219 protein-coding genes, 10 tRNA genes and 5 pseudogenes (2 of these 234 only partly in view) are annotated in these 226,741 nt (G+C 58.4%); 88 read left to right on the top strand and 146 right to left on the bottom strand.

Features of this window, described 5'->3' with window-relative positions; genetic code table 11:
- Positions 1–2,132, bottom strand: the 5' portion of a protein-coding gene (gene mnxG / locus ACA070_RS10745) for a manganese-oxidizing multicopper oxidase MnxG (protein ID WP_497451086.1). It extends 3,700 nt beyond the left edge of the window; the window shows 2,132 of its 5,832 coding nt (coding positions 1–2,132); the start codon lies at positions 2,130–2,132; the stop codon falls past the left edge of the window.
- A gap of 403 nt (positions 2,133–2,535) precedes the next feature.
- Complete coding sequence (locus ACA070_RS10740; protein ID WP_131059650.1) at positions 2,536–3,144, bottom strand: lytic transglycosylase domain-containing protein; 609 nt, start codon at positions 3,142–3,144, stop codon at positions 2,536–2,538.
- Positions 3,145–3,339: 195 nt separating this feature from the next.
- On the opposite strand from ACA070_RS10740, the gene gspG reads away from it, so the two are divergent.
- The 3 genes from gspG to ACA070_RS10725 all read left to right on the top strand — a co-directional run bounded on the left by gspG (position 3,340) and on the right by ACA070_RS10725 (position 5,793).
- Positions 3,340–3,774, top strand: coding sequence for a type II secretion system major pseudopilin GspG (gene gspG / locus ACA070_RS10735; RefSeq protein WP_462026603.1), 435 nt, complete (start codon positions 3,340–3,342; stop codon positions 3,772–3,774).
- Positions 3,775–3,789: 15 nt separating this feature from the next.
- Complete coding sequence (locus ACA070_RS10730) at positions 3,790–4,977, top strand: type II secretion system F family protein (protein ID WP_109632960.1); 1,188 nt, start codon at positions 3,790–3,792, stop codon at positions 4,975–4,977.
- Positions 4,978–5,142: 165 nt separating this feature from the next.
- Positions 5,143–5,793 carry a hypothetical protein gene (locus tag ACA070_RS10725; protein ID WP_497451085.1) on the top strand — a complete coding sequence of 217 codons (651 nt, stop codon included), beginning with the start codon at positions 5,143–5,145 and terminating at the stop codon, positions 5,791–5,793.
- A gap of 152 nt (positions 5,794–5,945) precedes the next feature.
- On the opposite strand, the gene ACA070_RS10720 is transcribed toward ACA070_RS10725, so the two are convergent.
- Complete coding sequence (locus tag ACA070_RS10720) at positions 5,946–6,842, bottom strand: LysR family transcriptional regulator (RefSeq protein WP_497451084.1); 897 nt, start codon at positions 6,840–6,842, stop codon at positions 5,946–5,948.
- 161 nt (positions 6,843–7,003) lie between these two features.
- Here ACA070_RS10720 and ACA070_RS10715 point away from each other — a divergent pair, with 161 nt between their 5' ends.
- On the top strand, positions 7,004–8,023 hold the full coding sequence (locus ACA070_RS10715; protein ID WP_497451083.1) for an alpha/beta hydrolase: 1,020 nt from the start codon (positions 7,004–7,006) through the stop codon (positions 8,021–8,023).
- Positions 8,024–8,254: 231 nt separating this feature from the next.
- Entirely contained in the window at positions 8,255–9,691 is a 1,437-nt protein-coding gene (locus ACA070_RS10710) for a mechanosensitive ion channel domain-containing protein (protein WP_497451082.1), read from the top strand.
- Between the two features lie 228 nt (positions 9,692–9,919).
- Here the strand turns inward: ACA070_RS10710 and ycaC are convergent, their stop codons facing one another.
- The 5 genes from ycaC to ACA070_RS10685 form a co-directional block, all read right to left on the bottom strand.
- On the bottom strand, positions 9,920–10,546 hold the full coding sequence (gene ycaC / locus ACA070_RS10705; RefSeq protein ID WP_497451081.1) for an isochorismate family cysteine hydrolase YcaC: 627 nt from the start codon (positions 10,544–10,546) through the stop codon (positions 9,920–9,922).
- A gap of 67 nt (positions 10,547–10,613) precedes the next feature.
- The gene (locus ACA070_RS10700; RefSeq protein WP_461958230.1) at positions 10,614–12,452 is read right to left on the bottom strand and encodes an amidohydrolase; all 1,839 of its coding nucleotides are present in this window, start codon (positions 12,450–12,452) and stop codon (positions 10,614–10,616) included.
- Positions 12,449–13,042, bottom strand: coding sequence for an antibiotic biosynthesis monooxygenase (locus ACA070_RS10695; RefSeq protein ID WP_497451080.1), 594 nt, complete (start codon positions 13,040–13,042; stop codon positions 12,449–12,451). The genes ACA070_RS10700 and ACA070_RS10695 overlap by 4 nt, the downstream gene beginning before the upstream one ends.
- The gene (locus ACA070_RS10690) at positions 13,035–13,451 is read right to left on the bottom strand and encodes a DoxX family protein (protein WP_497451079.1); all 417 of its coding nucleotides are present in this window, start codon (positions 13,449–13,451) and stop codon (positions 13,035–13,037) included. The genes ACA070_RS10695 and ACA070_RS10690 overlap by 8 nt, the downstream gene beginning before the upstream one ends.
- Positions 13,452–13,760: 309 nt before the next feature.
- Positions 13,761–14,120, bottom strand: coding sequence for a DUF6124 family protein (locus ACA070_RS10685; protein WP_497451078.1), 360 nt, complete (start codon positions 14,118–14,120; stop codon positions 13,761–13,763).
- A 459-nt stretch (positions 14,121–14,579) separates the two neighbouring features.
- Between ACA070_RS10685 and ACA070_RS10680 the strand changes: the two genes are divergently transcribed.
- Together ACA070_RS10680 and ACA070_RS10675 are read left to right on the top strand one after the other, a co-directional pair.
- Positions 14,580–14,885, top strand: a complete 306-nt coding sequence (locus ACA070_RS10680) for a transposase (RefSeq protein WP_497451077.1) — start codon at positions 14,580–14,582, stop codon at positions 14,883–14,885.
- The gene (locus ACA070_RS10675; protein WP_497451936.1) at positions 14,882–15,718 is read left to right on the top strand and encodes an IS3 family transposase; all 837 of its coding nucleotides are present in this window, start codon (positions 14,882–14,884) and stop codon (positions 15,716–15,718) included. Before ACA070_RS10680 ends, ACA070_RS10675 begins: the two co-directional genes overlap by 4 nt.
- 788 nt (positions 15,719–16,506) lie before the next feature.
- Here ACA070_RS10675 and ACA070_RS10670 read toward each other — a convergent pair.
- Together ACA070_RS10670 and ACA070_RS10665 are read right to left on the bottom strand one after the other, a co-directional pair.
- Positions 16,507–17,427: a LysR family transcriptional regulator gene (locus ACA070_RS10670; RefSeq protein WP_497451076.1), complete on the bottom strand. Its 921-nt coding sequence runs from the start codon at positions 17,425–17,427 to the stop codon at positions 16,507–16,509.
- A 34-nt stretch (positions 17,428–17,461) separates the two neighbouring features.
- Entirely contained in the window at positions 17,462–18,448 is a 987-nt protein-coding gene (locus ACA070_RS10665; RefSeq protein ID WP_497451075.1) for an MBL fold metallo-hydrolase, read from the bottom strand.
- Between the two features lie 208 nt (positions 18,449–18,656).
- Between ACA070_RS10665 and ACA070_RS10660 the strand changes: the two genes are divergently transcribed.
- Positions 18,657–19,097: a helix-turn-helix domain-containing protein gene (locus ACA070_RS10660; protein WP_497451074.1), complete on the top strand. Its 441-nt coding sequence runs from the start codon at positions 18,657–18,659 to the stop codon at positions 19,095–19,097.
- A gap of 254 nt (positions 19,098–19,351) precedes the next feature.
- Here the strand turns inward: ACA070_RS10660 and ACA070_RS10655 are convergent, their stop codons facing one another.
- The 3 genes from ACA070_RS10655 to ACA070_RS10645 all read right to left on the bottom strand — a co-directional run bounded on the left by ACA070_RS10655 (position 19,352) and on the right by ACA070_RS10645 (position 22,301).
- Positions 19,352–20,794, bottom strand: coding sequence for a catalase (locus tag ACA070_RS10655; protein WP_462026592.1), 1,443 nt, complete (start codon positions 20,792–20,794; stop codon positions 19,352–19,354).
- Between the two features lie 75 nt (positions 20,795–20,869).
- Positions 20,870–21,694, bottom strand: a complete 825-nt coding sequence (locus ACA070_RS10650; RefSeq protein ID WP_497451073.1) for an alpha/beta fold hydrolase — start codon at positions 21,692–21,694, stop codon at positions 20,870–20,872.
- A gap of 31 nt (positions 21,695–21,725) precedes the next feature.
- Entirely contained in the window at positions 21,726–22,301 is a 576-nt protein-coding gene (locus ACA070_RS10645) for a flavodoxin family protein (RefSeq protein ID WP_497451072.1), read from the bottom strand.
- A gap of 497 nt (positions 22,302–22,798) precedes the next feature.
- Between ACA070_RS10645 and ACA070_RS10640 the strand changes: the two genes are divergently transcribed.
- Entirely contained in the window at positions 22,799–25,651 is a 2,853-nt protein-coding gene (locus ACA070_RS10640) for an ATP-binding protein (protein ID WP_497451071.1), read from the top strand.
- On the opposite strand, the gene ACA070_RS10635 is transcribed toward ACA070_RS10640, so the two are convergent.
- Positions 25,616–27,100 carry an ATP-binding protein gene (locus ACA070_RS10635; RefSeq protein WP_497451070.1) on the bottom strand — a complete coding sequence of 495 codons (1,485 nt, stop codon included), beginning with the start codon at positions 27,098–27,100 and terminating at the stop codon, positions 25,616–25,618. The two genes, ACA070_RS10640 and ACA070_RS10635, sit on opposite strands and share 36 nt — an antisense overlap.
- Before the next feature lie 185 nt (positions 27,101–27,285).
- On the bottom strand, positions 27,286–28,236 hold the full coding sequence (locus tag ACA070_RS10630; protein WP_497451069.1) for a GlxA family transcriptional regulator: 951 nt from the start codon (positions 28,234–28,236) through the stop codon (positions 27,286–27,288).
- A gap of 366 nt (positions 28,237–28,602) precedes the next feature.
- Between ACA070_RS10630 and ACA070_RS10625 the strand changes: the two genes are divergently transcribed.
- Positions 28,603–29,325 carry a pirin family protein gene (locus ACA070_RS10625; protein WP_497451068.1) on the top strand — a complete coding sequence of 241 codons (723 nt, stop codon included), beginning with the start codon at positions 28,603–28,605 and terminating at the stop codon, positions 29,323–29,325.
- A 160-nt stretch (positions 29,326–29,485) separates the two neighbouring features.
- Here the strand turns inward: ACA070_RS10625 and ACA070_RS10620 are convergent, their stop codons facing one another.
- Positions 29,486–30,361, bottom strand: a complete 876-nt coding sequence (locus ACA070_RS10620) for a LysR family transcriptional regulator (protein WP_497451067.1) — start codon at positions 30,359–30,361, stop codon at positions 29,486–29,488.
- Positions 30,362–30,476: 115 nt separating this feature from the next.
- Here ACA070_RS10620 and ACA070_RS10615 point away from each other — a divergent pair, with 115 nt between their 5' ends.
- Both ACA070_RS10615 and ACA070_RS10610 read left to right on the top strand, forming a co-directional pair.
- Positions 30,477–31,691, top strand: coding sequence for a YbfB/YjiJ family MFS transporter (locus ACA070_RS10615; protein WP_497451066.1), 1,215 nt, complete (start codon positions 30,477–30,479; stop codon positions 31,689–31,691).
- Positions 31,692–31,847: 156 nt separating this feature from the next.
- Positions 31,848–32,846, top strand: coding sequence for an NAD(P)H-quinone oxidoreductase (locus ACA070_RS10610; RefSeq protein WP_497451065.1), 999 nt, complete (start codon positions 31,848–31,850; stop codon positions 32,844–32,846).
- Here the strand turns inward: ACA070_RS10610 and deoC are convergent, their stop codons facing one another.
- Complete coding sequence (gene deoC, locus ACA070_RS10605) at positions 32,847–33,530, bottom strand: deoxyribose-phosphate aldolase (protein ID WP_497451064.1); 684 nt, start codon at positions 33,528–33,530, stop codon at positions 32,847–32,849. It lies immediately after the preceding gene.
- A 121-nt stretch (positions 33,531–33,651) separates the two neighbouring features.
- Here deoC and deoR point away from each other — a divergent pair, with 121 nt between their 5' ends.
- A complete protein-coding gene (deoR, locus tag ACA070_RS10600) occupies positions 33,652–34,422 on the top strand; it encodes a DNA-binding transcriptional repressor DeoR (RefSeq protein WP_497451063.1) in 771 nt (256 codons plus the stop codon).
- Here the strand turns inward: deoR and ACA070_RS10595 are convergent.
- The 3 genes from ACA070_RS10595 to rbsK (ACA070_RS10585) are packed head-to-tail and all read right to left on the bottom strand — an operon-like array spanning position 34,415 to position 37,772.
- A complete protein-coding gene (locus ACA070_RS10595) occupies positions 34,415–35,473 on the bottom strand; it encodes an aldose 1-epimerase family protein (protein ID WP_497451062.1) in 1,059 nt (352 codons plus the stop codon). The genes deoR and ACA070_RS10595 overlap by 8 nt on opposite strands.
- Positions 35,470–36,801 (bottom strand): L-fucose:H+ symporter permease, encoded by a 1,332-nt coding sequence (gene fucP, locus ACA070_RS10590; protein ID WP_497451061.1) that lies wholly within the window; start codon positions 36,799–36,801, stop codon positions 35,470–35,472. The genes ACA070_RS10595 and fucP overlap by 4 nt, the downstream gene beginning before the upstream one ends.
- 44 nt (positions 36,802–36,845) lie before the next feature.
- Positions 36,846–37,772, bottom strand: a complete 927-nt coding sequence (rbsK, locus tag ACA070_RS10585) for a ribokinase (RefSeq protein WP_497451060.1) — start codon at positions 37,770–37,772, stop codon at positions 36,846–36,848.
- A 348-nt stretch (positions 37,773–38,120) separates the two neighbouring features.
- Here rbsK (ACA070_RS10585) and ACA070_RS10580 point away from each other — a divergent pair, with 348 nt between their 5' ends.
- Positions 38,121–39,074, top strand: a complete 954-nt coding sequence (locus ACA070_RS10580) for an alpha/beta hydrolase (RefSeq protein ID WP_497451059.1) — start codon at positions 38,121–38,123, stop codon at positions 39,072–39,074.
- Here the strand turns inward: ACA070_RS10580 and ACA070_RS10575 are convergent.
- The 3 genes from ACA070_RS10575 to ACA070_RS10565 all read right to left on the bottom strand — a co-directional run bounded on the left by ACA070_RS10575 (position 39,046) and on the right by ACA070_RS10565 (position 42,821).
- Positions 39,046–40,860: an ABC transporter ATP-binding protein gene (locus ACA070_RS10575; protein ID WP_497451058.1), complete on the bottom strand. Its 1,815-nt coding sequence runs from the start codon at positions 40,858–40,860 to the stop codon at positions 39,046–39,048. The genes ACA070_RS10580 and ACA070_RS10575 overlap by 29 nt on opposite strands.
- 188 nt (positions 40,861–41,048) lie before the next feature.
- The gene (locus tag ACA070_RS10570; RefSeq protein ID WP_497451057.1) at positions 41,049–41,408 is read right to left on the bottom strand and encodes a DUF6124 family protein; all 360 of its coding nucleotides are present in this window, start codon (positions 41,406–41,408) and stop codon (positions 41,049–41,051) included.
- A 399-nt stretch (positions 41,409–41,807) separates the two neighbouring features.
- Positions 41,808–42,821: an AraC family transcriptional regulator gene (locus ACA070_RS10565; RefSeq protein WP_497451056.1), complete on the bottom strand. Its 1,014-nt coding sequence runs from the start codon at positions 42,819–42,821 to the stop codon at positions 41,808–41,810.
- 165 nt (positions 42,822–42,986) lie between these two features.
- Between ACA070_RS10565 and ACA070_RS10560 the strand changes: the two genes are divergently transcribed.
- The 3 genes from ACA070_RS10560 (at position 42,987) to ACA070_RS10550 (ending at position 44,986) form a co-directional block, all read left to right on the top strand.
- Positions 42,987–43,838: a 3-hydroxybutyryl-CoA dehydrogenase gene (locus ACA070_RS10560; protein WP_497451055.1), complete on the top strand. Its 852-nt coding sequence runs from the start codon at positions 42,987–42,989 to the stop codon at positions 43,836–43,838.
- Positions 43,825–44,430, top strand: coding sequence for a TetR/AcrR family transcriptional regulator (locus tag ACA070_RS10555; RefSeq protein ID WP_497451054.1), 606 nt, complete (start codon positions 43,825–43,827; stop codon positions 44,428–44,430). The genes ACA070_RS10560 and ACA070_RS10555 overlap by 14 nt, the downstream gene beginning before the upstream one ends.
- 142 nt (positions 44,431–44,572) lie before the next feature.
- Entirely contained in the window at positions 44,573–44,986 is a 414-nt protein-coding gene (locus ACA070_RS10550) for a VOC family protein (RefSeq protein WP_497451053.1), read from the top strand.
- A gap of 128 nt (positions 44,987–45,114) precedes the next feature.
- On the opposite strand, the gene ACA070_RS10545 is transcribed toward ACA070_RS10550, so the two are convergent.
- The 3 genes from ACA070_RS10545 to ACA070_RS10535 all read right to left on the bottom strand — a co-directional run bounded on the left by ACA070_RS10545 (position 45,115) and on the right by ACA070_RS10535 (position 47,838).
- Positions 45,115–46,341, bottom strand: a complete 1,227-nt coding sequence (locus tag ACA070_RS10545; RefSeq protein ID WP_497451052.1) for an RtcB family protein — start codon at positions 46,339–46,341, stop codon at positions 45,115–45,117.
- 16 nt (positions 46,342–46,357) lie between these two features.
- Positions 46,358–47,377 carry an ABC transporter substrate-binding protein gene (locus ACA070_RS10540; protein WP_497451051.1) on the bottom strand — a complete coding sequence of 340 codons (1,020 nt, stop codon included), beginning with the start codon at positions 47,375–47,377 and terminating at the stop codon, positions 46,358–46,360.
- A gap of 245 nt (positions 47,378–47,622) precedes the next feature.
- Positions 47,623–47,838 carry a TOBE domain-containing protein gene (locus ACA070_RS10535; RefSeq protein ID WP_452625868.1) on the bottom strand — a complete coding sequence of 72 codons (216 nt, stop codon included), beginning with the start codon at positions 47,836–47,838 and terminating at the stop codon, positions 47,623–47,625.
- A gap of 500 nt (positions 47,839–48,338) precedes the next feature.
- Between ACA070_RS10535 and ACA070_RS10530 the strand changes: the two genes are divergently transcribed.
- From ACA070_RS10530 to ACA070_RS10520, 3 genes are all read left to right on the top strand, one after another.
- Positions 48,339–48,542 carry a hypothetical protein gene (locus ACA070_RS10530; protein ID WP_462026568.1) on the top strand — a complete coding sequence of 68 codons (204 nt, stop codon included), beginning with the start codon at positions 48,339–48,341 and terminating at the stop codon, positions 48,540–48,542.
- Between the two features lie 164 nt (positions 48,543–48,706).
- The gene (locus ACA070_RS10525) at positions 48,707–49,414 is read left to right on the top strand and encodes a metallophosphoesterase (RefSeq protein WP_497451050.1); all 708 of its coding nucleotides are present in this window, start codon (positions 48,707–48,709) and stop codon (positions 49,412–49,414) included.
- Positions 49,415–49,577: 163 nt separating this feature from the next.
- Entirely contained in the window at positions 49,578–49,850 is a 273-nt protein-coding gene (locus ACA070_RS10520; RefSeq protein WP_497451049.1) for a hypothetical protein, read from the top strand.
- A gap of 290 nt (positions 49,851–50,140) precedes the next feature.
- Here the strand turns inward: ACA070_RS10520 and ACA070_RS10515 are convergent, their stop codons facing one another.
- From ACA070_RS10515 to thrS, 10 genes are all read right to left on the bottom strand, one after another.
- Positions 50,141–50,347: a hypothetical protein gene (locus ACA070_RS10515; protein WP_462029921.1), complete on the bottom strand. Its 207-nt coding sequence runs from the start codon at positions 50,345–50,347 to the stop codon at positions 50,141–50,143.
- A gap of 446 nt (positions 50,348–50,793) precedes the next feature.
- A tRNA-Pro gene (locus ACA070_RS10510) sits at positions 50,794–50,870 on the bottom strand.
- Positions 50,871–50,959: 89 nt separating this feature from the next.
- Positions 50,960–51,316: a MerR family transcriptional regulator gene (locus ACA070_RS10505; protein ID WP_003179985.1), complete on the bottom strand. Its 357-nt coding sequence runs from the start codon at positions 51,314–51,316 to the stop codon at positions 50,960–50,962.
- The gene (gene ihfA / locus ACA070_RS10500) at positions 51,297–51,599 is read right to left on the bottom strand and encodes an integration host factor subunit alpha (RefSeq protein ID WP_002553164.1); all 303 of its coding nucleotides are present in this window, start codon (positions 51,597–51,599) and stop codon (positions 51,297–51,299) included. Before ihfA ends, ACA070_RS10505 begins: the two co-directional genes overlap by 20 nt.
- Positions 51,600–51,602: 3 nt before the next feature.
- Positions 51,603–53,984, bottom strand: a complete 2,382-nt coding sequence (gene pheT, locus ACA070_RS10495) for a phenylalanine--tRNA ligase subunit beta (RefSeq protein ID WP_497451048.1) — start codon at positions 53,982–53,984, stop codon at positions 51,603–51,605.
- A gap of 26 nt (positions 53,985–54,010) precedes the next feature.
- On the bottom strand, positions 54,011–55,027 hold the full coding sequence (gene pheS / locus ACA070_RS10490; protein WP_007905876.1) for a phenylalanine--tRNA ligase subunit alpha: 1,017 nt from the start codon (positions 55,025–55,027) through the stop codon (positions 54,011–54,013).
- 109 nt (positions 55,028–55,136) lie between these two features.
- Entirely contained in the window at positions 55,137–55,493 is a 357-nt protein-coding gene (rplT, locus tag ACA070_RS10485; RefSeq protein ID WP_007905879.1) for a 50S ribosomal protein L20, read from the bottom strand.
- Between the two features lie 28 nt (positions 55,494–55,521).
- Positions 55,522–55,716 carry a 50S ribosomal protein L35 gene (gene rpmI / locus ACA070_RS10480; protein ID WP_002553160.1) on the bottom strand — a complete coding sequence of 65 codons (195 nt, stop codon included), beginning with the start codon at positions 55,714–55,716 and terminating at the stop codon, positions 55,522–55,524.
- A gap of 60 nt (positions 55,717–55,776) precedes the next feature.
- The gene (infC, locus tag ACA070_RS10475) at positions 55,777–56,328 is read right to left on the bottom strand and encodes a translation initiation factor IF-3 (RefSeq protein WP_176469887.1); all 552 of its coding nucleotides are present in this window, start codon (positions 56,326–56,328) and stop codon (positions 55,777–55,779) included.
- On the bottom strand, positions 56,328–58,250 hold the full coding sequence (thrS, locus tag ACA070_RS10470) for a threonine--tRNA ligase (protein WP_497451047.1): 1,923 nt from the start codon (positions 58,248–58,250) through the stop codon (positions 56,328–56,330). The genes infC and thrS overlap by 1 nt, the downstream gene beginning before the upstream one ends.
- A gap of 373 nt (positions 58,251–58,623) precedes the next feature.
- On the opposite strand from thrS, the gene ACA070_RS10465 reads away from it, so the two are divergent.
- Together ACA070_RS10465 and ACA070_RS10460 are read left to right on the top strand one after the other, a co-directional pair.
- Complete coding sequence (locus ACA070_RS10465; protein ID WP_461958181.1) at positions 58,624–58,926, top strand: hypothetical protein; 303 nt, start codon at positions 58,624–58,626, stop codon at positions 58,924–58,926.
- A 292-nt stretch (positions 58,927–59,218) separates the two neighbouring features.
- Entirely contained in the window at positions 59,219–59,431 is a 213-nt protein-coding gene (locus tag ACA070_RS10460; RefSeq protein ID WP_007905882.1) for a cold-shock protein, read from the top strand.
- Between the two features lie 72 nt (positions 59,432–59,503).
- Here the strand turns inward: ACA070_RS10460 and ACA070_RS10455 are convergent, their stop codons facing one another.
- Positions 59,504–59,824: an I78 family peptidase inhibitor gene (locus tag ACA070_RS10455; RefSeq protein ID WP_497451935.1), complete on the bottom strand. Its 321-nt coding sequence runs from the start codon at positions 59,822–59,824 to the stop codon at positions 59,504–59,506.
- A 166-nt stretch (positions 59,825–59,990) separates the two neighbouring features.
- Positions 59,991–60,296, bottom strand: a complete 306-nt coding sequence (locus tag ACA070_RS10450) for a hypothetical protein (protein WP_258696704.1) — start codon at positions 60,294–60,296, stop codon at positions 59,991–59,993.
- A gap of 132 nt (positions 60,297–60,428) precedes the next feature.
- Here ACA070_RS10450 and ACA070_RS10445 point away from each other — a divergent pair, with 132 nt between their 5' ends.
- Positions 60,429–60,641, top strand: a complete 213-nt coding sequence (locus ACA070_RS10445; RefSeq protein WP_094471650.1) for a hypothetical protein — start codon at positions 60,429–60,431, stop codon at positions 60,639–60,641.
- A 32-nt stretch (positions 60,642–60,673) separates the two neighbouring features.
- On the opposite strand, the gene ACA070_RS10440 is transcribed toward ACA070_RS10445, so the two are convergent.
- The 8 genes from ACA070_RS10440 to ACA070_RS10405 form a co-directional block, all read right to left on the bottom strand.
- A complete protein-coding gene (locus tag ACA070_RS10440) occupies positions 60,674–61,702 on the bottom strand; it encodes a nucleoside hydrolase (RefSeq protein WP_219095917.1) in 1,029 nt (342 codons plus the stop codon).
- Between the two features lie 44 nt (positions 61,703–61,746).
- Positions 61,747–62,151, bottom strand: a complete 405-nt coding sequence (gene rbsD / locus ACA070_RS10435; RefSeq protein ID WP_497451046.1) for a D-ribose pyranase — start codon at positions 62,149–62,151, stop codon at positions 61,747–61,749.
- Entirely contained in the window at positions 62,148–63,065 is a 918-nt protein-coding gene (gene rbsK / locus ACA070_RS10430; RefSeq protein WP_497451045.1) for a ribokinase, read from the bottom strand. Before rbsK (ACA070_RS10430) ends, rbsD begins: the two co-directional genes overlap by 4 nt.
- Positions 63,066–63,089: 24 nt before the next feature.
- Positions 63,090–64,109, bottom strand: a complete 1,020-nt coding sequence (locus tag ACA070_RS10425) for a LacI family DNA-binding transcriptional regulator (RefSeq protein WP_497451044.1) — start codon at positions 64,107–64,109, stop codon at positions 63,090–63,092.
- 3 nt (positions 64,110–64,112) lie between these two features.
- Entirely contained in the window at positions 64,113–65,090 is a 978-nt protein-coding gene (locus ACA070_RS10420) for an ABC transporter permease (RefSeq protein ID WP_497451043.1), read from the bottom strand.
- On the bottom strand, positions 65,087–66,640 hold the full coding sequence (locus ACA070_RS10415; RefSeq protein WP_497451042.1) for a sugar ABC transporter ATP-binding protein: 1,554 nt from the start codon (positions 66,638–66,640) through the stop codon (positions 65,087–65,089). The genes ACA070_RS10420 and ACA070_RS10415 overlap by 4 nt, the downstream gene beginning before the upstream one ends.
- Positions 66,641–66,695: 55 nt before the next feature.
- On the bottom strand, positions 66,696–67,652 hold the full coding sequence (locus ACA070_RS10410) for a sugar ABC transporter substrate-binding protein (RefSeq protein ID WP_461987299.1): 957 nt from the start codon (positions 67,650–67,652) through the stop codon (positions 66,696–66,698).
- A gap of 188 nt (positions 67,653–67,840) precedes the next feature.
- On the bottom strand, positions 67,841–68,278 hold the full coding sequence (locus tag ACA070_RS10405; protein ID WP_497451041.1) for a hypothetical protein: 438 nt from the start codon (positions 68,276–68,278) through the stop codon (positions 67,841–67,843).
- Positions 68,279–68,626: 348 nt separating this feature from the next.
- On the opposite strand from ACA070_RS10405, the gene ACA070_RS10400 reads away from it, so the two are divergent.
- The 3 genes from ACA070_RS10400 (at position 68,627) to ACA070_RS10390 (ending at position 70,869) form a co-directional block, all read left to right on the top strand.
- Entirely contained in the window at positions 68,627–69,715 is a 1,089-nt protein-coding gene (locus ACA070_RS10400) for an asparaginase (protein WP_497451040.1), read from the top strand.
- 169 nt (positions 69,716–69,884) lie between these two features.
- The gene (locus tag ACA070_RS10395; RefSeq protein ID WP_017337660.1) at positions 69,885–70,175 is read left to right on the top strand and encodes a DUF1654 domain-containing protein; all 291 of its coding nucleotides are present in this window, start codon (positions 69,885–69,887) and stop codon (positions 70,173–70,175) included.
- Positions 70,176–70,179: 4 nt separating this feature from the next.
- Positions 70,180–70,869, top strand: a complete 690-nt coding sequence (locus tag ACA070_RS10390) for an endonuclease (protein ID WP_109633159.1) — start codon at positions 70,180–70,182, stop codon at positions 70,867–70,869.
- Positions 70,870–70,926: 57 nt separating this feature from the next.
- Here ACA070_RS10390 and ACA070_RS10385 read toward each other — a convergent pair whose 3' ends face one another.
- Positions 70,927–71,838: a siderophore-interacting protein gene (locus ACA070_RS10385; RefSeq protein ID WP_497451039.1), complete on the bottom strand. Its 912-nt coding sequence runs from the start codon at positions 71,836–71,838 to the stop codon at positions 70,927–70,929.
- A gap of 101 nt (positions 71,839–71,939) precedes the next feature.
- On the bottom strand, positions 71,940–72,305 hold the full coding sequence (locus ACA070_RS10380; RefSeq protein ID WP_497451038.1) for an SPOR domain-containing protein: 366 nt from the start codon (positions 72,303–72,305) through the stop codon (positions 71,940–71,942).
- A gap of 251 nt (positions 72,306–72,556) precedes the next feature.
- Between ACA070_RS10380 and csrA the strand changes: the two genes are divergently transcribed.
- Complete coding sequence (gene csrA, locus ACA070_RS10375; protein ID WP_007938114.1) at positions 72,557–72,751, top strand: carbon storage regulator CsrA; 195 nt, start codon at positions 72,557–72,559, stop codon at positions 72,749–72,751.
- A gap of 194 nt (positions 72,752–72,945) precedes the next feature.
- On the opposite strand, the gene ACA070_RS10370 is transcribed toward csrA, so the two are convergent.
- The 4 genes from ACA070_RS10370 to ACA070_RS10355 form a co-directional block, all read right to left on the bottom strand.
- A complete protein-coding gene (locus ACA070_RS10370; RefSeq protein ID WP_497451037.1) occupies positions 72,946–73,401 on the bottom strand; it encodes a DUF2214 family protein in 456 nt (151 codons plus the stop codon).
- Positions 73,402–73,814: 413 nt separating this feature from the next.
- Positions 73,815–74,009: a hypothetical protein gene (locus tag ACA070_RS10365; RefSeq protein WP_497451036.1), complete on the bottom strand. Its 195-nt coding sequence runs from the start codon at positions 74,007–74,009 to the stop codon at positions 73,815–73,817.
- Between the two features lie 152 nt (positions 74,010–74,161).
- A complete protein-coding gene (locus tag ACA070_RS10360) occupies positions 74,162–74,548 on the bottom strand; it encodes a hypothetical protein (protein WP_497451035.1) in 387 nt (128 codons plus the stop codon).
- Positions 74,549–74,719: 171 nt separating this feature from the next.
- Positions 74,720–76,086, bottom strand: a protein-coding gene (locus ACA070_RS10355; RefSeq protein ID WP_497451034.1) for an IS3 family transposase whose coding sequence is annotated in 2 segments (ribosomal slippage) — positions 74,720–75,618 and positions 75,618–76,086 — 1,368 coding nt in all. Because the reading frame shifts where the segments join, the coding sequence is not laid out codon by codon here.
- Positions 76,087–76,135: 49 nt separating this feature from the next.
- Here ACA070_RS10355 and tnpA point away from each other — a divergent pair.
- The 4 genes from tnpA (at position 76,136) to ACA070_RS10335 (ending at position 78,880) form a co-directional block, all read left to right on the top strand.
- The gene (gene tnpA / locus ACA070_RS10350) at positions 76,136–76,504 is read left to right on the top strand and encodes an IS66-like element accessory protein TnpA (protein ID WP_497451033.1); all 369 of its coding nucleotides are present in this window, start codon (positions 76,136–76,138) and stop codon (positions 76,502–76,504) included.
- Complete coding sequence (gene tnpB / locus ACA070_RS10345; protein WP_497447691.1) at positions 76,501–76,836, top strand: IS66 family insertion sequence element accessory protein TnpB; 336 nt, start codon at positions 76,501–76,503, stop codon at positions 76,834–76,836. The genes tnpA and tnpB overlap by 4 nt, the downstream gene beginning before the upstream one ends.
- 83 nt (positions 76,837–76,919) lie before the next feature.
- On the top strand, positions 76,920–78,446 hold the full coding sequence (tnpC, locus tag ACA070_RS10340; protein WP_497447692.1) for an IS66 family transposase: 1,527 nt from the start codon (positions 76,920–76,922) through the stop codon (positions 78,444–78,446).
- Positions 78,447–78,502: 56 nt separating this feature from the next.
- Positions 78,503–78,880 carry a DUF6678 family protein gene (locus tag ACA070_RS10335; protein ID WP_497447693.1) on the top strand — a complete coding sequence of 126 codons (378 nt, stop codon included), beginning with the start codon at positions 78,503–78,505 and terminating at the stop codon, positions 78,878–78,880.
- Between the two features lie 78 nt (positions 78,881–78,958).
- Here the strand turns inward: ACA070_RS10335 and ACA070_RS10330 are convergent, their stop codons facing one another.
- Together ACA070_RS10330 and ACA070_RS10325 are read right to left on the bottom strand one after the other, a co-directional pair.
- Positions 78,959–79,135 carry a hypothetical protein gene (locus tag ACA070_RS10330; protein WP_497451032.1) on the bottom strand — a complete coding sequence of 59 codons (177 nt, stop codon included), beginning with the start codon at positions 79,133–79,135 and terminating at the stop codon, positions 78,959–78,961.
- Positions 79,136–79,212: 77 nt separating this feature from the next.
- Positions 79,213–80,466, bottom strand: a pseudogene (locus tag ACA070_RS10325) (IS3 family transposase).
- A gap of 164 nt (positions 80,467–80,630) precedes the next feature.
- On the opposite strand from ACA070_RS10325, the gene ACA070_RS10320 reads away from it, so the two are divergent.
- Positions 80,631–81,026 (top strand): hypothetical protein, encoded by a 396-nt coding sequence (locus ACA070_RS10320; protein WP_497451031.1) that lies wholly within the window; start codon positions 80,631–80,633, stop codon positions 81,024–81,026.
- On the opposite strand, the gene ACA070_RS10315 is transcribed toward ACA070_RS10320, so the two are convergent.
- Together ACA070_RS10315 and ACA070_RS10310 are read right to left on the bottom strand one after the other, a co-directional pair.
- Positions 81,002–81,499 carry a lysis system i-spanin subunit Rz gene (locus ACA070_RS10315; RefSeq protein ID WP_497451030.1) on the bottom strand — a complete coding sequence of 166 codons (498 nt, stop codon included), beginning with the start codon at positions 81,497–81,499 and terminating at the stop codon, positions 81,002–81,004. The two genes, ACA070_RS10320 and ACA070_RS10315, sit on opposite strands and share 25 nt — an antisense overlap.
- Positions 81,496–81,921, bottom strand: a complete 426-nt coding sequence (locus tag ACA070_RS10310; protein WP_497451029.1) for a cell wall hydrolase — start codon at positions 81,919–81,921, stop codon at positions 81,496–81,498. Before ACA070_RS10310 ends, ACA070_RS10315 begins: the two co-directional genes overlap by 4 nt.
- 133 nt (positions 81,922–82,054) lie before the next feature.
- Between ACA070_RS10310 and ACA070_RS10305 the strand changes: the two genes are divergently transcribed.
- A complete protein-coding gene (locus ACA070_RS10305; RefSeq protein ID WP_497451028.1) occupies positions 82,055–83,179 on the top strand; it encodes an acyltransferase family protein in 1,125 nt (374 codons plus the stop codon).
- Here ACA070_RS10305 and ACA070_RS10300 read toward each other — a convergent pair.
- Positions 83,176–83,631 carry a tail fiber assembly protein gene (locus tag ACA070_RS10300; protein WP_497451027.1) on the bottom strand — a complete coding sequence of 152 codons (456 nt, stop codon included), beginning with the start codon at positions 83,629–83,631 and terminating at the stop codon, positions 83,176–83,178. The two genes, ACA070_RS10305 and ACA070_RS10300, sit on opposite strands and share 4 nt — an antisense overlap.
- A gap of 785 nt (positions 83,632–84,416) precedes the next feature.
- Entirely contained in the window at positions 84,417–84,560 is a 144-nt protein-coding gene (locus tag ACA070_RS10295; protein WP_497451026.1) for a hypothetical protein, read from the bottom strand.
- A gap of 173 nt (positions 84,561–84,733) precedes the next feature.
- Between ACA070_RS10295 and ACA070_RS10290 the strand changes: the two are divergent.
- Positions 84,734–84,933, top strand: a pseudogene (locus tag ACA070_RS10290) (DNA cytosine methyltransferase); the annotation flags it as partial.
- A 79-nt stretch (positions 84,934–85,012) separates the two neighbouring features.
- Here the strand turns inward: ACA070_RS10290 and ACA070_RS10285 are convergent.
- Both ACA070_RS10285 and ACA070_RS10280 read right to left on the bottom strand, forming a co-directional pair.
- A pseudogene (locus ACA070_RS10285) lies at positions 85,013–85,168 on the bottom strand (IS3 family transposase); the annotation flags it as partial.
- Between the two features lie 271 nt (positions 85,169–85,439).
- Positions 85,440–87,053: a hypothetical protein gene (locus ACA070_RS10280; protein WP_497451025.1), complete on the bottom strand. Its 1,614-nt coding sequence runs from the start codon at positions 87,051–87,053 to the stop codon at positions 85,440–85,442.
- Positions 87,054–87,213: 160 nt separating this feature from the next.
- Here ACA070_RS10280 and ACA070_RS10275 point away from each other — a divergent pair.
- The 8 genes and pseudogenes from ACA070_RS10275 to ACA070_RS10240 form a co-directional block, all read left to right on the top strand.
- Positions 87,214–87,837, top strand: a pseudogene (locus tag ACA070_RS10275) (transposase); the annotation flags it as partial.
- A 50-nt stretch (positions 87,838–87,887) separates the two neighbouring features.
- Complete coding sequence (locus ACA070_RS10270; RefSeq protein ID WP_497451024.1) at positions 87,888–88,166, top strand: hypothetical protein; 279 nt, start codon at positions 87,888–87,890, stop codon at positions 88,164–88,166.
- A 298-nt stretch (positions 88,167–88,464) separates the two neighbouring features.
- Positions 88,465–88,683, top strand: a complete 219-nt coding sequence (locus ACA070_RS10265) for a hypothetical protein (protein ID WP_497451023.1) — start codon at positions 88,465–88,467, stop codon at positions 88,681–88,683.
- 46 nt (positions 88,684–88,729) lie between these two features.
- On the top strand, positions 88,730–89,017 hold the full coding sequence (locus ACA070_RS10260) for a hypothetical protein (protein WP_497451022.1): 288 nt from the start codon (positions 88,730–88,732) through the stop codon (positions 89,015–89,017).
- 437 nt (positions 89,018–89,454) lie between these two features.
- Complete coding sequence (locus ACA070_RS10255; protein ID WP_497451021.1) at positions 89,455–89,688, top strand: hypothetical protein; 234 nt, start codon at positions 89,455–89,457, stop codon at positions 89,686–89,688.
- Positions 89,688–90,308, top strand: a complete 621-nt coding sequence (locus tag ACA070_RS10250) for a phage integrase Arm DNA-binding domain-containing protein (protein ID WP_497451020.1) — start codon at positions 89,688–89,690, stop codon at positions 90,306–90,308. The genes ACA070_RS10255 and ACA070_RS10250 overlap by 1 nt, the downstream gene beginning before the upstream one ends.
- Positions 90,309–90,331: 23 nt before the next feature.
- Positions 90,332–90,556, top strand: coding sequence for a hypothetical protein (locus ACA070_RS10245; protein ID WP_497451019.1), 225 nt, complete (start codon positions 90,332–90,334; stop codon positions 90,554–90,556).
- An 8-nt stretch (positions 90,557–90,564) separates the two neighbouring features.
- On the top strand, positions 90,565–90,828 hold the full coding sequence (locus ACA070_RS10240; RefSeq protein ID WP_497451018.1) for a tyrosine-type recombinase/integrase: 264 nt from the start codon (positions 90,565–90,567) through the stop codon (positions 90,826–90,828).
- A 112-nt stretch (positions 90,829–90,940) separates the two neighbouring features.
- On the opposite strand, the gene ACA070_RS10235 is transcribed toward ACA070_RS10240, so the two are convergent.
- Positions 90,941–91,017: transfer RNA gene (locus tag ACA070_RS10235), tRNA-Val, on the bottom strand.
- A 183-nt stretch (positions 91,018–91,200) separates the two neighbouring features.
- On the opposite strand from ACA070_RS10235, the gene ACA070_RS10230 reads away from it, so the two are divergent.
- Positions 91,201–92,484, top strand: a complete 1,284-nt coding sequence (locus ACA070_RS10230) for an NAD(P)/FAD-dependent oxidoreductase (protein ID WP_497451017.1) — start codon at positions 91,201–91,203, stop codon at positions 92,482–92,484.
- A gap of 120 nt (positions 92,485–92,604) precedes the next feature.
- On the opposite strand, the gene ACA070_RS10225 is transcribed toward ACA070_RS10230, so the two are convergent.
- From ACA070_RS10225 to ACA070_RS10205, 5 genes are all read right to left on the bottom strand, one after another.
- The gene (locus ACA070_RS10225; protein ID WP_497451016.1) at positions 92,605–93,576 is read right to left on the bottom strand and encodes an XdhC family protein; all 972 of its coding nucleotides are present in this window, start codon (positions 93,574–93,576) and stop codon (positions 92,605–92,607) included.
- A gap of 1 nt (position 93,577) precedes the next feature.
- Positions 93,578–94,813 carry a c-type cytochrome gene (locus ACA070_RS10220; protein WP_497451934.1) on the bottom strand — a complete coding sequence of 412 codons (1,236 nt, stop codon included), beginning with the start codon at positions 94,811–94,813 and terminating at the stop codon, positions 93,578–93,580.
- 2 nt (positions 94,814–94,815) lie between these two features.
- A complete protein-coding gene (locus ACA070_RS10215; RefSeq protein WP_497451015.1) occupies positions 94,816–95,355 on the bottom strand; it encodes a (2Fe-2S)-binding protein in 540 nt (179 codons plus the stop codon).
- A complete protein-coding gene (locus ACA070_RS10210) occupies positions 95,348–98,179 on the bottom strand; it encodes a xanthine dehydrogenase family protein molybdopterin-binding subunit (protein WP_497451014.1) in 2,832 nt (943 codons plus the stop codon). The genes ACA070_RS10215 and ACA070_RS10210 overlap by 8 nt, the downstream gene beginning before the upstream one ends.
- Before the next feature lie 184 nt (positions 98,180–98,363).
- Entirely contained in the window at positions 98,364–99,305 is a 942-nt protein-coding gene (locus tag ACA070_RS10205; RefSeq protein ID WP_497451013.1) for a LysR family transcriptional regulator, read from the bottom strand.
- A 125-nt stretch (positions 99,306–99,430) separates the two neighbouring features.
- Here ACA070_RS10205 and ACA070_RS10200 point away from each other — a divergent pair, with 125 nt between their 5' ends.
- Genes ACA070_RS10200 through aldA form a run of 4 tightly spaced genes read left to right on the top strand, consistent with a single transcriptional unit; the run spans position 99,431 to position 104,196 of the window.
- On the top strand, positions 99,431–100,726 hold the full coding sequence (locus ACA070_RS10200; protein ID WP_497451012.1) for an MFS transporter: 1,296 nt from the start codon (positions 99,431–99,433) through the stop codon (positions 100,724–100,726).
- 17 nt (positions 100,727–100,743) lie between these two features.
- Positions 100,744–101,928 carry an L-rhamnonate dehydratase gene (gene rhmD, locus ACA070_RS10195; protein WP_497451011.1) on the top strand — a complete coding sequence of 395 codons (1,185 nt, stop codon included), beginning with the start codon at positions 100,744–100,746 and terminating at the stop codon, positions 101,926–101,928.
- Between the two features lie 14 nt (positions 101,929–101,942).
- Positions 101,943–102,743: an aldolase/citrate lyase family protein gene (locus ACA070_RS10190; RefSeq protein WP_497451010.1), complete on the top strand. Its 801-nt coding sequence runs from the start codon at positions 101,943–101,945 to the stop codon at positions 102,741–102,743.
- A gap of 19 nt (positions 102,744–102,762) precedes the next feature.
- On the top strand, positions 102,763–104,196 hold the full coding sequence (gene aldA / locus ACA070_RS10185; RefSeq protein WP_497451009.1) for an aldehyde dehydrogenase: 1,434 nt from the start codon (positions 102,763–102,765) through the stop codon (positions 104,194–104,196).
- Positions 104,197–104,341: 145 nt separating this feature from the next.
- Here the strand turns inward: aldA and ACA070_RS10180 are convergent, their stop codons facing one another.
- The 22 genes from ACA070_RS10180 to leuC all read right to left on the bottom strand — a co-directional run bounded on the left by ACA070_RS10180 (position 104,342) and on the right by leuC (position 127,974).
- Positions 104,342–106,765, bottom strand: a complete 2,424-nt coding sequence (locus ACA070_RS10180) for a TonB-dependent siderophore receptor (RefSeq protein WP_497451008.1) — start codon at positions 106,763–106,765, stop codon at positions 104,342–104,344.
- A gap of 67 nt (positions 106,766–106,832) precedes the next feature.
- Positions 106,833–107,783 (bottom strand): FecR domain-containing protein, encoded by a 951-nt coding sequence (locus ACA070_RS10175; RefSeq protein ID WP_497451007.1) that lies wholly within the window; start codon positions 107,781–107,783, stop codon positions 106,833–106,835.
- Positions 107,780–108,289 carry a sigma-70 family RNA polymerase sigma factor gene (locus tag ACA070_RS10170; protein ID WP_497451006.1) on the bottom strand — a complete coding sequence of 170 codons (510 nt, stop codon included), beginning with the start codon at positions 108,287–108,289 and terminating at the stop codon, positions 107,780–107,782. Before ACA070_RS10170 ends, ACA070_RS10175 begins: the two co-directional genes overlap by 4 nt.
- A gap of 248 nt (positions 108,290–108,537) precedes the next feature.
- Positions 108,538–108,614 (bottom strand) — tRNA-Asp (locus tag ACA070_RS10165).
- Positions 108,615–108,719: 105 nt separating this feature from the next.
- Positions 108,720–108,796: transfer RNA gene (locus ACA070_RS10160), tRNA-Asp, on the bottom strand.
- A 55-nt stretch (positions 108,797–108,851) separates the two neighbouring features.
- Positions 108,852–108,927, bottom strand: a tRNA-Val gene (locus tag ACA070_RS10155).
- A gap of 258 nt (positions 108,928–109,185) precedes the next feature.
- A complete protein-coding gene (locus ACA070_RS10150; RefSeq protein ID WP_497451005.1) occupies positions 109,186–109,962 on the bottom strand; it encodes an SDR family oxidoreductase in 777 nt (258 codons plus the stop codon).
- Positions 109,959–111,170, bottom strand: coding sequence for an O-succinylhomoserine sulfhydrylase (locus ACA070_RS10145; protein ID WP_497451004.1), 1,212 nt, complete (start codon positions 111,168–111,170; stop codon positions 109,959–109,961). Before ACA070_RS10145 ends, ACA070_RS10150 begins: the two co-directional genes overlap by 4 nt.
- 149 nt (positions 111,171–111,319) lie before the next feature.
- Entirely contained in the window at positions 111,320–112,825 is a 1,506-nt protein-coding gene (purF, locus tag ACA070_RS10140; protein WP_007935163.1) for an amidophosphoribosyltransferase, read from the bottom strand.
- Positions 112,826–112,866: 41 nt separating this feature from the next.
- Entirely contained in the window at positions 112,867–113,427 is a 561-nt protein-coding gene (locus ACA070_RS10135) for a CvpA family protein (RefSeq protein ID WP_109633196.1), read from the bottom strand.
- A gap of 274 nt (positions 113,428–113,701) precedes the next feature.
- On the bottom strand, positions 113,702–114,373 hold the full coding sequence (locus tag ACA070_RS10130) for an SPOR domain-containing protein (protein WP_497451003.1): 672 nt from the start codon (positions 114,371–114,373) through the stop codon (positions 113,702–113,704).
- On the bottom strand, positions 114,357–115,664 hold the full coding sequence (folC, locus tag ACA070_RS10125; RefSeq protein ID WP_497451002.1) for a bifunctional tetrahydrofolate synthase/dihydrofolate synthase: 1,308 nt from the start codon (positions 115,662–115,664) through the stop codon (positions 114,357–114,359). The genes ACA070_RS10130 and folC overlap by 17 nt, the downstream gene beginning before the upstream one ends.
- The gene (gene accD, locus ACA070_RS10120; RefSeq protein WP_462026535.1) at positions 115,661–116,581 is read right to left on the bottom strand and encodes an acetyl-CoA carboxylase, carboxyltransferase subunit beta; all 921 of its coding nucleotides are present in this window, start codon (positions 116,579–116,581) and stop codon (positions 115,661–115,663) included. Before accD ends, folC begins: the two co-directional genes overlap by 4 nt.
- Before the next feature lie 209 nt (positions 116,582–116,790).
- On the bottom strand, positions 116,791–117,414 hold the full coding sequence (locus tag ACA070_RS10115; protein WP_497451001.1) for a phosphoribosylanthranilate isomerase: 624 nt from the start codon (positions 117,412–117,414) through the stop codon (positions 116,791–116,793).
- Positions 117,415–117,477: 63 nt separating this feature from the next.
- Positions 117,478–118,368, bottom strand: a complete 891-nt coding sequence (gene truA / locus ACA070_RS10110; RefSeq protein WP_497451000.1) for a tRNA pseudouridine(38-40) synthase TruA — start codon at positions 118,366–118,368, stop codon at positions 117,478–117,480.
- 146 nt (positions 118,369–118,514) lie between these two features.
- Positions 118,515–121,157, bottom strand: a complete 2,643-nt coding sequence (locus tag ACA070_RS10105) for a FimV/HubP family polar landmark protein (RefSeq protein ID WP_497450999.1) — start codon at positions 121,155–121,157, stop codon at positions 118,515–118,517.
- 208 nt (positions 121,158–121,365) lie between these two features.
- Positions 121,366–122,376, bottom strand: coding sequence for an aspartate-semialdehyde dehydrogenase (locus ACA070_RS10100; RefSeq protein WP_497450998.1), 1,011 nt, complete (start codon positions 122,374–122,376; stop codon positions 121,366–121,368).
- A 284-nt stretch (positions 122,377–122,660) separates the two neighbouring features.
- Entirely contained in the window at positions 122,661–123,773 is a 1,113-nt protein-coding gene (asd, locus tag ACA070_RS10095; protein ID WP_461958149.1) for an aspartate-semialdehyde dehydrogenase, read from the bottom strand.
- Positions 123,774–123,842: 69 nt separating this feature from the next.
- The gene (leuB, locus tag ACA070_RS10090) at positions 123,843–124,925 is read right to left on the bottom strand and encodes a 3-isopropylmalate dehydrogenase (protein WP_497450997.1); all 1,083 of its coding nucleotides are present in this window, start codon (positions 124,923–124,925) and stop codon (positions 123,843–123,845) included.
- Positions 124,926–124,976: 51 nt separating this feature from the next.
- A complete protein-coding gene (locus ACA070_RS10085) occupies positions 124,977–125,744 on the bottom strand; it encodes a class I SAM-dependent methyltransferase (RefSeq protein ID WP_497450996.1) in 768 nt (255 codons plus the stop codon).
- 155 nt (positions 125,745–125,899) lie between these two features.
- The gene (gene leuD, locus ACA070_RS10080; RefSeq protein ID WP_497450995.1) at positions 125,900–126,544 is read right to left on the bottom strand and encodes a 3-isopropylmalate dehydratase small subunit; all 645 of its coding nucleotides are present in this window, start codon (positions 126,542–126,544) and stop codon (positions 125,900–125,902) included.
- An 11-nt stretch (positions 126,545–126,555) separates the two neighbouring features.
- Positions 126,556–127,974, bottom strand: coding sequence for a 3-isopropylmalate dehydratase large subunit (leuC, locus tag ACA070_RS10075; RefSeq protein WP_497450994.1), 1,419 nt, complete (start codon positions 127,972–127,974; stop codon positions 126,556–126,558).
- 148 nt (positions 127,975–128,122) lie between these two features.
- Here leuC and ACA070_RS10070 point away from each other — a divergent pair, with 148 nt between their 5' ends.
- Both ACA070_RS10070 and ACA070_RS10065 read left to right on the top strand, forming a co-directional pair.
- Entirely contained in the window at positions 128,123–129,013 is an 891-nt protein-coding gene (locus tag ACA070_RS10070; protein WP_497450993.1) for a LysR family transcriptional regulator, read from the top strand.
- Positions 129,014–129,079: 66 nt separating this feature from the next.
- The gene (locus ACA070_RS10065) at positions 129,080–132,358 is read left to right on the top strand and encodes a PAS domain S-box protein (RefSeq protein ID WP_497450992.1); all 3,279 of its coding nucleotides are present in this window, start codon (positions 129,080–129,082) and stop codon (positions 132,356–132,358) included.
- A 232-nt stretch (positions 132,359–132,590) separates the two neighbouring features.
- Here ACA070_RS10065 and ACA070_RS10060 read toward each other — a convergent pair whose 3' ends face one another.
- From ACA070_RS10060 to gltX, 10 genes are all read right to left on the bottom strand, one after another.
- Entirely contained in the window at positions 132,591–133,034 is a 444-nt protein-coding gene (locus tag ACA070_RS10060) for an Hsp20 family protein (RefSeq protein ID WP_497450991.1), read from the bottom strand.
- Positions 133,035–133,152: 118 nt separating this feature from the next.
- Positions 133,153–134,112 (bottom strand): tRNA dihydrouridine synthase, encoded by a 960-nt coding sequence (locus ACA070_RS10055; RefSeq protein ID WP_497450990.1) that lies wholly within the window; start codon positions 134,110–134,112, stop codon positions 133,153–133,155.
- A gap of 172 nt (positions 134,113–134,284) precedes the next feature.
- The gene (locus ACA070_RS10050) at positions 134,285–134,722 is read right to left on the bottom strand and encodes an acyl-CoA thioesterase (protein WP_497450989.1); all 438 of its coding nucleotides are present in this window, start codon (positions 134,720–134,722) and stop codon (positions 134,285–134,287) included.
- Positions 134,723–134,770: 48 nt separating this feature from the next.
- Positions 134,771–135,604, bottom strand: a complete 834-nt coding sequence (locus ACA070_RS10045; protein WP_497450988.1) for an alpha/beta fold hydrolase — start codon at positions 135,602–135,604, stop codon at positions 134,771–134,773.
- A gap of 31 nt (positions 135,605–135,635) precedes the next feature.
- Positions 135,636–136,175, bottom strand: a complete 540-nt coding sequence (locus ACA070_RS10040) for a TetR/AcrR family transcriptional regulator (RefSeq protein WP_008028313.1) — start codon at positions 136,173–136,175, stop codon at positions 135,636–135,638.
- Positions 136,176–136,358: 183 nt separating this feature from the next.
- A tRNA-Glu gene (locus ACA070_RS10035) sits at positions 136,359–136,434 on the bottom strand.
- 80 nt (positions 136,435–136,514) lie between these two features.
- Positions 136,515–136,590 (bottom strand) — tRNA-Ala (locus ACA070_RS10030).
- Positions 136,591–136,643: 53 nt separating this feature from the next.
- Positions 136,644–136,719, bottom strand: a tRNA-Glu gene (locus ACA070_RS10025).
- Between the two features lie 79 nt (positions 136,720–136,798).
- A tRNA-Ala gene (locus ACA070_RS10020) sits at positions 136,799–136,874 on the bottom strand.
- Positions 136,875–137,064: 190 nt separating this feature from the next.
- A complete protein-coding gene (gene gltX / locus ACA070_RS10015; RefSeq protein ID WP_461980755.1) occupies positions 137,065–138,546 on the bottom strand; it encodes a glutamate--tRNA ligase in 1,482 nt (493 codons plus the stop codon).
- Positions 138,547–138,766: 220 nt separating this feature from the next.
- Between gltX and ACA070_RS10010 the strand changes: the two genes are divergently transcribed.
- Both ACA070_RS10010 and ACA070_RS10005 read left to right on the top strand, forming a co-directional pair.
- Positions 138,767–139,816 (top strand): HlyD family secretion protein, encoded by a 1,050-nt coding sequence (locus ACA070_RS10010; RefSeq protein ID WP_497450987.1) that lies wholly within the window; start codon positions 138,767–138,769, stop codon positions 139,814–139,816.
- Positions 139,806–141,356, top strand: coding sequence for an MDR family MFS transporter (locus ACA070_RS10005; protein WP_497450986.1), 1,551 nt, complete (start codon positions 139,806–139,808; stop codon positions 141,354–141,356). The genes ACA070_RS10010 and ACA070_RS10005 overlap by 11 nt, the downstream gene beginning before the upstream one ends.
- Before the next feature lie 130 nt (positions 141,357–141,486).
- On the opposite strand, the gene uvrB is transcribed toward ACA070_RS10005, so the two are convergent.
- Complete coding sequence (gene uvrB, locus ACA070_RS10000; protein ID WP_497450985.1) at positions 141,487–143,502, bottom strand: excinuclease ABC subunit UvrB; 2,016 nt, start codon at positions 143,500–143,502, stop codon at positions 141,487–141,489.
- A gap of 351 nt (positions 143,503–143,853) precedes the next feature.
- On the opposite strand from uvrB, the gene ACA070_RS09995 reads away from it, so the two are divergent.
- Positions 143,854–145,050: an amino acid aminotransferase gene (locus ACA070_RS09995; protein WP_497450984.1), complete on the top strand. Its 1,197-nt coding sequence runs from the start codon at positions 143,854–143,856 to the stop codon at positions 145,048–145,050.
- Between the two features lie 234 nt (positions 145,051–145,284).
- Positions 145,285–145,485, top strand: a complete 201-nt coding sequence (locus ACA070_RS09990; protein ID WP_497450983.1) for a hypothetical protein — start codon at positions 145,285–145,287, stop codon at positions 145,483–145,485.
- Here the strand turns inward: ACA070_RS09990 and ACA070_RS09985 are convergent.
- Entirely contained in the window at positions 145,482–145,712 is a 231-nt protein-coding gene (locus ACA070_RS09985; RefSeq protein WP_497450982.1) for a hypothetical protein, read from the bottom strand. The genes ACA070_RS09990 and ACA070_RS09985 overlap by 4 nt on opposite strands.
- 227 nt (positions 145,713–145,939) lie before the next feature.
- Here ACA070_RS09985 and ACA070_RS09980 point away from each other — a divergent pair.
- The 5 genes and pseudogenes from ACA070_RS09980 to ACA070_RS09960 form a co-directional block, all read left to right on the top strand.
- Positions 145,940–146,015: transfer RNA gene (locus ACA070_RS09980), tRNA-Asn, on the top strand.
- Between the two features lie 531 nt (positions 146,016–146,546).
- The gene (locus tag ACA070_RS09975; RefSeq protein ID WP_014860758.1) at positions 146,547–146,879 is read left to right on the top strand and encodes a carboxymuconolactone decarboxylase family protein; all 333 of its coding nucleotides are present in this window, start codon (positions 146,547–146,549) and stop codon (positions 146,877–146,879) included.
- A gap of 44 nt (positions 146,880–146,923) precedes the next feature.
- Complete coding sequence (locus tag ACA070_RS09970; RefSeq protein WP_497450981.1) at positions 146,924–148,030, top strand: alkene reductase; 1,107 nt, start codon at positions 146,924–146,926, stop codon at positions 148,028–148,030.
- A gap of 48 nt (positions 148,031–148,078) precedes the next feature.
- Complete coding sequence (locus ACA070_RS09965) at positions 148,079–148,297, top strand: tautomerase family protein (protein ID WP_497450980.1); 219 nt, start codon at positions 148,079–148,081, stop codon at positions 148,295–148,297.
- 178 nt (positions 148,298–148,475) lie between these two features.
- A pseudogene (locus ACA070_RS09960) lies at positions 148,476–148,721 on the top strand (glutathione-regulated potassium-efflux system protein KefC); the annotation flags it as partial.
- A gap of 14 nt (positions 148,722–148,735) precedes the next feature.
- Here ACA070_RS09960 and ACA070_RS09955 read toward each other — a convergent pair.
- The 9 genes from ACA070_RS09955 to ACA070_RS09915 all read right to left on the bottom strand — a co-directional run bounded on the left by ACA070_RS09955 (position 148,736) and on the right by ACA070_RS09915 (position 157,759).
- A complete protein-coding gene (locus ACA070_RS09955) occupies positions 148,736–149,065 on the bottom strand; it encodes a thioredoxin family protein (protein WP_497450979.1) in 330 nt (109 codons plus the stop codon).
- Between the two features lie 63 nt (positions 149,066–149,128).
- Complete coding sequence (locus tag ACA070_RS09950) at positions 149,129–149,827, bottom strand: DsbA family oxidoreductase (RefSeq protein WP_497450978.1); 699 nt, start codon at positions 149,825–149,827, stop codon at positions 149,129–149,131.
- A 226-nt stretch (positions 149,828–150,053) separates the two neighbouring features.
- Positions 150,054–150,224 (bottom strand): hypothetical protein, encoded by a 171-nt coding sequence (locus tag ACA070_RS09945; protein ID WP_497450977.1) that lies wholly within the window; start codon positions 150,222–150,224, stop codon positions 150,054–150,056.
- Positions 150,225–150,246: 22 nt separating this feature from the next.
- Positions 150,247–151,020 carry an SDR family NAD(P)-dependent oxidoreductase gene (locus ACA070_RS09940; RefSeq protein ID WP_497450976.1) on the bottom strand — a complete coding sequence of 258 codons (774 nt, stop codon included), beginning with the start codon at positions 151,018–151,020 and terminating at the stop codon, positions 150,247–150,249.
- A 98-nt stretch (positions 151,021–151,118) separates the two neighbouring features.
- Positions 151,119–151,673 carry an OsmC family protein gene (locus ACA070_RS09935; RefSeq protein WP_497450975.1) on the bottom strand — a complete coding sequence of 185 codons (555 nt, stop codon included), beginning with the start codon at positions 151,671–151,673 and terminating at the stop codon, positions 151,119–151,121.
- 356 nt (positions 151,674–152,029) lie between these two features.
- On the bottom strand, positions 152,030–152,605 hold the full coding sequence (locus ACA070_RS09930; RefSeq protein WP_497450974.1) for a TetR/AcrR family transcriptional regulator: 576 nt from the start codon (positions 152,603–152,605) through the stop codon (positions 152,030–152,032).
- Positions 152,606–152,756: 151 nt separating this feature from the next.
- Positions 152,757–155,843, bottom strand: a complete 3,087-nt coding sequence (locus ACA070_RS09925; RefSeq protein ID WP_497450973.1) for an efflux RND transporter permease subunit — start codon at positions 155,841–155,843, stop codon at positions 152,757–152,759.
- Complete coding sequence (locus ACA070_RS09920) at positions 155,840–156,961, bottom strand: efflux RND transporter periplasmic adaptor subunit (RefSeq protein ID WP_497450972.1); 1,122 nt, start codon at positions 156,959–156,961, stop codon at positions 155,840–155,842. Before ACA070_RS09920 ends, ACA070_RS09925 begins: the two co-directional genes overlap by 4 nt.
- Positions 156,962–157,138: 177 nt before the next feature.
- Entirely contained in the window at positions 157,139–157,759 is a 621-nt protein-coding gene (locus ACA070_RS09915; RefSeq protein ID WP_497450971.1) for a TetR/AcrR family transcriptional regulator, read from the bottom strand.
- An 87-nt stretch (positions 157,760–157,846) separates the two neighbouring features.
- Here ACA070_RS09915 and ACA070_RS09910 point away from each other — a divergent pair, with 87 nt between their 5' ends.
- The gene (locus tag ACA070_RS09910; protein ID WP_497450970.1) at positions 157,847–159,316 is read left to right on the top strand and encodes an efflux transporter outer membrane subunit; all 1,470 of its coding nucleotides are present in this window, start codon (positions 157,847–157,849) and stop codon (positions 159,314–159,316) included.
- A gap of 186 nt (positions 159,317–159,502) precedes the next feature.
- On the opposite strand, the gene ACA070_RS09905 is transcribed toward ACA070_RS09910, so the two are convergent.
- On the bottom strand, positions 159,503–161,020 hold the full coding sequence (locus ACA070_RS09905; protein WP_497450969.1) for a nucleobase:cation symporter-2 family protein: 1,518 nt from the start codon (positions 161,018–161,020) through the stop codon (positions 159,503–159,505).
- 229 nt (positions 161,021–161,249) lie between these two features.
- Between ACA070_RS09905 and ACA070_RS09900 the strand changes: the two genes are divergently transcribed.
- Positions 161,250–161,561, top strand: coding sequence for a BrnA antitoxin family protein (locus tag ACA070_RS09900; RefSeq protein WP_497450968.1), 312 nt, complete (start codon positions 161,250–161,252; stop codon positions 161,559–161,561).
- A 78-nt stretch (positions 161,562–161,639) separates the two neighbouring features.
- The gene (locus ACA070_RS09895; protein ID WP_497450967.1) at positions 161,640–162,071 is read left to right on the top strand and encodes a hypothetical protein; all 432 of its coding nucleotides are present in this window, start codon (positions 161,640–161,642) and stop codon (positions 162,069–162,071) included.
- Between the two features lie 69 nt (positions 162,072–162,140).
- Here the strand turns inward: ACA070_RS09895 and ACA070_RS09890 are convergent, their stop codons facing one another.
- From ACA070_RS09890 to ACA070_RS09880, 3 genes are all read right to left on the bottom strand, one after another.
- Complete coding sequence (locus tag ACA070_RS09890; RefSeq protein WP_497450966.1) at positions 162,141–162,968, bottom strand: arylamine N-acetyltransferase family protein; 828 nt, start codon at positions 162,966–162,968, stop codon at positions 162,141–162,143.
- 112 nt (positions 162,969–163,080) lie between these two features.
- The gene (locus tag ACA070_RS09885) at positions 163,081–163,875 is read right to left on the bottom strand and encodes an exodeoxyribonuclease III (RefSeq protein WP_497450965.1); all 795 of its coding nucleotides are present in this window, start codon (positions 163,873–163,875) and stop codon (positions 163,081–163,083) included.
- 100 nt (positions 163,876–163,975) lie between these two features.
- Positions 163,976–166,546 carry a bifunctional diguanylate cyclase/phosphodiesterase gene (locus ACA070_RS09880; protein WP_497450964.1) on the bottom strand — a complete coding sequence of 857 codons (2,571 nt, stop codon included), beginning with the start codon at positions 166,544–166,546 and terminating at the stop codon, positions 163,976–163,978.
- Between the two features lie 170 nt (positions 166,547–166,716).
- On the opposite strand from ACA070_RS09880, the gene ACA070_RS09875 reads away from it, so the two are divergent.
- Together ACA070_RS09875 and ACA070_RS09870 are read left to right on the top strand one after the other, a co-directional pair.
- A complete protein-coding gene (locus ACA070_RS09875; protein ID WP_497451933.1) occupies positions 166,717–167,301 on the top strand; it encodes a GNAT family N-acetyltransferase in 585 nt (194 codons plus the stop codon).
- Positions 167,302–167,455: 154 nt separating this feature from the next.
- Positions 167,456–167,857 (top strand): hypothetical protein, encoded by a 402-nt coding sequence (locus ACA070_RS09870; RefSeq protein ID WP_497450963.1) that lies wholly within the window; start codon positions 167,456–167,458, stop codon positions 167,855–167,857.
- Positions 167,858–168,366: 509 nt separating this feature from the next.
- Here ACA070_RS09870 and ACA070_RS09865 read toward each other — a convergent pair.
- From ACA070_RS09865 to ACA070_RS09850, 4 genes are all read right to left on the bottom strand, one after another.
- Positions 168,367–168,936, bottom strand: a complete 570-nt coding sequence (locus ACA070_RS09865; protein WP_497450962.1) for a DUF1254 domain-containing protein — start codon at positions 168,934–168,936, stop codon at positions 168,367–168,369.
- 142 nt (positions 168,937–169,078) lie between these two features.
- Positions 169,079–170,650: a sensor domain-containing diguanylate cyclase gene (locus tag ACA070_RS09860; RefSeq protein ID WP_497450961.1), complete on the bottom strand. Its 1,572-nt coding sequence runs from the start codon at positions 170,648–170,650 to the stop codon at positions 169,079–169,081.
- Positions 170,651–170,715: 65 nt separating this feature from the next.
- Positions 170,716–171,507 carry an aldolase gene (locus ACA070_RS09855; RefSeq protein WP_497450960.1) on the bottom strand — a complete coding sequence of 264 codons (792 nt, stop codon included), beginning with the start codon at positions 171,505–171,507 and terminating at the stop codon, positions 170,716–170,718.
- Between the two features lie 18 nt (positions 171,508–171,525).
- The gene (locus ACA070_RS09850) at positions 171,526–172,230 is read right to left on the bottom strand and encodes a haloacid dehalogenase type II (RefSeq protein WP_497450959.1); all 705 of its coding nucleotides are present in this window, start codon (positions 172,228–172,230) and stop codon (positions 171,526–171,528) included.
- Between the two features lie 108 nt (positions 172,231–172,338).
- On the opposite strand from ACA070_RS09850, the gene ACA070_RS09845 reads away from it, so the two are divergent.
- Both ACA070_RS09845 and ACA070_RS09840 read left to right on the top strand, forming a co-directional pair.
- On the top strand, positions 172,339–173,187 hold the full coding sequence (locus ACA070_RS09845) for a LysR substrate-binding domain-containing protein (protein WP_497450958.1): 849 nt from the start codon (positions 172,339–172,341) through the stop codon (positions 173,185–173,187).
- A 110-nt stretch (positions 173,188–173,297) separates the two neighbouring features.
- Positions 173,298–173,765, top strand: coding sequence for a hypothetical protein (locus ACA070_RS09840; protein WP_497450957.1), 468 nt, complete (start codon positions 173,298–173,300; stop codon positions 173,763–173,765).
- A 72-nt stretch (positions 173,766–173,837) separates the two neighbouring features.
- Here the strand turns inward: ACA070_RS09840 and ACA070_RS09835 are convergent, their stop codons facing one another.
- Positions 173,838–175,589, bottom strand: coding sequence for a L,D-transpeptidase family protein (locus ACA070_RS09835; RefSeq protein WP_497450956.1), 1,752 nt, complete (start codon positions 175,587–175,589; stop codon positions 173,838–173,840).
- Positions 175,590–175,670: 81 nt separating this feature from the next.
- Here ACA070_RS09835 and ACA070_RS09830 point away from each other — a divergent pair, with 81 nt between their 5' ends.
- From ACA070_RS09830 to ACA070_RS09815, 4 genes are all read left to right on the top strand, one after another.
- Positions 175,671–176,375 carry a murein L,D-transpeptidase catalytic domain family protein gene (locus tag ACA070_RS09830; RefSeq protein WP_461980701.1) on the top strand — a complete coding sequence of 235 codons (705 nt, stop codon included), beginning with the start codon at positions 175,671–175,673 and terminating at the stop codon, positions 176,373–176,375.
- A gap of 144 nt (positions 176,376–176,519) precedes the next feature.
- Positions 176,520–177,338, top strand: a complete 819-nt coding sequence (locus ACA070_RS09825) for an alpha/beta fold hydrolase (RefSeq protein WP_497450955.1) — start codon at positions 176,520–176,522, stop codon at positions 177,336–177,338.
- Entirely contained in the window at positions 177,325–178,506 is a 1,182-nt protein-coding gene (locus ACA070_RS09820) for a PAS domain-containing sensor histidine kinase (RefSeq protein ID WP_497450954.1), read from the top strand. Before ACA070_RS09825 ends, ACA070_RS09820 begins: the two co-directional genes overlap by 14 nt.
- A gap of 47 nt (positions 178,507–178,553) precedes the next feature.
- Positions 178,554–179,339 (top strand): transporter substrate-binding domain-containing protein, encoded by a 786-nt coding sequence (locus ACA070_RS09815; RefSeq protein WP_497450953.1) that lies wholly within the window; start codon positions 178,554–178,556, stop codon positions 179,337–179,339.
- 126 nt (positions 179,340–179,465) lie between these two features.
- On the opposite strand, the gene ACA070_RS09810 is transcribed toward ACA070_RS09815, so the two are convergent.
- On the bottom strand, positions 179,466–179,666 hold the full coding sequence (locus ACA070_RS09810) for a hypothetical protein (RefSeq protein ID WP_497450952.1): 201 nt from the start codon (positions 179,664–179,666) through the stop codon (positions 179,466–179,468).
- 290 nt (positions 179,667–179,956) lie between these two features.
- Between ACA070_RS09810 and ACA070_RS09805 the strand changes: the two genes are divergently transcribed.
- Together ACA070_RS09805 and dusA are read left to right on the top strand one after the other, a co-directional pair.
- Positions 179,957–180,115, top strand: a complete 159-nt coding sequence (locus tag ACA070_RS09805; RefSeq protein ID WP_497450951.1) for a hypothetical protein — start codon at positions 179,957–179,959, stop codon at positions 180,113–180,115.
- A gap of 207 nt (positions 180,116–180,322) precedes the next feature.
- A complete protein-coding gene (gene dusA, locus ACA070_RS09800) occupies positions 180,323–181,318 on the top strand; it encodes a tRNA dihydrouridine(20/20a) synthase DusA (protein ID WP_497450950.1) in 996 nt (331 codons plus the stop codon).
- A 60-nt stretch (positions 181,319–181,378) separates the two neighbouring features.
- Here the strand turns inward: dusA and ACA070_RS09795 are convergent, their stop codons facing one another.
- On the bottom strand, positions 181,379–182,212 hold the full coding sequence (locus ACA070_RS09795; protein WP_497450949.1) for an undecaprenyl-diphosphate phosphatase: 834 nt from the start codon (positions 182,210–182,212) through the stop codon (positions 181,379–181,381).
- 499 nt (positions 182,213–182,711) lie between these two features.
- Between ACA070_RS09795 and ACA070_RS09790 the strand changes: the two genes are divergently transcribed.
- The 4 genes from ACA070_RS09790 to ACA070_RS09775 all read left to right on the top strand — a co-directional run bounded on the left by ACA070_RS09790 (position 182,712) and on the right by ACA070_RS09775 (position 186,708).
- Positions 182,712–183,452: a winged helix-turn-helix domain-containing protein gene (locus ACA070_RS09790; RefSeq protein WP_497450948.1), complete on the top strand. Its 741-nt coding sequence runs from the start codon at positions 182,712–182,714 to the stop codon at positions 183,450–183,452.
- A gap of 28 nt (positions 183,453–183,480) precedes the next feature.
- Positions 183,481–184,233 (top strand): EAL domain-containing protein, encoded by a 753-nt coding sequence (locus ACA070_RS09785; RefSeq protein ID WP_497450947.1) that lies wholly within the window; start codon positions 183,481–183,483, stop codon positions 184,231–184,233.
- Positions 184,234–184,263: 30 nt separating this feature from the next.
- Positions 184,264–184,953, top strand: a complete 690-nt coding sequence (locus tag ACA070_RS09780; protein ID WP_497450946.1) for a helix-turn-helix domain-containing protein — start codon at positions 184,264–184,266, stop codon at positions 184,951–184,953.
- A 360-nt stretch (positions 184,954–185,313) separates the two neighbouring features.
- The gene (locus ACA070_RS09775) at positions 185,314–186,708 is read left to right on the top strand and encodes an undecaprenyl-phosphate glucose phosphotransferase (RefSeq protein ID WP_497450945.1); all 1,395 of its coding nucleotides are present in this window, start codon (positions 185,314–185,316) and stop codon (positions 186,706–186,708) included.
- A gap of 268 nt (positions 186,709–186,976) precedes the next feature.
- On the opposite strand, the gene ACA070_RS09770 is transcribed toward ACA070_RS09775, so the two are convergent.
- The 6 genes from ACA070_RS09770 to galE form a co-directional block, all read right to left on the bottom strand.
- Positions 186,977–189,055: a YjbH domain-containing protein gene (locus ACA070_RS09770; protein ID WP_497450944.1), complete on the bottom strand. Its 2,079-nt coding sequence runs from the start codon at positions 189,053–189,055 to the stop codon at positions 186,977–186,979.
- On the bottom strand, positions 189,052–189,813 hold the full coding sequence (locus ACA070_RS09765) for a capsule biosynthesis GfcC family protein (RefSeq protein ID WP_497450943.1): 762 nt from the start codon (positions 189,811–189,813) through the stop codon (positions 189,052–189,054). Before ACA070_RS09765 ends, ACA070_RS09770 begins: the two co-directional genes overlap by 4 nt.
- Positions 189,810–190,475, bottom strand: a complete 666-nt coding sequence (locus ACA070_RS09760) for a YjbF family lipoprotein (protein WP_497450942.1) — start codon at positions 190,473–190,475, stop codon at positions 189,810–189,812. The genes ACA070_RS09765 and ACA070_RS09760 overlap by 4 nt, the downstream gene beginning before the upstream one ends.
- Before the next feature lie 14 nt (positions 190,476–190,489).
- Complete coding sequence (locus ACA070_RS09755) at positions 190,490–191,599, bottom strand: polysaccharide biosynthesis/export family protein (RefSeq protein ID WP_497450941.1); 1,110 nt, start codon at positions 191,597–191,599, stop codon at positions 190,490–190,492.
- An 86-nt stretch (positions 191,600–191,685) separates the two neighbouring features.
- Positions 191,686–191,928 carry a hypothetical protein gene (locus ACA070_RS09750; protein WP_497450940.1) on the bottom strand — a complete coding sequence of 81 codons (243 nt, stop codon included), beginning with the start codon at positions 191,926–191,928 and terminating at the stop codon, positions 191,686–191,688.
- Positions 191,929–192,070: 142 nt separating this feature from the next.
- Positions 192,071–193,087, bottom strand: coding sequence for a UDP-glucose 4-epimerase GalE (gene galE / locus ACA070_RS09745; protein WP_497450939.1), 1,017 nt, complete (start codon positions 193,085–193,087; stop codon positions 192,071–192,073).
- A 302-nt stretch (positions 193,088–193,389) separates the two neighbouring features.
- On the opposite strand from galE, the gene galU reads away from it, so the two are divergent.
- Entirely contained in the window at positions 193,390–194,223 is an 834-nt protein-coding gene (gene galU, locus ACA070_RS09740) for a UTP--glucose-1-phosphate uridylyltransferase GalU (protein ID WP_090182155.1), read from the top strand.
- Between the two features lie 28 nt (positions 194,224–194,251).
- Entirely contained in the window at positions 194,252–194,647 is a 396-nt protein-coding gene (locus ACA070_RS09735; protein ID WP_497450938.1) for a mannose-1-phosphate guanylyltransferase, read from the top strand.
- A gap of 4 nt (positions 194,648–194,651) precedes the next feature.
- Here the strand turns inward: ACA070_RS09735 and ACA070_RS09730 are convergent, their stop codons facing one another.
- The 8 genes from ACA070_RS09730 to ACA070_RS09695 form a co-directional block, all read right to left on the bottom strand.
- Positions 194,652–195,803 (bottom strand): SGNH/GDSL hydrolase family protein, encoded by a 1,152-nt coding sequence (locus ACA070_RS09730; protein WP_497450937.1) that lies wholly within the window; start codon positions 195,801–195,803, stop codon positions 194,652–194,654.
- Positions 195,804–195,850: 47 nt separating this feature from the next.
- Positions 195,851–196,888, bottom strand: a complete 1,038-nt coding sequence (locus tag ACA070_RS09725) for an acyltransferase family protein (RefSeq protein ID WP_497450936.1) — start codon at positions 196,886–196,888, stop codon at positions 195,851–195,853.
- A 12-nt stretch (positions 196,889–196,900) separates the two neighbouring features.
- The gene (locus ACA070_RS09720) at positions 196,901–198,004 is read right to left on the bottom strand and encodes a hypothetical protein (protein ID WP_497450935.1); all 1,104 of its coding nucleotides are present in this window, start codon (positions 198,002–198,004) and stop codon (positions 196,901–196,903) included.
- Positions 198,004–199,224, bottom strand: coding sequence for an MATE family efflux transporter (locus ACA070_RS09715; protein WP_497450934.1), 1,221 nt, complete (start codon positions 199,222–199,224; stop codon positions 198,004–198,006). The genes ACA070_RS09720 and ACA070_RS09715 overlap by 1 nt, the downstream gene beginning before the upstream one ends.
- The gene (locus ACA070_RS09710; RefSeq protein ID WP_497450933.1) at positions 199,221–200,333 is read right to left on the bottom strand and encodes a polysaccharide pyruvyl transferase family protein; all 1,113 of its coding nucleotides are present in this window, start codon (positions 200,331–200,333) and stop codon (positions 199,221–199,223) included. Before ACA070_RS09710 ends, ACA070_RS09715 begins: the two co-directional genes overlap by 4 nt.
- Positions 200,334–200,347: 14 nt before the next feature.
- Positions 200,348–201,430: a glycosyltransferase gene (locus ACA070_RS09705; RefSeq protein WP_497450932.1), complete on the bottom strand. Its 1,083-nt coding sequence runs from the start codon at positions 201,428–201,430 to the stop codon at positions 200,348–200,350.
- 107 nt (positions 201,431–201,537) lie between these two features.
- The gene (locus ACA070_RS09700; protein ID WP_497450931.1) at positions 201,538–203,766 is read right to left on the bottom strand and encodes a polysaccharide biosynthesis tyrosine autokinase; all 2,229 of its coding nucleotides are present in this window, start codon (positions 203,764–203,766) and stop codon (positions 201,538–201,540) included.
- Positions 203,767–203,807: 41 nt separating this feature from the next.
- Entirely contained in the window at positions 203,808–204,248 is a 441-nt protein-coding gene (locus tag ACA070_RS09695; protein ID WP_497450930.1) for a low molecular weight protein-tyrosine-phosphatase, read from the bottom strand.
- Positions 204,249–204,565: 317 nt separating this feature from the next.
- Here ACA070_RS09695 and ACA070_RS09690 point away from each other — a divergent pair, with 317 nt between their 5' ends.
- A complete protein-coding gene (locus ACA070_RS09690) occupies positions 204,566–205,522 on the top strand; it encodes a glycosyl hydrolase family 5 (RefSeq protein ID WP_497450929.1) in 957 nt (318 codons plus the stop codon).
- A gap of 14 nt (positions 205,523–205,536) precedes the next feature.
- On the opposite strand, the gene ACA070_RS09685 is transcribed toward ACA070_RS09690, so the two are convergent.
- Positions 205,537–205,941, bottom strand: coding sequence for a hypothetical protein (locus ACA070_RS09685; RefSeq protein ID WP_497450928.1), 405 nt, complete (start codon positions 205,939–205,941; stop codon positions 205,537–205,539).
- Between the two features lie 317 nt (positions 205,942–206,258).
- Between ACA070_RS09685 and tal the strand changes: the two genes are divergently transcribed.
- On the top strand, positions 206,259–207,185 hold the full coding sequence (gene tal, locus ACA070_RS09680; protein ID WP_109629027.1) for a transaldolase: 927 nt from the start codon (positions 206,259–206,261) through the stop codon (positions 207,183–207,185).
- Positions 207,186–207,358: 173 nt separating this feature from the next.
- Here tal and rssC read toward each other — a convergent pair whose 3' ends face one another.
- On the bottom strand, positions 207,359–207,841 hold the full coding sequence (gene rssC / locus ACA070_RS09675) for an anti-sigma factor antagonist RssC (protein WP_007935262.1): 483 nt from the start codon (positions 207,839–207,841) through the stop codon (positions 207,359–207,361).
- Complete coding sequence (gene rssB, locus ACA070_RS09670; RefSeq protein ID WP_010456296.1) at positions 207,841–209,022, bottom strand: two-component system response regulator RssB; 1,182 nt, start codon at positions 209,020–209,022, stop codon at positions 207,841–207,843. Before rssB ends, rssC begins: the two co-directional genes overlap by 1 nt.
- Before the next feature lie 276 nt (positions 209,023–209,298).
- Here rssB and ACA070_RS09665 point away from each other — a divergent pair, with 276 nt between their 5' ends.
- The gene (locus ACA070_RS09665) at positions 209,299–209,598 is read left to right on the top strand and encodes a PilZ domain-containing protein (RefSeq protein WP_497450927.1); all 300 of its coding nucleotides are present in this window, start codon (positions 209,299–209,301) and stop codon (positions 209,596–209,598) included.
- A 61-nt stretch (positions 209,599–209,659) separates the two neighbouring features.
- Here the strand turns inward: ACA070_RS09665 and ACA070_RS09660 are convergent, their stop codons facing one another.
- A complete protein-coding gene (locus tag ACA070_RS09660) occupies positions 209,660–210,349 on the bottom strand; it encodes an MlaA family lipoprotein (protein ID WP_497450926.1) in 690 nt (229 codons plus the stop codon).
- A 200-nt stretch (positions 210,350–210,549) separates the two neighbouring features.
- On the opposite strand from ACA070_RS09660, the gene pcrP reads away from it, so the two are divergent.
- Together pcrP and ACA070_RS09650 are read left to right on the top strand one after the other, a co-directional pair.
- Positions 210,550–211,170 (top strand): HAD superfamily inactivated hydrolase PcrP, encoded by a 621-nt coding sequence (pcrP, locus tag ACA070_RS09655; protein WP_497450925.1) that lies wholly within the window; start codon positions 210,550–210,552, stop codon positions 211,168–211,170.
- Between the two features lie 125 nt (positions 211,171–211,295).
- Entirely contained in the window at positions 211,296–211,559 is a 264-nt protein-coding gene (locus ACA070_RS09650; RefSeq protein ID WP_131059929.1) for a DUF4404 family protein, read from the top strand.
- A gap of 171 nt (positions 211,560–211,730) precedes the next feature.
- Here ACA070_RS09650 and queF read toward each other — a convergent pair whose 3' ends face one another.
- Both queF and copI read right to left on the bottom strand, forming a co-directional pair.
- Entirely contained in the window at positions 211,731–212,561 is an 831-nt protein-coding gene (gene queF, locus ACA070_RS09645) for an NADPH-dependent 7-cyano-7-deazaguanine reductase QueF (protein WP_497450924.1), read from the bottom strand.
- Between the two features lie 61 nt (positions 212,562–212,622).
- Entirely contained in the window at positions 212,623–213,147 is a 525-nt protein-coding gene (gene copI, locus ACA070_RS09640) for a copper-resistant cuproprotein CopI (RefSeq protein WP_497450923.1), read from the bottom strand.
- A gap of 155 nt (positions 213,148–213,302) precedes the next feature.
- Here copI and ACA070_RS09635 point away from each other — a divergent pair, with 155 nt between their 5' ends.
- Complete coding sequence (locus tag ACA070_RS09635) at positions 213,303–213,983, top strand: heavy metal response regulator transcription factor (RefSeq protein ID WP_497450922.1); 681 nt, start codon at positions 213,303–213,305, stop codon at positions 213,981–213,983.
- Positions 213,983–215,332, top strand: coding sequence for a heavy metal sensor histidine kinase (locus tag ACA070_RS09630; RefSeq protein WP_497450921.1), 1,350 nt, complete (start codon positions 213,983–213,985; stop codon positions 215,330–215,332). The genes ACA070_RS09635 and ACA070_RS09630 overlap by 1 nt, the downstream gene beginning before the upstream one ends.
- A 125-nt stretch (positions 215,333–215,457) precedes the next feature.
- On the opposite strand, the gene ACA070_RS09625 is transcribed toward ACA070_RS09630, so the two are convergent.
- The 3 genes from ACA070_RS09625 to ACA070_RS09615 all read right to left on the bottom strand — a co-directional run bounded on the left by ACA070_RS09625 (position 215,458) and on the right by ACA070_RS09615 (position 218,709).
- Positions 215,458–216,702, bottom strand: coding sequence for a lipoprotein-releasing ABC transporter permease subunit (locus ACA070_RS09625; RefSeq protein ID WP_497450920.1), 1,245 nt, complete (start codon positions 216,700–216,702; stop codon positions 215,458–215,460).
- Between the two features lie 65 nt (positions 216,703–216,767).
- Complete coding sequence (gene lolD / locus ACA070_RS09620) at positions 216,768–217,451, bottom strand: lipoprotein-releasing ABC transporter ATP-binding protein LolD (RefSeq protein WP_167360488.1); 684 nt, start codon at positions 217,449–217,451, stop codon at positions 216,768–216,770.
- A 7-nt stretch (positions 217,452–217,458) separates the two neighbouring features.
- Positions 217,459–218,709 carry a lipoprotein-releasing ABC transporter permease subunit gene (locus tag ACA070_RS09615; protein ID WP_497450919.1) on the bottom strand — a complete coding sequence of 417 codons (1,251 nt, stop codon included), beginning with the start codon at positions 218,707–218,709 and terminating at the stop codon, positions 217,459–217,461.
- A 94-nt stretch (positions 218,710–218,803) separates the two neighbouring features.
- On the opposite strand from ACA070_RS09615, the gene ACA070_RS09610 reads away from it, so the two are divergent.
- Both ACA070_RS09610 and ACA070_RS09605 read left to right on the top strand, forming a co-directional pair.
- Positions 218,804–219,382, top strand: coding sequence for a PilZ domain-containing protein (locus tag ACA070_RS09610; RefSeq protein ID WP_497450918.1), 579 nt, complete (start codon positions 218,804–218,806; stop codon positions 219,380–219,382).
- Between the two features lie 14 nt (positions 219,383–219,396).
- Complete coding sequence (locus ACA070_RS09605; protein ID WP_497450917.1) at positions 219,397–220,119, top strand: glycerophosphodiester phosphodiesterase; 723 nt, start codon at positions 219,397–219,399, stop codon at positions 220,117–220,119.
- A gap of 42 nt (positions 220,120–220,161) precedes the next feature.
- Here ACA070_RS09605 and sthA read toward each other — a convergent pair whose 3' ends face one another.
- Both sthA and ACA070_RS09595 read right to left on the bottom strand, forming a co-directional pair.
- Positions 220,162–221,556 (bottom strand): Si-specific NAD(P)(+) transhydrogenase, encoded by a 1,395-nt coding sequence (sthA, locus tag ACA070_RS09600; RefSeq protein WP_007907752.1) that lies wholly within the window; start codon positions 221,554–221,556, stop codon positions 220,162–220,164.
- 207 nt (positions 221,557–221,763) lie between these two features.
- Positions 221,764–222,813 (bottom strand): FAD:protein FMN transferase, encoded by a 1,050-nt coding sequence (locus ACA070_RS09595; RefSeq protein WP_497450916.1) that lies wholly within the window; start codon positions 222,811–222,813, stop codon positions 221,764–221,766.
- Positions 222,814–223,012: 199 nt separating this feature from the next.
- Here ACA070_RS09595 and ACA070_RS09590 point away from each other — a divergent pair, with 199 nt between their 5' ends.
- Positions 223,013–224,311, top strand: a complete 1,299-nt coding sequence (locus ACA070_RS09590; RefSeq protein ID WP_497450915.1) for an MFS transporter — start codon at positions 223,013–223,015, stop codon at positions 224,309–224,311.
- Positions 224,312–224,482: 171 nt separating this feature from the next.
- Here ACA070_RS09590 and ACA070_RS09585 read toward each other — a convergent pair whose 3' ends face one another.
- Positions 224,483–225,931, bottom strand: coding sequence for a glyceraldehyde-3-phosphate dehydrogenase (locus tag ACA070_RS09585; RefSeq protein ID WP_497450914.1), 1,449 nt, complete (start codon positions 225,929–225,931; stop codon positions 224,483–224,485).
- A gap of 379 nt (positions 225,932–226,310) precedes the next feature.
- On the opposite strand from ACA070_RS09585, the gene mfd reads away from it, so the two are divergent.
- Positions 226,311–226,741, top strand: the 5' end (the start) of a protein-coding gene (gene mfd, locus ACA070_RS09580; protein ID WP_497450913.1) for a transcription-repair coupling factor. Its footprint extends 3,019 nt past the window's final position; 431 of the gene's 3,450 nt are visible here — the first part of the coding sequence; it begins with the start codon at positions 226,311–226,313; the stop codon falls past the right edge of the window.

Here is a 226,741-nt window from a genome sequence, read left to right as displayed (position 1 = left end):
AACGACTGCGCCTTGGCGGCGTCGAGCATGTCCAGCGGTGGGGTTGGTGGACGTTGGCCGACCGAGGTTTCCATGCCGCCGATCCAGAACGGATAGCCAGGGTTTTTCAGGCTGCCGTCGGCATTGCGGTTGGCTTCGCTGCGATCCACCAGGGCCAGGGAACCGATGGCTTGAGCGCCGCCGCTGCCACCGTGATGTTCGCCGTCGTCATCATCGTCATCGTCGTCATCGTTAGCGGCAACCAGGGTTTCGCCGATTTTCGGCACGACCGCGACTTTGCCCGGCATCGGTGCCATGGCTTTGCCTGGCAGCGGCACGACCGCAGGGATCGGTGTACCGGCAACGATTTCGCCATCGGGCAAGGCCCGGGCGCCCGCCGCCGGTTTGCCGCTGCGCAATGCGTAGGGTTCGCTGTGGTAACCGTCAGTGCCTTGTTGCGAGACTTCGAGTTTGGTGCCTTCTTCAAACACGTCGTGTACCCGCCACATGCTCCACATGCCTTGTGCGAAGTGCGGGTAGAAGTGGCAGTGGTAGATCGCATCACCGGCGACGCGGTTGCGGTTACCCGAACCGCCGTTGGCGATTTCATAGGTGTAGCCGGCGCCCGGACCGATGCCTTGGGCATCCACATAGTCGGAATTGTCGTCGTTGGGGTTGAACAGCCACTGATGGCCGTGCAGGTGGAAAATGTGCTGTTCGTGGCCGTTGTGGGTGTTGCGGAATTTGATGAAGTCACCGATGTAGCTGTGGTTGACGTTGGATGGCTCGGATGGATACAGCGCCATGGTCGCCTTGACCCCGATTTGGTCGGCGCGCGGTACCTGCCCTGGAAGAATGCCTTCGAGGCCAGCGTTGGCCGGTACGTCCACCAGCATCGCGACGTCGCCGACGGTGTGCGAACTGAGGAAAAATTCTTCATAGGCGCAGGACAGGCAATCGTGCATCGGCCCGACGCCCAACCGGTTGGCCACCACCTCGGCGCCCATGCCGCCGGAGCCGTAGTTGATCATGAACGAGTCGCGGGTCGGCTCCAGCACGTGGGCCATTACCGGGTCCGCCCAATACGCGGGGAATGCCTGGGTCGCGGCGGTTTCATCCTGGAACTGCGAGGCGAAATCGCGGAACGGTTCCAGCCGATTCGGGATCGCCGGGTTGCGTTTGCCGACGGATTCCAGCGGATAGGTCGACGGCGGGAAGCTGCCGTCGGCGTTGCTGCCCATCACAATCGCGTCGCTTTCGCTGGAAATGATTTCATTGCCGTCGACCATGTTGATGATCGGCGTACCGGCCTTGCCTTCACGGATCCACGGCTCGCGCTGCGGGTAACGCGCCTGGTAATCGACGATCGGTTGACCGGCCGGCGTGCGGCCGGCGCTGGCCAGGCGCATCTCTTCTTCGGTCACGGTGTTGCGGTAGCTGCGGCCGCCCTTGGGCACCACCACCACTTGGCCGAACAGCCCGTTGGCAACGTTGCCCGCATCGCCTTCACCACCGAAGGTCGCACCACGGCTGCTGGCGGCGAATGCACCTTCGCGCTCAGCGAACAAGGTGTAGGAACGGGTGCCGCCGGGGGCGACCAGCGAATTGCCGTTGCGCCCGGTGTACGAGGCGATGTCGTCGATGCTGTTGACCGCTTGCATGCCGTTGACCTGGAAGCCGACATGACGGTCAGCGACCTGCTCATCGACTTTCCAGTCGTCTATTGCACCGATTTCGACTTCACCCTCAATCTCGCCCTCTTCCTCTCCCCCGTCTTCGTGGCTGCCTGGGTTGGCCTGATACGCCAGCAGGTTCTGCAGGTTGATGGTCAGGCAGTCGCCGGCAGCCACACGCAACACCAAGGGCCGCGGACGCTTGTCGGGCCGCAGCGAGACTTTGCCCGGCACTGCCGCGCCGCCCTGGGCCAGGGACACATTGTGGTCGTCGACCACGTCGCGGCGCAGGGCGAACATCATGCCGTTGACGTTCTGCGCGCCGAGGCGGTTGAACATCAGCGGCTGATCCAGCGCCACGACGTTCGCCACCAGATTGCGCTCGCAACGCAGGGCTGCTTCAGCCAGCTCGATGCCGAACATCGACACTACCAACAGCGCAAATTTAAACAGGGTCGGAGCGTACGGTATGCCGGTCATGATCACGGGCCTCGCTGTGGGTGCTCACAGGGAATAATTCTCGACAAATCCCCTTGAGCAATCCGCATGCCATAAAAAATTCAGTTATTTTTCAGCCATTTACAGCAACGATTTAATAACTCGGGGGATATACCCCATTTATTCCCCACTTTTCCGGGTGGATGCCAACCTCCACCCAACAACTCAAATCCCGTAGCAGCTGTCGAGCTTGCGAGGCTGCGTTCGGCTGCGAAGCAGTCGTAATACCTGCGCGCGAGGTTTTCCTGAAATACCGCGTTGCCGGATCTCACGACTGCTTCGCAGCCGAACGCAGCCTCGCAAGCTCGACAGCTGCTACGGGGCGAATGCGGTCTTCGGTCGGTGGTACGGATCGGGTTGCCCCACATATGGGGGATCCCCCCCATCACAGCGGGGCATCCATGGCCAGGCCCTGCAAGCGGCGGTATTGGCGCAAGACACTGGGCACATAACGCTGGGTTTCGGCGAACGGCGGGATCACCCCGCCACGGCTCAGCACCGCTTGTGGCCCGGCGTTGTAGGCGGCCACGGCGAGGGTGATGTCGTTGTCGAACAGGGTCATCAGGCGCTTGAGGTATTTGGCGCCGCCCTGGATGTTGGCTTTGGGGTCATAGACATTCTTCACGCCCATTTCCCGGGCGGTATCGGGCATCAATTGCATCAGCCCACCGGCCCCTTTGGGGGAGGTCGCATCCGAGTTGTAGCGGGACTCTTCGCGGATGACGGCGTGCAACAACGCCGCCGGCAATTCGTTGGCCGTGGCGGCTGCGGAAACCAGCTCCGCATAAGGCTGTCTGGCAATCATCTGGGGCTGCTGATCGAGGCCGACCAGCGAGGATTGGGGCTCGTGAATGACCCGTTCATAGGTGCGGCCGGGACGGTGAACATTGGACAGCACGTAGCTGCCCTTGGCGTCCACGGAAACGAACACATCGGCCTGTGCGACGCTCGTCAGCAACAAACAGCCGAGCAGTCCTGTGGTGAGTGTTTTCATTATTTTGCCTCCCCTGCCCGGCCCCGAAAAATGGGGGTATTGCCCCAATGGCCGGTAGTAAACAAGCCATACGCAAGCACTGTGCCGAAAGCGCAAAGGCCCGTAATACAGGGGTTACAGAAGCATGTCCGGGGGTGAGCATGGCAATTGCATACGCCTTCAAGGCGACCCTTCTGCCGACTGTGTGAGGTCATCATGAATCAGCGTTTGCGTTCCGCCCCGCGTACCCAAAGCGGGTTCACCCTGCTCGAACTCTTAGTCGTACTGGTGGTGCTGGGGCTGTTGGCCGGCATCGTCGCGCCCAAGTATTTCGCCCAACTGGGCCGCTCCGAAGTGAAGGTGGCCAAGGCGCAAATCGAAGGCCTGGGCAAGGCGCTGGACCTGTACCGCCTGGAGGTCGGTCATTACCCGTCGACCGAACAGGGTTTGCAGGCGCTGGTCATTGCGCCCAGCGATGAAACCAAATGGACCGGTCCTTATTTGCAGAAAAAACTGCCGCAGGATCCGTGGGGCCGTAACTACAACTACCGCTACCCCGGCGAAAACGGCGAATACGATCTGCTGTCCATGGGCAAGGACGGCCAACCCGGCGGCGAAGGCGAAAACGCCGAAGTCACCAGCTGGCAATGACGGGGAGTGGCGACCATGCGCTTTCATCTCAAGGCAGTGGGCAAGGCCGGCGTGGTCTCGATGACCGTCGAGGCGCCCGGCCATAGCGAAGCCCGGCGTATCGTCGAAGACCAGGGCTTGCGGGTGGTCAGCCTGCACGTCGAACGGCACTGGCGCGCGTTGCGCCTTCGACAGCGCGAGACCTTCAACCTGGTGTTGTTCAGCCAGGAACTGACCACCTTGCTCAATGCGGGCCTGCCGTTGATCGATGCGCTGGAAAGCCTGGCGGAAAAAGAGAACGCGCCCCAGGCCCGTAAAACCTTGAGCGAACTGGTGCGCCTGCTTTATGAAGGCAAATCGTTCTCCCAGGCATTGGCCCAGCTGTCGGCGGTGTTCCCTCCGCTCTACGTCGCGCTGGTGCAATCCAGCGAGAAGACCGGCGCCGTGGGCGATGCCCTGGGCCGCTATGTCAGCTATCGCCAGCGCATGGACGAGGTCCGGCAAAAAATCGTCAGCGCTTCGATCTACCCCCTGTTGTTGCTGGTGGTGGGCGGTGGCGTGGTGTTGTTTTTGATGGGGTACGTGGTGCCGCGTTTCAGTCTGGTGTTCGAAGGGCTGGGGTCGAACCTGCCGTGGCTTTCGCAAGTGCTGATGAGCTGCGGGATGTTCCTGCACGCCCATCAGGGTGAATTCTTCGGCGGGTTGGCGGCGATCGTCGTCGCGCTCGGCTTCCTCCAGCGCCAACCGGCCTTTCGGCGAGGCGTCGACCGGGTGATCGAAAAACTCCCCGCGGTCCATCAACGCATTTTCATGTACGAACTGGCGCGCTTCTATCGCTCCCTGGGGATCCTGCTGCAGGGCGGCATCCCCCTCGTCACCGCCATGGGCATGGTTCGCGGCCTGCTTACCCCCGCCTCCCGTGTGCGCCTGGACCAGGCCTGCGAACGGGTGCGCGAGGGACAATCGCTGTCGGCCGCGCTGGAACTCAATCACCTGGTGACCCCGGTGTCCCTGCGTTTGCTGCGCGCCGGCGAACAGTCCGGCAACCTCGGGCAGATGATGGAGCGCAGCGCCGACTTCTACGACGAAGAAATCAGCCGCTGGATCGAATGGTTCGTGCGGCTGTTCGAACCCCTGCTCATGACCTTCATCGGCCTGCTGATCGGGGTCATCGTGATCCTGATGTACATCCCGATCTTCGAGCTGGCCTCGAGTATTCACTGACCCGCTGGAACCGGGTCGAGTGGAACGGGGTCGAGTCGTACCGTTCATCGTTCATCCACGTTGCAACTGAATTAATCAACGCGCTGCGGTGTTCACCCATTGAATCGAGCAGCAAGTTGCATTGTTCATCAACGTTCCAACCTGAATAAGAAGACGGAGAACGACATGCACATCAACAAGCTTTTACTGGCAGTAGCTATTGGCGCAGTTCTGTCGGCGTCTACCGTATTGATTCCGGACAGTTTGTCCGGGGTGTCGAGTGCCCAGGCCAAGGAGGGTGGTAGTGGTGGCGGGGGCGGTGGTGGGTCTGGGGGCGGTGGAGGCGGGTCTGGCGGTGGCGGCAATGGCGGCGGTGGCGGTGGCGGTGGCGGTGGATCCGGAGGTGGCGGCAATGGCGGCGGTGGCGGCAATGGCGGTGGTCACGGCGGAAGCGGCAGCGGCGGCAATGGCGGTGGTCACGGCGGCAGCGGCAACGGTGGTAACAGTGGCAGCGGCGGCAATAGCGGCAATAGCGGCAATAGCGGCAGCGGTCACAGTGGCAGCGACCATGGTTCGGGACACTCTGGCAACACCGCTTCATCCTCCTCCGGACGCAGCGGCACACACGCCGAACCGGGTGACGATCATGGCGTTCATCGTTCAGGCGAAGTCGGCCACAATCGTGGGGTTCATCGCTCCGGTGAAATTGGTGACGACCATGGCGTGCATCGTTCCGGCGAAATCGGCGATGACCACGGCGTTCATCGCTCCGGTGAGATCGGCGATGACCATGGCGTGCATGTCGGTGGCGAGCCAGGCGATGACAAACGGACCTGACAAATACTGACCCCCCAACACCCCACATAACCCCTGTGGGAGCGGGCTTGCTCGCGAAAGCGGTGGATCATTCATCATTGATGTCGACTGAACCACCGCTTTCGCGAGCAAGCCCGCTCCCACACTGGATTGTGAAAGTCATACAAAACGTTCTACAACCCACCCTCAACCCGATCCAGCCGCTCGCGCAAAAACTCGATCAACGCCTGCACCGGCCGCGAACTCTGACGGTGCTGGGGATACACCGCCGATAACGTCAGTGGCTGCGGACGAAACTCGTCCAGCACCGGCACCAGCCGGCCATCCTTCAGCGCCGAGCCGACAATAAACGTCGGCAAATACGTTATCCCCATCCCGGCCACCGCCGCATCCTTGAGCAACTCACCGTTGTTGACCCGCATCCTGCCCGTCACGTTGACGGTCAGCGGCTTGCCCTGCCCTTCGAAACGCCATTGCACCTGACGCCCGTGGCCATAAGGCAGGCAGTCATGACTGTGCAGGTCTTCGGGTTTGAGCGGCGTGCCGCGCTCGGCAAGGTAAGCCGGGCTGGCGCAGTACACGCGCTGGATGGAAGCGATGCGTCGGGCGATCAGGGTCGAGTCTTCCAGGATGCCAATACGCAACGCCAGATCGTAACCCTCGCTGAGCAAGTCCACCGGACGATCGCTCAAGTCCACTTCCACCGTGACATCGCGATAACGCTGCAAAAACAACGGCAGCAGGCAACCCAGGTGCGCGAGCGCAAACGACAACGGCGCGCTCACGCGAATGGTGCCGCGTGGCTCGGTAGTCTGGCCGGCGATGCCCTGCTCCACTTGCTCGACTTCACCGAGCAGGCGTAACGCCGACTCGTAATAACTCTGGCCCAGCGGCGTGACGTCCAGTCGCCGCGTGGAGCGATTGAGCAAGCGCACGCCCAGACGTTCTTCGAGCTGCATCAGGCGACGGCTGACGAACTGTTTGGACAGGCCCAATTGATCGGCTGCCGAGGTGAAGCTGCCGGAGTCCATAACCTGGCAAAAAATACGCATATCTTCGAACGGGTTCATTGTCACACCTTGGTTGACAGTCAAACACTTTATAGCCGCTTTTTCCCTTTTGGGCGACCTATTAATCTGTGTCCACGGTGTTGCTGAGGCCTGACCTACAGCGCCAGCAGCGACCTGACCTTAGGTAATAAAACTCTAATTAACTTAAAAGGATTTGCCCCATGAACATCGTCAACAAAACCCTGACCGCCTCCCTCCTCGCCCTCTCCATCGGCAACGCATTTGCCGCCGGCAGCCCGGGTGTCGAACACAACACCCAGGCCTTCCTCGAAGCCCTCGCTGCCGGCGGTGGCAAGCCGCTTGAGCAACTGAGCCCGGAAGAGGCCCGTGCGGTACTGACCGGTGCGCAAAATTCGGTGAAGGTTGATCTGTCGGGTGTGGACGTCAGCGACCGTGCGATCAAGGTCGACGGGCAAACCATCAACCTGAAAATCGTCCGGCCGGCCAAGGTCAAAGGTGAATTGCCGGTGTTCATGTTCTTCCACGGTGGCGGTTGGGTGCTGGGTGATTACCCGACTCACCAGCGCCTGATCCACGACCTGGTGGTCGGCTCCGGTGCCGTCGCGGTGTATGTCGATTACACGCCGTCGCCGGAAGCGCACTACCCGACCGCGATCAACCAGGCCTACGCCGCGACCCGTTGGGTGGCCGAGCATGGCAAGGACATCGGCGTCGATGGCAAACGCCTGGCGGTGGCCGGCAACAGCGTCGGCGGTAACATGGCGGCGGTCGTGGCGTTGATGGCCAAGGAACAGAAAACCCCGGCGCTGCGCTTCCAGCTGTTGATGTGGCCAGTGACCAACGCGCAGTTCGACAGCGGCTCGTACCAGCAATTTGCCGAAGGCCACTTCCTGACCAAGGGCATGATGAACTGGTTCTGGGACAGCTACACCACCGACAAATCCGAGCGTGCGCAGATCCATGCCTCGCCGCTGCAGGCCAGCACCGAACAGCTCAAAGGCTTGCCCGCCGCCCTGGTGCAAACCGCCGAATTCGACGTGTTGCGTGACGAAGGCGAAGCCTACGCCCGCCACCTCGACGCGGCCGGGGTGCCGGTCACGTCGGTGCGTTACAACGGCATGATCCACGACTTCGGCCTGCTCAACCCGCTGAGCCAGATTGCGGAAGTGAAAGCGGCGGTTCGTCAGGCGGCATTGGAACTCAAGACTCACTTGAACTGAGTCCAATCGCCTCGCCACACAGAAATGTGTGGCGAAGCTGCTTGCCCTTGTAGCAGCTGTCGAGCACCGCGAGGCAGCGTTCGGCTGCGCAGCAGTCGTGAAACCTGAATACGCGGTCTTCCTGACAAACCGCATTGCTTGATTTCACGACTGCTGCGCAGCCGAACGCTGCCTCGCGGTGCTCGACAGCTGCTACAGAAATTGAAAGCGATCTCTAGTCGGAGTTTCCCCATGTCCTTTGTCCTCGCCCATCTGTTGTCCTGGAGCGCCCTGTTGCTGGTGATCGACGCCGCCCTCTGGCATCTCGCGCCGTTCAAGCATCGCGTCACGCGGGTTGGCGTGCGGCTGGCGTTGTTTGTGATGTTCAGCGCGCTGGTGATCAATGCCGGTGTGAGCCCGTTGCAGGCGCCGCTGCTGGCCGAGGATCGCGTCGCGCAATTGGGCGCCACGGCGCTGGGGATTCTCTGGTGGTTGTACGCCGCACGGGTGCTCACCGAAGTCATCGGCCTGGTGCTGATGCGCCGAATCGGTCACAGCGGTCGCCTGTTGCAGGACGTCATCGGCGCGCTGGTGTTTCTCATCGCCATCGTCGCGGCGGCCGGGTATGTGCTGGAGCTGCCGGTGAAAGGATTGCTGGCGACGTCCGGCGTCGTGGCCATCGTCGTCGGCCTGGCGTTGCAGAGCACCTTGAGCGACGTGTTTTCCGGGATCGTGCTCAACACCACCAAGCCGTATCAGGTGGATGACTGGATCATGATCGACGGCGTCGAGGGCAAAGTGCTCGACATCGACTGGCGCGCGACCCACCTGCTGACCAGCGCCGGCAGCACGGCCGTGGTGCCGAACTCGGTGGCGGCCAAGGCGAAAATCGTCAATCTCAGTCGGCCGAACAACATGCACGGCGTGTCGATCAGCATTCAAGTGCCTAACCACATTCGCCCGCGTCGGGTGCTGGATGCACTGGAGCGCACGCTTCAAGGCAGCAGCAGTTTGCTGCTCACCCCGGCGCCGAAAGTGGTGCTCAAGGAGGCCGGCGAAACCATGTCCGAGTACGTGGCCAGCGGTTTTATCACCGAGCTCGGCAAGAAAAGCGAAGTGCGCAATCAGCTGTTTGACCTGGCGCATCGGCACCTGGAAGCGGCGGGGATTTCCCGGCAGATCGATGGTGTGATCGAACCGACAACCCGCGCGCGGGCGTTGCTCGACGAAGTGAAGGTCTTCCGTTCCCTGAGTGACGATGAGCGCGATCAAATGGCTCAGTCCATGGTCCCGCAGCAATACGCGGCCGGCCAGGTGGTGCTGGAATTAGGCGAAGTGCCGGACAGCCTGATGGTGATCGCCACGGGGGTGGTCAGCGCCACGGTGCCCGATGGCAACGGGCAAACCGAAGCGGGTCGCATGGGGCCGAGTGAGGTGATGGGTGAACAAAGCATCCTCACCGACACGCCGTCCCAAGCCACCTTCACCACCTTGACCTCGTGCATCATTTACCGGATCGACAAATCCCTGACCCGTGATTGCATGGAGCGACAGGTAGAAGTGGGTCGGGCGTTGAACAAGTTGCAGGCGGTAAGGCAGCAGAACAGCCGGTTGGCGTTGATGGCCACGCCTGTGCAGGTCAGGAAAGGAGGATTTCTGAGCTGGCTGCAAAAACGCCAATCGGTGTAACTGACCACACATTTCATGTAGCAGCTGTCGAGCTTGCGAGGCTGCGTTCGGCTGCGAAGCAGTCGCCAACCTGCGAAACGCTGCTCACCTGATGCACCGCGCTGTCTGGTCTTACGACTGCTTCGCAGCCGAACGCAGCCTCGCAGGCTCGACAGCTGCTACAGAAAGCTCATTCACCAGACAAAAAAATGCCCGCACAGTCGCGGGCATTCTTATCGGCGGCGGGCCTTATTTCGAAGTCAGCACCGAATAGCTATTCATCAAGTTGCGATAGTTCGGAATGCGCGGCGACAGCAGGTTTGCCAGGCCTTCCATGTCGTTGCGCCAGTCGCCCTGCAGCTCGCACGCCACCGAGAACCAGTTCACCAGTTGTGCACCGGCCGCCGCCATGCGGGCCCAGGCCGCTTGCTGCACGGTTTCGTTGAAGGTGCCCGAGGCGTCGGTCACCACAAACACTTCAAAACCTTCCGCCAGCGCCGACAGCGTCGGGAACGTTACGCAAACGTCGGTCACTACACCGGCGATGATCAATTGCTTGCGGCCAGTCGCTTTAACGGCGTTGACGAAATCTTCGTTGTCCCAGGCATTGATCTGGCCTGGACGCGGGATGTATGGCGCGTCCGGGAACAGTTCTTTGAGCTCAGGCACCATTGGGCCGTTCGGGCCGTTTTCGAAACTGGTGGTGAGGATGGTCGGCAGTTTGAAGAACTTGGCCAGGTCCGCGAGGGCCAGTACATTGTTCTTGAATTCGTTCGGCGAGAAATCCTGGACCAGCGAGATCAGGCCAGTCTGGTGGTCGACCAACAGGACAACGGCATCGTCTTTGTTCAGGCGTTTGTACGGAACGTTGCTCATGTGAAACTCCTCGATGGATGGGTATTACGAAGGCGCCGACGCGGTGCATCGGCGCTTGATGTGATCGTCAGAATGCGAAGCACGAGCAGCCGAACGCGCCCCAGAAACCGGCGAAATCGCTAACCGGTGCGTTTGATAAACGGGCCTTTTCATGACTGTGGGAATGCACGCCGCACGGCCCGCTGCAATGGTGAACCTGCGCCTGCATCGGCGACGTCGGGCGCCAATGACCCGGCACCTTGACCACCGGCGACCAGTCCGGCAGCACCGGCACGCTGGCCGGCCCAAGTTTTTCGAAATCACCGGCGGCGTACACCACCTTGCCACCGACCACGGTCAACACCGACTCGATCCACTTGATCGCTTCTTCATCGACGCTGAAAAAGTCCGCGCTGAGCGCCGCGACGTCAGCCAGTTGCCCGACCTTGATCATGCCTTTTTTGCCCTGCTCCGAAGAGAACCAGGCGCTGCCGTGGGTGAACAGCTCCAGCGCGGTCTGCCGCGAAAGCCCCTCGGCATGCAGTTCCAGCCCGCCGACAGTGCGACCGCTGACCATCCAGTACAGCGAGGTCCACGGGTTGTAACTGGACACTCGCGTCGCATCGGTGCCGGCGCCGACCGGCACCCCTTCGGCCAACATGCGCTTGATCGGCGGCGTGGCTTCGGCCGCTTTGGCACCGTAACGCTCGACAAAATATTCGCCCTGAAATGCCATGCGATCCTGAATCGCGATACCACCACCCAGCGCCCTCACCCGCTCGATGTTCTGCGGGGTTATGGTTTCGGCGTGATCGAAGAACCACGGCAAACCGTTGAACGGAATGTCGCGGTTGACCTTCTCGAACACGTCGAGCATGCGGCTGATGGATTCGTTGTACGTGGCGTGCAAACGGAACGGCCAGCGCTGCTCGACGAGGTGGCGCACCACCGGTTCCAGCTCGTCTTCCATGGTTTGCGGCAGGTCCGGACGCGGTTCGAGGAAGTCCTCAAAATCCGCCGCCGAGAACACCAGCATTTCCCCGGCGCCGTTGTGTCTCAGGTAATCATCGCCCTGATGCAGAGTCACGCTAGACGTCCAGTTCTTAAAGTCAGTCAGCTCTTCTTTCGGCTTCTGCGTGAACAGGTTGTAGGCAATGCGAATGGTCAGTTGCTGGTCCTTGGCCAACTGCTCGATCACCTGGTAATCGTCCGGATAATTCTGGAAACCGCCGCCGGCGTCGATGGCGCTGGTCAGGCCGAGGCGATTGAGTTCGCGCATGAATTGGCGGGTCGAGTTGACCTGATATTCCAGCGGCAACTTCGGCCCCTTGGCCAGCGTCGAATACAGAATCATCGCGTTGGGACGCGCCACCAGCATGCCGGTCGGCTCACCGTTACTATCGCGCACGATCTCGCCACCCGGCGGGTTCGGCGTGTTGCGGGTGTAACCGGCCACGCGCAACGCGGCGCGGTTGAGCAAGGCGCGGTCATACAAATGCAGGACAAACACCGGCGTGTCTGGCGCGGCCTGGTTGAGTTCTTCGAGGGTCGGCATGCGCTTTTCGGCAAACTGGAATTCGTTCCAGCCACCGACCACGCGCACCCATTGCGGCGTGGGCGTGCGATCGGCCTGGTCCTTGAGCATGCGCAAGGCATCGACCACCGACGGCACGCCTTCCCAACGCAGTTCGAGGTTGTAATTCAGACCGCCACGGATCAGGTGCAAGTGCGAGTCGTTGAGGCCGGGAATGACGCAACGACCCTTGAGGTCGATGACCTGCGTGCCCGAGCCGCGCAGGGCCATGGCGTCGGCATCGGTGCCGACCGCAACGAAGCGGCCTTCGCTGATCGCCACCGCACTGGCACGTGGGTTTTCACGGTCAACGGTATGGAATTGGCCATTGAATAAAATCAGATCGGCGTTCATCGCGTTTCCTTGGAAGGAGTGGAGTGGGACAGCCAGGGCGCGAACAGACGCGTCGCCATCGGCATGAACAGGTACACCACCGAGACGACGATGGTCAGCGTGATCAGAAACGTGGCGACCACGTAATTGGACAGGATGGCGTTGAGTTGCAACAGCGGACCCCAGAGCAGCGGCACCAGCAAGGTGTGCGGCAGAATCACCAACAGCGTCACTACGGCCTGCTTCCAGCGCGGCGGTGGCGGCGAAGCGGCGTCGGCTTGCGGCGCGAACCAGAATTCATTGACCGGGTTGACCTCGGTCTGGTCGCCATCGGCGAGCATCGGCGTGGCTTCGTTGACCAGTGCCAGACGCTGCGGCGAATCGAGCCAGTGCTGCATCGCGTCGGTGGTGCAAAAGCGCAGCACGCAGGTGTACATGTCCAGGCCGGCGTTTTTACCGCGCATCACATCCACGCCCAAATGCCCTTCCTGCTGCCCGGCGATGCTGACAATGTTGCGCAACCAGGCTTCGTAAGGCACTTCAAAACCGGCCTTGACCCGGTGCTTGATCACCAGGGTCACGACTTCCTCGAAACGATTGGATTCAGGCATAACGCAAAGCTCCGGCGAATCGCACATTGAGCGCCAGCCTTCCTGGCCCGGCGATAAAAAGGCTGGTGAACACAATCAACAGCAGCCAGCCGAACTGCCCTTCGTCGAGGCTCCATTGCGCATGCACCACCAGCAGCGCGACCAGCAACACCGACAAAATCGGCAGGCACGCCAAGCGCACCAACACCCCGGCGATGATCAGCAACGGGCACAGCACCTCGGCAAAAATCGCCAGCAGCAGCGTGACGTTGGCACCCAGGTGGAAAGGGTCTTCGATGACTTGCAGTTGAGCGCTGTAGTTAAGCAGCTTCGGCAAACCGTGCACCCACAGCAGAAACAAACCGCCAGTGACCCGCAGAAACAGCAGCCCGAAATCCTGGGCCCGTTCATCCCATCGCGACGTATTCATGGGCTCACCTGCACAAATGAAAAACTACCGGCGTTCGTGCGCCGGGGCTTCATTTGATAGTGCCGGTGTGGGGGCTGGAAAAATTGGATGTACGTGCTCTTTTTGTGGCGTAGCCCGACCACCAATCCACCGAAGATCCCTGTGGGAGCGAGCTGCTCGCGATAGCGGTGGATCAGGCGACATCAATGTTGAATGTCATGCCGCCATCGCGAGCAGGCTCGCTCCCACAGGGGGATCTTCATTGCTGGGAGGTTTCTGCCAGGCACAAAAAACGGCCTCTTGCGAGACCGTTCTTTTCAACTGACGACGTTACCGCGGATCAACACTGTCCAACGCCCGATTCACCGCCAGCTCGGCCAGCATGATGACCTGCTGAATGCCCAGCATCGTATGCCGCTGCGGCCCCTCCAGATGCCCCGCGAAATCACCAGCCAGAACACTCGCCGACGCCAGAGATTCGCAAGCGTGGGCCAACAGGCTTTCGTTATCGATATCGGGGGCGATGATGAACATTGTGCTGGGCTTCCTGATGACGGGGGCTTTCAGGGCAGACGGATTGAGGTAGTGATCCAGCGCGCGGTCGGCGGCTTCGTTGAGTTTTTTGGGATCGAGGGGATCGTAGGGGGAAACGTCGTCGGTTTCCGGGGGATTGGGTGTGGCTTTGAACATGGTGAATCTCCGTTATACCTGATGGAACCACCAGCACCTGTCGCTAAACAAGTAAGGGTGGCGGCTGTACGCAGGTTAGCGAACCGAGAGGTATAAGACCCGGCAGACCCGAGGGCCTCCCGCGCACAGCCACCATATCGACACTGCAGACATGGAACGCCTGCAATAAGACGGAGCGTTATTGCGCTTATACCTGTTCAGGTCGCTAAACCCGATCGCTGATTGGCAGCGATGCGGAAACGATAAAGACCAGGGTCAAAGCGCACAAGCCGGCGGATTCTGGCGCAGTCGTAGGCAACGGCGCAAGGATCTGTAGCTTTCAGGACGTAACGTTAAACACCATTAAACACAGCCCTCTAATCAACACATTTTCCCTGTAGGAGCGAGCTTGAACTGGCCTAATGAATTTGGACACATCAATAGGGCGCTATGATGGCGCCCAAATCTGAGGTGTGCCTGATGATGCGAAAGTCCTATTCCAGCGAATTCAAGCTCAGAGCTGCAAGCATGGTGCTTGATGAAAATCAGCCCATTCTTGAGGTCTGCGCCAACTTCGATATCGGCCCTACGGCCTTGCGCCGTTGGGTCGAGCAGGTCAGAAAAGAACGTGCGGGCTCGACGTTAGCTGGCACAAAGGCCATTACCGCCGACCAAAAACAAATCCAAGAGCTCAAAGCCCTACTCAGGCAGAAAGACAGGGATATCGAAATCCTAAAAAAGGCCAGTGTTCTCCTGCTTTTGGACTCCAAAGATCATTCCCTCTGATCAGCGAGCTAGGCGAACAATATGGCATTTCAGATTGCTGTCGCGTGTTTGAAGTCAACCGCAGCAGCTATTACGCCTGGCGTCAGCGTCAGGGAAAAACCAATCCGGAGCGCGAGGCGCTCAAGGTGGCGCTGATCAAGTACCACAAAGCATCAAAATACTCGGCGGGCGCCCGAACTCTCTCCAAAGATATGCAGGGCGCAAAGCACAAGGTAGGGCGCTACATGGCCGGTCGTTTGATGAAGGAAGCAGGGATTTCCAGTTGTCAGCGCAGACCTCATAAGTACAAGTCGTCGGGCGCTGAATCGCTCATAGCTGAGAATGTGCTGGATCGTGAGTTTTACGTGGCTGATATGAATAAAGTCTGGTACGCAGACATTACCTACATTCAGTTGGGCAAACGTTGGCTCTATTTTTCGGTGGTTCTGGATCTATTCGCACGACGAGTGGTGGGATGGTCTTACTCCTTGGTTGCCGACGCGACCCTGGCAAGCGAGTCGCTGCGCATGGCCATCGAGCTGAGAGGCCGACCGAAAGGTGTGCTCTTTCATTCTGACCAAGGGTGCCAGTACACCAGCCATAAATTCAGGGACGAACTGATGGCGCATGAGCTAAAGCAGAGCATGAGCCGAAAAGGTCAATGCTGGGATAACGCCCCTATGGAGCGCTTTTTTGGCAGTTTGAAATCTGAGTGGGTACCAGAGGAGGGCTACCGCACGGAGTACGAAGCTCGAGTTGATATCAACCGATATGTGGCGCGATACAACAATGTAAGGCGCCATAGCTACAACGGTTACCACTCGCCGGTGGCAGCGGAAAAGATGGCGGCGTGAGAACCGAAAATAACGTCCAAAATTACTGGACCAGTTCAGCTTGCTCGCGATTGCGGTGTGCCTTTCAACATTGATGTTGGCTGATATTCCGCCATCGCGAGCAGGCTCACTCTTACAGGGGAATGGTGTGTACCTGAAAGAGACTGGTCGGCTTTTAGGCCGCCTTCGCAGGCAAGAAAGCTCCCACAGGGATTGTGGACACATGCAGAAAGCAGGTCGGCTGTCAGGCCGCCTTCGCGGGCAAGCCCGCTCCCACAATTGATCGGCGTAAACCTCGCGCTTCTCACCACTCAACAGGCCGAGCGTTAGCTCGCTTGCAGCTTTTGATTTTGATCTGCCCGCCCCTTCGGTAGGCCGAGTGGAGGCGTTTATCTGGGGGGTGGGCGCGCAGCGCCGTGCGGCGAAGCCGCACACATCGAGAGGAGGTCGAAGCGAAGCCGACCGGAGGCGATGCCCCCAGATGAATGCCGGAGCGAGGGTACGCCGAGCCTAGGCGAGGGGCCGGACGCTGGGGCGAAGCCTTTTGGTTCCTTTTTGGCGTTTGAAAAAGGGACTCGCCGTAAGGGCGAAACCATAAGTGGCCGTTACCGCAGGAATGGATATGTACACCTGAAAGAGATTGGTCGGCTGTCAGGCCGCTATCGCGAGCAGGCTCGCTCCCACATTTGGAACGTTGTATGTCTGGGGGAGATAGGTCGGCTACCAGGCCGCCTTCGCGGGCAAGCCTCGCTCCTACAGGGGAACGGTGTATGTCTGGGGGAACTTGGTCGGCCCGAAGGCCGCCACGTTCAAGCCGAAACCGGCAAAGGCCTCGACATGAAATCACTGATCCGCGACCGCAACCACCGCTCCGCCGGATCATTGTCATGCACCCCACTCCACGCCATCGACAACTGCGCCGCATCAATGGGAAACGGCGGATCCTCCGCCCGCAACGCACACCCCTCAACCAACGCACACGCCGCATAATCCGGCACAGTGGCAATCATCTCAGTCCCGGCCAGCAACGCACGCAAACCGCTGAACTGCGGCACACCCAACACCACACGGCGACTGCGTCCGACCTTGGCCAGATCCAGATCGATGTTACCGCTCAAGTCCCCGGAGAACGACACCATGGCATGCGGTCGTTCGCAGTATTCGTCAAGCGTCAGCGTCCCCGGTCGCTTGTCCCCGCGCAGCACTTTGCAGGGAATATCCCGCAATTTTTTGCACTTGGCATTCGCCGGCAAATCCGTGGTGTAGCTCACCCCCACGGAAATCTCTCCCGAGGCCAGCAATGCCGGCATCAGCAGATAGTTGGCACGCCGCACCACCACGACAATCCCCGGCGCCTCTTCCTGCAATTGCCGCAACAACGGCGGAAACAAACCGAACTCCGCATCGTCGGACAGCCCAATGCGGAACACATCGCAACTGGTCGTCGGATCGAATTCCTTGGCGCGACTGACCGCCCCGGAAATCACATCCATCGCCGGTTGCAGCTCCTTGAGAATCGCCAGCGCCCGCCCCGTCGGCTCCATGCCGCGGCCATTGCGCAGCAACAACGGATCGTCGAACAGATCCCGTAACCGCCCCAGCGCCGCACTCACCGCCGGCTGCCCCATGAACAGTTTTTCGGCGACACGGGTCAGGTTCTTTTCGAACATCAACGCTTCGAAAATCACCAGCAGGTTCATGTCGACGCGACGCAGATCGTTACGGTTCATAGGCACGGTTTCCTTGTGTGTTCAGCCGGGGACTTTACTCGATCAGCGGGACTTTGGCCGCACGTTTGTAAGGACCGTATTCGACCGGCACCCACTGGAAGTGCTTGCCCTCTGCGGTGATGTGGCCGATGCCCGGAAACGGCAAGTGCGCTGCCGTCACCCAGGTCTTGCTCGCCACCGCATCACTGAACACCTTGGCGCGGCTCTTGATCGCCTGCTGACTGTTGACGTCAAAACCGATCGATACTTCCGGATGCTCGAACTGCACCGCAAGGTTATGCACCAGATCGCCCATGAACAGAATGCTCTGGCCCTGCGAGGTGAAACGGTACGTGGTGCTGCCCGGCGTGTGTCCGGTTTCCAGCTCGGCCTCGACCACGCCCGGCACGGGTGACTGACCGGCGGCGAAGGTCTTGAACCGCCCTTCGGCCACATACGGCGCGGTCGAGTCCTGAGCGATTTTGAAATACGGTTTTGCACCCTCGGGGGCCTTGGCGAGGGCCTGCGGATCGAGCCAGTAATCGGCCTCTGCCTTCGCCGCAAACACCGTGGCGTTGGCGAAAACCGGTTTCTGCTGGCCGTCGACCAGACCGCAGACGTGGTCCAGGTGCAGGTGGGTCAACAGGATCGTGTCGACTTGTGCAGGCTCATAACCGGCGGCTTTCATGTTGTCCGAGAGCATGCCGGCCGTTTCGCCGATGCACTGGCCGGCGCCGGTGTCCACCAGGATCAGTTGCTTGCCGGTGTTGATCAGAAAGGCGTTGAACGCGGTCTGCACCCCCGGTGTTTCAATCGAGCGACGGGCCAGCAGCGCACGGATCTGACTCTGGGTCAGGCCCTTGAGCAGCTTCGGCGACAAATCGTTGTAGCCATCGAACAACGCCGTTACTTCAAAGTCGCCCACCGCCAGGCGGAAGTAGCCCGGCACTTGTGTGCCGAGCTGGGCCGGTGCCTGCGCCGAGGCAGTACCGGACGCCAGCGCGACCGCGAGCCCCAACGCGCAAACCAGAGAATGTTTCATGCCTTCACCCTTGATCGAGTCAGAAAATCGGCGATGTAAAACACCGCCTGATGACGTCGATTGTGCACGGGGCGCGGCCATGGAAATTGCAGCAATGTGCTGAGTTAGCGCGGTTGCCCCCCCTGCGCACCGATGGAATTAACAACGTTTAACTCGCCTGTCAGAGCCCTGCGACCAAGAATGAAGCTCACCGACACGGACATCTGTCATGGCCTCTTCTCAGCAAATCCTCACCTGCGCGACTGTCACTGAAGCGCGAAAGAAAACCACCGGTGGCCTGACCCCGTGGCGCGAAAGCCTGGCCAAGCAGCTGATTCTCGAACGCCTCAGTGAAACCGTTGAAGTGACCGAACTGGCCCGCGCCTGCGCCCTTTCGCGCAGCCATTTCTCCCGCGCGTTCAAGTGCAGCACCGGGCTTTCGCCCCAGGACTGGATTCGCCACCAACGCATCGCCCTAGCGAAGCAGTTGATCCAGAGCACCGACCTGACACTGACGCAAATCAGCCTCGAATGCGGCTTCTGCGATCAGGCGCATTTCTGCCACATCTTCACTCGCAGCGAAGGGATTAATCCGTTTGCGTGGCGATGCCGCGCTGTGCGCGCCCTGCCCCAACGCCCCGCCTGCACCGCTCAAACTCACGCGCAATAGACTTCAATGCCGCACGCTTTGTAGCAGCTGTCGAGCCTGCGTTCGGCCTCTGTAGCAGCTGTCGAGCCTGCGAGGCTGCGTTCGGCTGCGAAGCAGTCGTAAAATCAGCCAACGCGGTGGTTCAGGCAGACCGCGTCATCAGGTTTCACGACTGCTGCGCAGCCGAACGCAGCCTCGCAGGCTCGACAGCTGCTACAGCACCGAACGCAGGCTCGACAGCTGCTACAGAACCGTGCGCGGCCACAAGGGTTGCATTAGCCCAACGGGGTCAGCCGTTCCAACGCCTCCGCCACGCCAAACCCATACGCCGGATCAGCCTTGCTGCAGTTGTCGATATGGCGCTGACGAATCGCCTGCGGCACGCCGTTCATGGCCCGTGCGGTGTTGTCGAACAGCAGCTGTTTGCGCACCGGATCGAGCAAGCGGAACAGGTTCCCCGGCTGCTCGTAATGGTCCTCTTCCAGCCGATGATCGTAGTGCTGCGCGAAGCCTTCCAGCGGCAGCGGCGGCTCGGCCAGTTCTGGTGAGTCCTGCCACTCGCCCACGCTGTTCGGGAAGTAACTGGCGGTGCCGCCGAGGTTGCCGTCGGTGCGCATGGCGCCGTCGCGGTGGTAGCTGTGGGCCGGGCAGCGCGGTGCGTTGACCGGGATGTGGTTGAAGTTCACACCTAGGCGATAGCGCTGGGCATCGCCATAGGAAAACAGCCGCGCCTGGAGCATGCGGTCCGGCGAAAAACTCACGCCCGGCACCACGTTGGCCGGCGAGAACGCCGCTTGTTCGATCTCGGCGAAGTGGTTTTCGGCGTTGCGGTTGAGCTCCATGATGCCGACTTCGATCAGCGGAAACTCGCCGTGCGGCCAGACTTTAGTCAGGTCGAACGGGTTATGCCGATAGTTGAGCGCTTGCTGTTCTTCCATCACCTGAATGCACAGTTTCCAGCGCGGAAAATTGCCCTGCTCGATGACTTCGTACAGGTCGCGCAGGTTGCTTTCGCGGTCCTTGCCGACCACCGCTGCAGCCTCGGCGTCCGAGAGGTTTTCGATGCCTTGCTGGCAGACAAAGTGAAACTTCACCCACACCCGCTGGTTGTCACGGTCGATCAGGCTGAAGGTGTGGCTACCGAAGCCGTGCATGTGGCGGAAACTGGTGGGAATCCCGCGATCGCTCATGACGATGGTCACCTGGTGCAGCGCCTCGGGCAGCAGGGTCCAGAAGTCCCAGTTGCTGGTGGCGTTGCGCAAGCCGGTGCGCGGGTCGCGTTTGACCACGTGGTTGAGGTCGGAGAAACGCAGCGGATCGCGGAAGAAAAACACCGGAGTGTTGTTGCCGACAATGTCCCAGTTGCCTTCATCGGTGTAGAACTTCACCGCGAAGCCACGGATGTCGCGCTCGGCATCTGCCGCGCCGCGCTCGCCGGCCACTGAGGAGAAGCGCACGAACAGCGGCGTTTCCTTGCCCACTGAGCTGAAGATATTGGCTTTTGTGTAGCGCGTGATGTCATTGGTGACGGTGAAGGTGCCGTAGGCGCCCGCGCCCTTGGCGTGCATGCGTCGCTCGGGGATCAGTTCGCGGTCGAAGTGGGCGAGTTTTTCCAGCAACCAGATGTCTTGCAAGAGCGCCGGCCCACGAGGGCCGGCGGTCTGGATATTGAGGTTATCGACCACCGGGGCGCCGGTGGCGTTTGTGAGCTTTTTCATGTACTTGATCTCGATGGTTGTCTGCTCTCATCAGGAGCGAAAACCGGCGCGGATCTACGCCCGCGCCGGGGTACATCAACCCTTGAGGAAGCCCAGCAGATCAGCGTTGAGCTGATCCTTGTGGGTATCAGTCAAGCCGTGAGGGGCGCCGGGGTAGATCTTCAGCGTAGAACCTTTCACCAGTTTTGCTGAGGCGATGCCCGCTGCTTCGATCGGCACCACCTGATCCGCATCGCCGTGTACCACCAACGTCGGGATGTCGAACTTCTTCAGGTCTTCGGTGAAGTCGGTTTCGGAGAATGCCTTGATGCAGTCATAAGCGTTCTTGTGGCCGGCCGTCATGCCTTGCATCCAGAACCAGTCGATCATGCCCTGGGACGGCTTGGCGCCCGGTTTGTTGAAGCCAAAGAACGGACCGCTGGCGAGGTCGATGTACAGCTGCGAACGGTCGGCCAGGGACGCCTGGCGAATGCCGTCGAACACTTCGATCGGCAGACCACCCGGGTTGGCTTCGGTCTTGAGCATCAGCGGTGGCACCGAGGAAATCAGCCCGGCCTTGGCCACGCGGTCGGTGCCGTGGCGACCAATGTAGCGCGCCACTTCGCCGCCGCCGGTGGAGAAGCCGAACAGCACGGCGTCTTTGAGGTCGAGCAATTCGATCAACTGCGCCAGGTCATCGGCGTAGGTGTCCATGTCGTTGCCGGTCCATGGCTGGCTGGAGCGGCCATGGCCGCGACGGTCGTGGGCGATCACCCGGTAGCCTTTGGAGGCCAGGAAGATCATCTGTGATTCCCAGCTGTCGGCGTTCAACGGCCAGCCGTGGCTGAAGACGATGGGTTGGCCGGTGCCCCAGTCCTTGTAGTAAATCTCGGTGCCGTCTCGGGTCGTGAACGTGCTCATGCGATGTCTCCTTAGCGAGTGTTTGGGTGGGTCAAACCGGTGGAGCGGCCATGCGTTCGGCCAGACGCGCCACCCGCTCGCCCAGATGCGCGGCGGTGCAGCGATCTTCGGGAGGTGGGGCGAGGTCCGGGGTCTGTTCGACATTCGACTGGGCCATGGCGCCGAGGGAGCTGCCGAGGCGATTCATTTGCCCATCGAAGGCGCCCGTGCTGGAGCGCGCCGGCAGCAGGTCGAGGCCGACCCAGATCATCGAGTGCTGCGCGGCGAACACCGCCATCTGCAGCAAGGTGTTGAGTTTGTCGCCGCACAGGCAGCCGGAATTGGTGAAGCCGGCGGCCAATTTGTCGCGCCATGGCTGGGCGAGGTAGAACGCCGCCGTGGCCTCCATGAAACCTTTGAACGGTGCCGACGCGCTGCCCATGTAGGTCGGCGCGCCGAAGATGATGGCGTCGGCGCTGTGCAAGCGTTCCCATTGCTGGTCCACTTCGTCGACCGGAATCAGCAGACAGGTGCTGCCCACGTGCCGTTCCACACCCAGGGCCACGGCTTCGGCCATGACCCGGGTGTGCCCGTAGCCACTGTGATAGACCACCACCACGTTGCTCATCCTGGTGTCCTCATGACAAGTTGATCCTTTTGCAACACCACAGCCCCCCTGTGGGAGCGAGCCTGCTCGCGATGGCGGCAATACATCCAACATAGATGCAAACTGACCCACCGCTATCGCGAGCAGGCTCGCTCCCACAGGTTGAGCGGCACATTCAATATCGATGCAGGCTGACACACCGCTATCGCGAGCAGGCTAGCTCCCACAGGTTATGCGGCACATTCAAAAGACCGGCGGGTGTTGAAGCAGCAGAGTTTTGGGCGTAGACCAGACGCAGGACGAGTTAAACGTTGTTAATTTTCATTGGCGCGCCAAAAGCCTCAACACCTGCTTTGCTACGATTGCCCTCAATAAACACGGCACCTGCCAAGGGCACCGGATACCGGCAGTCGCCGCGAACACCCGACAGTTACCCAAACCCTCGTTGCGTTGATGGAAAAACCTGAGGAATATGCTCGAAAACCGCGTACTAGACGGATGCAAGCAGGAGCGACACGTTGACCCTTTCCCCCGAGCAGGCCATCCATTTCGGCCCCTACCGGATCTATCCCGGACAACGCCTGGTGCTGGAGGCTGACCAGCCCCTGCGTCTGGGCCGGCGTGCCATGGACATTCTGTTGATCCTGCTGGAGCACGCCGGAAACGTGGTCAGCAAACAGCAATTGATCGCCGGGGTCTGGCCCAAAAGCGTCGTCGAAGACATCAACCTGCGCGTGCACATGGCGGCGCTGCGTAAAGCCCTCGGCGATGGCCAGGCTGGCCAGCGCTACATCGTTACTGTCGCCCAGCGCGGCTATAGTTTCGTCGCGCCGTTCTCCCGGGAAGCGATCGAGCAACCTCTGGCGAGCGAAAGCCTCGAGCCGAGGGCCCATAACCTGCCCATCCGTCGCACGCGCATGATCGGTCGCCAATTGCTGGTCGAGAGCCTGGTCACGCAACTGTCACGCCAGCGCTTCATCACCCTCGTCGGCCCCGGCGGCATCGGCAAGACCACGGTGGCGCTGCGCGTCGCCGAACTGTTGATCGGTCGCTATCGGGACGGCATTCGCCTGCTGGACCTGGCGCCGATCCATGACCCGACCTTGATCACCACACATCTGGCCACGCTGCTGGATTTGTCCCTGCATGGCGCCGAACCGACGGGCAGCCTTGCCGCGTGCCTGCGCGAGCGGCAGATGCTGTTGGTGATCGACAATTGCGAGCACCTGCTCGACGCCGTCGCCCTGCTCTGCGAAAGCATCCTGCGCGCCGCGCCACACGTGCACATCCTGGCCACCAGCCGCGAGAGCCTGCGGGCCGAAGGTGAGTTCGTCCAGCGTCTCGAATCCCTCGACTGCCCACCGCCCATCGCGGTGCTGGACCGTGCTCAGGCGCTGACCTTTTCTGCGCTGCAATTGTTTGTCGAGCGAGCCATGGCCAGCCATGACAGTTTCGAGCTGAGCGATGACGAGCTGCCGCTATTGATTGAAATCTGCCACCGTCTGGACGGCATTCCGCTGGCCATTGAACTGGCGGCAGCCCAAGTCGGCCACTTTGGACTGAGCGGATTGCTGACGCAGCTGCAAGGCAGTTTTCGCCTGCTCACCCAGGGCTGTCCGTCGACGCTGGGCCGACACCAGACCTTGCGCGCCACGCTCGACTGGAGTTTCGAACTGCTGAACGCCTGCGAGCAAACCTGCCTGCGCCGACTGGGCGTGTTCAGGGGTGGTTTCACGCTGGAGTCGGCGGCAGCGGTGATCGTCGGCGACCACATCGAGCCCGGTGTGGTGTTCGGTTCGATTACGCAACTGGTGGCCAAGTCGTTGCTGAACGTGGAAGTGGGCGACGAAGAAGTGTTCTACCGCTTGCTCGACACCACCCGCAGCTACGCCCTGGAAAAACTCGACCAGACCGCCGATTTGCAGGACACGCGAAAACGTCACGCCGAACGTTGCCTGGCCTTGATGCATCAGGCTGAAACTGACTGGGAGCTGATTTCCACCGACCTGTGGATCGAGCGTTACGCCCGCAGCCTGGATGACATTCGTTCGGCCCTCGACTGGGGCTTGAACGCTCAAGGCCCGCAGGCACTGGCGATCCGCTTGACGGCGACCTCGACGCCACTTTGGCAGGAACTGTCGCTGCTCAAGGAACACGGCGTCTACGTACGCAAGGCGCTGGCCTTGCTTGAGGCGGCGCCCGAGCCCTGCCCTCATCTGCAAATGACCCTCAAACTGGCCCTCGGCAGTTCCTGTTACCACACTCAGGGTGGCACGGCCGAAACCATCGCCGCGTTCGTCAGCGCCAGAACCCTCGCCAGGCACAACAACGACGTAGCCGGTCAGCTTCGGGCAGTGTCCGGGCACATGGCGGTCAACCTCAGTTGCGGCCATTACCAAATGGCGCTGGAGCAAAGCCAGCTGTTCGACCGCCTGGGCGCACAGAGTGACGCCGTGCTCTCGCTGAGCACGCACCGCTTGCGCGTACTGGCCCTGCACTTTGCCGGGAATCAGCAGCTGGCCCGAGTGAACGCCGAACAGGTCATCCAGCGCATGGCCCAGAGCGGGAACCTCAACCGCTTCACCCACGGTTTTGGCGTGCAATACGATCAGAGCGTGGCCGCCCTGACGATTCTGGCACGCATCCTTTGGTTGCAAGGTCAACCGGAACAAGCCTGGCGCACTGCCCGTCAGGCATTGGACATTGCGATCCAGATCAACCACGGCACCTCCATCTGCTACACCCTGGCACTGGCCGGCTGCCTGATCGCCCACTACAACGGCGACAGCCAGACCGCCCGCAAACTCTTGCGCCTGCTGCTGGAGCAAGCGCAGAAACATTCGGTGCTGCTGTTTTATACGTGGGCGCAACACTACGCGCAGGTGATTGACCGTGCCGAGGCGCACTTGCCTCTTCAGCCCGGCGTGGGGCTGATCAAGGACATCATGGTCACGCTGGACAGCGGTTTCGTCGATGACGCCCTGTTGCAACGGGCCGACGCCGGTACGGCCGGCTGGAGCACGGCGGAGATATTGCGTGCCAGGGCTGATGCATTGTTGGCGGAGGGTAATCAGCCGGAGATGGATTGCCTGGGCGGATGCCATCGCGAGCGGGCTCGCTCCTGCACGGTCGTCGCCGCCGAGGAGATATTGGTTCGGGCGTTGAACGTGGCCAAAAATCAGGGCGCGCTGGCCTGGGAACTGCGCAGTGCCACCTCGCTGGCGCAACTGTGGCAGCGTCAGGGTCGGCATCAGCAAGCGTATGAACTGCTGGCGCCGATCTACAACCGGTTCACCGAAGGTTTTGCCACGCCGGACCTGAGCAAAGTCCGTCGGTTACTCGACGAGCTCCATGGGCAACTGCAGGCCTGAGACCCAGCGCGCACGGCTGATGTAATGCGCGTAGCGCCTCTCGAACGTACGCAGGTGGCCGCTGTGTTCGAGCTTCTCCAGGGCATAGGTGCGCGTGGTGTTGAGGAAACGATAACGGGTGGTGCCGTTGACCTGATCCATCGAGACCAACGACTTGGCCACCAAGCGCTGCACCAGCGCCGCCAGTTGATTGGGCTTGAGCACCTCGCAACTGCTCACGCCAATCGCGGCATCGAGGGTGAAGGACATTTTGAATACCGAAAGCCGCTGCAACACGGTTTGTTCCAGAGCGCTCAGCCGTTCATAGCTCCAGTCCAGCGCGGCCTTGAGGGTCTGATGCCGGGGCACGGCCGTGCGCCGTCCCTGGGTCAGCAGCTGAAAACAGTTATCCAGCTGAGCTTGTAAACCGACCAGCGCCAGCGCATCGATCTGCGCCGCCGCGAGTTCAATGGCCAACGGCAAACCGTCGAGCCGCCGACAGATTTCCCGCACCGCCTTGAGGTCTTGTTCGCGCAAGGCGAACCCTTGTTGGCGGTTGCGGGCGCGACTGACAAACAGCTGCACCGCCGAATAGCCCATGACCTCGGCCACGCTGTGCAACGCCGACGCGGGTGGCACCGCCAGAGTTGGCAAGCGCTGGACCGTTTCCCCCGTCGCCAGCAGCGGTTCGCGACTGGTGACGAGGATCGACAGCCGAGGCGCCGACGCCAGCAAGTCCTCGACCAGAGTCCGGCAGCGTTCCAGCAAATGTTCGCAGTTATCGAACACCAGCAACGTGTGCCGTTGCGCCAACACGTCCAGGGTCGTGCCGACCTCCAGTTCAAGGGTCTGCGTCAGATGATCGACCACTCGCGCGGGGTCATCGAGCGCCGCGAAATCAACCAGCCACACGCCATCCTCATAGTGCTGCAACAGCAGTTCGGCGACGCGCAATGCCACCGTGGTCTTGCCGATGCCACCGGGACCGACCAGGGTCATGAGACGGCGCACCGGCAACTGGCGGACCAGACTGCCGACCATCGAATCCCGCCCCGTCACGGGCGTGAGTCGTGCAGGCAGGTTGTGTTGATGGTTTTTTACGGACTCGATCAAGACCTGCGTGCCCGCAGGCACGTGCTCCACCGGCGCAATAAAGCTGTAGCCACGCTGCGGAATATTGACGATGTAGCGCTGGCCATCCTGCCCATCGCCGAGGGCCCGACGCAGGGCCGCAATGTGCACGCGCAGGTTGATTTCTTCGACCACCGACGTCGGCCAGACGTGGGCAATCAACTCATCCTTGCTGACCACATGCCCGGCACGCTCGACCAGTACCTGGAGGATATCCAGGGCGCGACCGCCCATGCGCAACGGCCGATCACCGTCCAGGATCAGCCGTTGCCGCTGGTGAAATGCGTAGGGGCCGAACCGCAGCACCGTATCGCTGTTTAAATCTCTGAGGCTGTTCATGCACGTTTGCGTGCTGAAAACCTGGCCCGGCTCACAGTGCGCAAATATCCATCGCACTTGCCCTCCAGGCTCCCGCACCTCCATTGCAAAGAGTTCACGTTTATCTTGGCAGGCCTCCGTGACGGTACAACTGCCACGGTAGGAGCGTCACGGCCATTGCGGTGCGCACAACGGCCAAGAACGCTCTAGCTGAACTGTTCGCGGTATTGCGTGGGGGTCAAACCGAGCTTTTCGGCGAACAGAAAGCGCATGTGCCGGACGCTGCCAAAACCACTTTTAAAGGCCACGGTCTTGAGCGGCAAGTCGCTGGTTTCCAGCAGGTTTCGGGCGCAATCGATGCGCGCGCTTTGTAGAAACTCCATGGGCGTCATGTTGACGTCCCGGGCAAACATCCGGGCGAAGTGTCGCGTGCTCATGTTGGCCAGGCTGGCCATGCGTTCGATGCTGAAAGCTTCGTCGAGGTGTTCGAGCACATGGTTCTGCACGCGGGTGATCGGCGTTTCCTGCGGCGCGACGGCGGCCATCAACGGACTGAATTGCGCTTGTCCGCCCTGGCGCTTCATCACCACCAGCAACACTTTGGCCACGTCCTGGGCGACTTTCTTGCCGTGGTCTTCGGCGACCACCGACAGCGCCAGGTCGATGCCGGCGGTGACGCCGCCGGAGGTGATGAGGTTGCGGTCCTGAACGAAAATCTGATCGGTCTCCACCATTGCCTTGGGGAAGCCTTTGATCAGCCGTTCGGTGTAATGCCAGTGGGTGGTGACGCGATAGCCGTCCAGCAGACCGGCATGCCCCAGCACAAACGCGCCGGTGCAGATCGAGCCGTAACGCTCGGAGCGATCCACAGCGTCTTTTAGCCAACACAGCAACGGCGGATGTTTTTCGTTGTAGGCCCCCGGACCACCCGGTACCAGCAACAGGTCATAGGCGTAATCGGCCTGATCGATGTGCAGATCGGTCTGCACGCTGACGCCGTTGGAAGCGCGCAGTGCGCCATGCTCGGTGCCGATGGTCGACAGCTCGTAACGGTCATCCGCTGCCAGGTATCGATTGGCGATGGAAAACACTTCCATGGGCCCGGCCATGTCGAGCAGCAGAAAGTCCGGAAACAACACCATAGCCACGGTTTTCATGGGTTCAAAATCACTGAAGTCAAAAGAAAATCCATCCGCCAAACACCAATCCCTGTAGGAGCGAGGCTTGCCCGCGAAGGCGGCGTGTCAGTCAGTATCAATGTTGAATGTGATGACGCCTTCGCGGGCAAGTCGGATCGCCGCACCGCTCGCTCCTACAGGGGCTTTGTGTCTGGCATCTGAGAGATGCTGTGCATTATGGCCAATGTGCGGCGCCGGTGTCGGAGAAGAATGCGTGATTGCACGCCCTTCACTGTCAACCTGAACGCGACAGTATTTCAATTTCAATCTACTTATTGCACCAGTCAGTAACCATTAACCTTCTCCTCACTCGGACGAATCAACGTCCCCACAGGAGATTTCATCATGCTGACCCTTCGCAAAGCCTCCGATCGCGGCGCCGCCAATCACGGTTGGTTGAAGTCGTTCCACACCTTCTCTTTCGCCAACTACCGCAACCCGAAAGAGCAGGGTTTTTCCGACTTGCTGGTGATCAACGATGACCGCGTGGCGGCCGGTAAAGGTTTCGGCCAGCACCCGCACCGCGACATGGAGATTTTCTCCTACGTGCTCGAAGGTGCCCTGGAACACAAGGACACCCTGGGCACCGGTTCGGTGATCCGCCCCGGTGACGTGCAATTGATGAGCGCCGGCAGTGGCGTGGCGCACAGCGAATACAACCATTCGGCCACGCGGCCGGTGCACTTTCTGCAAATCTGGATCGTGCCGGAAGTCAGCGGCGCCAAGCCGCGTTATCAGCAAGAGCACTTCAGCACCCAGAAAAAACGCGGGCGCCTGCAACTGATCATCTCCCCCGACGGCGCCAAGGGTTCGCTGAAGGTGCGTCAGGATGCACGGGTGTATGCCGCGCTGATCGACGGCAAGGAAAGCGTCACCCTGGAACTGGCCGCCAACCGCTACGCCTATGTGCACGTGGCACGTGGCAGTGTTGAACTCAATGGCGTGCAGTTGCAGGAAGGTGATGGTGCGCGGGTTCGTGAAGAGCAGTTGCTGGCGTTGAGCAACGGTGTGGATGCCGAAGTGCTGGTGTTCGACCTGCGGCCGCAGGAACTGCCGGAAATGCCATAACCATCACGCGATCCCTGTAGCAGCTGGCGAAGCCTGCGTTCGGCTGCGAAGCAGTCGTAAACCCGGCACACGCGGTGGGTCATATAGACCGCGGTGTCTGATTTTACGACTGCTGCGCAGCCGAACGCAGGCTTCGCCAGCTGCTACAGGGTTTCGTGTTTTACTCGCCGGTACCGGAAAACACCGCGACAATTTCATCGATGACCGCGCGAACCCGGGCGGTGTGCCGCAAGTCCGCATGGGTCACCAGCCACACATCATAAGGCACCGGTCGCGTGCGCTCCGGCCACAGCCTGACCAGCCCGTCCCTCTCCCCCATGTACACCGGAATTTCCCCGACCCCGAGCCCCGCCGCAATCGATCGGCGCACCAGCAGACTGGAACTCAGGCTGGCCACGATCCGTCCGCGCCCCAGCGGTTCCGAAACCAGGGTCATGTCTTTGTTGCCTTGCAGATACGGCTGATACACCACCAGATCATGCCCCTCGAATGCCGAGCCCGGCGCCGGCACGCCATGGGCATCGACATAATCCTGAGAAGCAAACAGCCCCACCGGCCAGCGCGCGAGGCGGCGGGCGATCAGGTCGGGATTGTCCGGCCGGGTATTGCGCACGGCGATGTCGGCTTCGCGCTTGGCCAGACTGAGAATCTGCGTGGAGGCGTCCAGTTGCACGCGCACGTCGGGGTGCTGTTCATGCAAGCGGGCAATGGCCGGGATCAGGAAATCGATGGCCATGGAGTCAGTGGTGCTGACCCGTACCAACCCGGTCAGTCGATCGTCGAGCCCTTGAATCTGGCGCTCCAGTTCCAGCGCCGAGTGTTCCATTTTTTCCACGGCGGTCAACGCCGCCTCCCCCACCGCTGTCAGCGCATAGCCTTCAGAGGTGCGCAAAAACAGCGTCGCACTCAATGACTTTTCCAGCGCCGTGATCCGTCGGCCGACCGTGGCCTGATCGACCCCCAGCACCCGCGCCGCGCCCCGGAGCGTCGACTCTCGGCACACCGCCAGAAACACCCGCGCATCATCCCAATTCATGCCGTTTTCCTGCCGATGCAAAATCGCATCACCATAACGCAAAATCGCTGCGTTATTGCATCAGCCGTTCGGGATAGTCTGGAGGCCAAGCGTAAAACCTCTCAGGACGTTTCCCATGCACAGCACATCGACCACCCCGCGCAGCGCGATCTGGCTGCCGATCTTCGCCGGCCTCGCCGCCAGCCTGGTCAGTATTGGCCTGGCGCGGTTTGCCTACACGCCGCTGATTCCGTCGTTGATACAGGCGCACTGGTTTTCCGCCAGCGACGTGGTTTACCTCGGCGCCGCCAACCTCGTGGGTTACCTGATCGGCGCGCTGATCGGCCGGCCACTGGCCAACCGCACGTCGAACAAAACGGCGTTGCGCCTGATGATGTTGGCCGTGACCTTGTCCTTTTTCGCCTGTGGCTTTCCGTTGTCGGTGAGCTGGTTCTTCGGCTGGCGCCTGCTGTCGGGCGTTGCGGGCGGCGCGATCATGGTGCTGGTGGCCGCAACGGTGTTGCCGCATGTGCCGGCGTCGCGCCGAGGTCTGGCCAGCGGTGCGATCTTCCTCGGCATCGGCCTGGGCATCGCCGGCTCGGGGACGATCGTTCCGCCGCTGCTGAGCCTTGGCTTGCAGCAAACCTGGTTTGGCCTCGGGCTTCTGTCACTGGTTCTGACAGCCGCGAGTTGGTTCGGCTGGCCGAAAGAGGCGCATCATCAAGCCGTTGAAGTGCCGACCGAGAAAACCACCACGCCGACCGATTCAGGGGTTTACTTGTTGTTTGCCCAATACGCATTCATGGCCGCAGGGCTGGTGCCGGCGATGGTGTTTTTGGTGGATTACGTGGCCCGCGGGCTCGGTGCCGGGCCGCATGTCGGCGCGCTGATCTGGGTGATGTACGGACTTGGCGCGATCATCGGGCCGGTGAGTTACGGTTTTCTGGCCGATCAACTCGGTGCGAAATTGAGCATCCGGTTGGTGCTGGTGGTGCAGGCAATTGCCGTTGGCCTGCTGTCGATTTCCAGCTCGTTCACGGTGCTGGCCTTGTTGGCCGTGATCCTCGGTTCGTTCCCGCCGGGCATCGTCCCACTGGCGCTGGCGCGGGTTCATGAACTTATCCCGAACCATCACCAGCAGCAGATTGCCTGGAGCCGCGCGACGGTGTCGTTCGCCACGTTTCAGGCGATTGCGGGGTTTGCGTATTCGGCGCTGTTCAATGCCAGCGGTGGGCAGCACGGGTTGTTGTTTGTGATAGCGGCGGGCGCAATTGTGGTTGCGCTGTTGCTGGAACAGGGCATGCGTTTGCTGAATCGTCGCCATCATCTGATTGCAGTGAGTTGCCCATGAAGATCAAAAGCTCGCAGCCTCGTTTCACTCGACAGCTCCTACAGGAAATCGCGTTGCAAATGTAGGAGCTGTCGAGTGAAACGAGGCTGCGATCTTTTGATCTACCGCGTGAAGACGCGGTCCCACTTACTGAACACTTCTCAACAGGACTTCAACATGACGCTCCCCCAATCCATGACCCTGATTGAAATCACCGAGCCCGGCGGCCCCGAGGTGTTGAAGCCACGTCAGGAGCCGGTACCCACGGCCGGCGCAGGCGAAGTGTTGATTCGCGTGCACGCCGCCGGGGTCAACCGCCCCGATGTGATTCAACGCGCCGGCAAGTACCCGATGAAACCCGGCATGAGCCCGATTCCCGGGCTGGAAGTGGCCGGTGAAGTGGTGGCCATCGGCGCGGGCGTCAGCGAATTCATCGTCGGCGACAACGTCTGTGCGCTGACCAATGGCGGCGGTTACGCACAATATTGCGTTGCGCCGGCCAGCCAGACGCTGCCGATACCTGAAGGCATGGATTGGGTGCACGCAGCCGCCGTCCCGGAAACCTTCTTCACGGTCTGGGCCAATCTGTTCGACATGGGCGGCGCCAGCAAAGGCCAGCGCGCGCTGATTCACGGCGGCACCAGCGGCATCAGCACTACCGCGCTGATGCTCTGCCGCGAATTCGGGGTCAAGGCTTTCGCCACGGCAGGCAGTGAGGAAAAATGCGCGGCGATTCGTCAGTTGGGCGCTGAGGCGATCAACTACCGCGACCAGGATTTCGTTCAGGTCATCGCGGAAAAAACCGCCGGCAAAGGCGTCAATGTGATCCTCGACATCATGGGCGGCTCGTACCTGAATCAGAACATCGCGGCACTGGGCATGGAAGGTCGCCTGGTGATGTTGGGCTTCCTCGGCGGCGCCCACGCCAAAGACGTCGACCTGATGGCGATCATGAGCAAACGCGCGACGATCACCGGCTCACTGATGCGCTCGCGCACCCGGGAAGAAAAAGCCTCGATCGCCGAACAGCTGCGTGAATACGTCTGGCCGGTACTCGCCGCCGGCCGTTGCCTGCCGATGATCGACAAGGTTTACCCGTACACCGACGCGGCGCAGGCCCATGCGCGGATGGAAGCCGGCGATCACATCGGCAAGATCGTCTTGCAAGTGGACTGATCAGTAACCCTCGCCGGCCGCCAATGCGCCGCCGATGATTGCAATGCCCGAGCTGGTGCCCAGTCGCGTGGCGCCGGCTTCGATCATCGCCAGAGCGGTCGGGTAGTCGCGCACGCCACCGGAGGCCTTGACGCCGATGTCGGGCCCGACGGTGCGGCGCATCAGTGCAACGTCTTCCACAGTGGCGCCGCTACGGCTGAAACCGGTGGATGTCTTGACGAACGCGACGTTCAGTTCACGGCAGATCTCGCAGGCCTTCACTTTTTCCGCATCGGTGAGCAGGCAGTTTTCCAGAATGACTTTCAGCGGCACGCTGCCACAGGCCTGCAAAACCTGTGCGATATCGTCGCGCACCTGATCGGACAAACCGTCTTTCAACCAGCCGATGTTCAGCACCATGTCGACTTCACCGGCCCCGGCGGCAATCGCCCGCTCGGCTTCGAAAGCCTTGGTCTCGCTCAGCCCGGCACCCAGCGGGAAGCCGACCACCGCGCAGATATTCACGCGTTGCCCTGCCAGGCACTGCGCGGCATGGGGCACCTGCCCCGAGTTCACGCACACCGAATAGAAGCCGTGTTCTGCGGCTTCGCGGCACAACGCGGCGATTTGCTCGCCGGAAGCATCGGGCGCCAGCAAGGTGTGATCGATGTACTGCGCCAGCGCTTTGGGTTCGAGGTGTGCCATCGCAAAAACTCCAGTTTGTATATTCAAATGCCCCTGCGCCACAATCGAGGGTGATTCGCGCAACAACGTTACAAAACTCACAAATAATGTTACTTAAATAACACCAACAATCAACCCCGGAATGCCTGTGGACAGTAAAAAAGCCGAGCGTCTCAAGCTGATTCAACAAGCCCTGCAAGACCAGAGCGCCATTCATCTGCGCGAGATGGCGGCATTGCTGGACGTGTCCGAGATGACCCTGCGCCGCGACCTCAGCAAGTACACCGACCACCTGCGGCTGCTCGGTGGCTACATCACCAGAATCCACGATGGCAACGAGCCCGGCGATTACCGCGTGGCCGAACAGGACACCCGGCACGTCGAAGAAAAACGCCGCATCGGCAAACTCGCCGCCGGGTTTATCCAACCGGGCGACACCGTGTTCTTCGACTGCGGCACCACCACGCCTTTCGTGGTCGACTTCATTCCCGACGAGCTTGAGTTCACCGCGGTGTGCAACTCCCTGAACGTGCTGCTCAAACTGTCGCAAAAACCCAACTGCCATATTGTGGTGTGCGGCGGCACGTTCCACCGCAAGAACCAGGTGTTCGAGAACACCACCGAGAGCGGCATTCTCGACAGCGTGCGCCTGACCTGGGCCTTCGTTTCCGCTGCCGGCATCAGCCAGGACTTCGGCGTCACCTGCTTCAACTTCAACGAAGTGGAGGTCAAGCAGAAGGTCTTGCGTCAGGCGCAACAGCGGCTGCTGCTGGCCGACCACAGCAAGTTCGACACGGTGCGCACCGCGCATTTCGCCAACCTTGAGGATTTCCAGTTCGTGGTCAGCGACAAGAAAATCCCCAAGGCCTATTGCGAGGCGATCAGCGCCAGCGGCGCGCAATTGATCATCTGATCAAGGCCTGTTGCTCCCCCGCGCTGAGGTAACCGGTGGTGACGCTGAAATCCGCCGTCGCCCCCGCCGCCAGTGACCGCACATGGCCCTTGGCAGACTCGGCGCGATAGCCTTCCGGTTCGCAGGTGGACGGCAGCACGAACGCCGCCACTTGCTGATTGGCGTTGTGCAGGATCCAGCGCGCGGCATGGTCGAATTGATCCGGGCGGTAGCGGGTGTAGAACGCGGCGCCGTCTGGGTGACTCAGCAGAAAATGCGCATGGCCGCTGTCGTCTGCCCGCACGCCGTCGAAGAAAAACACGATCTCGGGGTCGTAGAGAGCAGGCTGGTCCAGGCACTGAAACTGTTCAGGCGCAGACGTCAATTCGTCCATGTAACGGCTCCAGGCCGGCGTCGGTTTCACGTGGGCCGGCACGCTGCTGCGTAAGCGCACTCGCTCGAAACCCAAAGGCTCAATGAACCGAGCGCCTTCGACATAGGCGTAATTCATGTGCGCCATGTACATCAGGTCCATCGGTTTGCCCGACAGATTGGTCACCTGCATGGCGATGTCGAACAGCCCCGAATCAGCGCGTAAGGTCACGCTTGGCGTGGCCAGGTATCGATCACCAAATCCCTGCGCATATTCGTACTCGCCAGCCAATCGAAGGTAGCCGCCAGCGCTGTCCTCACCGACCTCCAGCCAGGCACGATCCATCGCCGCGCAAGGCATCTCGCCATGGAGCGGATGATCGTCCTCGGGACTCGGGCAACCGTTGCGCAGCAGGCCACTGTGAAACATGAAACAGCCGTAGGTGCCGATCACCGTCGGGCTGGGCCGGGGCTGGCTGAACAGGTTGCTCATGGTCAGGTCACAACCGTCGAATACGGCAGACCAGATCATCTGCCCCTGATACGGCAGCACCACCAGGCTGCCGCGGCTGTTGGCCAATTCCACCGCCAGCACGCCGCTGGGATACACCCATGCGCTGACCGTGAACGCCTCGGATTCCAGCAAGGTTTTTCTCGCCTCGCCGAATTGCGACGGCTGCAGATTGATCCGCGTGTTCATGAAGCCACCACCGCACCCACCGGCGCCCGTTCGCTGTCGGAGTGGCGCAGGCAACGCACCGCGTACATCACGATCACGATGAAGCACAGCAACGGCACGCTGTAGGCCAGTTGCATGTTGCCGCCGCTGTAATCGGACAGCAGGCCCTGGAAGATCGGAATCACCCCGCCACCGACGATGCTCATCACCAGCAGCGAACCGCCGACACCGGTGTCTTCGCCCAGGCCGTCAATGGTCAGGCCGTAGATGGTCGGCCAGCACGGACCGAGGAACACGCTGACGCCCACCGCCGCATAAACCGCCGTGATGTTTGGCACCAAAATCGTGTACGCCAGCAACACGATGCACAGCACGCCGTACACCGCCAGCACCTTGGCCGGGTGCAGTTTGCGCATCAGCACGTTGGCGATCAGCTTGCCGACAAAATAGGCAGCGAACGTGGTCAGCAAAAACCACGACGCACTGCGTTCGTTCATGCCGCCCAACTGCATCGCCAATCGAATGGTGAAACTCCACACCCCGACCTGCGCGCCCACGTACAGAAACTGCGCCAACACGCCAAAGGTGAAGCGCTTGTTGCGCCACAACCGGGAGAGGCTCTGGCCGAGGCTGGCGGTTTTTTTGCTGCTCGGCTGATTGCCCTTGCACGCGGGAAAGCGGGTGATCGCGATGAGTATGAACATCAGCACCAGCACCGCGATCATCCATTTGTACGGCAGCAAGGTGGACTGGATCATTTGCAGTTGCTGGACCGCCGCGTCCGAGGCGCTCATTTGCGTGAGCTGCTCGCGGGTGGCATCGGTGTCTTTGAACATCACGAAGCTGCCGACATACACCCCGGCCATCGCGCCGAACGGGTGGAAGGTCTGGGAAATATTCAGGCGACGGGTGCCGGTTTCACGTGGGCCCATCAGCGTCGAATAGGTGTTGCACGCGGTTTCGAGAAACGACAGCCCCGCCGCAATCACAAACAGCGCCAGCAGGAACATGCCGTACTTGGCGGTCGACGCTGCCGGGAAGAACAGCAGGCAACCGAACATGTACAGCATCAGGCCGATAAGAATAGTGGTCTTGTAGCTGAAACGGCGGACCACCAGCGCGGCCGGAATCGCCACGAAAAAATAGCCCAGGTAAAACGCCGACTGCACGAACGCAGTCTGGAAATCGCTGAGCAGAAAGGCCTTCTTGAAATGCGCGATGAGCACGTCATTCATGCTCGCGGCCGCCGCCCACAGCGCGAAGATGCTGCACAGCAAAATGAAGGCGAACCAGGGCGTGCGGTTCAGGTAGAAACCATCGGGCGTCTGTTGGAGCGGAGGCTTTGTCATTGTTGTTCTCCGTGGTGAGCGTTGAGGGGTGAATCAGCTCGAATTCAAGCGCCAAGTTGGCGCTGGAACTCAGCGAATGCAGTGGCGTCCGGGTAGGAGGTCTGGGTACCCAGACCGGTGACCGAGCAGGCGGAATACGCCACGGCCTGGGTCATGGCGGCGCGGATGTCGCGGTCGCGGCTCCAGTGATGAATGAAGCAACCGATAAACGCGTCCCCTGCCCCTGTGGTGTCGCGTGCGGCGACAGACAGGCCGGGAATCTGGAACTCGCCCTCCTCGCCGACGTACAGCGCGCCTTGCTGGCCGAGGGTCACGATCACGTGGCGAATACCACTGGCGACCAATGTCTGGGCGGCTTTATGCGCCGACTCCGGGGAGTCCACGACCTGGCCGGTAATCAGCGCCAGCTCGGACTCGTTGGGTACCAGGAAATCCAGTTGCGCCAGGTGTTCACGGCTCAAACCCGACAAGGCCGGTGCCGGGTTGAGCAGCACGGGAATGTTGTGCGCACGACCGAACTCGATGGCGTGGTAAACGGTGTCGACGTTGATTTCGAGTTGCAGAACGATCAGCGAGCACTCGCGCAACGCCTGGGCCGCCGCGTCGATGTCCGCCGGGACCAGATGCGCATTGGCACCTTTGACGATGAGAATGCTGTTGTGCGAATCGGCCTGCACGAAGATCGGCGCCACGCCGCTGGACACGCCGGGCACGCGCTGCACGTAACGGGTGTCGATGCCAAAGCGCTGGAAGTTGGCCAGGGTGTTGTCGGCAAACATGTCATCGCCGACCTTGGTGAGCATCAGCACATCCGCCCCGAGCTTGGCGGCGGCGACCGCCTGATTGGCGCCCTTGCCTCCACAACCGAGGGCAAACCCCGGAGCTTCGAGCGTCTCACCCTGGGCCGGCATACGGTCGATGTAGGTGATCAGATCCACCATGTTGCTGCCGATGACTGCGATCTTGCTCATTGCTATCCCACCTTGATCCGGCTTGCCAGACTGACGCTGGACGTTGTTGTTTTGTTATTAAAATAACATTTAATGTGATTATTCAATCTTTTTGTTGGGTTGGGTTTGAAGCAAAGACGAATGGCTTTGCGCGCAGCGTTGAAGATGCGTAGGCAGGAATGGCCCCATCGCGAGCAGGCTCACTCCTACAGGGGGGACGCATTCCAATGTAGGAGTGAGCCTGCTCGCGATGAGGCCCAAAAAGTCACCGCCCATGCTGAACCCTTCACACGACCGTCGAATTTATCCCCATCTCCCCCACGCTTCTGTTAAAACCCGAACTTTCCTTTTCATCCTCCGGACCTTTGCATGTTTTCAAACCTGATGAGCCGCATCGGCCGACGCTGGCTGCCATGGTTGTGCATGGCCGCGCTGGTCGTCGGCTTGCCCGTGGGTTGCGGCGTACTCAAATACAAGGAGCGCGAGCTGCTGTTCCGCATCGAGCCGGGCACCGCCGGCTGGTATCGCGGTTTGCCAAAGGACGTTCAGGAATTCGATATCAAGCCTGCCAGCTTCAAGGCCGGGCAAAACCTGCATGCCTGGTGGTGGCCGGCCGCGCGTCGCGATGCCCCATCAATCCTGTATTTGCACGGTGTGCGCTGGAACTTGACCGGCCAGGCGTTCCGCATCGAGCAATTGCGGGCGATGGGTTATTCGGTGCTGGCCATCGACTACCGCGGCTTTGGCCAAAGCAAGGGGGATCTGCCGTCGGAAGCCAGTGTTTATGAAGACGCCCGAGTCGCCTGGGAGCGCTTCAAGGCGATGCAACCGGACGCCAACAAACGCCTGATCTACGGCCATTCCCTAGGCGGCGCGGTGGCCATCGACCTCGCTGCCGACCTGGCCGCGCAGGCGAAAAAGGACCACAGTGCGATCCCTGTGCGCGGTCTGGTGATTGAGTCCACGTTCACGTCGCTGGGCGATGCCGTCGCGCAAGTGGCCGACAGTAATCTGCCGGTGAAATGGTTGCCGGTGCGCTGGCTGCTGTCGCAGAAATTCGATTCCATCGACAAGATCGTCGACATCGACATGCCGCTCTTGGTGGTGCATGGCCTGGCCGATCCGTTCATGCCCTCGCGGTTCAGTCAGCAGCTGTTCAATGCCGCCAGCGAACCCAAGCGCCTGTTGCTGGTACCCGGCGGTACGCACAACAACAGCATGAGCCTGGGTGGCAGCCAATACCGCCAGGCACTCGAAGGCTTGATGAAGGCAAAACCACCGCAGATGGCCGGGCCTAGCGGTAACCCCGGGCTTGCAGGTTGAACAACTGCGCATAACGCCCGCCCGCCGCCACCAGACTGTCGTGATCGCCGCGCTCAAGGATCGCCCCCTGATCCAGCACGATGATGTGGTCGGCATTGCGCACGCTGGAAAAGCGGTGGGAAATCAGCAACGTCATGCGGCCTTCGGTGTGCTCGCTGAAATGCTCGAACACCGCCGCTTCCGCAGCCGGGTCGAGTGCCGAGGTCGGCTCGTCCAGAATCAGGATGTCGGCGTTGCGGCGCATGTAAGCGCGGGACAAGGCGATCTTCTGCCACTGCCCGCCCGATAACTCCTGGCCACCGGCAAACCAGCGACCCAATTGCGTGGCGTAGCCTCGATCAAGCCCCTCGATGAACGGGGCGGCCATGCCTTCTGTGGCCGCTGCTTTCCAGCGTTGTTCATCGTTGAACGCCAGCGTATCGCCGACGCCAATGTTCTCGCCGACGGAAAACTGATAGCGGATGTAATCTTGAAAAATCACGCCGATGCGTCGGCGCAGCGCGTCTTCTTCCCACGCCTGCAAATCGCTGCCGTCGAGCAGGATGCGGCCGTGATCGGGGCGATATAGACGGGTCAGCAACTTGATCAGCGTGGTCTTGCCCGAACCGTTCTCACCCACCAGCGCCAGGCTGCGCCCGGGCACCAGGTGCAAGTCGATGCCTTCAAGGGCCGCTCGACTGGCACCCGGATAACGGAAGCCAACGTTCTCGAACCGCAAGCCATCGCCGGGCACCGCGCCCACCGTGAGATGCCCGGTATCGGCCACCACCGGTTCGGCCAGGTATTCGTAGAGGCTCGACAGGTACAAGCCATCCTCGTAGAGACCGCTGATGGCGCTTAAACTGCTGCTCACCGCCGTCTGCCCCTGCTTGAACAGCACCAGGTACATAGTCATCTGCCCGAGGCTGATCTGGCCGTGAACGGCATCAACCACCACCCACGCATAAGCCAGGTAAAACGCCGCGGTGCCGAGCAGTCCCAGCACAAATCCCCAGCCATCCCGGCGCAAGGTCAGCCGCCGGTCCTCGGTATACAGCCGGGCAAACGTCTCGCGATATCGCTTCAACAACAACGGCGCGAAGCCGAACAGCTTGACCTCCTTGATGTAGCCCTCGTGGGAGAGCAGCGTCTCGATGTAATTCTGCTGCCGACTCTCCGGCGCCCGGCGCGTGAACAGCCTGAACGCATCCCCGGAAAAATGCGCTTCGGCGAAAAACACCGGCAGCGCTCCCACCACCAGCAACACCAGCGCCCACGGCGAAAAATGCACCAGCAGCACGCCGAAGCTGATCAACACGATCAGGTTCTGGATCAACCCCAACGACTTCATCACCAACGCCAAGGGCCGCGTCGACGCTTCGCGCCGCACCCGCACCAACTTGTCATAGAACTCGGAATTCTCGAACTGCACCAGCGACAACGTCTGGGCCTTCTCCAGAATCATCGTGTTGACCTTCTGCCCCAACTGCACCCGCAACAACGACTGCTGAACCGACAGCGCCCGCTGCGTCCCGGACAGCAACGCGAGCACGCCAGCCTCGAACAACACGTAACGCACCACCGGCCACAACGGCGCACTGCCCTGCTGCGCGTGTAATTGCATGGCGAAGACCACCGCATCGACGATGCGTTGTCCCAGCCAGGCGGCCAGCGCCGGGAGGACACCGGCGATCAGGGTGGCCAGGACCAGGCCGAGGAACAGACCGCGAGAGGTGCCCCAGACCAGCAGCAAGGCGCGTCTGGCCTGGTCGAGTAGCGAGGTGAAACGGGAAAGTGCCGCAGGCATAGGGTGATGGACTCGGCAAAAGAAGGTCGCTGATCACAACAATGTCGTCATGGTACTTCAGCTGGACAATTGGGCAGGTAAGAAACCCTGTGGCGAGGGAGCTTGCTCCCGCTGGGCTGCGCAGCAGCCCCAAAAAGGCACTGCTGCACACCAAACATCAGTTACCCACTCACCCCAGCAAACTGCCCCTACTCGGGTAAATCAATCTTATCCAACACCCGGTTCGCGGTGATCTCCGCCACCATGATGCTGTTGGAAATACCCAACAGCGCATAACGCGACTCACCCTCCAGATGATCCACCAACTGATGAACCATCACATCGACCGAGGCCAGCGTCTCGACCAAATAAACCGCCAATGTTTCGGCCGTAGCCTCGGGGTCCACAGAAAACAGGGTACTGCGTGTTCGCGGTTTGGCTTTGATGTCGACACTCGACGGAAAGTGGAAGTCGAGCGCCCGCTCGGCGGCCTCGTTGAGCGTCTTCGAATCGGGTTCGTACGGGGACGCCGGATCAGTGTCCGGCGGATTGGGTGTTACCTTGAACATGGCTCTAACCTCATCTATGAGTGAGGCTGCAACCGATTCGCTACTAAACGAAATGGAGGCAGCTGTGCACAGGTTAGTAGACCGATGAGCCAAGAAATCGGCGCACCCGAAGGCGCCCTGCGCACAGCCGCCATCAGGAGCAGGGATGGGATACCCGACTGATAGACATCGTGCGACTTGACTGCAACGGGCTACTAAACCCGACCACTGATGAGCAGTGGCAGGGAAACGATAGAGTCCGGGGTCAAACCGCACAAGCCGGGGGATTCTGGCGCAGCCGTAGGCAACGGCGCAAGGTTTTGTAGCTTTCAGGACGTAACCTTGATGGGTTTTAAACAAGCACCCTTACATGGTTAAACAGCCGAGTCAGGTTGCTCACAAAATGCCCACTCAAAACGCTCACTGGGAATCCTGAAACCGCGCCCGATACCGCCCCGGACTCTCCCCCGTCCACTTCTTGAACGCCCGGTGAAACGCACTCGGCTCCTGAAACCCCAGCTGCTCGGCAATGTCGCTGATACTCGCCCGGCTCTCACGCAACTGCTCAAACGCCACCCCGCGCCGCACTTCATCCTTGATCTCCTGATACGAACACCCTTCCCGCTCCAGCTTGCGGCGGAAGGTGCTGGGGCTCAGGTGTTGTTCCAGGGCAAACGCCTGCAAGGTCGGCCATTCGCTGTAATGGCTGTTGCGCAGGCGCTGATGGACTTGCGACGCCAGGCCATGCTGGTTGCGAAAGCGGATCACCAACCATTGCGGTGCCGTGCGCAGGAACACTTTCAGTGAGGCCAGGTCCTGGACCACCGGCAGGCGCAGGTAGTGGCTGGCGAATTCGATTTCGGTGCGTTCGGCGCCGAAGGTCAGGTTGGGGCCCCAGAGCAATCGGTCGTCGCTGAGGGAAACGCGCTCATGGCGAAAATCCGCGCGATCGATGGGGATGCGCCGCCCGCCGAGCCAGCACAGCAGGCTAATCATCAGCACCAGGAACGTCTCTTCACCGAAACGGCTGGCGTCTGCGTTTTGCGCGTGGGTGTCGAGGCTGATGATCGCGCGCTTGCCGCGCACCGTCAGCGTGCCGCGAAAGTCGCGCAGGAACAGGGCGAAGTTGGCCAGGCACTGACGCATGGCTTTGTGCAGGTCGGGTTCCTGAATCAGGGCGCGGCAGATCAACGCGAAGCTGCCGGGGGGCATGCCGTGGGAGTCGAGGCGGAAGAACTCGTCGTCAAGCGTGCGGATCTGAATCAGCCACAGCGCGGCAAACGCGCTCGCCGGCACTCGCGCGGTCGGCTGCTCGATCAACGCCGGGTCGATGCCCGCCTCTTCCAGCGCAGCGCGCGAGCGCTGCGGAGTGTGCCCTTGCCCATGGATCATCGCCTGCACGAAGTAGGCCGCCACCGAGTCCTTTTCCCGCATTTGAACGCTTCTCTCCCCATCGCCCGAATGGCAAAAAACACCAGCACCGTTGAACAGTTGCGGCATAGGACAACCGCCCTGCCGGTTCTAGACTCGCGGCCAATAGTACGCCTTCGGCCATTGCGGCGGCCAAGGTATCGCAAGGTTGATCGTAAGGACGGGTACATGAATCTGCAAAACATTGGCGTGATCGGCGCGGGCACCATGGGCAACGGCATTGCACAAGTCTGTGCGCTGGCCGGCTTCAACGTGACCTTGATCGACATCGCCGACAGCGCTCTGCAAAAGGCCTTGGCCACCATCGGCAAGAACCTCGACCGGCAGATAACCAAGGAAACCCTGACCGAGTCGCAAAAGCTCGACGCCCTCGCCAGGATCCGCACCAGCACCGAGTACAGCAGCCTGCAGAACGTGCAGCTGGTAATCGAAGCCGCCACCGAAAACCTCGACCTCAAACTGCGCGTGCTGCAACAGATCGCCGCGCAGGTCAGCGCCGAGTGCGTGATCGCCTCCAACACCTCGTCACTGTCGATTACGCAACTCGCCGCCAGCGTCAGCCAGCCTGAGCGTTTCATCGGCCTGCACTTCTTCAACCCGGTGCCGGTGATGGGCCTGATCGAAGTGATCCGCGGCCTGCAAACCAGCGACGCGACCCACGCCTTGGCGCTGGACATGGCCACCACTCTCGGCAAAACCGCGATCACCGCCGGCAACCGCCCGGGCTTCGTGGTCAACCGGATCCTGGTGCCGATGATCAACGAAGCGATTCTGGTGCTCCAGGAAGGCCTGGCCAGCGCCGACGACATCGACGCCGGCATGCGCCTGGGCTGCAACCAGCCGATCGGCCCGCTGGCGTTGGCGGACCTGATCGGTCTGGACACCGTACTGGCGATTCTCGAAGCGTTCTACGACGGTTTCAACGACAGCAAATACCGCCCCGCTCCGCTGCTCAAGGAAATGGTCGCCGCCGGCTACCTGGGACGCAAGACAGGACGTGGCTTCCATGCCTATGCCTGAGCGTTGCTCACGCTTCGCCGAGTACCGGGACAAAGTGCTGGAGTTGTTCGCCAGCAAAGGGTTCGGGCAGGTCGGCATGCGTGAGCTGGCAACGTGCCTGGGGTTGTCCCCGGGCTCGTTGTATCACCATTACCCGAGCAAGCAGCACTTGCTGCTCGACCTGATCGAGGAGTTCTACGAAGAGCTGCTGTCGACCCTCGGGCGCATCGATCAAAAGGCCTCGGCCAAACGCGACAAACTGCCCAACCTGATCCGCGCACACCTGAATCTGCATCGGGAAATGCCGTGGCATTTTCGCCTGGCGGAGCGCGACAGCGGCTGCCTGAACGAAGAGCAACAAGCGCGCGTTCGCCAGTTGCGCGAGCAATACGAACGCAAGTTGCTGAAGATGCTCGGCGCCCCGTCCCGCCTCGGCGAACAGGGTTTGATGGCCGCCGGACACGCCATCTCCAACTTGCTCAACAGCGCGCCCGGCTGGCTGGCGCAGCATCCGCTGGATGATGTGCAACGCGATGAGCTGCTGGAAAACATGGTGAGCGGCGCTGTCGAACGCTTGCTGCGCCCATCACCTGCCGCCCGTGCGGCGGCCTGAGGTTTCAGGCAATAAGCCTTCCCTCTTCCATAGAAAAACCGTCTAAACAAATCCTGCACAACCCCGCATCTAACGCTTTGCTACTTGGAGTCAATTCAAAGGCCAATGTGGGTCTCCGCCCCACGGTTACCGGGAGCAAAACATGAAAATCAATCCCTACCTCATTTTCAACGGCGACTGCAAAGCCGCCTTCACCTTCTATGCGCAAGCCCTGCAAGGCCAGATCGAAATGATGATGACCTTCGGCGAAAGCCCGGCGCGCGAGCACTTTCCCGCGGACCTGCACAACCTGATCATCCATACCCGCCTGGCGGTGGGCGATCAGGCGATCATGGGTTCGGACACCACACCAGATCGCCCGACTGATGACATGAGCGGGTGTTCGGTCTCGCTGAACGTCGACAGCATTGCCGAAGCCGAACGTGTCTTCGGCGCCTTGTCGGAAGACGGCAGCGTGCAAATGCCACTGGAAGCTACCTTCTGGGCGGCGCGCTTTGGAATGCTGGTTGACCGGTTTGGTGTGTCGTGGATGGTGAATTGCGAGAAGGATCAGTGATTGTTCGTGATCAAGTATCGGTAGAACAGGAGATCGCAGCCTCGTTTCACTCGACAGCTGCTACAGGGGATATGTATTCCAATGTAGGAGCTGTCGAGTGAAACGAGGCTGCGATCTTTGCGCCGCGCCTACCCCTTCACGCACACCACCTGACGCAAGGTGTGCAGCACCTCCACCAGTTCGCGCTGGGCGTGCATGACGCGGTCGATGTCTTTGTAGGCCATCGGTATTTCATCGATCACCGACGCATCCTTGCGGCACTCGACGTGGGCGGTGGCGCGGATCTGATCTTCGACGGTGAACAGGCTTTTCGCCTTGGTGCGGCTCATGGTGCGGCCGGCGCCGTGGCTACAGGAGCAGAACGATTGCTCGTTGCCGAGCCCGCGAACGATGAAACTCTTCGCGCCCATTGATCCCGGAATGATCCCCAACTCGCCCTTCTGCGCCGACACCGCGCCCTTGCGGGTGACCAGAATATCCTGACCGAAGTGCCGCTCTTTTTGCACGTAGTTGTGGTGGCAATTCACCGCTTCCAGGGCGACTTCGAACGGTTTGCTGATTACTTTGCGTGCTGCCTGAATCACCGCGTGCATCATCAATGCCCGGTTCTGTCTGGCGAAATCCTGGGCCCAACCGACGGCTTCGACGTAGTCATCAAAATGCCGGCTGCCTTCCTCGAAGTACGCCAGGTCACGGTCCGGCAGATTGGCGAGGTGCTGGCGCATGTCGGCCTGAGCCAACTGAATGAACAGGTTGCCGATGGCGTTGCCGACCCCGCGTGAACCGCTGTGCAGCATGAACCAGACGCGGTCGGTTTCATCCAGGCACACCTCGATGAAATGGTTACCGCTGCCCAACGTGCCCAAATGTCCACGGTTGTTGGTGCTGGCGAGTTTCGGGTATTTGTCGGTGATCGCCTTGAACCGTGGATTCAGCGCAGCCCAGGCATGATCGGCCTGTTTCGGAACGCTGTCCCAGGCACCTTTGTCCCGCATGCCACGACCGACGGTGCGACCATGGGGCACCGCTTTTTCGATCGCACAGCGCAAACCATGCAGGTTGTCCGGCAAATCAGCGGCGGTCAGCGAAGTACGCGCAGCGATCATGCCGCAGCCAATGTCCACGCCGACAGCGGCCGGAATGATCGCGCCCACGGTAGGAATCACACTGCCGATGGTCGAGCCCTTGCCCAGGTGCACGTCGGGCATCACCGCCAAGTGTTTGAAGATGAACGGCATCTTCGCGGTGTTGATCAATTGCTGCCTGGCTTCGTTTTCTACCGGGACGCCTTCGGTCCAGAGTTTGATCGGTTTGCCGTTAGCGACTTCCAGCAGTTGGTAGCTCTGCTTTTGCATGATGTCCGGTCTTTTCTCAACTGCCTGCACCGCCATGTGCTTCCTCAAAGAAGTAATCTTTCCAGCTGTCAGCCTTGTTTTTCAGCACGCCGAGCGCCTGCAGTTGCTCGGCGTAGATAAAGGTGCGCTGCGGCACCACGGTAAAGTCGATTTCGGGGTCAGCGACGATTTTCTCTACCAATGGCAAGGATAGTTTCGATTGCTCCACTCGGATATAGGTCTGGGCGGCCGCCGGCTTATCGGCCTTGATGATTTTCTCGGCCTCGGCCAGCGCCGCGTAGAACGCCTTGTAGGTTTTCGGGTTTTCGTCGTGGAATTTCTCGGTGGTGTACAGCACGTTAAACGTGGCCTGGCCTCCCAATACGTCGTAGGAACTCAGCACCTTGTGCACGTTGGGACTCTGCAATTCCTGGTACTGGAACGGCGGGCTGGAAAAATGCGAGTTGATCTCCGACCCGCCGGCAATCAACGCCGACGTCGCATCCGGGTGCGCGAGGCTGATCGAGATGTCATCAAACTTCTTGAAGTGTTCAGCGCCAAACTGCTTGGCCGTTTCGATCTGCAACGTGCGCGACTGGAAACCGACGCCCGCCGCCGGTACGGCGATGCGATCCTTTTCAGTGAAGTCCTTGAGGCTCTTCACATTCGGATTGTTGGTCAGCAGGTAGTTGGGCATCGAACCCAGCGACGCGATGGCCTTGACGTTTTGCTTGCCCTTGGTCCGATCCCAGATCGTCAGCATCGGCGGCACACCGGCCGACACCACATCCAGCGCACCGGCCAGCAACGCCTCGTTCATCGCCGTGGCACCGGAGATGCTGTTCCAGTCGACCTTGATGTCGAGGCCCTGTTCCTTGCCATGTTTCTCGATGAGTTGCTGATCGCGTACCACATCCAGGATCAGGTAACCGATGCCAAATTGCTGGGCAATGCTGATTTTGCCTTCGGCCTGAACGCCGCCGCTGAGTAACGTACTTATTGCGGCCACAGAGGCTGACAACAGGGTCAACGGGGAGCGCTTGAAAGGAGTCGCCATGAAAACCTCAACGTGATTGGAAGAACCATCGCGGCACTTAGCCGCCGAAAAAAAGCGGCCGAAGCCGCTGATACCCGTAAATCAAGACGCAGAACCTGTGGGAGCGTGGCTTGCCCGCGAAGAACGATGACGCGTAATACCTGAAAAACCGCGGTGCATTCTTCGCGGGCAAGCCACGCTCCCACAGGATTTTCGTCGTTACCGGCATTAGCCGAGGCGCAGATGTTGAATTTCGAACAGGCTCTTCAGAGCTTGGCGATCGACACCTCGGTGGATTTAACGAAGGCAATCACCTCGCTGCCCACTTTCAATTCAAGGTCGCGCACCGAGCGGGTGGTGATCACCGAGGTGACAATGCCGGACGCGGTTTGCACGTCAATTTCGGACACCACGTCGCCCTGCACTATTTCCTTGATGACGCCTTTGAACTGGTTGCGGACGTTGATCGCTTTGATGGTCATGTTGAGGCTTCCTGTCTGGTGTCGGGCACATCCGCATGGATGCGCAGGCCTTCAAAATGCACCACCTGAACCACCGACAAAAGGAATATATAATTATCTATTTATATCTTTATGGAATATAAAAGCTAAGCGCAGACTCTCCCAATCCTGGATTTATGCTGCTCACCCTCTCGATGCCCTGGCCCGACAATGTGTGCACGGCTTGATAACGAAGGCGTGCTTGAGGACGCCTTCGCCGGCAAGCCTGGCTCCTACGAAGTGCGAAAGCAAAACGCCCGACAAATCTGCATTAGCCGGGCGTTTTGATGCCTGCCTGGACGATCAGCAGGTGCAGCACAGTCCGCTACAACCACTCGTCGCATAGGAAAACCTGGCGCGCAACAGGCGGCCCTGTCTGGCTTAGGGATTGCACAAGCCGGTCTTGGCAGCCGCAGAACGACGTAATTCTGACGCGGCAGCAACTCTAATTAACGCTTGGTCAGTCCCCCCGGAGATGTAACGTGTCAACTCTCAATGAAATCGCAGCGAACCACGCGAGAAAAATGGCTATGGCAAAAGCAGCAGAGTCGACCGGGCTGAGTGAGCGACACCTTCAAATCGTCGGTAGCGTCGAAATCCGCACCCCTGATGAACAATCGCACGTTCCACTGCACTTCATCGCCGTGGCGCAGGACAACCTCCTCGCCCAGGTGGCTGGTTACTAACGCTGCCCCTGACGAACAAAACCCGGCCCAATTGCCGGGTTTTTCTTTATGTCTTTGTGATCAACCCGAAGCCCTGCCTCCAAGCCTTGCCCACGATTTGCGCCGACGCGGCCTAAACTCAACTGACCACTAGCTCGCCGGCGATTGGCGGATGAGGCACTGCCATGTTCGAAGTTTCAGAGTTGACGCGCGTAAAGCGCTTCGCCGCAAACACTGTCGGCAGGGATTTCGCCGTTGGTGATATTCATGGCCACTTCACTCGGTTGCAGGCTGCGCTGGATGCAGCCGGGTTCAACCGCTTGGTCGATCGCCTGTTCAGCGTCGGCGATCTGATTGACCGCGGGCCCGAATGCCGTGATGCGCTCGATTGGCTGGACAAGCCATGGTTCCAGGCAGTGTGCGGCAACCATGACGACTACGTGGTTCACTTCGATACCTGCGACGTCGATAGCTGGATCTACAACGGCGGCTTTTGGTTCACGGAGCTATCGCTGTCCGAGCAGAAAGAATTCGCGGCGAAGTTTGCCGGGCTGCCTATCGCAATCGAAGTTGAAACGGCACAAGGCCTGATTGGCATCGTGCATGCCGATTGTCCATTTGCATCATGGCAGCAGCTGCGAGAGGAACTGGAATCGCCAGAGAGCAGCCAGCGCCTGATGCAGGTGCAGCATCGTTGCATGTGGTCACGAAGCCGACTCGATCAATGGGAGATGCATGGCGTTGAGGGCCTGCGTGCATTGATCGTCGGTCATACACCGATACGTAAACCGGTCAGGCTTGGCAATGTGATTCATATCGACACCGCTGGCTGGAAGCCTGATGTGGGTTACTTCACTCTTTTGAATCTCGATACGCTTGAAGCTGCGTCCTGACGTTTTTTTGTCAATTCAGGTGTCTCGGCCTTTATGAGAAATGAGTAGATCGCCAGTTGCATGGCCAGGACGAAGAAGAAAACAACCGCTCGTCCTGACATCGGCACGTTTACTCTCCGCGGTCTTCCAATGCATACATTCACTCGCACAGTAGGCGCAAACGATGAACAGCAAAATTGCCGCTCTCATTCTTGCGGGACTTCTGCCGATCTACTCGCTCTACTCGCTCGCGGCCGAGAAGACCACGGAAGACGCTACCATCCCACCAAGTGCTCTTCCCGGGCTTAACCAAGGGGGTGAGTCCAACAAGGAAAAAGCTGACAAAAAGGGCGAGGAAGCTGCGGGGTCTAATTCTGGTGCGGAGTCGCAGGAAATGGAAAAAGATGCTGCTACTTCAAGTGACTCAGGGGATGGAGGGACGAAGCCGAAACAGTAACGGTGAGCCCTCATGCGGGTTTTGCGCAAGACTGAAACAAGAAAGACAGCCAGTATTCACCCGCGTGTGCCCTCGTAAAACTGGCTCAGCGCTATAAGCTCAAACACAGCGACCATCACACAGAATGCGACAAATCCCCGCGTGAAAACCCTGCGAGGTTTTTCGTAAGGCTGAATATCAGCGAGGCCGTCGAAAAGGTCGGACAGAAGTTCAAGTAGCCACATCAGTTATTACCTTCCTTGCCTGTTGTCCCAGCCTTCAAAACACGGTCGCCGGTTGATTCGTCCGTATCAATGGAGAGTCACTACCCTGCGACTTTCGCCAATCCTGATTCGGTCCAGCGCTCGGTTTAGAGAATCCAGGGCATCGAGGAGGGCTTTCGCCTCAACTTCCCGGCCGTCACCCCAAAGGCGTTCTGCCATTTTGTTCAGGGCTTGGATGGAGCGCTCAATTTCAGCAGCAGTCGCTGCTTTGCTTTCCGGCTGTTTCTTCAACATTGAGTAACCCTTCTGCCGGGCGGTGCTTGCTTTCAGTTGCCAGCTCAAGAGTATCAGCCACTCGAATACATTTGATCAGATCCGTTGAGCTTATAACGCCAACCACGGCTGTCTTTCCGCCCTGGTTCAGCTTATCGCGATTATCCGCCGGTAGATTGCCGTGGCCCTCGAAAGACCCCGAGACTGGAACAGAGACGAAACACTGCTCGTATCACCAGCATCCATCAACTCGAAAAGATACAGGTTGCTGAGGTTCTTGCATTGCACTAGACGATCAGCCTCGGTCGTGGGCATGGGTACCGCGTCGACCTGCTTCTCAAATTCAGTCTTTTCCTTTGGCGTACTGCTACAACGAAATCACCGAGTAGTTACGCGCAGGTTTTGCGCAGACACAAAAAAGCCGATCTATCTGATCGGCTTAAGTGTCTGATTTTAATCAGAAAATATGGTCGGGACGGAGTGATTCGAACACTCGACCCCTAGCACCCCATGCTAGTGCGCTACCGGACTGCGCTACGCCCCGACTAGGCGTGAAACTCGTTCTTCTCCTCGAAGAACGCTCAAGAATATATCGCAAGCTTTTGAAAACTGGAAGTATTCAATCGCAGGAAATTATTTCTTGAGAACAACCAACACATCTTCCAACTCGGCAATCATCTGTCGAATCATCTGCTTGTATTGAGTGGTGTCGTCTTTGGCTTCATCACCGGACAGACGCAGACGCGCACCGCCGATGGTGAACCCTTGATCGTAAAGAAGCGCGCGGATCTGCCGGATCATCAGCACGTCTTGGCGCTGATAATACCGGCGGTTTCCGCGGCGTTTGACGGGGTTGAGTTGAGGAAACTCCTGCTCCCAATAGCGCAGCACGTGCGGTTTTACCGCACACAGCTCGCTGACTTCACCAATGGTGAAGTAGCGTTTGCCTGGGATGACGGGTAGCTCGTCGTTATGACTTGGTTCCAGCATAAGCCTCAACTCGGGCCTTCAACTTCTGCCCTGGACGAAAGGTGACCACACGGCGAGCCGTGATCGGGATTTCTTCACCCGTTTTCGGATTGCGGCCAGGCCGCTGGCGTTTGTCCCGAAGGTCGAAATTGCCGAAACCGGACAATTTGACTTGTTCGTTGTCTTCAAGAGCGTGCCTGATTTCTTCAAAAAACAGTTCGACCAATTCCTTGGCCTCCCGTTTATTCAGGCCCAGCTCTTCATACAGACGTTCCGCCATTTCAGCTTTCGTCAGAGCCCCCATACGTCACTTCCTTAACGTGGCGTTCAACCTTTGTTCGAGCGAGGTGAGGATGTTTTGCGTCGTGGTATTCACCTCATCGTCATTAAGAGTGCGCGATGGATGCTGCCAGGTCAAGCCGACTGCAAGGCTTTTTCTATCAGGATCAATGCCTTTACCCTGATACACGTCAAATAGCCTGAGGTCTGTGAGCCATTCGCCTGCATTTTCACGGATTACGTCCATTACGGCACTGGCCGCAACATCCGTGGCGGCAATCAGTGCCAAGTCACGACGCACTTCAGGAAAGCGTGATAACTCCTGGAATTTAGGCATTTTTCCCAATGCCACTTCGGCCAGAACCAGCTCGAAGACGAACACCGGACGGTCGAGACCGAGGGTTTTCGATAATTCAGGGTGGATAGCGCCGACGAAACCGACCAGGCGACCTTCACGTTCGATGCGCGCGGTTTGACCCGGGTGCAACGCAGGGTGTTTGCCCGGCACGAACGTGAACGAATCCAGCGCTCCGGCAAAGCCCAGCACCGCTTCCACGTCGGCTTTGACGTCGAAGAAATCCACGACATCGCGACCTTGAGCCCACCCTTCTGGCAGACGGCTACCGCAAACAACACCCGCCAGCATCGGCTCTTGCTTCAAGCCTTCCAGCTGACCGACAAAACGCAGGCCGCTTTCGAACAGACGGACGCGATCCTGTTGACGGTTCAGGTTGTGCTGAAGCGCCTTGACCAGACCGGGCCACAGCGACGAGCGCATGGCCGCCATGTCGTTCGAAATCGGGTTGGCCAGCAGCAGCGGCTCGACACCCGGATTAAACAACTCGAATTGTTTCGGATCGATGAAGCTGTAGGTGATCGCTTCCTGATAACCGCGAGCCACCAACAGGCGACGCAGTTCAGGCAGATCGCTGCGCGCTTCAGCCTTGGCTTGCGGTGCCAGGCGAGCTTGCGGGTAACGAACCGGCAGACGGTTGTAACCGTACAGACGAGCCAGTTCTTCGATCAGATCGACTTCCAGGCTGATGTCGAAGCGATGGCTTGGCACTTCAACGCGCCACTGCCCTGCCCCGTCGGCAGCAATCTTCAGGCCCAGGCCACTGAGGAGACGCTCGACTTCGGCCGACTCCATTTCCATGCCCAGCATCTGAGTGATGCGCTGAGCACGCAGCGTAACCGGCGCAATCGACGGCAGATGCTGCTCGCTCAAAGTTTCGATGATCGGGCCAGCTTCGCCACCAGTGATTTCCAGCAGCAGGCCAGTGGCGCGCTCCATGGCTTCACGGGCCAGTTGCCAGTCCACGCCACGCTCGTAGCGGTGCGAAGCATCGGTGTGCAGGCCATAGGAACGGGCCTTACCCGCAACGGCGATCTGGTCGAAGAACGCGCTTTCCAGGAATACGTCGCGAGTGGTCGCGGTGTTGACGCCGCTGTGCTCGCCCCCCATGACGCCGGCGATTGCCAAGGCGCGGGTGTGGTCGGCAATCACCAGCGTATCGTTACGCAGGCTGACTTCCTGACCGTCGAGCAATACCAGCTTCTCGCCTTCTTCGGCCATGCGCACGCGGATGCCGCCATTGATTTCGGCGAGATCGAACGCGTGCAACGGTTGGCCCAGCTCCAGCATCACGTAGTTGGTGATGTCGACGGCAGCGTCGATGCTGCGCACGTCACCACGGCGCAAGCGCTCGACCATCCACAGCGGCGTCGGCTTGGACAGGTCAACGTTACGGATCACACGGCCCAGGTAACGCGGGCAAGCGGCTGGCGCCAGCACTTCGATCGAGCGCACTTCGTCGTGCACGGCTGGCACGACAGCAACCACCGGACGGGTGACTTTAGCGTCATACAGCGCGCCGACTTCACGAGCCAGACCGGCCAGGGACAGGCAGTCGCCGCGGTTCGGGGTCAGGTCGACCTCGATGCTGGCGTCGTCCAGGCTCAGGTACTCACGAATGTCCAGACCGACCGGCGCATCGGCCGGCAATTCCATCAGGCCGTCGTTGCCTTCGCCGACTTGCAGCTCGGCTTGCGAGCACAGCATGCCGTTGGACTCAACGCCACGCAGCTTGGCTTTCTTGATTTTGAAGTCGCCCGGCAGTTCGGCACCGATCATGGCGAACGGGATCTTCAGGCCTGGGCGCACGTTTGGCGCACCGCACACAACCTGGAAGGTCTCCGAGCCATTGCTGACCTGGCAAACGCGCAACTTGTCGGCGTCCGGGTGTTGCTCGGTGCTCAGCACTTCGCCGACGACCACGCCACTGAATTCACCGGCGGCCAGCGTAACGCTATCGACCTCAAGACCGGCCATCGACAGACGAGCAACCAGCTCGTCGCGACTTACCTGCGGGCTTACCCAGCCACGCAGCCATTGTTCACTGAATTTCATCCTGCTCTCCTAAGAATTCGTTACGACTAGCGAAATTGCGCGAGGAACCGCAAGTCGTTGTCGAAGAACAGACGCAAGTCGTTCACGCCGTAACGCAGCATGGCCAGACGCTCAACGCCCATGCCGAAGGCAAAGCCCGAAAACTCTTCCGGGTCGATCCCGGACATGCGCAGCACGTTCGGGTGAACCATGCCGCAGCCCATCACTTCCAGCCAGCCAGTCTGTTTGCAGACACGGCAGCCTTTACCGCTGCACATCACGCATTCCATGTCGACTTCAGCGGACGGCTCGGTGAACGGGAAGTACGAAGGGCGGAAACGCACGGCCAGTTCTTTTTCGAAGAACACGCGCAGGAACTCTTCGATGGTCCCTTTGAGGTCGGCGAAATTGATGTCGCGATCAACCAGCAGGCCTTCGACCTGGTGGAACATCGGCGAGTGGGTGATATCGGAGTCGCTACGGTACACACGGCCTGGGCAGACGATGCGGATCGGCGGTTGTTTCGATTCCATGGTGCGGACCTGTACCGGCGAGGTATGGGTGCGCAGCAACATGTTGGCATTGAAATAGAAGGTGTCATGCATCGACCGGGCCGGGTGATGGCCTGGGATGTTGAGCGCTTCGAAGTTGTGGTAATCGTCTTCGACCTCAGGGCCTTCGGCAATGCCGTAGCCGATGTGGGTGAAGAATTGCTCGATTCGTTCCAGAGTGCGGGTGACCGGATGAAGGCCACCCGAGGTCTGACCGCGGCCAGGCAGGGTCACGTCAATGGACTCGGCGGAGAGTTTGGCGGCCAGGTCAGCCTCTTCAAACAACGCCTTGCGCGCATTGAGAACCTCTGTGACACGCTCCTTGGCAACGTTGATCAGGGCGCCGACTTGCGGACGCTCTTCTGCCGGCAAATTCCCCAGGGTCTTCATCACCTGAGTCAATTCGCCCTTCTTGCCAAGGTAGTGAACCCGGATTTGCTCCAGGGCATTGATATCTTCAGCGCTTTGCACAGCCTCTAGTGCTTGAGAGACGAGCGCATCCAGGTTTTCCATGTACAGACTCCAGATACAAAATAGGGGAAGAGCTTGAAGGCTCTTCCCCTATTTATGACGTTTAACACCTGGCCCCACAGAGGTGAGGCCGGGTGACTGTCGGGGGTACTTAAGCCAAGGTGGCTTTAGCTTTCTCGACAATCGCAGCAAACGCCGCTTTTTCGTTCACTGCCAGATCAGCCAGAACCTTACGGTCGATCTCGATGGACGCTTTTTTCAGGCCGGCGATGAAACGGCTGTAGGACAGACCGTTGATACGTGCACCAGCGTTGATACGAGCGATCCACAGAGCGCGGAACTGACGTTTTTTCTGACGACGGTCACGGTAGGCGTATTGGCCTGCCTTGATTACCGCTTGCTTGGCAACACGGAATACGCGCGAGCGAGCGCCGTAGTAGCCTTTAGCAAGTTTCAGAATTTTTTTGTGACGTTTACGGGCAATGACGCCACGCTTTACACGAGCCATGAGTTACTTCCTCTATTCTTGACTAAAATTAACGAAGGCGCAGCATGCGCTCGACTTTTGCCACGTCAGACGGATGCAGCAAGCTGCTACCGCGCAGTTGACGCTTACGCTTGGTCGACATTTTAGTCAGGATGTGGCTCTTGAAAGCGTGCTTGTGCTTGATACCGTTAGCAGTTTTCAGAAACCGCTTAGCAGCACCACTTTTCGTTTTCATTTTTGGCATGTTCGGATACTCCGCATTCAGTTGATAAACATAATCAGAAGGCCTGCCGTGCCCTGATGATTACTTCTTCTTTTTCGGGGCGATGACCATAATCAGCTGGCGTCCTTCCATCTTAGGATGCTGTTCGACCGAACCGTACTCGAGCAAGTCACCTTCAACTCGCTTGAGGAGTTCCATCCCCAGCTCCTGGTGGGCCATCTCACGGCCGCGGAATCGCAAGGATACCTTGGCCCTGTCCCCATCACTCAGGAAACGTACCAGGTTGCGCAGTTTTACCTGGTAATCCCCTTCCTCCGTCCCTGGACGAAACTTGATTTCTTTAACCTGAATCTGCTTCTGGTTTTTCTTGGCCGCGGCAACCTGCTTCTTCTTCTCGAAGATCGATTTGCCGTAGTCCATCAGTTTGCAAACAGGGGGTACTGCATCGGCGGAAATTTCCACCAGATCCAGCTTGGCCTCTTCAGCCTTAAGAAGCGCGTCTTCAATTGACACAATCCCAAGCTGTTCACCTTCAGCCCCAATTAACCGAACCTCGCGTGCCGAGATATTCTCGTTGATCGGGGCTTTCGGTGCAGCTCGTTTATCTTGTCTCATTTCACGCTTAATAGTAATTACTCCGAATCTGGGCGACCACGCCGGGAAACCGCTTGCGCGAGAAACTCAGCGAACTGGGCGACGGGCATCGAGCCCAGGTCAGCACCTTCACGAGTACGCACAGCGACAGTCTGCATCTCGACTTCCCGATCTCCGATAACCAAGAGATAGGGAACCTTGAGCAAAGTATGCTCGCGGATTTTAAAGCCGATCTTTTCATTTCTCAAGTCAGACTTGGCACGAAATCCGCTTTCATTGAGGGTTTTTTCAACCTCGGCGGCAAAATCGGCCTGTTTATCAGTGATATTCATGATCACTGCCTGGGTCGGAGCCAGCCACGCTGGGAATGCACCCTCGTAGTGCTCGATCAGGATTCCGACGAAACGTTCGAAGGATCCGAGGATCGCCCGGTGCAACATAACCGGGTGCTTGCGACTGTTGTCTTCAGAGACGTATTCGGCTCCCAGACGGACAGGCAGGTTAAAATCGAGCTGAAGGGTACCACACTGCCAGACACGGCCAAGGCAATCTTTCAGCGAGAATTCGATCTTCGGACCGTAGAACGCACCCTCGCCCGGCTGCAGATCGTACGGCAAGCCAGCGCTATCAAGGGCTGCAGCCAATGCAGCTTCGGCGCGATCCCACAGCTCGTCGGAACCCACGCGTTTTTCCGGACGAGTGGACAGCTTCATTTCGACGTCTTTAAAGCCGAAGTCGGCATAAACGTCCATGGTCAGCTTGATGAACGCGGCGGATTCGGCCTGCATCTGCTCTTCTGTGCAGAAGATGTGGGCGTCGTCCTGAGTGAATGCACGCACACGCATGATGCCGTGCAGTGCACCCGATGGCTCGTTACGGTGGCAAGCACCGAACTCGGCCAGGCGCATCGGCAACTCGCGGTAGCTTTTCAGGCCCTGGTTGAACACTTGCACGTGGCAAGGGCAATTCATTGGCTTGATCGCGTAGTCGCGGTTTTCCGACTGAGTGGTGAACATGTTGTCGGCGTAGTTGGCCCAGTGCCCGGATTTCTCCCACAGACTGCGGTCAACGACCTGAGGGGTCTTGATCTCCAGGTAACCGTTGTCGCGCTGAACCTTGCGCATGTACTGCTCAAGCACCTGGTACAGGGTCCAGCCGTTCGGGTGCCAGAACACCATGCCCGGGGACTCTTCCTGGGTGTGGAACAGGCCCAGGCGCTTGCCGATCTTGCGGTGATCGCGCTTTTCAGCTTCTTCGATGCGCTGGATGTAAGCCGCCAGCTGCTTCTTGTCCGCCCATGCGGTGCCGTAAACGCGCTGCAATTGCTCGTTCTTGGCATCGCCACGCCAGTAGGCGCCGGACAACTTGGTCAGCTTGAAGGATTTCAGGAAGCGCGTGTTCGGCACATGCGGACCGCGGCACATGTCGACGTATTCTTCGTGATAGTACAGGCCCATGGCCTGCTCGTTCGGCATGTCCTCGACCAGGCGCAGCTTGTAGTCTTCGCCACGGGCCTTGAACACTTCGATCACTTCGGCGCGCGGAGTGACTTTCTTGATCACGTCGTAATCTTTTTCGATCAGCTGTTGCATGCGCTGTTCGATCGCGGCCAGGTCGTCCGGAGTGAAAGGACGTTCAAAGGCGATGTCGTAATAGAAGCCTTCGTCGATGACCGGCCCGATAACCATCCTGGCCGTCGGGTACAGCTGCTTGACCGCGTGGCCAACCAGGTGGGCGCAAGAGTGGCGAATGATCTCCAGCCCCTCTTCATCCTTTGGCGTAATGATTTGCAGCGTGGAATCGCTGTCGATGATGTCGCTGGCGTCGACCAGCTTGCCATTGACCTTGCCGGCCACGGTGGCCTTGGCCAGACCTGCACCAATGGATGCGGCGACCTCGGCTACGGAAACCGGGTGGTCGAATGAACGTTGACTGCCGTCGGGAAGAGTAATAGTTGGCATGGCGCCTCCTCTCCTAGTGGTGACCCCTACCAAAGGTCACGTGGGTTGGGATGAGCCAGTACAAGATCCGATCCAGGCCATTCAATGACGAACGCCTGCCTTACAGCGGCAGGAGCCTTGCGGCCAACCGGAAAACCGAACCAGAGTGACTGGGATTCAAATCAGGGTTAATCGCGCACTTGCCGCTACCGGGACTGAAGGTCATCCGGAGCCTGCAAACGCCCGAGCGAGGCATGCTAGCACAGATGAACGGTCGTCGATGCAACGAGGCTTTGTGCTGGGGTAAATCATGCAATTTATGCCAGAGTGCTGAACTTGAACCCCGCTTTACCCCTCAGATAACAAGACATTGACCCACAAGGAGCATCCCAGCATGCGTCTGAATCGTTTGTTCGCAGTCGTCGCCCCCATCGTTCTGCTGCTGCCACTGGCCGCCCACGCCGATTGGCCGAAGGGCGAGCGCGAGAAATACATGGCCCAGTGCACAGAAGCGGCCACCCCGCAGATCGGTGCTGCCGCAGCGAAGGCTCACTGCGCTTGCGGCGCCGATGCCATCAAATCTTACCCTGCCAAAGACATCCAGTCCTTGATGGATAACACGGCCAATGACGCACTGAAACAAAAAGCACTGACCCAAATCTCGTCATGCAAAGCCGATAACAAGGCAAAAAAATAAGCCCGACTGAGGGATTTTTACGCCTGCCACGACAGTAAAAACGCTCTGAAAACCGCTTTTTCGTACAATTTATTCAGGTTTTACAGGTTTTTTTATCGTCTTTACGTTCTACTGAAAGCCTTGTAAAACGGGGCTTTCAGCTACATCAAGCAGCAAACGGAACGCGACTGTAGGGCAAACAGCACGTCCGGGGGGCTCCCAAAGCGAACATTTCGACTATGATACCCCGGTGTGCCCAGTTGGCCTGAGCAGCACAGCACTACTGAAAATATATGTTTCTTGGAGATACACCATGTCTAATCGCCAAACCGGCACCGTTAAATGGTTCAACGATGAAAAAGGCTTCGGCTTCATCACTCCTCAAGGTGGCGGTGACGACCTGTTCGTACACTTCAAAGCTATCGAAAGCGACGGTTTCAAAAGCCTGAAAGAAGGCCAAACCGTTTCCTTCGTGGCTGAGAAAGGCCAAAAGGGTATGCAAGCTGCACAAGTCCGCGCTGAGTAATTTTCAGCCGCACTAAAAAAACCCCGTCCATGTGACGGGGTTTTTTATGGGCAAAGCGAAAGTCTGAAGCGATCAGCCGCAGTTGACGCGGGTAACCACCCGGCTGGCATCGGTATTCAGGTTCAGGCGATCGGAGCGGTATTCCAGCGTCACCATATCGTTAGGCGACAGGAACCGAGCGTTCTGGGCACCTGCGCGGGTACGCGCCTGCTCCAGCAGTGCGGGCGACGCCGCTTTGCCGATGGCGAATTCGGCTGCTTTTGCCTCACAACGGCTGTGACCTGTGTCAGTCGTCGCTACAGGGTCTGTTGCCGAATCGGACGATGTGCTGCTGCAACCAGCCAGCAGAGTGACGGCGAACAAAGTACCCAATGACGCGAGCTTCCAAGGCATGAAGCCTCCTTTTTTCCAATAGTTAAGCTGAGATCTTGCGACCGCCAATCCGGAATTTGGTTTCAAGGTGAGTGCCATGACCCGCCCTCTTACCGCACGAGCGGCGAGTTTGCCTGAGCATCGCCCTGCCGTTCATTACTCAATCGTGACTGAATATGAACAATCCTCAATAGACGTCGATGTAATCGAACGGCGGGTTCGGCCAGTTCTCTTTCAGCGCATTGAAGATTTGCATGACCCAGACCTCGTCGCTGGCCGCGACCAGTCCTACATATCCGGAACCCTTGGCCCACGTCTCCAGACGAAACAATAGTCCGTCGATATCGGTGCCACCCACAACGCCCGATGAAATGTAGGCGATGCCGCCCTTGGTTACCCGCAGTTGTGTGTGCTCGTCATCACTGGCAGAGGCCAGCAGCTGGCGCACTGCCTCAAGGGTCAAGCCGTCGGGCGTGTTCAAATCGATCTGCACAGCACGGTCCTTGAAAATTGGTCAGAGACCAAGTGTCGCATAGCCCTCCTCTCATGCCTAAGTCGGAGTGCCAAACGCCGCGCAAAATGGTTAACTCGACACCCAGACTTTCCCGAATTCACGAGCGCCATCATGTCCACCATAAGCATCGACGCCAACATCACCGTCAAGTGGCCGCAGGGTCACAGCTCTTACAGCCCGGGCAGCCCGGAAGAGTTCGCAATCATTGGCATCGATCTATTGGTCAAGGAACTGGGAACTGAAGCGGCGAGGAAATTCATCGCGCAGATATTCGAGAAGTACCCCGCCGACTATATGGGCCTGACAGAGAACGAGCGGGCGTAAAACCCGCAGGCTGGCACCTGCGGGTGCATGGCTTACTTCAGACGCGCCAGACGCTGGGTCAGCAGGTCGAAGAAACCCTGGGCGTCGCCGCTTTCAACCCAGAAAGCGTTCTTCGGCGCTTTCAGGCCGTCATACCAGTCGACAATGGTTTGACCGAAGGTCGGGCCTTCGCGGCTATCAACGACTACGTTGACCGAACGACCGGTGAACAGTTCAGGCTTGAGCAGGTACGCGATGACGGTGGCGTCATGCACCGGGCCACCGGGAATACCGTAGTGCTCCATGTCGCCTTTGACGTACTCATTGAGAATATCGCCCACCAGCTTGCTGGCATTGTTGTTGATCGCCGCGATCTGCTTCAGGCGCGCCTCACTGGTGAGGATCTTGTGGGTCACGTCCAGCGGCAGATACGTCAGCTTCACACCGCTTTTGAGCACCACTTCCGCAGCCTGCGGGTCGGCGAACAGGTTGAACTCGGCCACCGGGGTAATGTTGCCGCCGTTGAAGTGCGCCCCCCCCATGATCACCACTTCCTTGATGCCCTGAACGATTTCAGGTTCCTGGATCAGCGCCAGGGCCAGGTTGGTCTGTGGGCCTAGCATGGCAATGGTGATGCTGTGGGGCTTGGCGGCCTTCAAGGTATCGATCAGGTAATTGACCGCATTGCCTTCGGCCAGGCCTTTTTTCGGCTCGTGCACGGTGACGCCCGACAGACCTTCCTTGCCATGAATGTTCTCCGCATAGATCGGCGTGCGCATCAACGGTTTCGGTGCACCCGCGTAAACCGGCACCTCTTCGCGCCCCGCCCACTCACGGGCCAGTCGTGCATTTCGCGAAGTCTTGTCCAGACGCACGTTGCCGGCAACGGTGGTCAGCGCACGAATATTCAGCTCTTCAGGCGACGCCAAGGCAAACAGCAAGGCGACGACGTCGTCGGCACCGGGATCGGTGTCGATGATCAAATCGATCTTTTCCGCCGCCTGGGCGCTCGTTGCAGTAATCAGGGACAAAAGCAGCAGACTCCGGAGCAGGTGGTGCAGTTTCTGAGCATAGCGGTGCATATCGCACTCCTTGTGCGTGGGGGAAGAAATATGAGGACAGCGCGTTAGAACGTCACTCCCGATACCAGCACGATGTTGCAATACGGCGCGCATTCGCCTGTACGAACAATCGCTCGCGCCTGTCGGCTGAGGACTTTGAACTGGTCATGACTGAGCAGCTCACGCTGGCCCAGCGCGCCTTTGGCATTCAGCTCATCCAGCGAGCTCAAGGCAGGTGGTTGTTTGTCCAGAATCTCCTGGGCCAGCACATGGCGCTCGACCTGCATCTCGCTGAGAACGACCTTCAAAGTGCTGACGAAATCCGGAATGCCTTGGGTCAGGGCCAGGTCGATCAGTTCGACGCCTGGCGGTACCGGCAGGCCGGCATCGCCGATCACGACCATGTCGCCGTGACCAAGGGACGCGATCAGCCGAGACAGCGCGATGTTGAGCAAAGGGGTCTTTTTCATGGTGCTTTGAACGCCTGTACATCGGACAAGGTGGGAATCGAGGGTTGCGCGCCGGCACGGGTGACCGACAGCGCCGCGGCAATCTGGCCGAAACGGATCGCTTCAGCTTCGGTCTTGCCGGATGCCAGGGCGGCGGCAAAGCCGCCGACGAAGGTGTCGCCAGCCGCCGTGGTATCGACAGCCTTCACTGTCGGCGCCGGGAAATGTTCGAAGCCTGTGCCGTTGGCAAACATCGATCCTTGAGCACCAAGGGTGATGATGACTTTACCGGCGCCTAAGGCGATCAAACGAGTTGCGGCGGTTTCGGCGGTTTCAAGGGAGTCCACCGGCAAACCGCTGAGGGCCGAAGCTTCGCTTTCATTGGGAATCAGATAATCAATGGACGCGTACCAATCCGCCGGCAGCGGGCGACTGGCCGGCGCCGGGTTAAGGATCACGATTTTGCCCAACTCACGACCACGTTTGAGAGCATGACCCACCGTGGCATCCGGCACTTCCAGCTGACAAATGATCACGTCCGCCGCCTGCAATACCGCATCGAACTGGTCGATGACCTGTGGCGTTAGCGCACCGTTGGCCCCGGCAACGATCACGATTGCGTTTTGACTGTTGTCATCGACCACAATCAAGGCCACGCCGCTGGAACCTTCCACAGAGCTGACTGCCTGGCAGTCGATCTGCTCGGCCAACAGCGCCCCGCGCAATTCTTCACCATATGCATCGCTGCCGACACAACCGACCATCGACACCTGTGCCCCCAGCCGCGCCGCAGCGACTGCCTGGTTCGCGCCCTTGCCACCGGAAACCGTGGTAAACGACTCGCCGATCAGCGTCTCACCGCCACGGGGCAACCGTGGAGCCCGGGTCACCAGGTCCATGTTCAGGCTGCCTATCACCACTACTTTTGCTGGCATACATCACTACTCGTCAATTCGGTTTCAGCGGTATTCGTCGAACACACCGGCAAGCGGTGCAGTCGATTCTCGCAGGACAATACTGGGTGTCACGATCCGTTGATCGGTGGCCATGTCGGGTTTTGCGATTCGTCGTAACAGAACCTCGGCCGCCATCTCACCGAGCTGCAGGATCGACTGGCCCACGGTGGTCAGCGCCGGATAGACATAACGACTCATCTGAATATCGTCGAAGCCGATCACCGACAGTTCGGTCGGCACACGAACATTGCGCTCGGCAGCCGCTCGCAGCACACCGATGCCGATCATGTCGTTGCCGGCGAAGATCGCGCTGGGCGGGTTCTTTTCCAGCAGGATCGCGGCGGCGTTGTAACCGCCCGTGCTGGTGAAGTCACTTTCCAGCATGCGCTCGGGATGCACTTTGACGCCCGCCTCCCGCAAGGCACGGCAATAACCGGCCAGACGCATCTGCGCCACGCTGGTGCCCGCCGGGCCGCCGATGGTGGCGATATCCCGATGGCCCAGTTCCAGCAGATGCCGGGTGGCCAGATAGGCGCCGTATTCGTGGTCGATACGCACCAGATCGGCATTCACACCTGCCAGACCGCGGTCGACGATCACCATCGGCGTGCGCACGCCCGCGAGACCTTCTGCCAGCCCCGCGTCGCCGCCGGCCGAGGCCACGATCAATCCGTCGATACGTTTTTCCAGCAGCACGCGCAGGTAACTGCGCTGCTTGTCCGGGTTGTCGTCGGAGTTGCAGAGGATTACGCAATAGCCGTTACGCTCGCAATAATCCTCGATGCCACGGGCCAGTTCGGCGAAGTACGGGTTGAGGCTGTTAGGCACCAGCAAACCGATGGTCGCCGTGGTCTTGGCTTTCAATGAGCGGGCCACGGCGCTCGGTACGTAGTCCAGGGTTTTGATCGCCGCCTCGACTTTGATCCGCACCTCTTCGCTGACCGGCCGGGTCTTGTTCACCACGTGGGAAACCGTGGTGTAGGAAATCCCGGCGAGTGCCGCTACATCCTTGATCGTTGCCATGACTCAGGTCCGCCGGCTTGCGCGCTGACTGCGATAAGTATCAAGCACCACCGCCACCACGATCACTGCGCCGGTGATGATGCGTTTGGTTGGCTCGGTCGCGCCGATCTGCGCCAGGCCCGCCGCCAGTACGGAAATGATCAGAACCCCGAAGAACGTGCTGATGACCGAACCGCGGCCACCCATCAAACTGGTACCGCCGATCACTACCGCGGCGATCACTTGCAGCTCAAGCCCGGAGCCGGCATTTGGATCTGCCGCTTCCAGACGGGAAATCTGGAACAGTGCGGCAACACCCGCCAGCAGCCCCATCAGACTGAATACCAGGATCTTGTAGGGCTTCGGATTGATCCCTGCCAGACGCACCGCCTCTTCGTTGGTGCCGATGCCGATCAGGTAGCGGCCAAACACGGTTCGCGTCAACACTGCCTGCGCAATGAAGATGATCAGCAAGGCAATGATGAACGACGGCGAGATACCGAAGGCGATCGGGTTGGACAGCCAGGCGAAGGCGTCACCGATGTAAGCCGTACGCGAACCGGTCATCTGATACGCCACGCCACGGGCCATTTCCAGCACGCCGAGGGACACGATGAACGACGGAATTCGCCACGCTACGGTGATCGATCCGGTGATGGTCCCGGCCAATGCCGCAATCGCCATCCCGAGCAGCGCCGCGGGCAGGACGCTCCAGCCCCAGCCGAGAATCGCCACGCTGACAGCCGATGCCGCAAGCGCCAGGACCGAGCCGACCGACAGGTCGATGCCACCGATGATCAGCACGAACGTCATGCCGACCGCCAGCACCATCAAATCGGGAATCTGGTTGGCCAGGGTGCTGAACGTGTCGTAAGACAGGAAATGGCTGCTCAATACCGAGAACAGCGCAACCATCGCCAGCAAGGCACCGGCCAGGCCCAGATAAGTGCCCAGACCGTAGAAATTACCACTACGTTTGCCGGCAGAAGATGCATTTTTCATGAAAGGTCCCTAGGCGCTGCTTCGTTGAGCAACGCATCACGTTTTTGGTAGCCGGCGAACGCGGCGGCAAGCAAATCATCCTGGGTCCAGCTGTCGCGCTCGAAGGTGTCGATCAGGCGCCCCGCCGACAACACGCCGATCCGGTCGCAGATCAGCATCAGCTCACGCAGGTCGCTGGACACCACCACCAGCGCCTTGCCCTGTCGGGTCAGCTCACCGAGCAGTGCATAAATGTCGAACTTGGCGCCCACATCGATGCCCCGGGTCGGTTCATCGAACAGCATTACCGAACAGTCGCGCTCCAGCCAACGGCCGATCACCACTTTCTGCTGGTTGCCACCCGACAGCTCGGACACCAGCTGCGTCGGGCTCGAACTGCGGATGCGCATGGCATCAATCTGACGCTGGGCCAGGGACATTTCGTCCGCGTTGTTGACGACCCCACCACTGGAAATCACTGGCATGTTGCCCAGCGCGATGTTGGCGCTGATCGACTGGGTCAGCAGCAGGCCTTCGCCCTTGCGGTCCTCGGTGATCAAAGCGATGCCGTGACCGACCGCATCGGCCGGCGAACGAATACTCACCACTTGAGCGGGTGAACCCAGCGCGACGGTGCCGCTGTCTGCGATGTCGGCACCGAAGATCAGACGCAGCAACTCGGTGCGCCCTGCCCCGATCAATCCGGAAATCCCGTAGATCTCGCCGGCGCGGACTTCAAAGGACACATCGCGAACTTTGTCGGAGCGGGTCAGCCCTTTGACTGTCAGGGCGGGAGCGCCAATGTTGCGCGGCCCCAGGTCCATGTGTTCGCCGAGTTCACGGCCAACCATCAGGGTGACCAGTTGCTCGCTGTTGTAATTGGCCATTGGCTCGACGCAAACCAGGTTGCCGTCGCGCAAAACCGCAATGCGCTGGGCCACTCGTGCCAGTTCTTCGAGGCGATGGGAGATATAGATGATCGACACGCCGCGAGCCTGCAAGCGGGTGATCTGTTCGAACAACATCTCGACTTCGCGAGCGGTGAGCATCGCGGTCGGTTCGTCGAGGATCAGCACATGGCAATCGCCGATCAGGTTGCGCGCGATCTCGACCATTTGTTGGTGACCGATACCGAGTTCGCCGACCAGGGTGTCCGGGTCGATCGCGTCGAGCCCGACCTGGGCCATTGCCTCGATCGCGGCTTTGCGCAGCTGTTTGCGACTGATCCAGCCGCCATTGCTGGGCAAATTGTCGAGAAACAGGTTTTCCGCCACCGACAGGGTCGGCAACAGATTGAGTTCTTGCATGACCATGCGGATGCCCAGGTCTTCGGCCTGGGTGCGGCTGCCGGGGCGGTAATCCTGCCCTTGGAATTGCATGTTGCCGGTGGTCGGCGTGACCAGTCCGCCAATGATTTTCGACAGCGTGCTTTTGCCGGCGCCGTTCTCGCCGGTCAGCGCCAGCACTTCACCGCGCATCAGCGTCAGTTCAATGCCGGTCAGGACAGGTTGAGCGTAGGTCTTGCCGATGCCGCTGACCGAGAGGACAGCGTTCGGGGCGGAAACTGACATAAAACTCTCCATGCGCTCGCCCGGACGGGCGAGCACCGTTGTGTCGCCAGAGGGGTTACTTGGTGACGAGCTCTACCGGAGTTTCGATCACGCCGTTGGTGCCGCTGTCGACCTTCTCGCCCTTGATGATTTTCAGCGCGGTCTCAATACCGAACACGGCTTGCTTGGCGGCAAACTGGTCAGCGGTCGCCAAGACCCGGCCGTCTTTCAACATCGGTTTGATGGCGTTGATGTTGTCGTAACCGACCACTTGCACCTTGCCGGCCTTGCCTGCCGCACGCACGGCGGAAACGGCACCGACGGCCATGCTGTCGTTGCCGGCCAGCAGGGCTTTGACTTCCGGGTATTCGCTGAGAATCGAGGCGGCAACCTTGTTGCCCTTGTCGATCTCCCAGTCACCGGACTGCAACGAGACGACCTTGATCTGCGCCGCTTCCATCGCGTCTTTGAAACCTGCGGTGCGGGCCTGGGCGTTGGTGGTGGTGGACACACCTTCGATGATGCCGACTTCGTCACCGGCCTTCAGTTGCTTGGCCAGGTACTCGCCGACCAGACGCGCGCCTTTGCGGTTATCCGGGCCTACGAACGGGACGGTGATGTTTTTGCTTTTGACCACGGCCGGGTCCAGCTGGTTGTCGATGTTGATCACGGTGATACCAGCATCGATGGCTTTCTTGATCACCGGAACCATGGCCTTGGAGTCAGCCGGCGCGATGACCAGCGCATTGACCTTGGCCAGAATCATTTGCTCGACGATGCGTGTCTGGCCAGCGGTATCCGTTTCGTCCTTGATGCCGTTGGAGATCAGTTCGAAATCGCCGGAATGGTCTTTCTGATACGCCTTGGCACCGTCTTCCATGGTCAGGAAGAACTCGTTGGCCAGTGATTTCATGACCAGCGCGACTTTGGGTTTTTCAGGAGTCTCGGCGAAAGCCGAAGAGACAGGCAGCGCGGCGGATGCAGCGGCCAGCATAGCGACAGCAAGAAGACGTCCAGCGAATGGCAGCTTCATGGGTTCACTCCGATCTTATGATTATTGTGAGCAACGTTTGCGGTGGCGTAAGCTTCATCGCGTCCGCCAATGGACTGAGCCATCACGAACAGCGCGCAAACGTTTGCGTAGACCGAACTATGCGAACCCTGGTGTGATTTGTCAACGGCCGGTTTCGTGTCCGGGTTGGTAAAAACCAACTCTGCGCTTTACGCCGTCGTGCTGACCAGACCGCCAGTGCTGGAGTCTTTAGCCAGTTCTTTCACAAGACTGCCAGTGACTTGCGCCAGTGCGCCATTGGTTTCGGCGATCTGCCCCTGGATCGTCATGACGGCTGTAGCTTTGGCTTCCTCGGTGGGATAGGACGTTGCCTGAGCGGCTGCCAATTGCTGCTGTTGTTCGCGCAGTTGCTGTTGCAGTTCCTGCATGCGTTTGAGCAGCACCTGCACCGCAATACTTTGGGTGCTTTTGCTCTCGGATTTGCTTTCGGCCTGAGCAGCACCACCGGTTCTGACCTGGTTTTCTTCTTTTCCAGTCAGCTGCGTCGACGTCTCTTCCGTCGCTTCGCTCAAGGCATTGATCGTCGACGGAGTCTTGCCACCGATGGTGATTGCGCCCGCATTTGGAAAACCGACAGAAAAAGACATGTGCACTCCCGAAATGAAAAATCCCTTGAAAGCGCATCGACCTGTGCGCGGATTTCTTTAGCACGGATTTTTTATCTCGCAAGGCGATGTGCTCACCAAAGGTCGTAGGCCTTTTCGGAGAGCCGAACGCGAAACCTCAACTTATTCGGAAAGCCGGACACGAGGCTTTTTAACACTGGTCGCCCGATGGATAAATATTGATATAAATCATCACGTTAAAAGTTTCTCTCATTCAACGTATGACTGGTACAGATCCTGCTCTTTACCTAGTGCCCCAGGCGACAGATCTGCCTGGGGCGTATCTAGATGAACTTGCATCAGCACCGTCTCACTACTAGAGAGAAAATAATGAAATCTGCTTTCAACACCTTTATTCCGGGCGCTTTGGCCCTCCTGCTGCTCCTGCCTACAGCCCTTCAGGCAAAAGAAGTCGAAACTCAACAGAAACTGGCCAACGTGGTGATCCTCGCCACCGGCGGCACTATCGCCGGCGCTGGCGCGAGCGCTGCTAACAGTGCGACCTACCAGGCAGCGAAAGTCGGTATCGAGCAGTTGATCGCCGGGGTTCCGGAACTCAGCCAATTGGCCAACGTTCGGGGCGAGCAGGTCATGCAAATCGCCTCGGAAAGCATCACCAACGACAACCTGCTGCAACTGGGTCGTCGCGTCGCCGAACTGGCCGACAGCAAAGACGTCGATGGCATCGTGATCACCCACGGCACCGACACCCTGGAAGAAACCGCCTACTTCCTGAACCTGGTAGAAAAAACCGATAAGCCGATCATCGTCGTCGGCTCCATGCGCCCGGGCACCGCAATGTCCGCTGACGGCATGCTCAACCTGTATAACGCCGTCGCCGTCGCCAGCAGTAAAGACGCCCGCGGCAAAGGCGTTTTGGTGACCATGAACGATGAGATCCAGTCGGGTCGCGATGTCAGCAAAATGATCAACATCAAAACCGAGGCGTTTAAAAGTGCCTGGGGCACGCTCGGCATGGTGGTTGAAGGCAAATCCTACTGGTTCCGTCTGCCGGCCAAGCGTCACACCATGGACTCGGAATTCGACATCAAAACCATTAAGAGCCTGCCTGACGTAGAAATCGCCTATTCCTACGGCAACGTCAGCGACACGGCCTACAAGGCACTGGCTCAGTCGGGCGCCAAAGCGATCATCCACGCCGGCACCGGCAACGGTTCGGTTTCCTCGCGTGTGGTCCCTACCCTGCAAGCCCTGCGCAAGGACGGCGTACAAATCATTCGCTCGTCCCACGTCAACGCCGGCGGTTTCGTATTGCGAAACGCTGAACAACCAGACGACAAGTACGATTGGGTCGTGGCGCATGACCTGAACCCGCAAAAAGCCCGCATCCTGGCCATGGTCGCGCTGACCAAGACCAACGACAGCAAAGAGCTGCAGCGGATGTTCTGGGAATACTGATCCACCCTCGCCCGGCCGGTTCCGGCCGGGCACTGCATTAACCACTCGCCAGCCTTGGCGAGTGGTTCATAGCCCTTCCGATATTCCGATAAAAATTTTCCCTTCTTCCTACACCAAACGGAAAAAACTGCTGTCAGAGGATTTTCTTGAATTTTAAGCAGTTGCGAAAATGCCTACAGTTAAATACTGTATGCACGTACAGCTTAATAAGGATAATTCCGTGGCCACCACCTCTGCCTCTCCTGACGCCTATGAACGTATGGGTATGCGCGTTCAGAAAATCATCAATTCCCCCACCGCTCAGAAAGCCAAAGCCGCACTGATCTTCCGTCTACCGGACGAACCCGTGGATGAGTGGGAGCAATTGCTCGAAGAAATCGATGAAAACGACAACGTCACCCTCGCCTATCGCGACGATGGCGGTGTGCAGATTTTCTGGGTTGTGCCGAAGGAAGATTGAGTCAATGAGTGTCCGCTGGTTTGCTTTGCTGTTTCTGTTCATCACCCTTGGCGCCCAGGCTGGCGCCCCACGCACCTTCAACGAAGCCAAGAAAGTCGCCTGGAAGTTGTACGCGCCGCAATCCACCGAGTTCTATTGCGGCTGCAAATACACCGGCAACAAGGTCAACCTCGCCGCGTGTGGGTATGTGCCGCGCAAGAACGCCAAGCGTGCCGCCCGCATTGAGTGGGAGCACATTGTTCCGGCCTGGCAGATCGGCCATCAGCGTCAGTGCTGGCAAGAGGGCGGACGCAAGAACTGCACGCGCTACGATCCAACCTATCAAAAGGCCGAGGCTGATCTGCACAATCTGGTGCCGAGCATCGGCGAGGTGAACGGCGATCGCAGTAACTTCAGTTTCGGTTGGCTGCCGGTGCAATCGGGTCAATATGGCTCGTGCCTGACCCAGGTCGACTTCAAGGCGAAGAAGGTCATGCCCCGCCCTTCCATTCGCGGCATGATCGCCCGGACGTATTTCTACATGAGCAAGCAGTACGGTTTGCGCCTGTCGAAACAGGATCGCCAGCTGTACGACGCATGGAACAAGACCTATCCGGTTGAAGCCTGGGAGCGTCAGCGCAACCAAAGCGTGGCGTGCGTAATGGGTCGCGGCAACGAATTTGTCGGGCCCGTAGACATGAAAGCCTGCGGCTGATCGATCGCTTAAAAACAACAAGGCCTCGGGGGTAATACCCGAGGCCTTTTTTCGTTTCTAGCCGCCGCTTTTGTTGTAGCGCCAGTAGCCCATCAGATTGAGTGACTCCCGAGTGATGCCGCGCTCCTTGATCAAGTACTTGCGCAGGTTCATCACCGCCACCGTTTCTCCGGCGATCCAGCCGTAAAAACCGTCACCGGTCGAGTCGGACGTTTCCCAGAGAATCTCTTCGTCGACATCGACTTCCGCCAGTTTCACCGTTTCGTGAGCCAGCGAAGCAGTGACCGGTAGCTCCGCCTGACGCACCGCTTCGACCATCAGCGCACCTGCTGCCATGTCGCTGGAATGATCCCGGATCAACCACCGCACCGACAGACCCGGCCAATCAGGCACTGGCAATGCGTCTTCGGCGCTGTCCACCTCGAAAAATGCCTGAGTGGTCGGCGGCTCGGCCAAGGCAGCCATCTCGTCCAGAATGCCGAGAGCGGCGGGCAATGCCGTGGCATCGGCCACCAGTAACAGATGCTTGAGCGTGTGTGGCGGCTTCCACTCGAAACCTCCCGCGTCTTGCGCTGAAAACTGCCGATCAGGTGCAACGATCTGGATAGGCTCGCCCGCCACCGCACGGATCGCCCAGCGTGAGGCCGGACCGGTTTCACCGTGCAAAACGAAATCGATGTCCACTTCGCCTTGCTCGGCCCGCAAATGTCGGATGGTGTAAGTGCGCATCGCCGGACGCTGGGCGACCGGCATTGAACGGTAGCGCGCATACCAATCCGGGTCATGAGCCAGCCTGGCAGGCGACCCATTCTCGGTCGGGAAGAACAGTTTTACCCGCTGATCCGGCGCCCAGGTGGCCATTTCGGTGACCATCGGACCGGCCAGGGTTACTCGCATCAAATGAGGACTGAGGTTTGTTTTGTGCGCGAGGACCGCGTCGAAGATTTTGTAAGGGGTGGCGGAGGCCATGGAGAGCTCCTTCTGGGAATCGACAGTGACTACGCTTAGAGACGAGTCAATGTGGATCCCCTTTAAGGCGCTTCGACAGAAGGCTTGCGGGAAAAGGGCTGTTACTGGGCTACGGGACGCTCAACCACCAGCAATTCGATGTTCTGTTTCTTGGCCCGGACAAGCGCTGCAGCCACCTCGGCCTGTTTGGCTTCGGCCTCGGCTTTCGAATTGAATGGACCGACCAGAATCCGGGTCTTGCCGTTTTCCTTGACAACGCTGGGCACAAAGCTGTGTTCGATCAGCCAGCCACTCAGGTCGCTGACAGCCTGGGTCGTTTGGCCTCGCACTTCGAGATCCCATTGCGGCCCGGTAGCTGCCGCCGGTGCAGAAACTACTGCCGGCTTAGGCTTTTGAGCGTCAACGCCCGTGCCTGCATCGCACCCAACCAACGCCAGTACTGCGATTACCAAGACCATTTTGCGCACAACGTGTCCCTCTGAATGCTGAAAGCGGCGATTTTACCATTCATGAATACTTCCCGAGTGCCGCAAAATGGGCGCAAAACAACGAGAATGATGGTTGCGGCCTCTGTATAGTTACGCCTTGGGAATTAATGCAGCATCTGCGCGTCAGAAAGAGGCACCCAAACCGTGAGACTTCGCACTAATCTATACATACCACCGACCTCTGCACTGTTCGAATCAGGTGCCCTAATAAAGCAATCAAGGAGAAGACCATGCTGATACTCACCCGCAAAGTCGGTGAAAGCATAAATATCGGTGACGACATTACGATCACCATTCTGGGCGTGAGCGGCCAGCAAGTCCGGATCGGCATCAACGCGCCGAAAGACGTCGCAGTCCATCGCGAAGAAATCTACCAACGCATTCAGGCTGGCCTGACCGCTCCAGACAAGCCACAAACTCCCTGAATCCTGTTGCAGTCAGTAGCCAGCCCGTTCAACCCCGGACAACGGCTGGCTAAAGATTCAAGCGTCGCATCGCCATCCGTTGATTCATTCGCCTCTTCCTGCCAAAAACGTGACGCCGATATTAACGGCACGTCCACTGCCCTGACTGTCAGACGTTTCGGATTAATCCCGAGGAAGAGTGTGATCAGACTCGGCTAACCAAACGTCACGCCGCGCGCCATGCCCGTGGCAGCCACGACCATCAGCAACACCAGCAACCCTTCGACATGACTGATCCGTGCAAACAGCTTCGCGCGCCCGGTATCGATCGCCGCGCCACGGCTCAGTGCGATCCGCCATTTGATCAGCGTGACCATCGGCGCCACTTCAAGCAGCAGGATCAGAACGAAGAGCGTCATCTTGAGATGGAACAATGGCTGCTGAAGGTAGTAATCAGTCCCTTTTTCGTACCCGCCGAAGGCACGCATCCCACCAGTGACCAGGAGGATGACGGCAGAGATGCCCCACAGGTTATCGGCCATCAACACACGGCGAGCCTCCCCCGCCCCGGCAGCCAGACGGCTGAATGCCGTGCCCCGCGTCAGTACGGCCCAGAACCCCAAGGCAAAAGCCAGCAGGTGAATTGCCGCAAGCGACCAATGAACCAGCATCGATAGACTCCCATCAGACTGAGTTTGAGTTTGGCCAGTCAGTAGTAGTCTAAAAAAACGGAATGCGCTGGATTTGGAGACGGTGCTTTCAGGGAGGAGAAGGAACAGCGGGAGCCACCCCAGAGACACTTAAACGTCGGGGACAAATTTCAGGCAAAAAAAAAAATCCCAAGCAGCTGATGGAAGCTTGGGACTTAAAAATGCATAAACCGTGGTGGTGAACGCGAAGCAATCTTACCTAAAACCGACACTTGTAACAATATATTTTGAGGACCGTTCGGTTAATAAATTTTCTAAGTGATTAAATATCCACAGTATTTTTGTGGATCTTGAACAAACCACCCTGAATCTGTGTCGTAACTCACATTTTTCAAGCGCCAAACAGAGAGCCCAGCACGGTGGCTGGGCTACGGTTATTTTCTGCTTTCCATCATTTTGTCAGCGAGCGCCTTGGCTCTGTCGATCAACAGGTTTTGCCTGTCCTCGTGAGTAGCCCCTCCTACAACCGGGGCCGTCAGGTTGCTTTCCGCAATCAACGCAGCGCAGAAGTATTGATCCCAAACAGCCTTGTCCTCGGACGCCTGTTTGTTCATTTGGTCAGCGATCATATGCGGCTCCTTTTGGTGAGGTAGCACCGCCAGTTTACGCCTGAATTGCTGTTTTCCACGTCACTGAAAACACCTTGCGGACCGTCAGAGTTTTGCTTGCAGGAACAGGCGTAGAGGCCAGGGATCATCGAGAGAGCAGGCATTCGCGATGATCAACCTGGCGTTTTAAACCAGTAATCCGCTCGCTTCCCCGGGTCAGCCACGATCTCATCGCATTTAGCCGAATATTTCTTTATCAAATTCGACCATTTCACGGCGTCACCATTGACCTCTTCAAGCATTGATTTGACCGCCTTCTCCGTTTTGACTCGAATCACGTCCTCATTAGCGAGCTCTTTGGCAAAAGCTAAAGCACTGACCGCCGCCTGTTTTTTTTGTTCAGCCAGTTCCGGTTGCGCCCGAACAGACCTGGATGAAATCAAATAGAAGCCGGCGCATTCAGTAAGCTCATCCGAAAAGCTGTTTATCGCTGGATCGGTCTCGAACGCAGACGCTGAGCCCAGCGGAAGCAACAACACAAAAAGAAGATATCGACCCACAGCGAAGCGTCCTTTCAACGGCTTGAGATGTGCGGGCTTTGTATCACACCAATGAGAACACGGACCATGATGAGTAACCGTCCGGGCAACACACCTTCCTGATGCCATCGCTTAAGGCGATGGTGTCCACCTAAATTTGGACTGACCCCGAAAAGTTGGACGATTGTGGATCTAGACCTGAACAGATTGAGTCCTGTATTCAACAGGGCTCAGTCCATTCAGTTTCAGCTTGATGCGGCGGTGATTGTAATAATGGATGTAATCCACTAAGCCGGCATGAAGCTCGTCCAGATTACTGAATTTGTTCAGGTAAAAAAATTCAGATTTGAGCGTGCCAAAAAAGCTTTCCATGGCCGCGTTGTCGTAACAGTTTCCTTTGCGCGACATGCTCGGTGTGACCGAGTTCTCTTTTAGAAGTCGACCGTAAATGGGCATCCTGTACTGCCAGCCTTGATCTGAATGCAAGATCGGTTTTTCGTCTGGATTAAGTCGCGTAAAAGCTTTGCTAAGCATTGCCCCAACCATGCTGAACAACGGCCGCTTGGCGATATCGTAGGAAATAATTTCGCCGTTATAGAGGTCCAGGATTGGCGAAAGATAAAGCTTTTGTCCTCCCACCTTAAACTCCGTGACGTCGGTCACCCACTTCTGATTGGGCTGTGAGGCTTGAAAATCGCGGTTCAGAAGGTTTGGCGCGGCTCGACCCACTTCGCCTTTGTAGGCGCGATACTTCTTCACACGCACACGGCATCTGAGATCAAGCTCCGCCATGAGGCGCTGGACAGTCTTGTAGTTGATCAAAAAACCGGCCTTGCGCACTGCCAGCGTCACGCGGCGATAGCCAAGCCTGCCTTCGTCTTCGTTGAAAACTTCGCATATCTTGGCCTTCAGATCCGCATACTTATCAGCCGTCTGGAGCACTTTCTGCTGATAGTAGAACGTGCTGCGCGCCAATCCAGCAGCTTTCAACAAGCCGTCGAGAGAGTGCCGCTGCCTCAGTTCAATTACGATTTGCGCTTTTTCTGTTGCGCTGCTCGTTTTTTCTGAACCAAGGCATCGAGCTTTTTTAGATAATCATTTTCCAATCGAAGTTGATTCAGCTCTGCGATCAACTCCTCTCGAGTACGAGACTCATCAGGTAACAGCGGCTGGACTGGTTCGGGCATTTTCGGCATTTTTTTCGCAGATCTAGTTCGTCTGGGTTGGCTGAGCAAGGCATTTTCACCTTCGCCATCATAGCGGCGCTGCCAATCGCCGACGATGTTGAATTTCCGGATATCAAACAACGCCGCAACTTGGCGATAGGAAAGCTGATCCTCCCGCATTCGCTTGAGCACCGACAACCTAAATTCAATGCTGTAGTGCCGCACCTTTTTTACTTCTAACGCCGCCGCACCATGCACCTGGTAGGCTGCGACCCACTGGCGCAGCGATGAAAAATCCACCTCGTGACGATGCGCGACCTCCCTATATCCCGCTTTCCCCGAACAGTAATCCTGTACCGCCGATAGCTTCGCTTGAACCGTGTACTGTCCCATGAGGCACCCCATCAGTTGTGTCCAACTTTTGGGGTGCAGACCAATTTAAGTGGACACCATTTTCAGCCTTTTTAAGCGGACGCCCATGCCACAAGAACGCCGTTCCTATTCCAAGTCCTTTAAGGCCCAGGTCATCGCCGAGTGCGCGCAGGCTGACACTTCGATTGCCAATGTCGCCTTGACCCACAACCTCAATGCAAACCTTGTCCATAAATGGATTCGGGTGCATGCGCAGAAAAACCTGGCACTGCAAACTGCCTTTATTCCGGTCAAGGCATTGTCTTCGACAGCGGCCCCTCAAGTTCTTCCGGCCACGATTCGAATCGAAGTACCTCATTCAAAAGGCGTAGTCGTGGTGATTTGGCCGGCAGAAAATGCAGCGGCATGTTCCGCTTTCCTGCGAGACCTGCTGCGATGATTCGTATCGATTCCATCTGGCTCGCCATCGAGCCCATGGACATGCGGGCCGGCACTGAAACCGCGCTGGCGCGAGTTGTCGCAGTGTTCGGTGCGGCGAAGCCGCACTGTGCTTATCTGTTCGCCAACCGCCGCGCCAATCGTATGAAAGTGTTGGTGCATGACGGCGTAGGGATTTGGCTTGCAGCCCGGCGCTTGAATAAAGGGCGCTTCTTTTGGCCAGGCGTGCGGCACGGCTCTGAAGTCGAGTTGGATGCCGAGCAACTTCAAGCCTTAGTGCTCGGTTTACCTTGGCAACGCGTCGGTTCCGGAGGAGCCATCACGGTGCTCTAACTCGCCTGCCATGGCCTACTTGCCAGCGCAATTGGCCCATCAGTCCATCGCCGCCCATAGCCCTCTCTGGCAAAATCGGCGGCATGACTTCGCATCCGAATCTCGATCAATTAAACCCTGAAGAACTGCGTGCTTTGGCTGCGCAGTTGATCCAGCGCGTCGAGACGATGGACAAGCAGATCAATCATCAAAAGTCGGTCAACGAGAAACTGGCCCACGAGATCGCGCTGCTCAAACGCTTCAAGTTTGCCAAGCGCAGCGAGCAGTTGAGCCCGGATCAAGCCAGCCTGCTCGACGACTTGATCGATACGGATATCGCCTCTATCGAAGCCGAACTTGAGGCGCTGCAACCGGCACCTATTGAAGCCAAAGTGCGCCAGCAACCCAAGCGCGCACAACTGCCACCGCAGTTTCCTCGCACGCTGATCCATCACGAACCGGACAACAGCCACTGCCAGTGCGGCTGCGCCCTCAAGCGCATCGGCGAAGATGCCAGCGAAAAGCTCGACTACACGCCCGGCGTGTTCACCGTCGAGCGCCACATCCGTGGAAAGTGGGCCTGCGAACAGTGCGAAACGCTGATCCAGGCGCCGGTACCGGCGCAGGTCATCGACAAAGGCATCCCGACAGCGGGCCTGCTGGCCCACATCATGGTGGCCAAGTTCGCCGACCATCTGCCGCTGTATCGCCAAGAGAAAATCTTTGGCCGCGCCGGGCTGCCCATCGCCCGTTCGACTTTGGCGCAGTGGGTGGGCAACTGCGGCGTGCAACTTCAACCGCTGGTTGATGCGCTGCGCGAAGTCGTGCTGACGCACGGCGTCGTCCACGCTGACGAAACGCCGGTACAAATGCTGATGCCTGGCGCGAAGAAAACTCATCGCGCCTACGTCTGGGCCTATGCCACCAGTCAGTTCTCCGATCTGGCGGCGGTCGTTTACGACTTCAGCCCGAGCCGTGCTGGCGAACATGCTCGAAATTTCCTCGGCCACTGGAACGGGAAGCTGGTCTGCGACGACTTCGCTGGCTACAAGGCAGGCTTTGAACCGGGCGTTACAGAAATCGGCTGCATGGCCCATGCACGCCGAAAGTTCTTCGACTTGCACGCGACCAACAAGAGCCAGATCGCCGAAAAAGCGCTGCACTACATCGCGGCTTTGTATGAAGTTGAACGAGAGGTACGCGAGCTGAAACCGGGTGTCCGGCAGCGAATACGACAGGAAAAAGCAGCACCGATCATCGACGCACTTCATACCTGGATGATCGCCCAGAGGCAGCTTGTGCCTGAGGGATCGGCCATCGCCAAGGCGCTGGATTACAGCCTCAAGCGCTGGATAGCGCTGACGCGCTATCTCAATGACGGTGCTGTGCCCATCGATAACAACTGGTGCGAGAATCAAATCCGGCCGTGGGCTCTTGGGCGCTCGAACTGGCTGTTCGCTGGCTCGTTACGTAGCGGTAAACGTGCGGCGGCGATCATGAGTTTGATCCAGTCGGCGCGGCTCAACGGGCATGATCCGTATGCGTACTTGAAGGATGTTCTTACACGCCTGCCGACCCAGCGGGCGAGCGAGATTACTCAGTTGCTGCCACACAGGTGGGCGCCCGTTTAATCGCGGAAGGTGTGTTGGGTTAGACTGTACTTACTTCATACAATTACGCGAATCTTATGCATCAGCTGCCTGAACTCGACGAGGTTAAAAAAGCGAAAATTCGCAGGCTGCTGACTGCGGGCATGATTTTTCCCGTCATGAATAACACCAAATGGGCTGAGCTGATCAAAGCAATGATTAACGCCCCGCAAATGAAGCCTGAGTTCAGATTGCACAGTGTCTTAGCTCCAAGCGATTACTGCACAGATTGGGATCGAGAATGGCATTACCACATCCATCCGGTAGCAGAAATTGAGTGGATCGAACTCAAAGCGGTTTCACTCGATTGGCTACTGTCCACGCTAAGAAAGCACAACCTTCCCTTCTCTCTAGAGGATGGGGTGCCACGCGTTTGGGGTTATACCAGACCTAGCATGCAGCCTCTTTGGGACTGAGTACCTGAGGTTTCGCCTAGCCGGCAAACTTATGCTAGATGACTTTGCCGGACGCATACCATGATGAAGCCGAGAAGCTCATTTATTCCTCTGGATCCAGCCGATCAACATAAAGGCGAGCCCTGGAATAAGCAGCCCGGGCGCCATGTAACTGAAGGTCGCTTCGTTCAACAGACCGGTCAGGCCAAAGCAGAATCCGCAGATTGCCAGCGGGATCCCGGTCAGAAACATCGGATTTCGAAACGCCTTATCCATAGCACTCTATCCTTAAATACTTCGCTCTTGACTATAACGCCTGCCGTTGGACGGTGGTAAATGCCAAACACCAGTGTCTAGTCCTGAAATAGGTTTACACCTGTTTCACCCCAACGCCCGATGCATCGCATCGGGCGTTTTGTATTTCAAAGACAGGTGCGGACGCTCGCGGTTGTAGATCGATACCGACTCACTCACCATCTTCTTCGCCTGCGTTAAATCCTGTGGTCTCTGGAGCAAAAGCTCTGTCTTCAATATCCCATTGACGCGCTCTGCCAGGGCGTTTTGATAACAGTCATAGCCGTCCGTCATCGAACACCTGATGCCGTGTTTCGCGTGCAGCGCCTGGTACATTCCCGAGCAGTACTGGCTGCCTCTGTCCGAGTGATGGATCAGCGGCTGCACGGTTTGACGCTGACTCACTGCTCGACGCAGCGCATGCGCTACCGACTTGGTGTGCAGGCTTTCATGGACGTGATAGCCCACGATCTTTCGCGAAAAAGCATCCGTCACAAGGCTCAGATAGGCCACACCTTCCTGAGTGGGCAGATAGGTGATGTCAGCCACCCAGACTTGTTCCGGGCCGCTTGGAACAACCTGATCAGGCCCCGGTTTGAGCAGGTTCGGATGGCGCCGAAAGCGATGATGGCTGTCAGTCGTCTTGTGATACGCCCGCTTGCGGGCCACCAATAAACGCCGTTCGCGCAGAATTGAAAACAGGCGATCTCGACCCACTTGCAGCTCAAGCTGCGGTTGGCACTGCAGCAGGTAATGCAGCTTTCGGGTGCCCAGTCGCGGCTGCCGCTGACGTTTTTGCTCAACAAAGTCGGCAACCTTCTGATCCAGAACGAGACGAGCAGCATCGGCGCGATTGCGTTTGTAGTAAGCCTGGCGGCTTATCCCCATGAACTGGCAAGCCCTGCTGATGCTCAGGTTTTGGATTCGTTTTTGCGCGAGGACTTGCCGTGACGCTTTTTTACGACAGAGAGACCGTAGTCATTTTTCAAGACATCCACGACAGCCTCGAAAAACTGCGCTTTCTGATTGGACAGCGCCAACTGTTCTTCAAGCTCTTTGATGCGTTGCTCTGGCGTTAATGGTCGGTTTTTGTCGGGCATAGACCCCATCCTCGGCGAGCCAATGTATGTGCCTGGGCTCCAATCCTGCCGACCGTGTTTGCGCAACCACGTTAGAACGGTCGTTTTGCCTTGAATCCCATAGCGCTCCTGAGCCTCTTTATAACTCAGCTCGCCTTTTTCGACCTGGTCGACGACCGACAATTTAAAGGTCAGCGTGTAGTCTCGCTGACTACGCCTTTTTCCTGCTTCCATTACGCCCTCCTGAAAATAGATCAGAAGGTGTAAACCTTATTCAGGACGGGACATCTCCGGCGTCCTGCCTACCGAACACAACCAAAAACTCAACAGCTCGTCGCCTCACCCTCGCCCACGTCGCACGCCTCGATTACTGTATATCCAAACAGTACCAATAAGGCATGACCGTGGCCCCCCTCGAAATTGAAGACACCAGCGACTGGCTTGGCTCACCCACTGAGCTGGAAACCTGCCGTCAGTTCCTGCGCATGACTGAGAACGAGGTGCAGGAACTGACCCTGCAATTGCGCAAGGCCCGCGAAGACATCTTCGGCCTGGTGCAAATGCACGCTGATGCCACCAAAGAATGTGGGGCGCTGCGTGCCGAACTGTTGAAGGCCAAAGCCGACCTCGCAGATTCAAACCGCAGAGCCACCGATATAGAGACGAAAAGCGACTGGGAGCTGATGGCCAACAGCAGGCACATCAGTGAACTCACCCTCAGGATTCGCAAACTCACCGGCGAGAAACCGTTCGATAGCCCTTTCCCCCATCAGCGAGACACCTCCCTCACGTAAGCCTGGCATGCGGACAGCGCTATCAGTCCTTGGTCGCCGGCATCGGTGATGGCGATAATTCGTTGAGCATGCGCTGGGTCAAGTTGGGCACGCGCTCTTCCATGAACCACGCCGCCGGCGGCGGTACCGGTTGGCACTGAGCAACCACCGGCTGGATCCTCGGCAAGGATGACTGACAGCCGCAGATCAGAAGTAGCCAGACGATCGCGCAGGCGATCCTGCTTCGTTTGAGCATCGCTAAGTTCCTTGTAATGGGTTTGTTCGCTGGCAGCCAGACGCTGCTCGAGCGCCAGGCGCTTGTCCTGATCGATGCGCACCTGGGCGGCAGCCGCCTTGCTGATAGCGTCCAGGTCGTACTGATGTAGGCCGGCCTGCTCGGCGAGCTGCTTGCCGTAGCGCCAGTCCTGAATCCTCCAGACACCACCAGCAGTCAGCAGCAATAGCGCCACCAACTTCCATGCCGCGGGACTCATGGCACATCCTTAAAGAAAACGTGGTGGCCAAGCTTCAGTGTTTGTTTCGCTCCCACAGTCCAGGTCGGAGCCTTCGGCATGGTGGTCGCGTAATAGTGAGTTGCTCCATCGGTAGGATCGGGCTCGGCACCGGACATCACCACGTCGGCGGCCTTTTGCGCCCGGGCGAACTCAGCGGCAGGGATCGGCCTGCTCCCACAGAGGTACAAGTAGTTTGGATCGTTTTTGTTCCAGCAGCTGAATTGGTACGGCTTCAGGCACACACCGGCATAGCCCTCTCCCCACCACGACTTAGCCTTGCCATCGCTCACGCGGTTTCGGATGGTCCAAGCGACGGCGATCTGACCTGCCAGTGTTTCCCCACGCGCCTCACCCCACAGCGTGCGGGCGAGGACGTCCAGGTCTTTGTCAGTTGCAGCCATCACTTTTCTCCAGGCAAAAAAATACCCGCTCAATGGCGGGCGCGTTGCGCAATTGATGGGCGGCAGCCAGCGCCGTTGCCCGTTCTGTTAAATCCGAATTGCTGTAGAATCCCGCGAAATTTAGGAGGGCATTATGCCAACAGCGGCCAATAGATCAGGAGCGATTCCAGCATTAACCGGACTTCGGTTTGTGGCGGCGCTTATGGTGTTTTTTTCGCACTACCCGATTCAAGGCACGACGGGCTGGATTAAGACTTTTCAACTTTCTGGATATTCGGGGGTTACATTCTTTTTCATACTTTCTGGTTTTATGCTCACGTACAACTATCTTCCTTCGCTTGAAAGCTCAGCAATTAAATATACGCCGAGATACTTATTATCGCGTTTCGCAAGAGTTTATCCATTGTATGCGATATGCGTTTTATATGCTTGGGCTACCACAGATTCAGCCGGGCTATTAATAAAGCATTTGCTTCTAGCTCAGGCATGGTACGGGGACGTGGATATCGCGATGGGGTTGAATGGCCCAGGATGGAGTATAAGCGTAGAAGCGTTACTGTACTTGGCTTTCCCTCTCTTGATTCCAGCGCTGTCGACATTGGGAATTACTTCAGACAAGCCAAGGCTCCTTATATTCGCCGCACTGGTAATGGCCTCTATATTCGGGCTGGCGTGCTATTTCTGGATTTCGGGCCTTGGCGAGTTGTCAGCCTATAACCCAAGCTCCGCGCACCGATGGCTTTACCGCACTCCGGTAACGCGACTTCTTGATTTCTGCCTTGGAATATCTGCAGCAGTTTTTTACATTAGATTCGCAACGGTTAGCGAATTTACATACCGAGCATGGAGCGTAACTCTTGTCATATCCCTAGCGACTTTGATTTTTCTCATGGGTTGGAGGGTCAATTATCTATCGCCATTTGGATGGGATGCGTCCTACGCCCCGATATTTACACTGGTGATTCTAGGCATAGCAATGACACAGGGATCGACTGCAGATAAGGCTCTATCAGCTAAATTTATGGTATTGCTTGGCGAGTCGTCTTATGCGTTTTATCTAATACATACATTGGTTAGAGATCTATACCCAGAATCAACAAGTTTCAACATATTTCAATCACTAATTACGCAAGCATATTTTCTATTACTAGTGATAGCGCTATCAATTGCCGCTCACATTTTGGTTGAGAAACCAGCAAGAGGATTTATCTTGAGAGGTCTACATCAGAGCGGCGAAAGGCATCCGAAGGCGATCTAGGGAATATCTGGCCAAGCCGGATCGGCGACAGTCAGGTCAACCAACTGAAGATCCCGGTAATAGGCTTGCCACGCCTTTGCTTTTAAGGTCTCGTCGTCAGTGGCATTGCCGAGATTGGTAGCCAAGAAGTACGGAATCATTGCTTGCGAGGCTTGAGTGTTGAGCGCGGATCGAGTCGCGGCGTTGATGACCGAATAGTCAATTGGCGGGATGACGACCGGGGTAAATATCGAACCGTCATAGGTCCAGCCTTCGACTGGGATTGGATCAAGATCGGTAATATCCACAAGTGATAATACGAACTCAGGCGTGTACCGCTCTTCGATCGGTATCTCCAAGCCGATGCGACTCGGATCTCCATCTGACCAATTTGGCGACTCAGCTTCGTAGGTGAGTGGTTGGATAATTTCCACCAAAAACCCGTTAAACACTCGCGCATAAATCTTCATCATGCAAACTCCCAAATCTCAACAACGCCAGCGACACCATTGCCACCAGCAAGCCCCCCGGCGCCGGCCGACAACTCGACTGCGCCACCGCCACCGGCGCCCGGACCTGTGCCTATTGCACCTGTACCCCGAACAGAACCTCTAGCATTTCCCCCGGCGCCAAACGGAGAGCTTCCGCCTCGCCCAGAAGTAATGCCGGAGAGTCCTACGCATGTTGCGCCACCACCACTCAATCCGGCAGAGTTGATTATATTGCCGCCGGTCGCCGGAGCGCTGTTGCCACCCTCCCCGAGAAGCCATGGTGGCGTAAGGTTCTGTCCAGCCGAGCCTCCAGATCCACCGGGCGCGCTAATGACAGGGCCGAAAGAAGTCGTTCCCCCGGCACCGCCAGCAGCTCCGACTGCGCCAACACCACCCGCCCCGACAGTTATCGTTTGACCGGTCAACGAGGAAATAGGGTAATAACCTTCTGCATATGCACCGGCAGAACCACCAATGCCTGCACTTGTACTGCCTGTCGCAGTCGAGACAATGCCACCACCACCAGCACCACCGCCAGCCTGAGCACGAACAAAGCAGTTCTTTGTCCCAGTAGTTTCGGTGTATGCAGTGGTTGTGCTGATCAGGCGGATAGCCAACAGACGCCCAGGAGTCGCCTTTTTCAATGAATCTAATAGGTCGGCCGCCCGCCCCTTGGTTGGCGCCACGCCAGACGCCGCCAAACTATCCATCGGCGCCTTCGATCCGAAGTAAACAGCACGGGGCCTGGCGACCGACCCCACGCTGGATTATGGCTTAGGCGAAGATGGCTCCGCTTTTGGGCGATTGCGAAAACGCCTCATCAGCTTTTTGGCTTTTCCAATCGCCTCGTCCTTCGTGCCAAACAACTCAGACTTCACGCCGGTCGGCCCGATGATCAGATAGCCGATCACTTTTTTCCCTCCCTTCCCGTCAGGCTCGGTGACTTCGTGAATCGTGAAGTGCCCAACCTTATCAATGCTCTCACTGACTTCTGAAATACCTACTTTTTCCTCTACGGCGTAATGCCGACCAGCGTTTTAAACCATTTCCAACTTTTTATCACGCCAGCCGGCGAGGATCCCCTATGTCCGCACAACAGAAATTCCCCCAGATCAACTCTTGCCAACTGAGCATGGGACTGCCGTTAGAAAAAGAGCTGGTGGTGGATCTGTTCGCCGGGGGGGTGGTGGGGGGGGTGGCGCCAGCACCGGGATTGCCCGGGCGCACCGGGAGCCGGATGTCGCGGTAAACCACAAACCGATTGCCCTGGCCGTGCACCGCGCTAAGAGGGTGTAGATAATTATCTACACCCTCTTAGCCTCTCGTTGGCGGCCCAGCGTAGCAGAACTCGCGATACGAATTACGAACCGTTGTCCGAGCACAAGACCTTCGCTGCGCCATGTGTACTGATCAGTTGTGACAGCACTTCAATCACTCTCCCCAAACGGATCGAGCCGACAACGTCGATCGACAGACTTTCCCGCGTGAATTCATCGACAACAGCCAAAATTTTCAGCTGCTAGTTACATTACAGCATCCGGATAATTTGTTCCTCGTTGAAGCGCTTATTCCTCTGCAAGTCCTTTCTCTCGCAAAACTAAATGACTCACATAGCCGAGTTGCTACAAATTACGTGACCAGGTCAACAATAGTCTAAGAAGAAGGTGCGGAAACCCTGTACAACAGCAATCGAACCGCACTCCCATCAATGCAATCAAAAACCTCACCAATACAATCACATAACAACTCAGACAAGCCCGCGCACACCGGAATAAAAACAAATCGGGCCACTATTGTCTAATCGGCTGCGTTTTCAACCAATCAATATGATATCCATCAAGATCTTCTTTATTTATTATTTTTGGCACATCTATCGATTCGCCGTTGAAGTAAACAATATTCACATCAGCGTAGGGTGTAACGGTTTTATCATAAAGCAATCTGGCATTTTCTACCCCTTCATCCGTAAATTTCGTTTTCGATAATTCGCTAGGAGAGTTTGCGGGAGGCGCATATTTTACCAATAACCGGGAAGTGGTTTTATTCTTATCGAGTATCATCGGGGAGTACGCGGGCATAATCTGATCCCCACCCTTGTAACCCAGCACAGGATTCTTGACTATAACCAAATAGCTCATGCGATCAACCTGGCCTTCGTTAAGCTCTCTTAAAAGCGCGGCCAAATTACGGTCATACTTACTAGTGAGGGTCATTGCGTGATTCAAACCAAACCCCACAAAAATTACAACAGTAGCAAAGACCAAAAACCCTACTGTCAACAGGTACCTCCTTAGAAGTTGACCGCCGACTATAACGACCAAGGTCATCAAAAACAGCGGTTGCCACACCTGCATTACAAATATGGATCGGCTTCCTGGCCCCCAAGTTGGGCTGCCCGCCTCAATCAAGACAGTTGGAACTCCGATCGCCATAAGCAAAACGAGAGCCCACAGCACCGGCACATTCTCTACGCTTGGCGTAGCGGCACGTATGGCGAACACAAGGATAGTCACCGCTAGCGCCAGCGATATTGCGATCAAAATAAACATTGTAGTTGGAGGAAACTCAGCCAGCGCCAGAGCAAGCAAACCGTAATTATAAGGAGGGATAAAAAATAATTGTATGCTAGTTATCGACTTAACCAAAGCATCGCCAAGACTTAAAGAAAAAGAACTCGATATAGGCCCCAGGTAATACATCCATATTTTTGTATAGGCCAGAAGCATCGCAAAAAACAACGCGCCGTCGATAAGCGCATACAACAACCTCTTGCGACCAGAAGCCTTCAAACGAAAAAAACAAACCAACGGGACAGCAATTATGGCCCCAGATTGAATTGTGTATGTAGCCAGGGCGACAAGATAACAAAGCAGTGCCACTGCAAACTGTCGCCAGTTATTACGCCCCTCATCCACAAATTTAACGTAAGCATTTATCGCAAGCAGCGTGAATATAAGCGCAATGATCATCGCCCGATCAACATGATCGGACCTAGAGGATAAGCTCCAAAACAAGACCAACAACGCCGTCAGCAATGAAAAAAGCTTAGCCTCTCTCCGCGCAAGTCGATCTAACGTTGAAAAGGTTACAACTGCCGCAAGGGGATACACAACAAGAGAAATAGCATGCAACCCCCAATCAGAAAAATGAATGATAGGAGAGGCAAGAATCCACCATAACGCTGCTGCCGGATTTCGGTGGTCGAGGCTCCAGAATGCTTTAAAGATATCGACTGGGGATCCCGCATTGAGCAGATATAACCAGTTTAAGTCCTCCCCGCTCGGCAATATTTGATAGCCTACTCCGACGCCAGCCACTTGGAGAACCCCCATCAGGGTCAAATATGCAACGTAGACCGCGAAAATCGTTACGACACAGTTTAAATATTTATCATTTTGCAGCATGGTTGCCTTCGTTTGTAAGAAGTGGCGCCGGGAGCCGAAGGCCGGGACGGCATCAAAATATAATTTCGCTAGTACTCAGATGTAATTGTATCAATATTAAGAGGGTGTACACAAAATAAACTAAACACAGTGCTCCCTCTGCCTGGATGGCCATGAAGTTATACCTCGAACCGGACGCCCTCCCGCGATTGCTGCAGAGCAGTACCCACTGCTGGTCAAGCTTGCACACACTCATCCCTTCTCCAACCAAGCTGAATTAGCCGATGCATTCCACGCTGCAACGGGCATCACCGCTCATCCCGACACGTTTGCAAAGGCTTTGAAGCTGGCTGGAATCACGCGCGTGAAGTAGCGTGCCAAGGGCAGATTTGTTTCAGCCGAACCTCGCAAGTCCTATGGCTACAATGAGACGCACCGACGCCAGTTGCCGGAGCAACGCTATTCCAGCTGCCTGACTGATGCTGAATGGGCGCTAGTTGCCGATCTACTTGAAGCTCAGGGCGGTCGGGGTGTACCACCACGTCTTTCTCGACGGACGCTGCTCGAAGCCTGCTGCTATGTCGTGCGTAAAGGCTGCTCCTGGCGCATGCTGCCGCACGACTTTCCTCACTGGGACAATGTCTACAAGACCTTCCGCCAGTGGAGTCTCCAGGGTAAATCAGAGCAAATGCATGATCGCTTACGCGCGCAATGGCGGGATAGGGAAGATCGCGATGCCGCTCCGTCAGCGGCTATCTTGGATTCGCAATCGACCCGCAGTTCTCCCCAGGGAAGGTACAGTGGCTTGCTCCGTACAAGGTCGACGGCGAATTGGTATTGGCGTTCTGGTGTCGGATGGAGAATCCACTGTCTGAAGCGGAAGAACGGGGCAAGCTGATTGCCTACGGCCGCAGCCGAGGACTCGATGAGGCATCGACGCTTTGCAGTCGTATGGCCTACGACACCTACTACCCGGCCGGCAGCCGCGTCAAGCACTTCATTCCGAAGGCGCTGGAGCAGCAGGGCAACCTGCTAATCAAGGCAGCAAACGCAATCGCAGATCTGCCGGATGGGCCGTACGAACGGTTCAAAGCCCGCCAGCAGAAGAAAGCGGAAAAGTCAGCAGCTGCCTGACATCCCGCAGTAACTCCCTCCCCCTTCAAAGTCAGCCGCTATAGCGGCAAAGGACAGGTATTGCCCAATGGAAAAGACAGCCAATGAAAAGTGGTCAATCAATGGCGAGAACGGTTCGTGGGATTACAACAGCCTCAACGATCTGATCCGCGATAACTAAGGCAGTGCCGGTGACGGCACAAGCTTTGGACCTGGCCTCGGAAACGGCTTAGCTATCGGCGACACGATCTATCGCGGGAACGAATGCAAGGACGATCCGGCCGGCTTCCTGCCTGATGCAACCCAGATCACCGAAATCATGTGGGACAACGCCGCATCCAGTGATGCTGGCGAGTGGGTCGAAGACTACCCATCCATAGACAAGTCAGCATTGATTGATCTTGAGGCAGCGCTTGAGCCGCTCAAGGCTTGGGCTCGCAAGTACTGCCAGCCTGATTTTTTCACGGTGAAGAACATCGCCCAGTACACAGTTACAGCTGAGGATGTCAGAAACGTCGATCGGCAGGTGACGCCATGATCGCCCTCGCCTGGTTCGCCTACGTGTACTACTACAAGGGGCCGCGATGATGATCGTCAAAATCGCATTTGATCCCGCCAATCTGAAAGCTGATGACGAGGCTTGGCCAGCCTTCAATGCCGGCGGCCTCACTCTCAAGATCTGGGCGCTGTACAAAAAACACTTCGTCACCTCTCAACACTTCCGCGAATCCTTAGTACAGATGGCCGAGCTGTTTGAGCGAATGCTCGACATCGATGACCACGAAGTTCGGCCATACATGAACATCGACGATGTTCATGGGTTACCTCGGTGCCTGCGGCATCTACGGAACAGTGGTCGGGCCGCGCCATAAAGAAATGTCCGAGTGGGTGGTCAGGTACTGGGACTATTTCAATCTATCTACCCAGCGTTCGGTGACGCTCCAGTTCAAGGTTGTGAAAGAAGTCGATGAGACTCTGACGGTCTGCGGCTTCGGCCCGGCCACCACCGTTTAACCCCTACCCCACATAAGAGCCTGCCGGTATACGGCGGGCGAGGAATCGTCATGCCTGAACGAATCCCATGCTCGCAATATGACGAGCGCCATAACCGATGCAGCAGTGGCTTTCCACGCATCCATCCGACCTGCTGGGGCGGGCCTGCTAGCTTTCACGCATGTGGCACTCAGACCAGCGCACCGATGTGCATGCACGAAGATCTGCCTCCCCACATGCTTCGCGAGAACGGTCTTCCCCTTGGTTGGCCAGCACAATAAACACCTTCTGCCGCCACGCGGCGCGGAGCATCATCATGGCCAAAGTCATTGCCCAAATTACCGCCAGGCTGCCGCGCCTCATGGAGGCCGGCGAATACAGAAAGCTGCGCTACGCCGGCGGCAAGCCGAGCCTGCAGCAATTGAAAAAATGGATTGAGGAAGGCGAAGTGGTGGGAGAGGTAAAAGGCGGGATGTATTTCGTGGATCTGCAAGCGGCCGTGATGGGATCGAATGATCCCCTGCTCGCCAAGATGATGGAGGTGGGGTGATGGCTCCCCCACGTGAAAGGACCGTTAAAAATCGTCATCTCCCCGCAAACCTGTACCCGAACGGGAAATACTGGCAGTACAAAAACCCGATCACCGGCAAAAAGACCAGCATCAACAAGTCTATGGCGGAGGCCATCAAGCTGGCCAACGCCGCCAATGTGAAGCTGCTCCCGCTGCTGGCCGATGACGGGTCATTGCTGGCCATGATCACCGGTGACGCCGCGCCGAAGTTTACTCGCTGCCTGGAGCGATTCGAGGATGAATGGCTGACTACCAGGTCTTACGCCGCCAGCACGCTGAAGGAAATCAAATTCAAGCTGGCCCGGTACCGCGAGGACCTGGGCGATTTGATGATGGGCCAGCTGGATGTGCTGACGGTGGCCGAGTACTTGGATGGCTTCGAGAACAACGCCTACACCAAGCACCGGGGCCTGCTGGTTCAGGTGTTCGCGTTCGCCGTGGCCAAGGGCCTGTGCGAGCGTAACTCAGCGGAGCTTACCCTAGTCAAAAAGGAAGCCGAGAAGAAGCGTCAGCGCCACACGGCCGAGGGATTGAACAAGATTTTGGAGTATGTCGGGACGCCGATCTGGCTGAAACGAGCCATCTGGCTGGGTTGCTGAGTCTTCAGCGGCGGGAAGATATCGTGGTGTGGCCGAAATCGGCCGTAGACCTCGAGCAGAACACCATCAAGGTATCGCCCGGGAAGACGCAAAACTACGAAAAGCCCGCGCACTTGGAGATCGTCATGGGCCAGGCGCTGAGGGAGGTGGTGATGGAGTGCATGAAGTCGCCGGTCGTCTGCCCCTACCTGATCCACTACTCGCCAAAGGCGCGCAAGCGTTCGCAGCTGGTCGCCAAGCTACACTAGGGAATGCGGTGACAGCCGATTATCTGACCAAGTCTTTCGCCCAGGCTCGGGACGATTCACAAGCTTACGCCGACATACCGGTGCGCGAGCGCCCTACTTTCCATGAGATCCGAGCACTCGGCGCCTGGCTGTACGATCAGCAGGGTTTCGACCAGGAATACATCCAGGGATTGATGGGGCATGCGGATGTGAAGATGACCGAGCACTACCAGGCAGGGCACGGCGATGACGCGGTGGTTTATATGAAGGTCAAAGCCGACCTGAAAGTGTAGCCCGGTGGTCGTTTGCCCAAAATATTCCCAAAGTTTGCCCAAAGGCAGAAAGCAAAAAGGGGTCACCGTTTCCGGTGACCCCTCTAGACCGCCCAGCAGAGCGGATTTTGTTTGGTAGGCGCGATTGGACTCGAACCAACGACCCCCACCATGTCAAGGTGGTGCTCTAACCAACTGAGCTACGTGCCTGCTGTGAGGCGGCATTCTACGGAATTCCGGAGGGGTGTCAACACCTTTTTTCGAGCTAACCCTATGAATATGCAAAATATTTAATTTCGCGGCGGTTAAGAAGATTTTCCGGTGGCTGGCGGTCGATTTTTAACTCGGGTAGGATCGATGCACTCGTAAAATATATTAAACAGAGGCAGCCGGATGGCGAACACCCCCTACCCCGAATCCTATTACGCCGCGTCGGCCAATGCGGTTCCGCAGCGTCCGGCCTTGCAGGATGACGTAGAGACTGATGTCTGTGTGATCGGCGCCGGCTACACCGGGCTGTCCTCTGCCCTGTTTCTGCTGGAGAACGGTTTTAAAGTCACGGTGCTGGAAGCCGCCAAGGTGGGCTTCGGCGCGTCGGGCCGAAACGGTGGCCAGATCGTTAACAGTTATAGCCGTGACATTGATGTGATCGAGCGCAGTGTCGGTCCCAAGCAGGCTCAGTTGCTGGGGCAAATGGCGTTTGAGGGCGGACGGATCATTCGTGAGCGGGTCGCCAAATATAATATCCAGTGCGACTTGAAGGACGGCGGCGTATTCGCTGCCATTACCGCCAAGCAGATGGGGCATCTGGAATCGCAGAAGCGCCTCTGGGAGCGTTTTGGTCATACGCAGCTGGAGTTGCTGGACCAAAAGCGCATTCGTGAAGTAGTGGCTTGCGATCAATACGTCGGCGGCATGCTCGACATGAGCGGCGGGCACATTCACCCACTCAACCTGGCGTTGGGCGAAGCGGCGGCGGTCGAGTCGCTGGGCGGCACGATTTATGAGCAGTCGCCGGCGGTGCGCATCGAGCGCGGTGCGAATCCGGTGGTACACACGCCACAGGGCAAGGTCAGGGCCAAGTTCATTATCGTTGCCGGCAATGCTTATCTCGGTAATCTGGTGCCGGAGCTGGCGGCCAAGTCGATGCCCTGCGGGACTCAGGTCATCACCACCGAACCTTTGGGCGATGAGTTGGCCAAGCGCCTGCTGCCGCAGGATTACTGCGTCGAGGATTGCAATTACCTGCTCGATTACTATCGACTGACCGGCGACAAGCGTCTGGTCTTCGGCGGCGGTGTGGTCTATGGAGCGCGGGATCCGGCGAACATCGAAGCGATCATCCGGCCGAAGATGCTCAAGGCGTTCCCTGAGCTCAAGGACGTGAAGATTGACTACGCCTGGACCGGCAATTTCCTGCTGACCCTGTCGCGCCTTCCCCAGGTGGGACGGATCGGCGACAACATCTACTATTCCCAGGGTTGCAGCGGCCACGGCGTGACGTACACGCATTTGGCGGGCAAGGTACTGGCCGAAGCGTTGCGTGGCCAGGCCGAGCGTTTCGACGCGTTTGCCGATCTGCCGCACTACCCGTTCCCCGGCGGACAATTGCTGCGCACACCGTTTGCCGCGTTGGGCGCGTGGTATTACGGGTTGCGGGACAAGTTCGGGTACTGACCGACACAACAACGATTTTGTGGGAGCGAGCCTGCTCGCGATGAGGCCGTCACATTCAACATCAATGCTGCCTGCCAGTCCGCTATCGCGAGCAGGCTCGCTCCCACAGGGGGATGGTGTTTAGAGTCGATCCCGCGCGATGCCGCTGCGGATTCGCAGGATGTCGGCGAGCACCGCGAGAGCAATTTCCGCTGGCGTCTTGCTACCCAGGTTCAGCCCGATGGGCGCATGAATCCGCGCCAACTCCGCGTCTCCCAGACCACCGATCCTGCTCAACCGCTCGAAGCGCTTTTGCGAGGTCTGCATTGAACCCATCACGCCGATATAAAACGCTTCCGTGCGCACGGCTTCCATCATCGCCAGATCGTCGATGCGTGGATCGTGAGTCAAGGCCACCACCGCGGTGTCGCTGTGGCAGCCGCCGTCAGCAATGAACACCGAAGGCAATTGACGACGAATCTCGACGTTTTCCAGCACGACACCTTCCAGTACTTCATCGCGCGGATCACAGAGAATCACTTCGAACCCCAGGCCAACCGCAAACTCCGCACACGCCTGAGCGACGCTGGAATACCCCGCCAACAGCAAACGCTGAGCCGCGCCGATCCGCACGCGCACCCGGTCAATCTCACGTTCGATGCGCACGCCCTGTTCGCGATCAATAAACAGACTGCGCGCACCGCTGGCCAGATCGACCTCGCGGATCAGCCGACGCTGGCCCAGCAACGCCGACTCCAGTTCCCGCAGATGAGCCTGAACCTCGCACTCGGACTCAAGCTTCTCCACCAGCACATCGAGTACGCCGCCGCAGGGCAAACTCACACGGGAACGCGGATCATCACCTTCGCCATAACGAACGACGCTGACCGCATCAAGAAACGCCCCCTCAGCGACGCGTTCAAGAAAGTCCTCCTCGACGCAGCCGCCGGACAGCGAGCCGATCCAATGTCCGTCGGTGTTCACCGCCAGCAATGAGCCCGGCGCACGCGGTGCCGAGCCATAGGTGGCGAGCACCGTGCACAGCCAGATACGCCGGCCAGCCATCGACCATTCCAGCGCCCGTCGCACGACTTGCAGATCGAGATGCTGCATGTCAGTGCGCCTGGTGCTCGAGCGGCGGTGCATCGGCCCGCAAGGTCTGCACGCCCTTCACCGCGAGATCACCCGACTGACCACCCCAACCCTGACGCAGGTAGTTCAGCAGATCGGTGAGTTGCTCGTGGCTGAGTTTTTCGGCGAAACCCGGCATCGGTTGCATGTGTTCGAACCCGGCAAATTTCTGCTCACCGATACCGTCGTCAATCACCCGCACCAGGTTGCGCGGATCTTCCAGGCGCAGCGTGGTGTTGCCGCGCATGGCCACGGCGATGTGCGGTTTGCCTTCGCCACCAACCGCGTGGCAACCGGCGCAGACGTTCAGGTAATCCTGACGACCGCGCTGGGCGCTGGCGCTGAGTTTGTCCAGTGGCACGTCGGTCAGCACCTTCGCCGCCGGCGGTTGATCGCCGAGCAGGAAGGTCGCCATCGCCGCCAGGTCCGGGTCATTGAGGCCTTGGGTGCTGTTGTGGAACACCGGGAACATCTCGTTGAACATCGTGCCCTGGGCGCTCATGCCGTGCTTGAGGAATGAGCTCAGGTCCTGAGGATTCCAGCCGCGAGCGGCCAGGTCATTGGCCAGCAAGCTCGGCGCCAGGTAGCCGTTGAGCAGGCCGCCAGTCATGCGTTTGTCCTGCTGCATCGCACCCGGCAAACCGCGCGGCGTGTGGCATTCGCCGCAGTGACCGAGCACGTCGACCATGTACTGGCCACGTTTCCAGGCTTCGCTTTTGCCTTCGGCCGGTTCCAGCTTCACGTCCTTGCCGTAGAGCATGTCCCAGCCCATCAAGCCCAGGCGCACGTTGAACGGGAAGCTCAGGCTGGTGACCGGCGCCGCACGTTCGATGGGCTCGACGGTTTTCAGGTAGGCGTGAATCGCGTCGGAATCGGCGCGCGGCATCAGGTGATACGAGGTGTAGGGCATCGCCGGATACAGGTTCGCGCCATCGCGACGCTTGCCTTCGGTGAGCGCGGCGAAGAATTCGTCATCGGTGTACAAACCGATGCCGTGCTCTTTGCTTGGTGTGATGTTGGTGCCGTAGATCGTGCCGAACGGCGAAACGATCGGCAGACCGCCCGCGTAAGGCGCGCCACCCGGTGCGGTGTGGCAGGCCATGCAGTCAGCGGCACGAGCGAGATAGGCACCGCGCACAACTTGATCATCCGCATGAGCCAGCAATACAGGCGCAGCCAGACCAACCGCCAACGCCAGGCGGGAAAGTAGATGCTTCATCATTAACCCTCCTTGACCAGGCCGAGATCGGTCAGCACGTTGCGCGTCGCGCTGTAATAACGCACGTAACCAGTGCAGCGGCAGATGTGGTGACCGAGACTGTCCTCGATGACTTTTTCCAACTGGCTTTTGACGATGGGCTGGCGCTGCAGCTTCTCCACCAACACCGTCGCGGCATTCACGAAACCCGGTGCGCAGTAGCTGCACTGGAAAGCGAATTCATCAACGAAGCGCTGCTGGATCGGATTGAGTTCGGTGACCTGTCCCTGCTCGTCGCGGGTCGCGTGGCCTTCGATGGTCCGCACCTTTTTACCTTCGAAATAGTGCGCGCCGGTGATGCAGGTGCGCACTTCTTCGCTGGTGCCGTCCGGGTTGTCGACGATCACCACGCAGGCGTGGCAGATGCCCTGGCCGCAGCCCAGGCGCGAGCCGGTGAGGTTTTTGTATTCGTGCAGGTAGTCGATCATCGGCAGGTCATCAGGGATGTCCACCGGGCCGACGGATTGACCGTTGAGGGTCAGTTGAAGCGGACGGTTAGGCATTGAGGGCCTCCTTGATGCGGGCAGAAGTGATAGGCAGGTCGCGGACCCGTTTACCGATGGCGTGGGCCACGGCGTTACCAATGGCGCCGACCACCGGGATCATCACCACTTCGGCAATGCCCTTCGATGGATCGCTCGGCGACAGCGGCGGCAGGATCTCGGCCGTTTGCTTCCAGACCGCAACGTGGCGCGCCATCGGCAAGCGGTAGCGGTTGAAGTTCCAGTCGCCCTCCCCCGGCCCGCCTTCGTACAGCGGCATCTCTTCCATCAACGCATGGCCGATACCCATGGCGATCCCGCCTTCGAGCTGGCCCTTGACCAGTTCTTCCACCAGCACCCGCCCGCACTCGACCCACGAGTGATGGTTGAGCACCTGGACTTCGGCCGAACCCTTGTTCACTTTCAATTCCACTAGCGTCGCGACCGGGCTGTAGTAAGTCACCGCCGCGTTGTTCAACTGAGTGTCCGGGTAATGGATGTTCTGGCGGTCGAGCAGGTGGAAACCGGCGCTGTTCATCTGCGCCTTTTTCACGCTCGGAGCGCCGTCGCCGTACTTCACCGCCAGACCATCGAGCGGCAGACGTTCACGCACGCCGTCGATGCTGAACTCGGCCTCGGCCCAGCTCCAGCGGTTGAAACCGTGCACCGTCGCGCCGGTCACCAGGCCTTTATCGTGAGCGTGTTTGGCCAGTTGTTCGAAGCTCAGCGGCTGCATGCCGTTGGCGGTGAGTCGGCCGTCGACCCAATGCGCGTCTTCGCGTCGCACCACGTACGGATTGGCTTGGCCGCCGTAAGGGCCCTGGCCCCAGATCTGCAATGCCGCTGGCCACAAACCGTGATTGAACAGCACGCGCGCCGCTTCACGGGTGGCGTGGCTGAAGTAGTACGCGGAGTTGGTCGCCGACGAAGCCGAAGCGAGCTTGCCGACCCAGCGCGGGTTGCGCAGGAAATTGTCCTGCTCGACCTGGCTCATGATGTACGGGTTGCCGCCGGTGATCAGCTGCAACTCTTTCCATTCGGTCTCGCCGGTCTTCACTTCAGTCGCCGGAACGCCGAGGAAATCAGCCACGACCAAGGCTTGCGAGGTGGACATGCCGGTGCCGATTTCGATACCGATGTGGCGCAGGGTGATGTGCCCATCAGCGGTGAACTCGATGCTGGCCATCGGCGCTTCGGAACCGGTGCCGAAGTCTTTCTGGCAGATGGCGAAACCAACGCCGTACCAGTTATCCGGGTCTGCGGCTTCGCGTTGTTTCTTGATCGCGTCGCGGTTTTTCCAGACTTCGTGCACGGCCGCCTTGTCGAGAATCTCGTGCAGGCGCAACGCACCCGCCGGCACCGCGCCCTGGGTGTTTTTCATGCCCGAGATCATGGCGTTTTTCTTGCGCAGATCAATCGCATCGATGCCGAGGCGATCGGCAATTTCATCGACCATCATCTCGGTGGAGGCCATGCTTTGCAGCGTGCCGTAGCCACGCATCGACCCGGCTTCAACGGCGCGGGAATGGTAGGCGGTGACCTGCAAATCGTTCTGCGGCATGTAGTAGATCGACTGCGCCGCCGTGGCGCCAACCGCCGCGACTGAAGGGCTGTAGTTGATCCGTCCGCCGCCGTCGACGTTCATCTCGGCGCGGAAAATCTTGAAGCTGTGATCGGTCTTGTCCACCGCCAGTTGATAGCGGATATCGAACGGGTGACGCTTGATGCCGCTTTGGAACTGCTCGTAGCGATCATTGGCCAGACGCACCGGCACACCGGCGCCGTACAACGCCGCCAAGGCCGCGTAGTACACGAAAATGTTGTGGTCCTTGGAGCCGTAACCCACGGTGTAACCCGGGTGCATGTTCAGGTTGGCCAGGCCGAAACGCGACGGCGCGATCATCTTCGCGGTTTCGGTCGCAGTCTCCAGCGGGCACTGGGTGGCGACGACAAAATGCAGGGTCTTGGTCGCCGGGTCGTACCAGCCGTTTCCGTTGTCCGGCTCCATCGCCGCGGGTTCGATCGACGGGGTTTTGTAGCGTTCGTCGAACACCAGCCAGTTGTCCGGCGGCGTGTCGATCTGCTGCTTCATGCGCTCGGCGTAAAACAGCCCGCGCTCGGTCAGGTTGCCGTGCAGGTTCGGCTGGGAATTCCACACCGGACGACGGTTGCGCAGCATCGGGAACAGGATCGAATCCTTGAGGCTGGCGAATTCGTCTTCGTCGGCCGAGGTCGCACCGCCGACGCGCACGTAGCGGAAACTGCCGTAGGGATCGCCTTCGTAGAACGGCACTTTGTCGCCGTAACGAATCGCTTTGTCATTGAATTTGAGTTTGGCCTTGGCCTGACGGAAGCGCTCGAAGTCGTTCCAGATCAGGATCGCCACCGGATGACCGATGAACATCGGCACCTTGCCTTCCGGCAGCAGCGGATCGGGCGCGTGCTCTTCCGGGAAAGCGATGCCGTCCTTGTCCAGGTCAGCGGCGGTGACGATGCGGTCCGGCTGCAACTCGGCGCCGAGCCACGACAGGTCATAACCTGCGTAGATGCGATCGGCCTTGGTGGTTTTCAGCAGCATGGCGTGGCCTTGCTGCTGCGGCCAGCCCGGCATGTCCTTGGCGCGGATGTCGCGGGCAAAGACTTTGCTGCCGCAGACCTTGGACAAGGCATCGTTACGCGAGCGCGCCTTGCCGTTGTTGCCGAGCCATTGCTCGGAAGGCACGGTCACGCTGTTTTCCATCAAGGCCGCCAGCGCCTGACTGCTGAGGGGTGTAAGCGTCACGCTCACACCCGCCACCAGCCCGCCCTGAAGGAACGAGCGCCGGGATATTTCACGGTTGGACATGGATCATCCTCTGGGCGGTTATGGGTCCGCCCTTGTGGTTATGTTCTGGGGATCTCGAGTCTTGCAGAAGCCCTTTTTGACGATACAAAGGGCTGTGTTGACAGTGCAAAGCTGACCGAAAGGTTAACTTTATAGATTTATGCGCTTTTAGAAAACAACTGGTAACAAAAATCTGACCGAATAATCAAAAAACCGCCGCTTTTCGGCGGAGCAAATCGATGAACAAACCCAATTCCCGGCTGATGTGTTCGCCCTTGCGCAGCAGCAATCCGAACGGCGCCAGTTGCACATCCAGCTCTACGGGCAGCGCCACCACCAGACCCATTTTCAGGTAGTCGCGCAACGCCGTTTCCGAGAGCACCATGATTGCGTCGGTCAGTTGAATCAGTTGCTGCATGGAATACACCGAACTGCATTCGATGATGTCGGCGGGTGTCGGCAAGGCCAGGCGCTGCAAAGCCTGATCAAGCCCGATCCGCGCCGGGCTGCTCTCTGGCTGCAGGATCCACGGCCAGCCGCTGACCAGCTCCGAGAGTTCGAGTTTTTCCCGCTGCACCAAGGGATGCCCGGCATGAACTACGACCAGCAGCCGTTCGTTGCCCAGTTGTTCGAACTCGTAATGTTCACTGTCGGTGGCGGCGTTGCGACGGGCGATGGCGAGGTCGATGCGGCCCTGTTCCAGAAGCTGGATCACCTGGTCGCTGGTATCGCCCATGATGCGAATGCGCAACTGCGGATTGAGCGCCTTGATTTCGGCAATCGAATCCATCACCAGGTCCGGTGCGGCGCCCATGATGGTACCGATAGACAGATAACCGTAACCGCCCTGCTGCCGCGCGATCAGGTCTTCGGCGCAGCGGTCGAGGCCGCTGATGGCGGATTCGGCAAAACGAATCAGCTCACTGCCCAGTGCCGTTGGCCGCATCCCACGGGGCAGGCGCTCAAACAGGTCGCAGCCGAACATGTCTTCAATCTCATGCAGCATCCGGGTCGCCGCCGGTTGCGACATGTTCAGGCTTTGCGAGGCACGGTGCAGGTTCTGACTGCTGCTGAGCGTCACCAGCATGTGCAAATGCTTGTAGCGCAGGCGGTTGAGCAGGCTGCGGGAGATGATCGGCGTGGTCATGGTGGGCCTTCCTTATCGATACCTTGAGGGTATCAGTTGTGAGCTAGATTCGATTTGTAACGCATCGATCTACGGCCGTACAGTCTTTCCCATAAGAACAAATGCCCTACCAAAGGAAAACTGCGATGAAGACTCTACCCGCGCCTCTGCTCGCCAAAATTTCCTGGCGGCTGCTCCCGTTCCTGCTGCTGATGTACATCATGGCCTTCCTCGACCGCGCCAACGTCGGGTTCGCCAAGCAAGCCTTCCAGGCCGACACCAACATCAGCGACGCCGCGTTCGCCTTCGGCGCCGGGGTGTTCTTTGTCGGTTACGCATTGCTTGAAGTACCGAGCAATCTGATCCTGCACCGTGTCGGCGCCCGCCTCTGGATGTGCCGGATCATGGTCACCTGGGGCCTGGTCTCCGCCGCCATGGTCTTCGCCCACACCGAAACCAGTTTCTACATCCTGCGCTTTTTGCTCGGCGTGGCCGAAGCCGGTTTCTTCCCCGGCGTCATCCTCTACCTCACTTACTGGTTCCCCAGCGCTGTGCGCGGCAAGGCCATGGGCTTCTTCTACTTCGGTGCGCCGCTGGCGTTCATCTTCGGCAGCCCGTTGTCCGGCCTGTTGCTGGAACTGGATGGATTCGCAGGCTTCCACGGCTGGCAGTGGCTGTTTGCAGTGGAAGGTTTGATGGCGACAGTGGTGGGCGTCTGGGCCTATTGGTATCTGGACAATCGCCCTGCCGATGCCAAGTGGCTGACGGTTGAAGAACGCCAGCAAGTGCAAGGCATTCTCGACCAGGAAGACAGCCACAAGCAGAACCACGGCCGCAGCCTGCTCAACGTCTTGAGCCAGCCTTCGGTGCTGTACTTGTGCCTGATTTATCTGCTGATCCAGGCCAGCGTCTACGGCGTGGTGTTCTATCTGCCCACCCAGGTCGGCGGGCTGCTCGGCACCAAGGTCGGACTGATGGTCGGGCTGGTCACGGCGATCCCGTGGATCTGCGCATTGGTGGCCGCTTATTTGATTCCCGGCTACAGCGACCGCACCGGTGAACGCCGCCGCACGGCGTGCCTGACCTTGCTAATGGCCGCCGCCGGGATCGCCTGCTCGGTGACCTTTAGCAGCCCCTTCCTCGGCATCGTCGCCCTGTGCTTTGCCGCCTCCGGTTTCATCGCCGTGCAACCGGTGTTCTGGACCTTCCCTTCCAGTTACCTCGCCGGCAGCGCCGCTGCGGCCGGGATCGCCCTGATCAACTCGTTCGGCGCCCTAGGCGGCTTCATCGCCCCGGTGCTGAAAAACTGGGCCGAAGGCGCCTTCCATTCACCGGCCGCCGGTTTGTACGTGCTGGCCGGCACCACTGTCATCGCCGCGTTGCTGGTGCTGGGCATCCGCTCCCCCGCACAGAAGCCTTCCAACAAACCGGCCACCGTTTAAACCTGAGGAATCACACCATGGGCATTCCAACCATCAAACACGTCCGCGCCTTTACGTTGAGAGGCGGCGGCGCGGATTATCACGATCAGGCGGACGGCCACTGGATCGACGATCACATTGCCACGCCGATGAGCAAATACCCCGAGTACCGCCAGAGCCGCCGCACCTTCGGCATCAACGTGCTCGGGACCCTGGTGGTCGAAATCGAAGCCAGCGACGGCACCGTCGGTTTTGCCGTGACCACCGGTGGCGAGCCGGCCGCGTACATCGTCGAGAAACACCTGGCGCGCTTCCTCGAAGGCGCACGGGTCACCGATATCGAAAAAATCTGGGACCAGATGTACCAGTCGACGCTGTATTACGGGCGCAAAGGCATCGTGATCAACACGATCTCCGGCGTCGACCTGGCGTTGTGGGACTTGCTCGGCAAAATCCGCAAGGAACCGGTACATCAGTTGCTCGGCGGTGCGGTGCGCGACGAATTGCAGTTCTACGCCACCAGCGCCCGCCCGGACCTGGCGCAGAAAATGGGTTTCATCGGCGGCAAGATGCCATTGCACCACGGCCCGGCCGAAGGCGAAGAAGGCCTGCGCAAGAACCTCGAAGAGTTGGCCACCATGCGCGAGCGAGTCGGCCCGGATTTCTGGCTGATGCTCGATTGCTGGATGAGCCTGGACCTCAACTACGCGACCAAACTGGCGGTCGGCGCACACGAATATGGCTTGAAGTGGATCGAAGAAGCCCTGCCGCCTGACGATTACTGGGGTTACGCGGCCCTGCGCAACAACGTGCCCAAAGGCATGCTGGTGACCACCGGCGAACACGAAGCGACCCGTTGGGGTTTCCGCATGCTCCTGGAAATGGGTTGCTGCGACATCATCCAGCCCGACGTCGGCTGGTGCGGCGGCATCACCGAACTCGTAAAAATTTCAGCCCTGGCCGACGCGCATAACGCACTGGTCATTCCCCACGGATCTTCGGTGTACAGCTATCACTTTGTCGCCACCCGACATAACAGCCCGTTCGCCGAGTTCCTGATGATGGCGCCCAAAGCCGATGAAGTGGTGCCAATGTTCCACCCGCAATTGCTCGGCGAACCGGTGCCGGTGAATGGCCGCATGCGCCTGTCGGCACTCGATCAGCCAGGGTTCGGCGTGACGCTCAATCCGGAATGCCAACTGCATCGGCCGTATAACCGCTGAGAAAGGAACCCGACATGAAAATGCCTCACAACGCTTTCAAGGCTGCCCTGAAAAACCCGGCGGCCCAGTATGGCATCTGGGCCGGATTCGCTACCGGCTACGCCGCCGAAATCGTCGCCACTACCGGCTACGACTGGATGCTGATCGACGGTGAACACGCGCCCAACACGGTGCCCGGCGTACTCGCGCAATTGCAGGCAGTGGCGCCCTACTCCACGGCTCCCATCGTGCGCGCGGTGACGGGCGAAGCTAACCTGATCAAGCAACTGCTGGATATCGGCGCGCAAACCCTGATGATTCCGATGGTCGAAACCGCGGAACAAGCTGCTGGCCTGGTGCGCGCCATGCGTTATCCGCCGCATGGCATCCGTGGCGTCGGCGGTGGCCTGACCCGCGCCACGCGCTGGGATGGCGTGCCGGATTACCTGAACACCGCCCATGAGCAGTTGTGCCTGATCGTTCAGGTGGAATCGCGCATGGGTGTGGAAAACGTTGAAGCAATCGCTGCCATCGAAGGCGTCGACGCGGTGTTTATCGGCCCGGCGGATTTGTCCATTGGCCTAGGCCATGCCGGCAACCCGGGACATCCAGAGGTTCAGGAACGCATTCAACACGCGGTGCAAGCAACGCTCGCGGCCGGCAAGGCCTGCGGCATTCTTGCGCCGAACGAAGAAGACGCGCGCCGCTATCAGAGCTGGGGATGCCAGTTCATTGCGGTGGCCATCGACATCAGCCTGCTGCGCCAAAGCGCCATGTCCACCCTCGCGCGCTACCGCACACCGGCCACCGAGCACGCGCCGTCGCGCACCTATTGATCAGCCAAGGAGTCGTCCCATGTCGTCCGTGCCTGTCTACGAAAACTTCATCAACGGCCAGTTTGTGGCCAGTGCTGCCCATCTCGATGTGATCAACCCGGCCACCGGCGCCGTACTGTCGAAAGTCCCGGCCTCGACGGCCGAAGACGTCGACCGCGCCCTCGCCGCCGCGCGCGCTGCGCAAAAAGACTGGTCGCGCAAACCGGCGATTGAACGCGCCGGGCATCTGCGCCGGATCGCCGCCAAGCTGCGGGAGAACATTCAGCATCTGGCGCGCACCATTACCCTGGAACAAGGCAAGGTCAGCGGTCTGGCGGAAGTCGAAGTCAACTTCACCGCTGACTACCTCGACTACATGGCCGAGTGGGCCCGACGCATCGAAGGCGAAATCATCACCAGCGACCGCCAGAACGAAAACATCTTTCTGTTTCGCAAACCACTGGGCGTGGTCGCCGGGATTCTGCCGTGGAATTTCCCGTTCTTCCTGATCGCCCGCAAGATGGCCCCGGCCTTGCTGACCGGCAACACCATCGTGATCAAACCCAGCGAAGAAACCCCGAACAACTGCTTCGAATTTGCCCGGCTCGTCGCCGAAACCGATCTGCCGCCCGGCGTGTTCAACGTGGTCTGCGGCGATGGCCGGGTGGGCGCGGCGCTCAGTGCGCATAAGGGCGTGGACATGATCAGCTTCACCGGCAGCGTCGACACCGGCTCTCGGATCATGGCCGCCGCGGCACCGAACATTACCAAGCTCAACCTGGAACTGGGCGGCAAGGCGCCGGCCATTGTGCTGGCGGATGCCGACCTAGATCTGGCGGTGAAAGCCATCCGCGATTCGCGGATCATCAACAGCGGTCAGGTGTGCAATTGCGCCGAGCGGGTGTACGTCGAGCGCAAGGTCGCCGATCAGTTCATCGAACGCATTTCTGCGGCGATGAGCGCGACCCGTTACGGCGATCCGATTGCTCAGCCCGATGTGGAAATGGGCCCGCTGATCAACCGTCAGGGCCTGGACAGCGTCAATCGCAAAGTCCGCACGGCGTTGAGTCAGGGCGCAAGTTTGATCAGTGGTGGGCAGATTGCCGATCGACCGAACGGCTTCCATTTCCAGCCCACGGTGTTGGCCGGGTGCCGCGCCGACATGGAAATCATGCGCGAAGAGATTTTCGGCCCGGTGCTGCCGATCCAGATCATCGATGACCTTGACGAAGCCATCGCCCTGGCCAACGACTGCGACTATGGCCTGACCTCATCGATCTACACCCGCGACCTGAACAAAACCCTGCACGCGATGCGCGAGCTGGATTTTGGCGAGACCTACGTCAACCGGGAGAACTTCGAGGCTATGCAGGGCTTCCATGCCGGGGTGCGTAAATCCGGGATTGGCGGTGCGGATGGCAAGCATGGGTTGTATGAGTACACCCATACACATGCGGTGTATTTGCAGGGCTGAATCTTCGGCGCTGCTGATGCCGCCATCGCGAGCAGGCTCGCTCCCACAGGGGATTGGTGTTGTGCATTAAATCTATGCAACAACGCAAAACCCATGTGGGAGCGAGCCTGCTCGCGATGGCGTCAGGTCAGCCATTGAGATGCCGTCAGAAGTCGACCGTTGCCGAAAGCAGGTAGGTACGTGGAGTCGAAAGCGTCAACCCAGGCTCGCTGTCATCCGAAGCACCGGCCGAACTCCAATAGCGCTTGTCCGCCACGTTCTCGATATTGGCGCGCAATGTGATGTTCTTTCCCTCGACCTTGAACGCGTAGCGTGCGCCCACGTCGAAACGCTCCCAGGAATCGATTTCCTTGTTGTTGGACTGGTCCAGGTACTGGGAGCTGGAATAGATGCCACGGCTGGTGAGGGTCAGGCCCTCTAAGGTCGGCACGTCCCACTCGGCGCCCAGGTTGACGTTGTATTTCGGCGTGGCCGGCGCCCGGTTGCCGTCGAAGGTGCCATTGGCCGTGTTGGTCAGCTCGCTGTCGATGTACATAACGCCGCCGAGCAGGCGGAAGCCATCGAGCGGTTCGCCAAACACACTCAGCTCCACGCCCGTGTTCTCACGCTTGCCGTTCGGGCCGAAGACGCGCGTCGTGGCGTTGGTCTCATACGCTGGCTGCTTGATCCGGAACACTGCGGCGGTCACGGCAAATGCACCCGCGTCATACTTGGCGCCGACCTCGACCTGACGGCTGATGAACGGCGGGAAGATTTCGTCCTCATTCACCGAAGTCGACGGCGCGATCTTGCCCTGGCTCAGGCCTTCCATGTAATTGGCGTACAGCGACAGCTTATCGGTGGCCTTGAACAGGATGCCACCCGACGGCGAAACCTTTTCCTCGTCGTAGGCGGTGTCGCCTTTGACGTTATCCGACCAGTCGTCAACCTTCACCCGCTGCCAGCGGGCGCCGAGGGTCAGCAGCAACCGATCATCGAAGAAGCCCAGGGTGTCGGACAACGCCACGCCGCTGAAGCGGTTCTCGGTATAGACCTTCGCATCCTGCCGCGTGGGTCTGAGCGGCGTGGGTGTTTCCACGGGGTTGTAGAGGTTACTGGGGGCGGCCGCGTAACGCGCGCCGCCATTCTCGAAGTCCATGTAGAAATAGCTGGCGGCGAGGTTGACCTCATGGCTTACCGCGCCGGTATGAAACCAGTTGCGCACGCCTGCCGTGGCCGTCCGGACATTTTCGTCGCGGGTGAAATCACGTGGCTGAACACTGAAATCGCCCGCGTTGTTGGTGACCGCAACGGCATGCCGGAGAAAGTCATGGTTGCTTTTGCGCGCGCCCACACCGCCGTACAACATGACGGAATCGTTGACATCGAATTCGCCGTTCACCGTGCCGAACGTGTCGTTGGTGCTCGCCTTGCTCCACGGCTGCGCATAGTTGTGGCGCACATCGCTGGCACGCGGGACCTGCGCGTTGGCATTGACCTGCACGCGCTCCTGCGGCGCGTCGGTGTCACGCTCGGTGCGCCCGATGTCCGTCGAGAGCCGCAGGCGTTCACCGCGAAAATCCAGGCCCAGCACGGCCATCTCGCGGTCGACATTCTGCTGGTCCCAATCGGTGTCGCCGGACTGCTTGACGCCGTTGAAACGAAGACCGAACTTGTTGTCTTCACCAAACCGTCGACCGACATCCACGGCACCGCCGACCTGGCTGTCGGACGCGTAGTTGCCGGTGAATGAAGTGATCGGTTTGTCGGTGGCACGCTTGGGCACCACGTTGATCCCGCCACCCACACTGCCCCTTGGCGAGATGCCGTTGATCAGTTGGCTTGGACCTTTGAGGACGTCGACGCGGTCGGCCATTTCCATGTCGATCGTGTAGGTCGGCAGGACGCCGTAAAGACCGTTGTAGGCAACATCACTGTTGAACAGGCTGAGCCCGCGAATGGTGAACTGCTCATAACGTCCACCCGCCGGGTTGGTGGCGCGAACCGATGGGTCGTTGGCGATCAGATCGCCCAAAGTACGCGCCTGCTGGTTCTTGACCACCTCGCTGGTGTAGGTGGTCATGCTGAACGGCGTTTCCATAAAGTCTTTCGAGCCCAGCAGGCCTTGCGAACCACGGCGCGCAACCTGGCCGCCGGCATACGGATCGCCGTCCACCGGGTCGATGGCACCGAGAATCGAGGTGGCGCCCAGTTGCAGGCCGCTGCCTTCTGGCGCTGGGGTCAGGATGTACGCCTGTTCACCCACCGGCTGCAATTGCAGGCCGGAACCCTGCAACAGTCGAGCGAAGCCCTCCTCCACTGCGTATTCGCCGGACAGACCGGGGCTGTTGCGACCGCTCACCAGCGCCGGGTCCACGGACAGATTGACCCCGGCCAGTCCGGCGAAACGGGTCAGCGCTGCGCTGAGGCTGCCGGCCGGCACCTGATAGCTGCGTCGAGGTGCGTCTTCGGCCCAACTGGCGGTGATGAACAGCGGACAGGTGCTGAGGCTCAGCAACAGACTCAAATGCAAGAACGGGCGCAGGCGGGATGAAGCCAAACGCGAACTGGACGGGAACACTGCGGGCATTGAAAAGGCTCTCTTGATTCGTTCACTTGCCTTGAATGACAAGCGAGGCGAAAAAAGGGGACACGCTTCAAACACTATTTTTGCGCGGCAGCAGCGTTACCCAATAACGCGTACGCGAATGCACCTCCAACGGCAGGCTGGCCGCCAGCAGCGCGAGGATACGATCGGTGTCTTCCAGGCGAAAACTGCCGGTGACACGCAGGGATTCCAGTTCTGGCTCCCAGCGCAGCACGCCCGGGCGATAGGTGCTGAGTTCGCGCAAAAAATCCCCCAGGGGCTGGTTCTGCGCCATCAACACACCGTCGCGCCAGCCTGGAGCAAGCACGTCGAAAGGCTCTACAGCGTCGGCACCCGCTGCCTGAAGGCTGACTTGCTGGCCTGCGCGCAACGAAAAGACGGGGCCGTGCAAAGGCTGCAACTGCACCGTGCCGTTGAGCACCGATACCTTACACCCCGTCTGCCATTGACGAACGCACACTTCACTTTGACTGACGACCACCTGGCCGAAGTGCGTCTGGATTGTCAGCGGCGAGGTGCCGGGGACTTTCAGGGCTATTTCGCCCTCAACAAGCTTGAGCAGCCGGTTGTTCAGATCGATATCGACGGCGCTCGCGGTGTTCAGCTGCAGCGAGCTGCCATCGGCCAACTGGACTTTCCTGCCCTCCCCGGTCGCTGTCCGCAGGTCGGCACCCCAGATATCCAGAGGCAACTGCCGACTGATCAGCCAGGCGGTCGGCACCAACGCCACCGCTCCGATGGCGCGCTTGAGCACGGTGCGTCGGCTCGGCTGCGGCCGGTCCAGACTGGCCATCGCCAGCGCTGACGGCAGGTCGGCAAAGCGTTGACGCAGCAGTTGCGCTTTTTGCCAGGCCTGCTCGTGGCTGGAATGGCTGTCGCGCCAGGTCTGCAATTCGGCTCGATCCCGCTCATTGGCAGTGCCCGATTCCATGAGCGCCAGCCACTGCGCGGCCGCCCGTATGACTTGGCGGGCGTCAGCCGAAGGGGCGGAACCGATCACAGATCCACCAGCAGGCAATGCTCGTAGGCTTGGGCCATGTAGCGCTTGATCGTGCGCTCCGAGACTTGCAGGCGCTCGGCGATTTCTTGATAACCCAGGCCTTCCAGTTGACTCCAGAGAAACGCCCTTCGTACCGGGATCGGCAATCCATCGAGCAATTCGTCGAGGGCTTGCAGGGTTTCCAGCAGGATCCAGCGCTGTTCAGGGGATGGCACGCAGTCTTCTGGCAAAAGCGCCAGTGCATTCAGGTAAGCCTGCTCCAGGCTGCGGCGCTTGTAGAAGTTGGTCAGCAACCGTTTGCCCACGGTCGCCAGGTAGGCGCGGGGTTCTTGCAGGTCAGCAATGCGCTGGGAGCTGGCGAGCAAACGCACGAACGTATCCTGGCTCAGGTCCGCCGCATCGTGACCATTGCTCAAGCGTCGTCTCAACCAGCTTTCGAGCCAGCCGCGATGGTCGCGGTACAAATCGTGGAAGGTTTGCTCCTCCGGCATCGCTGCATCACTCATTTCAAGAAGCCCTGTGCCAGGAGTTATCGTAAATGAGAGTGATTCTAATTAATGTCGGGCGTGTGAAGGAAGCTCTTTATGCATTGGCTGAGCAGAAAGGCTGGATTGGCAGGGTATGAAGGGAGGAAAAGCCAAATCGCAGACACAAAAAACCCCGGTCTTTCGACCAGGGTCTTTGCTATCGACTCGAAGACAGCCAGTGGCTTTCTTCGTAGCTCCAAGGCGTTCAGTGGGCCTTGAAGCAGATATGGCGCAGCGGACGGGACTCGAACCCGCGACCCCCGGCGTGACAGGCCGGTATTCTAACCGACTGAACTACCGCTGCGTATCGCTTTGGACTTGCGTCCAAGTAACTCGTCTGATTGAAAGCTCCGAGACTTTTCAGTCTCTCTTTCAATCTCGAATCAGGGCAAGCCTGACTCGGAAAATATGGCGCAGCGGACGGGACTCGAACCCGCGACCCCCGGCGTGACAGGCCGGTATTCTAACCGACTGAACTACCGCTGCGCGTCGGTGGAGGCTTTTAAAAGCTTCCATCTTGCTTTCGCAAGACTCTCGGATTTGGTGGGTGATGACGGGATCGAACCGCCGACATTCTGCTTGTAAGGCAGACGCTCTCCCAGCTGAGCTAATCACCCGTTTGCATCTCCGAGGCCGCGAAATTTACGCAGGTAGCGAACCTAAGTCAATAGCAGGATTGAAGTTTTTCTGAAAAAGACAGAATCGTGTCATTCCGCACCGGGGTCGCAAACCGTCAGACCGCTTTCGCGAGCAGGCTCGCTCCCACAGTGGACCGCGTTTCGTCAGGCAACATGCTTTCTAAATGTGGGAGCGAGCCTGCTCGCGAAAGCGGCGGCACATTCAACCTCAATGCTGAAGACAGCACCTCTGCCCCATCACTCGCTGTAAATCATCTTCTTGGTCATGCCGCCATCGACCACAAACTCCTGGCCCGTGACGAAGCCGGCATTCTTCGACAACAGCCAGGCCACCATCGCCGCAACGTCTTCGACGATCCCTACCCTGCCCGCCGGATGCTGGGCATGGTCGGCATCGGTCAAGGGTTCGGCACGTCGCGCCGCCGGGTCTCGCGCATCGATCCAGCCGGGGCTGACCGCGTTGACGCGAATTTCCGGCCCAAGGCTGATGGCCAGCGCGTGAGTCAGGGCCAACAGACCGCCCTTGCTCGCCGCGTAAGCCTCTGTGTCCGGCTCGGACTGCGCGGCGCGGGTCGAGGCCAGGTTGACGATCGCACCGCTGTGAGCGCGCAAGTACGGCGCACAGTGTTTGGCCAATAGCATCGGCCCACTGAGATTGACCGCCAGCACCCGATTCCAATAAGCCAGATCGAGGCTTTCCAGCGTGATGTTGTGCGGGTCGGCAATCGCCGCGTTACACACCAGCGCATCCAGGCGCCCAAACTGCCCCAACACTTCGGCGACGCCCAACGCCACTTGCCCCTCGTTCGAGACGTCCATGGCGATGAACCAGGCGTTTGCGCCCAGCACCTTCGTCACTTTCGAACCGCGCTCTCGGTCAAGGTCGGTCAGCACCACCTGCCAGCCTTCGCTGATCAGCCAGGCCGCAATCCCCAGCCCGATGCCGCGTGCGGCACCGGTGACCAGTGCAACGCGGCCATGGGTGCCAGTGCCCGGCGTCGACAACTCGATCACAAGGCAGCCAACCCGCGCGCCAGATCGGCTTGCAGGTCAGCCACGTCTTCCAGACCGACCGCGATGCGGATCAGGCTGTCACGAATACCCGCCGCTTCACGCTCTTGCGGCGCCAGACGGCCGTGGGAGGTGGTGCTCGGGTGCGTGATGGTGGTTTTGCTGTCGCCCAGGTTGGCGGTGATCGAAATCAGGCGGGTCGCATCGATAAAACGCCAGGCGCCCTCTTTGCCACCCTTGACCTCGAAACTCACCACGGCGCCGAAACCTTTCTGCTGACGCAGGGCCAGTTCGTGCTGCGGATGGCTGTTAAGGCCGGCGTAATGGACTTTCTCGATGCCGTCCTGCCGCTCCAGCCACTCGGCCAGTTGCTGGGCGTTGGCGCAATGCGCTTTCATGCGCAGGCTCAGGGTTTCCAGGCCCTTGAGGAAGATCCAGGCGTTGAACGGGCTCAGGGTCGGCCCGGCGGTACGCAGGAAACCCACCACTTCTTTCATCTGCTCGCTGCGACCGGCGACAACGCCGCCCATGCAACGACCCTGGCCGTCGATGAACTTGGTCGCAGAATGCACGACGATGTCCGCGCCCATCTTCAGCGGCTGTTGCAACGCAGGGGTGCAGAAGCAGTTGTCGACCACCAGCATCGCGCCTTTGGCGTGAGCGATTTTCGACAGTTCGGCGATGTCCACCAGCTCGGCCAGTGGATTGGACGGAGACTCGACGAACAGCAATTTGGTGTTGGCCTTGATCGCCGCGTCCCAACCGGACAAGTCCGCCAGAGGCACGTAGTCGACTTCGATACCAAAACGCTTGAAGTACTTCTCGAACAGGCTGATGGTCGAGCCAAACACGCTGCGCGACACCAACACATGGTCGCCGGCGCTGCACAGGCTCATCACCACCGCCATGATTGCGGCCATGCCAGTGGCTGTGGCCACCGCTTGCTCGGCGCTTTCCAGCGCGGCAATGCGCTCTTCGAATGCACGCACGGTCGGGTTGGTATAACGCGAGTAGACGTTGCCCGGCACTTCACCGGCAAAGCGCGCCGCGGCGTCGGCAGCAGTACGGAATACATAGCTGGAAGTGAAGAACATCGGATCACCGTGCTCGCCTTCCGGCGTGCGGTGCTGACCGGCGCGTACGGCCAGGGTATCGAACGCTACGCCTTCGAGGTCGCTGTCCAGCCGACCGGCATCCCAATCCTGACTCATGCTGTCACTCCTTGCCTTGCTCTTTTAGTAGATACAAAACCGGCCTTGAGGAGGGACACCTTTGTAGGAGCGAGGCTTGCCCGCGAAGCTTTTAGCGTCCTCAAGGGACCCTTCGCGGGCAAGCCTCGCTCCTACAGGCCGGGTTTTACTCAGTTGTTATACAGATCAATGATCGCGCTGACTGCCTGCGTCTTGACCTTGGAGGCATCGTTCCGTGCCTGCTCGATCTTGTTCAGGTAAGCCTCGTCGACGTCACCGGTGACGTACTGGCCGTCGAACACCGCGCAATCGAACTTGTCGATCTTGATCTTGCCGCCACCGACCGCTTCGATCAAGTCAGGCAAGTCCTGATAGATCAGCCAGTCTGCGCCGATCAGATCCGCCACGTCCTGAGTCGAACGGTTGTGAGCGATCAGCTCGTGGGCGCTTGGCATGTCGATGCCGTAGACGTTCGGGTAGCGAACGGCCGGGGCCGCGGAGCAGAAGTAGACGTTTTTCGCGCCGGCTTCACGGGCCATCTGGATGATCTGCTTGCACGTGGTGCCGCGAACGATCGAGTCGTCCACCAGCATCACGTTTTTGCCGCGGAATTCCAGTTCGATAGCGTTGAGCTTCTGGCGTACGGATTTTTTCCGTGCGGCCTGGCCCGGCATGATGAAGGTCCGGCCGATGTAGCGGTTCTTCACGAAGCCTTCGCGGAACTTGACGCCCAAGTGGTTCGCCAGCTCCAGGGCCGCGGTGCGGCTGGTGTCCGGAATCGGGATGACCACGTCGATGTCGTGATCCGGACGCTCGCGCAGGATCTTCTCGGCGAGTTTCTCGCCCATGCGCAGACGGGCCTTGTAGACCGAAACGCCGTCGATGATCGAGTCCGGACGCGCCAGGTAGACGTGTTCGAAGATGCACGGGGTCAGGGACGGGTTGGTCGCGCACTGACGGGTGTGCAGCTTGCCGTCTTCAGTGATGTAGACCGCTTCGCCTGGCGCCAGATCGCGAATCAGGGTGAAACCGAGCACGTCCAGGGAGACGCTCTCGGAGGCGATCATGTACTCGACGCCTTCGTCGGTGTGACGCTGGCCGAAGACGATCGGGCGGATGCCGTGCGGGTCGCGGAAACCAACGATGCCGTAACCGGTCACCATCGCGACGACCGCGTAACCACCGACGCAACGGTTGTGCACGTCGGTCACCGCAGCGAACACGTCTTCTTCGGTTGGCTGCAACTTGCCGCGCTGGGCCAGTTCGTGCGCGAACACGTTGAGCAGCACTTCCGAATCGGAGTTGGTGTTGACGTGGCGCAGGTCAGATTCGTAAATCTCCTTGGCCAGCTGTTCAACGTTGGTCAGGTTACCGTTGTGCGCCAGGGTAATGCCGTAAGGCGAGTTGACGTAAAACGGTTGAGCTTCGGCCGAGGTCGAGCTGCCCGCGGTCGGGTAACGCACATGGCCAATGCCCATGTGACCGACCAGGCGCTGCATGTGACGCTGATGGAACACGTCACGCACCAGGCCATTGTCCTTGCGCAGGAATAACCGGCCATCATGGCTGGTCACGATACCGGCAGCGTCCTGGCCGCGGTGCTGGAGGACGGTTAGCGCGTCATACAGCGCCTGATTGACGTTCGACTTACCGACGATACCGACGATGCCACACATGCGACGCAACCCCTACTTAATGGATCTGAACTGAACACAACTCACTGAGGCGTTTTGGCCATCGGCAAGAGGTGCTCCTTGAACGGTATCTCAGCGGGTACGCTGATACCGCTGGCAAGCCACTGACTGCTCCACCCGAGGATCAGGTTTTTGGACCAGTCTGCGACCAATAGAAATTTTGGCACGAGCTGTGACTGTTGCCACCACCCGTCCTGCTGTACCGGCCCCAGGCTCAACAGCCCGACCGCCACGACCACCAGCAACACGCCACGCGCAGCGCCGAATGCCATGCCGAGGAATCGATCGGTCCCGGACAGCCCGGTGACGCGAACCAACTCGCCGATAAGATAATTGATCATTGCGCCTACGATTAAAGTGGCGACAAACATGATGGCACAGCCCGTGATCACACGAGCCGATGGCGTTTCGATGTATCCGGCGAGGTACTCGGACAATGCACCACCGAACATCCAGGCGACGACTCCTGCGATGATCCAGGTCACCAGCGATAATGCTTCTTTGACGAAGCCGCGGCTCAGACTGATCAATGCGGAGATGGCGACGATTGCAACGATCGCCCAGTCAACCCAGGTAAATGGCACAGTGCAGCCTACAGACGGATAAGGCGGCGCATTTTAGCAGAGCCCATGGCTATCGGTAAGCTGCGATTGTCAGTGCATTTCAAATCGGGGCGATAGTTTTAAGTGACACCGGCCCCTGTAGCAGCTGGCGAAGCCTGCGTCCGGCTGCGCAGCAGCCGTAAAATCAGGCAACTCGGTGTTTCTGACATACCGTGCAAGTAGGGTTTACGGCCGCTTCACAGCCGGACGCAGCCTCGCAGGCTCGGCAGCTGCTACAGAGATTTGAGCATCATTGTCAGCCGCGCTCAGGCTGGAAACGCACCACAAACCCCTTGAGGTTCTTCTGGCGGCCCAACAAGTCGCGCAGACGATCAGCTTCGGCGCGCTCGATCAGCGGCCCGACAAACACCCGATTCTTGCCATCGGCCGTACGGATGTAGGCGTTATAGCCCTGACTGCGCAGGTCTTTTTGCAGGCTTTCGGCACTTGCACGGCTCGACAGGCTGGCCAGTTGCACCGACCAGCTGACCGACAGGCCATTTGCATCGACGCGGCTTTGAGTCGTGTCCGGCTTGCCCGGCGCAGCAGTGATTGGCTGAGACGGCGCGGTTGCAGGCTTGGCAGCCATAGCAGGAACAGGTGCAGGTGCTGGCGCGACCGGCTTGGCAGCAGGCACAGGCGCCACTGGCGCACTCGGTGCAATCGGCGCGGACGGTGCTTCTTGCTGAGCGATTTCATCATCGCTCGGCACCGGTTCTTGAGGCAGCGCTTGCGGCTCAGGAACCACCACCGGCTCGACCTGCACTTGCGGCACCGACGGTGCTTGCGGTGCAGATGGGGCTTCGACCGTCACTTGACGCTGCTCATCCTGGCGGGAGAACAGCATCGGCAGAAAAATAACCGCCAGCGCCACCAGAACCAGGGCGCCAACCATGCGCTGTTTGTATGCCTTATCCAGCAATGCCATTTGCCGCTTCCTCCGTGGAGCGCCGGGCCAGCCATTCAAGGGCCTCGGCAACACAATAAAATGATCCGAACAACAGAATCTCGTCGTCGCTCGTCGCCAGTGCGCACTGCCCTTCCAGGGCGGCGGCCACACTGTCATAGGACGTTACCGCGGCGCCAAGGTTCTGCAACGCCGCCTGCAAATCGGCAACCGGGCGCGCACGCGGTGAATCCAGCGGCGCGACAGCCCATTGCTGGACACTAGCATTCAATTCACCGACAACACCATCCAGATCCTTGTCCGCCAGCAATCCAAACACCGCCAGACGCTTGCCGACCGGTGGACGACTGGCCAGACGGCGCGCCAGATACTCAGCCGCATGCGGGTTATGACCCACATCCAGCAGCAGGTTCAGGCGCTTGCCCTGCCAATCGAACTGACGGCGATCGAGACGACCGACCACCCGCGTCGCCTTCAGGGCCTCAATAATCTGTGCATCCACCCAGGGCAAACCGAGCAACAGGTAAGCCTGCAAGGCCAATGCAGCGTTTTCCATCGGCAGGTCGAGCAGCGGCAGATCACGCAACTCGACCACACGCCCTTGAGCGTCTACCCCGCGCCATTGCCAGTTGTGATCGGTGATACCGAGATCAAAATCGCGGCCACGCAGGAAAAACGGGCAATTGAGCTCGCGTGCTTTATCCAGCAGAGGTTGCGGAGGATTCAGGTCGCCACAGAGCGCAGGCGCGCCCTGACGGAAGATCCCGGCTTTCTCGAAAGCCACGGATTCACGGGTATCGCCCAGGTAATCGGCGTGGTCGACACCGATGCTGGTGACCAGCGCCATGTCGGCATCGACCACGTTGACCGTGTCCAGACGCCCGCCGAGGCCGACTTCCAGCACCACGGCATCAAGCCTTGCCTGCTGGAACAGCCAGAACGCCGCCAGGGTGCCCATTTCGAAGTACGTCAGGGACGTCTCGCCCCGGCCCGCCTCGACCACAGCAAAGGCTTCGCACAGCTCTTTGTCAGTGGCTTCGACGCCATTGACCTGCACCCGCTCGTTGTAACGCAGCAGGTGCGGAGAATTGTAGACACCGACGTTCAGGCCCTGCGCCCGCAGCAGCGAAGCCACGAATGCGCAGGTAGAACCCTTGCCGTTGGTGCCGGTGACCGTAATCACCCGAGGCGCCGGCTTGCCCAGTCCCATGCGGGACGCTACCTGTTGCGAGCGCTCAAGGCCCATGTCGATGGCCGAAGGGTGCAACTGCTCAAGGTAGGCGAGCCACTCGCCAAGGGTACGTTCGGTCATAGGTTGGCAGGTACCGGTGGAACCACGATCGGCTCGATGGGTGCGGCGACGAATTTCGGCGTTGGCAGGCCCATCATTTGTGCCAGCAGGTTGCCCAGGCGTGGACGCAGTTCCTGACGGTGAACGATCAAGTCGATCGCGCCGTGTTCCAGCAGAAACTCGCTGCGCTGGAAGCCTTCCGGCAGTTTTTCGCGCACGGTTTGCTCGATAACGCGCGGACCGGCGAAACCGATCAGGGCTTTCGGCTCACCGACAATCACGTCGCCCAGCATCGCCAGACTGGCGGAAACGCCGCCGTAGACCGGGTCGGTCAGCACGGAGATGAACGGAATGCCTTCTTCACGCAGACGCGCCAGTACCGCAGAGGTCTTGGCCATTTGCATCAGGGAGATCAGGGCTTCCTGCATCCGCGCACCACCGGAGGCGGCGAAGCAGATCATCGGGCAACGGTTTTCCAGCGCGTAGTTGGCGGCGCGGACAAAACGCTCACCAACGATGGCGCCCATCGAACCGCCCATGAAGGAGAATTCGAAGGCCGAGACCACCACCGGCATGCCCAGCAGGGTGCCGCTCATGGAGATCAGTGCGTCTTTTTCGCCGGTCTGCTTCTGGGCAGCGGTCAGGCGATCCTTGTACTTCTTGCCGTCGCGGAATTTCAGACGGTCAACTGGCTCCAGGTCGGCGCCCAATTCGGCACGGCCTTCGGCGTCGAGGAAGATGTCGATGCGCGCACGGGCGCCGATACGCATGTGGTGGTTGCACTTGGGGCAAACGTCCAGGGTCTTTTCCAGCTCCGGACGATACAGCACAGCCTCGCAAGACGGGCATTTGTGCCACAGACCTTCAGGCACCGAGCTCTTCTTGACCTCGGAACGCATGATCGAAGGGATCAGTTTGTCTACTAACCAGTTGCTCATGCTTTCTTTCTCCAGTACCGGCGGCCCGAACGCTATGGTTCGCAGCCCCGCGTATGCCCTTGAGCTAAATTCATGTGTGTGGCGATGATCGGTGGATGGCCGGGTCAGTGAAGCGTGACCTGCGTACAACCCATCAATCCTCAGCCGTGCCTGCTTTGTGCAGCGCAGTGCATTTTGGGACGGCGGCAGTCTGCCAGCCGTCACATCAACTACGTGCTACTACGTACAGCCTTGATGAATGCCTGAATCTTTGCGTGATCCTTGATGCCCTTGCTGGCCTCTACCCCACCGCTGACGTCCACCGCGTAAGGCCGAACCCGGGCAATTGCCTGCGCCACGTTATCCGAAGTCAAACCGCCCGCGAGGATGATCGGCTTGCTCAAGCCCTGCGGTATCAGAGACCAGTCGAACGCTTCACCGGTTCCGCCGGGAACGCCTTCAACGTAGGCATCGAGCAGGATACCGCTGGCGCTTGGGAACGCATCGCATGCCGCCGCGATGTCGTCGCCGGCCTTGACCCGCAGCGCCTTGATATACGGGCGGTGCCAGCTTTCACAGTCGGCCGCGGTTTCGTCGCCATGGAACTGCAACAGGTCCAGCGGCACGGCGTCGAGCAGTTCGCCCAACTCGCAGCGGCTGGTGTTGACGAACAACCCCACGGTGGTCACGAATGGCGGCAGCGCCTTGATAATCGCGCGCGCCTGCTGGAACGTCACCGCCCGCGGGCTCTTGGCGTAAAACACAAACCCGATGGCATCCGCCCCGGCCTCGACCGCCGCCAACGCATCTTCTATGCGGGTAATCCCACAAATCTTGCTGCGAACGGCTGACATGTCGATAAAACCTCAGGGCAAATCCGAGAAAGTCCCGGATGGTAACAAATGCGTTCGAGGGCGTCAGCCGTCAAGTTCAGAGAAGCCGGTGAGGAAGTGTGGGCCGATGTAACGCTCGGGCAGTTCAAACTCGTCGCGATACTCGACCTGCACCAGATACAGGCCGAAAGGATGCGCCGTCACCCCGCCAGAACGACGGATCCGGCTCTCCAGCACTTCCTTCATCCACTCCACCGGGCGCTCGCCGGCACCGATGGTCATCAATACGCCGGCGATGTTGCGCACCATGTGGTGCAGGAAGGCGCTGGCGCGAATATCCAGCACGATCATCTTGCCGTGACGTGTGACACGCAGGTGATGCAGTTCCTTGATCGGCGACTTGGCCTGGCACTGACCGGCGCGAAATGCGCTGAAATCATGGGTACCAACCAGATACTGGGCCGCTTCGGCCATGCGCTCGACGTCGAGCGGACGGTGGTTCCAGGTGATTTCTTCGTTCAGGTGCGCCGGGCGGATCTGATCGTTGTAGATCACGTAGCGATAGCGGCGGGCGATGGCCTTGAAGCGCGCATGAAAATGCGCCGGCATGACCTTGGCCCAGCTGACACTGACGTCGTGGGGCAAGTTGATATTGGCGCCCATGACCCAGGCCTTCATCGAACGCTCGACCTGCGTATCGAAATGCACAACCTGGCCGCAGGCATGCACGCCAGCGTCCGTGCGCCCGGCACAGAGCAACGACACCGGTGAGTCGGCGACTTTGGACAAGGCCTTTTCGAGGGTTTCCTGCACGGTGAGCACGCCGGAGGCCTGGCGCTGCCAGCCGCGATAACGCGAGCCTTTGTATTCAACGCCCAACGCGATCCGGAAAAAGCCGTCGGCCGCCAGTTCGGCGGCCGGGTTATCTAAATTTGCCAAGGAGTAACAGCCTGCTGAGTGCGCAAAGGCGGGCATTATAAGGCCACCGGACCGGGACGCCAGTGCAACAGTTGATACGGTGTTGAATGTGACACCGCCATCGTCGGAACGCCGCCGAACACCGCTGAAACAAAAACGGCAGCCTCACAGGGCTGCCGTTTCATTTACTGCCTACCGACCTCTCAAGCCAGATGCGAAAGCATCTCCTTGGCTTCGCTCTTCTGCCCAGCATTGCCCTCGGCCACTACCTCGTTGAGGATGTCCCGAGCGCCGTCGTTGTCACCCATGTCGATGTAGGCCTGGGCCAGATCGAGTTTGGTGGCGACTTCATCGGTGCCGGAGAGGAAGTCGAAATCCGGCTCGTCCGCCGCGGAAGCCATCGCGTCTTCTGCGGTAAAGGTCGGCTCGCCCATGCTCTGGGACAGACGATCCAGCTCGGCGTTGACGTCTTCCAGCTCGGCAGCGAAAGCGTCCGGCTCGTTCGGGGCGGTGGCGGCGGTGTCCATTTCATCGGCCAGCGACAAGTCGAAATCGGCCGGCAACTCCAGATCGTCTTGTGGAACTTCAGGCTTCACAGGCTCGACAGGCAAGTCCTTCACGCCTTCGTCCAGATCCAGCAGGAAGTCGTCTTCCGCAAGGATCGCCGGCGATGGGTCTGCGCCCAGATCCATGTCCAGATCGAAGTCCGACAGGTCGTCGAGGTTTTCCTTGATGTCGGTCTGTTCCTTCAACACCGACTCAAAGCTCAGGTCGTCGTCCAGCGGGAATTCTTCGAGGTCAGCCGCCGATTCCGGTTCTGCTGCAACCACCGCCGGAGAAGCGGCCTCCAGATCATCCAGGCTCAGATCGAAGGCACTGTCGAAGTCATCAGGCACTGCCGGTGCCGGCGCTTGCGGTTCGTCCAGCAGCAGATCCTTGACGTACTGCGCGTCCAGCTCGGCGGCGATGGCGGCAGCGGCGAGACCACCGGCAGCGGCGATAGCCATGGCCGGAAAGCGGGTTTTGAGCTTCTCGACCTGGGCGAAGTTGTCACCGTTGGCCACCAACTGGCGCTCCTGGGCGACAAATGCATCGCGATCGCCCTGCTGGCCGTAGACTTCCATCAGCTTCAGGCGCAGGTCGCTTCGCTGTGGTTCTTGCTTGATGCCGTCTTCAAGCAACGCAGCTGCCTGATTCAAACGACCGGCGGCAATGTGCGACTGAGCCTTGGTCAGTACGTCGTCATCGCGGTCGGCTGCTGGCGAGACCAGTGGCGCGGCGATCGGCGTCGTCATAACGTCCGGAGTTGGCGCTGGCGCAGGTGAAGGTGCAGGTGTTGGCATCGGCGCGGGAGCGAGCGTCACGCTTGGCGGCGGAACTTCCAGGCCTTCGAAGCTGCTTTCCGGCAGATCCTGCTCGGCGGAAAACTCCTTCTCTTCTTCCAGAGCACGCGCCATGCGCAGGTGTTTCTCGGCTTCCTGCTGCGCTTTGCGGCGACGTGCCAGCAACAGCAGCAACAGCAGCAGAACCACTGCACCGCCGCCCACCAGACCCAGCAGGACCGGATTGGTCAGCAGCTCGTTGAATTTCTGGTCGTCGGAAGCGACTGGCGTCGGCTCGACGGGTGGCTCGGCAGGCACTGGCGCCGGGGCGGCCTCAGGCGTTGCCACCTCTGGCGCAGGCGCTACCGGAGCTGGAGGCACTTCCGTGGGTGTCGCCGCAGGGTTGGCGGCCAGTTCAGCATTCATTGCCGGAGCGGTCGCCGCTGCAGCCGGCGCATCAGCAGCGCCTTCGGCCTGCAACTTGGCCAATTGATTGTTCTTCAGTTCAATCAGGCGTTGCAGCTTTTCCATCTGACTTTGCAGATCGGTCATGCGGCTTTTCAGTTCGGCATTGTCACGACGGGTCGTGTCGAGGCTTTCCTGGGTGACGGCCAGTTTGTTGCCCAAGGCTTTGGCATCGCCTGCCGCGCCTTTGCCACGGCCTTTGCCGGTTTCGGCAGAGACCAGGCTCAAATTGTCTTTTGCTGCTTGCGTCGGAGCGGCGTCAGCGCGGCCACGCTTGGTGGCATCGAGTTGCTGCTGCCCGGTGCCGGGCTTCGCCACATAACGACGACCCTGGCGCCACGCGGTGTTCTGCGCCGCAACCTCAGCGATTGCCTTGGGTTGCGCCAGGCTGGTGCTCTGCGCCTGATCGGGCATGCGCAGCACCTGGCCGGTTTTCAGCCGGTTGATGTTGCCGTCGATAAAGGCGTCCGGGTTCAGCGCCTGGATAGCCAGCATGGTTTGCTGGACCGACCCGCCATTACGCGCTTTGGCGGCGATTTCCCACAGGGTATCGCGCGGCGTGGTGGTGTATTGGGCCGGCTGGGTGGCACCGGTCACCGGCGCAGTAACCGTTTGGGTCGGCGCAGGCTGCGCAGCCGCTTCAGCGGTCTGCGGGGAGAATTTGGACGGATCTAGCAGCACGCTGTAATCGCGCAGCAGTCGACCGTTGGGCCACATCACCTGAACCAGGAATTTCACCATCGGCTCGGACAGCGGCTTGCTGGACGTCACACGCAGGATGCTTTTACCGCTGGCGTTGAGCACGGGCGTGAAGGTCAGGTCGTTGAGAAACGCCTGACGATCGACACCGGCCTTGGCGAAATCTTCGGGCGAAGCCAGGCTCGGCACCACTTCCGCGGCGGTGAGGTCCTTGACGTCGAGCAGCTCGATTTCCGCCACCAGAGGTTGGTTCAGCGTCGACTTCAGGGTCAATTCCCCGAGCCCGAGGGCATGCGCCATACCGGAGGACAGCGCCGAGGCGGCCGCTATTGCTAACACCAGTTTGCGAACTTGAACCATAGCCTCATCCTTTGTTTGAACATTCCTCGGCCAGCGAGAAGGTGTTGATAGCCGCTGCCGTAAGGCATTGCGCGCGGCGACGAAGGGTCGTCACGCGCGATCATTTCATTCATGCCCCGGAAAGCCCCGCAGGGTGGCTCGCCATCAGCAATCCGGCCAAGCATAGCGCTCGACTGGACTCATTCGAAAAATTGTTGCCAAGTATCTTTTACAGCAGGTCTTTTATCAACAATTCAGCCACCTGCACAGCATTGAGCGCGGCGCCTTTGCGTACGTTATCTGACGTCAGCCACACATTAAGTTCCGACGGGTCGTCGATACCTTGGCGAACCCGACCAACGTAGACCACGTCCTGCCCTACCGCATCGCCTACCGCTGTCGGGTAATCGCCGGCTTCAACCAGTTCGATACCCGGCGCGTCTTCCAGCGCCGCATTGATTTTCGCCAGGTCCACAGCGCTCGCAGACTGCAAGGTCACGCTAAAGCTATCGCCAAAAAACACCGGGGCTTGAATGCAAGTGACGGAAATCTTTAATAAAGGCAACGCCATGACCTGACGCAACTCACGCACCAGGCGTTTTTCCAGCATCGTGTGGCCCTGTTCATCAGGTTTGCCGACCTGAGCCAACAGGTTGAACGCCATTTGCCGATCGAAAAAGGTCGGCTCCAGCGGGCGCACATTGAGCAGCTCGGCGGTTTGCCGGGCCAGCTCGGTCACCGCTTCGCGGCCCTGGGCGGAGACCGCCAGGCTGGCGGTCAAGTTGATGCGTTGCAGGTCGAGCAAACCGAGCAACGGCGCCAGCACCACGGCCAGCGTCGTGGCCGATGGGCTTGGGCTGCTGACCTGGAACGGTTTTTTCAAACCGGCGAGGATGTCGGCGTTGGCTTCCGGCACAACTTGCGGCGCCTGATCGGCCGGCAAGGCGCCGGACAAGTCGATCAGCGAGCAGCCGGCGGCGGTGGCGCGCGAGGCGAAACTCAGGGTCACCGCCGGGCCGGCGGCAAAGAACACCAGCTGGACTTTGCTGAAATCGAATTCGTCGACTTCACGCACCCGCACGTTCTTGCCACGAAACGGCACCGAATGCCCGGCGGACTCGCTGCTGGCCAGCAGGTGCAGGTTGCCGACCGGGAAGTCGCGTTCTTCGAGAATCTGCACGAGCGTTTCGCCGACAGTACCGGTGGCGCCGATCACGGCAATATCAAAGGACTGGCTCATGGTTCTACCTCTGGCGAAACGGGGGGAGCGGCACTTTACCGGCTGACCGCCGCGCAGGCAATTTCTGCCGGGGATTTGCGGTGCCAGACAGACCGCCTTCGCGGGCAAGCCTCGCTCCTACAGGTTTTGTGTCGCACGTGGAATATGGGTACAACCGAACAACCTGTAGGAGCGAGGCTTGCCCGCGAAGGCGGCCTGTCTGACACCCGACAAATCTAAGGCTGTCGGGTATAAAAAAACCCGCACCTCTTTCAAGGCACGGGTTCTTTCATTGCTTCAATCAATCAACGCTCAAGCAGGATCCGCAGCATGCGACGCAGCGGTTCGGCCGCGCCCCACAGCAGCTGGTCGCCGACGGTGAACGCGCCGACGTACTGCGTGCCCATGTTCAGCTTGCGCAGACGGCCCACCGGTACGTTCAGGGTGCCGGTGACTTTCGTCGGGCTCAGCTCCTGAATGCTGATGTCGCGGTTGTTCGGCACCAGTTTGACCCAAGGGTTGTGCTGGCTGATCAGCCCTTCGATGTCGGCGATCGGCACGTCTTTGTTCAGCTTGATGGTCAGCGCCTGGCTGTGGCAACGCATGGCGCCGATGCGCACGCAGATGCCATCGACCGGGATCGGGCTCTTGAAGCGACCGAGGATCTTGTTGGTCTCGGCCTGGGCCTTCCACTCTTCGCGGCTCTGGCCGTTCGGCAGTTCCTTGTCGATCCACGGGATCAGGCTGCCGGCCAGCGGCACGCCGAAGTTTTCGGTCGGGTACGCGTCGCTGCGCATGGCTTCGGCGACACGACGGTCGATGTCGAGGATGGCGCTGGCCGGGTCGGCCAGTTGATCGGCGACAGCGGCGTGGGTCGCGCCCATTTGCTTGATCAGTTCACGCATGTTCTGCGCGCCGGCACCGGAGGCCGCCTGATAGGTCATGGCACTCATCCACTCCACCAGACCGGCTTCAAACAGACCGCCCAGACCCATCAGCATCAGGCTGACGGTGCAGTTGCCGCCGATGTAGTTCTTGGTGCCCGCGTCGAGCTGCTGGTCGATGACCTTGCGGTTCACCGGGTCCAGCACGATCACCGCGTCATCCTGCATGCGCAGGCTGGAAGCGGCGTCGATCCAGTAACCCTGCCAGCCGGCTTCGCGCAGTTTCGGGAAGACTTCACTGGTGTAGTCGCCACCCTGGCAGGTCAGAATCACGTCGAGGGTTTTCAGCTCTTCAATGCTGTAAGCGTCCTTGAGCGGAGCAATATCCTTGCCCACGGACGGGCCTTGGCCACCGACATTGGAAGTGGTGAAAAACACCGGCTCGATAAGATCGAAATCCTGCTCTTCCAGCATCCGCTGCATGAGCACGGAACCGACCATACCGCGCCAACCGATCAGACCTACACGTTTCATCGCAACTACACCTTCTTTAAAAAGTGGGCCGCTGCTTTCAAGAGTGAAAGTGGCAGCGGGCCCGAGAGATTACAGATTCCGCAGCGCGGCGACTACTGCGTCACCCATTTCCTGCGTACCGACTTTAGTGCAACCGGTCGACCAGATGTCGCCCGTGCGCAAGCCCTGATCCAATACCAGACTGACGGCCTTCTCGATGGCATCGGCCGCATCCTGCAGATTGAAGCTGTAACGCAACATCATCGACACCGACAAAATGGTCGCCAACGGGTTGGCAATGCCCTTGCCAGCGATGTCCGGCGCCGAACCGTGGCACGGCTCGTACATGCCTTTGTTGTTGGTATCCAGCGATGCCGACGGCAGCATGCCGATGGAACCGGTGAGCATCGACGCCTGATCGGACAGGATGTCGCCAAACAGGTTGTCGGTGACGATCACGTCGAATTGCTTCGGTGCGCGCACCAACTGCATGGCGGCGTTGTCGACGTACATGTGGCTCAGTTCGACTTCCGGGTAATCCTTGCCCACTTGCTCGACGATTTCACGCCACAACTGGCTGGACGCCAGTACGTTGGCCTTGTCCACTGAGCACAGCTTTTTGCCGCGCACCATGGCCATGTCGAAACCGACACGGGCGATGCGGCGGATTTCGCTTTCGCTGTACGGCAGGGTGTCGTAGGCCTGACGCTCGCCGTTTTCCAGGGTGCGGGTGCCGCGTGGCGCACCGAAGTAGATGCCGCCGGTCAGTTCACGGACGATCAGGATGTCCAGGCCCGCGACGATTTCAGGCTTCAGGCTCGAGGCTTCAGCCAGTTGCGGATACAGGATCGCCGGACGCAAGTTGCCGAACAGGCCCAGTTGCGCACGGATTTTCAGCAGGCCGCGCTCAGGGCGGATATCACGCTCGATGGTGTCCCATTTCGGGCCGCCCACGGCGCCCAGCAGCACAGCGTCGGCGGCGCGGGCACGGTCCAGGGTTTCGTCGGCCAGCGGCACGCCGTGCTTGTCGATGGCGGCGCCACCGATCACATCAAAGCTCAGGTCGAAGCCCAATGCGTACTTGTCGTTGGCCAGCTCCAGCACCTTGACCGCTTCGGCCATGATTTCCGGACCAATACCGTCGCCTGGGAGAATCAGAATCTGCTTGCTCATGCTTTCCTCATGTCATCAGTCGGTGCGCCCAGGGGCACGCCCGGAAAAATTCTATCGTTCGGCGATCAGTACCAGCACATCTGTACTGAACGAACCATCGGCCTCAATCTCAAAATTTTCGCGCACTTCATTGCCCATCGACTGCTGCAGCTCGCGGATGGCCGCGCGCATCACTTGCGGTGTGCGCATGCGCTCGACCCAGCTGGTGTACTCAAGACGCAGGCGTTGACGGGTGGTGCTGCGGGTATGCAACCCCGCTTCACTGACCTGACGCAACCACTCGCCGGCGGAATAATCGCGCACATGGCTGGTGTCGCGCAGCACTTCGACGCTTTGCAGGTAAGTGTCGAACAACGGACTGCCCGGTGACAACACGTCAACGAACGCCGCCACGCCACCCGGCTTCAGCACCCGGCGCACTTCGCGCAGAGCCAGGCCGAGATCGCTCCAATGGTGCGCCGAGTAACGGCTGAACACGAAGTCAAATTCACCATCAGCGAACGGCAATCGCTCGGCGGCACCAAGGACCGTGGACACGTTACTCAGCCCGCGATCAACGGCGGCACCGGTGACCACGTCGAGCATCTGCTGGGACAGGTCGTAGGCCACGACCTCCTTGACCAGCGAAGCCACGTGAAAACTGACGTGACCGGCGCCGCAACCCAGGTCCAGAACCCGTGCATCACCCTGCCCGGCCAGTTCGGCCTGTAGCAGCGCGAATTCGGTGCCTTGAGCATGTACGGCGCTGCTCAGATAGGCCGCGGCCTGTTCACCGAATTGCTTTTGGACTACCTGGCTGTGCTGGGCGGTGCTGGTCATGGGGACTTCCTTTTTGGGGTGAGTCTTGGGGTGCCTCTACTGCCGCCATCGCTAGCAGGCTAGCTCCCACATTAGATCTATGGCGTACACAAATCCCTGTGGGAGCTAGCCTGCTAGCGATGAGGCCGGAGCGGCCTACATCAATCTCGGCTCAATCAAGCGTCGCGAAACAACCACGGCTGGCTCGCACGATGCTTGGCTTCAAACGTCGCAATCGCCTCGTGGTCCATCAACGTCAGGCCGATATCGTCCAGACCATTGAGCAGACAATGCTTACGGAACGCGTCGATTTCAAAGCTCAACACCTTGCCATCCGGACGGGTCACGGTCTGGGCTTGCAGATCAACCTGCAACTGATAACCCGGCGTCGCTTCAACCTGCTGGAACAGCTCATCCACGTCGGCGTCGCTCAAGATGATCGGCAGCAAGCCGTTCTTGAAGCTGTTGTTGAAGAAGATGTCGGCGTAGCTCGGCGCGATGATGCTGCGGAAACCGTATTCTTCCAGGGCCCACGGCGCGTGTTCACGGCTGGAGCCGCAACCGAAGTTCTCGCGGGCCAGCAATACGCTGGCGCCTTGATAACGCTCGGCGTTGAGCACGAAGTCCTTGTTCAGTGGACGCTTGGAGTTGTCCTGATACGGCTGCCCGACATCCAGGTAGCGCCACTCATCGAACAGGTTCGGGCCGAAACCCGTGCGCTTGATCGACTTCAAGAACTGCTTCGGGATGATCTGGTCAGTGTCGACGTTGGCACGATCCAGAGGCGCGACAAGACCAGTGTGCTGGGTAAAAGCTTTCATGCTGCGCTCCTTTAGATCAATTCACGGACGTCGACGAAGCGACCGTTCACAGCGGCGGCGGCGGCCATGGCCGGGCTCACGAGGTGGGTACGGCCACCGGCCCCCTGACGGCCTTCGAAGTTGCGGTTGGAGGTCGACGCGCAATGCTCGCCCGACTCCAAGCGGTCCGGGTTCATCGCCAGGCACATCGAGCAACCCGGCTCGCGCCATTCAAAACCGGCTTCGAGGAAAATCTTGTCCAGGCCTTCCGATTCGGCCTGCGCCTTCACCAGACCCGAGCCCGGCACCACGATGGCCTGCTTGATGGTCGAAGCGACTTTGCGACCCTTGGCGATCACGGCGGCAGCGCGCAAATCTTCGATTCGCGAGTTGGTGCAGGAACCGATAAATACGCGGTCCAACTGGATATCGGTGATCGCCTGATTGGCGGTCAACCCCATGTACTTCAAGGCGCGTTCGATGGAGCCACGCTTGACCAGGTCCATCTCCTTCGCAGGGTCCGGCACGTTCTGATCAACGGCCAGAACCATTTCAGGCGAAGTGCCCCAGCTGACTTGTGGTTTGATCTGAGTCGCGTCGAGCTCGACGATGGTGTCGAACTTGGCGTCTTTATCGGTCACCAGGTCTTTCCAGGCTTCGACGGCCAAGTCCCATTCCGCGCCTTTCGGGGCGAATGGACGGCCCTTCACGTAGGCCACGGTTTTTTCGTCAGCGGCCACCAGACCTACACGAGCACCGGCCTCGATGGACATGTTGCAGATGGTCATGCGGCCTTCGACCGACAGATCACGAATCGCGCTACCGGCGAACTCAATGGCATGACCGTTACCGCCGGCGGTGCCGATCTTGCCGATTATGGCCAGGACGATGTCCTTGGCCGTCACGCCGAACGGCAATTTGCCTTCGACCGAAACCAACATATTCTTCATCTTTTTGGCGACCAGGCACTGAGTGGCGAGCACGTGCTCGACCTCGGACGTGCCGATACCGTGAGCCAGAGCGCCAAACGCGCCGTGGGTCGAGGTGTGGGAGTCGCCGCAGACCACGGTCATGCCCGGCAAGGTTGCGCCCTGCTCCGGGCCAATGACGTGGACGATGCCTTGGCGCACGTCGTTCATCTTGAACTCGACGATGCCGTATTCATCGCAGTTGTCGTCGAGGGTCTGAACCTGCAAACGCGAGACCTGGTCGGCAATGGCTTCGATGCCGCCCTTGCGCTCCGGGGTCGTCGGTACGTTGTGGTCCGGGGTCGCGATGTTGGCATCGATGCGCCAAGGCTTGCGCCCGGCAAGACGCAGGCCTTCAAAGGCTTGCGGCGACGTCACTTCGTGGATGATGTGACGATCGATGTAAATCAGCGCAGAGCCATCGTCGCGCTGTTTGACCAAGTGCGAATCCCAGAGCTTGTCGTAGAGCGTTTTGCCGGCCATCAGACGTTTTCCTCATCAGCTTGTTTCTATGCCCCGGGCTTTGACGATTTCAATAACCCTTTGGCTTGTGAGGTCGATCCTAGGGGGTTACATTAAATAACTCAAATTCATATTTTTTATGCTTTGGATAACCAACTGGAATACCGCAATGGACCTTGCCAACCTCAATGCCTTTATCGCGATTGCCGAGACCGGAAGCTTCTCTGGCGCGGGAGAACGCCTCCACCTGACGCAACCGGCGATCAGCAAGCGCATCGCCGGACTGGAGCAGCAATTGAAGGTGCGGCTGTTTGATCGCCTGGGCCGTGAAGTCAGCCTGACCGAGGCCGGTCGCGCCCTGTTGCCGCGGGCTTATCAGATTCTCAATGTGCTGGACGACACCCGCCGCGCCCTGACCAACCTGACCGGCGAAGTGACCGGTCGCCTGACGCTGGCCACCAGTCACCACATTGGCTTGCACCGTTTGCCGCCCTTATTGAGGGAGTTCACCCGACGCTACCCACAAGTGGCGCTGGATATTCAGTTCCTCGATTCGGAAGTGGCCTACGAAGAAATCCTCCATGGTCGCGCCGAACTGGCCGTCATTACCCTGGCGCCGGAGCCCCACGCACTGGTCAAGGCCACACCGGTGTGGGACGACCCGCTGGATTTCGTGGTCGCACCGGAGCATTCGCTGGTCAGCAACGGTGCGGTCAACCTCGCGGACATCGCCCTGCACCCGGCCGTGTTCCCTGGCGGCAACACCTTTACTCACCACATCGTCCATCGGTTGTTCGAAGCCCAAGGCCTGACGCCGAACATCGCCATGAGCACCAATTACCTGGAAACCATCAAGATGATGGTGTCGATCGGCCTGGCCTGGAGCGTGTTGCCGCGCACCATGCTCGATGATCAAGTTGCACGAATACCTTTACCGGGCATACAACTCACTCGCCAGCTAGGCTATATCCTGCACACCGAACGGACGCTGTCGAATGCGGCACGGGCCTTCATGGCCCTGCTGGATGCACAAATCGATCTGCCAGGGACTCAAGGCTAACCTGTGCTACCACCATAGAGCCGCGAATTCCTGTGCCTAACGCCCAAATCAGCCCAAGGCTTGCCAATGCCGAAATCTGTTGACCGTATTCCGCCGATGCCACGTATTCAGGCGCTTGACCCGAAACGGTCCGAGCAGAGCTGGGAAAGCGCACCGCAGTTGCTGGCCGCCCTCAATGGCGCGCGTCTGGGCGCCTGGTATTGGGACATCGAGCGCGGGCAGATCAGCTGGTCGCGGGGTACTCAGGCGTTGTTCGGCTTCGATCCCCGGCAACCGTTGCCGGCCGATCTGGAATACCTCGACTTGCTGCCCCCGGAGGATCGGGCCAAAACCATCCGAGCCTTTCATGCCGTGATTGCCGGCGCCCCGCTGGAACACGCAATGCACCACCGCATCCGCTGGCCCGACGGCAGCCTGCACTGGCTGGAGATCAACGGCAGCCTGCTGCCGGACAAGCATGGTCGGCCACGGATGATTGGGGTCATCCGCGAAATCACCCACCAGCGCCAGCGGGAACAGGCGCTGAGCAGCTCGGAAAAACGCTTTGCCACGCTGTTTCACCTGTGCCCGAACATGGTGTTGCTGACCCGCCAGGAAGACGGCCTGATTACCGAAGCCAACCAGTATTTCGAAAGCCTGTTCGGTTGGCCGGTGCAGGACGCGATTGGCCGAACCACCGTCGAACTGGGCCTCTGGGTGCATCCGGAGCAACGCGCGCAACTGGTCAAGGCCACCAAAGCCAAGGGCGATCTGATCAGCATGGAGGTGCAGTTTCGCGCCAGCAACGGCCAGATCCACGACGGCATCCTCAGCGCACAGAAAGTCGAGCTCGAAGGCCAGCCATACCTGCTGAGCACTTTCCTCGACACCACCGAACGCAAAGCCGCCGAACACGCGCTGAAGGACAGCCAGGAACGCCTCGACCTGGCGCTGGATTCGGCGCAACTCGGCACCTGGGACTGGCACATTCCCAGCGGCATGCTTTACGGATCGGCGCGGGCTGCGCAGTTGCACGGGCTGGAGGCCATACCCTTTCATGAGTCCTTCGACGCGTTTTTCGAAGGTGTGCCCGACGAAGAGCGCGGTTCCATGCGCGATGCTTACCGCAGCCTGCGCGAAGGGCCGGCCGGCAATTATCAACTGACCTACCGGGTGCAGCTTCCGGACGGCAGTTCACGCTACCTGGAAAGCCGCGCCCGCCTCTACCGCGATGAAAACGGCGCGCCGCTGCGTATGGCCGGCACGTTGCTGGACATCACCGATCAGGTCGAACGGGAGCAGCGACTGGTGGCCTCGGAAGAGAAATTCGCCACGCTGTTCCAGGTCAGCCCGGACCCGATCTGCGTCACACGCCAGGACACCGGCCAGTTCATCGAGATCAACTCCAGCTTCACCCAAACATTTGGCTGGAGCGCCGACGAGGTGATTGGTCGCAGCGCCGACGAGATCGGCCTGTGGGACGCTTCGTCGAAAAGCCTGCAACGGATCGAGCAAGTCATCCGCGAACAGGGCCTGAACAATGTAGCGATCGTCGCCCAGCACAAAGATGGGAAGTCTTTGACCTGCGTGATTTCCAGCCGGCAGATCAGCGTCGGCGAACAGCCGTGCATCGTCACCACCCTGCGCGACATCACCCAGCAGCAACGTTCCGAAGCGGCACTGAAGGCCAGCGAAGAGAAGTTTGCCAAGGCGTTCCACTCGAGCCCCGACGCGATCACCATCACCGAGCGCGATACCGGGCGCTACCTTGAGGTCAACGATGGTTTCTGCCGCCTGACCGGTTACCGCGCCGATGAAGTGGTCGGCCGCACGGTGTATCAGGTCGGCATCTGGGCTGAAGAGAAACAGCGCTCGGCGCTCCTGGCCGAACTGCAGATCAAGGGCCGTGTGCATCACCAGGAAATGCTCGGCCGCAATAAACGCGGCGAGTTGCTGACCGTCGAAGTCTCGGTGGAGCCGATCACCCTCAACGAGACCGCGTGCCTGTTGCTGACCGCCCGGGACGTCAGCCTGCTGAAAAATGCCGAGGCGCAGATCCGCCACCTGGCCTACCACGACCCGCTGACCAACCTGCCTAACCGCGCGCTGCTGATGGATCGCCTGAGTCAGCAGATCGCCCTGCTCAAACGCCACAATCTGCGCGGCGCGTTGCTGTTCCTCGACCTCGATCACTTCAAACACATCAACGACTCCCTCGGTCATCCGGTCGGCGACACGGTGCTGAAAATCATCACCGCTCGCCTTGAAGCCAGCGTGCGCATGGAAGACACCGTGGCGCGCCTGGGTGGCGACGAGTTTGTGGTGTTACTCAGCGGTCTTGAAGGCTCGCGCAACGAAGTCAGCGCTCAGGTCCGGGACCTGGCAGATACGTTGCGCGAGCTGCTGTCGGAGCCGATGTTCCTCGACGGCCAGCGCCTGCAAGTCACGCCGAGCATCGGCATCGCGCTGATTCCCGACCACGGCTCGACGCCGACCGACCTGCTCAAACGTGCCGACATTGCGCTTTACCGCGCCAAGGACTCGGGTCGCAACACCGCGCAGATGTACCACAACACCATGCAGAAGGCTGCCAGCGAGCGCCTGCGCATGGAAACCGACCTGCGCCTGGCCCTTTCCCGGGGCGAGTTTCATGTGCATTACCAACCCCAGGTCGACGCCCGGGGCAACCGCATTGTCGGCGCCGAGGCGCTGGTGCGCTGGGACCACCCGGAACTCGGCCCGCAATCGCCCAACGAGTTCATCAAGGTGCTGGAGGACAGCGGACTGATTCTGGAAGTCGGCACCTGGATCATCGATGAGGCCTGCGCGGCCTTCAAAAAACTGATCACAAAAGGCTTGATCAACCCGCTCAGCTTCAGCCTGTGCGTCAACATCAGTCCGAGGCAATTTCGTCAAAACGATTTCGTCGAACGCATCGAACACAGCCTCAGTAGCCACGGCCTGCCCTGCTCCCTGCTGAAACTGGAAATCACCGAAGGCATCGTCATCCAGAACCTGGAAGACACCATCAACAAAATGCGCAGCCTGAAAAAACTCGGCGTGAGTTTTGCGATGGACGACTTCGGCACCGGCTACTCCTCGCTGACCTACCTCAAGCGCCTGCCCGTCGACACGCTGAAAATCGACCAGTCATTCATCCGCGACGCCACTACCGACCCGAACGACGCCGAAATCATCCGCGCCATCGTGGCCATGGCCCGCAGCCTGGAACTGAAAGTGATCGCCGAAGGGGTGGAAACGCCGGAGCAGCTGGAGTTTTTGCAGGGGTTGGGCTGCCATTTTTATCAGGGGTATCTGCATAGCCGGCCGTTGCCGGTTGAGGAGTTTCAGAAGCTCTTGAAATAACCCGCTTTCCTGTAGCAGCTGCCGAGCAACACGAGGCTGCGTTCGGCTGCGAAGCAGTCGTCAAACCTGAGCACACAATTTTCCTGAAACACCGCATCGCCTGATTTCACGACTGCTTCGCAGCCGAACGCAGCCTCGCGCTGCTCGGCAGCTGCTACAAAGTGTGCAAAAGGTTGGAGAGTGCTGACAAAAAAAGGGCGCCAAATGGCGCCCTTCTTGTTGCTCTGATTTGTTATTGCAGGACTGGTTTTTGCGTACCGTTGATCGGGATGCGTTTGGCTTTCGCCTCTTCCGGCACGATGCGCAGCAGGTCGATACTCAGCAGACCGTTGCGCAGGTCAGCGGCCTTGATCTCGATGTGATCGGCCAGGCGGAACGACAGTTTGAACGCACGCTGGGCGATGCCTTGGTGCAAGAAGGTCACGCCTTCAGTCGCGTCACGTTTACCACCACTGATGGTCAGCACACCCTTCTCCACTTGCAGGTCCAGATCTTCTTCCTGGAAACCGGCCGCGGCTACGACGATGCGGTATTGGTCATCACCGCGTTTTTCAACGTTGTAGGGTGGGTAGGTGCTGCCTGGCTCGTTGCGCAGGGCGGTTTCGAACAGATCGTTGAAACGGTCGAAGCCTACCGAGGAACGGAACAGTGGAGCCAGGGAAAATGCAGTAGTCATGGTTCAAATCTCCTGAAAACAATCAGCAAGGTTTATGTCTCCGCGACCCGAATTCGGCATCGCGTAATCCCTAGATAGGGATCGCTGATTGCTTTTCAAGAGAATATTTGAAAATTTTTTAGGCTGCTTCAGCCACCTGAAGACCCAGCAAACGCGAGACCTGATCCAGTTCAGTTTCACGACGCAGGACGGTGAACAGCTCGACCGCCTCAGGGTAATTGCGGGTCAACATCGCCAGCCATTGCTTCAAACGACCCGGCGATTGGCGTGCAGTCATCTGCGCCTTGGCTTGCAGCCAGAAGTCCTGAATAAGCGGCAGCAACTCCGCCCACGTCATCTCGACCACTTCTCCACCGGCCCGCGCCGCTGCGATTTGCCGGGCCAGGTCCGGGCGCGAAACCAGGCCACGACCGAGCATGATGTCTTCCACGCCGCTGATTTCGCGGCAACGGCGCCAGTCTTCAACGCTCCAGATGTCGCCATTGGCGAACACCGGGACCTTGACCACTTCCTGCACCCGGGGGATCCATTCCCAATGAGCGGGCGGCTTGTAACCGTCGGTTTTAGTCCGCGCGTGAACCACGATGTGCGCCGCGCCGCCTTCGGCCAGCGCGGTTGCGCAGACCAGCGAACCGTCCGGGCTGTCGAAGCCCAGACGCATTTTTGCCGTGACCGGAATGTGCGCGGGCACCGCGCGGCGCACGTGTTCAACGATTTCGTTGAGCAGTTCAGGTTCTTTAAGCAGGACGGCGCCGCCACGGGACTTGTTGACGGTCTTGGCGGGGCAGCCGAAGTTCAGGTCGATGACCTCGGACCCCAATTCGCAGGCCAGCGCGGCGTTTTCTGCCAGGCACACCGGATCGGAACCGAGTAATTGCACCCGCAGCGGCACGCCGGACGCTGTGCGGGCGCCGGTCAACAATTCCGGGCCGAACTTGTGGTAATAGGCAGGCGTGAGCAGTTGATCGTTGATCCGAATGAACTCGGTCACGCACCAATCGATACCGCCCACACGGGTCAGCACGTCCCGCAGGATGTTGTCGACCAACCCCTCCATGGGCGCCAAAGCAATTTGCATGAAAAACACACTCAACGAAAAACGTGCGGCAGTTTACTGGATTCTCTGCCGAAAGACTTGCATCCGCCTCTGTGGCGAGGGAGCTTGCTCCCGCTGGAGCGCGAAGCGGTCCCTCGCGCTGGAGAGTGCTGCGCACTCTAACGGGAGCAAGCTCCCTCGCCACGGGATGGCGTCAGCTTGGAACTTGCAACGCCTGGCCATAGCCTTCGATGAACTCGGCGGGCATGCGCTTAGGCTTGCCCGTCGACAGTTCGATGCAAACGAAGGTGGTTTGCGCACGCAGCAACGTGGTGTTGTCGCTGGGGCGCTTCAACTGGAAGTGTCGGGTCATTTTCAGGCGCTGATCCCAATCGACAATCCAGGTTGCCAACTGCAACCCGTCGCCTTCATAGGCGGCGGCCAGGTAATCGATCTCATGCCGCACCACCGCCATTGCCCGATCCAGCCGACGGTATTCGACCAGGTCCAGGCCCAGCCGCTGCGAGTGGCGCCAGGCACAGCGTTCGAGCCAGGTTACGTACACCGCGTTGTTCGCGTGCCCCAGCCCGTCGATGTCCTCGGCGCCGACCTCCAGATCAATGATAAATGGCGTTGCCCGATCCCAGCCCATGCCCCACTCCCGGTCAGATGATGTCGACCGGGGCAGTGTAACGGATGCTCAGGCCGATTGGCGCGAATGCAGACTGCGACCGGACAGCAGTGATAACACGCCATCAATTACCCGAGGATCCGCCAGCACACGTTGATGACCGCCCTCCTCCAGGCGTAACAGCCGACTGTCGAACCAGGCCTCGTTGATCAACTGGGATTCCTTGACGGGGACATAGCAGTCATCTTCGGCGTGAACGATCAGCCCGGGCATATCGAGCTGATAGTGCGCGACATCCAGCGTCGCCGCGCGCATGCCGACGTCTTTCTCGACCTGACGGATGAACGCCGAACGTGCTTTTGGTGGCAGTCGTACATAACGGGCAAAACCACGCAACACGCCGAGAATCCGCGCCGGTGCGGCGATGGTGACCAGTGTTTCGGTGCGCAAGCCCAGCTGCACGGCAAGCATCGCACTCGCGCCTCCCATGGAGTGACCGATGACCGCTTGCAGGGGCGGCAACTCGGCGGCCGCTTCGAGCATGGCCCTGGCAAACAGCACGACATTCGCTTCGCTACCCGGCGATCGACCATGTGCCGGACCGTCCAGCGCAACGACCGTATAGCCGGCATCGACCAGCGCCGTGATGAGACTCGCAAACTGCGTCGGCCGGCCTTCCCACCCGTGCATCAGCAACACGGCCGGACCTTGCCCCCAGCGCAGCGCCGAGAGGCCGAAGCGCAAGGTGATTCGTTCGGATTTTGCCAGCAGCGGCAATTCCCAATCACGCGGCGGCAGGTCCCGCGGCGTCATGAACGCCAGTCGCATTTTGCTCGCGACCAGTTTCGGTGCGAACCAGCCCAAGGTGCCATTAACGCCACGAACCCACTTCAACGTGCTCATCGCTCTCACTCCTCAGGCCAATGCCTTCAGGTCATAGCACCGCCGACTTGGCGGCGCGCAGCAATCGATCGGACAACTCTCCTGGCCCCAGTGCCCGTGCCAGGGCCAGACCACCGACCATCAAGGCCATGTCGGCCAAGGCTTTGTCGGTGTCTTCCGGGCTGGCCGCCAACTGCGCGACCATCATTTCCACATGCTCATTCAACGCCACGCGAAACGCGTCCGGCAGACGACCCAGTTCACCGACAGACGCCGGGATCGGGCACGCTGACTCAGAGGAATCACGGTGTTTGCGCGACAGATAAAACGCAGCCACCAACGCGCGACGCTCTTCGCCGGTCAACTCGGCGTCCATGTCGGCGATCAAGCCACGGCGGTGACCGAGCAGTTGCTTGAACGCTTCCAGCATCATTGCGTCCTTGCTTTCGAAGTGTGCATAGAAGCCGCCAACCGTCAGGCCGGCTGCACCCATCACTTCGCCCACGCTCGGTTCGGCCGGGCCACGCTGAATCAGCGCTGCGCTGGCGGCCTTGAGAATGCGTTCGCGGGTTTGAGCTTTTTTATCGTTCATCGTTGCCTCCGAATATTACGACTAGAATATTATTCTCATAATAATTTTCCGCAAGTCGTGGATGTGACCGCTGGTCTGAAGAACAGTTTGAAAGAAAAGGGGGATTTGGCCAAACGCCAGACAAACAAAAGGGCCATTCAATAATTGAATGACCCTTATAAAATCCCGCAGAGCGGGTAATCGTGGCGTCCCCTAGGGGACTCGAACCCCTGTTACCGCCGTGAAAGGGCGGTGTCCTAGGCCACTAGACGAAGGGGACGCAAAACCTTCTATACAACTGATCAGTGCTGAGAGCTGATCGATTCAAGGCCGGTGTGGCCAGACCTTGAACTGTAAAATTGGTGGAGCTAAACGGGATCGAACCGTTGACCTCTTGCATGCCATGCAAGCGCTCTCCCAGCTGAGCTATAGCCCCGGATTTTTCGCCTCGCGGCGGAGCGACATCTTGCAACATCGCTTCTGTAAAACTGGCGTCCCCTAGGGGACTCGAACCCCTGTTACCGCCGTGAAAGGGCGGTGTCCTAGGCCACTAGACGAAGGGGACGCAAACCCTTCTATACAACAGATCAACGCTGAGTGTTGATCGCTTCAAGGCCGGTGTGGCCAGACCCTGAAGTGTAAATTGGTGGAGCTAGACGGGATCGAACCGTCGACCTCTTGCATGCCATGCAAGCGCTCTCCCAGCTGAGCTATAGCCCCTCATCGCTGAGGACGGGGCGAATCTTAATGGCGCATCGGAAGGCTGTCAAACTTATTTTTAAAATATTTCAAAGTTTTTTGCCGACATAACAATCACTTACCGCCCTCCCCCCCGAAAAAACGGGGGTGGCACCGAAGATCACGATCAAATGATCGCAACCTCCGGCAGTTCCTACAGGGTCAAACGTCCTCAGGCGATGTTGCCCAACAGTTTTTCCCACTCCTTGTTTTCCTTCTTCGACACGCCGCCCAGCAGGTCGATGGCCTGGCGCAGACGGAAACGGGTCAGGTCCGGGCCGAGGATTTCCATCGCATCAAGCACCGATACCGAACTGGCCTGGCCCGTGATCGCGGCGAACATCAGCGGCATGGCGTCACGCAGCTTCAGTTCCAGCGATTCGACCACCGCTTGAATCGTCGCGGTAATGCTGTCTTTCTCCCACTGACGCAGGCTTTCCAGCTTCCACAGAATAAGTTGCATCAGCTGCCGCACCTGATCGCCCGACAGCTTCTTCGATTCGAACAGCTTGGCATCCGGGTTCACGCCACCGGCGAAGAAGAAACCGGCCAGCGGTGCAACCTGGCTGAAGGTTTCGACGCGGCCCTGCACGTGCGGCGCGATCTTCATCATGTATTCAGGGTTGAGTGCCCAGGTTTGCAGGCGCGAGGCGAACTCTTCCACCGGTAGATCACGCAGCCATTGGCCGTTGAGCCACGACAGTTTCTCAATGTCGAAAATCGGCCCGCCGAGGGACACACGGCTCAGGTCGAAGTGGTCGACCATTTCCTGCAGCGAGAACTTCTCGCGCTCGTCCGGCATCGACCAGCCCATGCGGCCGAGGTAGTTGAGCATCGCTTCCGGCATGAAGCCCATGCGCTCGTAGAACGTCACCGAGGTCGGGTTCTTGCGCTTGGACAGCTTGCTCTTGTCCGGGTTACGCAACAGCGGCATGTAGCACAACTCCGGTTGTTCCCAGCCGAAGTATTCATAAAGCAGGATCAGTTTCGGCGCCGATGGCAGCCACTCTTCGCCGCGCAGCACGTGGGTGATGCCCATCAGGTGGTCGTCGACCACGTTGGCCAGGAAGTACGTCGGCAGGCCGTCGGTCTTCATCAGCACTTGCATGTCCATGCGATCCCACGGGATCTCGACGTCGCCACGCAGCATGTCCGGCACCACGCAAACGCCTTCGCTCGGCACTTTCATGCGGATCACGTGCGGTTCGCCAGCGGCGAGGCGGCGCGCGACTTCTTCCGCAGAGAGCAACAGCGCACGGCCGTCGTAACGCGGGGTTTCGCCACGGGCCATTTGCTCGGCGCGCATCTGGTCCAGTTCTTCGGCGGTGCAGAAGCACGGGAAGGCATGGCCCATTTCGACCAGTTGCTGGCAGTATTTCTGATAGATGTCGCCGCGCTCGCTTTGACGATACGGACCGTGCGGGCCGCCAACGTCCGGGCCTTCGCTCCAGTCGATACCCAACCAGCGCAAGGCGTCGAAAATCTGCTGTTCGGACTCGCGGGTCGAGCGCAATTGGTCGGTGTCTTCGATCCGCAGGATGAACTCACCGCCGTGCTGCTTGGCAAAGCAGTAGTTGAACAAAGCGATGTAAGCGGTACCTACGTGGGGGTCCCCGGTAGGCGATGGCGCGATGCGCGTGCGGACGGTGGTCATGGCAAGTCTCGAAATGAAGATAAAACAAAGGGCGAATGGTAACAGGCGACAGCCGCCCGGCTCCAGTCAGCAGGGCATTTAAGCCAAGGTTGCGTCTACAACGGGCCTAAGCCGCGATGAATGACGGATTATCAGCCGATGGCATTTACCCACTACGGACTGTATGCCAGATTCACCTGCTGATAACTTTCCTTACAATTTCTCGACTACAGCCTGCCCCATGCCTGCCCAACTCAAGCGTCGCCTGTTTATTTTCCTGTTGATCGTCCTGTTGATCGCCGGAGGCTTTTTTGCCCAATGGTTTTTCAAGGGACGGTTTTATGAAAGCACCGACAACGCCTATGTCCAGGGCGAGATCACCCGTGTCTCGAGCCAATTGGGCGCGCGCATCGATCAGGTGCTGGTGCAGGACAACCAGCACGTCGAGAAAGGCCAGTTGCTGATCAAGCTTGAAGGCGATGACTTCCACCTCGCCGTCGACCGCGCTAACGCCACCCTCGCCACCCGCCAGGCTGAACGCCTGCAAGCCCAGAGCAAACTGACCCAGCAAGCCAGCCTGATTGCCGCCAGCGAGGCGCAAGTCGCCTCCAGCCAGGCAAGTCTTGGGCGTTCGCAAATCGACTTGTCCCGCGCGCAAACCCTGCGCAAACCCGGCTACGTCTCCGAAGAACGGGTGACCACCCTCTCCGCCGACAACCACATCGCCCGCTCGCAAGTGACCAAGGCCCAGGCCGACGCCCAAAGTCAGCGCCAGCAAGTCAATTCCCTGAGCGCCGAGATCAAGCGCCTCGACGCCATGATCGCCAATGCCAAGACCGACCTCGCCCAGGCCGAACTGAACCTGACCCGCAGCGAGATCCATGCGCCGATCAGTGGTTTGATCGGCCAGCGCGCGGCTCGCGAAGGCCAATACGTGCAGGCCGGCGCTTATCTGATGTCGATCGTCCCGGACCAGGACATCTGGATTCAGGCCAACTTCAAGGAAACCCAGATCGGCCACATGCAGCCCGGCCAGAAAGCCAAGCTGACCTTCGACGCCTACAGCGACACGCCGATCGACGCGCGGGTCGACAGCCTGTTCGCCGCCTCGGGCGCGCAGTTCAGCCTGTTGCCGCCGGACAATGCCACGGGCAACTTCACCAAAGTCGTACAACGGATTCCGGTAAAACTGACCTTCGCCGCGGACAACCCGCTGCACGGCAAGATTCGCCCGGGCATGTCGGTCACCGCCAAAGTGAACATCAAAGACGCCCCTGACGATGGCCGGTGATTCGCTGATCCGCCCGGTCGGCGAACCGACCCGGCGGGACTGGATTGCGGTGATGAGCGTGATGCTCGGCGCCTTCATGGCTGTGCTGGATATCCAGATCACCAACTCCTCTTTGAAGGACATTCAAGGCGCGCTCTCGGCGACGCTAGAAGAAGGCTCGTGGATTTCCACCTCCTACCTGGTCGCGGAAATCATCATGATCCCGCTGACCGCGTGGCTGGTGCAGCTGCTGTCGGCGCGACGCCTGGCGGTGTGGGTCTCGCTCGGATTTCTCGCCGCCTCCCTGCTCTGCTCCATGGCCTGGAGCCTGGAGAGCATGATCATCTTCCGGGCACTACAGGGCTTCACCGGCGGCGCGCTGATCCCGCTGGCGTTCACCCTCACCCTGATCAAACTCCCGGAACACCACCGCGCCAAAGGCATGGCGATGTTTGCCATGACCGCGACGTTCGCACCGTCCATCGGCCCAACCCTGGGCGGCTGGCTGACGGAAAACTGGGGCTGGGAATACATCTTCTACATCAACATTCCGCCGGGGCTGATCATGATCGCCGGCCTGATGTACGGCCTGGAGAAGAAAGAAGCCCACTGGGAGTTGCTCAAAAGCACCGACTACATGGGCATTCTCACGCTCGGTGTCGGCCTCGGTTGTTTGCAGGTGTTTCTGGAGGAAGGCCATCGCAAGGACTGGCTGGAATCGAACCTGATCGTGACCCTGGGCAGCATCGCGCTGGTCAGCCTGATCACCTTTGTAATCGTGCAGTTTTCCAAGCCCAATCCGCTGATCAACCTCGGCATCCTGGGTAATCGCAACTTCGGTTTATCGAGTATTTCCAGCCTCGGGATGGGGGTCGGCTTGTACGGCTCGATCTTCCTGTTGCCGCTGTACCTGGCGCAGATCCAGAACTACAACGCCCTGCAGATCGGCGAAGTGATCATGTGGATGGGGGTGCCGCAGCTGTTTCTGATTCCGCTGGTGCCGAAATTGATGAAATACGTGTCGCCGAAATGGCTGTGCACGCTGGGCTTCGGACTGTTCGGGTTGGCGAGTTTTTCTTCGGGGGTGCTGAACCCTGACTTTGCGGGGCCCCAGTTCAATCAGATCCAGATCATCCGCGCACTGGGTCAGCCACTAATCATGGTGACCATTTCGTTGATCGCCACCGCTTACATCCTGCCGCAGGACGCGGGGTCGGCGTCGAGCCTGTTCAACATCCTGCGCAACCTCGGCGGCGCGATCGGCATCGCCCTCCTCGCGACCTTGCTGGATGCACGAACCAAGACGTACTTTGATTATTTGCGTGAATCGATTGTGCCGAGCAATCCGCAGGTGGCGGAGCGGATGGCGTCAATGACGGACCGGTTCGGCAGTGAGACGGCGGCGCTGGGCAAGCTGAGCGAGATTGCGCATCAGCAGGCATCGATCATGGCTTATAACGATGCGTTTCACTTTGTCGGGATTGCGCTGGGGATCAGTATGCTGGCGGTGTTGTTGACCAAGGCGTTGCCGGCGGGGTTGAAGGCTGGAGAAGCGCATTAATTGAGATCTACTGTGCCCAGAAGACCGCTATCGCGAGCAAGCTCCACAGTTGACCGAGTTGTCCAAGCGGACGCGATCCAATGTGGGAGCGAGCTTGCTCGCGATGGCGGCCTGACAGGCACCTCAAATCTCAGACAGTAATCAACCGCTCCCGCAACTTGGTAATTTCGTCACGCATCTGCGCCGCCGCTTCGAATTCCAGGTCGCGGGCGAGCTGGTACATCTTCTCTTCCAGCGCCTTGATACGCTTGGCGACTTCTCCCGGCGAACGCAGTTCGGCTTCGTACTTGGCGCTTTCCTCGGCGGCCTTGGCCATGCCTTTGCGCTTCTTGCTGCGCGAACCCGGCACGGTGGCGCCTTCCATGATATCGGCGACGTCCTTGAACACCCCTTTTGGCGTAATGCCGTTGGCCAGGTTGAACGCAATCTGCTTGTCGCGACGACGCTCGGTTTCGCCAATCGCCCGCTCCATGGAACCGGTGATGCGATCCGCGTAGAGAATCGCCCGGCCATTGAGGTTGCGCGCCGCACGGCCAATGGTCTGGATCAGCGAACGCTCGGAACGCAGGAAACCTTCCTTGTCCGCATCGAGAATCGCCACCAGCGAGACTTCCGGCATGTCCAGGCCCTCACGCAGCAGGTTGATCCCCACCAACACATCGAAGGTGCCCAGACGCAAATCGCGGATGATTTCGACCCGCTCGACCGTGTCGATGTCCGAGTGCAGGTAACGCACGCGCACGCCGTGGTCGGCCAGGTAATCGGTCAAGTCTTCGGACATGCGTTTGGTCAGGGTCGTGACCAGCACCCGCTCTTCCAGCGCCACGCGCTTGCCAATTTCCGACAGCAAATCGTCGACTTGAGTCAGCGCCGGGCGGATTTCGATCTGTGGGTCCACCAGGCCAGTCGGGCGTACCAGTTGCTCGACCACGCGACCGGCGTGTTCCGCCTCGTAATTGCCCGGGGTTGCCGAGACGAAAATCGTCTGCGGGCTGATGCCTTCGAATTCGTCGAAACGCATCGGCCGGTTATCCAGCGCTGACGGCAGGCGGAAGCCGTATTCCACCAGCGTCTCTTTACGGGACCGGTCGCCCTTATACATGGCGCCGACCTGTGGCACGCTGACGTGGGATTCGTCGATCACCAACAAGGCGTCGGCCGGCAGGTAGTCAAACAACGTTGGCGGCGCCTGGCCGGATTCACGGCCCGACAGGTAGCGCGAATAGTTTTCGATGCCGTTGCAATATCCCAGTTCGAGGATCATTTCCAGATCGAAACGGGTGCGCTGCTCCAGGCGCTGGGCTTCAACGAGTTTATTGTTGGAACGCAGGTAATCCAGGCGCTCCTGAAGCTCGACCTTGATTCCTTCGACGGCGCCGAGCAGGGTTTCCCGTGGCGTCACGTAGTGGCTTTTCGGATAGAAGGTGAAGCGCGGCAACTGACGGGTCACTTCGCCAGTCAACGGATCGAAGGCGGAAATCTTCTCGACTTCATCGTCGAAGAGTTCGATGCGGATTGCTTCAAAATCGGATTCCGCCGGGTGGATATCGATCACATCGCCGCGCACCCGGAAGGTCGCCCGGGCAAAATCCATGTCGTTGCGGGTGTATTGCAGGTCTGCCAGACGGCGCAGCAACGCGCGCTGATCGAGCTTGTCGCCGCGATCCACGTGCAGAACCATCTTCAAATAGGTTTCCGGACTGCCCAGACCGTAGATGCACGACACCGTGGTGACGATGATCGCGTCTTTGCGTTCCAGCAGCGCTTTGGTCGCGGACAGCCGCATCTGCTCGATGTGGTCGTTGATCGAGGCGTCTTTCTCGATGAAGGTGTCCGACGACGGCACATAAGCTTCGGGCTGGTAGTAGTCGTAGTAGGAAACGAAATACTCGACGGCGTTGTTCGGGAAGAACGCCTTGAACTCACCGTACAACTGCGCGGCCAGGGTCTTGTTCGGCGCCAGTACCAGGGTTGGACGCTGAACCTGGGCGATCACGTTGGCGATGCTGAAGGTCTTGCCCGAGCCGGTCACACCGAGCAACGTCTGGTGCGCCAGGCCGGCTTCGATGCCCTCGACCATCAGGCGGATGGCTTCCGGCTGATCGCCGGCGGGCTGGAAGCGGGTGACTAGCTGGAATTCAGACATGCATACCTCTCGATTCTCGAAGCAGGGTATCGCGCCAGCGCGGTCAAACCGGCAGCAACGAGAAAGGCCGCAAACGACTCACGTCGCCCGAGGAAAAAACTGGATTGTGCTCAATGTGGTGCCGATTGCCCGCGCTTTCAAGGCAAACGTCCTACATCCCTTGAAGTCTTTGATGCCGACATTCGACTAACGGTCGAAAAATAATCGAAAAAACTTAACCTAAAAGCCGAATCGTCTGTCGCCATCAATCGCAGATGGCCTCTATACTAGCTCCCCGTTTGTGCACCGCTCTAGTGCATTCGGCTGGAGCGCGACACGTCCCTCCACACTCCATTCAGAGCCGCCGCAAAAATGAGCCTGTTCTCCGCTGTCGAAATGGCACCACGCGATCCAATCCTGGGCCTCAACGAAGCATTCAACGCCGATCCACGTACCACCAAGGTCAATCTGGGGGTCGGTGTTTACTGCAACGAGGAGGGGCGAATTCCACTCCTGCGCGCCGTTGTCGAAGCCGAGACGATTCGCGTCGCTCAACACGCGTCCCGTGGCTACTTGCCGATCGACGGCATTGCCGCCTACGACCAGGCTGTGCAGAAACTGCTGTTCGGCAATGACTCGCCACTGATCGCCGCTGGCCGCGTCATCACCACCCAGGCCGTTGGCGGTACTGGCGCACTGAAAATCGGCGCCGACTTCCTCAAGCAACTGCTGCCGAACGCCATCGTGGCGATCAGCGACCCAAGCTGGGAAAACCACCGCGCCCTGTTCGAAACCGCCGGTTTCCCGGTGCAGAACTACCGCTACTACGACGCCGCGACCCACGACGTTAACCGTACCGGCCTGCTGGAAGACCTGAACGCTCTGCCGTCCGGCTCGATCGTTGTGCTGCACGCCTGCTGCCACAACCCGACCGGCGTGGACCTGAGCCCGGCGGACTGGAAAAACGTCCTGGACGTGGTGAAAGCCAAAGGTCACGTACCGTTCCTCGACATGGCCTACCAGGGCTTTGGCGATGGCATCGACGAAGACGCCGCTGCCGTACGCCTGTTCGCTGAGTCGGGCCTGACGTTCTTTGTCTCCAGCTCGTTCTCCAAATCCTTCTCGTTGTACGGCGAGCGCGTTGGCGCCCTGTCGATCGTCAGCGAATCGAAAGAAGAAAGCGCGCGCGTGCTGTCGCAAGTCAAACGCGTGATTCGCACCAACTACTCCAACCCGCCGACCCACGGTGCAAGCATCGTCGCTGCTGTGCTGAACAGCCCGGAACTGCGCGCCCAGTGGGAAGAAGAACTGGCAGAAATGCGCCTGCGGATTCGCGGCATGCGCACCCAGATGGTCGACCTGTTGGCGAAAAACGCACCTCAGCGCGATTTCAGCTTCGTCGGTCGTCAACGCGGCATGTTCTCCTACTCCGGCCTGACCGTTGAGCAAGTCACCCGCCTGCGCACCGAGTTCGGCATCTACGCCCTGGACACCGGCCGCATCTGCGTGGCGGCGTTGAACCAGAGCAACATCGATGCGGTGACCAAGGCCATCGTTGCGGTGATCTGAGTCGTTGCGTGATACGAAAAACGGGAAGCCTTTGGGCTTCCCGTTTTTTATTTGTGTCAGATAATTTTCAAAGCGTTGACCGAGGGCTCTAGACTGCACACATATCAAATGTGGGAGTGAGCCTGCTCGCGATGGCGGTCTTTCTGTCACTTAGATACAAGCTTTGCCGCAGCCATCGCGAGCAGGCTCACTCCCACAGGTTTTGTGTACACCCGAGAATTCTTGAGAGCCCACATGAAAAACGATGACCTACGCGCCGACCGTGACGAACTGGACGATTTCGTCCCTCGCACCCCGGCCAAACGCGGCAACAACCTGGTGCTGCAAGTGGCTGCCGGCGTATTCCTCGGCGGCCTGGCCTTGTGGCTGGTGCAACTGGCCGCCACGATGCTGTACGCCAAACTGATGCTCGCCACGGTCACGTTCGGCGGTTAAGCCAGTTCGCTGGCACGCTGAGTGACGGCGTCGTCATAGACGACGTAGAGCGATTCGGCGACCTGACTCTTGATCGCTTTGGCGCTTTCCAGACCGAGGACGAAACCTTCAGCCTTGCCGCCCGCGCGATTCAAATCGTCAGCGGTGCTGGCCTGAGTGATTGCGTCGAACAGCTTCTCGGCGTGCGGGCCGACACCTTTGGGCAGGCTGATCTGAGCGATGCTCATGCGAACACCCCGTTGTCTTGAGGGGTGAGGATTGGGTGATTCATGGCACGTACCTTTTCGGCGAATGGCCGGCAGCGCGTGTAACCACTTCCGGGCGGCCATGGTAGACCTCTGAGGCGATTCTGGTAACCGCCCACGGCCGATAAACCACCGTCCGTCTCCATGAATCCATCAAGTTGTTAACAGATGCTTGACTTCTCTTTTTGAATCAGTAACATACACGCCATTCCGCGATAGCTCAGTTGGTAGAGCAAGTGACTGTTAATCACTGGGTCCCTGGTTCGAGTCCAGGTCGTGGAGCCATACAAGGTTCCAGAGAAGGCTTCCAAAATCTCTGAATCACCCGAAAAACCCGCCTTCTGGCGGGTTTTTTCGTTTTGGCGCTCCGTCGGATTCCGGTGGGTACACCACACCGTGGTGGTTTTCCCAAAGTGCGATTAGCGTCCGGCGGCTCGCACGGTCACAGCGATGTGATGGATGCCTACTTCTACCAGAGTGCCCACTGCGGCAACTCATATCCCTTCCTAGGTGCTCTGCAGCAACCTATCCGCTCGGCTATTTCATTGCGCCAACCTGCGCCCGTCTCTTTCTCCCGGAAAGAGACGGGCGCTCCTGTCTCGACGATGCCTGACAGCAAGCGGTGCTGACAATCAACAGCCCAGTAATCGTCATCCCCATGAAGCGATTTCCCTATTGTTCAGGACCAAATTATCAATACCTTCGATTGCGTTGATAGTGAAAATCAGTAGGAGCACATTGAATGCCTACCAACTGGATGGTAGCTTATTATCAAGTTTGAAAAACTGTAATCACCACCATCCCTATGAGAATCCCATGCAAGATTGGAAGCAAACCCGCAAAGACATCAACACTCGCTTGGTAGAACTAAACGGCCTGTCTCCGGAAACAATGAAAGGCATGGCGGCGCTCGGCGCTGCCGGCGGCAAAACCAATCACCTGGACGCGAAGACCCGGGAACTGATCTCCCTCGCCGTGGCTGTGACCACCCGCTGCGACGGTTGCATCGCCTTCCACGCCGCCGAAGCCAAGAAACTTGGCGTCACCAGTGAAGAAGTCGCCGAAGCACTGGGCGTGGCAATCAACATGAACGCCGGTGCCGCGTTGGTGTACAGCACACATGTGCTGGACGCATTCGATAAGTCGTAAATCAAACGCTGACTTTCAACCTGTTAACGACTTCGAGACTAATCATGAATAAGCTGCTCACCCCTTACGATCTGTCCGGTATTGCACTAAAAAACAGGGTCGTTATGGCCCCCATGACCCGCACCCGGACCCTAGACAACATCCCTAACGAGTTCACCGCGCTGTATTACGCACAGCGTGCTTCTGCGGGTCTGCTGATCACCGAAGGCCTGCCGATTTCCGACGAGGCCCGTGGCTACCTGTACACCCCAGGTATTTATGCCGAGGAACACTTGCCAGGCTGGCGTCAGGTCACTGAAACGGTGCATGCCAAAGGCGGGAAAATCTTCGCGCAGTTGTGGCACGTTGGCCGAATGTCCCATGTTTCGGTGCATGGCCTGGTTCCGGTTTCTTCGGGCACTCAGCCGGCGGTCGATACCACGGTGTATGCCTGGATCGAGCCTGGCGAGCCCGGCCCTGTGCAACCTAGCGTGCCCCGTGCGTTGGAAACGGATGAAGTGAAACGGGTCATCGCTGACTTTGTGAAGTCGGCGCGCATGGCGATGGAGGCTGGTTTTGACGGCATCGAAATCATGGCCGCCAACGGCTTTCTGTTTGATCAGTTCCTCAGCAGCGCCTTGAACACCCGGACCGATCAGTACGGTGGCTCGATCGCCAATCGCCAGCGCTTTCTGCTGGAAACCATTGACGCGATTTCTGCCGAAATCGGCGGTTCAAAGATTGGCGTACGGTTCTCGCCGTTTGGCCGCCTGTATGACTTTGGCGTGTACGAAGGTGAAGCAGAAACCTGGATGAGCATGGCGGCAGCGCTCAATGAGCGCGAACTGGCCTACGTCCACCTGAACTACCAACCGACCATTGTCGCCGCGCAAACGCCGCCTGGTTTCAGCGCTGCGTTCCGTGAAGCCTACAAAGGCACCTTGATGGCTGCCGGTGGGTTCACCCAACCCCTCGCTGAGTCGGAACTGGCCAAAGGTGAACTCGACTTGATCGCCTTCGGTACGGCCTACATCGCCAACCCCGACCTGGTAGAGCGCATGCAGAACGGCTGGCCATTGGCAGAGGGTGATCGCGCGACTTACTACGGTGTCAGCGATCGCATTGCCAAGGGTTACACCGACTACCCGGAATACGTTGCAGCCAAAGCCTGATTATTCGCTGTTTCATCACTGTCCACTTCAGACCTCAAGGAGCACACCATGCCTCTCGTTACCATCAAAGGCATTGAAGGCGTTTTTACCGACAAGCAGAAAGCCGAAGTCATCCAGAAAGTGACGGACGCCATGGTGTCTGTGGAAGGTGAAAACATGCGCGCCCTCACCTGGGTCATCTTCGAAGAGGTCAAAAGCGGAGATTGGGGAATCGCTGGCAAACCCGTGACTGCGCAGGACGTATTGAAACTGCAAGCAAGTAAATAAAAGGGGTTCCCCCAAAAAAATGACTCCCTGGTCGGTGGGCCATTCTCATGTCCAACGACCAGGGAGTTTTTTGTTGTGATTGAACACGCGATTTATCGTGGAATGCTCCCAATGATTCTGATCATTTATGCTCACCCTTACCCGACAAATCCAGGGTTAACCGGGTTGATGTTCCAGCATTGGTCGTTACGAAGCCCGAGAACGAGCGGATCGATTCCGTCACCTGAACCTGGAGATGCTGGAAGAAATGGCCGCGCAGCCGGTGGATGATACCGAGTTCAAATATGACGCCTACAAACGGGCCAACGCGCTGTTAACGGAAATCTTCAACGAAGACCGCGCTTATCCCATCGATAACGGGTCCGGGGCAGATCCACAACCGAGGGATGAAAAAGAACGCCAGGCTGATCAGCCTGACCGCTGATGGAGGAGGTTCGGTTAAATCGCCTCTTCCAACTCCGCAAGAATGGCTTTTTTCATGGCTCCAACTGAACGGGATCCGGGCATGACCCGCAGCAGCCGCCCCTCATGGAACACCGCCAAGGATGGCACCGCCCGGATACCGTACATTTGCGCAATCGTCGGAGACACCGCCACATCAATCTTTGCAAAAGCCGCCAGAGAGTGAAGCTTTTCTTCCAAGGCATGAAAGACCGGTTTCACCTCCTGACAAGGCTTGCACCAGGACGCTGAAAAAAGCACGACGCTGCTGCCTTTGGCCACAAAGCGGGCGAAATGCGGAGCACTCAACTCAACGATACGGCTCATTTGTATCTCGCTCTCAATACGGATGAAGGGCGGCACAACCCGGTGCCGCACCGTTTCTGCTGATCAAATTTTGCAGCCATCTATACCGCAGACTTGACCGCTGAATGCGTCATATTCGACTTTCGACTTCTCCTGCATCTTGTTCAGCGCTTCAAGAAAAGCAGCCTGAGGCTGAGCACCGGACAATGAGAAGGCATTATCGAATACAAACAAAGGCACACCCGACCCTAATTGCGCGGCGATATGTTCGTCCTCCTCCATCTCTACGCGCAACTCAACGGATGACCACGCCCGTTGGATTAACGCGCCCGAAACGCCTGCGGCCTTGGCTATGGCCTCCAGGCTGCCGCGATCAAACAGAGACTGACCACGGGAGGTGCTTTGCTCATACAGCGCCTCGACCAAGCGTTTTTTAACGGCTTCGTCCGCAACCGCCTTGACCAGTACATGAGCATCTGCGGTATCGCCAAATAGCATGCTGTCAAAGCGGTAATCAAGCCCATCGGCCCGGCCATATTTACTGACGGTGTTCATCATCGCGACAGCGGAATCCGGATTGCCGAGCTTGCGTTTAAGGGCAGCGATCATAGGCTCTGGCGCGTGATTCGCCGCCAGGCGATAGGCCCTGACGTTGACTTGCACATTGTCCTTTTCAGCAAATTTATCGAGCGCCTGCTCGAATCGACGCTTGGCTACCCAGCACCAAGGGCAAACAAAATCAGACCAGATATCCACTGCATATTTTTTCGAAGAAGTTTGCATGACTCGTCCTGTACTCAAAGAAATCAAGACCGCGTTACCAGCGTTTCAAGCAAATGATCGAAGCCTGCCAGCGGGTCGGTTGATCGGCCCAATGTCCAATCGAAGGCTCGCGCCCTCCAGGCAGCTCAGCAGCATGAACGCGTAGGTCTCAACGGGCTTGTCCAGCGACCAGTTGCGCTGCCGGCCCCCGTCATTGAGGGTGGCCTGAAGCCAATCGAGCTGGCTCTCAAAGAACACCCGAGTTAGCCCTTGCAGCGCTAGCGGCAGTGCCGCCATTTCTGCCGTCAGGGCGCCACACAAGGATCGAACTGAGGGTCGCATCGAAGCGTTTGATGTAGTCCTTGATCAGCTCCGCGCCCAGACTTTCCTTGGTCGGGAAGTGATGGGAGCTCTTCATCAGACCGCACTCGCCCCTGTGGTCAGGCCCGAACAGCCATAATTCCAGCATCCACGTCCCAGATTGCGCCGGTCACCCAGGACGTCTTGTCCGACAGCAGGAACAGGATGGTATTGGCGACGTCTTCGGGAACGCCGACTCGTCCCAACGGGTGGAAATCGTTCAGCGACTTCATCGCTTCCGGGATCGCCTCTTTGTCCATGAACCCTTCATAGATCGAGGTGTGAACGATCCCTGGCGAGACAGCGTTGACCCGGATACCCGAGTGAGCCAACTCAATTGCCAGGTTGCGTGTCAGCGCATGCAAACCTGCCTTTGCCATGGAGTAGGCAGAGGCCGGCGAACCTGCCAATGCGGCCTGTGCACCGATGGAGCCGACGTTGACAATTGCCCCTTCAAGCTTGGCGGCCAGCATGTTCTTGACTACGGCCTGGGTGATGAAGAACGTCGCGCGGTTGAGCGACAGGTACATGTCATACTCGGCCTCATCGTGCTCGGTGAACGGCTTGGGAATAAAGATCCCGGCGGAGTTCACCATCAGGCTGATATCGCGATGGTTGGCATTGATTTCCATACGAACGAAATTCATGCCCTCTTCAGTCATCAGGTTGGCGACGATCACCGACACAGGGCCCAGCGGGCTCAGCTCGTTACGCACCGCATCGGCCTTGTCTTGCTTGCTGCCGGTGAGCACTACGCTGCCGCCTGCCTTGAGCACCATGCGGGCCGTTTCCAGGCCCATGCCACTAGTGCCACCGACAACTAGCAGTTTTTTACCTTTGAAAAAATCGTTCATTGCAGACTCCGGTTATCCAGAACTAATTAGGATCGGCACCAAGGCGGCTGACTGCCTGCTGGTGCACGCAAGGTTCGAATGTCTTTGAAACGAGCGGATCAGCCCTCACGCACTTCGAGGGTTGGCACCATGCGGATGGCCTTCGAGAAGTTGGCGTAGTTGACCGAGGTTTTGAGCACCACGTTGTGCAACTCTTCAACACGCTCACGGGAGGCGTCGGTATGCAGGCGAATCACTACACTCACTTCGTCGTAGCCCGGGTTGACGCTTTCGTCGATTCCCAGGAAGCCACGCAGGTCGAGGGTTCCGTCAGTCTCGATTTCCAGGCTGTGAATTTTGATCCCCATCATCGCGGCATTGGCGGCATAACCGACCGACATGCAGGCGTTGAGAGCAGCCATCAGCAGCTCTTGAGGGTTAGGCGCAGTGTTTTGGCCCAGCAATTCATTAGGCTCATCGGCGACGATTTCGAAATCCCGCGAGTAGGTTTCACCGGCCAGACCGTAGCGATTGACTGTGGCCACAGAGCGAGTCTGGCCTTTCCACTGAGTCTTGACGTTGAAGCTCGCGTGGCGCTTGGTCGCATCCTCAGCAACGCCTTGGGCAAACTGCTGCAGTGCGGCGACATCGATACCATTCAGGTTGTTGCTCATGTGTTCGTTCCTCTTCGGAATGGACCGGGCATTTGGCCCGAAAGAGAAACAAGCCTACCAACTAGTAGGCTGGCTATCAATAGGCTATTCTTCTTATAACTAATCGCCAAAAAAATAACTTAGACAGAGTTTTCCTGAATAGGGATAACTGTGAGTCACACACGGAGTGTAGACATGGGTAGGTAGCCGCAACCCAAATGCGAGACTAGACGTACGCTCGTCAGATTGAGTGCGTGCAAAAAGAATTCAGAGAGTGTGAGCTAAGCGGCTGAAACCACTTACGAGGCGGGCAAACGGACCGAGCCAGCAAGAGCAGAATCGGTCGTTTTATGGCGCAGAAAAAAGCTGATCGAACCTCAGTGAGGCGTTTCGGTAACCCGAAGTCCATCTAAAATGAAATCAAATCCCGAAGACTGTTCGTAATTGTCGCTCAGCGCCCAAGATACAAAGCTGCCACCTTCCAACGTATTCAAGATGAACCTGGCAACCTTCACGCCGTCCAGCTCAGCTTTAAGTTCCCCTGCCGCTTGGCCCAGTGCGATATTGGCCTGAAGCCAATTGAGATGGATTGCGAAAAAGTCCCGCGTCATTTCCTTTAGGCTTTCAGGTAAAGCCAGCAACTCCGCCGCCAAGGCGCCGCAGAGCGGAAGCATCGCGTTTTTACTGCTTTGTACGAACATCAAGGCGAAGGCATTGAGCCGATCGATAATGCCGGTATTTTCATCATTGATGCATTCCAGCTGATTCTTGAACCGGAACAGATAACTCTCAACGATGGCAATCGCCAGACTTTCTTTGGTGGGAAAGTGGTGGTGAATACTCGCCTTCTTGATACCAATGTCTTCCGCCAGATCGGCATAGCTGAAGGCTGCGTAGCCCTTAGTACGCAACAGAATCTCAGCGCTGCTCAGGAGGTCGGAGCGTGTACTCATGATGCCGTTTCCAAATTTATCAATGCGGCATCATAAATTAGTACTTCTTCATAAGACAGCGCTCAGGTTGCGTACCTATGAACCACCCACTTTAATCGGCCTATAAATGGGACCAGCGTGGACTTGAATGGCGGTAAATCCGGTGCAGGTATCAAGCAACATGAGTGTTCACTGCAAGCTCATGCACGGGCTCGGGCTTGATCTTGAACCAGAGGGCGTACATCGCTGGCAGGAACACCAGGGTCAGCACGGTGCCGGCAAACGTACCGCCAATCAGGGTGTAGGCCAGCGTTCCCCAGAACACCGAATGGGTCAGCGGAATGAACGCCAACATCGCCGCCAACGCCGTGAGAATCACAGGCCTCGCACGCTGCACAGTGGCTTCGACCACGGCGTTGTAAGGCGACAGGCCGGCTTGCTCATTGGAGTGAATTTGTCCGATGAGAATCAGCGTGTTGCGCATCAGAATTCCTGACAAGGCAATCAGTCCCACCAAGGCGTTGATCCCGAACGGTTGCTGGAACAGCAGCAGAATTGGCACCACACCAATCAGGCCCAAAGGCGCGGTGGCGAACACCATCATCATTGCCGACATCGAGCGCACCTGAATGATGATGGTCAGCAACATCAGCGCGATCATGATCGGGAACAACGGTAGCAATGCCTTGTTCGCTTTACCCGACTCCTCGATCGAGCCGGCAAACTCAATCCGGTAGCCCGTCGGCAGTTTTTCGATGAGGGGCTGCAACTGCGTTATCAAGGCGTTGGAGACATCGGGAGGCTGAAGACCTTCAGCCACGTCACCGCGCACTGTTATCGTCGGCGTACGATCACGACGTCGCAGAATGGGCTCCTCCATGCGCACATCCACCGCCCCTACCTGGGACAGCGACACGCGCTGCCCTTGGGCGCCGGTCAGCGTGAAGGCGGCAATTTTCGACGGATCCAGACGCGTCTCTCCCGCCGAGCGAGCGACCACCTGAACCGAACGAATGTCCTCACGCACCTCGGTGACAGGCACCCCCGTGAGCAGGAATTGCAGCTGTTGCGCGACATCGGTCGAGGTCAAGCCGAATGCTTGCAGGCGATCCTGATCCAGCGTGAGATGAAGTGCCGGCGCACGCTCGCCCAAGTCGGTGTTGACGGTCCTCATCATGGGGCTGGCGGTCATGACCTCTCGCACCTGCGCGGCGATATCCCGCAACACCGCGGGGTCGGCGCCCATCACCCGAAAGGCCACCGGATACGGTGAATAAGGACCAAATACCAACTGCGTCACCCGCACCCGGGCTTCAGGCGCCAAGCCATCGGCCGCGGCTTGCCTGAGCCGGATCTTGAGCGCCTCACGCTCTTGCTGATTCGCCGTCAGGACGACGATTTTTGCGAAGGATGGATCGGGTAGCTCAGGGGCCATCGCCAAATAGAAGCGCGGCGCGCCCTGGCCAATGTAAGCGGTGACGATCTTGGCTTCCGGCTGCAGAGCCAACCACGCCTCGACCTTGGCCGCGGCCATATCAGTCTGTTCTATAGAGGTGCCGTAGGGCATCTGCACCTCAACCAGCACCTCCGGCCGGTCGGACGTTGGAAAGAACTGCTTCTTGACCACGCCCATGCCCAGAATCGCAACAACAAACATGCCCACGACAGATGCAGCCACCAAGCCTTTGCGGCGGATCACACCGCCCAGCAGGCGCCTGAAACGCTGGTAGTTCGGTGTACCGTAAATCGCCGTATGCCCGCCTTCAGGCACCTTGATCTGCGGCAGCAGTTTGACGCCCAGGTAAGGGGTAAACACCACGGCCACCACCCAGGAAGTGATCAGCGCAATGCCAACGATCCAGAACATGTTCGCGGTGTACTCACCGGCGGTCGACTTGGCAAAACCGTTGGGCATAAAGCCGATTGCCGTCACCAACGTCCCCGACAACATCGGCGCCGCCGTGTGGCTCCAGGCATAAGCGGAGGCCTTGATTCGGTCGTAGCCCTCCTCCATCTTCACCACCATCATTTCAATGGCAATGATTGCATCGTCCACCAGCAGTCCCAGCGCAAGAATCAACGACCCCAGGGTAATTCGATCGAAGTCTTTGCCCGTGGCCGCCATGACAATGAACACGGCCGCCAGGGTCAGCGGCACCGCCGCGGCAACCACAACGCCGACACGCCAGCCCATGCTGAGAAAACACACCAGCAGCACCACGCCCAGGGCAGCAAAAAACTTCACCATGAACTCGTTGACGGAGGCACCAATATTCACCGCCTGATCCGTGACCTTGGCCAGGCTCATGCCCAAAGGCATCTGCTCGTTGATCGCTGTCGCCTCGGCCTCCAGCGACTTCCCCAGATCCAGACCGTTCCAGCCATCGCGCATGACCACGCCAAGCAACAATGCGGGCTCGCCATTATTGCGTACCAGGAACGTCGCAGGGTCCTCATAACCGCGTTTGACCTCAGCCACATCGGACAACTTGAGGGTTCTGCCCTGCACCGTCAGTGGGGTATTACGAATCTTCTGCAGGTCATCAAACGCGCCATCCAGGCGGATGAAAACCTGTGGGCCCTTCGCTTCAACTGAGCCGGCCGGCGTTATCATGTTCTGCGTGTTCAACGCACTGAAGATGTCTCGTGCGGAAATGCCCAGTGTCGCCAGACGCTCGTAGGACAGCTCGACAAAAATGCGCTCGGCCTGTTCACCGATGATGTTGACCTTCTTCACACCCGCCACATGCAGCAGACGCTGGCGCAAACTCTCGGCTTCACGCACCAACAGACGTTGCGGCTCGCCCTTGGCCTTGAGCGCATAGAGCGCGAAGGTGACATCGGAATACTCATCATTGACCATCGGGCCGATCACCCCAGACGGCAACCCCTTCTGTTCATCCAGGATTTTCTTGCGCGCCTGGTAAAACTCCTCCTGGACGGCTGAGGGCGGCGTGCTATCGAGCAGATAAACCGTGGTGAATGCCAAGCCGGGCCGGGTAAAGGTCTCGGTCCGGTCGTACCAACGCAGTTCCTGCATGCGCTTTTCCAGCTTTTCTACCACCTGGTCCTGGATCTCCTGGGCCGTCGCCCCAGGCCAGGCGGTGACCACCGTCATTTGTTTAATGGTGAATGCGGGGTCTTCCGCACGCCCCAGTTTGAAGAAGGCGTACAACCCACCCACAGAAATCAGCAGGATCAAAAACAGGGTGATTGAGCGCTCGCGTACTGCCAGCGCCGACAGATTGAAGCCGCTCATCGACTCACCTCAACCACCGTTTTTTGCGTCGCACCGGCAAGTTCAGTCCTGACCTTCTCTCCCTCATTCAATAAGTGCGCACCCAATGCGACGACACGATCACCCACCCGGAGATCACCCGTCACGCGCACGCTGGCCTCGTTATTCAGGCTGAGAACCTTGATCGGGCGCCATACCACATGCTCCGGTTCTCCCTCAACCACCCAGACACCCGGGCCTTTACCCGCGTCGTAGAGGGCCCCCATGGGCACCTGTAATTCCTTGGCATCAGCAACATCCGTGTCAGCGATAACCACTGAGATCGTCGAACCCAAAGTGGCGTTGGAGAGCGCCCCCTCCAGCACATAACGCGCTTCAAACGTTCGGGTCTGTCGGTCGGCAGAGTCGGACAACTGGCGTAAACGCGCTTTACCTGCAGTCTGGTGCTGGCCGTATAGCTCAACCGTCCCCGAAGATCCCAAAGCAGGGCGTAACGTCTCGGGCAACTGGATTACCGCCTCGCGCTGCCCTGAGTGGGCAACACGCACCACCACCTGACCTGCGCCAATCACCTGCCCCGGCTCCGCCAAGGTGTCCACCACAACCCCATCAGCATCCGCCAATAACGTCGAGTAACCGGTCGCGTTTTTCGCCACATCAGCCTGGGCTTGGGCAGCGTTGAGTTGGGCCTTCGCCGAGTCGGCAGCCGCTTTGAACCCTGCGTAAGCTGAAGCAGATACCGCTCCGACGGACACCAGATCACGGTAGCGAAGCTCATCATCGGAGGCCTGCCGGGCTCGGGCCATCGCGGCCAGCACCGCTTCCTGCTGCGCCCTTGCGGTCAGCGTCAGGTCGTTGGCATCGATGCGCATGAGTGGCTGCCCACGCTTGACACTCTGCCCAGAGTCCACCAAGCGCTCCAAGACTTTCCCTGGCACCCGAAAACCGAGATCGCTCTGAACTCGAGCCGCGACGATACCGGTGAATACCCGTGCCGCAGGCGCGGAGGGTTGAACCACGCCGATGCGCACCAAGGGCACTTGAAGGCGAGGATCGGCAGGCGTGCCCTCGTTGCAGGCCGCCAGGGCAAACGGCAACAAGACAATGAAAATGAGTGACATGCGGTGGCGCTGGATCATAAAGACCTCTCGGTAGCGAATGCGCCATGCTCAATCAAGTGACTTATTCTGTCAATAGTCACCACCAGGACAAACGAACATCGCTCACTTGATCAGAGCAAAGCAGAGAGGCTTGATATCTGGTTTTTTCAGGCGCACACGCTGATACGGATGCGCAGCGCATCCGTCAGCAGAGGTTTAAGGCATCAGGCTGCGTAGAACAAGATTGGAGATGAGAGAAGGGGCTTCTTCAACAACATCGAGGTTGTACTGCAATAGCAGAGGATTGATGAAGGGCCGCAGAGCGAGATGAATCGCCTCTACCGTCTCGTCCAGCGGTGTTTTGCGCTCAAACTCGCCGAGCTCTCGCCCCTCGCGCACGATTTGCAACACGAAGTTCTTGATCTGAGCGTCATAGACTTGCGAGCTGGGCCAGCGCTCCGACGCGGAGAACGCTGCGATGTCATAGAGTTTACGGTCGTTAAAGAACAGGCTCACACCTGTAGCGATCAAGGTTTTGACCAGGCGCCGAAAACGTTCAGTCGACGAGATGCCGTCTACGTTGATGGCCTGCTCCACTGCCGCAACGATTTCAGTCAGGCAATTTGTACAAATTGCGTTACCAATCGCCTGCTTGGATTCAAAGAACTTGTAGATGTAAGCCTTGGAAAAGCCGATGGCCTTGGCCAGGTCAGAAACCGTTGTTTTGCCATAACCATACTGACTGAAATGCTCGTTGGCCGCCGCGACAATCTGGTCTCGAATGTCGTGATCGACTGGGCCTCGGGCGCTGGGCGAAGAAACTGATGGCTGATTCATGCGAGCAGCTTACTCATCCCAAAGGTGGTTGACAACTCGTGACCAAATCGTAATATCGTCACAACCCACCCCTTTCGCAGGTATCACATGCACCCTCCTCCTCGTTTCGCCGTCTTACTGTGTTTGGGTATGGTTGCAGGTTGCGCAGTGGGCCCTGACTACTCAGAACCCAGTGTGGAATTGCCCGAGCATTTCTCGGCGCAAGCGTCCAAGGCACGACAAGTAGGCGCCACAAATGCCGATCTCGCCGCTTGGTGGAACGCATTTAATGACCCGATACTCAATCAGCTAATAAATCGAGCACTTGAACAGAACCTCGATTTAGTCCAGGCAAGCGCAAGGATCGAGCAAGCTCGCGCCGGTTTTGGCGCAGCTAACGCAGCCCTCCTGCCGTCGGCTACCGTCAACGGCCAAGCGGCCCGAGCCCGTCAGTCATTGGAGACTCCGTTGGGCCAAGTGCTGAATTCAGACCCTTCCTATAATCGCTACGGCAGTGCCTACGAGGCGAATTTGAATGCCAGCTGGGAGTTGGATGTGTTTGGCGGGCTGCGCCGCAGCCAAGAGGCGGCCTTCGCCGATTATCAGGCTTCACAAGCCGGGGCGATTGCCACACGCCTGGCAGTGGTCGCGCAAACAGCCGACCTTTACATCAGCATCCGTGGCCTGCAAGCACGCATGGAAATTGCCCGGCAGCAAGTAGACACACGACAACAACTGCTCACTACCATCGAGCATCTCTACGCAAAAGGCCTGGCGGCTGAACTGCAGTTGAATCAGACCCAAGGCGCGCTGAATCAAGCGCAGGCAAGCGTGCCTGTACTGCAAGCAGGCATTGACGCGGCAATGAATGCGCTGGATGTCATGTTGGGCAAGGCGCCCGGCACTTATAGCGAGCAGTTGACTAAGCCGGCGCCCATCCCTGATGTGCCAGCCCTCTCGGACATGGGCGCTCCGGCCGACCTGCTGCGGCGGCGTCCAGACTTGATCGTCGCTGAGCGCCGGCTTGCGGCATCCAACGCACGCATCGGCGAAGCCATGTCCGAGTACTACCCCAAACTGTCTGTGGGGGCGCTGCTCGGCAGTGCTACCTCGGTATCCAGCGCAAACCTGTTCAGCAACGGCGCCAGTCAGGCTTCGGCGGTACTGGGATTACGTTGGAGGCTGTTCGATTTTGGCCGCATCAACGCTCAAATTGATTTGGCGAAAGGCCAAGAAGCCGAAGCCTTAGCCGCTTACCGCCAGTCCGTTCTGCGGGCCTGCGAAGATGTCGAAAGTGCTTTTTCGGCGCTGATCAACCGCGAGCAACAATCGACACAACTCGCCCAGGGCGAGTCGGCGTATGCGAAAGCCCGAGCGACGTCGTTTGTCGCCTATGAAAAAGGCGTGGTCAGCCTGATCGAAGTACTGGATGCCGATGAACACCTGTTAGCGGCATCTGATGGCAGAGCCCAGGCACAAACTGAATCGGCTCGCGCTGCAGTGGCCACGTTCAAAGCATTGGGCGGCGGTTGGCAGCGAGACGACTCAGATGCTCGGGTCGCCTCAAAGACACGGTAGAGCTGTCACCTGTGTCACCCCTCTTAACGGGCTTAACCCTGTCCTTGAAATACAAAACGCCCGATGCGGTGCATCGGGCGTTGGGGTGAAACAGGTGTAAACCTATTTCAGGACTAGACACTGTCAGAAAATCAAAAGGCCGATCTGTCTAATCTACAGATCGGCCTTTTTTAACCCATGTACCTATCAGACATGCTCACTGCTTTTGGCATGAGCCGCTCGATGCTCGCTCGAATCATGAGCCGCTTCCTCCACCGGGATCTCATTCCCGTCGCAGTCACGCAGCTTGCCTTCGCTGAAGTAATCCCCTTCGCGCAACGCCGCCAGGTCCTGGTAACGCAGAACCCGTTCAGTACCGGCCGCAAACACCGATTGCTGATCCGAGTTACCGGCGGTGAGGTGGTTGAAGGTCAGGTTGAGCACGATGGCCATGATTGCGGAGGAGCTGATACCCGAGTGGAAGATGGTCGCGAACCAGCTGGGGAAGTGGTCGTAGAAGTTCGGTGCGGCGATCGGGATCATGCCGAACCCGATGGAGGTGGCGACGATGATCAGGTTGACGTTGTTGCGGTAATCAACCTTGGACAGCGTGCGAATGCCGCTGGCCGCCACGGTGCCGAACAGCACGATGCCGGCGCCGCCTAATACAGAGGTCGGCACTGCGGCAATGACCCGACCCATGAACGGCAGCAGTCCGAGTATCACCAGGAACAGGCCGCCGGTGGCGACCACGAAGCGACTCTTGATGCCGGTCACGGCCACCAGCCCGACGTTCTGGGCGAAGGCGCTTTGGGTGAAGGAGCCGAAGATTGGCGCGATCATGCTCGACAGCATGTCGGCGCGCAGGCCGTTGCCCAGGCGTTTGGAGTCAACCTTGGTGTCGATGATTTCACCGACAGCGAGGATGTCCGCCGAGGTTTCCACCAGGGTCACCATGACCACGATGCACATCGACAGGATCGCGGCAAAGTGGAACGTCGGCATGCCGAAGTGGAACGGTGTCGGGAAGCCAAACATCGGGCCTTGTGTGACCGACGAGAAGTCCGCCATGCCGAGGAACACCGCGATGATCGTGCCGATGACCATCGCCAGCAGGATCGACAAACGGGAGATGGTCGCGCTGCCTATCTTGCTCAGCAGCAGGACCAGCACCAGCGTCACCGCCGCCAGGCCGATGTTCGCCATGCTGCCGAAGTCCGGGGCATGGCTGTTGCCGCCCATGGCCCAGCGTGCGGCCACTGGCATCAGCGTCAGGCCGATGGTGGTGATCACGATGCCCGTCACCAGCGGCGGGAAGAACTTGGTAATTCGCGAGAACACCGGCGTGATCAGCAAACCGATCAACGATGCGGCGATCACCGCCCCGAGAATCGACTGAAAGCCGCCCTCCCCGCCGCTGCTGACAATCGCCACCATCGTCGCAACGCCCGAGAACGACACGCCCTGTACCAGCGGCAACTGACACCCGAAAAACGGTAAACCGAGGGTTTGCAGTAATGTCGCCAAGCCCCCCGCAAACAATGAAGCAGCAATCAACAAACCGATGTCCGCCGGCGAGAGCCCGGCCGCCTGGCCAATGATCAAAGGCACCGCGACGATGCCGCCGTACATGGTCAGAACGTGTTGCAGGCCGTAAGCCATATTCGCGCCGACCCCGAGGTTTTCGTCCTCAGGCCGTTGGTGTGAAACATGGGGCGTTTTCATGGTTGGGGGGTTCCCTGGTTTTTTGTTATGCGCACACTGTATGCAAGACTCAGGACAAATGTCTATAGAGTTGTATACAACTATCCAGTCAGATAATGGACATATGTCCATGCTGCCCTTTGGCTGTGCGGTTTCCCCCTTCAAAAAATCTTGAAATACATCTTTCTTCGATATGCATATTAAATATGCATAACTACGCCTTTCGACACCCTGTTTTGAGGCTGCACCAATGAAAGACCAATACGATTTCTGCACCCCCAAACGTGGAGCGATTGCCTCCAGCAAAGGTAAAACCCGAATTACCATCATGTTAGATGATGCCGTGATTGAGGCGGCTCGATCACTGGCCGAAAGCGAGGGATACGGTTATCAGACGGTGATCAATAACACCCTGCGCCAAACACTTCTCAGCCAAAAAGGCAGCGTGGTGAGTGTCGGGAAAATCAAAAAAGGGATTACAGCCTCCGAGCTGAAAACCCTGGAGGACAAGCTGCTCGAGGTCGCCAGCGAAATCCACCGCATGATGGAACCTGAAATTTGACCTGGGCAACTTCCGATTCTCCCTTCAGAGCCACCTGATAGACTGCGCCGAACCGGCCACCCCCTGCCGGCGTCGGACATGGATGCCCCACTCTTGATCAGCGAATCAACACTCGAACACCTTTGGCAAACCTTCATCCTGGCGTACCACGCATTTCGCAATGTCGTGGCTGTGCAAGCATTCGTCATTGCGTTGTATGTTGTTTGGGGCACGCCAGAACTGGCGGTTGCGCTCTGGCTCTGGCTTGGTGTTTTTGCGTGTTTTATCGTCGGCGGAGTCTGCTTCGGAGCGGTGCCATTGGTGCTGGGCTTTACGCCGCTGTACGCCTGGGTCAGCGCAAAGGGCTATGCGAACTGGATCACCGGCCTTTTGGCGGGATTGGCGATTGCCGGGGTCGCCTGCCTTCACCCGAAGCTGCGACTGCTCTGGTATTTCTGGGTGGTCGATGGGGCACTGGTCGGGCTGCTTACACACGGGGCCTGGCGCCGAAACGCAAAAACAGCAAATTGAAGACGAACCCAGCCTGCGCCAGGCATCAACATCAATACATCGACGCAGGCATCGCAGGCATCGCAGGCCTCAGTCTGGCTTGATCAACCGCCCAAGCACTCGCTTCAACCCCGCATGCTCCGGCACCCGAATCCCGAACTCACCCTCCAGCAATCCAATCAATTCCTCCACATCGGTCACTTGCTGCCGTTCGCTCTCGGCACCCACCCGATGAATCGCAAAACTGCCGTTGTTCAACGTGCGCCTCCAGCCATCCCCGGTACGCGCGACCATCAGTTGCTTGGCAAACGACGATTCGGGATAGGTCGAGACGTACCAGTTGCCGACGGCGTAATCGATGTCTTCCTGGCGTTGCAGGTCGAAGATGTACATCGGCCGCCACTCGCCACTTACATTGGCGCGCAGGGTGTAGCCGTCTTCATGGCGCTCTATGCGATAGGGTTCGTGGGGCGTGAGCTGCGCAGCAGCGGTGTCGAGCATGAGCGGTGCGGTGGGCACCATGCCACCGAAGCCGACGTCGGTGATGTAGCGCATGCCGTCCAGAGTGACCAGGCTCAAGCGGTGCGTGCGGGCGGTCCATGCGCCTTCGGGATGGCCCATGACAACTCGGCCGGTGATGCCCCGTGCGTCGAAACCCAGCTCCTGAAGCAACGCCAAAAACGCGCAGTTGAGTTCGTAGCAGTAACCGCCGCGCCCCTCGTGCAGAATTTTCTGTTCGATGGATGGCAGGTCGATGAATACCGGCTCGCCGGACAGCGTGGTGAGGTTTTCGAACGGGAAGGCCCCGGTATGGCGCAGCTGAAGTTGGCGCAAAGTGTCCAGGGTCGGCGCCGGGGGCGCGTCGAAACCCAGGCGTTGCAGGTATAACGCACGGTTGGTCAGGCGTGGCTCGCTCATTGCTCGGTCCTTATGCATGGGGCCGCGGATCTCTCCGCCGATGGGCGCCATGTATAAGGGATAAAGCGGTTCGACTGACAATTGATTTAGCCAATCACCCACCCTCTGAACATCAACGCCGTTTGCGCGAACTCAGGCGAATCCACGTCGGCGCGTGATCGCTGGCGTGCGGTTCATTGCGAACCCAGGCATCGACCCCGGCCTCATGCAGATATGGACTCGACGCCGGATTGAGCAACAGATGATCGATGCGCAATCCCGAATTTTTCTGCCAGTGCTGTCGAAAATAGTCCCAGAAGGTATAGAGCCGATCCTCCGGGTACAGATGACGCAGGGAATCGGTCCAGCCCTGGTCCAGCAAGCGCTGGTAACACTCGCGACTTTCCGGTTGCAGCAAGGCGTCCTTGAGCCACGATCGCGGGTTGTAGATGTCCAGGTCGGTGGGCACCACGTTGTAGTCGCCGGCCAGCACCACCGGGTGTTCGCTGCCTTGGAGGTCCTTGGCATAAGCAATCAGCCGCTCGAACCACGCCAGTTTGTAGTCGAACTTCGGCCCGGGTTGCGGATTACCGTTGGGCAAATACAGGCAGCCCACCAGAACCCCGTGCACGGCGGCTTCCAGGTAGCGGCTATGCGTGTCGGCGTCATCACCCGGCAGACCGCGCCGGCTCTCTAACGGTTGCGCATCACGCGCCAGAATCGCCACCCCGTTCCACGACGACTGACCTTGCCAGACTGCGCCGTAGCCCGCGGCCTCAAGCTCGGCGGCGGGGAATGCGCTGTCGACCGACTTGAGCTCCTGCAAACAGGCAATGTCCGGTTTTTCTCGCTCAAGCCAGGCCAGCAAATTAGGCAGTCGGGCACGCATGCCGTTGACGTTGAAGGTGGCGATTTTCAGGTTTTTCATGGGCCGAGGCTCGCAACGGATGGACGTTATCCAGTTGTGACCGGAGAGACGTCATTGCAGTTGCCGCGACAGACGAAACAGGCGACTAAAGGTCCACTCCTTACACCGGATGCTCGTCATGCGATGCCTTGAGCAATGGCAACAGCGCCTGATTTTCCATGGGCCGACTGAGGTAGAAACCTTGCACCTCATGGCACTCGTCAGAGATCAGGAAATCCAGTTGTTCCAGCGTCTCGACGCCTTCTGCGGTCACGGTCAGACCCATGGCCTTGCCCAGATTGATGATCGCCTGCACCACCGCGCGATCGTTACCGGCGCCGCTCATGGACGAGATGAAACGCTTGTCGATCTTGATCCCGTCGAACGGATACGTGCGCAGGTAACCAAGTGATGAATAACCGGTGCCGAAGTCGTCCATGTTCAGCCGCACACCCAGCTCCTTCAGCGCGTTCATGGTCGCGAGAGCGCCGTCGACGTCGTTGAGCATCACGTTCTCGGTGATCTCCAGTTCCAGTCGACTGGCGGGCAAGCGGCTCTGGATCAACGCTTCCCTGACATCCTCCACCACGTCACTGCGCACGAACTGCACGGGAGACAAGTTGACCGACACCATCAGCTCACCCGGCCAGGTCAGGGCCGTCTCGCAAGCTTCACGTAAAACCCAGCGCCCCAATGGCACGATCAGGTCGGTCTGCTCGGCCAACGGAATAAACGCATCGGGGCTCAGCAACCCCTGCACCGGATGCTGCCAGCGCAGCAACGCTTCGACCGAGACGATCTGCTTGCCATCGACGTGATAACGCGGCTGATAGTGCATCACGAACTCGTTGTTCTTGATCGCCTGGCGCAGGTCGTTTTCGAGTTTGCGGCGATGCTGGATCTGATCATTCATGTGCGGCGCAAAATAGCACCAGGTCTTCTTGCCATCGGATTTGGCCTGATACAGCGCGATGTCGGCACACCGGATCAGCTCCTCCGGCATGTGCCCCTGACGCCGGCTCAAGGCGATGCCGATGCTCGCACCGATGTGCAGCGTGTGATGGTCGTAGTGGATCGGCTGGTGCAGGCTTTCGAGGATACGTTCGCAAATCCGGTCGATTTCCGTGTGGATGTCCATGCCATTGAGCACCAGCACAAACTCGTCGCCGCCCAGTCGTGCAACCAGATCGATGTCCCGCGTGCACTCACGCAAACGGGTGGCCACCTCCAGCAGTACCGCATCGCCGGCCGGGTGGCCGAGGGAATCATTGATCGGCTTGAAGTTGTCCAGATCGATCATCAACAACGTCAGCGGCGCCGAATGCTCCTTCAGCACCAAAGCGTCTTCGAGGTAACGCGCCAGTTTGTTGCGATTGGGCAGGCCGGTCAGTGCATCGTGCAACGACAGATGCTGGATCTGCGCATGGGCGGCGACTTCATCGGTGATATCACTGGCCGTTCCGCGGTATCCCAGCACCGCGCCTTTGCTGTGGATCGGTCGCGCCGACACCCGGCAGACACGTTGTTGCCCGGATTGATCGCGATAGGAACAACGCAGGTGGCTGACGTTGTGGTCCTCGTTGAGCTTGTTCAGCCACAGTGACAACGGCGTGGTATCGCAATACAACAACTGCTCGATGTCCTGCCCCAGCCATTGCTGATCGGAAAAACCGGTGACGGCGCCGAAGCGTCCTGACAGATACGTGATGCGATGCTTGTCATCAATTTCCCAGATCCAGTCGGAAGCGGCCTCGGCCACCGCACGAAACCGCTCTTCACTGGCCTCCAGCGCCTGGTTCGATAAATCCAGGTTGATGTAACTGGCATCCACGTGCCCCGACGCGCGCAACACATAACGAAAGAACCAAGCCGTCAACACCGCCAGAATCAACAGCGCGCCACCCAGTGGCGGCAGCAGTGACCAGAGCAGCTGATGGCCTGGCTGTTCGAGCCGCGAGACCAGGCTATAACCAGTGCCGGTGAGTGCAACCGCAGGCTGACCGGGCGCGAGGGTGTTGTCAGGCGCGAGGCTCAAGTCATGCAAACCATAATCGGCACTCAAGGCGCTGAGCTTTTCCGGGCTCAATTGATCGACGAACACCAGCACCGAGGTGCTTAGGGGATCAACCGCAGGCCTTTCGTCATTGGGCACGATCGCGGCAGCCGTCAACAGCGCGGGCTGGCCCTCGAACAGCGTGAAGCGGCTGACGGGGACGAGCAGGCTTTCCTGACCCTGAACCTCCTTGATCAGTTCCGTCATCGATATCGTAAGACGGGCCGCCGCGTCATCCTGCACCTGAAGGCCACGCACCGTGGCGTATTTGGTTCGCTGGTGATCTACCACCAGGACACTGTCGTAGTGGTCCATGGTGTACAAGGTTTTACCCATGTTCTGCTCGACATAAGCCCACTGCACATCGACTTCACCGTTGAGACGGTCGTAGGCGGTGGTCCAGGTGGCATAACTGGCGACGTAATTTTTCGAGGCTGTAATGCGGTTTTCCAGCGCGCGCTGGGTGTAGAACGTGGTCTTGGCCAGATCCTGGGCGTCGAGCCGGCCAGCAATATTGAACAAGGCAACCAGGGCGATCAGCACCCCCAGTACAAATACCAGCCCGACGGACCAGACCAGGTTCCGTGTGATCGGCGTATGACGCCTGGGGGCAGCAGTGGTCGTAGCGGTCAATTCCATGCATGGGTTCCTGTCAATCGATTGCCTGATCGGGTGCATGACAGGCAAGCGTCCATTGACCATAGCAGCCATGGTCCGTCATCGCGCCACGACTATTGCCAATCGACGGCCGCTACCCTGTAATGGCGCGCATTGCCCGCGAACCTTTTTATGCCGAGAACGCCTCGATCATGGACACCCTGGAAGGTCAACGAATCACCCTGCGAGCCCTGCAAACCGGCGATGCCGATGCACTGGTCAACGCCGCTCGGGATGGGGAATTGTGGAACCTGACGGTCACTGTCGTGCCCTCCCCGACCACTGTCGACAGTTACCTGAAAAAAGCCCTCGACGGCCGAGATGCAGGAACGGTCCTGCCCTTCGTGATCGTGCTCAACGACACCGGGGAGGTCATTGGTTCGACACGCTTCTGGAAAATCGACCGCCTTAATCGCAAGCTCGAAATCGGCAGCAGCTGGATCTCTGCGCGCTGGCAGAAAACGTTCGTCAACACCGAGGCCAAATACCTGATGTTGCGTTACGCCTTCGACGTGCTGGACTGCGTTCGGGTGCAATTCACCACCGATGAAAACAACCAAAAGTCACGCGATGCGATCCTGCGGCTCGGTGCACAGCAAGAAGGCATCGTGCGCCACGAACGGATCATGCCGGATGGGCGCAAGCGCAACTCCGTGCGGTTCAGCATCATTGATGACGAGTGGCCGTTGGTGCGGGAGAATCTTCAGAAAAAACTGACTGAATACAGCACTCGTTAACACCACAAACCAATGTGGGAGCGAGCCTGCTCGCGATTGCGGTAGTCCTGCCCACCCATGAGTCGGCTGGACGGACGCTATCGCGAGCAGGCTCGCTCCCACAATGATGGATGTTGCACACTTGCGTGATCGGCGCACTAACCCGGAGATCAACATGGACGAGATCATTACGCAATTGGGCCATTGGCTGGGCGAAGTGTATGTAACGCGCGGGTACAAGACGACGCTTGCGCTGCAACTGGTCGCCATTGCCATGGCGGTTACAGGCGCCATCACTGCCCGCGATTACGCCAAAAGGCGCAAAAAGTTAAAAGAAAACCAAACAGGCCTCCTGACTACGGACAGCCTGTCGATGACGCTGCTGTCCGATGAAGGCGGCACGCCCGCGAAATACGTTGCGACCGTCACAAGTGAAGTCGATCGTTACCGACTCAACATCATAAAATTCTCAGGCGCATCCCAAGAGACAACCATCAGCGAATACTTCCAGTCCCTTGATGAAGTCGAATACTTTCTAAAACAAAACACTCAGTTTTTATTGTCCGACTTCAAATAAAGGCTGCGGGACCGCATCGACCATTCGTCATCCCGCCAACACCCGCCGCCCTCCCCGTCACACCATCAGCAGGTAACGACTCATCTTTGGAGACGTGCGCTGATGAACATCAAAATCACCACGCTGTTGTTGCCAGGCTTGCTGGCCGCCGCAATAGGCACCACTTTCGCAGCCTCCGGCGATAACACTGACGCGACCGAGACCAGGTCCTGGTATGGCGGAGGCTCAAACATGGCGCCCAATAACTATCCCGACCAACCCTCGCACCGATATACCCCCGATCGAGGCAAAGGCGGATATGGCTCATCCAGAGAGGGCAATGGTGGAAATGCCGGTGCCAGCGGTTCTGGTGCGGGCGGCGGCACTGGCGCTGCCGGCGGTGGGACCGGCGGTGCAGGGGGCGGGACCGGCAGTTGGACACGCAGAAACAACCAATGACGGAAAATCTTCGGCTGCTTTCTACTCAGTGTCCTTAACGTAGTTGCCACGGACCGTCACAGTGTCGGCGCTCATCGACCCGCCGTGACCACGCGGATTGCAATCTCCGGGTCGACCGGCTCGGCTCTTTTGCCGATCTGCGACAACGACGTTACGGTGTAGCCCGCCTGAATCCTGTTCACCTTCGCATAGCCCTCCGCCCCGCTGACGTCGGTACGACCGATAACCCAGACGAAGGGCGTGGGCGCTGGCAAATGATTCAGCCCTGCCGGCACCGTTCCGGTCCATCCCGGTGGCGTCACCAGAAACTCATTGGCCTGTGTGCCCGTCGCATATCCACCCGGCAAGTCGAACACATCGCTCCACATGTCGAGCATTGGCAACACGTATAAACGCCCGGCGGTTTCCGGCGCGGTAATCACTAGCGGCTCCTTGGTCAAATCGAGCCACGCGATGGAATACAACGTGTCGACATTCGACTCCACGACGGCTTTGAAATCTTCGGACGGGTACTGCGGCACAGTCACAAAGGCGTTGGCTTCTTGCGACGTGACTTTCGATTGAGCCTGGCTGGTCAGCGGCAAAACAACGGAAACTGCAAGAGATAGAGCAACGGCTGTCAATGCTTGAGGTATCAACATTTTGGCGATCGTCCGTGCTGTGGGGAGATCTGCCGGGTTCGACAGAGCTACCGGAACTCTAGACGATCAGAACAGACGGAACTGCCAGGGAGACAGACGGACGTTCGACTGTTGCAGCCCTGAAACAACTGCACGATATAACTCAACGATCGGAGCGCATCAGCGCCTCCACGCCGCCCTCCATCGACAACACGGCCGCACGGTTTCGACCCGAATGCTTAGCCTGATACAACGCCGCATCCGCTCGTTCGATGAACACTTCGATGCTGTCGCTCCCGGTCGGCACAAACGCGTAACAGCCAAGACTGACCGTCACGTAACCCGTGGGTGAACCGCTGTGGGTGACGTTCTTGTCCATGACGCTGCGGCGGATCTGCTCGGCAATCACCATTGCACCGTGAAGGTCGGTGTCGGGCAGCAACACCGCAAATTCCTCACCGCCATAACGCACCGCCAGGTCGGCTTTGCGATGGCAGCAACCCTTGACCGCACGCGCCACTTCAGCCAGGCAATGGTCTCCCGCCACGTGACCGTAAGCATCGTTGTAGCGTTTGAAGTAATCGATATCGAGCATGATCAGGCTCAACGAACTCGACTGCCGGGCGCCTCGGCCAAACTCGATGTCCAGCGCCTGCTCGAACAGCCGGCGATTGGCCAGGCCTGTCAGGCTGTCGTGAGTCGCAATCAGCTTCAGTGCTTCTTTCGCCTTGCGCAAATCGGCCTCGACCCGCACACCGACGCGCACCTGGCGAATGAACACCCATCCGAACAGGCCCACACCCAACACCACCAAGGCAACGATGACGCTGGATCGAAACGCGGTGCCGTACCATTCCTTGAGAATCGAATCCCTGGACGATGCCGCCGACACCACCAGCGGATAGGCGTCGAGCTGACGGTAGCCATACAAACGCACAACACCATCGACTACCGAGCTGATCATCGCGTTGCCGGCGGGCGCGCTGGGCAAGTACTTCTGAAAGATTTCGCCCTTGACCAGGGACGAGCCGATCTGCGATTCCACAAACGGTCGTCGCGCCAGCAACGTTCCATCGGTCAACGCCAAAAACATCGAGCCGTTGTCATCGATGCTGAAGCTTTTGAAGAACTGATCGAAGTAGGCCATTTTGATTCCGGCCAACACCACGCCCTGGAAATTGCCGTTCTTGTCGTTCACCCGTTTGGATACCGGAATGATCCACTCGCCATTCTCCCGACTGCGAATCGCCGGCCCGATGTGCGCGAGGGTGGACGCGTTCTGCTGGTGGAACTTGAAGTACTCCCGATCCGACACGCCCGGACCACGGTTCAAATCCTCGAACGAGGTCACGACCCACTGCCCTTGCTTGTCGAACAGAAATATTCCGTGCAGTTGACCCAGCGCCTGCACCCGCCGGGCGAAGGTTTTCTGCAAGCGTGGTTTCTGTGCCGCGCCGTAGCCATCGGCCTGAATCCAGTCCACCAGACTGGTCAACACCAGGTCGGCTTTCATGAAGGTGTCTTCGGCCTGCTGCGCCATGGCGCGAGTCAGGTTCGCCGACGAGACTTGCGCCACGTCCAGCGCGTGACGGCGCGATTGCTCCAGCTGCAGGTAAAGCAGACCACAGAGACAGAGGCATACCGTCGCGATAAACAGCACCGCTGCCCTGAGCAGAGATAACCGTTTCAAAGCGCCGCCAGGGGTTTCGTGCGGGTCTTGAGTGAGGATAGGCAAAAGCTCGTCCTGTAAGGGCAAGGCATGGGCAAAGGCCCAAAGCCCTTATATTTTGTGAGCTTAGTCTACGCGGGGATGGGGGGCAATTGTCCTTTGGATAGCCGCCGCATCGCACTGTGCAAATGCGCCCGCGCGCTTTCGGCATCGCCCAGGCGCATTTGCTCGTAGGCCCTTTGGGCAATTTCATGGGGTACCGGCTTGAGTTCGCGCTGGGTCGCCATTGCCATCAGCTGCACTTGCGCGGCGCGTTCCAGGTAATACAAATCATCCCAGGCTTCGGCGATGGTCGGGCCGGCGACGATGACGCCGTGGTTCTTGAGGAACAGGATGTCGGCGTTGCCCATGACACTGGCAATCCGGTCGCCTTCAGACTCATCGAGGGCCAGGCCGTTGTAGTCCTCGTCCACCGCCGTGCGGCCGTAAAATTTCAGCGCCGTCTGCCCCAACCACAACAGCGGCGGTCCCTGCAGCAAGCACAACGCCGTGGCGTGAGGCATGTGGGTGTGGAACGCCACTTTTACCCGCGGCAGCTGTTTATGCAGTCGGGCGTGGATGTAAAACGCCGTCGCCTCTGGCTGTCCGTCACCGTCCACGACATTGCCGTGGAAGTCGCACACCAGCAGATTCTGCGCCGTCACCTCGGTGAATGCGTACCCGTAGGGATTCACAAAAAACAGATCATCCCGGCCCGGCACCATCGCCGAAAAATGGTTGCAGATGCCCTCCTCCAGCCCATGCAGCGCGGCCAGTTGAAAACACGCGGCCAACTCCGTGCGGGCAGTGATGGCGGCTTGCGAATCCAGGTTGAGGTCGGCATAACGCGCGGAACGCGAACTGCCTGCAAGGGTGTGTGCCATGGCGAGGTCTCCGTGTTTTTACCAGCCCAGGGATTTGAACAAAGGCACGACCTGATCCAGCGTGCTCAATATCGCATCGGGCTGGTAGTCCGGCAGCAGTTGCCGACCCGTGCCGCGGTCGATCCACACGCAGCGAAAGTGCATGTCCCGGGCGGCGGTGTGATCCAGCGTCGGGCTGGCGCAGATGTGGACCACTTGATCACGGCTGACACCGAGCTGCTCATGAGCGTAGTCAAACAACCGCGGATTTGGCTTGTAAGCCCCCGCCTGTTGCGCGGTGATGACCCGGTCAATATGCCCGCCGAGTTGCGCGACGTTGCCGGCGATGATGTCGTCGTCGGTGTTGGAGACGATGCACAGCTTGAAGCCCATCGCCTTGAGTTTCGCGAGTGTCTCGATCACTTCAGGGAACGGCGGCATCCGCGGAATCGCCCCGGCAAGGCGTTGACTGTCTTCGGGCAGGCTCGCCAATCCCAACTCCTCCAGCGCGAGCTGCAACCCGAGCGTGCTCAGCTGGCGAAACGAGCGATGCGGCGGAATCTGCTCCAGCCGGTGTTCATGCCGGTCGTAGACCTCGATCAGGCGATCGGCTTCAACGGTGTGATCGCCCTTGTCGTTCAATATTTCGGCGACCACGGCTTTCAGGCCTTCATCCCACTGGATCAACGTTCCGTAGCAATCGAAGGTCAACCATTCGGGGCGCGAGGTGTTGTTGAGCGTCATGTTTATATCCTCTGAAGGGTGAGCTTCAGATTACGAGCCCTTGGTGATAGTGTGAAATTAAATTAATATCGACTCGTCAGTGGTAAATCAAATATCAAGGAGACCGCCATGCTCGATCTTGAATTGCTCAAGACCTTCGTCTGCGTGGTCGATGAAGGCAGCTTCACCCGCGCCGCCGAACGCGTGCATCGAACCCAATCCACCGTGAGCCAGCAGGTTCGCAAACTGGAGGAGTTGGTCGGTCATCCCCTGCTGCTGCGTGACCGGACTGGCCAGAACATCAACGTCACCGAGCATGGTGAATTGCTGATTCACTATGCCCGGCGGCTGTTGGCCCTGTCCTCTGAAGCGGTTGAAGCGCTGGCCAGCGACCTCGATCTGGAGATCCTGCGCATCGGCGTGCCGGAAGACTTTGATGCGCGGCGCATGGCCCTGATCCTTGCAGGCTTCAATCGCGCCCGACCGGAAGCCCGGCTGGAAACCGTCAGCGGTATGAGCACTGATCTGAAGCAGAAACTCGCATCAGGTGAAATCGACATCGCCCTGGTCAAACGCGAACCGGACAGCGGCCCGTGCTGGGCGGCGTGGCCGGAAGTGCTGGTGTGGGTCAAAGGTGCGGGGGTGGACTCGGCCAACGGCGTGTTGCCATTGGCGTTGTTTCCGCAAGGATGCATTTATCGACAACGGGCGATCCGCTTGCTGGACGTGGCGCAGCGTCCTTGGCGGGTTGCGTTTGGCAGCCACAGTTTGACCGGGATTCAGGCAGCGGTGGCTTCAGGGTTGGGGGTTTCCGTACTGCCGGCGTCGGCGGTTTTGCCTGAGCACAGCGTGTGCACCGATCTGCCGGAGTTGCCGCCCACGGAGTTGGCGTTGATCAGCCGGGAGGGGGCGTTGACCGGGTTGCAGCGGGATCTGGTGGAGTTTTTGCGGGGGGAGTTGGCGGTCTTGGGCAATTGAGTGTGAGTAGAAATGATTTGTCACGCTTGTGTGGCTGACATGACGCTGGGCAAAACCTGGATGGCATTGAAGGAGCTACGATTACTTTTACATCACGACAGGGAATCGAAATGAGTAAGGCAGATGAGCTCGCGGCGAAGCTGAAACAAACCCGGCCTACCAGCGCGGATCAGATGATCGACAGCTGGCCCGGCCAAGTCTACGAGTTGTATGAGCGGATCGAGGCGTGGCTGCTGCCAGTGACCGAGGTCGGCCTGATCCTGCGGCGCAATCCCACGCATGTCTTCGAGTGCGATTCAGAGGGTGCGACTTTCGATTACGCGATCGACCAATTGCTGATCGAAGGCAATGAGCACGGCCTCACCTTCGACCCTGTCGCGCGCTTCACTGAAGATGGCGCTGGGCGTGTCGAGATTCACTCGAAAGGCAAAGAACTCGCGCTGCTGCGCACGGTGGACGAGCATGGCCAGACGCAATGGTGGCTGCAGGTGATTGAAAAGGCCGGACCGCAACTGGATGCGGTTGCGTTGACCGAGCACAACCTGCTGGCGGTAGTGCAAGAGGGGCTGGAGCTTTAGAGAGCCTGAACCAGGGAACCGGAAAGGGGACAACCGGAAAGGGGACAGACTTATTAAACCAAGCCAACTCCCCTACTGCCGCGCCGGCCCCGCCGCTACCACCGATCCCATTGCCGAATGCAAATCCAGCACTGGCACCGGCGACGGCCGATTCAACGCCCGCAACACGGGCGCATCGTAGCCATACACATCAGGCTTGAACGCCACTCGCCCGTCACTGCCCAAATCGACGGTCCAGTACGCCAGCAACACCGGCACTTTCACCGGAAGCCGGATGTTCTCGGTCTTGCCGTTGGCCAACTGTTTTTGAATGCCCTCGCTGTTCCAGCGGACCGGGTCGTTGAACAACAACTCCACCAGTTTCAGCGGATTCTCTACCCGAATGCAGCCCGAACTGGTCGCGCGGACGGTTTTGGCAAACAACTCACGATGCGGCGTGTCATGGAGGTAAATCGCATAATCGTTGGGAAACCGGATGACCACTTGGCCGAGCGAGCTGTCGGGCCCGGCATCCTGGCGCAACGTGAGGCCGCGCGGGTTGGTCCAGTCGACGGTCGACGGATCAAGCACATTGCCTTCCCGATCCAGCACTCGAATCCGGTTGGCCGCGAGGTAGCCGGGATTGCTCTGAACCTTGGGCAGCATATCTTCCTTAAGGATCGTCGGCGGCACGGTCCAGGTCGGGTTAAACGTGATGTAGGTAATCTGCGCCTGGAAGATCGGCGTGTTGCGAGCCGTTTTACCGACCTGCACCCGGGATCGCCAGATCGGCAAGCCATCGCGGTACATGGCCACCTTGTAGCCAGCGATATCGACGATGACGAACGTGCCCTGGAGTTTGTAAAGCAGCCAGCGCGCCCGCTCCATGTTCACCCGGACTTGATCGATTCGCGCATCCACAGGCACATTCAGAGCCGCCAGTGTTGTCGCGCCTGCCATACCGTCCGCACCCAGGTATTGCTCGTTTTGATACTTTTTCACCGCTGCGGTGACGGCGCCGTCGTACTGGGTGCCGTGGATCAATCGCGGATCGAGAAAACCTGCTGCGACCATCCGCGCGCGCAACTGCGCGACAGCCGGTTCGTCCATGCCAGGTTTGAGCGAATGGTCTACAACCACTTTCGGCCAACCGCCCCGATCCCGGATACCGCGCAGCTGCGCCAGGGCCTGGCGCAAACCGACGTACACCGCTTCTTGCGGTGGCGCCTGGGTAAACGCTTTGGCTACGTCGTGATTGTCGAGCGCAGCGAAGAAGGCATTGACGTCGTCCCGTGGATCGACGCCATTCGAATCAAAGTTCCAGTGAATGTCGAGCCGCGAAGGGTCGACCTTGCCGCGGCGCAACTGCAGCAGCGCGGTGATAAATGTATGGGTGGTCGCCAAATCAAACGCCGCCCGCTGCTCGGGCGTTACTGACGTCGTCTGCATCGAGGTCCGGGACCGGATCAATTCATCGATATGAAAATCCGCCGGGGTCAGACCATCGGCCTCAGTCGCGTGCAGGCTGGCGATCAATTGCTCGACATCGCTGTCATCCGTCCACGCCGCGCGATAGGCACGATGCGTATAAAAATCCATGACCAGACGACTGACATCTACCCGCCGATTGCGTGGTGCAGTGAGCAGCGGTGGAAACGCAGTTTTCAGCGGCTCAAGCGAGGCCTGAATCGCTTGCCCGACGTTATCGTCCGCTGCAGCCTCGATTATGGAGGTTGGTGCATTTATCGGCTCAATCGGCGAAGTTTCCGCAAGCGCTGTGCCGCTGATCAGAAAGCCCATAAAAAATACGCGGCTTATGACGAATAACCTTGTTAAAAGCACCATGAATAATCCTTAATCTCCCGCATTCAACGCCTGGCTGCCAACGCACTGCTAGACTCGAACTTAACATGATGAGACATCTATATGGCGCCACTACGTTTTGGCTATCTACTATCGGCCCTGCTACTGACTGCAATGTCCGTACCGTCAGCCTACGCCGATTCTCTCGCGGCCGCCCTCATCAAAGCGGCTCCGAAAGCTAACGCCAACGTCATCAACCTCGCCGTTCGCGCCTCACAATGCAGCATCGCTCAAGGCAAAGCGCCTGCCCAAAGGCTTGCGGTCATCGACTATTCCCTGCCTTCGACCGAACAGCGCCTGTGGGTGTTCGATTTAAAGAAGCGCAAGTTACTGTTTCATGAACTGGTCGCTCACGGTCGAAACAGCGGCGAGAACATGGCAGTCAACTTCTCCAACCAAAACGAAAGCTTCGCTACCAGTCTCGGCTTGTACCGCACACAGTCAAGTTATGTCGGGCAGAACGGTTACTCCCTACGCATGGAAGGCCTGGAGCCGGGTTTCAATGACAACGCGTTTGACCGCGCCATCGTGATTCATGGCGCGCCTTATGTGAGTCCGGTCCTGGCCCGTGCGAATGGGCGGATCGGCAGAAGCCTCGGTTGCCCGGCGGTACGGCCGGCGGTTGCTCGTCGGCTAATTGATTCGATGAAGGGTGGGCAGCTGTTGTTTTCTTACTATCCGGATCAGCGTTGGTTGAAGTCTTCTTCGTATATCAATTGTGGCAGCGGCACCGTGGCGTCGGCGTCCAAGACAACTGTGCGCAAATGAACATCGTGTGAATCTGTCTGTATACAACAGAGGGCGCCTCATCAGGGCGCACTCTTTCCATGTAGCAACGCGTGACCTGATGCCTGCGACTATCTAAACTCCCACGGATGCCAAAACACATTTGGCCCGCCCGGGAAGACACGCATGGACCTCCAACATCGCAACAACATAAAAGTGATGGGCGACGGTCCGGCAACGCTGGTCCTCTCCCATGGCTTCGGCTGCGATCAAACCATGTGGCGCTATCTCGTCGACAACTTTACCGGTCGTTTCAAAGTTGTTTTGTATGACCTGGTCGGTGCAGGGCAATCGGATCTCAGCGCCTACGACAAAGAAAAATACAACTCACTGGCCGGGTATGCCCTGGACCTGGGCGAAATCATCGATGAGTGCGCCACCGGCCCGGTGATTCTAGTGGGTCACTCCGTCAGCGCGATGATTGGTGTCTTGGCGGATCGTCAGTTCCCCGGCAAAATCGCCGCCCACGTCATGATTGGTCCTTCGCCCTGCTACATCGATTCCGACGATTACGTAGGCGGATTCAAACTCGAAGACATCCACTCACTCCTCGACACCCTCGACAGCAACTACCTCGGCTGGTCCAGCACGATGGCCCCGGTAATCATGGGCGCGCCCGGGCAACCGGCGCTCGGCGAAGAACTCACCAACAGTTTCTGCCGCACCGAACCCGACATCGCCAAGCAATTTGCGCGAGTAACGTTCATGTCGGACAACCGCAAAGACGTCGCGGGCCTGACCACCCCGACCCTGATTCTGCAATCCACCGACGACCTCATCGCCCCCGTCGCCGTGGGTGAATACCTGCACGCCGCACTTCCCAACAGCACGCTTTGCCTGGTGGCCAACGTCGGCCATTGCCCGCACATGAGCGCGCCGAGTGCCTGCTCTGAAGCCATGGACAGCTTCCTGTCGCCCTGGGTGGATGCGCATGTCGACCGATGATCCGTCACTGCCCGACCCGCAGACGCTATTTGAAGGTGCGCCTTGCGGATTAGTGGTGACGAAAGAGGACGGCACGATCCTGCGCAGCAATCAGACGTTCAGCAACTGGATCGGCTTCGATGCCCAAGCGTTGGTCGGCCGGCGCTTTCAAGACCTGCTGACCATGGGCGGACGCATTTTTCATCAAACCCACTGGGCACCGCTGATGCAAATGCAAGGTTCCGTGGCCGAGGTGAAACTCGATCTGGTTCATCACGACAAACGCATCGTCACCATGCTGCTCAACGGCGTAAGGCGCGAGCACGCCAGCGGCGCGTTTTATGAACTGGCGCTGTTTGGCACCACCGACCGCGACAAGTACGAGCGAGAACTGCTGAACGCCCGAAAACTCGCGGAAGAACTGTTATCCAAGAAGATGGCCGCCGAAGCCGCCCTTCTCGAGGCCCAGACCCAACTGAACCTGGCCTACGAAAAAGCCAAACGCCGCGCCTCCTTCGCCGAACAAATGGTTGCCATCGTCAGCCACGACCTGAAAAACCCGCTGACCGCGATCAACATGGCCTCCGACATCCTCGCCCGAGGACAACGCACCGCCAAAGAAACCAAGATGCTCGGCCACATCAGCCAATCAGCGGAACGTGCACAGCGCATGATCGCCGACCTGTTGGACTTCGCCCTGGCCGGAGTCGGACGCGGCATCGGGATTTCTCCTACATCGCTGGACTTGCATTCCTTCGTCAGCCACAGCGTTGATGAGCTGCGTGTTGCCTTTCCTGATGCAACGTTAATGCACCAATCCATTAGCACCGGCAGTGCTCATCTGGATGCGGACCGGGTCCAGCAAATCATCGGCAACCTGGTTGCCAATAGCGTGGCTTATGGCGATTTGCAGCAGCCGATTACCATTACTTCGCGACTGGAAGATGATCAGGCGGTTGTGTCGGTGCAAAACCACGGGACGGTTATTCCTGAGTCGTTGATGGTGGTGCTGTTTGAACCGATGACTCGCGGCACGGAAACGGACAGTGATGTTCGGAGCGTGGGGCTGGGGTTGTTTATCGTCAAGGAAATCGCCAAGGCGCATGGCGGGGATGTTTCGGTGAGTTCAAGCCTGGAGGGTGGGACAGTGTTTAGTGTTTATTTTCCGTTGGGTGTCGCCGCGCTCTAAGCGCCACACCAAAAACTGATCAAGTCCACTATGGAAGCCGGATAACAATGAAAAACCTGAAAAGCACAATCATGCTCGGTGGCCTGCTCGCCCTATCGTTTGCCGCTCAGGCAGAGCCATCCCATCTCGACAGCGTCATCCAGCAAGGCCAACTGCGCGTTTGCACAACCGGCGACTACAAACCTTATACCTTCAAAGCCGAGGACGGCGAATACTCGGGTATCGACATCGCCATGGCCCGTTCACTTGCCGACAGCCTCGGCGTCAAAGTTGAATGGGTGCAGACCACCTGGAAAACCCTGATGCCCGACATGCTGGCCGGCAAGTGCGACATCGGCGTTGGCGGCATCTCGGTCACCCTGGAACGCCAGAAAAAGGCCTTCTTCAGCACCACACTGGACGTCGACGGCAAGATCCCGTTAGTGCGCTGCGAAGATCAGGCGCTGTACCAGACCGTCGAGCAGATCAACCAGCCTTCGGTGCGGTTGGTAGAGCCGGCCGGCGGCACTAACGAAGCGTTTGTTCACGCGTTCCTGCCCAAGGCGCAATTGAGCCTTCACGACAACGTGACGATCTTTCAGGAGTTGCTGGATAAAAAGGCTGACGTGATGATTACCGATGCGTCGGAAGCGCTGTATCAGCAGAAACTTAAACCCGGTTTGTGCGCGGTTAACCCGAGCCAGTTTATGCAGTACGGCGAGAAAGCCTACTTGCTGCCCCGCGATGATATGACCTGGAAGTTGTATGTCGATCAGTGGCTGCACCTGGCCAAGGTGACCGGCAACTATCAGAAAGTTTTGGGCCAGTGGATAGCGACACCTGATTCCAAATAGCAGCCGCGCGCAATTTCCCTGTAGCAGCTGGCGAAGCCTGCGTCCGGCTGCGAAGCAGTCGCAAAATCAACACTCACGGCGCATGACGTGATTCGGTAGAAGCATCTTCCGCCGCTGCATCACCCCTTAGTCATCGTGCAGCAACCCCGAACTGTACTCACTAAAACTGCTACCAATCGCACTCCCGCCAAGGTTCAACTTGTTGGCGCCATGGCCATCGAACGATTGGCATCCTTCTGAAAAACAGGTGCTGGTGCTGACACCTGAGCAGGCGCTCAGCAGCAAAGCGCCGGCGATCATCACGACTTTGAAGAGGTTTGAGATCATTTTTCAGGCTTCCGGGGGGGACGCGTGGTGATAGGACCGTTGCTCCTTATCCTAGGCTGCGAATTCGTTAGGCATTATGAAATCTGATTGGACGACAGCTTTGGTTCAGCTATGGCGGTTGCTTGATGCACAAAAAGGGGCGTTCCGCCCAGGCAAACGTTCAAAAGAGTCATGTCCTACACGACGCCAGGAATCGTCCGTACTCCTAGCCATTGCTGCGCTTCAATCCCGAGATACATCATCAACCACAATTGTTGGTCAGCATGAATCCACATCCCTCGGAGCGCTCGATGACTAACATGAAAAAAACCGACAAGCCCCGCCGAAAGATCATTCGAAAAGAACTAACGTTCCTGGATATTCGGGAAGCAGCGCGTGATGGGCAGAAAGTGTTCGATACGTTTGTGATTACCGGCGAACTCACCTTCCCGAATCGGGATGATCGGTGAACTGTTTACAAAAATCCAACGCCTGGCTGGGTTTCGTCGATTACCACATACCCAACTGCGCTTACTTTATGCGAAAAAGTGAGTTCCCTCAGGAACGTGCTCTTCTATTAGAACGGCAACGCCACCCCAGTAAGACTCGCCTCAACCTCAAAAGCCCATTCCTGATAAACTCCCCAACCTCCCAGCCCCACCGATTCCAAATCCCCAATGCCCCCAATCACCGCCACACCCGCCCCGCTCTCCCGCCGCTTCTCCGTCGCCCCGATGATGGATTGGACTGATAGACATTGTCGATTTTTCCTACGCCTACTCTCCAAACACGCCCTGCTCTACACCGAAATGGTCACCACCGGCGCGCTCCTCAACGGCGATCACGATCGCTTTCTCCGCCACAACGAAGCCGAACACCCGCTCGCCCTGCAACTCGGCGGTAGCGTCCCGCTGGACCTGGCCGCCTGCGCCCGCATGGCCCAGGACCACGGCTACGACGAGGTGAATCTAAACGTCGGCTGCCCAAGTGACCGGGTGCAGAACAACATGATCGGCGCGTGCCTGATGGGGCATCCGCAGTTGGTGGCTGATTGTGTGAAGGCGATGCGCGATGCGGTGTCGATTCCGGTGACGGTGAAACATCGGATCGGGATTAATGGGCGGGACAGTTACGAGGAGTTGTGTGATTTCGTCGGCACGGTTCGGGATGCCGGGTGCACGAGTTTTACGGTGCATGCGCGGATTGCGATTCTGGAGGGGTTGTCGCCGAAGGAGAACCGTGACATTCCGCCTTTGCGTTATGACGTGGCGGCGCAGTTGAAGGCAGACTTTCCGGAGTTGGAGATTATTCTTAACGGCGGGATCAAGACGCTGGAAGCCTGTCACGCGCATTTGCAGACGTTTGACGGTGTGATGTTGGGCCGTGAGGCGTATCACAATCCTTATGTAATGGCTGAGGTGGATCAGCAGCTGTTCGGCAGTACGGCGCCGGTGATCAGCCGGGCCGAGGCGCTTGCGCAATTGCGGCCTTATATAGCCGCGCATATTGAGGCCGGCGGTTCGATGCACCATATCACTCGACATGTGCTGGGTCTGGGCACCGGGTTTCCGGGGGCGCGCAAGTTTCGGCAGTTGTTGTCAGTGGATATTCACAAGGCTAAAGAGCCTTTGGTGTTGCTGGATCAAGCAGCAGAGTTGCTTGAAGGTCGTTAATGGTCAGCGTTTTTATCGAAGTAAATACCAGGCTGGCGGGTCCGCAGCCTGGTTCAAATGTCAGAGCGCTGCTGCTTCAGTCCAGTTCACCCAACCGAAAGCCCATGTGGCCAGGATCACCAGACCGAATACGATTCGGTACCAGGCGAATGCGGCGTAGCTATGGCTGGCGATAAACTTGAGCAAGCCGCGTACGGCGATCATGGCGAAAAAGAATGCCGTCACGAAGCCCAGGGCGAAGACTGGCAGGTCGCCGGCCTGAAACAGATCTCGATACTTGTAGCCTGAGTAGACGGCGGCACCGACCATGGTCGGCATGGCCAAAAAGAACGAGAACTCGGTGGCTGCCTTACGCGACAGTCCAAACAGCAATCCACCGATAATGGTCGATCCAGAGCGTGAGGTGCCCGGTATCATCGCCAGGCATTGAGCGAAACCGACCTTCAGGGCGTGGGACCAGCGCATATCGTCAACATGGTCGACATACACCACATGTTCCCGCCGCTCAGCCCACAACATGATGATGCCGCCCACGACCAATGCCACCGCCACGGTGATTGGATTGAATAGATACTCGTGAATCTTATCGGCGAACAATACACCCAGGACAACGGCCGGCATAAAACCGATCAATAAGTTCAAGGTAAAACGTTGCGCATTCCGCTGGGTGGGCAGGCCTGTGACGATCTCGAGAATCTTGCGCCGATACTCCCAGACAACGGCCAGGATTGCGCCCAGTTGAATAATGATATTGAAGGCCATTGCACGCTCACCACCGAAGCCGAGCAGGTCCGCGACAATGATTTGGTGCCCTGTACTTGATATGGGCAAAAACTCTGTCAGCCCTTCTACCACGCCTAACATCAATACCGTTACGGTAGTCCAAAAATCCATCACCCCCCCTCATCGACAACAGCAAATCTACTGACATGCTTTTAATTTATCGCCAACGAGTGAGTAAAACGCATTCAGCCCAGCATTAAAACCCAACGTTAGCAAATGTCAAGAACCACAACTAACAAATCCGATGTTATACAAAGCCAAACAGGAGATAGTTCCACACTCAGAATAAGCACTAAATAGCATGTCAAACAGCCAAGTGCTGATAATTCATAACACTCAATAAACAAAATAAACAACGCCAGCACTAGCCAGCGTCACAGCGTATTGATCTGGAAAAGCGGGACATTGCTGGAAAAGATGGCACAATGACACTCCCGTGCCAGCTGGCACGCCATACCCCAAGAGCACAAAGAATCTCGCCAGATTGACCCACAATGTTAAAAAAATTGTGACGCCTGCTTGAAAAATCCGTGAAATGTTACCAATTGTCAGTCACAAATGAGAATCGGTGCTTTAACATCCAAATGTCAGCACCCAGCCGAGTCAAAGCATGATGCTTACAGGGAAATTAACGAATACCAGCCACAGCCACGCAAAGGAGGTGACAGGTATTCTCACCATTGGGCGGACCCATAGTTTAGCTGAGGGTTTCAGGACATTAGTAGCAAGTCGTGTAGCGCATGATATACCCGTTGACACCATGTGCTACAACAACTTGTTTAAGAAAAACAAGGACTCCCATTCATACCGTGCAGTATTCGTTATCATCGACAGCCCTCAGGCGTTTGATGAAAGCCTCGCCCTGGTGGAAAATATGCGCGCCGATAACCAGGCCCTTATTATTTTTGTAGTGATCACCGGCAGAGGCACCTACAACAAGATGAAATACTATCTTGCCGGGGCCGACCATTGTATTAAGTTCAGTACGCTTCCCGAAGAAAACCCGGACGCACTTTCCGAGTTTTTTAATAGCGCAGAATGGCACAAGCAGCACAATCTGCTCTTGGACCCAACGCGTATGTGCCTGATTGGAGACTATAAGAAGCTGGATGTGTCGTTTCCGGAAATGAAAATCCTTGAAGCGTTTACAGAAACAAGAAATCAAATATTGAGCCATGATGAAATCGCCAAAATCATGGGGCTTAATATAACGTTTTATGACCCAAGGGCCTTGGAAAAATCTATCAGCCGCCTTCGCGGAAAGATAAAAGGCATGTATGGCACCAATGCCATTCAAAGTATTCGTGGGCATGGATATCGTCTTGTCAGGGGTCTGATCTCGACCACCTGAAGATTAATATGCAGGGAGTTATTGCATTATGAACGCAACGATGAGCGCGTCACACACCTATCGTGCGAGTCATTATCTGTCTCGACAATTGATCCTCACTCGCGATGACTGCCCATTTGGCAGCGAGATCAGAATACAGTTTGACGACGGTCAGTCTCATGCCTCCTTTGTTGCCCCCATACAACAGATGAGTGGCATTTACAGTGAAGTTCTCATGCAGACCCGGCTGATTGCCTTTTCGCTAAAGGATAAAAATATCTCTAGTGAAAACAAATACTTAAGCCGACGATTTGTTTGCGTTGGACAGTCAGATCTTGCCGACTCCGCACTCACGGAAGAGTTGATACAGTCCAGCGATGCCCTGCGCGTTTTTGGCCAGACACTGGTTATCGCTTTCAATGAGTTACCCCTTTCGGCGGTCAGCTTCATTGATAAAAAGAAAATCCTCAACAACGTCTATCTGTTAAAAGATCACGGCGTAGAAATCGCGTTCGATGGTTACAACATCGAAGATGAAAGTATCGAAATATTTACAACCCTGAATCTTTTCGACTATATAAAGATCCCCCTTTCAGCCCTAGACTTGAGCCTTAAACTGACGGGCAACCCTGATTTATTCAATCGACTCCATGAACGCATGACCATGCTGACTCACACCACCAAAGTCGCCTTTATAGCCGACAGAGTCGAGCATGCCGCTAGCCATATACTGGCACGCGCGTTGCCATTTGATTACTTTCAAGGGAGCCATTACTCCCCTGCCGACATCCTATTAAATTAAAACCGAGTGTGCCCCCTTCAGGAGAGAGACATGGAAAGCAGCACCCCCCTCCCCAGAAAATATTTTGTCGTCGTTACTCATAGCCCGGCATTACAACTTGAGCTTGAGGCTTTACTCTCGAGTGAGCGATATAACTCATTCGGTACGTCGCAGGCAAAGATGTTTGTCGAAGAAGCTGGCCTACCCTCTTCCGCCCCTAAGCTCATGGAATTTATTTCCCCTCACTTGGACAGAATCGTCCCCCCTGTTATCAGACATGACACACAGCGCATACTCTCGACATTCGAATCCGAGTGGCGAGCGGCCCAGTCCGATACGCGCTTCAATAACATCTCCTCACTGGCAGATGAAGATCGGGATGACACCCGGGATTCCCTCTCCAGCGTGACAGCCAGACCACACTATCCCTATGAAGAAGCCTGGCGACTGAGCAACGTCAATGGCGCTTTGATTAAAGATGACGTGGAGATTGTCTTGACTGGCCTGGAGGCCACACTGGTCAAAAAGATGCTGCACCACGATGACCGTGTAGTCAGCAAAGATGATCTTATTCGGAGTATTGGCAGAGAACCCGAACATTATCGAGGTCTGGAGATGTGCCTGAGCCGATTACAGGAAAAATTTAAAAACGCCAGTAATGGCGAACGTCTATTCCGCGCAGTCAGAAATCGTGGGTATTGCTTGATTCAAAAAATCACAAGGGGAAAAAGCCTCACCTGAGTAAATGAAACGACCACGATGGTAGTGCTTACAAAAATAAAAAAGCACCCCGTCATTTCACTTTTCGAGCTCCTACCGCCCCTCAAATAAATCCCGCCCGCAACGCCACCAAACCAACTTACATTCTCGACTATTTCTAACGCCTCGCCACCCCGACATAATCGCCAGATTAACTAACCACTCGTTAAAAGTCGTCAGACAGCTTTCAGCCCAATAAATTAATCTATTCACTGACGAGCGCGCCGCACAGTGGCGTTTCACTCGTTAACGTTTTGCCCTCTTATAAAAATAATAATCCTTGTTACATCAACTTGGCTCTTGTCTGTCGACGCGCGAATGGACGTATTTTGGGGATATCGCATGGTTAACAATCTTCGTATCAATCGAAATACCCACCTCAAAGGATTGACCTTCTGGGGACAATGGGCACTGGGTCAGGGCTTTGTTGTTGCCCTGTTGTTTCTATTGGTTTATTACCAGACCGGGACGGTAGAGTTCTATTATCGTGTGTGTGCAATTCTGACGGTACTTGCCTCGGTGCCCGCCTATACATGGTGTGGCGTCTATGCAAAGAAAGATAACTACCTGAAGGGATTGGGACGTTTGTTGATGGGCTGGACAATGACCCTCGCGGCATTGGCCTGCGTGGCGTTCATCTGCAAGGCGGATGAACTGTTTTCTCGTCAACTGATCCTGGTATGGGCTGCCTGCGGTTACCTCGGGCAGGCACTGTTGTACGTTCCGCTGCACGGCTTCTCGCAATACTATCAACGCTCACTTCAAAGCGAGCATAAAACCCTGATCGTCGGTACGGGCGAGTTGGCGTTGGGACTCGCCAGGAAGCTGCGTAGCCTCGAACACTTCCCGCTGGTTGGGTTGGTCAGCACCGACACCACGCTCCCGTTGGCGATGGGCTCGCCGCCGATCGTAGGCCCCCAGGAGCAGTTGCTGGAACTGATCAAAGCCCATGACATCCGACGTTTGTACATCACGATGCCCCTGAGTGAAGCGGCAAAAATCGAAGCCATGTATATCGATTTGCTGGGTGCCAACGTAGATGTGGTGTGGGTGCCGGACTTGAACAGCCTGACGCTGCTCAATCATTCGGTAAGGGTCGTGGACGGCTTGCCGGCGATCTACTTGAATGAAAGTCCGTTGACCAGCCAGCCGACCGCGGCACTGAGTAAAAGCCTGCTGGAAAAGAGCGTGGCGCTGTTGGCCATTGTCCTTCTAAGCCCGGTCCTGTTGCTGATTGCCCTGGCCGTTAAACTCAACTCCCCGGGCCCGGTGTTCTTCAAGCAGGACCGTCACGGCTGGAATGGCAAGGTGATCCAGGTCTGGAAGTTTCGCTCGATGCGCGTGCACGATGACAAGGAGGTCAAGCAGGCCAGCCGTAACGATTCGCGAATCACCCCGGTCGGACGCTTTATCCGCCGCACTTCCCTCGATGAGCTGCCGCAACTGATCAATGTGCTGCAAGGCCATATGGCCCTGGTCGGGCCACGTCCGCACGCCGTTGCGCACAACGATTACTACTCAGGGAAAATTCTCGCCTACATGGCGCGTCACCGAATCAAACCGGGAATTACCGGACTGGCTCAAATCAACGGTTGCCGCGGCGAGACCGACACCATCGACAAAATGCAAAAGCGTGTAGAGATCGACCTTACGTACATCAATAACTGGTCGTTGTGGCTGGATCTGAAGATCCTGGTGAAGACCCCCTTCACCTTGCTGTCAAAAGACATTTACTGATGGCTTAGTGGTTAATACCGGCAAAGTAACAAGGGGACGCAAGTCCCCTTTTTCGTGGGCGTCTATCAGGCTCTGGTGCCCACGCAATAGCACATTAGAAACCCCCGACAGAACGAGCAGTAGCCTCAGGAGCCGTGTCAGCCTCCCGGCTTACTGTTGCAAGTGTGTTGGGATAACGCAGAGAACTCTGCGCAGGATGGCATTCACCACAAGACCGGTTGACCGCATTGCGATCTACAGCGCTGATCTCTCTGTAGATCGCCCAGCTTCACTCAGTGATCTTGTCAAAGTTGCGGTAGAACAAGTCGCTGTCACGGCTATCGGTCATGGAATGCAGCCAGTAGCTGCGATTGAGCCGTGCACCCCCGTCCCGGGTCAGCGGCGACCAGACGATATTGGCGCGACGCATGGTCGACATGCTCATCAGTTCGTCGAAAGGAATCGAGATGTAGATGCCCTTGTCGAAACTGCCTTCGCCGTATTCCGCTTTTGTCGCGGTGGTGAGCGTGGCCCAGGCACCGAATCGCACACCATTGCGGAACTCTCGTGACAGGTCGATCGTGGCGCCCCAATCCCGCGCCAGGTAACGGCCGACACTGACGGCTGCCTGGGTATCGAAAGGCAAGTCGGTATAGCCGGTGATGTGGCCGGTCACGGTCGAGTAATCACGCAAGCCAAAGCCCTGATTAAACTCGCGCTGACGTACGTAGTTCAAATCTGCACCTACCGACCAACGCTCGCCCGTTGGACGGAACAGCACCTCACCGCCAACACCGGCAAACATCGACTCCAGATAGCCTCCGTAGACCATGCCATACAGGTCTTTATCCAACTGTTCGGCGTGGTTGACCTGAAACGTGGGCATGGTGACGTCAGAGGTCGTCAGGTATTTGCGCAAGTCCGTCCGCACCCGGGGCAAGCCACTCGGTGCGTCGTACGTAAAGTTGTCATAGTTGTTCACCAGATTGGCGCTGAGCAGGCCGCTCCACCAGGTGTTGCGCGTGAAGCGATACTCGGCGTCCGCATCGGCGCTCAACTGATAGAGCAAACCATCAGGGCCACCAACGTTCTGTTTATAGCCCAGCCCGACGCCATAGTTGAATGGATCGCGCGCCGCGGTATAGAGCGTGGTCTCGTTGTGCGGCATCGCCCCGTTGACCTCGGTCGTGCGGTGCAGAGTTTCCAGCGGCTCCTCATTGTTGACCACCTCGCGAAAGGTCTCGCGCGGCACACTGGTTTCTTCCAGCGGCATGTCGTAGCGCTTGTTCACCAGGGTGAACCAGTCGATATCGTCGTTGACGCTGTTGTCCAGAATCCGGCTGGCGCGGCCGACAGCTTTTGACGAATGGAAATAATTCGTCTGCTCGCCGTACACAAATAACTCGGGGCCGCGCTGAGTGATGCGCTCGACTTTATAGCCCGCATTTTTCTGCAGGCGTTGCGACACATTGGCCCAATTGACCTGATCCGGCGGTGTGGCGGGTGCCTGCGCCGGCAGACGCTCCGCTGGCGGATCGTAAGTCTTGGCCGGCGTCTTGCGACTGACGAAGTTGGTGTGCAGGGTGATGCCGAACATCGCGGTATTGCCGCGTTCCCAACCCGCGCTGAGATCCACCGAGTCGGTCAGCTTGAACACCGCTCCGATGTTGACGGGCGAGTCTTGCTTGATGGCGTTGTCTTTCGGCTCGTTTTTGTAGTCGTTGCCTTCGTACTCGAGCTTCAGGCTGAGCGGGTCCCAGGGTGTCTGGTAGGTGACGCCGCCAAACAATGACGGTCGTCCACGGAAATAGGCGTTGGTGTTGACGTCACCGGTGCCCTCGCCGTCCGGCCGGGTGTTGAAGCGATCAGCCGCCCAACCCAACGGGTTGTCGAAATCGCCTCGATTGCCGATGTATCCCCAGGCGATACCCGCGCTGAAATCAAAGTCGTCATAGCGTTTGTTGGCGACCAGGAATTCGCTGGAGAACAGACCGGTACCGCCGATGTCGCGAAAGCCCAGGGCCAGTTCAGGCGCCCAGTGGCTTTCTTGCCAAAGGCGGACTTTGAGGTCCACGGCTTTGTCTTTGTAACTCTGGTCGCCACTCAACGACTCGGGGCCGTACCTGCGGTTGGTGATCGCGGTGTAGCGAAACGAACCTTCCAGCCATTCAAACGGCTGCAATGAAACGCTGTAACGGGTGTAGGGATCGGTTCGACTGGCATTCACACTCAACTCGCCGGCCGGGGCCATTCGGGCAGTCGGTGTCTGCATCAAGCCCACGCCGCCGAAATCACTTTGAGTCAATCGCGGCTCTGCGTGAGCCAGACCACACGGCAACAACAGCACTGCTGCAAAACGTAAATTCAAGGAACCACCTCAGCCAGTTGCGTGGCAAGAAATTCGGCCAACTGCTGATTCAGTTCAGGTATAGGCGGATTAAGATCATCGGTTTTGACAGGGACCAGGATTTTGCTGCCGGCGGCGGGCACGTGCCCGCTTTCGCGATTCCACGGTGCGATGCCGACCCGGCGGGTGACGCCATCGGGCTGAATGATCCAGAGGTAATCGGCGTCGGCATCCGTCAGCGGTAAGCACCCTTGCAGGTAATCACGGGCCTCCTGCAGCGGGCGATAGGCAATCCGGCACGGTTCGGCGACGGCGCCCAGCACTTCAACCACATCGGAACGCATCGGGTAGATCAGGCTGTCACCGTCATCGAGGCGGAAGTTGCGAGCGAACCCGACTTCCACCGCGATTGGATCGAGCACGGCCACTTGACGCCCGGTGACCGGCAAGCGGCTGACTTGCTCGTACAACTGCAACGCCAGTGCCGCCCGGCTCGGGCGATCGAAGAGCAATGCGGTGCGTTGCAGCACCTTCAAATCGAACAAGACCCCGGTCTTGAGCCGAGTCTGCTCTTCGAGCAACGGCCGTCGCAGCCAGGCGGCCGCCAGCCAATAGCTCTCTGGATTGGGTTGCGCGGAACGCATCACGTCCAGCACGCGCGCCCCGGGTTGCAGTTCGACCGATCCCGGATTGCGCACATCGCCGCTGACGGTGACTGCCGCATTCGCGCCGCCGGAGATCAACAACAGGTACGCCCATAACGCCTTGGGAAACTTCAACGGACAGCCCTGCGTTCAGAGGTCAACTGCACAATTTTCACCCTGAGGCGCCCAGTCAGTTGCTGCTCACTCTGGAGGATGAAACCGTTAGCCGGATCGACCCAATAATGATTGGTCGCGCGCAAGCCAATGGCGGGTGCCTCTATCTGCTCATCGACACGCAGCACCGCGTATTCCTTGTTCAGGATCCTGATGGTTTCCATGGGTTTTCGGGTGAAGCGACTGCTCACGGCAACGCCCACTTCGTAACCGCGATAGAGATCGATAAAGCGCTGGCTGGTGTAGCCATCGGGCAACCGGTGAAGGCCTTGCTTGAACGGCGACTGCGCTTCGATACGGGTCCCGTCCAGGTCACCCTCGAAGCCCAGTCCGACAGTGCGAACCGCCAGGCCGTCGCGCAGCAACAGCACCTGCTTGCCGGACGCGACCCAGTACTGCAAGTCGCCTCGCTCACGCACCATCGCCAACACCCCTTCGCCGGAAGGGGTAGTCAACTTGAGCTGGGGATACTGAACTTCGGCCACTTGCGCCGGAGTCAACTCCAGGTCGTCGGGCCCGGTGGCCACGGCTTTGAAGTTGGCCAACGTGGCCTTCATCAGCGGATTACATCCACACAACAGCAAGGCCGCCATCACGCAGACGCTAACTTTCAACGTTCTCACAGTGGGACCAGACCTTATCTGCTGTTGGCTTCACTTAAGTTGTTTTGTGCCGCCGCGCCCATGCCGAGAATCGAGGCCGATGGCACCAATTGACTGATGAAGCGGTTCCAGCGGGTGACGTTGGCAGGACCGACGTAAACAATGTCCTGGGGACGAACATCGAAGTGAGTGGCGAGCGCCATGGCCGAAGGTGACTCGGCTTGCAGTTGATAGATTTTGGCGGGCTCCACATCGAGGTTTTCCACACCCCGGATGACGTACACGGCATTGCCGTTGGAGGTGGTCTGGTTCAGCCCCCCTACCGAACCAATGACATCAGAAAGATTCATGGTGCGAGTCTTGAACGTCAGCGCGCGTGGCTGATTGACCTCGCCCATCACGTAAATCTTCTTGTTGTCGTTGTACGGCAAATACAACTGATCGCCGCCTCTGAGGTAGACCTTCTGCAACTCGGCATTCTGTTGATTGAGCGCATCGAGGTTCAGTGGATAAACCCGCCCGTTTCGCGTCAACAGCAACCCGGACAAGTCAGCATTCAAAGGGTCGACACCCGCAGAACCCAAGGCTTCAACCACATTGAGCGGGTTGGTGGAAATCGCTTGCGGACCTGCTTTCAATACGGCGCCCGACACCACCACTTTCTGACTGGCAAAGCGCAACACGGCGACATCCACTTGCGGGTCCGAGATGAACGTCGACAACTTCTCGGCAATGTCGGATCGCAGTTGCTGGATGGTCTTTCCGGCCGCCTGGACTTCTTTGATGTAGGGGTAGTAAAGCGTGCCATCGGATCGCACAAGGCGACCGTTTGCATCGATCTGCTGTTGCGCACCTGAAGGTGCGGTCAGTTCGGGGTGATCCCATACCGTGATGTACAAGACATCATTGTTACCAATGCGGTATTCGTCCGGCGTGGTCAACAATTCCGGGGGCAGTGACTCACGTGTCTGATTGGCCCTGTCCATGGCGATGAGCTTGGGGGTAATCGGAATAAGCTCGACCCGACTGTTTTCGCTGGCGCCTTCGCGAGTGATATCGCTGGTGCTCATATGTTGACCCGGCGAAAACATACAACCTTGCAAAGCAATACTTGCCAGCATTAAAAAAGGAACACTACGAATCATAATGGCACTACGCTATTCAAGGGCAAACCCAAAACAAGATCGCCCAGTGTTAGCCGGGCAATCTTGTGTGACACCTGCGGTATTTTTCAGTTTGTGCCGGTGGTCCCGGTAGTGCCAGTCGTCCCGGTACTTCCGGTGGTTCCGCCATTGGAACTTCCACCACTGCTGGAAGCAGCCACTGCACCTGAAACCAGCGCAGTGCTGGCCAGTGCAGCTTGTGCCGCCGTTACATCACCCAGCACTTTTGTATCCAGCGAGAGCGGTACTTCTACAGCGAACGCCCCGCTGCTCATCACGGACAACACGGCAATTACCATCATCTTTTTCATATCAAACTCCTTCCTGCGTGTTCTTTATATCTACGGACTTGCAGGATGTGTTTCCAGTCAATTTTCCCGACCATAATTAACATCGCAGCCTGATATAACAGTTCAGCAGAAAAACCGGGCGCTGAAGGCACACCCTCAAGGCTTACTCGAGGTAGCCTTTGGGATGGTTCGATTGCCAACGCCAGGTGTCCGTCATCATCTCCTGCAAATTCCGCGAGGCCTTCCAGCCCAGCTCCTTCGCCGCTTTGGAGGGGTCGGCCCAACACTCGGCGACATCGCCCGAACGTCGCGGCATCACGCGATAAGGCACTGGCCGACCCGAAGCCTGTTCGAATGCCCGCAGTACCTCCAGAACGCTGTAACCGTCGCCCGTGCCCAGGTTCCAGATATTGATTCCGGTACGCGTCGAGATCGACTGCAACGCTTTGAGATGCCCGTCCGCCAGATCCACCACGTGGATGTAGTCGCGCACGCCGGTGCCATCGACGGTGGGGTAATCGTCACCAAATATCGACAGTTCCTGCAGACTGCCGACGGCAACCTGGCTGATGTAAGGCACCAGGTTATTGGGGATCCCGCTGGGGTCTTCCCCCATGTGCCCACTGGCGTGAGCCCCGATCGGGTTGAAGTAACGCAACAGCGCGATGCTCCAGCGCGGTTCTGCCGCACACAGGTCATGCAGCACGTTTTCGATGAACAGCTTGGATTGCCCGTAAGGATTGGTGGGCGTGCCTGTAGGAAAATCCTCACGAATCGGCATCTGCTCAGGCGCGCCGTACACCGTCGCCGACGAACTGAATACCAAGCGGAACACGCCGGCCGCGGACATCGCCTGGCACAGGGTAATGCTCCCGCACACGTTGGTTTCGTAATACTCAAGCGGCTTGCGCACGCTCTCGCCTACGGCTTTGAGCCCGGCAAAATGCAGGACAGCGTCGATGGAATGCGCCTGAAAAATCCGGTCCAGCAATGCTCGGTCGCACACATCCCCGTGAATCATTGACGCGGATTTACCGCAGATGGATTCAATGGCGTGCAAGGACGCGTCAGAGCTGTTGCTAAGGTTGTCCAGCACAACCACGTCGAAGCCCGCCTCAAGCAGCGCAAGTGTGGTGTGAGAACCGATATAACCGGTTCCACCCGTTACCAGAATCTTCATAGAGCGGTCCATAGTGGGGTATTGAAGTACTCAATGACGTGCAATGTTTAAATGCGCACATCAAGAAATGAAGCCAATGACTTATTAGCACTTCAGAACAACCGACACTATTGATAGATACCGACGAAAATTAACTAAATATTGTTAGGCCCGACAACTAATAACATTTACCCATTTGCGCACATGCTATTAATTGCCATCAAATCTTCTCTAAGGTATTAAAGTACAACCGCTGTAATACATCAAAACCCACAGTCACACTTTTTGTGTTGCTGTGGACAATGACTTTCCAGGATATATCTATGATTCGTAAATGCCTGTTCCCCGCCGCCGGTTATGGCACGCGTTTCTTGCCTGCGACAAAAGCCATGCCGAAGGAAATGCTGCCGATCGTCAACAAGCCATTAATCCAGTACGCCGTTGAAGAGGCACGGGACGCCGGTCTGCAACACATGGCAATTGTGACCGGTCGGGGCAAGCGTGCACTGGAAGACCATTTCGATATCAGCTATGAACTGGAACACCAGATTCGCGGCACCGAGAAGGAAAAGTTTCTGGCCGGCACGCGAGAGCTGATTGAAACCTGCACGTTTGCCTACACCCGCCAGGTCGAAATGAAAGGCCTTGGGCATGCGATTCTCAGCGGTCGTCCCTTGATCGGCGACGAACCTTTTGCCGTGGTGCTGGCGGATGACTTGTGCCTGAACCTGCAAGGTGACGGCGTACTGGCGCAGATGATCAAGCTCTACAAAAAATTCCGCTGCTCGATCGTGGCCATTCAAGAAGTCCCTCGTGATCAGACACACAAATACGGCGTGATCGCCGGCGAGTTGATTTCCGAAGGGATCTACCGGGTCAACAGCATGGTCGAAAAGCCGGCACCCGAGGACGCACCGTCCAACCTGGCAATCATTGGCCGCTACATTCTGACCCCCGACATCTTTGATCTGATCGCCGACACCCAACCGGGCAAGGGCGGCGAAATCCAGATCACCGACGCGCTGATGAAGCAGGCGCAAAATGGCTGCGTGCTGGCCTACAAGTTCGAAGGCCTGCGCTTTGATTGCGGCGGTGCAGAAGGCTATATCGACGCCACAAACTTTTGCTATGAGCAGCTGTATCTCAACGGTCTTTAACCCAACTCATTCGCCCAGGCAGGCCACTATGACCACTGCAAAACGCTCGGTAGACATCGAACAGAAAGCGAGCAACTTCGGGGTGATGGCCTGGCTGTCAAAAAGCCCGTCGTTATCCGCCTGGTTGGGCACAACTTTGTTGGTTGAGCGTATCGGGGTGTTCCCCTCTTCGGGCGATATCCATCGCCCGGTCAGGGACCCCTTTGCGCTCTTGGCCCATCTGAAAAGCCTGTATGTCCACCAGGCCCTGGATATCGATGAACGCGACGGGCTTAAAGTGATTTTCAACGATTGGCGATTCCGGGTTCGCGTCCGCTACAGCGACCCGGCAATCGTCATCAATGTTGAAACCCGATGTGATCCTGACTGGATGCCTGTGAAAACCGCAGAGCTGCTGAGCCATCTGGAACACTTTGAACGGTGAATGATTATTTCAAAGCGGAACCGCACTTACCCGGGCGCTCACCGACACCACCGACCATCAGGCGATACAAGTAATCCGCAATAAGCCGACCGCCCGAACCCGGGATGGGGTGTATTTTGTCCGGGCCGATCATGGGTGTCGGCCCGTCACTGGCGTAGTGTTTGAAGTCGGGACCGAACGTACACTGCAAACTCGCATACGTGATGTTTTCCGAGCGCGCCCAAGGTTCAAGCACTTGGGCGTACTCCGTCATCGGATAGGCACTGGAACGCGTTGTGTCTTGACGCAGGATCACGTTGATGCTCGCCGCCGGATGAACGTCGCGAATCATCCGCACCAGCCCTTTCATGTTCTCCAGATAGTCCTTGGGCTTGACGCCAAACCCCTGATCATTACCGCCTAACATGATCAGATACACGTCCGCCGGTATCTTTGAAACGACGTCCTTCCATTGGGTTTGCCATTGGCGATCGCTTTTATAAAAATCACCGGAGGCTGCGCCGGAAGCGGCGAGCTTGGAGACCCTGACGCCGCTCTGATTATTGGCCAGCCACAACCCGAACAATGTCGGTGCGCCTTTTACCACTTCGAGCCTTAACGCCCAGTCATCATTGGCGGGGGCGCTTAGTTGGACTTCCTGAACCCCTGAACCGGCCATCGTCAAAGAATGCCAGGTGTCTGAAGGTGTCCACCGATAGCGCATCTCACTGGTTTTGCCATTGCCCAGGTAGAGCAATTTGGCGTGGGCAATGGACGTATTGATGTCGGTCGTTTCGTTGGAATCGAGTTCAAGATAAGCACCCGTCTGCCCGGTAACGGTGCGGCTGTCCGGACTTGCCTGGCCCAGACTGGAAACATCCCATTCCCCACCGAAGTACTTCTTGTTGCTGCGGGTGTATCTGAAATTCGTACCACCGAGCGCGGCGCCGTGATTGAACCCGACATAGCCTGGCCCGGCGAAACCAAAATCTTTCGCCAGGTGCTGAGTGAGGGCATTGAGATAAAAATCCTGCCCGGCGCTGTAGCTGTCGCCAATCACCGAGATGGCCAGCACCTCCCCCGCTTTACCCTTGGCCATTGCGGCAAGCCGCTCACGTGAACTTCTTACTTCGATCACCGGAGCCGGAACGGGTCGCACATCTTCGACATAGTTCATTGGCTCATCCATCCATCTATCTATCAGCAAGCAGGCTGAATCGGCGCTCAGTACTGAGACACCTTAAACCCTGCCACTGGAGTCTTTTTGTTGCTTGCACGTTCACCCAAAAACAGAACAGAAGTAATGGTAAAACGGCTGAAAACATTCGACAGCATCACAGGGCCCAACAATCCGCACAGCACGCCACCAAACACCAGCACGCTTTCGTCCGTAACGCCTAAACGACCCAAGGCGAACCTCGAACTGGCGGCAAACAGCACGTGAAAGAGGAAGATGGCGTAAGAATATCCGCCGAGCCAGATCAGTGCTTTCGAGCGCATGTCGCTCGACAGTAGCGCGACGCAGGACATACAGCCAACAAGCAAGCCGACAAGGCTTCGGCGATCGACAATGAGTTCGCGATCCACAGCCGCAATGTATAGCAGCGCAACCGATATCAAGACGAACACGACTGGCCCGATCACTTTCAGCGATCGCTTTAAAGCACTGACATTTTCGTGGCAAATCATCCCCGTCACGAAAAACGGCAGCAAATAGACCGCGCCATTGATGCCAAACGCATCGACCGGAAAGACCGGCAGCAAGAACACCACAGCCGAAAACAAGAACAGCAGGTAAAGTCGCGTCGCCGTCTGCAACAGACCGCGCCACTGCAGAAACCCGACAAACATGAAGATGATAAAAACCGCCTGCAAAAACCAGAAATGGTTAACCGGCACGTAAAACGACAACAAGGCGTCGATCAAGCCGAGGTCCTTGTTCACACCCGGCCCGACAACCTGCAGCACTGAAAATGGAATACCGACAAAAAACAGAGGCACGATCAACCTTCTCACCTTGCCAGCGCAGTAAGCGGAAAAGTCATTGCCTCTGATTTTGTAAATCGAATAGATATAGCCCGATATAAAGGTGAACAGCGGCATCCTGACGTACACCATCGAATCCGCCAAAACCCGAAACGGTGATCCCAGGTCTATTTTCAGTCCACCGCCCAGCGGCCCTATCACGTGATAGAGCACCAGCAGCAGGCACGCCAGGCCTCTGAGCGTTTCTATTTCCAACGATTTTTTCTTGCTTTGCATAGACCACAAACCTCAGCGCAAGACGCTTGATTCAACCGGCTCAGGTTTTCTTGAGCGCAACTGCAACCCCAGCCCCAGAAACAGCACCGGGACCACCATGGAGAAATGTCGGGCAAACGAGCCGAAGTCAGGCTCGAACAAACCCTGCACCAATAAAAAGGACAGTGGGATCGCAATCAGTTCTTTGACTTTCGGCTCGATGATTGAGCCCTTGTAGTGACTCGACGTGATCATTTTGAACATCAACAAAGAGGTCATCATCATCAGGACGACGAAGATGATCTGGCCCAGGCCGGAGAGAAGTATCAGCTCCACCGGGAAAGACAGCCTGAAGAATATGCTCATCGAGTCCACGGCCTGTGAAACGAAATCACCGCCGCTAAACCACGACACGATCAATGACTTTGACCCCTCTTCACCCAGGGTGCGCTGTTCATTGTTACTCGCTCGAATGGACGAAACCGAATAGCCGACCAGCAACTGAATCGCCGTCGCGATCACCAGATAGAACATGAACAGCATCACGAAAAAACTGAAACGCGAGACATGCTTCTTCATCACGCACACGCCAACCCAGACCAGCGAGAACAATATCCAGTAGGGCCGAATCAGCACGCCGTAAAACAGCGCAGAAAGAAAAAAGCCCGCTCGGTATCGTTTCGAAAAGGAGAAAAACAGAATCGCGATCACCGCCACCGAGACAATGATTTCCTTGGTCAGGTTATCCAGAAAAAACGACCTAACTACACCCCATAGGCACAAGGTCAGAAATAACGTTATCGGTATTCTTTTGAAGATGAAGACCGGGATAGACGTCAGAAACAGGTTGCACAGCATCCCGTAGGCCCACGCATTGGTCAGGTTGATACCGGTGGGACGCAACAGGTAGGCCGAGCACTCGTAAGAAGACCGATCCGGTGAAAACGGATTCCAGAAATTGCAGTTGTCTGACCGAACGTATGACGACCACAAGGTCATTGCATCAGGACCAGGGTCGCGGTGCATCAGCAGCGGCATCGCAATAGACAGAAAAAGACCACATAGCAGAATCAGGAAGGAAATGGGCGAGTCGAGTTTTCTTCCGCGAAACTCTATGGACGGTAGAGAGATAGCCATTACAAGCGCCCCTTCGCCCGGGTGAACCTGGTCAGCAAAGCAATGACGGCCAACTGAACGGTAATCGAAAAGACGTTGCCCCACGCCGCGCCGTATATTGAATAGTGCTTGATGAGCACATAGCTGACAGGCAGTGAAATCACCAGGCAGATCGCCGCACTGGCTAAGGAAACCCGACTGTTTTTTGAGGCAATAAGACCACCCCATACGATGTCGCCGACGGCGCGCAGAGCAAAAGAGAAAATCAGTATCGCTAAAATCCGGTTATCCGGACGCGGGACTGCGGCGGCCACATAATCGAGCAGAATGTTAAAGAAAGCATAAATCAGCACAGCCACCGCGCAGGAAACAATAAGAGAACGCAGCACCCATTGATTCACGAACAACTGCCGGACCGTCAGCGCCTGCTGGTTATCTTTATAACGCTTGGCGAGCACCGGAATGCCCACCACGGCAACAACGGCGTAGGACAATGCTTGTAGCGTGTTTGCAGCAGACCAGGAGTACACGTACTTGCCGAGGCTGGCATACGGTTCCATGTCCAGAATAAGAAAACGTTCAGCGTACTGACTTAATGCGATCAGCCCGCCTCCCAGATAAAAGGGCAGCCCTGCTCTCCAGACAGAAACCGTGGTGACAGCACGGACTTCCCGCCCGTTATGAACGTTAACCACAATGAAGTAACCGGCCACGATCACCAGAAGGTTGGTCGCCACCCATAACCAGAGAACACTGGCGATGGTGGACACTACGCCCGCCATGAGTCCGCCAACGGCAAGGAGCGCCCAGAGGCCGGTCTTGATGAAGAACAGCAGCGCGCCCCAGTTGGCTTTTTGTGCGGAAAAGACAAACGAGTTTATTTCGAAGGAAAGATGCTCGGTGAGCAGCAAAAGCGTAACGCACGCGATCAACGCGGCACTCGCCTCAACATCACTGAACAGTGAGTAGAGGGCGACCGTAACCACCGATAACAACAAACCAACGGCCAGGTACAGAACCAATACCTTATCAACGACGAGCCTCGTACTGCCACCCACGCTGATCAGCCGATTGATTTCAGAGCTGAACCCAACACTGTAAAACTTCGAGGCGATCAAGGAGGCGGCCACCACCACGCCGTAGAAACCCAATGCGTCATAACCCAGGTAATGGGTGATGGCCAACACCAGCAAAAACTTCGCGCCTAATGCACCTCCCCGTAGCAACAACCGAAATATCATCGAACAATCCCTTTGATGATATTGTCCATCAACTCCGTTTTGGCTTCGATTTCCTTGCAGGTGTCCGTCAGTTTCTTACCGAATATGGACAACGCATTCGGGGCGTAAACGGTGTCGATGATGGTGTCGACATTGATATCTCCACCATTGATCACCCAGTCTTCCACGCCCATATCCTGATAGGCGCCAAAGCCTTTGCGTTCATAGCTGATATGGAACGCAGGCACGCCGGCGAGTAGAGACTCAATGGCTCCGTGCAGTCTTACGGAAATAACCAGGTCGGGCTGATACTTGGACAGGGTTGCCTTCAAGGGCAAGAGGTCTTCGGTAATGCCGAGTTCCCGATAGAACGCCCCGTCATCGTTGCCACGGACGGCGCTTTGGACAGCGCAGACCACTTTGCTCTTGGCCCTTAGTCGCTTCAGCAGAAGCTTCAAGTTGGCAACGTAGGCAACTTTTTTCTCTTTGCTCCATTCCGGAGGCTTGCGCAGAACCACGCAGACCACGGCCGGCGATGCCGCACAGCGGGTGAACTTGGGTTGCACCAATATCTTCTTCGCCAACGCCTGGACCGCCAGGTCTGGCGCTCGATACACATTGGCATTGGATTCGAAAATAGCCGACGACCTGTTGTCCCGGACAAATACCGCATCGGCACTCGCGTAGTGTTCTACGATCGCGCTGCTCTCACCGTGGAACGGGCCGATACTTTGCGGCAGGTAAACCGATGGCACCTTGCTCAAAATCGCCGTTTCGAGCTGTTTGGCATGACCCAGTTTCAACTTGATGTGTTCAAAGGCACTTTTTGAGCGCATGTACCCGCCGCCCACCCCGACGATCAGATCACTGGTGCTCAAGAGGTCGGCGAGCGGCGCGTAAGACTGTTTAAGGAACACAGCTTCCTTCACCCGGCCCAGTCCTTTCGCCGCCATGACCGGCGCGTCATACTTCTTGTACGGAAGATAACTAAATGACTTGGGGTCGGACGCAACGACGTTGATTGACGTGTCAGCACCAAAGTTACGCAGCACCAAGGCGATGGCCAAATCCACGAGAAGGCCATCACCCGAATTTGACGCACTGTAGCCATGCAAAATAGTTACGTTCATATCTTGATATCTACTTAATAAGTTTGAGCGGAATACACGTCATAGGTCTGCTGGATCATCAGCGTTGCGCTGAACCGTTCGCGCACCCGCTTGCGGCTTTCGGTGCCGAGTTCCAGCAACTTATGCTTCTTGATATTCACCAAAATATTGGTGAGCGCCTGATGATCGCCCGTCGAAAATATGTAGCCCGTGACGTCGTGCTTCACCAGTTCAGGCAACGATGTACAGTCACTGGCGATAACGGGCACGCCCATGGCCATTCCTTCGAGCGGGACCATGGCAAAACCTTCCCAGCGACTGGGGACAATCAGGGCGTCTGCCGTTTTATAGAGGGCATTCACTTCGGCCGGGGTCACCCAAGGCAGGTATTCCACCGCGTCAATGACGGGGCACTCCACCGACTCCTCATTCACGGCACTGCCGACAACCGTCAGTTTCAAGTCGGTGCGCTCGACTTCCGTGAACGCCTTGAGCAAAACATCAAAGCCCTTTTGGTAGTCCAGTCGACCCACAAACAAAAGCTGGATATCCGTACGTTGATTGGACAGGCTTTCATCGTTTTTATAATGAATGCCGTTGTAGATCAGTTTCATGCGGTGGCGATCGATACCAAACGAAGCCGCTTTGTCCAGTTCATACTGGCTGACACAGATAATGACATCCGTCACTTTTTGCAAAAGCCGCTCAATCAGCGAATACACTTTCTGTTTGGCCGGAGAGCTTTCCATCAAGAACGAAAACGCGTGCGGGCAGTAGATGATTTTCGGTGACCGCCAAGGGCGCATGACCAGGCACACACATCGGCCAATGACTCCGGAAAAGGTGCTGTGCAAGTGCACGACATCAGGTTTTTCCTTGAAGATCACTCGGATCAGTTGCCAGGCAAACCGCAGCAGGGAGACGACATCTCGCTTGTTCCGGGAGAAGGTCCTGATGTCTTTTTCATCAATGCCATGCAGTTCTTTCTTCTGGTCAAACGGGATCAAATAGACCAACTCATACTGCTGAACGTCGCCCTCAGGCGGTGTCGATATCGTCCGGATGACCGTCGCAACGCCACCTTTGATCGTTTCTGCCACGTGTAGTATTTTTTTCACAATCCACCCCATTCCCATGAACGTAATCGCAGGCAAAAAGAAGCCAGAGAGTGGTTAACGATCGTTAACCTCTCTCTCACCTGATTAGCTGGCAGATAGAACTCGCATCACGACTTGTCAGAGGCGTATTCATAGTTGTAATAGCCGTAGCTGCCATTACCGTAATAACTGGACGCTCGTTTCTCGACGCCGTTAAAAATCGCGCCTTTCAATTCGATACCGTTTTGCGCAAACCGACGAATAGTCAATTCGATCTCTTTGGCTGGATTGACACCGAAGCGCGTCACGATCAGATTAATCGCGGCTTCACGCCCAACGATTGCTGCATCGGTCACTGCAAGAAGAGGTGGCGTGTCGATGATCACCACGTCGTAGCGTTCGCTTAGTTCTGCGAGTAGCTCTCTGAAGTTGGCATGCATCAACAGCTCTGACGGGTTAGGTGGCACCTGCCCACGGCTGATGAAATGCAGGTTATCGACTTCGAGTTTATTGATCGCTTGCTCAATGCTGCAGCGCTTGGTCAACAGATCGGACAAACCGTTACTGATCGGGGTAGCCAACGTCTTGTGCAGATGACCTTTGCGCATGTCGGCATCGATCAATACGACCCGCTGCCCGCTTTGAGCAATGACCGCGGCCAGGTTAGAGGAGACAAACGTCTTGCCGACCTGGGGGCTCGGACCGGAAATCATGATCCGGTTGTTGGTCGCATCCAGCCCCGCAAAATGCAGGCAGGTTCGCAGGCTGCGTATCGATTCGATGGACAGGTCAGTGGGGTTACGCAGCGCTAATAGAAACGCCTGGTGGCTGGCACTATCGCCCAAGCGGACTTTCTTACTGTCCTCTTCCTGTTGCAGGGCGCTGTAAGGAATGGAGGCATAGACGGGCAGTCCAAGTTGTTCGATGGCTTCTGGCCCCTCGAGCCCTCTGTTCAGCGATTTACGCACTAACACCAGGGCAACACCGACAAACCCGCCCAGGAAAGTCGCAATCAATACGATAAGCGCTTTGCGGGGCTTGACCGGTGTCGTGATGTCGACATCCGCCGTATCAATCAACCGCGCATTGCCGACTGCCCCTGCCCTGACGATGTCCAGTTCCTGGGATTTGTTCAGCAGCTGGGTGTAGATCTGTGTCGCCACTTCCACATCACGGGTCAGGTTCAACAGTTCCTGTTGTGTCGCCGGAAGTCCCTGGACCTTCTTTTCCAACCCTTGTCGCTGTTTGTTCAGATCCCCCATCTGAGCCATCAAGGCACGGTACGCCGGGTGCTCTCTGGTGAACTTTCGATCCATGTCCGCTTGCTGGAGTTTCAGATCCGAGATGCGCGTATCCAGCACCACCATCTGTTCCAGGACAGATTTGGTTTCGAGCGAGATATTTACGGTGTTTCCGTGGGTTTGATAGCTGTTCAGCGCGTTACTGGCTTTGGCCAGATCGTCTTTGACTTGCGGGAGTTGTGCTTGCAGGAATTCCAGGCTCTGTGCGGCCTCGGCAGAGGTGCGTTGCACATTCTGCTGCACATACAGTCTTGAGATCTTGTTGAGAATCTTCACCGCCAGGGCGTAGTCGGTGCTGGCCAAGGCCAGACTTATAATGCCCGACTCTTTACCTTGCTCGGAGACCTCGAGGGCGTCCTGGTAGTTCTGAATGGTGACAATGCGTGGATTGCGCACGACTTCAAATTTTGTGCCTGGATTCGCGGTCATGCTCGCGACGAGTACCTCGACACCGTCCTGCGTGATGGCTTCGCCTGTGGCGCCGGCGGCCAACAAACCGCCATTGTCATCGTAAAGTTTGAATCGATTCTGCTCTTCGGCAACCAGCATCAATTTCTTGCCCAACAACTCATTTGGCAGATTGAGCTGTTCAATATCAAGGCGTTCGCCGCCCCATGCATAACTGTTCATGCCGAAACGCGGAGGTGAAACACTTTCGGTGGGGGTACTTTTATATCGCCGCGCAAGAAAGCCGCCGACAACCGGAAAGGTGTTGGGCGTTATCACGATATCAAGGCGCAGATCATCGACTGTTTTACCAATGACTGCTCGGGACTTGATAATGCCGATCTCAGTGGCTGCCGGTGATTGCCCACCAAGCATGCTGCTGATATCCGAGAAACCCAGCATATCGTTCTTTTTCGGCTCGACCTGCACCAGAGCGTTCGCCAGATACACTGGCGGCGACAAGATCGAATACGCGGCACCGGTCACCATGAACGCCCCGGTGATAGCACCGATTAACCATTTATGGTCAATCAATGTGCCTAATAAACCGAGCAGATCAATCTCGTCTCTCTCTTTATCCCGGGTGCTGATTACTGACGGTAACTGCATAAGGTCTATTCTTTTACCATTATTACTAATCTGAAAATCCATCAACGTCCGAGGCGCTGCGCCCATGAGCAAACGGCATCTTCAATCAATGCATGGGCATGGACAAAAGCAGCTTTTCCTTGACGATACGGGTCCTTTATTTCGCGCTCACTCTGCCACTTGCCCAGAAGAAACACTTTGCCCCTGGCGTGCGATGCAATCTTTAATACGCCCTGTACATGCTCTTTTTCCATGACCAGAATGAGGTCTGATTCATTAACAATGGCGGGAGTAATCTGCCGCGCTTTAAACGCGTGGGCTTCGTGGCCCTGTTCTTCAAGAACCAGAAGTGCGTCGGACTCCATAGACTCACCCACCCGCGCGTTCAATCCCGCGGATGTCACTGAGATACCTGAAGGTTGCAGCGCATGGCGAAGCAACAGTTCAGCGGTAGGACTTCGGCAAATATTGCCGACGCAGACCACAAGAATTTTTCTGAACAAGGCTACTCTTCCCGTGTAGTGTCGAATCGGCCAACGTATAGCGAGGATATGATTGAACCGATTAGTTCGTCCCGCATTCAGAGATGGATCCACCATGCAAATACAAGTGTATTAAATACCACGACACATAAAAAACGCCCAACCAGAAAACCGGACCTTAAATAACACTCGCGACCCGGAAGTTATTTATCCGACAAAAACTAACAATGAAGGGTCTGAAATAGAGGATTAATGATATCGCTGTATTAACTGGCTAATGCTATTTTGATCCAGGCCCATGCCATGGACGACATACTGACTCAACAGGAAATACCCATATGCGTTTTCGACTGATTGCCACTTCAACGCTGTTTATACTTGGCGCACTCAGCCCCGCATACGCCAGCCAGGCTTTTTCAGCCCTGGCGCAAGACAACAAGACCATAGGCGTTCAGGTGAAGATTCAAAATTTCTCAACCGCCGACGCCCAGCAGATCAAAGCCTCAGGATTCGGATTCGTGCGCTTTGGCGTCTGGACGAACAGCCTGGGCAACCCGGCGTATCAACACCAGATCAATGAAGCCTTCGCTGCAGCCAAATCCGCCGACCTGCCGGTATTGATGACCGTTCGCTCAACCAAGGCGCTAACCCACAAAACGCAAAGCAGGGGCAGTGATCTCGCCGCTGCGGGAGAGGCCTTCGCGAACTCGGTCATCGGCCTGGAAAACGCCTTCAGTACGCAGCTTGTTGCCATTGAAATCTGGAATGAACCGGACTTGCCAAAATACTGGCCGACCCAAGATTTTGAAGTAACGTTTGTGCCTTTCATGAGTGCAGTGTGCAACGCGTTACAACAGCGGAATCACTCAACACCACTGATCGGGTTTGGGTTCGCAAAGGCACCAACCAAAGACTCCAAGGCAACCGTTGCACTGACTGAAATCATTAAGGATTACCCACAATGCCTCAGTGCGGTCTCCTACCATCCCTATGGCATGTCGGGCACCGAAATCAGCAGTGCTCAAGCGTTTATCCTGGATAACTTCCATGTACCGGGGGTCATTACCGAATGGGGAGTACCATCGCTCAGTTCCATCGGAGGCACCGCCGGACAGGCATCACGCATTACAAGATTCATCTCGGATGTCAAAAAACTGAATATACCGCTGACATCCCTTTATGAATGGAAAAACAGCGACTCGGGCAGTAACGATCGCGAGAGAAGTTTCGGGTTAACGTCATCCGATGGAAAATCAAAACCTGCGCAAGCCGCCGTCAAAATGTTATTGAAGTAACGACCGCGCCCCCGTTAACAGGGGCTTTTATCAATCCACTGTGCATAACTCGCAGCGTCCATTGCCAGCGATTCCTCCACCAGCACCTCGAACAATACGGCTTGCGCTTCAAAGCGCAGGTCATGTCCGGACTTCTGTGAGTCGTTCATTTGATCCATCAATACGCGAGTGACTTGACTGGGCATGCTGCATTTCACCCGTTTCAGCCAGCCGGGAATTTTCTTTGCGGCTTTCACCCTGCCCATCTCCACCAGACCAGTCATATTGTCTGGGTGGTTACTCTTTGAAGCGGCCATCAGTTCTTCAAACACTTCGGTCAATTTCTTTAATACATAACCGAGAATAAAGTCATCGAAGGCCTCCACAATTGCAGACACCCGCTCCCCTTGTGAAGTCATTTCCCTATCCAATACCTGCATTTATCGGCGCCACATTACACGCCATCCGCACCGCACTATTTGACATCTTATAACGGCTGAACTTGACCATTTTTAACAGTCATAAGCACCCGGATCCAGGCATGGAGGCGCAGGCGCCGGAGTTGCCAGCGGCGTCAACGGTCAGTTGCTTTGAACCTGCACCGCATTTTGGCATCGTATTTACCGATACCCGCGCCCCGCCTTTCAAACATCCGTTTCCCGGTTGTTGCCACCGGGGCCACCGATACGTACATGCGCCCTTGAGTGGCTGTCAGCGCTCGGGTAATGTCATTAGACCCATAGGACAGAGCACGCCCATGACTTCCAAGCTGGAACAACTCAAACAAATGACCACCGTAGTTGCCGACACCGGCGACTTCGAAGCTATCGCTCGCGTAAAACCCGTCGACGCTACCACCAACCCTTCCCTGCTGCTGAAAGCGGCGGCCATTCCCGGTTATGCCGAGTTGCTGAACGCCTGCGTTCACGACTGCAAGGGCGATGTGGGCCTGGCCAGTGACCGATTTGGCGTAGCGGTAGGCCAAGAGATTCTGAAAGTTGTACCGGGCCGTATTTCCACTGAAGTGGATGCGCGCCTTTCGTTCGACACTGACGCCGTATTGAAGCGTGCGCACCGTCTGATCGAGCTGTACGACAAGGCCGGCATTGGCCGCGACCGTGTGCTGATCAAGATTGCCTCCACCTGGGAAGGCATCCGCGCCGCCGAGAAGCTTGAAAAGGAAGGCATTCAGACCAACCTGACGTTGTTGTTCTCGTTTGCTCAGGCTGCGGCGTGTGCTGACGCTGGCGTGTTCCTGATTTCGCCGTTCGTAGGCCGCATCTACGACTGGTACAAGAAAGCCAACGGCAACGACTACACCGGCGCGGATGATCCGGGCGTGCAGTCGGTGACGCGCATCTACAACTACTACAAGGCCAATGACTACAAGACTGTGGTCATGGGCGCGAGCTTCCGTAACCTGAATCAGATCGAGCAGTTGGCTGGGTGTGATCGCCTGACCATCAGCCCGGACCTGCTGGAGAAGCTGGCGGCGGACACTGGCAAGCTGGAGCGCAAGTTGGCCCCGGGCCATGCGGGTGAGGCGCGTTTGAGCCTGAATGAAGCGCAGTTCCGCTGGTTGTCCAACGAGGATGCGATGGCGACCGAGAAACTGGCTGAGGGGATTCGTCAGTTCGCCCGCGACCAGGAAAAACTCGAAGCACTGCTGCAAGCCAAGCTCTGATTCAGTAAGAGCAAACGCAAAAAGGGCGAACCTTCACAGGTTCGCCCTTTTTTATGCTTTGAATTTGAGTTTTTGTTTTGACGCATCGCGAGCAGGCTCGCTCCCACAGGACTCAATGTGGGAGCGAGCCTGCTCGCGATGGGGCCCGCCTGTTCCACATCCATTTCAGGGAATCAGTGACGCTCCAGCGCATTCACCAAATCATGGAAAGCTTCACGATTGGAGTCGTTCAGGCCCATGAGGATTTTATGTGCCTCGAGCACTTTGATCCGCACGACTTCTTCGGACTGATCCTGGTCTGGCAGGTCGGTCAGGCATTCAGGGCATGGGATCGGGCGGTCAACGATGTTGAACACTTGCTCGAAGCCCATGGACTGCAGCAGACGGGTGATGTCTTCGTGGGTGGTGACGACGGTCGGCAGCAGGCCGACCTTCTGCCGCGACAGGATCGACAGTTTGGCCAGAAGGCCAAGGGTGGTGCTGTCGATGCTGCGGGTTTCGGTCAGGTCGATCACGATCGCGTTGAAGTTCAACGCGGTGAAGATCCGCTCAATAGTCGCATCCAACGCCGAACACAGGGTCAGGCGAACTTCACCGACGAACTTCAGGACGAAGGTGCCATCCTGCTCGGCGAACTGGATTCTACCGGTACTCATTAAAGATTCCTGCTCAACACCAACAGGGCGATATCATCCGGCATCTCCCCTAGCGTGGCCAATCCAAAAACCTGCCGCAGACCATCCAGGCTGCCGCCCGCTGCCTTGACCCGTTGGGGCAAAGCCGCTTCTTTTTCTTTGAGTGTAGGCTCTGGCAAAAGGTCCAGGATGCCATCGGACATCAGCGTCAGGCTGAACGTCGGCGGCAGCTCCAGCACGTGGTCTTCATAGGTGGCTTCATTAAAGAGGCCCACCGGCAGACCGCGCCCTTCCAGATAACGAACACTGTCTGGCGTGTACAACACAGGCAACGGCAAATGACCACCGATGCTATAGGTCAACAAACCTGTCTCCTCGTCGATGACTCCACCGACCATTGTGACGTGTTTACCCAGCTTACAACTGATCAGGCCTCGGTTGATATGACCAAGGACCTCTGAAGGCTTGAATTCTGGCAATGTGCCGCTGCGCTTGGATTCAAATAGCAAGCGCGTGGTCATGAACTTCAGCAGCACGGTAACGAAGGCTGAAGAGGCGCCATGACCGGAAACGTCCGCCAGGTAGAAAGCTACCCGACGCTCGTCGACCCGAAAGTAGTCAACGAAATCACCCGACAGATACAGCGACGGGATGATCTGGTGGGCAAACTGGAACTCGTCGATGGTCCAGGGGCTGACCGGCAGCATGTTCATCTGCACCTGGCGACCGGCGTTCTGGTCTTCCTGGAGCAGGTTCAGGCTGGCGGCGAGCTCTCGGTTGGCCTTCTCCAGCTTCTCGCGGTAGCGCTGGTTTTCCAGCAGCAGGCGCGCGCGATCCAGGGCCCGACGCACAGAGTGCTCGAGCACAGCCAGATCTTCGAGAGGCTTGATCAGGTAGTCCGCCGCGCCAAGGCGCAGGGCCTCGACCGCGTCGTTCATCACGCCGGCACCCGAAACCACAATCACCGGGGTTTGCGGCGACAGCTCGGTGACCTGGCGAATGAGTTCGAGTCCGCCCATCTGCGGCATGCGCAGATCGCAGATGACCAAGTCGGGCTTGTCTTGCTCGAATACCTGAAGACCCTGCTGGCCATTGCTGGCCTGCAGGACACTGAAACCACTGTCTTCCAAGTAGGCCGCGAGGCTCGCACGCACTACTTCGTCATCATCGATTATCAGCAGCGTGGCACTGGTTTTTGGCATGTGGGCAAACGGCGCCAGAATTAGGTTGGCGTAGCAGGCAGGGGTTTTGTCCCGGCTCACACTACTGGATTCGCTTTCTAGCCTCTCTACTGCACCGTTTTCGAGCGTTTGCCCTACACACAGGTACACCAGAGGTGCCCTTCTAAGGCGCAGACGGTACTCCCATCCGCGGGGCGTTTCAAGCTCATGCCGATGGTCGCCTGACGTCTTTACTTGTCAAATCACCGGGAGTTATAAGAACAGGCAAAACCGTAACCCAATGGAAGGATGAAGCCCATGAGCCAAACCGATCGGGACTACAGCGAAAAGCGCGATTTCATCCGCATGCGGGTCGATGCCGATGTGTCGCTGATTCACGAAGGCGATGAGGTGCCAGCCGTCTGCATCGACCTTTCCAGCAGTGGTATGCAGGTTGAAGCACCCCGCCTGTTCAAGGTCGGTGACCGGGTCAGCGTGCGCATCGATTCCGATCACGCAGCGCTCAAAGGGCTTGAGGCCGACACCGAAGTGGTCTGGGTGAAAGAACAGGACGGTGGCAGTCAGAAACTCGGGCTTACAATCTTGAAGATGAAATAAGCCCGGATCCAAACGAAAGAAGGCGGCCGATTGGCCGCCTTCTTCATTTGACCGGTCGAGATCAAAAATCGTCTTCGACCTGGCCGTCTTTGACTTTGAACTCGCGGTTCTGCAAGTACGCATTGCGGATGAAGGTGTACTTGTCGCCGCTGATCAACTTCTCGCTCGACAGCAAGCTGGCGCGGGTGTCGACGATATTCAGGCCGAAGACCGAGTTACGCACGGGCACGTCGTTGATGTAGCGGTACGGGCCGGTGTAGCCGTCGACGTACTTGGCAGGTGCATCGCGCAACGTGCTTGGACCCAACAGCGGCAGCATCACGTATGGGCCGCTGCCTACGCCCCAGTAACCGAGCGTCTGGCCGAAGTCTTCGTCGCTACGATTCAGGCCCATTTTGGTGCCGACGTCGAAGAAGCCCAGCAGGCCGAAGGTGGTGTTGAAGATCAGTCGCGCCGTGTCTACGCCCGCGGCAGCAGGTTTGACCTGCAAGACGTTGTTGGCAAGGTTGGTGACATCACCGACGTTGCGGAACATGTTGTGAATGCCGTCTTCCAGGAACTGCGGCGTCACGAACTCATAGCCTTGAGCGATTGGCTTAAGTGCATAAGTGTCAACGAAGTCGTTGAACTGGAAGATAGGACGGTTGACGCTTTCCCAAGGGTCGTCTTCCGTTGCAGCCTGGGCTGCGAACGGAACCAGCAACACGCTGGCACACACACAAAGCTGAGCTAGACGATTGCTCCAGCGCATAGAAAACTCCTTGGATTGTACTGGCGAGGGCGCTTGGCCCAGGCGATAAGCTGGCTAGTATAAGACGGAAAAGCCGATTTGGGGCAGCCTCGCACTCGATGGCCTTTGGATGATTCGTCCTGATTGAGAGCGCTTCACCTCAGTGTCACTCAACTGTCACCGGCGGCGCATAGCCTTGTCACTATTTCAGGGACGTTTATATGCCGCACGCCGAAGCCTTGCCCCTCGCTGCACCCAGCCTGACCGCCGTACTGTTCGGGCTCAGTGGTTGCCTGGTGGATTTCGGCGCCCGGATGCGCCAGCTCGATACTCACACGCCCGAGCATGCCGAGGTCACGCCCGGCGCGCTGGACAGTCTGAACAGCTTGCAGCGCCAGCAGATTCCTTGCGCCTGGCTCGACGAGTTGCCCCCGGCCGTCAGCCATTCCCTGGCCGGCGCGCTGCCTGCATGGATCAAACCCTCGCAACACCCCGCAACAATCAATCCATGGCCGGCCCCGAACGCTTGCTGGCAAGCCTTGATGGCATTGAATGTCGAACAACTCGATGGTTGCGTACTGGTCAGCGGCGAACCGCGATTGCTGCAATCGGGCCTGAATGCCGGGCTATGGACAATCGGCTTGGCGTCTTGCGGCTCGCTCTGCGGGTTGGCGCCCAGCGAATGGCAGGCCTTGAGCCAAAAGGAACGCGAACACCTGCGCGGCAAAGCGACCGTGCAGTTGTTCAGTCTGGGGGTGCATTCGGTGATCGATCATCTAGGCGAACTGGATACCTGCCTGGCCGACATCAGCCTGCGTCGGCTCAAGGGCGAAAAGCCCTGATCGCCGCCTCACACCTATGAAGGCATGCAGGTTCAGCTGGAGTGGATTAATCTAAAGGCAAGCCATAGACCTTTGGCGCGCTGCTGCGGTCTATGCCAGTGCCTATCGATAAAAGGAAGAACGCCATGCCTGCCCGCGAACTGCAACAACAGCTCAATACTCTGCGCGAGCAATTGGAACAGAATCCACCGCTGACCGAAGCCGAGCGCGAAGACCTGCACGCGCTGATGGCACAGATCGAACTGGAGCTTGAACTTGAAACCAAAACCCAGGACACCAACCTCGCCGACAATGTGAACCTGGCCGTCGAGCGCTTCGAAATTGAACATCCTACCCTCGCCGGCACCTTGCGCAACATCGTGCAAGCCTTGGGCAACATGGGGATCTGAGCCCGCCAGATGCAAAAAAGCCCTGCTATCGCTAGCGGGGCTTTTTCATATCCGGGATGTGCAATGCAATCCCTGTGGGAGTGAGCCTGCTCGCGATGGCTGAGTGTCAGGCGACATCTATGTTGGATGAGCCATCGCCATCGCGAGCAGGCTCGCTCCCACATTAGATCTTTATTGACGGACCAAGCGGTCGTTCGGCAGTTGAACGGTTTCAGTGCTGCGATACGGGTTGATGTCCAACCCACCGCGTCGCACATACCGTGCATAAACCGTCAACTTCTCCGGCTTCAGCAACCGCTGCAAGTCGAGGAAAATCCGCTCCACGCACTGTTCATGGAAGTCCGAGTGCTGACGGAAGCTCACGATGTATTCCAGCAAACTCGCGTGATCCAGCGCCGCGCCACGGTATTCCACCGCCACGCTGCCCCAGTCCGGCTGGCTGGTGACCGGGCAGTTGGACTTGAGCAAATGGCTGTGCACGCTCTCTTCAACAATGCGCGAATCATCGCAACGCAGCAGCTCCGGACGCGGGTGCTCGTAGTTGCTGACGCTGATCTCCAGGTCATCGATGCACACACCCGGCAACGCCACGACGCCTTCGGCTTCAACATCCTTGAGGCTGCGGATCCGCACGCCAACCGGCTTGCCGGCAGCGGTCGACAGGTCTTTCACCAGCGTCGATTCAAGGGTCGCGGTATCGGCAAAGGGCGTCTGATTTAACGAATTCAGATACAGCTTGAACGACTTCGACTCGATGATGTTCGGCGAATCCGCCGGGATGCTGAATTCGCCAATCGCCACCACCGGCTTACCCGACGGCAACAGCCACGACAGCTCGAAGCAGTTCCAGAAGTCCACACCCTTATAAGGCAGGGTTTGCGCCGTCAGGCCCAACTCGGCCCATTTCGCTGTGCGCGGGATCGGGAACAGCAACGACGGCGTATAGGTGGCGATGTATTCGCTGGATTTGCCCAGCGGCGAGTGTTCGGCTGCGGGATGCATGGCGGAAACCTGACTGAAGAATCAGCGGATTCTACCAGCCTTTGCGCCCGCCTTAGAGTGCTTACTGACTGACAGTCAGTTTGCCGACCATGCCCGCCTGGTAATGGCCTGGAATGTTGCAGGCAAACTCCAGGTTAGTGGCCTTGGTAAAGGTCCAGATCAGCTCGGCGGTTTTGCCCGGTTCGACGAGGACGCTGTTCGGGTCGTCGTGTTTCATCATCCCGTGATCCATGCCAGCCATCGAACTGTGGTCCATTTCCTTCATGCCTGTAGGCGTGAGCATGCCGGTCTGCTGCATTTTCAACATTTCCTGCTGATGTCTGGCATGCATCGCCGCATCACCCAAGTTGAATTCGTGCAACAGCTGGCCTTTATTCACCAGCACAAAACGAACCGTCTCACCGGCTTTGATATCGATCGCCTTGGGCGTGAACGACATGTCGCCCATCACCACTTCAACGCTGCGGGTAACCATGGTCGCAGGGGCCGGTTGACCGAAATCGTAGGTGTGCGCCGGCGATGCCCACACCGGCGAGCTCAGTGCCAACAAACACGCGGCCAGCCCCAAAGGTTTGCGCAAAAACATAGTCGTACTCCAACAAGATAAGGTTCAGCCTGTGGAAAACTCTAAACTGTCGCCACTGCCCGCAACCTGACAGCCAGATTACAACTTTGTCAGGTTGGCCTGTATCAAGGCTGCCCACGGTATAAAGCGTTCGTTCCATTTGCCTCGAGTTGCCCATGAAGCTGCTGATCGTCGAAGACCAACCGAAAACCGGCCACTACTTGCGCCAGGGCCTGACCGAGGCCGGTTTCAACACCGAGCTGGTGGCCGACGGCAGCACCGGCCAACAACTGGCATTAAGTGGCGATTACGCGCTGTTGATCCTTGATGTGATGCTACCCGGTCGCGACGGTTGGCAAATTCTGCAAGCGGTGCGCGGCGCCGGGCTCGATACGCCGGTCCTTTTTCTGACGGCGCGAGACGCGGTGGAGGACAGAGTCCACGGCCTCGAACTCGGTGCCGACGATTACCTGGTCAAGCCGTTCGCCTTCTCCGAGTTGCTGGCGCGGGTCCGCAGCCTGTTACGACGTGGTAGCGCTTCGCCCCAGGAAACCAGCCTTGCACTTGCCGACTTGCGCCTGGATTTGATCCGCCGCCGGGTGGAACGCAACGGTCAGCGCATCGACCTGACCGCCAAGGAGTTCGCCCTGCTGGAAATGCTCCTGCGCCGCCAGGGCGAAGTGTTGCCCAAATCACTGATCGCCTCCCAGGTCTGGGACATGAATTTCGACAGCGACACTAATGTCATCGAGGTCGCGATCCGCCGATTGCGCCTGAAGATCGACGATGAATTCCCCAACAAGCTGATTCATACCGTGCGCGGGATGGGTTATGTCCTTGAAGAGCGCCCTGCCTGATGCGTCGACTTTCACTGAGCAGTCGCCTGGCGCTGCTGTTTGCGGCCTGTACTGCTGTGGTTTCATTGTTTGCCGGGGTGTTGTTCAGTCGCGCCAGTGAGGCGCATTTCATTGAGCTCGATCAGCAGTTGCTGGACGGCAGACTGATTGGTTTGCGCCGCGCGCTGCACGACGTCCGGTCGAGTGAAAGCGAGGTCAAGCTGGCGGATGAACTGAGCCGACAGGCTGACCTGTCGCTGCGAATCACCGGCAGCGATGGCCAGCGCTGGTACGACAGCTCAACGCGCCTGCCGGAAAAGCTCCCGCTAAAACCGGGTTTATCAACATTGAACGACGACGGCACCGATTATCGCGTGCTGAATGCGCCGTTGTTTGTCGACCGGCCTGACTCACCGCAACTGACCTTGCTGCTGGACATCACCCATCACCAGCACTTTCTGCAACGCATGCAGCGCCTGATCTGGCTGACCGTCGGCTTGTCGGCCCTGGCCACCGCTTTACTCGGTGCGTGGGCGGCGCGCAGTGGCTTACGCCCGTTGCGGCGCATGAGTGCGATAGCCAGCGGAGTTTCGGCGCAATCGCTCAATGCCCGGCTGCCCGAAGAGAATATGCCGTCGGAACTCACCGAATTGGCCCACAGCTTCAACGCCATGCTCGGACGCCTGGACGACTCTTTTCAGCGGCTCTCGGCCTTCTCTGCCGACATTGCCCACGAACTGCGCACGCCGCTGTCGAACTTGCTGACCCACACCCAGGTCACCCTCACCCGCCCTCGGCCTATCGAGGACTACCGCGAAGCGCTGCACAGCAACCTCGAAGAACTGCAATGGATGGCACAACTGGTCAATGACATGTTGTACCTGGCCAAGGCTGACCATGGGTTGCTGACGCCCAAGCGCGAATCCCTGGAACTGGCAGAGGAAGCGGATGTGTTGCTGGAATTTTTCGCGCCACTGGCTGAAGACGCCCGGGTGACGTTGAGCCGTGAGGGCAGCGCGCAAATGGAGGGTGACCGCAGCATGTTGCGTCGGGCGCTGTCCAATTTGCTGGATAACGCGTTGCGGTTTACGCCCGCGGATGGAGAGGTGCGGGTGCGGATTGTTGAGCAGGGCAAAGGCTTGGGTTTGACGGTTGAGAACAGCGGGGACGGGATTGACGGCGCGTTGCTGCCGAGATTGTTTGACCGGTTTTATCGGGCCGATCCGGCGCGCCAGGAAGGTAGCAGTGAGCATGCGGGGTTGGGGCTGGCGATTACCCAGTCGATCATCCGTGCCCATGGCGGGCAGATTCGGTGTGAATCGGAGAATGGGTGGACGCGGTTTGTGATTGAGTTGCCTAAGGGGGATTGAGGCCAGCAGGTCTGGCCCCTTCGCGGGCAAGCCTCGCTCCCACAGTGACCGAGTTGAATCACAATATTGTGAACGGCCCAAAAACCTGTAGGAGCGAGGCTTGCCCGCGAAGGCGGTCTACAGAATTACGAATACCGCAACGCGTGAGCCGGCTCAATCTTCGCCGCACGCCAGGCCGGGTACACCGTCGCCAGGAAGCTCAAGATGAACCCGGCGGAGCAGATCAACAACACATCCCCACCCTGCAGTTCCGACGGCAAGTTGCTGACGAAATACACGTCTGAACTGAAGATGTGCTGGCCACTGACCCGCTCTATCCAGCCCACCAGCTCACTGACGTTCAACGCCGCAATCACACCGAGCACGCCACCGATCAAGGTGCCGACAATCCCGATCACCGTGCCCTGCACCATGAAGATCGCCATGATCTGTCGGGGTGTAGCGCCGATGGTGCGCAGGATCGCGATGTCCGCGCCCTTGTCGTTCACCACCATGATCAACGTTGCGATGATGTTGAACGCCGCCACGGCGACGATCATCAGCAACAGCAGGCCGATCATGGTTTTTTCCATCTTCATCGCGCTGAACAGACTGCCTTGGGTGTGGGTCCAGTCGTCAGCCTTGTAAGCCGTGCCCAGCCCGCCAGCAATGTCGCTGGAGACCTTCGGCGCCGCGTACAAATCCTTCACCGCCAGACGCACGCTCTGCACCTGGTTCGGTTCCCAATGCTGCATCTGCGCGGCATCGGCGACGTGGATCAGCGCCATCGAGCCATCCAGCTCGGCACCGACCTTGAACACGCCGACCACATTCAGCCGCTGCATGCGCGGGGTAATACCGCCCGGTGCGGTGCTGACTTCCGGCACGATCAGGGTGATCTTGTCGCCGACATTCAAGCGGAACCGCCGCGCGGTGATCTCGCCGATCACCACGCCGAACTCGCCCGGCTTCAACGCATCGAGACGGCCCTGAACGATGTGCTGGGCAACGATCGACACCTTGCCTTCCTGCGCCGGGTCGACGCCGCTGACCTGGATCGGCTGCATCGTGCCTTTATAGGAGAGCATGCCTTCCATCTCGGTGAACGGCACGGCAGCGGTGACTTCCGGGTTTTTCATCGCGGCGGCGGCCACCGGCTGCCAGTCGTCGATCGGGTTCACGCCGACGATGGTCGCGTGCGGCACCATGCCGAGGATGCGCGAGCTCATTTCGCGCTGGAAGCCGTTCATCACCGACAGCACCACGATCATCGCCAGCACGCCAAGGGCGAGGCCGATCATCGAGGTCATCGAGATGAAGGAAACAAAGCGATTGCGGCGCTTGGCGCGGGTATAGCGCATGCCGATAAAGATCGATAACGGTCTGAACATTCGCTGGGGCACCGTATAAAAATAAAAGACCCGGCGTACGCTTCAGTACGCCGGGTTTTGGTCAGTCAGATGGGCGTCAGGCAACCTTCCTGCAAATGCAGGACGCGATCCATCTGGCGAGCCAGGTTCATGTCGTGAGTCACCACCAGGAACGCCGTGCGCATCGAGGTGCTGAGTTCCAGCATCAAATCCTGAATGCCCTGGGCGGTGTGGGAGTCGAGGTTGCCGGTCGGCTCGTCGAGCATCACCAGCCCTGGTTTGTTCACCAGAGCGCGGGCGATGGCCACACGCTGACGTTCGCCACCGGACAGTTCGGACGGTTTGTGCTCCAGGCGATGGCCCAGCCCTACCCGTTCCAGCAACGCGGTCGCACGCTGACGCGCTTCCGGGATTGCAGTTTTGCCGATCAGCAGCGGCATGCAGACGTTTTCCAGCGCGGTGAATTCCGGCAGCAAGTGGTGGAACTGGTAAACGAAACCCAGCGACCGGTTGCGCAACAGACCGCGATTCTTCTCGCTCAAGGCCGAAAGCTCTTCGCCGTCGAGCCAGACGCTGCCCTTGGTCGGCGTGTCGAGGCCGCCCAACAGGTTGAGCAAGGTACTTTTGCCCGAACCCGAGGTGCCGACGATCGCCACGCGCTCACCCGGATGCAGCTCCAGTTGCAGGCCGGCCAGGACTTCTACCGACTCCGGGCCTTCCTCGTAGGATTTGCCCAGGTTGCGGCAGCTCAAGATTGCTTTATCGCTCATACCCAACTCACTCATAACGTAGCGCCTCCGCAGGCTGGGTGCGCGCGGCACGCCAGGCTGGATACAGGGTGGCGAGGAAACTCAGGACCAACGCGGCGGCGCAGACCATCAACACGTCCTGGCTCTGCACTTGCGACGGCAGGTAATCGATGAAGTACACGTCGGCGTTGAGGAACTTGTGGCCGATCAACCCTTCGAGGGCAGAGATCGCGGCGCTGACGTTCAACGCGGCGAAGATCCCGACCACCGCGCCGATCAGCGTTCCGATCACACCAATGACGGTGCCCTGGACCATGAAGATGGCCATGATCTGCCCAGGCGTGGAGCCCAGGGTACGCAGAATCGCGATGTCGCCCTTCTTGTCATTCACCACCATCACCAGCGTGGAAATGATGTTGAAGGCCGCGACGGCGACGATCAGCAGCAACAGCAGGCCGATCATGGCTTTTTCCATGCGGATCGCCTGATACAGGTTGCCGTGGGTGCGCGTCCAGTCCCGGGCATAGAAACGATCTTCGCCGAGTTGCTGGGCGATATTCCACGCCGTGCGCGGGGCCTGGAACAGGTCGTCGAACTTCAGGCGGATGCCCTGGACCTGATCCGGCTTCCAGCGATGCAGCTTCGCCAGATCCTGTAAGTTGGTGACACCCAGATACCCGTCGATCTCGCCAGCGCCGACATGAAAAATGCCCACGACTGTGAAGCGTTTCATGCGCGGGAACATCCCGGCCGGGGTCACGGTGACTTCCGGCGCCACGAACGTCAGCTTGTCGCCGATCGCAGCGCCGAGCTTGGCGGCCGCCTTGTCACCGATGACGATGCCGAAACTGCCCGGCGTGAGGTCGTCGAGTTTGCCCTGCTGCATGAAGTTATCAATGATCGAGACCTGGCGCTCCAGCGCAGGGTCGATGGCATTGAGCAGGACTTTGGAGACCTTGCCGTTGTTGGTCAGCAAGCCCTGCATCTGGGTGAACGGCGCAACGGCCGTCACTTGCGGGTTCTGCTTGACCTTGGTGGCCAGGCTTTGCCAGTCGCTGATCGGCTCACTGGACTCGATGGTCGCGTGGGGCACCATGCCCAGCACGCGGGTGCGCATCTCATGATCGAAGCCATTCATGACCGACAGCACGACGATCATCACGACCACGCCGAGGGCGAGCCCGATCATCGAGGTCAGGGAAATGAATGACACAAAATGATTGCGACGCTTTGCACGGGTATAACGCGTGCCAATAAATACGAAGAGAGGTCTGAACATGTCGGGGCTTGTTCGGAGGGAAAAGGAACGTCCTTGTGGCGGGGGTCGATAACCAGCTTTACACTCAGACCACCGCCGCTACCATGGGTTCGCCATGTCGACATTAGATGAAGAAGATCGCCGCGAATACTACCGTATCGAGGACACGATCGCACTGGAAATTCGGCCCCTGTCCGCTCCCGAAGCCGCAGGCCAGGAAGTGTTGCAGGATGCTTCCCCACTGTTCAACTTGCTCAGCGAACTGCACCTGAGCGAATTCGAGTCGCAACACCTGTTACGCCAGATCAGCGAGCGTGATCGCAACCTCGCGGCGTTCCTGAAAGCCCAGAACAAACGCATCGACCTACTGAGCCAGGTGATCGCCATCACCGTGCTCGGGCAGATCGGCGAGCCGCAGCTGGTGATCATTTCCGAAGGCGGCATCGACTTCCAGTACCCGACGCCCATCGCCGTGGGCGCGCACCTGTCGGTCAAACTGGTGCTTATGCCGCAAGCCCTCGGTCTGTTGCTGCGGGCCAAGGTCACGCATTGCGATCGCAAGGCTGGCGCCTACGATGTCGGCACCGAGTTCGAATACCCGACCGATGCCCAGCGTCAATTACTGGCCCGCTACATTTTGCAGAAGCAGGCCCAGGAACGACGTCTGGCCCGCGAAAACGAATCAGGCATTTAAATTAAGGAAGAACCGTGACCCTCATCTACGGCCATCGCGGCGCCAAGGGCGAAGCACCGGAAAACACGCTGACCAGTTTTCAGCAATGCCTCAAGCACGGCGTACGCCGCTGCGAACTGGACCTGCACCTGTCCATGGACAACGAGTTGATGGTCATCCACGACCCGACGCTCAAGCGCACCACCGATCGGCGCGGCAAGGTCGTCGAGCACACCGCAAAGGACCTGGTGACCTACGACGCACGCAAGGGCGGCCCGGGCTGGATCAAGCCCTGCCCGATTCCGACGCTGGAAGAAGTGTTCGAGAAGTGCGATTTCGAGCATTGGCAGCTGGAAGTCAAAAGCGCCTCACGCACCCGCGCCGCGACGACCGTACTGGCGATTCGCGAAATGGCACAGCGTTTCGGCTTGCTCGACAAGGTCACGATCACGTCGAGTTCACGCGAAGTATTGAAAGCCGCATTGGATCTGGTGCCGGACGTGTCCCGCGGCCTCGTGGCCGAGTACGCGTGGCTCGACCCGCTGAAGGTCGCGCAAAGTTATGGCTGTGAGATTCTGGCGCTGAACTGGACCCTGTGTACGCCGGAACGCCTGCAGAAGGCGCAGCGTCAGGGGCTGCATGTGTCGGTGTGGACAGTCAACGAGCCCGCGCTGATGCGCAGACTCGCCGACTTCGGCGTTGACAGCCTGATTACAGACTTTCCCGGTTTGGCCAGCGCCACCCTCGAGAATTGCTGAAATCGGTCTCCCCGGCCGGCTCAGGCCACCGGCCGGAGCCACTCAAAAAAGCCGGTTGAGGCCATCGTACGCCGCTACCCGATAAGCTTCGGCCATGGTCGGGTAGTTGAACGTCGTGTTGACGAAGTACTTCAGCGTGTTCAATTCGCCCGGCTGGCTCATGATCGCCTGACCGATGTGAACGATCTCCGACGCCTGATAACCGAAGCAGTGAACGCCCAGCACTTCCAGAGTCTCGCGGTGGAACAGGATCTTCAGCATGCCCTGGGGCTCGCCGGCAATCTGTGCACGCGCCATGCTCTTGAAGAACGCCTTGCCCACTTCGTACGGCACTTTGGCCTGAGTCAGCTCCTGCTCGTTCTTGCCGATCGAGCTGATCTCCGGAATGGTGTAGATACCGGTCGGCACGTCGTTGACGAAGCGCCAGCTGTTGTTATCGACAATGCTGCCAGCGGCCGAACGGCCCTGGTCGTGAGCGGCACTGGCCAGGCTCGGCCAGCCGATCACGTCACCGGCACCGTAAATGTTCGGTACGCAGGTGCGATAGGCTTCGTCGACTTCGATCTGGCCACGGCTGTTGACCTTCACGCCGATGTTTTCCAGACCCAGCTGATCGGTGTTGCCGGTACGGCCGTTGCACCAGAGCAAGGCATCGGCCTTGATCTTCTTGCCCGATTTGAGGTGCAGGATCACGCCGTTGTCCACGCCTTCGACGCGGTCGTAGTCTTCGTTATGGCGAACCGTGATGTTGTTGTTGCTGAAGTGATAGCTCAGGGCCTGGGAAATTTCCGAGTCCAGGAAGCTCAGCAACTGACCGCGGTTGTCCACCAGCTCAACCAGTACCCCCAGGCCACTGAAGATCGACGCGTACTCGCAACCGATCACGCCGGCGCCGTAAACAATGAGTTTGCGCGGGGTGTGGCCGAGGCTGAGGATGGTGTCGCTATCGTAGATACGCGGGTGATGGAAATCGATGTCCGCCGGGCGATAAGGACGCGAGCCGGTGGCGATGATGATGTGCTTGGCCACCAGTTTTTCGACCACGCCGTTGGCGCACACCACTTCGATGGTTTGCTCGTCGGCGAAGCTGCCGGTGCCGAAGAACACGTCGACGCGGTTACGGGCGTAATAGCCAGTGCGCGAGGCGACTTGTTTGGAAATGACTTTTTCGGCGCTTTTCAGCACGTCCGGGAACGAAAACCAGCGCGGCTCACCAATGGCCCGGAACATCGGGTTGGTGTTGAACTGCATGATCTGCCGGACCGAGTGACGCAGTGCCTTGGACGGGATGGTACCCAGGTGGGTGCAGTTGCCGCCGACCTGGCGACGGCTATCGACCATCGCCACCTTGCGCCCTGCTTTGGCGGCGTTCATTGCCGCGCCTTCTCCCGCCGGGCCGGAACCCAGCACCACCACGTCGTAGTTGTAGACAGCCATGCGTACTCCTCAGAACAGGCCGCGGCGCCCTCGGCACCTGCGGCTAAATCACGCCGATCTGCGGCGTGAAGGAACAATTTGGGGCCAGTGCAGAACCCGGACACAGTCTATAGAAGCGTCAACGCCGGGCACATTAACCCTTGGTCGCGTCGTAGGCTAGTTTTGCCTGCACTACAACGCCAGTCTTCAATGCGCGAATCGCTGCAATCATTCGGTTTTACCGCCACTGAGGCGCTCAAAAGCCTGATTGGTTCGTGTGACGAAACCTGTATCGGCACGAATCACAAAAAATGCGCCGATATCGTGTTTTTCTGCGTAGTCCCAACCGCGCTCCGGGCCGAGAATCAACAACAGCGTCGATAAGCCATCGGCCATTAACGCGGAAGGATTAATCACCGTGACTGACGCCAAGGTGTGTGAGACCGGCGCACCGGTGCGGGCATCAAAGGTGTGGGAGTAACGCTTGCCGCCCTGCTGGAAATAATTGCGGTAGTCGCCGGAGGTAGACAGGCCGTAGCCATCGACCGCGATGATTTTTTGCGCCACTTGCTGGTCGTCACGCGGCTCCTCCAGCGCGATTTTCCAGGCCGAGCCGTCGAGTTTTTTACCCGCTGCCTTGAGCTCGCCGGTGACTTCGGCCAAGTAGTTGTGGATACCCAGCGCTTCGAGTTTTTCGGCAATTGCGTCGACGGCGTAACCGGCGGCGATGCTGTTGAAGTCGACTTCGACGGCGGCGTCCTTGCACAGCTGATCGCGGTCGATGCGCAGATGCTGGTAACCCACACGTTGGCGTACTTCGGCGAGTGCCTGGGCAGCGGGGACTTTTTCTTCGCGGGCCTGCGGGCCAAAACCCCAGAGATTGAGCAGCGGTTCGACCGTCAGGTCGTAGGAACCTTCGCTTTGTTCCGAGAGCTGCTCACCGACGCGGACCAGTCTGAGGATCGACGCGGGCATTTTCTGACAGCGGTTGGCAGGTAAGTCGTTGAAGCGCTCGATGTCGGAGTCGCTGCGATAGGTCGACATTTGCTGATCGACGTCGGCGAGGATTTTTTCTACTTCGGCCTGAACCGCTTTCGGCCCGGGCGTGGAGGAATGTCTTACGTATTGAATAGAATAATGACTGCCCATGGTCGGGCCGTCGAAGCGTTCCAGGCTTTCGCCGTTGCCACAACCGGACAAAACGCCGGCCAGCACCACAAGTCCACCCCACCGTCCAGTTAACAAATCTTCATCCCCCCTCAAAACCGCGCCCGCCATTATGGGCCTCAGAGCGCATGGGAGCGAGGTCTGCCAGTGCCCGTCAGAAAGACGCAAAACCTGTGGGAGCGAGCCTGCTCGCGATGGCATAGGGTCAATCAGCATTGATGTTGACTGGCACACCGCCATCGCCGGCAAGCCGGTCTCGCTCCCACAGGTGCAGCGTTTCAAACAAGATTACCAGCGTGAGTACCTACAAATGTCTTCCAATACGAGCAAAGGCAAAGCGATTTTTCGCGTTGTCAGCGGTAACTTTCTCGAGATGTTCGACTTTATGGTCTACGGCTTTTACGCCACGGCCATCGCCAAAACCTTCTTCCCTGCCGACAGCGCTTTCGCCTCCCTGATGTTGTCGCTGGCCACGTTCGGTGCCGGCTTCCTGATGCGTCCTTTGGGGGCGATTTTCCTTGGCGCCTACATCGACCGTCATGGCCGTCGCAAAGGCCTGATCATCACCCTGGCAATGATGGCGGCCGGCACGGTGCTGATCGCTTGCGTGCCGGGTTACGCCACCCTCGGCGTCGCCGCGCCACTGCTCGTATTGTTCGGCCGTCTGCTGCAAGGCTTCTCGGCCGGCGTGGAACTGGGCGGTGTGTCGGTGTACCTGGCGGAGATCTCCACGCCGGGTCGCAAAGGCTTTTTTGTCAGTTGGCAGTCTGCCAGTCAGCAAGCCGCGGTGGTGTTCGCCGGTCTGCTGGGCGTCGGCTTGAATCATTGGCTCAGCCCGGAAGAAATGGGTGACTGGGGCTGGCGCGTGCCGTTCCTGATCGGCTGCATGATTGTGCCGGTGATCTTCGTGATTCGTCGTTCACTGGAAGAAACGCCTGAGTTTCAGGCGCGCAAACACCGCCCTACCCTGCGGGACGTCGTCCGTTCGATCAGCCAGAACTTTGGCATCGTCATCGCCGGCATGGCGCTGGTGGTAATGACCACCGTGTCGTTCTACCTGATCACCGCCTACACCCCGACTTTCGGCAAAGCCGAACTGCACCTGTCGGATCTGGATGCGTTGCTGGTGACGGTGTGTATCGGCCTGTCGAACTTCTTCTGGCTGCCGGTGATGGGTGCTGTGTCCGACAAGATCGGGCGTAAACCCCTACTCCTGGCGGCGACAATTCTGGCAATCCTCACGGCGTACCCTGCCCTGTCGTGGCTGGTGGCGAACCCAAGCTTCAGCCATTTGCTGATCGTCGAGTTGTGGCTGTCGTTCCTGTATGGCTCGTACAACGGCGCCATGGTCGTGGCGCTGACCGAGATCATGCCGGTGGAAGTGCGTACGACCGGTTTCTCGTTGGCCTACAGCCTGGCGACAGCAACGTTCGGCGGGTTTACACCGGCGGCGTGCACGTACCTGATCCACGTGCTGGATAACAAGGCTGCGCCGGGGATCTGGCTCAGTGGCGCGGCGGTATTGGGGTTGATTGCGACGTTGGTGTTGTTCAAAGGCAATCGGCATGAACTGCGGACTGCGCAAGCAGCGGTAGTCGGCGGCGCCTGACAGATCGCCATCGCTAGCAGGCTAGCTCCCACACTGGATCTGTGGCGCTCTCAAGCCCCCGTGGGAGCTAGCCTGCTGGCGATGAGGCCGGTGCTGGCAACAAAGATCCAACAGACACACAAACAAAAACGCCCCGACCAAAGTCGGGGCGTTTTCATGTGCAGCTAAGGCTTAGCGCGGGAATGCTGGCGGGTTTACACCGGCCATGTCTTCCATCACGCGAACCACCTGGCAGCTGTAACCGAATTCGTTGTCGTACCAAACGTACAGAACAACGCGGTTGTCTTGGGTGATGGTTGCTTCAGCGTCCACAACGCCTGCGTGGCGCGAGCCAACGAAGTCGGTGGAAACCACTTCCTGCGAGTTGACGTAGTCGATTTGCTTATGCAGATCGGAGTGCAACGCCATGTAGCGCAGGTAATCGTTCATCTCTTCGCGGGTGGCGGCTTTCTCAAGGTTCAGGTTGAGAATGGCCATCGACACGTTTGGCGTTGGAACGCGGATCGCGTTACCGGTCAGCTTGCCGGCCAGTTCAGGCAGCGCCTTGGCGGCAGCGGTGGCAGCACCGGTCTCGGTGATCACCATGTTCAACGCGGCGCTACGGCCACGGCGATCGCCTTTGTGGAAGTTGTCGATCAGGTTCTGGTCGTTGGTGTACGAGTGAACCGTTTCAACGTGACCATTGATGATGCCGAACTTGTCGTTGACGGCTTTCAGCACCGGCACGATAGCGTTGGTGGTGCAGGAAGCGGCGGAAACGATCTTGTCATCAGCGGTGATTTCACCGTGGTTGATGCCGTGAACGATGTTCTTCAGCTTGCCTTTACCCGGCGCGGTCAGAACAACGCGATCGATACCCGGGCAAGCAAGGTGCTGGCCCAGGCCCTCGGCATCACGCCATACGCCGGTGTTGTCCACCAGCAGCGCGTCTTTGATGCCGTACTGGGTGTAATCCACTTCAGTCGGGTTCTTCGCGTAGATAACCTGGATCAGGTTGCCGTTGGCGGTGATGGTGTTGTTGGCTTCATCAATGGTGATGGTGCCATCGAACGGGCCATGAACCGAGTCACGACGCAGCAGGCTTGCACGCTTGACCAGATCGTTCTCGGCGCCCTTGCGGACAACGATGGCGCGCAGACGCAGGCCGTCGCCACCACCGGTTTTCTCGATCAGGATGCGCGCCAGCAGACGGCCGATACGACCGAAGCCGTACAGGACAACGTCGGTGCCTTTGCGGGCGGCAACGTTTTGCTGACCAACGACATCAGCCAGTTCTTCGCGGACGAACTGCTCGGCAGTGCGACCATTGCCTTCGGCCTTGAACTTGACCGCAAGCTTGCCCAGGTCAACCGAAGCGGCGCCGAGCTTGAGCTCGCTCATCGCCTTGAGCAGCGGGAATGTTTCGTGGACGGACAATTCGCTGTCATCGGACTGACGATGACGAGCAAAGCGGTGAGCTTTGAGAATCGCAATGACTGAACGATTGATCAGGCTGCGGCCATAGATCGAGCTCACCACGTTGTTATTGCGGTAGAGCTGACCGATAAGCGGAATCATCGCTTCTGCGAGTGCTTCACGGTCGATCCATTCACCAAGACACTGGTCGGGCTTCTGAGTCACGGGAACCTTCCACTATGTAGGGGCAGAAAAAAGGGGCTACATTATGCCGCCGAGTGCCTCCCGTAGCAATGCGCGCCTGTCGTGCGATCCGTAACAAATTCCCGTTCAAAAAAATCACGCACTGCCGGAGCCCAGTAAAACCGCGGTTCTCAGCGCAGTCAATTTTTTGGAGACACCGCTGTCTTATCCGTAACCCTCCGTAACACTCAGTCGTTTTGCCACTACATAATCATCAATTTTCAGTAAAAAACCGGCGGATTTTGTCTTTACCACTACATTTCGCCAAACCTGCGTAATAGACACAGTCTGCAACTGACAGGCGGCACCCGGGGCCGCTACAATTACCGACTTTGTCGCAACGCTTGGAGCTCAACCTTCCGTGCCCGTTCTGCGTCTACCGCTTCTCCCTGCCGCGGCAGGTAAACAGCACTGGGGCAACCTGCCCGGTGCCGCCCTGAGCCTGGCCATCGCCGAGGCTGCCAGCGCTGCCAAGCGCTTTACCCTGCTGCTCACCGCCGACAGCCAAAGTGCCGAACGGCTGGAACAGGAGCTGGGTTTCTTCGCCCCGGATTTGCCCGTGCTGCATTTCCCGGACTGGGAAACCCTGCCCTACGATCTGTTTTCGCCCCACCAGGACATCATTTCCCAGCGCATCGCGGCCCTGTACAGGTTGCCGGAGCTGAGTCATGGCGTATTGGTCGTGCCAATCACCACGGCGCTGCATCGCCTGGCGCCGACCAAATTCCTGCTCGGCAGCAGCCTGGTGCTGGACGTTGGCCAGAAGCTCGACGTCGAGCAGATGCGCACCCG

The organism is Pseudomonas sp. LBUM1678, from assembly GCF_059695575.1.
This window is presented reverse-complemented; position numbering and strand designations above follow the sequence as displayed.

Excerpts from the sequence above, each read along its gene's own strand:
- ACA070_RS10550 (WP_497451053.1), top strand. The coding sequence starts at position 44,573 with ATGAAAATCAATCCCTACCTCATTTTCAACGGCGACTGCAAAGCCGCC.
- queF (WP_497450924.1), bottom strand. The coding sequence starts at position 212,561 with ATGCATCCCGCAGCCGAACACTCGCCGCTGGGCAAATCCAGCGAATAC.
- ACA070_RS10055 (WP_497450990.1), bottom strand. The coding sequence starts at position 134,112 with ATGCAAATTGCTTTGGCGCCCATGGAGGGGTTGGTCGACAACATCCTG.
- ACA070_RS10650 (WP_497451073.1), bottom strand. The coding sequence starts at position 21,694 with ATGAGCACGTTCACGACCCGAGACGGCACCGAGATTTACTACAAGGAC.
- ACA070_RS10445 (WP_094471650.1), top strand. The coding sequence starts at position 60,429 with ATGTCCACCATAAGCATCGACGCCAACATCACCGTCAAGTGGCCGCAG.
- ACA070_RS09700 (WP_497450931.1), bottom strand. The coding sequence starts at position 203,766 with ATGCAGTTACCGTCAGTAATCAGCACCCGGGATAAAGAGAGAGACGAG.
- ACA070_RS10645 (WP_497451072.1), bottom strand. The coding sequence starts at position 22,301 with ATGAGCAACGTGGTGGTGGTCTATCACAGTGGCTACGGGCACACCCGG.
- ACA070_RS10625 (WP_497451068.1), top strand. The coding sequence starts at position 28,603 with ATGCTGACCCTTCGCAAAGCCTCCGATCGCGGCGCCGCCAATCACGGT.
- ACA070_RS10170 (WP_497451006.1), bottom strand. The coding sequence starts at position 108,289 with ATGAGTGATGCAGCGATGCCGGAGGAGCAAACCTTCCACGATTTGTAC.
- ACA070_RS10525 (WP_497451050.1), top strand. The coding sequence starts at position 48,707 with ATGTTCGAAGTTTCAGAGTTGACGCGCGTAAAGCGCTTCGCCGCAAAC.
- ACA070_RS09715 (WP_497450934.1), bottom strand. The coding sequence starts at position 199,224 with ATGATATTTCGGTTGTTGCTACGGGGAGGTGCATTAGGCGCGAAGTTT.
- ACA070_RS10315 (WP_497451030.1), bottom strand. The coding sequence starts at position 81,499 with ATGAGTCCCGCGGCATGGAAGTTGGTGGCGCTATTGCTGCTGACTGCT.
- ACA070_RS10455 (WP_497451935.1), bottom strand. The coding sequence starts at position 59,824 with ATGCCTTGGAAGCTCGCGTCATTGGGTACTTTGTTCGCCGTCACTCTG.
- ACA070_RS09755 (WP_497450941.1), bottom strand. The coding sequence starts at position 191,599 with ATGATTCGTAGTGTTCCTTTTTTAATGCTGGCAAGTATTGCTTTGCAA.
- ACA070_RS10715 (WP_497451083.1), top strand. The coding sequence starts at position 7,004 with ATGAACATCGTCAACAAAACCCTGACCGCCTCCCTCCTCGCCCTCTCC.
- ACA070_RS09865 (WP_497450962.1), bottom strand. The coding sequence starts at position 168,936 with ATGTTGATACCTCAAGCATTGACAGCCGTTGCTCTATCTCTTGCAGTT.
- ACA070_RS10335 (WP_497447693.1), top strand. The coding sequence starts at position 78,503 with ATGCATCAGCTGCCTGAACTCGACGAGGTTAAAAAAGCGAAAATTCGC.
- ACA070_RS10210 (WP_497451014.1), bottom strand. The coding sequence starts at position 98,179 with ATGTCCAACCGTGAAATATCCCGGCGCTCGTTCCTTCAGGGCGGGCTG.
- ACA070_RS10685 (WP_497451078.1), bottom strand. The coding sequence starts at position 14,120 with ATGTTCAAAGCCACACCCAATCCCCCGGAAACCGACGACGTTTCCCCC.
- ACA070_RS10180 (WP_497451008.1), bottom strand. The coding sequence starts at position 106,765 with ATGCCCGCAGTGTTCCCGTCCAGTTCGCGTTTGGCTTCATCCCGCCTG.
- ACA070_RS10420 (WP_497451043.1), bottom strand. The coding sequence starts at position 65,090 with ATGAAAAATGCATCTTCTGCCGGCAAACGTAGTGGTAATTTCTACGGT.
- ACA070_RS10115 (WP_497451001.1), bottom strand. The coding sequence starts at position 117,414 with ATGTCAGCCGTTCGCAGCAAGATTTGTGGGATTACCCGCATAGAAGAT.
- ACA070_RS10040 (WP_008028313.1), bottom strand. The coding sequence starts at position 136,175 with ATGAACGATAAAAAAGCTCAAACCCGCGAACGCATTCTCAAGGCCGCC.
- ACA070_RS10085 (WP_497450996.1), bottom strand. The coding sequence starts at position 125,744 with ATGACCAGCACCGCCCAGCACAGCCAGGTAGTCCAAAAGCAATTCGGT.
- ACA070_RS09920 (WP_497450972.1), bottom strand. The coding sequence starts at position 156,961 with ATGATCCAGCGCCACCGCATGTCACTCATTTTCATTGTCTTGTTGCCG.
- ACA070_RS09870 (WP_497450963.1), top strand. The coding sequence starts at position 167,456 with ATGGACGAGATCATTACGCAATTGGGCCATTGGCTGGGCGAAGTGTAT.
- ACA070_RS10610 (WP_497451065.1), top strand. The coding sequence starts at position 31,848 with ATGACGCTCCCCCAATCCATGACCCTGATTGAAATCACCGAGCCCGGC.
- rbsD (WP_497451046.1), bottom strand. The coding sequence starts at position 62,151 with ATGAAAAAGACCCCTTTGCTCAACATCGCGCTGTCTCGGCTGATCGCG.
- ACA070_RS09785 (WP_497450947.1), top strand. The coding sequence starts at position 183,481 with ATGAACGCAACGATGAGCGCGTCACACACCTATCGTGCGAGTCATTAT.
- pheT (WP_497451048.1), bottom strand. The coding sequence starts at position 53,984 with ATGAAATTCAGTGAACAATGGCTGCGTGGCTGGGTAAGCCCGCAGGTA.
- ACA070_RS09885 (WP_497450965.1), bottom strand. The coding sequence starts at position 163,875 with ATGAAAAACCTGAAAATCGCCACCTTCAACGTCAACGGCATGCGTGCC.
- ACA070_RS10520 (WP_497451049.1), top strand. The coding sequence starts at position 49,578 with ATGAACAGCAAAATTGCCGCTCTCATTCTTGCGGGACTTCTGCCGATC.
- ACA070_RS10220 (WP_497451934.1), bottom strand. The coding sequence starts at position 94,813 with ATGAAGCATCTACTTTCCCGCCTGGCGTTGGCGGTTGGTCTGGCTGCG.
- ACA070_RS09970 (WP_497450981.1), top strand. The coding sequence starts at position 146,924 with ATGAATAAGCTGCTCACCCCTTACGATCTGTCCGGTATTGCACTAAAA.
- ACA070_RS10655 (WP_462026592.1), bottom strand. The coding sequence starts at position 20,794 with ATGAAAAAGCTCACAAACGCCACCGGCGCCCCGGTGGTCGATAACCTC.
- ACA070_RS09975 (WP_014860758.1), top strand. The coding sequence starts at position 146,547 with ATGCAAGATTGGAAGCAAACCCGCAAAGACATCAACACTCGCTTGGTA.
- ACA070_RS10700 (WP_461958230.1), bottom strand. The coding sequence starts at position 12,452 with ATGAACGCCGATCTGATTTTATTCAATGGCCAATTCCATACCGTTGAC.
- ACA070_RS10725 (WP_497451085.1), top strand. The coding sequence starts at position 5,143 with ATGCACATCAACAAGCTTTTACTGGCAGTAGCTATTGGCGCAGTTCTG.
- ACA070_RS10710 (WP_497451082.1), top strand. The coding sequence starts at position 8,255 with ATGTCCTTTGTCCTCGCCCATCTGTTGTCCTGGAGCGCCCTGTTGCTG.
- ACA070_RS10740 (WP_131059650.1), bottom strand. The coding sequence starts at position 3,144 with ATGAAAACACTCACCACAGGACTGCTCGGCTGTTTGTTGCTGACGAGC.
- ACA070_RS09875 (WP_497451933.1), top strand. The coding sequence starts at position 166,717 with ATGGACACCCTGGAAGGTCAACGAATCACCCTGCGAGCCCTGCAAACC.
- leuB (WP_497450997.1), bottom strand. The coding sequence starts at position 124,925 with ATGAGCAAGCAGATTCTGATTCTCCCAGGCGACGGTATTGGTCCGGAA.
- ACA070_RS09775 (WP_497450945.1), top strand. The coding sequence starts at position 185,314 with ATGGTTAACAATCTTCGTATCAATCGAAATACCCACCTCAAAGGATTG.
- thrS (WP_497451047.1), bottom strand. The coding sequence starts at position 58,250 with ATGCCAACTATTACTCTTCCCGACGGCAGTCAACGTTCATTCGACCAC.
- ACA070_RS09985 (WP_497450982.1), bottom strand. The coding sequence starts at position 145,712 with ATGAGCATCGCTCAGATCAGCCTGCCCAAAGGTGTCGGCCCGCACGCC.
- rssC (WP_007935262.1), bottom strand. The coding sequence starts at position 207,841 with ATGAGTACCGGTAGAATCCAGTTCGCCGAGCAGGATGGCACCTTCGTC.
- purF (WP_007935163.1), bottom strand. The coding sequence starts at position 112,825 with ATGTGTGGCATCGTCGGTATCGTCGGTAAGTCGAACGTCAATCAGGCG.
- ACA070_RS10660 (WP_497451074.1), top strand. The coding sequence starts at position 18,657 with ATGGCCTCTTCTCAGCAAATCCTCACCTGCGCGACTGTCACTGAAGCG.
- deoC (WP_497451064.1), bottom strand. The coding sequence starts at position 33,530 with ATGGCACACCTCGAACCCAAAGCGCTGGCGCAGTACATCGATCACACC.
- ACA070_RS10145 (WP_497451004.1), bottom strand. The coding sequence starts at position 111,170 with ATGAGTCAGGATTGGGATGCCGGTCGGCTGGACAGCGACCTCGAAGGC.
- ACA070_RS10205 (WP_497451013.1), bottom strand. The coding sequence starts at position 99,305 with ATGACCACGCCGATCATCTCCCGCAGCCTGCTCAACCGCCTGCGCTAC.
- rhmD (WP_497451011.1), top strand. The coding sequence starts at position 100,744 with ATGGGCATTCCAACCATCAAACACGTCCGCGCCTTTACGTTGAGAGGC.
- rssB (WP_010456296.1), bottom strand. The coding sequence starts at position 209,022 with ATGCCAAAAACCAGTGCCACGCTGCTGATAATCGATGATGACGAAGTA.
- tal (WP_109629027.1), top strand. The coding sequence starts at position 206,259 with ATGACTTCCAAGCTGGAACAACTCAAACAAATGACCACCGTAGTTGCC.
- tnpC (WP_497447692.1), top strand. The coding sequence starts at position 76,920 with ATGACTTCGCATCCGAATCTCGATCAATTAAACCCTGAAGAACTGCGT.
- ACA070_RS09995 (WP_497450984.1), top strand. The coding sequence starts at position 143,854 with ATGAGCCTGTTCTCCGCTGTCGAAATGGCACCACGCGATCCAATCCTG.
- ACA070_RS10400 (WP_497451040.1), top strand. The coding sequence starts at position 68,627 with ATGAAATCTGCTTTCAACACCTTTATTCCGGGCGCTTTGGCCCTCCTG.
- ACA070_RS09590 (WP_497450915.1), top strand. The coding sequence starts at position 223,013 with ATGTCTTCCAATACGAGCAAAGGCAAAGCGATTTTTCGCGTTGTCAGC.
- ACA070_RS09825 (WP_497450955.1), top strand. The coding sequence starts at position 176,520 with ATGGACCTCCAACATCGCAACAACATAAAAGTGATGGGCGACGGTCCG.
- ACA070_RS10260 (WP_497451022.1), top strand. The coding sequence starts at position 88,730 with ATGATGATCGTCAAAATCGCATTTGATCCCGCCAATCTGAAAGCTGAT.
- ACA070_RS10410 (WP_461987299.1), bottom strand. The coding sequence starts at position 67,652 with ATGAAGCTGCCATTCGCTGGACGTCTTCTTGCTGTCGCTATGCTGGCC.
- ACA070_RS09930 (WP_497450974.1), bottom strand. The coding sequence starts at position 152,605 with ATGAGTACACGCTCCGACCTCCTGAGCAGCGCTGAGATTCTGTTGCGT.
- dusA (WP_497450950.1), top strand. The coding sequence starts at position 180,323 with ATGCCCCCAATCACCGCCACACCCGCCCCGCTCTCCCGCCGCTTCTCC.
- ACA070_RS09630 (WP_497450921.1), top strand. The coding sequence starts at position 213,983 with ATGCGTCGACTTTCACTGAGCAGTCGCCTGGCGCTGCTGTTTGCGGCC.
- ACA070_RS09815 (WP_497450953.1), top strand. The coding sequence starts at position 178,554 with ATGAAAAACCTGAAAAGCACAATCATGCTCGGTGGCCTGCTCGCCCTA.
- ACA070_RS10190 (WP_497451010.1), top strand. The coding sequence starts at position 101,943 with ATGAAAATGCCTCACAACGCTTTCAAGGCTGCCCTGAAAAACCCGGCG.
- ACA070_RS09845 (WP_497450958.1), top strand. The coding sequence starts at position 172,339 with ATGCTCGATCTTGAATTGCTCAAGACCTTCGTCTGCGTGGTCGATGAA.
- ACA070_RS09830 (WP_461980701.1), top strand. The coding sequence starts at position 175,671 with ATGGCGCCACTACGTTTTGGCTATCTACTATCGGCCCTGCTACTGACT.
- ACA070_RS10730 (WP_109632960.1), top strand. The coding sequence starts at position 3,790 with ATGCGCTTTCATCTCAAGGCAGTGGGCAAGGCCGGCGTGGTCTCGATG.
- truA (WP_497451000.1), bottom strand. The coding sequence starts at position 118,368 with ATGCCCGCCTTTGCGCACTCAGCAGGCTGTTACTCCTTGGCAAATTTA.
- leuC (WP_497450994.1), bottom strand. The coding sequence starts at position 127,974 with ATGGCCGGCAAAACGCTCTACGACAAGCTCTGGGATTCGCACTTGGTC.
- rplT (WP_007905879.1), bottom strand. The coding sequence starts at position 55,493 with ATGGCTCGTGTAAAGCGTGGCGTCATTGCCCGTAAACGTCACAAAAAA.
- ACA070_RS09880 (WP_497450964.1), bottom strand. The coding sequence starts at position 166,546 with ATGGAATTGACCGCTACGACCACTGCTGCCCCCAGGCGTCATACGCCG.
- asd (WP_461958149.1), bottom strand. The coding sequence starts at position 123,773 with ATGAAACGTGTAGGTCTGATCGGTTGGCGCGGTATGGTCGGTTCCGTG.
- pheS (WP_007905876.1), bottom strand. The coding sequence starts at position 55,027 with ATGGAAAACCTGGATGCGCTCGTCTCTCAAGCACTAGAGGCTGTGCAA.
- ACA070_RS10620 (WP_497451067.1), bottom strand. The coding sequence starts at position 30,361 with ATGAATTGGGATGATGCGCGGGTGTTTCTGGCGGTGTGCCGAGAGTCG.
- csrA (WP_007938114.1), top strand. The coding sequence starts at position 72,557 with ATGCTGATACTCACCCGCAAAGTCGGTGAAAGCATAAATATCGGTGAC.
- ACA070_RS09750 (WP_497450940.1), bottom strand. The coding sequence starts at position 191,928 with ATGAAAAAGATGATGGTAATTGCCGTGTTGTCCGTGATGAGCAGCGGG.
- ACA070_RS10045 (WP_497450988.1), bottom strand. The coding sequence starts at position 135,604 with ATGAGCACGTTGAAGTGGGTTCGTGGCGTTAATGGCACCTTGGGCTGG.
- gspG (WP_462026603.1), top strand. The coding sequence starts at position 3,340 with ATGAATCAGCGTTTGCGTTCCGCCCCGCGTACCCAAAGCGGGTTCACC.
- ACA070_RS10680 (WP_497451077.1), top strand. The coding sequence starts at position 14,580 with ATGATGCGAAAGTCCTATTCCAGCGAATTCAAGCTCAGAGCTGCAAGC.
- ACA070_RS10005 (WP_497450986.1), top strand. The coding sequence starts at position 139,806 with ATGGCCGGTGATTCGCTGATCCGCCCGGTCGGCGAACCGACCCGGCGG.
- lolD (WP_167360488.1), bottom strand. The coding sequence starts at position 217,451 with ATGAGCGATAAAGCAATCTTGAGCTGCCGCAACCTGGGCAAATCCTAC.
- ACA070_RS09940 (WP_497450976.1), bottom strand. The coding sequence starts at position 151,020 with ATGAACGATTTTTTCAAAGGTAAAAAACTGCTAGTTGTCGGTGGCACT.
- ACA070_RS10415 (WP_497451042.1), bottom strand. The coding sequence starts at position 66,640 with ATGTCAGTTTCCGCCCCGAACGCTGTCCTCTCGGTCAGCGGCATCGGC.
- ACA070_RS09835 (WP_497450956.1), bottom strand. The coding sequence starts at position 175,589 with ATGGTGCTTTTAACAAGGTTATTCGTCATAAGCCGCGTATTTTTTATG.
- ycaC (WP_497451081.1), bottom strand. The coding sequence starts at position 10,546 with ATGAGCAACGTTCCGTACAAACGCCTGAACAAAGACGATGCCGTTGTC.
- ACA070_RS09895 (WP_497450967.1), top strand. The coding sequence starts at position 161,640 with ATGGATGCCCCACTCTTGATCAGCGAATCAACACTCGAACACCTTTGG.
- ACA070_RS10405 (WP_497451041.1), bottom strand. The coding sequence starts at position 68,278 with ATGTCTTTTTCTGTCGGTTTTCCAAATGCGGGCGCAATCACCATCGGT.
- ACA070_RS10560 (WP_497451055.1), top strand. The coding sequence starts at position 42,987 with ATGAATCTGCAAAACATTGGCGTGATCGGCGCGGGCACCATGGGCAAC.
- ACA070_RS10320 (WP_497451031.1), top strand. The coding sequence starts at position 80,631 with ATGACCGTGGCCCCCCTCGAAATTGAAGACACCAGCGACTGGCTTGGC.
- ACA070_RS10570 (WP_497451057.1), bottom strand. The coding sequence starts at position 41,408 with ATGTTCAAGGTAACACCCAATCCGCCGGACACTGATCCGGCGTCCCCG.
- ACA070_RS09635 (WP_497450922.1), top strand. The coding sequence starts at position 213,303 with ATGAAGCTGCTGATCGTCGAAGACCAACCGAAAACCGGCCACTACTTG.
- ACA070_RS10280 (WP_497451025.1), bottom strand. The coding sequence starts at position 87,053 with ATGCTGCAAAATGATAAATATTTAAACTGTGTCGTAACGATTTTCGCG.
- ACA070_RS09610 (WP_497450918.1), top strand. The coding sequence starts at position 218,804 with ATGTCGACATTAGATGAAGAAGATCGCCGCGAATACTACCGTATCGAG.
- ACA070_RS10250 (WP_497451020.1), top strand. The coding sequence starts at position 89,688 with ATGGCTCCCCCACGTGAAAGGACCGTTAAAAATCGTCATCTCCCCGCA.
- ACA070_RS09810 (WP_497450952.1), bottom strand. The coding sequence starts at position 179,666 with ATGATCTCAAACCTCTTCAAAGTCGTGATGATCGCCGGCGCTTTGCTG.
- accD (WP_462026535.1), bottom strand. The coding sequence starts at position 116,581 with ATGAGCAACTGGTTAGTAGACAAACTGATCCCTTCGATCATGCGTTCC.
- ACA070_RS10505 (WP_003179985.1), bottom strand. The coding sequence starts at position 51,316 with ATGCTGGAACCAAGTCATAACGACGAGCTACCCGTCATCCCAGGCAAA.
- ACA070_RS10390 (WP_109633159.1), top strand. The coding sequence starts at position 70,180 with ATGAGTGTCCGCTGGTTTGCTTTGCTGTTTCTGTTCATCACCCTTGGC.
- ACA070_RS09665 (WP_497450927.1), top strand. The coding sequence starts at position 209,299 with ATGAGCCAAACCGATCGGGACTACAGCGAAAAGCGCGATTTCATCCGC.
- ACA070_RS09710 (WP_497450933.1), bottom strand. The coding sequence starts at position 200,333 with ATGAACGTAACTATTTTGCATGGCTACAGTGCGTCAAATTCGGGTGAT.
- ihfA (WP_002553164.1), bottom strand. The coding sequence starts at position 51,599 with ATGGGGGCTCTGACGAAAGCTGAAATGGCGGAACGTCTGTATGAAGAG.
- fucP (WP_497451061.1), bottom strand. The coding sequence starts at position 36,801 with ATGACAAAGCCTCCGCTCCAACAGACGCCCGATGGTTTCTACCTGAAC.
- ACA070_RS09690 (WP_497450929.1), top strand. The coding sequence starts at position 204,566 with ATGCGTTTTCGACTGATTGCCACTTCAACGCTGTTTATACTTGGCGCA.
- ACA070_RS09730 (WP_497450937.1), bottom strand. The coding sequence starts at position 195,803 with ATGAACTATGTCGAAGATGTGCGACCCGTTCCGGCTCCGGTGATCGAA.
- ACA070_RS10665 (WP_497451075.1), bottom strand. The coding sequence starts at position 18,448 with ATGAAACATTCTCTGGTTTGCGCGTTGGGGCTCGCGGTCGCGCTGGCG.
- ACA070_RS10065 (WP_497450992.1), top strand. The coding sequence starts at position 129,080 with ATGCCGAAATCTGTTGACCGTATTCCGCCGATGCCACGTATTCAGGCG.
- ACA070_RS10565 (WP_497451056.1), bottom strand. The coding sequence starts at position 42,821 with ATGCGGGAAAAGGACTCGGTGGCGGCCTACTTCGTGCAGGCGATGATC.
- ACA070_RS10595 (WP_497451062.1), bottom strand. The coding sequence starts at position 35,473 with ATGAACACGCGGATCAATCTGCAGCCGTCGCAATTCGGCGAGGCGAGA.
- copI (WP_497450923.1), bottom strand. The coding sequence starts at position 213,147 with ATGTTTTTGCGCAAACCTTTGGGGCTGGCCGCGTGTTTGTTGGCACTG.
- ACA070_RS10460 (WP_007905882.1), top strand. The coding sequence starts at position 59,219 with ATGTCTAATCGCCAAACCGGCACCGTTAAATGGTTCAACGATGAAAAA.
- ACA070_RS10060 (WP_497450991.1), bottom strand. The coding sequence starts at position 133,034 with ATGACTACTGCATTTTCCCTGGCTCCACTGTTCCGTTCCTCGGTAGGC.
- ACA070_RS10270 (WP_497451024.1), top strand. The coding sequence starts at position 87,888 with ATGGAGAATCCACTGTCTGAAGCGGAAGAACGGGGCAAGCTGATTGCC.
- ACA070_RS10070 (WP_497450993.1), top strand. The coding sequence starts at position 128,123 with ATGGACCTTGCCAACCTCAATGCCTTTATCGCGATTGCCGAGACCGGA.
- ACA070_RS10330 (WP_497451032.1), bottom strand. The coding sequence starts at position 79,135 with ATGGATAAGGCGTTTCGAAATCCGATGTTTCTGACCGGGATCCCGCTG.
- ACA070_RS09950 (WP_497450978.1), bottom strand. The coding sequence starts at position 149,827 with ATGCAAACTTCTTCGAAAAAATATGCAGTGGATATCTGGTCTGATTTT.
- galU (WP_090182155.1), top strand. The coding sequence starts at position 193,390 with ATGATTCGTAAATGCCTGTTCCCCGCCGCCGGTTATGGCACGCGTTTC.
- folC (WP_497451002.1), bottom strand. The coding sequence starts at position 115,664 with ATGACCGAACGTACCCTTGGCGAGTGGCTCGCCTACCTTGAGCAGTTG.
- ACA070_RS10310 (WP_497451029.1), bottom strand. The coding sequence starts at position 81,921 with ATGGCTGCAACTGACAAAGACCTGGACGTCCTCGCCCGCACGCTGTGG.
- ACA070_RS09725 (WP_497450936.1), bottom strand. The coding sequence starts at position 196,888 with ATGCAAAGCAAGAAAAAATCGTTGGAAATAGAAACGCTCAGAGGCCTG.
- ACA070_RS09935 (WP_497450975.1), bottom strand. The coding sequence starts at position 151,673 with ATGAGCAACAACCTGAATGGTATCGATGTCGCCGCACTGCAGCAGTTT.
- ACA070_RS09965 (WP_497450980.1), top strand. The coding sequence starts at position 148,079 with ATGCCTCTCGTTACCATCAAAGGCATTGAAGGCGTTTTTACCGACAAG.
- ACA070_RS09855 (WP_497450960.1), bottom strand. The coding sequence starts at position 171,507 with ATGGCACACACCCTTGCAGGCAGTTCGCGTTCCGCGCGTTATGCCGAC.
- ACA070_RS10230 (WP_497451017.1), top strand. The coding sequence starts at position 91,201 with ATGGCGAACACCCCCTACCCCGAATCCTATTACGCCGCGTCGGCCAAT.
- ACA070_RS09915 (WP_497450971.1), bottom strand. The coding sequence starts at position 157,759 with ATGAATCAGCCATCAGTTTCTTCGCCCAGCGCCCGAGGCCCAGTCGAT.
- ACA070_RS09905 (WP_497450969.1), bottom strand. The coding sequence starts at position 161,020 with ATGAAAACGCCCCATGTTTCACACCAACGGCCTGAGGACGAAAACCTC.
- ACA070_RS09685 (WP_497450928.1), bottom strand. The coding sequence starts at position 205,941 with ATGCAGGTATTGGATAGGGAAATGACTTCACAAGGGGAGCGGGTGTCT.
- tnpB (WP_497447691.1), top strand. The coding sequence starts at position 76,501 with ATGATTCGTATCGATTCCATCTGGCTCGCCATCGAGCCCATGGACATG.
- ACA070_RS10615 (WP_497451066.1), top strand. The coding sequence starts at position 30,477 with ATGCACAGCACATCGACCACCCCGCGCAGCGCGATCTGGCTGCCGATC.
- ACA070_RS10575 (WP_497451058.1), bottom strand. The coding sequence starts at position 40,860 with ATGCCTGCGGCACTTTCCCGTTTCACCTCGCTACTCGACCAGGCCAGA.
- rbsK (WP_497451060.1), bottom strand. The coding sequence starts at position 37,772 with ATGAGCAAGATCGCAGTCATCGGCAGCAACATGGTGGATCTGATCACC.
- aldA (WP_497451009.1), top strand. The coding sequence starts at position 102,763 with ATGTCGTCCGTGCCTGTCTACGAAAACTTCATCAACGGCCAGTTTGTG.
- galE (WP_497450939.1), bottom strand. The coding sequence starts at position 193,087 with ATGAAGATTCTGGTAACGGGTGGAACCGGTTATATCGGTTCTCACACC.
- ACA070_RS10630 (WP_497451069.1), bottom strand. The coding sequence starts at position 28,236 with ATGAAAACCGTGGCTATGGTGTTGTTTCCGGACTTTCTGCTGCTCGAC.
- gltX (WP_461980755.1), bottom strand. The coding sequence starts at position 138,546 with ATGACCACCGTCCGCACGCGCATCGCGCCATCGCCTACCGGGGACCCC.
- ACA070_RS09615 (WP_497450919.1), bottom strand. The coding sequence starts at position 218,709 with ATGTTCAGACCTCTCTTCGTATTTATTGGCACGCGTTATACCCGTGCA.
- ACA070_RS10305 (WP_497451028.1), top strand. The coding sequence starts at position 82,055 with ATGCCAACAGCGGCCAATAGATCAGGAGCGATTCCAGCATTAACCGGA.
- ACA070_RS09840 (WP_497450957.1), top strand. The coding sequence starts at position 173,298 with ATGAGTAAGGCAGATGAGCTCGCGGCGAAGCTGAAACAAACCCGGCCT.
- ACA070_RS09650 (WP_131059929.1), top strand. The coding sequence starts at position 211,296 with ATGCCTGCCCGCGAACTGCAACAACAGCTCAATACTCTGCGCGAGCAA.
- ACA070_RS10440 (WP_219095917.1), bottom strand. The coding sequence starts at position 61,702 with ATGCACCGCTATGCTCAGAAACTGCACCACCTGCTCCGGAGTCTGCTG.
- ACA070_RS10720 (WP_497451084.1), bottom strand. The coding sequence starts at position 6,842 with ATGAACCCGTTCGAAGATATGCGTATTTTTTGCCAGGTTATGGACTCC.
- ACA070_RS10010 (WP_497450987.1), top strand. The coding sequence starts at position 138,767 with ATGCCTGCCCAACTCAAGCGTCGCCTGTTTATTTTCCTGTTGATCGTC.
- ACA070_RS10540 (WP_497451051.1), bottom strand. The coding sequence starts at position 47,377 with ATGGCGACTCCTTTCAAGCGCTCCCCGTTGACCCTGTTGTCAGCCTCT.
- ACA070_RS10225 (WP_497451016.1), bottom strand. The coding sequence starts at position 93,576 with ATGCAGCATCTCGATCTGCAAGTCGTGCGACGGGCGCTGGAATGGTCG.
- ACA070_RS10695 (WP_497451080.1), bottom strand. The coding sequence starts at position 13,042 with ATGCCTGAATCCAATCGTTTCGAGGAAGTCGTGACCCTGGTGATCAAG.
- ACA070_RS09805 (WP_497450951.1), top strand. The coding sequence starts at position 179,957 with ATGACTAACATGAAAAAAACCGACAAGCCCCGCCGAAAGATCATTCGA.
- ACA070_RS10515 (WP_462029921.1), bottom strand. The coding sequence starts at position 50,347 with ATGTTGAAGAAACAGCCGGAAAGCAAAGCAGCGACTGCTGCTGAAATT.
- ACA070_RS10465 (WP_461958181.1), top strand. The coding sequence starts at position 58,624 with ATGCGTCTGAATCGTTTGTTCGCAGTCGTCGCCCCCATCGTTCTGCTG.
- ACA070_RS09795 (WP_497450949.1), bottom strand. The coding sequence starts at position 182,212 with ATGGATTTTTGGACTACCGTAACGGTATTGATGTTAGGCGTGGTAGAA.
- ACA070_RS10265 (WP_497451023.1), top strand. The coding sequence starts at position 88,465 with ATGTGGGACAACGCCGCATCCAGTGATGCTGGCGAGTGGGTCGAAGAC.
- ACA070_RS09925 (WP_497450973.1), bottom strand. The coding sequence starts at position 155,843 with ATGAGCGGCTTCAATCTGTCGGCGCTGGCAGTACGCGAGCGCTCAATC.
- rpmI (WP_002553160.1), bottom strand. The coding sequence starts at position 55,716 with ATGCCAAAAATGAAAACGAAAAGTGGTGCTGCTAAGCGGTTTCTGAAA.
- ACA070_RS10300 (WP_497451027.1), bottom strand. The coding sequence starts at position 83,631 with ATGATGAAGATTTATGCGCGAGTGTTTAACGGGTTTTTGGTGGAAATT.
- ACA070_RS09660 (WP_497450926.1), bottom strand. The coding sequence starts at position 210,349 with ATGCGCTGGAGCAATCGTCTAGCTCAGCTTTGTGTGTGTGCCAGCGTG.
- ACA070_RS09990 (WP_497450983.1), top strand. The coding sequence starts at position 145,285 with ATGAAAAACGATGACCTACGCGCCGACCGTGACGAACTGGACGATTTC.
- ACA070_RS10370 (WP_497451037.1), bottom strand. The coding sequence starts at position 73,401 with ATGCTGGTTCATTGGTCGCTTGCGGCAATTCACCTGCTGGCTTTTGCC.
- ACA070_RS10100 (WP_497450998.1), bottom strand. The coding sequence starts at position 122,376 with ATGAGCCAGTCCTTTGATATTGCCGTGATCGGCGCCACCGGTACTGTC.
- ACA070_RS09735 (WP_497450938.1), top strand. The coding sequence starts at position 194,252 with ATGACCACTGCAAAACGCTCGGTAGACATCGAACAGAAAGCGAGCAAC.
- ACA070_RS09720 (WP_497450935.1), bottom strand. The coding sequence starts at position 198,004 with ATGGCTATCTCTCTACCGTCCATAGAGTTTCGCGGAAGAAAACTCGAC.
- pcrP (WP_497450925.1), top strand. The coding sequence starts at position 210,550 with ATGCCGCACGCCGAAGCCTTGCCCCTCGCTGCACCCAGCCTGACCGCC.
- ACA070_RS10365 (WP_497451036.1), bottom strand. The coding sequence starts at position 74,009 with ATGATCGCTGACCAAATGAACAAACAGGCGTCCGAGGACAAGGCTGTT.
- rbsK (WP_497451045.1), bottom strand. The coding sequence starts at position 63,065 with ATGCCAGCAAAAGTAGTGGTGATAGGCAGCCTGAACATGGACCTGGTG.
- ACA070_RS10555 (WP_497451054.1), top strand. The coding sequence starts at position 43,825 with ATGCCTATGCCTGAGCGTTGCTCACGCTTCGCCGAGTACCGGGACAAA.
- ACA070_RS10105 (WP_497450999.1), bottom strand. The coding sequence starts at position 121,157 with ATGGTTCAAGTTCGCAAACTGGTGTTAGCAATAGCGGCCGCCTCGGCG.
- ACA070_RS10545 (WP_497451052.1), bottom strand. The coding sequence starts at position 46,341 with ATGCAAAAGCAGAGCTACCAACTGCTGGAAGTCGCTAACGGCAAACCG.
- ACA070_RS10580 (WP_497451059.1), top strand. The coding sequence starts at position 38,121 with ATGTTTTCAAACCTGATGAGCCGCATCGGCCGACGCTGGCTGCCATGG.
- ACA070_RS09780 (WP_497450946.1), top strand. The coding sequence starts at position 184,264 with ATGGAAAGCAGCACCCCCCTCCCCAGAAAATATTTTGTCGTCGTTACT.
- ACA070_RS10050 (WP_497450989.1), bottom strand. The coding sequence starts at position 134,722 with ATGGGCTGGGATCGGGCAACGCCATTTATCATTGATCTGGAGGTCGGC.
- ACA070_RS10425 (WP_497451044.1), bottom strand. The coding sequence starts at position 64,109 with ATGGCAACGATCAAGGATGTAGCGGCACTCGCCGGGATTTCCTACACC.
- ACA070_RS09595 (WP_497450916.1), bottom strand. The coding sequence starts at position 222,813 with ATGGCGGGCGCGGTTTTGAGGGGGGATGAAGATTTGTTAACTGGACGG.
- ACA070_RS09945 (WP_497450977.1), bottom strand. The coding sequence starts at position 150,224 with ATGAAGAGCTCCCATCACTTCCCGACCAAGGAAAGTCTGGGCGCGGAG.
- ACA070_RS10690 (WP_497451079.1), bottom strand. The coding sequence starts at position 13,451 with ATGAATACGTCGCGATGGGATGAACGGGCCCAGGATTTCGGGCTGCTG.
- ACA070_RS09900 (WP_497450968.1), top strand. The coding sequence starts at position 161,250 with ATGAAAGACCAATACGATTTCTGCACCCCCAAACGTGGAGCGATTGCC.
- ACA070_RS09790 (WP_497450948.1), top strand. The coding sequence starts at position 182,712 with ATGATGCTTACAGGGAAATTAACGAATACCAGCCACAGCCACGCAAAG.
- ACA070_RS10670 (WP_497451076.1), bottom strand. The coding sequence starts at position 17,427 with ATGAACCGTAACGATCTGCGTCGCGTCGACATGAACCTGCTGGTGATT.
- ACA070_RS10130 (WP_497451003.1), bottom strand. The coding sequence starts at position 114,373 with ATGGCATTGCTGGATAAGGCATACAAACAGCGCATGGTTGGCGCCCTG.
- ACA070_RS10385 (WP_497451039.1), bottom strand. The coding sequence starts at position 71,838 with ATGGCCTCCGCCACCCCTTACAAAATCTTCGACGCGGTCCTCGCGCAC.
- leuD (WP_497450995.1), bottom strand. The coding sequence starts at position 126,544 with ATGAAAGCTTTTACCCAGCACACTGGTCTTGTCGCGCCTCTGGATCGT.
- ACA070_RS09820 (WP_497450954.1), top strand. The coding sequence starts at position 177,325 with ATGTCGACCGATGATCCGTCACTGCCCGACCCGCAGACGCTATTTGAA.
- ACA070_RS09625 (WP_497450920.1), bottom strand. The coding sequence starts at position 216,702 with ATGTTCAGACCGTTATCGATCTTTATCGGCATGCGCTATACCCGCGCC.
- ACA070_RS10535 (WP_452625868.1), bottom strand. The coding sequence starts at position 47,838 with ATGACCATCAAAGCGATCAACGTCCGCAACCAGTTCAAAGGCGTCATC.
- sthA (WP_007907752.1), bottom strand. The coding sequence starts at position 221,556 with ATGGCTGTCTACAACTACGACGTGGTGGTGCTGGGTTCCGGCCCGGCG.
- ACA070_RS10255 (WP_497451021.1), top strand. The coding sequence starts at position 89,455 with ATGGCCAAAGTCATTGCCCAAATTACCGCCAGGCTGCCGCGCCTCATG.
- uvrB (WP_497450985.1), bottom strand. The coding sequence starts at position 143,502 with ATGTCTGAATTCCAGCTAGTCACCCGCTTCCAGCCCGCCGGCGATCAG.
- ACA070_RS09955 (WP_497450979.1), bottom strand. The coding sequence starts at position 149,065 with ATGAGCCGTATCGTTGAGTTGAGTGCTCCGCATTTCGCCCGCTTTGTG.
- ACA070_RS10200 (WP_497451012.1), top strand. The coding sequence starts at position 99,431 with ATGAAGACTCTACCCGCGCCTCTGCTCGCCAAAATTTCCTGGCGGCTG.
- ACA070_RS10215 (WP_497451015.1), bottom strand. The coding sequence starts at position 95,355 with ATGCCTAACCGTCCGCTTCAACTGACCCTCAACGGTCAATCCGTCGGC.
- deoR (WP_497451063.1), top strand. The coding sequence starts at position 33,652 with ATGCCTGTGGACAGTAAAAAAGCCGAGCGTCTCAAGCTGATTCAACAA.
- ACA070_RS09850 (WP_497450959.1), bottom strand. The coding sequence starts at position 172,230 with ATGACGCTCAACAACACCTCGCGCCCCGAATGGTTGACCTTCGATTGC.
- ACA070_RS10635 (WP_497451070.1), bottom strand. The coding sequence starts at position 27,100 with ATGAACAGCCTCAGAGATTTAAACAGCGATACGGTGCTGCGGTTCGGC.
- ACA070_RS09910 (WP_497450970.1), top strand. The coding sequence starts at position 157,847 with ATGCACCCTCCTCCTCGTTTCGCCGTCTTACTGTGTTTGGGTATGGTT.
- ACA070_RS09890 (WP_497450966.1), bottom strand. The coding sequence starts at position 162,968 with ATGAGCGAGCCACGCCTGACCAACCGTGCGTTATACCTGCAACGCCTG.
- ACA070_RS10395 (WP_017337660.1), top strand. The coding sequence starts at position 69,885 with ATGCCTACAGTTAAATACTGTATGCACGTACAGCTTAATAAGGATAAT.